This window comes from Streptomyces sp. NPDC096205 (assembly GCF_044763135.1).
Classification (GTDB): Bacteria; Actinomycetota; Actinomycetes; order Streptomycetales; family Streptomycetaceae; genus Streptomyces.
The window spans coordinates 898,245-1,124,296 of record NZ_JBIWFS010000001.1 but is presented as its reverse complement, the minus strand read 5'-3'; the positions used below and the strand labels follow the sequence as shown (position 1 = coordinate 1,124,296).

Annotated in this window: 193 protein-coding genes and 2 pseudogenes (2 of these 195 cut by a window edge); 100 read left to right on the top strand and 95 right to left on the bottom strand. The window is 72.2% G+C overall.

Annotated elements, in window-relative coordinates; translation table 11 throughout:
* Window positions 1-359, bottom strand: the 5' portion of a protein-coding gene (locus ACIQ6Y_RS05040; protein ID WP_404033044.1) for a carbonic anhydrase. The gene continues 223 nt to the left of window position 1, outside the view; the window shows 359 of its 582 coding nt (coding positions 1-359); its start codon is at window positions 357-359; the stop codon falls past the left edge of the window.
* A 201-nt stretch (window positions 360-560) separates the two neighbouring features.
* A complete protein-coding gene (gene zapE / locus ACIQ6Y_RS05035; RefSeq protein ID WP_404033041.1) occupies window positions 561-1,664 on the bottom strand; it encodes a cell division protein ZapE in 1,104 nt (367 codons plus the stop codon).
* A 37-nt stretch (window positions 1,665-1,701) separates the two neighbouring features.
* Here zapE and ACIQ6Y_RS05030 point away from each other — a divergent pair, with 37 nt between their 5' ends.
* From ACIQ6Y_RS05030 to ACIQ6Y_RS05000, 7 genes are all read left to right on the top strand, one after another.
* Window positions 1,702-2,499: a pyrimidine reductase family protein gene (locus ACIQ6Y_RS05030; protein ID WP_404033039.1), complete on the top strand. Its 798-nt coding sequence runs from the start codon at window positions 1,702-1,704 to the stop codon at window positions 2,497-2,499.
* Window positions 2,500-2,653: 154 nt separating this feature from the next.
* Complete coding sequence (locus tag ACIQ6Y_RS05025) at window positions 2,654-3,127, top strand: indole-3-glycerol phosphate synthase (RefSeq protein ID WP_404033036.1); 474 nt, start codon at window positions 2,654-2,656, stop codon at window positions 3,125-3,127.
* A 138-nt stretch (window positions 3,128-3,265) separates the two neighbouring features.
* Window positions 3,266-4,654, top strand: a complete 1,389-nt coding sequence (gene murC / locus ACIQ6Y_RS05020; protein ID WP_404033033.1) for a UDP-N-acetylmuramate--L-alanine ligase — start codon at window positions 3,266-3,268, stop codon at window positions 4,652-4,654.
* 22 nt (window positions 4,655-4,676) lie between these two features.
* Window positions 4,677-5,084: a peptide-methionine (R)-S-oxide reductase MsrB gene (gene msrB / locus ACIQ6Y_RS05015; protein ID WP_404033030.1), complete on the top strand. Its 408-nt coding sequence runs from the start codon at window positions 4,677-4,679 to the stop codon at window positions 5,082-5,084.
* A 275-nt stretch (window positions 5,085-5,359) separates the two neighbouring features.
* Window positions 5,360-6,517, top strand: coding sequence for an ABC transporter ATP-binding protein (locus tag ACIQ6Y_RS05010; protein ID WP_404033027.1), 1,158 nt, complete (start codon window positions 5,360-5,362; stop codon window positions 6,515-6,517).
* Window positions 6,514-7,182 carry an ABC transporter permease gene (locus tag ACIQ6Y_RS05005; protein ID WP_404033024.1) on the top strand — a complete coding sequence of 223 codons (669 nt, stop codon included), beginning with the start codon at window positions 6,514-6,516 and terminating at the stop codon, window positions 7,180-7,182. The genes ACIQ6Y_RS05010 and ACIQ6Y_RS05005 overlap by 4 nt, the downstream gene beginning before the upstream one ends.
* Entirely contained in the window at window positions 7,179-7,847 is a 669-nt protein-coding gene (locus ACIQ6Y_RS05000; RefSeq protein WP_404033020.1) for an ABC transporter permease, read from the top strand. Before ACIQ6Y_RS05005 ends, ACIQ6Y_RS05000 begins: the two co-directional genes overlap by 4 nt.
* A gap of 271 nt (window positions 7,848-8,118) precedes the next feature.
* Here the strand turns inward: ACIQ6Y_RS05000 and ACIQ6Y_RS04995 are convergent, their stop codons facing one another.
* From ACIQ6Y_RS04995 to ACIQ6Y_RS04980, 4 genes and pseudogenes are all read right to left on the bottom strand, one after another.
* Window positions 8,119-8,718 carry a GTP-binding protein gene (locus ACIQ6Y_RS04995; RefSeq protein ID WP_404033018.1) on the bottom strand — a complete coding sequence of 200 codons (600 nt, stop codon included), beginning with the start codon at window positions 8,716-8,718 and terminating at the stop codon, window positions 8,119-8,121.
* Window positions 8,705-9,140 (bottom strand): annotated as a pseudogene (locus ACIQ6Y_RS04990) (DUF742 domain-containing protein). Before ACIQ6Y_RS04990 ends, ACIQ6Y_RS04995 begins: the two are co-directional and overlap by 14 nt.
* Window positions 9,141-9,163: 23 nt before the next feature.
* A complete protein-coding gene (locus ACIQ6Y_RS04985; protein WP_404033015.1) occupies window positions 9,164-9,676 on the bottom strand; it encodes a roadblock/LC7 domain-containing protein in 513 nt (170 codons plus the stop codon).
* Entirely contained in the window at window positions 9,673-12,171 is a 2,499-nt protein-coding gene (locus ACIQ6Y_RS04980) for an ATP-binding protein (RefSeq protein ID WP_404033012.1), read from the bottom strand. Before ACIQ6Y_RS04980 ends, ACIQ6Y_RS04985 begins: the two co-directional genes overlap by 4 nt.
* A 251-nt stretch (window positions 12,172-12,422) precedes the next feature.
* Between ACIQ6Y_RS04980 and ACIQ6Y_RS04975 the strand changes: the two genes are divergently transcribed.
* Window positions 12,423-13,382 (top strand): ABC transporter substrate-binding protein, encoded by a 960-nt coding sequence (locus ACIQ6Y_RS04975; protein ID WP_404033009.1) that lies wholly within the window; start codon window positions 12,423-12,425, stop codon window positions 13,380-13,382.
* 113 nt (window positions 13,383-13,495) lie between these two features.
* Here ACIQ6Y_RS04975 and ACIQ6Y_RS04970 read toward each other — a convergent pair whose 3' ends face one another.
* Both ACIQ6Y_RS04970 and ACIQ6Y_RS04965 read right to left on the bottom strand, forming a co-directional pair.
* The gene (locus tag ACIQ6Y_RS04970) at window positions 13,496-13,930 is read right to left on the bottom strand and encodes a DUF6114 domain-containing protein (RefSeq protein ID WP_404033007.1); all 435 of its coding nucleotides are present in this window, start codon (window positions 13,928-13,930) and stop codon (window positions 13,496-13,498) included.
* The gene (locus ACIQ6Y_RS04965) at window positions 13,927-14,607 is read right to left on the bottom strand and encodes a DUF6230 family protein (RefSeq protein ID WP_404033004.1); all 681 of its coding nucleotides are present in this window, start codon (window positions 14,605-14,607) and stop codon (window positions 13,927-13,929) included. Before ACIQ6Y_RS04965 ends, ACIQ6Y_RS04970 begins: the two co-directional genes overlap by 4 nt.
* Before the next feature lie 395 nt (window positions 14,608-15,002).
* Here ACIQ6Y_RS04965 and ACIQ6Y_RS04960 point away from each other — a divergent pair, with 395 nt between their 5' ends.
* Window positions 15,003-15,650, top strand: a complete 648-nt coding sequence (locus ACIQ6Y_RS04960) for a Tat pathway signal sequence domain protein (RefSeq protein WP_404033002.1) — start codon at window positions 15,003-15,005, stop codon at window positions 15,648-15,650.
* Window positions 15,651-15,963: 313 nt separating this feature from the next.
* Window positions 15,964-17,766 (top strand): S8 family peptidase, encoded by a 1,803-nt coding sequence (locus ACIQ6Y_RS04955; protein WP_404032999.1) that lies wholly within the window; start codon window positions 15,964-15,966, stop codon window positions 17,764-17,766.
* A 105-nt stretch (window positions 17,767-17,871) separates the two neighbouring features.
* Here the strand turns inward: ACIQ6Y_RS04955 and ACIQ6Y_RS04950 are convergent, their stop codons facing one another.
* Both ACIQ6Y_RS04950 and ACIQ6Y_RS04945 read right to left on the bottom strand, forming a co-directional pair.
* Window positions 17,872-19,131 (bottom strand): cytochrome P450, encoded by a 1,260-nt coding sequence (locus tag ACIQ6Y_RS04950; protein WP_404032996.1) that lies wholly within the window; start codon window positions 19,129-19,131, stop codon window positions 17,872-17,874.
* Window positions 19,128-19,913 carry an alpha/beta fold hydrolase gene (locus ACIQ6Y_RS04945; protein WP_404032994.1) on the bottom strand — a complete coding sequence of 262 codons (786 nt, stop codon included), beginning with the start codon at window positions 19,911-19,913 and terminating at the stop codon, window positions 19,128-19,130. Before ACIQ6Y_RS04945 ends, ACIQ6Y_RS04950 begins: the two co-directional genes overlap by 4 nt.
* 167 nt (window positions 19,914-20,080) lie before the next feature.
* On the opposite strand from ACIQ6Y_RS04945, the gene cyc2 reads away from it, so the two are divergent.
* Entirely contained in the window at window positions 20,081-22,237 is a 2,157-nt protein-coding gene (gene cyc2 / locus ACIQ6Y_RS04940) for a germacradienol/geosmin synthase Cyc2 (protein WP_404032991.1), read from the top strand.
* A gap of 48 nt (window positions 22,238-22,285) precedes the next feature.
* On the opposite strand, the gene ACIQ6Y_RS04935 is transcribed toward cyc2, so the two are convergent.
* The gene (locus tag ACIQ6Y_RS04935; RefSeq protein ID WP_404032988.1) at window positions 22,286-23,188 is read right to left on the bottom strand and encodes an RNA polymerase sigma-70 factor; all 903 of its coding nucleotides are present in this window, start codon (window positions 23,186-23,188) and stop codon (window positions 22,286-22,288) included.
* Window positions 23,189-23,383: 195 nt separating this feature from the next.
* Between ACIQ6Y_RS04935 and ACIQ6Y_RS04930 the strand changes: the two genes are divergently transcribed.
* Window positions 23,384-23,962, top strand: coding sequence for a PDZ domain-containing protein (locus tag ACIQ6Y_RS04930; RefSeq protein ID WP_404032986.1), 579 nt, complete (start codon window positions 23,384-23,386; stop codon window positions 23,960-23,962).
* On the opposite strand, the gene ACIQ6Y_RS04925 is transcribed toward ACIQ6Y_RS04930, so the two are convergent.
* Entirely contained in the window at window positions 23,955-24,710 is a 756-nt protein-coding gene (locus ACIQ6Y_RS04925; protein WP_404032983.1) for a metallophosphoesterase, read from the bottom strand. The genes ACIQ6Y_RS04930 and ACIQ6Y_RS04925 overlap by 8 nt on opposite strands.
* Before the next feature lie 200 nt (window positions 24,711-24,910).
* On the opposite strand from ACIQ6Y_RS04925, the gene ACIQ6Y_RS04920 reads away from it, so the two are divergent.
* From ACIQ6Y_RS04920 to ACIQ6Y_RS04910, 3 genes are all read left to right on the top strand, one after another.
* Window positions 24,911-26,038 (top strand): aminopeptidase P family protein, encoded by a 1,128-nt coding sequence (locus ACIQ6Y_RS04920; RefSeq protein ID WP_404032980.1) that lies wholly within the window; start codon window positions 24,911-24,913, stop codon window positions 26,036-26,038.
* A 63-nt stretch (window positions 26,039-26,101) separates the two neighbouring features.
* Entirely contained in the window at window positions 26,102-27,019 is a 918-nt protein-coding gene (locus tag ACIQ6Y_RS04915) for an aminoglycoside phosphotransferase family protein (protein ID WP_404032978.1), read from the top strand.
* A gap of 220 nt (window positions 27,020-27,239) precedes the next feature.
* Window positions 27,240-27,404, top strand: coding sequence for a hypothetical protein (locus ACIQ6Y_RS04910; protein WP_404032976.1), 165 nt, complete (start codon window positions 27,240-27,242; stop codon window positions 27,402-27,404).
* A gap of 24 nt (window positions 27,405-27,428) precedes the next feature.
* Here the strand turns inward: ACIQ6Y_RS04910 and treZ are convergent, their stop codons facing one another.
* Window positions 27,429-29,177 (bottom strand): malto-oligosyltrehalose trehalohydrolase, encoded by a 1,749-nt coding sequence (treZ, locus tag ACIQ6Y_RS04905; RefSeq protein ID WP_404032973.1) that lies wholly within the window; start codon window positions 29,175-29,177, stop codon window positions 27,429-27,431.
* 171 nt (window positions 29,178-29,348) lie between these two features.
* Between treZ and ACIQ6Y_RS04900 the strand changes: the two genes are divergently transcribed.
* The 3 genes from ACIQ6Y_RS04900 (at window position 29,349) to ACIQ6Y_RS04890 (ending at window position 31,754) form a co-directional block, all read left to right on the top strand.
* Entirely contained in the window at window positions 29,349-29,900 is a 552-nt protein-coding gene (locus ACIQ6Y_RS04900) for an FHA domain-containing protein (protein ID WP_404032970.1), read from the top strand.
* Between the two features lie 118 nt (window positions 29,901-30,018).
* The gene (locus ACIQ6Y_RS04895; protein WP_404033705.1) at window positions 30,019-31,344 is read left to right on the top strand and encodes a M14 family zinc carboxypeptidase; all 1,326 of its coding nucleotides are present in this window, start codon (window positions 30,019-30,021) and stop codon (window positions 31,342-31,344) included.
* Window positions 31,341-31,754, top strand: a complete 414-nt coding sequence (locus ACIQ6Y_RS04890) for an SSI family serine proteinase inhibitor (RefSeq protein WP_404032967.1) — start codon at window positions 31,341-31,343, stop codon at window positions 31,752-31,754. Before ACIQ6Y_RS04895 ends, ACIQ6Y_RS04890 begins: the two co-directional genes overlap by 4 nt.
* Before the next feature lie 34 nt (window positions 31,755-31,788).
* Here the strand turns inward: ACIQ6Y_RS04890 and ACIQ6Y_RS04885 are convergent, their stop codons facing one another.
* The 3 genes from ACIQ6Y_RS04885 to glgX all read right to left on the bottom strand — a co-directional run bounded on the left by ACIQ6Y_RS04885 (window position 31,789) and on the right by glgX (window position 37,874).
* Window positions 31,789-33,039: a M14 family zinc carboxypeptidase gene (locus ACIQ6Y_RS04885; protein ID WP_404032964.1), complete on the bottom strand. Its 1,251-nt coding sequence runs from the start codon at window positions 33,037-33,039 to the stop codon at window positions 31,789-31,791.
* Window positions 33,040-33,158: 119 nt separating this feature from the next.
* Window positions 33,159-35,570, bottom strand: a complete 2,412-nt coding sequence (gene treY / locus ACIQ6Y_RS04880) for a malto-oligosyltrehalose synthase (protein WP_404032961.1) — start codon at window positions 35,568-35,570, stop codon at window positions 33,159-33,161.
* Between the two features lie 180 nt (window positions 35,571-35,750).
* Window positions 35,751-37,874: a glycogen debranching protein GlgX gene (gene glgX, locus ACIQ6Y_RS04875; RefSeq protein ID WP_404032958.1), complete on the bottom strand. Its 2,124-nt coding sequence runs from the start codon at window positions 37,872-37,874 to the stop codon at window positions 35,751-35,753.
* A 191-nt stretch (window positions 37,875-38,065) separates the two neighbouring features.
* Between glgX and ACIQ6Y_RS04870 the strand changes: the two genes are divergently transcribed.
* The 4 genes from ACIQ6Y_RS04870 to ACIQ6Y_RS04855 all read left to right on the top strand — a co-directional run bounded on the left by ACIQ6Y_RS04870 (window position 38,066) and on the right by ACIQ6Y_RS04855 (window position 42,556).
* Entirely contained in the window at window positions 38,066-38,914 is an 849-nt protein-coding gene (locus tag ACIQ6Y_RS04870) for a Tat pathway signal sequence domain protein (protein ID WP_404032956.1), read from the top strand.
* Window positions 38,915-39,012: 98 nt separating this feature from the next.
* The gene (locus ACIQ6Y_RS04865) at window positions 39,013-40,335 is read left to right on the top strand and encodes a copper amine oxidase (protein WP_404032953.1); all 1,323 of its coding nucleotides are present in this window, start codon (window positions 39,013-39,015) and stop codon (window positions 40,333-40,335) included.
* Between the two features lie 103 nt (window positions 40,336-40,438).
* Complete coding sequence (locus ACIQ6Y_RS04860) at window positions 40,439-41,686, top strand: SAV2148 family HEPN domain-containing protein (protein WP_404032950.1); 1,248 nt, start codon at window positions 40,439-40,441, stop codon at window positions 41,684-41,686.
* Window positions 41,687-41,824: 138 nt separating this feature from the next.
* The gene (locus ACIQ6Y_RS04855; RefSeq protein WP_404032947.1) at window positions 41,825-42,556 is read left to right on the top strand and encodes a 3'-5' exonuclease; all 732 of its coding nucleotides are present in this window, start codon (window positions 41,825-41,827) and stop codon (window positions 42,554-42,556) included.
* A 79-nt stretch (window positions 42,557-42,635) separates the two neighbouring features.
* Here ACIQ6Y_RS04855 and ACIQ6Y_RS04850 read toward each other — a convergent pair whose 3' ends face one another.
* Window positions 42,636-43,499, bottom strand: a complete 864-nt coding sequence (locus ACIQ6Y_RS04850; protein WP_404032944.1) for a phosphotransferase enzyme family protein — start codon at window positions 43,497-43,499, stop codon at window positions 42,636-42,638.
* A 163-nt stretch (window positions 43,500-43,662) separates the two neighbouring features.
* Between ACIQ6Y_RS04850 and ACIQ6Y_RS04845 the strand changes: the two genes are divergently transcribed.
* The 4 genes and pseudogenes from ACIQ6Y_RS04845 to mgt all read left to right on the top strand — a co-directional run bounded on the left by ACIQ6Y_RS04845 (window position 43,663) and on the right by mgt (window position 48,056).
* On the top strand, window positions 43,663-44,595 hold the full coding sequence (locus ACIQ6Y_RS04845) for a carbohydrate ABC transporter permease (RefSeq protein WP_404032941.1): 933 nt from the start codon (window positions 43,663-43,665) through the stop codon (window positions 44,593-44,595).
* Window positions 44,592-45,425 (top strand): carbohydrate ABC transporter permease, encoded by an 834-nt coding sequence (locus ACIQ6Y_RS04840; protein ID WP_404032938.1) that lies wholly within the window; start codon window positions 44,592-44,594, stop codon window positions 45,423-45,425. Before ACIQ6Y_RS04845 ends, ACIQ6Y_RS04840 begins: the two co-directional genes overlap by 4 nt.
* A complete protein-coding gene (locus tag ACIQ6Y_RS04835; protein WP_404032936.1) occupies window positions 45,425-46,702 on the top strand; it encodes an ABC transporter substrate-binding protein in 1,278 nt (425 codons plus the stop codon). The genes ACIQ6Y_RS04840 and ACIQ6Y_RS04835 overlap by 1 nt, the downstream gene beginning before the upstream one ends.
* A gap of 45 nt (window positions 46,703-46,747) precedes the next feature.
* Window positions 46,748-48,056: pseudogene (mgt, locus tag ACIQ6Y_RS04830) on the top strand (macrolide-inactivating glycosyltransferase).
* An 87-nt stretch (window positions 48,057-48,143) separates the two neighbouring features.
* Here the strand turns inward: mgt and ACIQ6Y_RS04825 are convergent.
* The gene (locus ACIQ6Y_RS04825; RefSeq protein ID WP_404032934.1) at window positions 48,144-49,124 is read right to left on the bottom strand and encodes a hypothetical protein; all 981 of its coding nucleotides are present in this window, start codon (window positions 49,122-49,124) and stop codon (window positions 48,144-48,146) included.
* A gap of 112 nt (window positions 49,125-49,236) precedes the next feature.
* Complete coding sequence (locus ACIQ6Y_RS04820) at window positions 49,237-51,480, bottom strand: MMPL family transporter (RefSeq protein ID WP_404032931.1); 2,244 nt, start codon at window positions 51,478-51,480, stop codon at window positions 49,237-49,239.
* A gap of 352 nt (window positions 51,481-51,832) precedes the next feature.
* Between ACIQ6Y_RS04820 and ACIQ6Y_RS04815 the strand changes: the two genes are divergently transcribed.
* Genes ACIQ6Y_RS04815 through ACIQ6Y_RS04805 form a run of 3 tightly spaced genes read left to right on the top strand, consistent with a single transcriptional unit; the run spans window position 51,833 to window position 54,086 of the window.
* Window positions 51,833-52,381: a DUF1697 domain-containing protein gene (locus tag ACIQ6Y_RS04815; protein WP_404032928.1), complete on the top strand. Its 549-nt coding sequence runs from the start codon at window positions 51,833-51,835 to the stop codon at window positions 52,379-52,381.
* Between the two features lie 12 nt (window positions 52,382-52,393).
* A complete protein-coding gene (locus tag ACIQ6Y_RS04810) occupies window positions 52,394-53,419 on the top strand; it encodes a ketopantoate reductase family protein (protein ID WP_404032925.1) in 1,026 nt (341 codons plus the stop codon).
* Between the two features lie 49 nt (window positions 53,420-53,468).
* Window positions 53,469-54,086, top strand: a complete 618-nt coding sequence (locus ACIQ6Y_RS04805) for a DsbA family protein (RefSeq protein WP_404032923.1) — start codon at window positions 53,469-53,471, stop codon at window positions 54,084-54,086.
* A 59-nt stretch (window positions 54,087-54,145) separates the two neighbouring features.
* On the opposite strand, the gene ACIQ6Y_RS04800 is transcribed toward ACIQ6Y_RS04805, so the two are convergent.
* A complete protein-coding gene (locus ACIQ6Y_RS04800) occupies window positions 54,146-55,414 on the bottom strand; it encodes an MFS transporter (protein WP_404032920.1) in 1,269 nt (422 codons plus the stop codon).
* Window positions 55,415-55,470: 56 nt separating this feature from the next.
* Here ACIQ6Y_RS04800 and ACIQ6Y_RS04795 point away from each other — a divergent pair, with 56 nt between their 5' ends.
* Window positions 55,471-56,451, top strand: a complete 981-nt coding sequence (locus ACIQ6Y_RS04795; protein WP_404032917.1) for an ArsR family transcriptional regulator — start codon at window positions 55,471-55,473, stop codon at window positions 56,449-56,451.
* Here ACIQ6Y_RS04795 and ACIQ6Y_RS04790 read toward each other — a convergent pair.
* From ACIQ6Y_RS04790 to ACIQ6Y_RS04720, 15 genes are all read right to left on the bottom strand, one after another.
* Window positions 56,448-57,242, bottom strand: coding sequence for a sirohydrochlorin chelatase (locus tag ACIQ6Y_RS04790; RefSeq protein ID WP_404032915.1), 795 nt, complete (start codon window positions 57,240-57,242; stop codon window positions 56,448-56,450). The two genes, ACIQ6Y_RS04795 and ACIQ6Y_RS04790, sit on opposite strands and share 4 nt — an antisense overlap.
* A 7-nt stretch (window positions 57,243-57,249) precedes the next feature.
* A complete protein-coding gene (locus ACIQ6Y_RS04785) occupies window positions 57,250-58,161 on the bottom strand; it encodes an ABC transporter permease (protein ID WP_404032912.1) in 912 nt (303 codons plus the stop codon).
* Window positions 58,148-58,933, bottom strand: a complete 786-nt coding sequence (locus ACIQ6Y_RS04780; RefSeq protein WP_404032909.1) for an ABC transporter ATP-binding protein — start codon at window positions 58,931-58,933, stop codon at window positions 58,148-58,150. Before ACIQ6Y_RS04780 ends, ACIQ6Y_RS04785 begins: the two co-directional genes overlap by 14 nt.
* A gap of 35 nt (window positions 58,934-58,968) precedes the next feature.
* Complete coding sequence (locus ACIQ6Y_RS04775; protein WP_404032906.1) at window positions 58,969-60,075, bottom strand: aliphatic sulfonate ABC transporter substrate-binding protein; 1,107 nt, start codon at window positions 60,073-60,075, stop codon at window positions 58,969-58,971.
* A gap of 221 nt (window positions 60,076-60,296) precedes the next feature.
* Window positions 60,297-61,625 (bottom strand): sulfate adenylyltransferase subunit 1, encoded by a 1,329-nt coding sequence (locus ACIQ6Y_RS04770; RefSeq protein ID WP_404032903.1) that lies wholly within the window; start codon window positions 61,623-61,625, stop codon window positions 60,297-60,299.
* Between the two features lie 2 nt (window positions 61,626-61,627).
* The gene (cysD, locus tag ACIQ6Y_RS04765; RefSeq protein ID WP_404032901.1) at window positions 61,628-62,566 is read right to left on the bottom strand and encodes a sulfate adenylyltransferase subunit CysD; all 939 of its coding nucleotides are present in this window, start codon (window positions 62,564-62,566) and stop codon (window positions 61,628-61,630) included.
* Window positions 62,563-63,099: an adenylyl-sulfate kinase gene (cysC, locus tag ACIQ6Y_RS04760; protein ID WP_404033703.1), complete on the bottom strand. Its 537-nt coding sequence runs from the start codon at window positions 63,097-63,099 to the stop codon at window positions 62,563-62,565. Before cysC ends, cysD begins: the two co-directional genes overlap by 4 nt.
* A 20-nt stretch (window positions 63,100-63,119) precedes the next feature.
* Window positions 63,120-63,830 carry a phosphoadenylyl-sulfate reductase gene (locus ACIQ6Y_RS04755; RefSeq protein WP_404032898.1) on the bottom strand — a complete coding sequence of 237 codons (711 nt, stop codon included), beginning with the start codon at window positions 63,828-63,830 and terminating at the stop codon, window positions 63,120-63,122.
* Window positions 63,827-64,009: a hypothetical protein gene (locus tag ACIQ6Y_RS04750; protein ID WP_404032896.1), complete on the bottom strand. Its 183-nt coding sequence runs from the start codon at window positions 64,007-64,009 to the stop codon at window positions 63,827-63,829. Before ACIQ6Y_RS04750 ends, ACIQ6Y_RS04755 begins: the two co-directional genes overlap by 4 nt.
* Window positions 64,006-65,703, bottom strand: coding sequence for a nitrite/sulfite reductase (locus ACIQ6Y_RS04745; protein ID WP_404032893.1), 1,698 nt, complete (start codon window positions 65,701-65,703; stop codon window positions 64,006-64,008). Before ACIQ6Y_RS04745 ends, ACIQ6Y_RS04750 begins: the two co-directional genes overlap by 4 nt.
* Before the next feature lie 126 nt (window positions 65,704-65,829).
* Window positions 65,830-65,913 (bottom strand): putative leader peptide, encoded by an 84-nt coding sequence (locus ACIQ6Y_RS04740; RefSeq protein ID WP_309486338.1) that lies wholly within the window; start codon window positions 65,911-65,913, stop codon window positions 65,830-65,832.
* A gap of 127 nt (window positions 65,914-66,040) precedes the next feature.
* Window positions 66,041-66,613, bottom strand: a complete 573-nt coding sequence (locus ACIQ6Y_RS04735; protein ID WP_404032891.1) for a GNAT family N-acetyltransferase — start codon at window positions 66,611-66,613, stop codon at window positions 66,041-66,043.
* An 82-nt stretch (window positions 66,614-66,695) separates the two neighbouring features.
* Window positions 66,696-67,952 (bottom strand): hypothetical protein, encoded by a 1,257-nt coding sequence (locus ACIQ6Y_RS04730; protein WP_404032888.1) that lies wholly within the window; start codon window positions 67,950-67,952, stop codon window positions 66,696-66,698.
* Between the two features lie 147 nt (window positions 67,953-68,099).
* Window positions 68,100-69,374, bottom strand: coding sequence for a GAF domain-containing protein (locus ACIQ6Y_RS04725; RefSeq protein WP_404033701.1), 1,275 nt, complete (start codon window positions 69,372-69,374; stop codon window positions 68,100-68,102).
* A 329-nt stretch (window positions 69,375-69,703) separates the two neighbouring features.
* Complete coding sequence (locus tag ACIQ6Y_RS04720) at window positions 69,704-71,353, bottom strand: acyl-CoA dehydrogenase family protein (RefSeq protein WP_404032886.1); 1,650 nt, start codon at window positions 71,351-71,353, stop codon at window positions 69,704-69,706.
* 112 nt (window positions 71,354-71,465) lie between these two features.
* Between ACIQ6Y_RS04720 and ACIQ6Y_RS04715 the strand changes: the two genes are divergently transcribed.
* Window positions 71,466-72,617 (top strand): YihY/virulence factor BrkB family protein, encoded by a 1,152-nt coding sequence (locus ACIQ6Y_RS04715; RefSeq protein ID WP_404032884.1) that lies wholly within the window; start codon window positions 71,466-71,468, stop codon window positions 72,615-72,617.
* 6 nt (window positions 72,618-72,623) lie between these two features.
* Here the strand turns inward: ACIQ6Y_RS04715 and ACIQ6Y_RS04710 are convergent, their stop codons facing one another.
* On the bottom strand, window positions 72,624-73,451 hold the full coding sequence (locus tag ACIQ6Y_RS04710) for an NAD(P)H-binding protein (protein WP_404032882.1): 828 nt from the start codon (window positions 73,449-73,451) through the stop codon (window positions 72,624-72,626).
* Between the two features lie 81 nt (window positions 73,452-73,532).
* Here ACIQ6Y_RS04710 and ACIQ6Y_RS04705 point away from each other — a divergent pair, with 81 nt between their 5' ends.
* Together ACIQ6Y_RS04705 and ACIQ6Y_RS04700 are read left to right on the top strand one after the other, a co-directional pair.
* A complete protein-coding gene (locus ACIQ6Y_RS04705) occupies window positions 73,533-74,474 on the top strand; it encodes an AraC family transcriptional regulator (protein ID WP_404032879.1) in 942 nt (313 codons plus the stop codon).
* 33 nt (window positions 74,475-74,507) lie between these two features.
* The gene (locus ACIQ6Y_RS04700) at window positions 74,508-75,188 is read left to right on the top strand and encodes a helix-turn-helix domain-containing protein (protein WP_404032877.1); all 681 of its coding nucleotides are present in this window, start codon (window positions 74,508-74,510) and stop codon (window positions 75,186-75,188) included.
* On the opposite strand, the gene ACIQ6Y_RS04695 is transcribed toward ACIQ6Y_RS04700, so the two are convergent.
* The 3 genes from ACIQ6Y_RS04695 to ACIQ6Y_RS04685 form a co-directional block, all read right to left on the bottom strand.
* Entirely contained in the window at window positions 75,177-75,578 is a 402-nt protein-coding gene (locus ACIQ6Y_RS04695; protein WP_404032874.1) for a VOC family protein, read from the bottom strand. The two genes, ACIQ6Y_RS04700 and ACIQ6Y_RS04695, sit on opposite strands and share 12 nt — an antisense overlap.
* Before the next feature lie 58 nt (window positions 75,579-75,636).
* Window positions 75,637-76,269 (bottom strand): VOC family protein, encoded by a 633-nt coding sequence (locus tag ACIQ6Y_RS04690; protein ID WP_404032871.1) that lies wholly within the window; start codon window positions 76,267-76,269, stop codon window positions 75,637-75,639.
* Between the two features lie 63 nt (window positions 76,270-76,332).
* Window positions 76,333-77,376 carry a LacI family DNA-binding transcriptional regulator gene (locus ACIQ6Y_RS04685; RefSeq protein WP_404032868.1) on the bottom strand — a complete coding sequence of 348 codons (1,044 nt, stop codon included), beginning with the start codon at window positions 77,374-77,376 and terminating at the stop codon, window positions 76,333-76,335.
* 336 nt (window positions 77,377-77,712) lie between these two features.
* On the opposite strand from ACIQ6Y_RS04685, the gene ACIQ6Y_RS04680 reads away from it, so the two are divergent.
* The 4 genes from ACIQ6Y_RS04680 (at window position 77,713) to ACIQ6Y_RS04665 (ending at window position 83,233) form a co-directional block, all read left to right on the top strand.
* Window positions 77,713-79,233, top strand: a complete 1,521-nt coding sequence (locus tag ACIQ6Y_RS04680) for a carboxylesterase/lipase family protein (protein WP_404032865.1) — start codon at window positions 77,713-77,715, stop codon at window positions 79,231-79,233.
* 575 nt (window positions 79,234-79,808) lie between these two features.
* Window positions 79,809-80,726: a homocysteine S-methyltransferase gene (gene mmuM, locus ACIQ6Y_RS04675; protein WP_404032863.1), complete on the top strand. Its 918-nt coding sequence runs from the start codon at window positions 79,809-79,811 to the stop codon at window positions 80,724-80,726.
* Between the two features lie 76 nt (window positions 80,727-80,802).
* Entirely contained in the window at window positions 80,803-81,837 is a 1,035-nt protein-coding gene (locus ACIQ6Y_RS04670; RefSeq protein WP_404032861.1) for a family 43 glycosylhydrolase, read from the top strand.
* Between the two features lies 1 nt (window position 81,838).
* Window positions 81,839-83,233, top strand: coding sequence for an RICIN domain-containing protein (locus ACIQ6Y_RS04665; RefSeq protein WP_404032859.1), 1,395 nt, complete (start codon window positions 81,839-81,841; stop codon window positions 83,231-83,233).
* Here the strand turns inward: ACIQ6Y_RS04665 and ACIQ6Y_RS04660 are convergent, their stop codons facing one another.
* Entirely contained in the window at window positions 83,234-84,913 is a 1,680-nt protein-coding gene (locus ACIQ6Y_RS04660) for a rhamnogalacturonan lyase B N-terminal domain-containing protein (protein WP_404032857.1), read from the bottom strand. It abuts the gene before it with no gap.
* A 191-nt stretch (window positions 84,914-85,104) separates the two neighbouring features.
* Here ACIQ6Y_RS04660 and ACIQ6Y_RS04655 point away from each other — a divergent pair, with 191 nt between their 5' ends.
* The 3 genes from ACIQ6Y_RS04655 (at window position 85,105) to ACIQ6Y_RS04645 (ending at window position 88,986) form a co-directional block, all read left to right on the top strand.
* Window positions 85,105-86,148 (top strand): rhamnogalacturonan acetylesterase, encoded by a 1,044-nt coding sequence (locus ACIQ6Y_RS04655; RefSeq protein ID WP_404032855.1) that lies wholly within the window; start codon window positions 85,105-85,107, stop codon window positions 86,146-86,148.
* Window positions 86,149-86,304: 156 nt separating this feature from the next.
* Window positions 86,305-88,005, top strand: coding sequence for a DUF2264 domain-containing protein (locus tag ACIQ6Y_RS04650; RefSeq protein ID WP_404032853.1), 1,701 nt, complete (start codon window positions 86,305-86,307; stop codon window positions 88,003-88,005).
* Window positions 88,006-88,224: 219 nt separating this feature from the next.
* Complete coding sequence (locus ACIQ6Y_RS04645; RefSeq protein WP_404032850.1) at window positions 88,225-88,986, top strand: isocitrate lyase/phosphoenolpyruvate mutase family protein; 762 nt, start codon at window positions 88,225-88,227, stop codon at window positions 88,984-88,986.
* A gap of 75 nt (window positions 88,987-89,061) precedes the next feature.
* Here the strand turns inward: ACIQ6Y_RS04645 and ACIQ6Y_RS04640 are convergent, their stop codons facing one another.
* On the bottom strand, window positions 89,062-89,973 hold the full coding sequence (locus tag ACIQ6Y_RS04640) for an RNA polymerase sigma-70 factor (protein WP_404032847.1): 912 nt from the start codon (window positions 89,971-89,973) through the stop codon (window positions 89,062-89,064).
* A gap of 195 nt (window positions 89,974-90,168) precedes the next feature.
* Between ACIQ6Y_RS04640 and ACIQ6Y_RS04635 the strand changes: the two genes are divergently transcribed.
* On the top strand, window positions 90,169-90,648 hold the full coding sequence (locus ACIQ6Y_RS04635) for a carboxymuconolactone decarboxylase family protein (RefSeq protein ID WP_404032844.1): 480 nt from the start codon (window positions 90,169-90,171) through the stop codon (window positions 90,646-90,648).
* Between the two features lie 54 nt (window positions 90,649-90,702).
* Window positions 90,703-91,602: a GNAT family N-acetyltransferase gene (locus ACIQ6Y_RS04630; RefSeq protein WP_404032841.1), complete on the top strand. Its 900-nt coding sequence runs from the start codon at window positions 90,703-90,705 to the stop codon at window positions 91,600-91,602.
* Between the two features lie 5 nt (window positions 91,603-91,607).
* On the opposite strand, the gene ACIQ6Y_RS04625 is transcribed toward ACIQ6Y_RS04630, so the two are convergent.
* Window positions 91,608-92,189: a TetR/AcrR family transcriptional regulator gene (locus ACIQ6Y_RS04625; protein ID WP_404032839.1), complete on the bottom strand. Its 582-nt coding sequence runs from the start codon at window positions 92,187-92,189 to the stop codon at window positions 91,608-91,610.
* 315 nt (window positions 92,190-92,504) lie between these two features.
* Window positions 92,505-97,382: a CHAT domain-containing protein gene (locus ACIQ6Y_RS04620; RefSeq protein ID WP_404032836.1), complete on the bottom strand. Its 4,878-nt coding sequence runs from the start codon at window positions 97,380-97,382 to the stop codon at window positions 92,505-92,507.
* 200 nt (window positions 97,383-97,582) lie between these two features.
* Between ACIQ6Y_RS04620 and ACIQ6Y_RS04615 the strand changes: the two genes are divergently transcribed.
* A complete protein-coding gene (locus ACIQ6Y_RS04615; protein WP_404032833.1) occupies window positions 97,583-99,295 on the top strand; it encodes a PHP domain-containing protein in 1,713 nt (570 codons plus the stop codon).
* Window positions 99,292-99,804 carry a hypothetical protein gene (locus tag ACIQ6Y_RS04610; protein ID WP_404032830.1) on the top strand — a complete coding sequence of 171 codons (513 nt, stop codon included), beginning with the start codon at window positions 99,292-99,294 and terminating at the stop codon, window positions 99,802-99,804. The genes ACIQ6Y_RS04615 and ACIQ6Y_RS04610 overlap by 4 nt, the downstream gene beginning before the upstream one ends.
* A 16-nt stretch (window positions 99,805-99,820) precedes the next feature.
* Here ACIQ6Y_RS04610 and ACIQ6Y_RS04605 read toward each other — a convergent pair whose 3' ends face one another.
* The 7 genes from ACIQ6Y_RS04605 to ACIQ6Y_RS04575 form a co-directional block, all read right to left on the bottom strand.
* Window positions 99,821-102,679: a glycoside hydrolase family 2 TIM barrel-domain containing protein gene (locus ACIQ6Y_RS04605; protein WP_404032827.1), complete on the bottom strand. Its 2,859-nt coding sequence runs from the start codon at window positions 102,677-102,679 to the stop codon at window positions 99,821-99,823.
* Window positions 102,680-102,691: 12 nt separating this feature from the next.
* Window positions 102,692-103,537 (bottom strand): carbohydrate ABC transporter permease, encoded by an 846-nt coding sequence (locus tag ACIQ6Y_RS04600; protein ID WP_404032825.1) that lies wholly within the window; start codon window positions 103,535-103,537, stop codon window positions 102,692-102,694.
* Complete coding sequence (locus ACIQ6Y_RS04595; RefSeq protein WP_404032823.1) at window positions 103,534-104,484, bottom strand: carbohydrate ABC transporter permease; 951 nt, start codon at window positions 104,482-104,484, stop codon at window positions 103,534-103,536. The genes ACIQ6Y_RS04600 and ACIQ6Y_RS04595 overlap by 4 nt, the downstream gene beginning before the upstream one ends.
* The gene (locus ACIQ6Y_RS04590; RefSeq protein ID WP_404032820.1) at window positions 104,481-105,746 is read right to left on the bottom strand and encodes an ABC transporter substrate-binding protein; all 1,266 of its coding nucleotides are present in this window, start codon (window positions 105,744-105,746) and stop codon (window positions 104,481-104,483) included. The genes ACIQ6Y_RS04595 and ACIQ6Y_RS04590 overlap by 4 nt, the downstream gene beginning before the upstream one ends.
* 175 nt (window positions 105,747-105,921) lie before the next feature.
* Window positions 105,922-107,751, bottom strand: a complete 1,830-nt coding sequence (locus ACIQ6Y_RS04585) for a glycoside hydrolase (protein ID WP_404032817.1) — start codon at window positions 107,749-107,751, stop codon at window positions 105,922-105,924.
* 15 nt (window positions 107,752-107,766) lie between these two features.
* On the bottom strand, window positions 107,767-109,014 hold the full coding sequence (locus ACIQ6Y_RS04580; RefSeq protein ID WP_404032814.1) for an ROK family transcriptional regulator: 1,248 nt from the start codon (window positions 109,012-109,014) through the stop codon (window positions 107,767-107,769).
* Between the two features lie 127 nt (window positions 109,015-109,141).
* Window positions 109,142-110,386 (bottom strand): FAD-binding protein, encoded by a 1,245-nt coding sequence (locus ACIQ6Y_RS04575; RefSeq protein WP_404032811.1) that lies wholly within the window; start codon window positions 110,384-110,386, stop codon window positions 109,142-109,144.
* Window positions 110,387-110,486: 100 nt separating this feature from the next.
* Between ACIQ6Y_RS04575 and ACIQ6Y_RS04570 the strand changes: the two genes are divergently transcribed.
* The 5 genes from ACIQ6Y_RS04570 (at window position 110,487) to ACIQ6Y_RS04550 (ending at window position 115,891) form a co-directional block, all read left to right on the top strand.
* Window positions 110,487-111,161, top strand: a complete 675-nt coding sequence (locus ACIQ6Y_RS04570) for a pyridoxamine 5'-phosphate oxidase family protein (protein ID WP_404032808.1) — start codon at window positions 110,487-110,489, stop codon at window positions 111,159-111,161.
* A 58-nt stretch (window positions 111,162-111,219) separates the two neighbouring features.
* Entirely contained in the window at window positions 111,220-112,545 is a 1,326-nt protein-coding gene (locus tag ACIQ6Y_RS04565) for a radical SAM protein (protein WP_404032805.1), read from the top strand.
* A gap of 210 nt (window positions 112,546-112,755) precedes the next feature.
* Complete coding sequence (gene rsgA, locus ACIQ6Y_RS04560; RefSeq protein WP_404032803.1) at window positions 112,756-113,853, top strand: ribosome small subunit-dependent GTPase A; 1,098 nt, start codon at window positions 112,756-112,758, stop codon at window positions 113,851-113,853.
* 149 nt (window positions 113,854-114,002) lie between these two features.
* Complete coding sequence (locus tag ACIQ6Y_RS04555) at window positions 114,003-115,412, top strand: DNA-3-methyladenine glycosylase 2 family protein (RefSeq protein ID WP_404032800.1); 1,410 nt, start codon at window positions 114,003-114,005, stop codon at window positions 115,410-115,412.
* On the top strand, window positions 115,409-115,891 hold the full coding sequence (locus ACIQ6Y_RS04550; protein ID WP_404032797.1) for a methylated-DNA--[protein]-cysteine S-methyltransferase: 483 nt from the start codon (window positions 115,409-115,411) through the stop codon (window positions 115,889-115,891). The genes ACIQ6Y_RS04555 and ACIQ6Y_RS04550 overlap by 4 nt, the downstream gene beginning before the upstream one ends.
* On the opposite strand, the gene ACIQ6Y_RS04545 is transcribed toward ACIQ6Y_RS04550, so the two are convergent.
* From ACIQ6Y_RS04545 to ACIQ6Y_RS04535, 3 genes are all read right to left on the bottom strand, one after another.
* Window positions 115,888-116,256 carry a PPOX class F420-dependent oxidoreductase gene (locus ACIQ6Y_RS04545; RefSeq protein WP_404032793.1) on the bottom strand — a complete coding sequence of 123 codons (369 nt, stop codon included), beginning with the start codon at window positions 116,254-116,256 and terminating at the stop codon, window positions 115,888-115,890. The two genes, ACIQ6Y_RS04550 and ACIQ6Y_RS04545, sit on opposite strands and share 4 nt — an antisense overlap.
* 82 nt (window positions 116,257-116,338) lie before the next feature.
* On the bottom strand, window positions 116,339-116,821 hold the full coding sequence (locus ACIQ6Y_RS04540) for a DUF456 domain-containing protein (protein ID WP_404032790.1): 483 nt from the start codon (window positions 116,819-116,821) through the stop codon (window positions 116,339-116,341).
* A 55-nt stretch (window positions 116,822-116,876) separates the two neighbouring features.
* The gene (locus ACIQ6Y_RS04535) at window positions 116,877-117,860 is read right to left on the bottom strand and encodes a helix-turn-helix domain-containing protein (protein WP_404032787.1); all 984 of its coding nucleotides are present in this window, start codon (window positions 117,858-117,860) and stop codon (window positions 116,877-116,879) included.
* Between the two features lie 1,514 nt (window positions 117,861-119,374).
* Between ACIQ6Y_RS04535 and ACIQ6Y_RS04530 the strand changes: the two genes are divergently transcribed.
* From ACIQ6Y_RS04530 to ACIQ6Y_RS04520, 3 genes are all read left to right on the top strand, one after another.
* Entirely contained in the window at window positions 119,375-120,343 is a 969-nt protein-coding gene (locus ACIQ6Y_RS04530) for a protein phosphatase 2C domain-containing protein (RefSeq protein WP_404032784.1), read from the top strand.
* A 77-nt stretch (window positions 120,344-120,420) separates the two neighbouring features.
* Complete coding sequence (locus ACIQ6Y_RS04525; protein WP_404032782.1) at window positions 120,421-122,163, top strand: pyruvate dehydrogenase; 1,743 nt, start codon at window positions 120,421-120,423, stop codon at window positions 122,161-122,163.
* A gap of 130 nt (window positions 122,164-122,293) precedes the next feature.
* A complete protein-coding gene (locus tag ACIQ6Y_RS04520; RefSeq protein WP_404032780.1) occupies window positions 122,294-122,725 on the top strand; it encodes an ATP-binding protein in 432 nt (143 codons plus the stop codon).
* 66 nt (window positions 122,726-122,791) lie between these two features.
* Here the strand turns inward: ACIQ6Y_RS04520 and ACIQ6Y_RS04515 are convergent, their stop codons facing one another.
* Entirely contained in the window at window positions 122,792-123,838 is a 1,047-nt protein-coding gene (locus ACIQ6Y_RS04515) for a DUF2637 domain-containing protein (RefSeq protein ID WP_404032778.1), read from the bottom strand.
* 253 nt (window positions 123,839-124,091) lie between these two features.
* Entirely contained in the window at window positions 124,092-124,925 is an 834-nt protein-coding gene (locus ACIQ6Y_RS04510; protein ID WP_404032775.1) for a (2Fe-2S)-binding protein, read from the bottom strand.
* A gap of 166 nt (window positions 124,926-125,091) precedes the next feature.
* Between ACIQ6Y_RS04510 and ACIQ6Y_RS04505 the strand changes: the two genes are divergently transcribed.
* Window positions 125,092-125,886 (top strand): GntR family transcriptional regulator, encoded by a 795-nt coding sequence (locus tag ACIQ6Y_RS04505; RefSeq protein ID WP_404032773.1) that lies wholly within the window; start codon window positions 125,092-125,094, stop codon window positions 125,884-125,886.
* 127 nt (window positions 125,887-126,013) lie between these two features.
* Here ACIQ6Y_RS04505 and ACIQ6Y_RS04500 read toward each other — a convergent pair whose 3' ends face one another.
* Together ACIQ6Y_RS04500 and ACIQ6Y_RS04495 are read right to left on the bottom strand one after the other, a co-directional pair.
* The gene (locus ACIQ6Y_RS04500) at window positions 126,014-126,790 is read right to left on the bottom strand and encodes a hypothetical protein (protein ID WP_404032770.1); all 777 of its coding nucleotides are present in this window, start codon (window positions 126,788-126,790) and stop codon (window positions 126,014-126,016) included.
* Between the two features lie 126 nt (window positions 126,791-126,916).
* Window positions 126,917-128,617 (bottom strand): PucR family transcriptional regulator, encoded by a 1,701-nt coding sequence (locus ACIQ6Y_RS04495; protein WP_404032767.1) that lies wholly within the window; start codon window positions 128,615-128,617, stop codon window positions 126,917-126,919.
* A 382-nt stretch (window positions 128,618-128,999) separates the two neighbouring features.
* Here ACIQ6Y_RS04495 and ACIQ6Y_RS04490 point away from each other — a divergent pair, with 382 nt between their 5' ends.
* The 5 genes from ACIQ6Y_RS04490 to ACIQ6Y_RS04470 all read left to right on the top strand — a co-directional run bounded on the left by ACIQ6Y_RS04490 (window position 129,000) and on the right by ACIQ6Y_RS04470 (window position 135,764).
* Window positions 129,000-129,893, top strand: coding sequence for an FAD binding domain-containing protein (locus ACIQ6Y_RS04490; RefSeq protein WP_404032764.1), 894 nt, complete (start codon window positions 129,000-129,002; stop codon window positions 129,891-129,893).
* Window positions 129,893-130,468 carry a (2Fe-2S)-binding protein gene (locus ACIQ6Y_RS04485; RefSeq protein ID WP_404032762.1) on the top strand — a complete coding sequence of 192 codons (576 nt, stop codon included), beginning with the start codon at window positions 129,893-129,895 and terminating at the stop codon, window positions 130,466-130,468. The genes ACIQ6Y_RS04490 and ACIQ6Y_RS04485 overlap by 1 nt, the downstream gene beginning before the upstream one ends.
* Before the next feature lie 2 nt (window positions 130,469-130,470).
* The gene (locus ACIQ6Y_RS04480) at window positions 130,471-132,858 is read left to right on the top strand and encodes a xanthine dehydrogenase family protein molybdopterin-binding subunit (protein WP_404032759.1); all 2,388 of its coding nucleotides are present in this window, start codon (window positions 130,471-130,473) and stop codon (window positions 132,856-132,858) included.
* Between the two features lie 211 nt (window positions 132,859-133,069).
* A complete protein-coding gene (locus ACIQ6Y_RS04475) occupies window positions 133,070-134,536 on the top strand; it encodes an NCS2 family permease (RefSeq protein WP_404032756.1) in 1,467 nt (488 codons plus the stop codon).
* A gap of 76 nt (window positions 134,537-134,612) precedes the next feature.
* Window positions 134,613-135,764: an XdhC family protein gene (locus tag ACIQ6Y_RS04470; RefSeq protein ID WP_404032753.1), complete on the top strand. Its 1,152-nt coding sequence runs from the start codon at window positions 134,613-134,615 to the stop codon at window positions 135,762-135,764.
* A 7-nt stretch (window positions 135,765-135,771) separates the two neighbouring features.
* Here the strand turns inward: ACIQ6Y_RS04470 and ACIQ6Y_RS04465 are convergent, their stop codons facing one another.
* Window positions 135,772-136,212 (bottom strand): SRPBCC family protein, encoded by a 441-nt coding sequence (locus tag ACIQ6Y_RS04465; RefSeq protein WP_404032750.1) that lies wholly within the window; start codon window positions 136,210-136,212, stop codon window positions 135,772-135,774.
* A 164-nt stretch (window positions 136,213-136,376) separates the two neighbouring features.
* Between ACIQ6Y_RS04465 and ACIQ6Y_RS04460 the strand changes: the two genes are divergently transcribed.
* The gene (locus ACIQ6Y_RS04460; RefSeq protein WP_404032748.1) at window positions 136,377-137,594 is read left to right on the top strand and encodes a cytochrome P450; all 1,218 of its coding nucleotides are present in this window, start codon (window positions 136,377-136,379) and stop codon (window positions 137,592-137,594) included.
* Window positions 137,595-137,598: 4 nt separating this feature from the next.
* On the opposite strand, the gene ACIQ6Y_RS04455 is transcribed toward ACIQ6Y_RS04460, so the two are convergent.
* Both ACIQ6Y_RS04455 and ACIQ6Y_RS04450 read right to left on the bottom strand, forming a co-directional pair.
* A complete protein-coding gene (locus tag ACIQ6Y_RS04455) occupies window positions 137,599-138,399 on the bottom strand; it encodes a polysaccharide deacetylase family protein (protein ID WP_404032745.1) in 801 nt (266 codons plus the stop codon).
* A gap of 58 nt (window positions 138,400-138,457) precedes the next feature.
* Window positions 138,458-139,270 (bottom strand): EamA family transporter, encoded by an 813-nt coding sequence (locus ACIQ6Y_RS04450; RefSeq protein WP_404033699.1) that lies wholly within the window; start codon window positions 139,268-139,270, stop codon window positions 138,458-138,460.
* A gap of 245 nt (window positions 139,271-139,515) precedes the next feature.
* On the opposite strand from ACIQ6Y_RS04450, the gene ACIQ6Y_RS04445 reads away from it, so the two are divergent.
* Both ACIQ6Y_RS04445 and ACIQ6Y_RS04440 read left to right on the top strand, forming a co-directional pair.
* Entirely contained in the window at window positions 139,516-140,367 is an 852-nt protein-coding gene (locus tag ACIQ6Y_RS04445; protein WP_404032743.1) for a LysR family transcriptional regulator, read from the top strand.
* A gap of 180 nt (window positions 140,368-140,547) precedes the next feature.
* Entirely contained in the window at window positions 140,548-141,318 is a 771-nt protein-coding gene (locus ACIQ6Y_RS04440) for an SDR family oxidoreductase (RefSeq protein ID WP_404032740.1), read from the top strand.
* 99 nt (window positions 141,319-141,417) lie between these two features.
* On the opposite strand, the gene ACIQ6Y_RS04435 is transcribed toward ACIQ6Y_RS04440, so the two are convergent.
* Complete coding sequence (locus ACIQ6Y_RS04435; protein WP_404032738.1) at window positions 141,418-142,560, bottom strand: magnesium and cobalt transport protein CorA; 1,143 nt, start codon at window positions 142,558-142,560, stop codon at window positions 141,418-141,420.
* 86 nt (window positions 142,561-142,646) lie between these two features.
* Between ACIQ6Y_RS04435 and ACIQ6Y_RS04430 the strand changes: the two genes are divergently transcribed.
* Window positions 142,647-143,750 carry a winged helix DNA-binding domain-containing protein gene (locus ACIQ6Y_RS04430; RefSeq protein ID WP_404032735.1) on the top strand — a complete coding sequence of 368 codons (1,104 nt, stop codon included), beginning with the start codon at window positions 142,647-142,649 and terminating at the stop codon, window positions 143,748-143,750.
* Between the two features lie 93 nt (window positions 143,751-143,843).
* Here ACIQ6Y_RS04430 and ACIQ6Y_RS04425 read toward each other — a convergent pair whose 3' ends face one another.
* The 3 genes from ACIQ6Y_RS04425 to ACIQ6Y_RS04415 all read right to left on the bottom strand — a co-directional run bounded on the left by ACIQ6Y_RS04425 (window position 143,844) and on the right by ACIQ6Y_RS04415 (window position 148,769).
* Window positions 143,844-144,635 carry a S1 family peptidase gene (locus ACIQ6Y_RS04425; protein WP_404032732.1) on the bottom strand — a complete coding sequence of 264 codons (792 nt, stop codon included), beginning with the start codon at window positions 144,633-144,635 and terminating at the stop codon, window positions 143,844-143,846.
* Window positions 144,636-144,823: 188 nt separating this feature from the next.
* Window positions 144,824-147,637 (bottom strand): AAA family ATPase, encoded by a 2,814-nt coding sequence (locus tag ACIQ6Y_RS04420; RefSeq protein WP_404032729.1) that lies wholly within the window; start codon window positions 147,635-147,637, stop codon window positions 144,824-144,826.
* A gap of 283 nt (window positions 147,638-147,920) precedes the next feature.
* Window positions 147,921-148,769 (bottom strand): LuxR C-terminal-related transcriptional regulator, encoded by an 849-nt coding sequence (locus ACIQ6Y_RS04415; RefSeq protein ID WP_404033697.1) that lies wholly within the window; start codon window positions 148,767-148,769, stop codon window positions 147,921-147,923.
* A 358-nt stretch (window positions 148,770-149,127) separates the two neighbouring features.
* On the opposite strand from ACIQ6Y_RS04415, the gene ACIQ6Y_RS04410 reads away from it, so the two are divergent.
* The 9 genes from ACIQ6Y_RS04410 (at window position 149,128) to ACIQ6Y_RS04370 (ending at window position 164,005) form a co-directional block, all read left to right on the top strand.
* Window positions 149,128-150,798: an AMP-binding protein gene (locus ACIQ6Y_RS04410; protein ID WP_404032727.1), complete on the top strand. Its 1,671-nt coding sequence runs from the start codon at window positions 149,128-149,130 to the stop codon at window positions 150,796-150,798.
* A gap of 95 nt (window positions 150,799-150,893) precedes the next feature.
* Window positions 150,894-152,504, top strand: a complete 1,611-nt coding sequence (locus tag ACIQ6Y_RS04405) for an AMP-binding protein (RefSeq protein WP_404033695.1) — start codon at window positions 150,894-150,896, stop codon at window positions 152,502-152,504.
* Between the two features lie 65 nt (window positions 152,505-152,569).
* Window positions 152,570-153,595, top strand: coding sequence for a LacI family DNA-binding transcriptional regulator (locus ACIQ6Y_RS04400; protein ID WP_404032725.1), 1,026 nt, complete (start codon window positions 152,570-152,572; stop codon window positions 153,593-153,595).
* Between the two features lie 84 nt (window positions 153,596-153,679).
* Window positions 153,680-154,141 carry an ester cyclase gene (locus ACIQ6Y_RS04395; protein WP_404032723.1) on the top strand — a complete coding sequence of 154 codons (462 nt, stop codon included), beginning with the start codon at window positions 153,680-153,682 and terminating at the stop codon, window positions 154,139-154,141.
* Between the two features lie 183 nt (window positions 154,142-154,324).
* Window positions 154,325-156,694, top strand: a complete 2,370-nt coding sequence (locus tag ACIQ6Y_RS04390; RefSeq protein WP_404032721.1) for a glycoside hydrolase family 9 protein — start codon at window positions 154,325-154,327, stop codon at window positions 156,692-156,694.
* 282 nt (window positions 156,695-156,976) lie between these two features.
* A complete protein-coding gene (locus ACIQ6Y_RS04385; protein WP_404032718.1) occupies window positions 156,977-158,116 on the top strand; it encodes a cellulose binding domain-containing protein in 1,140 nt (379 codons plus the stop codon).
* A gap of 251 nt (window positions 158,117-158,367) precedes the next feature.
* On the top strand, window positions 158,368-160,500 hold the full coding sequence (locus ACIQ6Y_RS04380) for a glycoside hydrolase family 3 N-terminal domain-containing protein (RefSeq protein ID WP_404032715.1): 2,133 nt from the start codon (window positions 158,368-158,370) through the stop codon (window positions 160,498-160,500).
* 100 nt (window positions 160,501-160,600) lie between these two features.
* The gene (locus tag ACIQ6Y_RS04375) at window positions 160,601-162,823 is read left to right on the top strand and encodes a glycoside hydrolase family 6 protein (RefSeq protein WP_404032712.1); all 2,223 of its coding nucleotides are present in this window, start codon (window positions 160,601-160,603) and stop codon (window positions 162,821-162,823) included.
* 63 nt (window positions 162,824-162,886) lie between these two features.
* Complete coding sequence (locus ACIQ6Y_RS04370; RefSeq protein ID WP_404032710.1) at window positions 162,887-164,005, top strand: lytic polysaccharide monooxygenase; 1,119 nt, start codon at window positions 162,887-162,889, stop codon at window positions 164,003-164,005.
* Window positions 164,006-164,057: 52 nt separating this feature from the next.
* Here ACIQ6Y_RS04370 and ACIQ6Y_RS04365 read toward each other — a convergent pair whose 3' ends face one another.
* A complete protein-coding gene (locus ACIQ6Y_RS04365; protein WP_404032707.1) occupies window positions 164,058-164,741 on the bottom strand; it encodes a hypothetical protein in 684 nt (227 codons plus the stop codon).
* A gap of 214 nt (window positions 164,742-164,955) precedes the next feature.
* Here ACIQ6Y_RS04365 and gcl point away from each other — a divergent pair, with 214 nt between their 5' ends.
* Window positions 164,956-166,740 (top strand): glyoxylate carboligase, encoded by a 1,785-nt coding sequence (gene gcl / locus ACIQ6Y_RS04360; RefSeq protein WP_404032705.1) that lies wholly within the window; start codon window positions 164,956-164,958, stop codon window positions 166,738-166,740.
* Window positions 166,741-167,353: 613 nt separating this feature from the next.
* Here gcl and ACIQ6Y_RS04355 read toward each other — a convergent pair.
* The 16 genes from ACIQ6Y_RS04355 to ACIQ6Y_RS04280 all read right to left on the bottom strand — a co-directional run bounded on the left by ACIQ6Y_RS04355 (window position 167,354) and on the right by ACIQ6Y_RS04280 (window position 183,745).
* Window positions 167,354-168,811 carry a catalase gene (locus tag ACIQ6Y_RS04355; RefSeq protein ID WP_404032702.1) on the bottom strand — a complete coding sequence of 486 codons (1,458 nt, stop codon included), beginning with the start codon at window positions 168,809-168,811 and terminating at the stop codon, window positions 167,354-167,356.
* Window positions 168,812-168,980: 169 nt separating this feature from the next.
* On the bottom strand, window positions 168,981-169,871 hold the full coding sequence (locus tag ACIQ6Y_RS04350) for a 2-hydroxy-3-oxopropionate reductase (RefSeq protein ID WP_404032699.1): 891 nt from the start codon (window positions 169,869-169,871) through the stop codon (window positions 168,981-168,983).
* 31 nt (window positions 169,872-169,902) lie between these two features.
* The gene (locus ACIQ6Y_RS04345) at window positions 169,903-170,742 is read right to left on the bottom strand and encodes a TIM barrel protein (RefSeq protein ID WP_404032696.1); all 840 of its coding nucleotides are present in this window, start codon (window positions 170,740-170,742) and stop codon (window positions 169,903-169,905) included.
* 154 nt (window positions 170,743-170,896) lie between these two features.
* Window positions 170,897-171,595: a hypothetical protein gene (locus ACIQ6Y_RS04340; RefSeq protein ID WP_404032694.1), complete on the bottom strand. Its 699-nt coding sequence runs from the start codon at window positions 171,593-171,595 to the stop codon at window positions 170,897-170,899.
* A gap of 54 nt (window positions 171,596-171,649) precedes the next feature.
* Window positions 171,650-172,156, bottom strand: a complete 507-nt coding sequence (locus ACIQ6Y_RS04335) for a hypothetical protein (RefSeq protein WP_404032691.1) — start codon at window positions 172,154-172,156, stop codon at window positions 171,650-171,652.
* Complete coding sequence (locus ACIQ6Y_RS04330; RefSeq protein ID WP_404032688.1) at window positions 172,129-173,325, bottom strand: MCE family protein; 1,197 nt, start codon at window positions 173,323-173,325, stop codon at window positions 172,129-172,131. The genes ACIQ6Y_RS04335 and ACIQ6Y_RS04330 overlap by 28 nt, the downstream gene beginning before the upstream one ends.
* The gene (locus ACIQ6Y_RS04325) at window positions 173,322-174,593 is read right to left on the bottom strand and encodes an MCE family protein (RefSeq protein WP_404032685.1); all 1,272 of its coding nucleotides are present in this window, start codon (window positions 174,591-174,593) and stop codon (window positions 173,322-173,324) included. Before ACIQ6Y_RS04325 ends, ACIQ6Y_RS04330 begins: the two co-directional genes overlap by 4 nt.
* The gene (locus ACIQ6Y_RS04320; RefSeq protein WP_404033693.1) at window positions 174,590-175,657 is read right to left on the bottom strand and encodes an MCE family protein; all 1,068 of its coding nucleotides are present in this window, start codon (window positions 175,655-175,657) and stop codon (window positions 174,590-174,592) included. Before ACIQ6Y_RS04320 ends, ACIQ6Y_RS04325 begins: the two co-directional genes overlap by 4 nt.
* A gap of 35 nt (window positions 175,658-175,692) precedes the next feature.
* Window positions 175,693-176,688 (bottom strand): MCE family protein, encoded by a 996-nt coding sequence (locus tag ACIQ6Y_RS04315; protein WP_404032682.1) that lies wholly within the window; start codon window positions 176,686-176,688, stop codon window positions 175,693-175,695.
* Complete coding sequence (locus ACIQ6Y_RS04310) at window positions 176,685-177,716, bottom strand: MCE family protein (protein ID WP_404032679.1); 1,032 nt, start codon at window positions 177,714-177,716, stop codon at window positions 176,685-176,687. Before ACIQ6Y_RS04310 ends, ACIQ6Y_RS04315 begins: the two co-directional genes overlap by 4 nt.
* Window positions 177,713-178,945 (bottom strand): MCE family protein, encoded by a 1,233-nt coding sequence (locus tag ACIQ6Y_RS04305; RefSeq protein ID WP_404032676.1) that lies wholly within the window; start codon window positions 178,943-178,945, stop codon window positions 177,713-177,715. Before ACIQ6Y_RS04305 ends, ACIQ6Y_RS04310 begins: the two co-directional genes overlap by 4 nt.
* Window positions 178,946-178,950: 5 nt before the next feature.
* Window positions 178,951-179,748 carry an MlaE family ABC transporter permease gene (locus ACIQ6Y_RS04300; protein ID WP_404032673.1) on the bottom strand — a complete coding sequence of 266 codons (798 nt, stop codon included), beginning with the start codon at window positions 179,746-179,748 and terminating at the stop codon, window positions 178,951-178,953.
* A 4-nt stretch (window positions 179,749-179,752) separates the two neighbouring features.
* On the bottom strand, window positions 179,753-180,523 hold the full coding sequence (locus ACIQ6Y_RS04295) for an MlaE family ABC transporter permease (protein WP_404032671.1): 771 nt from the start codon (window positions 180,521-180,523) through the stop codon (window positions 179,753-179,755).
* Complete coding sequence (locus ACIQ6Y_RS04290; protein WP_404032668.1) at window positions 180,520-181,443, bottom strand: ABC transporter ATP-binding protein; 924 nt, start codon at window positions 181,441-181,443, stop codon at window positions 180,520-180,522. Before ACIQ6Y_RS04290 ends, ACIQ6Y_RS04295 begins: the two co-directional genes overlap by 4 nt.
* A 93-nt stretch (window positions 181,444-181,536) precedes the next feature.
* Window positions 181,537-182,610 carry a sigma-70 family RNA polymerase sigma factor gene (locus tag ACIQ6Y_RS04285; protein WP_404032665.1) on the bottom strand — a complete coding sequence of 358 codons (1,074 nt, stop codon included), beginning with the start codon at window positions 182,608-182,610 and terminating at the stop codon, window positions 181,537-181,539.
* A 97-nt stretch (window positions 182,611-182,707) separates the two neighbouring features.
* Complete coding sequence (locus tag ACIQ6Y_RS04280; RefSeq protein WP_404032662.1) at window positions 182,708-183,745, bottom strand: lytic transglycosylase domain-containing protein; 1,038 nt, start codon at window positions 183,743-183,745, stop codon at window positions 182,708-182,710.
* Between the two features lie 165 nt (window positions 183,746-183,910).
* Between ACIQ6Y_RS04280 and ACIQ6Y_RS04275 the strand changes: the two genes are divergently transcribed.
* From ACIQ6Y_RS04275 to ACIQ6Y_RS04240, 8 genes are all read left to right on the top strand, one after another.
* A complete protein-coding gene (locus tag ACIQ6Y_RS04275; protein ID WP_404032658.1) occupies window positions 183,911-184,162 on the top strand; it encodes a hypothetical protein in 252 nt (83 codons plus the stop codon).
* The gene (locus tag ACIQ6Y_RS04270; protein ID WP_404032655.1) at window positions 184,159-184,521 is read left to right on the top strand and encodes a helix-turn-helix domain-containing protein; all 363 of its coding nucleotides are present in this window, start codon (window positions 184,159-184,161) and stop codon (window positions 184,519-184,521) included. Before ACIQ6Y_RS04275 ends, ACIQ6Y_RS04270 begins: the two co-directional genes overlap by 4 nt.
* Before the next feature lie 152 nt (window positions 184,522-184,673).
* Window positions 184,674-185,186, top strand: a complete 513-nt coding sequence (gene uraD, locus ACIQ6Y_RS04265; protein WP_404032652.1) for a 2-oxo-4-hydroxy-4-carboxy-5-ureidoimidazoline decarboxylase — start codon at window positions 184,674-184,676, stop codon at window positions 185,184-185,186.
* A 2-nt stretch (window positions 185,187-185,188) separates the two neighbouring features.
* Window positions 185,189-185,602 carry a hydroxyisourate hydrolase gene (gene uraH, locus ACIQ6Y_RS04260; protein WP_404032650.1) on the top strand — a complete coding sequence of 138 codons (414 nt, stop codon included), beginning with the start codon at window positions 185,189-185,191 and terminating at the stop codon, window positions 185,600-185,602.
* Between the two features lie 4 nt (window positions 185,603-185,606).
* Window positions 185,607-186,530, top strand: coding sequence for a factor-independent urate hydroxylase (gene pucL / locus ACIQ6Y_RS04255; RefSeq protein WP_404032647.1), 924 nt, complete (start codon window positions 185,607-185,609; stop codon window positions 186,528-186,530).
* A 70-nt stretch (window positions 186,531-186,600) separates the two neighbouring features.
* Window positions 186,601-188,013: a nucleobase:cation symporter-2 family protein gene (locus tag ACIQ6Y_RS04250; protein WP_404032644.1), complete on the top strand. Its 1,413-nt coding sequence runs from the start codon at window positions 186,601-186,603 to the stop codon at window positions 188,011-188,013.
* 69 nt (window positions 188,014-188,082) lie between these two features.
* Window positions 188,083-189,468 carry an 8-oxoguanine deaminase gene (locus ACIQ6Y_RS04245; protein ID WP_404032641.1) on the top strand — a complete coding sequence of 462 codons (1,386 nt, stop codon included), beginning with the start codon at window positions 188,083-188,085 and terminating at the stop codon, window positions 189,466-189,468.
* A 301-nt stretch (window positions 189,469-189,769) separates the two neighbouring features.
* Entirely contained in the window at window positions 189,770-191,137 is a 1,368-nt protein-coding gene (locus ACIQ6Y_RS04240) for a nucleobase:cation symporter-2 family protein (RefSeq protein ID WP_404032638.1), read from the top strand.
* Window positions 191,138-191,254: 117 nt separating this feature from the next.
* Here the strand turns inward: ACIQ6Y_RS04240 and ACIQ6Y_RS04235 are convergent, their stop codons facing one another.
* Window positions 191,255-191,881, bottom strand: a complete 627-nt coding sequence (locus ACIQ6Y_RS04235) for a winged helix-turn-helix transcriptional regulator (protein WP_404032636.1) — start codon at window positions 191,879-191,881, stop codon at window positions 191,255-191,257.
* Window positions 191,882-191,964: 83 nt separating this feature from the next.
* On the opposite strand from ACIQ6Y_RS04235, the gene ACIQ6Y_RS04230 reads away from it, so the two are divergent.
* From ACIQ6Y_RS04230 to ACIQ6Y_RS04220, 3 genes are read left to right on the top strand one after another with little or no spacing between them, the layout of a single operon-like run.
* Complete coding sequence (locus ACIQ6Y_RS04230; protein ID WP_404032633.1) at window positions 191,965-193,173, top strand: pyridoxal phosphate-dependent aminotransferase; 1,209 nt, start codon at window positions 191,965-191,967, stop codon at window positions 193,171-193,173.
* A gap of 24 nt (window positions 193,174-193,197) precedes the next feature.
* Entirely contained in the window at window positions 193,198-193,836 is a 639-nt protein-coding gene (locus ACIQ6Y_RS04225) for a hypothetical protein (protein ID WP_404032630.1), read from the top strand.
* A gap of 57 nt (window positions 193,837-193,893) precedes the next feature.
* A complete protein-coding gene (locus ACIQ6Y_RS04220; protein WP_404032627.1) occupies window positions 193,894-194,316 on the top strand; it encodes an acyl-CoA thioesterase in 423 nt (140 codons plus the stop codon).
* Window positions 194,317-194,359: 43 nt separating this feature from the next.
* Here the strand turns inward: ACIQ6Y_RS04220 and ACIQ6Y_RS04215 are convergent, their stop codons facing one another.
* Window positions 194,360-195,211, bottom strand: a complete 852-nt coding sequence (locus ACIQ6Y_RS04215; RefSeq protein ID WP_404032623.1) for an NAD(P)H-binding protein — start codon at window positions 195,209-195,211, stop codon at window positions 194,360-194,362.
* 95 nt (window positions 195,212-195,306) lie between these two features.
* Between ACIQ6Y_RS04215 and ACIQ6Y_RS04210 the strand changes: the two genes are divergently transcribed.
* A complete protein-coding gene (locus tag ACIQ6Y_RS04210; RefSeq protein WP_404032620.1) occupies window positions 195,307-196,080 on the top strand; it encodes a helix-turn-helix domain-containing protein in 774 nt (257 codons plus the stop codon).
* Here ACIQ6Y_RS04210 and ACIQ6Y_RS04205 read toward each other — a convergent pair.
* The 4 genes from ACIQ6Y_RS04205 to ACIQ6Y_RS04190 form a co-directional block, all read right to left on the bottom strand.
* Window positions 196,077-197,630 (bottom strand): serine/threonine-protein kinase, encoded by a 1,554-nt coding sequence (locus tag ACIQ6Y_RS04205; RefSeq protein WP_404032617.1) that lies wholly within the window; start codon window positions 197,628-197,630, stop codon window positions 196,077-196,079. The two genes, ACIQ6Y_RS04210 and ACIQ6Y_RS04205, sit on opposite strands and share 4 nt — an antisense overlap.
* Window positions 197,631-197,793: 163 nt before the next feature.
* Window positions 197,794-198,597, bottom strand: a complete 804-nt coding sequence (locus ACIQ6Y_RS04200) for a hypothetical protein (protein WP_404032614.1) — start codon at window positions 198,595-198,597, stop codon at window positions 197,794-197,796.
* On the bottom strand, window positions 198,597-199,853 hold the full coding sequence (locus tag ACIQ6Y_RS04195) for a VWA domain-containing protein (protein WP_404032611.1): 1,257 nt from the start codon (window positions 199,851-199,853) through the stop codon (window positions 198,597-198,599). The genes ACIQ6Y_RS04200 and ACIQ6Y_RS04195 overlap by 1 nt, the downstream gene beginning before the upstream one ends.
* A 32-nt stretch (window positions 199,854-199,885) precedes the next feature.
* Window positions 199,886-201,394, bottom strand: coding sequence for an IucA/IucC family protein (locus tag ACIQ6Y_RS04190; protein WP_404032608.1), 1,509 nt, complete (start codon window positions 201,392-201,394; stop codon window positions 199,886-199,888).
* 108 nt (window positions 201,395-201,502) lie between these two features.
* Between ACIQ6Y_RS04190 and ACIQ6Y_RS04185 the strand changes: the two genes are divergently transcribed.
* Window positions 201,503-203,035 carry an IucA/IucC family protein gene (locus ACIQ6Y_RS04185; protein ID WP_404032605.1) on the top strand — a complete coding sequence of 511 codons (1,533 nt, stop codon included), beginning with the start codon at window positions 201,503-201,505 and terminating at the stop codon, window positions 203,033-203,035.
* 54 nt (window positions 203,036-203,089) lie between these two features.
* On the opposite strand, the gene ACIQ6Y_RS04180 is transcribed toward ACIQ6Y_RS04185, so the two are convergent.
* Both ACIQ6Y_RS04180 and ACIQ6Y_RS04175 read right to left on the bottom strand, forming a co-directional pair.
* On the bottom strand, window positions 203,090-205,363 hold the full coding sequence (locus ACIQ6Y_RS04180) for a Dyp-type peroxidase (protein WP_404032602.1): 2,274 nt from the start codon (window positions 205,361-205,363) through the stop codon (window positions 203,090-203,092).
* A gap of 43 nt (window positions 205,364-205,406) precedes the next feature.
* On the bottom strand, window positions 205,407-207,290 hold the full coding sequence (locus ACIQ6Y_RS04175; protein ID WP_404032599.1) for a galactose oxidase-like domain-containing protein: 1,884 nt from the start codon (window positions 207,288-207,290) through the stop codon (window positions 205,407-205,409).
* A 232-nt stretch (window positions 207,291-207,522) separates the two neighbouring features.
* Here ACIQ6Y_RS04175 and ACIQ6Y_RS04170 point away from each other — a divergent pair, with 232 nt between their 5' ends.
* The 3 genes from ACIQ6Y_RS04170 (at window position 207,523) to ACIQ6Y_RS04160 (ending at window position 209,235) form a co-directional block, all read left to right on the top strand.
* The gene (locus ACIQ6Y_RS04170) at window positions 207,523-207,957 is read left to right on the top strand and encodes a hypothetical protein (protein WP_404032595.1); all 435 of its coding nucleotides are present in this window, start codon (window positions 207,523-207,525) and stop codon (window positions 207,955-207,957) included.
* A gap of 76 nt (window positions 207,958-208,033) precedes the next feature.
* On the top strand, window positions 208,034-208,945 hold the full coding sequence (locus ACIQ6Y_RS04165; protein WP_404032592.1) for a HipA family kinase: 912 nt from the start codon (window positions 208,034-208,036) through the stop codon (window positions 208,943-208,945).
* Window positions 208,942-209,235: a SelT/SelW/SelH family protein gene (locus tag ACIQ6Y_RS04160; RefSeq protein WP_404032589.1), complete on the top strand. Its 294-nt coding sequence runs from the start codon at window positions 208,942-208,944 to the stop codon at window positions 209,233-209,235. The genes ACIQ6Y_RS04165 and ACIQ6Y_RS04160 overlap by 4 nt, the downstream gene beginning before the upstream one ends.
* Here the strand turns inward: ACIQ6Y_RS04160 and aceB are convergent.
* Both aceB and ACIQ6Y_RS04150 read right to left on the bottom strand, forming a co-directional pair.
* On the bottom strand, window positions 209,225-210,847 hold the full coding sequence (aceB, locus tag ACIQ6Y_RS04155) for a malate synthase A (protein ID WP_404032587.1): 1,623 nt from the start codon (window positions 210,845-210,847) through the stop codon (window positions 209,225-209,227). The two genes, ACIQ6Y_RS04160 and aceB, sit on opposite strands and share 11 nt — an antisense overlap.
* A gap of 184 nt (window positions 210,848-211,031) precedes the next feature.
* Window positions 211,032-211,634, bottom strand: a complete 603-nt coding sequence (locus tag ACIQ6Y_RS04150; RefSeq protein ID WP_404032584.1) for an NTP transferase domain-containing protein — start codon at window positions 211,632-211,634, stop codon at window positions 211,032-211,034.
* A gap of 169 nt (window positions 211,635-211,803) precedes the next feature.
* Here ACIQ6Y_RS04150 and ACIQ6Y_RS04145 point away from each other — a divergent pair, with 169 nt between their 5' ends.
* Window positions 211,804-212,091, top strand: a complete 288-nt coding sequence (locus ACIQ6Y_RS04145; protein ID WP_404032581.1) for a DUF5955 family protein — start codon at window positions 211,804-211,806, stop codon at window positions 212,089-212,091.
* Between the two features lie 111 nt (window positions 212,092-212,202).
* On the opposite strand, the gene ACIQ6Y_RS04140 is transcribed toward ACIQ6Y_RS04145, so the two are convergent.
* Window positions 212,203-212,994: an IclR family transcriptional regulator gene (locus ACIQ6Y_RS04140; RefSeq protein ID WP_404032578.1), complete on the bottom strand. Its 792-nt coding sequence runs from the start codon at window positions 212,992-212,994 to the stop codon at window positions 212,203-212,205.
* Between the two features lie 277 nt (window positions 212,995-213,271).
* Here ACIQ6Y_RS04140 and allB point away from each other — a divergent pair, with 277 nt between their 5' ends.
* Window positions 213,272-214,609: an allantoinase AllB gene (allB, locus tag ACIQ6Y_RS04135; protein WP_404032574.1), complete on the top strand. Its 1,338-nt coding sequence runs from the start codon at window positions 213,272-213,274 to the stop codon at window positions 214,607-214,609.
* Window positions 214,610-214,647: 38 nt separating this feature from the next.
* The gene (alc, locus tag ACIQ6Y_RS04130) at window positions 214,648-215,763 is read left to right on the top strand and encodes an allantoicase (RefSeq protein WP_404032572.1); all 1,116 of its coding nucleotides are present in this window, start codon (window positions 214,648-214,650) and stop codon (window positions 215,761-215,763) included.
* A gap of 97 nt (window positions 215,764-215,860) precedes the next feature.
* Here the strand turns inward: alc and ACIQ6Y_RS04125 are convergent, their stop codons facing one another.
* Window positions 215,861-216,637, bottom strand: coding sequence for an SDR family oxidoreductase (locus tag ACIQ6Y_RS04125; RefSeq protein ID WP_404032569.1), 777 nt, complete (start codon window positions 216,635-216,637; stop codon window positions 215,861-215,863).
* A gap of 131 nt (window positions 216,638-216,768) precedes the next feature.
* Here ACIQ6Y_RS04125 and ACIQ6Y_RS04120 point away from each other — a divergent pair, with 131 nt between their 5' ends.
* The 4 genes from ACIQ6Y_RS04120 (at window position 216,769) to ACIQ6Y_RS04105 (ending at window position 219,872) form a co-directional block, all read left to right on the top strand.
* Window positions 216,769-217,590 (top strand): AIM24 family protein, encoded by an 822-nt coding sequence (locus ACIQ6Y_RS04120; protein WP_404032566.1) that lies wholly within the window; start codon window positions 216,769-216,771, stop codon window positions 217,588-217,590.
* Window positions 217,591-217,677: 87 nt separating this feature from the next.
* Window positions 217,678-218,307, top strand: coding sequence for a dihydrofolate reductase family protein (locus ACIQ6Y_RS04115; RefSeq protein WP_404033691.1), 630 nt, complete (start codon window positions 217,678-217,680; stop codon window positions 218,305-218,307).
* 178 nt (window positions 218,308-218,485) lie between these two features.
* Complete coding sequence (locus tag ACIQ6Y_RS04110) at window positions 218,486-219,391, top strand: DMT family transporter (RefSeq protein ID WP_404032564.1); 906 nt, start codon at window positions 218,486-218,488, stop codon at window positions 219,389-219,391.
* Window positions 219,392-219,476: 85 nt separating this feature from the next.
* Window positions 219,477-219,872 (top strand): ribonuclease domain-containing protein, encoded by a 396-nt coding sequence (locus tag ACIQ6Y_RS04105; RefSeq protein ID WP_404032561.1) that lies wholly within the window; start codon window positions 219,477-219,479, stop codon window positions 219,870-219,872.
* Between the two features lie 31 nt (window positions 219,873-219,903).
* On the opposite strand, the gene ACIQ6Y_RS04100 is transcribed toward ACIQ6Y_RS04105, so the two are convergent.
* On the bottom strand, window positions 219,904-220,104 hold the full coding sequence (locus tag ACIQ6Y_RS04100; RefSeq protein WP_404032559.1) for a hypothetical protein: 201 nt from the start codon (window positions 220,102-220,104) through the stop codon (window positions 219,904-219,906).
* Between the two features lie 179 nt (window positions 220,105-220,283).
* On the opposite strand from ACIQ6Y_RS04100, the gene ACIQ6Y_RS04095 reads away from it, so the two are divergent.
* From ACIQ6Y_RS04095 to ACIQ6Y_RS04080, 4 genes are all read left to right on the top strand, one after another.
* Entirely contained in the window at window positions 220,284-221,540 is a 1,257-nt protein-coding gene (locus ACIQ6Y_RS04095; protein WP_404032556.1) for a histidine kinase, read from the top strand.
* Window positions 221,541-221,690: 150 nt separating this feature from the next.
* On the top strand, window positions 221,691-222,389 hold the full coding sequence (locus ACIQ6Y_RS04090) for a response regulator (protein ID WP_404032553.1): 699 nt from the start codon (window positions 221,691-221,693) through the stop codon (window positions 222,387-222,389).
* A 58-nt stretch (window positions 222,390-222,447) separates the two neighbouring features.
* A complete protein-coding gene (locus tag ACIQ6Y_RS04085; RefSeq protein WP_404032550.1) occupies window positions 222,448-223,632 on the top strand; it encodes a cytochrome P450 in 1,185 nt (394 codons plus the stop codon).
* A gap of 70 nt (window positions 223,633-223,702) precedes the next feature.
* On the top strand, window positions 223,703-224,143 hold the full coding sequence (locus tag ACIQ6Y_RS04080) for a PaaI family thioesterase (protein WP_404032547.1): 441 nt from the start codon (window positions 223,703-223,705) through the stop codon (window positions 224,141-224,143).
* 127 nt (window positions 224,144-224,270) lie between these two features.
* Here ACIQ6Y_RS04080 and ACIQ6Y_RS04075 read toward each other — a convergent pair whose 3' ends face one another.
* A complete protein-coding gene (locus tag ACIQ6Y_RS04075; protein ID WP_404032544.1) occupies window positions 224,271-225,290 on the bottom strand; it encodes a Gfo/Idh/MocA family oxidoreductase in 1,020 nt (339 codons plus the stop codon).
* A gap of 128 nt (window positions 225,291-225,418) precedes the next feature.
* Between ACIQ6Y_RS04075 and ACIQ6Y_RS04070 the strand changes: the two genes are divergently transcribed.
* Window positions 225,419-226,052, top strand: the 5' portion of a protein-coding gene (locus ACIQ6Y_RS04070; protein ID WP_404032541.1) for a GntR family transcriptional regulator. The gene runs 104 nt beyond the window's last position; the window shows 634 of its 738 coding nt (coding positions 1-634); the start codon lies at window positions 225,419-225,421; its stop codon lies off the right edge, out of view.

The following is a 226,052-nucleotide window of genomic DNA, read 5'->3' as shown; positions in this document are numbered from 1 at the left end:
GCCAGCCAGTCCCGCACGGCCGGCACCGCGTCGAGGTCGTCGCCCCGGACCAGCGCCCCGACCGCGCCGCAGTGCGAGTGGCCGCAGACGACGACGTCCTGGACGCCGAGCACGTCCACGGCGTACTCGATGGTGGCCGCCTCGGCGGTGGGGCGGGCCGGGTCGTGGGGCGGGACGATGTTGCCCGCGGTGCGCAGCTCGAACAGCTCGCCGGGTCCCGATCCGGTGATCAGGGCCGGTACGACCCTGGAGTCGGAGCAGGTGATGAACAGAACGGTGGGCGACTGGCCCTCGGCGAGCCTGGCGAACTCCTCAGGGCGCTGTCCGAACGTACGGGCGTTGTCGATGAGGGGTTGCATGGGTTGGCCTCCTGGAGGCACGGCAAAGCAGTATGCCGCGTCCCAATGGTTGGTCAACAGATGGTCAAGAAACACGTTAGCCCGGCAAAGTCGCTTGCAGGGTGAACGCCGTGTTTCCGACCGGAAAGAGCCGCGAAAGGGCGGGTCAGTGGCCTGATCCCGCCCTTGTGCGCGCGTACTATCTGATGTTCGGTGATCTGTTCAGGACTCCACGAGACGCTTGGCGTCCCGAGCCAGCGCGGTCAGCCGGGAGATGGCCCGGAAGTACTTCTTCCGGTAGCCCCCCTTCAGCATCTCCTCGCTGAACAGCCGGTCGAACGGCAGCCCGGAGGCCAGCACCGGCACCTCACGGTCGTAGAGCCGGTCGGCCAGGACGACCAGCCGCAGCGCCGTCGACTGGTCCGGCACGGGCGTCACACCGGTGAGGCACACCGCCCGGAGGTCGTCGGTCAGCGCGCCGTAGCGGCTGGGATGCACGCGGGCGAGGTGCTCCAGCAGGTGCGGGAAGTCGTCGAGGGAAGCACCCGGGGTGGCGTAGGCGGCCTTCGTCACCCGGTCGTCGGAGTACGGCGCCGGGGCCTCGGGCAGGCCGCGGTGGCGGTAGTCCTCGCCGTCGATGCGCAGGGCGCGGAAGTGGGCCGACAGGCCCTGGATCTCGCGCAGGAAGTCGGCCGCGGCGAACCGGCCCTCGCCGAGCTTGCCGGGCAGGGTGTTGGAGGTGGCCGCGAGGGCGACGCCCGCGTCGACCAGCTTGCCGAGCAGGGTGGAGACCAGGACGGTGTCGCCCGGGTCGTCCAGCTCGAACTCGTCGATGCACAGCAGCCGGTGCCCGGAGAGGGTCTTCACCGTCTGCTGGAAGCCGAGCGCGCCGACCAGGTTGGTCAGCTCCACGAAGGTGCCGAACGCCTTCAGGGAGGGCTCCGCCGGAGTGGCATGCCACAGGGAGGCCAGCAGATGGGTCTTGCCGACGCCGTAGCCGCCGTCCAGGTAGACGCCGCGCGGCCCGGCCGGGGCCTTGGGGGTCTTCGCCCGGCCGAAGCCGAAGAGGCCGCGCCGGCCGGCGCCGGTGGCGTGCGCGCCGCCCAGTCCGGCCGCGAAGTCCTCCAGGACCCGGACCGCCTCGGTCTGGCTGGGCTGGTTCGGATCCGGGATGTACGTGCTGAAGCGCACCGAGTCGAACCGCGGCGGCGGCACCATCTCGGCGACCAGCCGGTCCGCGGGGACGTGCGGCTCGCGGGCGCACAGGGACAGCGGGGCCGGGTCGGCTATCGGGTGGAGGCCGGAGGCAGCGGGGGAGGACGACACGGTTCCCCAGCTTAAGCGGCGTGGAACACTGCGGAACATGCGACGCCTGTTCCCTGTGACCGATGAAACAGCAGCCCCGGCCTCCGAGACCCGGGAAAGGGGCGACCACGAGTGGAGTCTGTCCGAGCTCGCCGCCGCCTACGCCTATCCCCGGACCGGCCCCGAGGGCCCCGAGGTGTGGCTGCGCGCCAACATGGTCTCCACGCTCGACGGAGCCGCCCAGCACGACGGCCGCTCGCAGCCCATCTCCACCGCGACCGACATGCGGATCTTCGGCACGCTGCGGGCGCTGGCGGATGTGGTCGTGGTCGGTGCTGAAACGGTACGCCAGGAGGGCTACCGCCCGGCACGCGTGCGTGCGGAGTTCGCCGCCGCGCGCGAGGCCGCCGGTCAGGCCCCCGCGCCCGCGATCGCCGTGGTCACCGCCGGCCTGGACCTCGACTTCTCGCTGCCGCTGTTCACCTCACCGGCCGTACCCACCCTGATCCTCACCGGCGCGGCCGCCGCGCCCGACCGCAGGGCTGCCGCGGAGAAGGCCGGCGCGCAGGTGGTGATCGCCGGTGACGGGGTGGGCGTGGACCCCGTACGGGCCGTCCGGGAGCTGGCCGGGCTCGGGCACACGCGGCTGCTGACCGAGGGCGGGCCGCGGCTGCTGGGCCAGCTGATCGCCTCCGGCGTGCTCGACGAGCTGTGTCTGACCGTCTCGCCGATGCTCACCGCGGGCGATGCGCAGCGGATCGCGGGCGGCCCGTCCGTCACCGTTCCGCGCCATTTCGAACTCGTGTCCCTGCTGGAAGAGGCCGGGTTCCTGTTCAGTCGCTACCGTCGGTCGTGAAATCAGCGGAATGTGCCGTTCCGTTTAGCTTCCGCTGGGCAAACTTAGACCGGCAGTACCCGTGCGATCACGGGGCAGGATGGTTTCCGCAGGGCCTGGAACGGCCCACGCAGGACGGAGGGCCCATGGGGCCCTCGAACAAGAAGGGGCGCTGGTGTTCACAAGCGTTTTGATGATCGAGAAGGCCCTGACGTCCGCCGACGTGGAGTTCGTCACGACCTTGCACGGGGACGAGCAGGTCTCCTTCCACGTGCTCCTCCAGCCACGCGGCGAACAGGCGGACCGGCTGCTGCGCGCCATCGACGACATCGCCCTCGGCGAGCTGGACGAGGCGGTGCGGGAGGGTTCCACGCCGGAGGGCGACGTGGCGATGAACGTCGGGGAGAAGGCGCTGGAGGTCTCCTTGACGGCGTTGCGCACCGCGGGGTCCGAGGCGGAGGGGCGGCTGGTCGACGACCATCCGCTGGAGGCGCTGAAGGGGCTGGTCGCGGAGGTGGGGGCCGACGAGGTGATCGTGCTGACCGACCCCCACTATGTGGAGGAGTTCTTCCACCGGGACTGGGCTTCCCGGGCTCGGCACAAGGTGGGGGTGCCGGTGCTGAAGCTGTTCTCGCACAGCAAGGCGTAGCTGTCGCCCTCTCGCCGTCGGGGGTGCTGCCGGGTTGCGTGCGTCGGCCGTCCGTGGCTGGTCGCGCCGTTCCCCGCGCCCCTGGGGGCATTAGGGTGGGGCCCTACCTTCTCGTATCGCAATCTTGGGAGAACACGCATGGCACCCGGCCTTCCCACCGCCATGGAGCGACCTCACTTCATCGGTATCGGCGGGGCCGGGATGTCCGGGATCGCGAAGATCCTCGCCCAGCGCGGGGCGGCCGTCGCCGGCAGCGATGCCAAGGAATCGGCGACCGCCGAAGCGCTGCGGGCGCTGGGCGCCACCGTGCACATCGGGCACGCGGCGGAGCACCTGGCGGACGATGCGAGCTGTGTCGTGGTGTCGTCGGCGATCCGGGCGGACAACCCGGAGCTGGCGCGGGCGGCGGAGCTGGGCATCCCCGTGGTGCACCGGTCCGACGCGCTCGCTGCGCTGATGGAGGGCCTGCGGCCGATCGCGGTCGCGGGCACCCACGGCAAGACGACCACCACCTCGATGCTGGCGGTCTCGCTCGGCGCGCTCGGCCGGCAGCCGTCGTACGCGATCGGCGGCGACCTGGACGCGCCCGGCTCCAACGCGCTGCACGGCGAGGGCGAGATCTTCGTCGCCGAGGCGGATGAAAGCGACCGCAGCTTCCACAAGTACGCGCCCGAGGTGGCGATCGTGCTCAACGTGGAGCTCGACCACCACGCCAACTACGCGTCGATGGACGAGATCTACGAGTCGTTCCAGACCTTCGCGGGTCGGATCGTGCCCGGCGGCACGCTGGTGATCTCCGCCGACCACGAGGGCGCCCGGGAGCTGACCCGGCGCGTCGCCGGGACCGTGCGGACGGTGACGTACGGCGAGGCGGCGGACGCGGACGTGCGGGTGCTGTCCGTCGTGCCGCAGGGGCTCAAGAGCGAGGTCACCGTCCTGCTGGACGGCGAGCAGCTCACCTTCACGGTGTCGGTCCCGGGCCGGCACTATGCGCACAACGCGGTCGCCGCCCTCGCGGCGGGCGTGGCGCTGGGCGTCCCCGCCGCCGAGCTGGCGCCGGCGTTGGCCGCGTACACCGGGGTGAAGCGGCGCCTGCAGCTCAAGGGCGAGGCGAAGGGCGTGCAGGTGATCGACTCCTACGCCCACCACCCGACCGAGATGACCGCGGACCTGGAGGCGATGCGGGCGGCGGCCGGTGATGCGCGCATCCTGGTCGTCTTCCAGCCGCACCTGTTCTCCCGCACCCAGGAGCTGGGCAAGGAGATGGGTCAGGCGCTGGCCCTGGCGGACGCCTCCGTGGTCCTCGACATCTACCCGGCCCGTGAGGACCCGATCCCCGGGGTCACCAGCGAGCTGATCATCGAGGCGGCGCGGGCGGCCGGCGCGGACGTCACCGCCGTGCACGACAAGGGCGAGGTGCCCGAGGCCGTCGCGGGAATGGCGGGGCCCGGGGATCTCGTTCTCACCATGGGAGCGGGCGATGTCACCGACCTCGGCCCGCACATCCTGGACCGTCTGTCCCAGTGATCTGCGTGAGGAATGAGGGCTCATGTCGTACGACGTCGAGAAGCCGGACGAGCAGTGGCGCGCGGAGCTGACCCCGGCCGAGTACGCCGTGCTGCGGCAGGCCGCCACCGAGCCCGCGTTCACCGGTGAGTACACCGACACCAAGGCCAAGGGCGTCTACTCCTGTCGCGCCTGCGGCGCGGACCTGTTCACCTCGGAGACGAAGTTCGAGTCGCACTGCGGCTGGCCGAGCTTCTACGACCCGCGGGACTCGGACGCGGTGGAACTGATCGAGGACCGCTCGCACGGGATGGTCCGCACCGAGGTGCGCTGCGCCCGCTGCGGATCTCACCTCGGGCATGTGTTCGAGGGTGAGGGGTATCCGACGCCGACGGACCAGCGGTACTGCATCAACAGCATCGCGCTGCGTCTGGCGTCGGACGAGGGCTGACCTCCGAGGTTCTCGGCGCCTGCTGTGCGACTGACGTTGCTCGTCATGCAGCGGCGCCGGCCCTGGTTCCACTGCCGTTCCCGTGCATGGTCTTCATGCCCCTCGACCCTGACGCCCTCCACGGGGTGCAAGGTCTGCGCGACCAGCCACGACGAGCCCACAGCCCGAACACAACAGATCCCGGCGGAACGCATCCGCACTCCACACTCCCGCAACACCCGCCGTCTAGACTCACCGGGCGACAACCGCTGCCGAACCACCGGAGGGTCTCCGTCTTGATACGGATGGATTCAGTCACCAAGCGGTACCCGGACGGCACCGTGGCGGTCGACCGGCTCTCCCTCGACATACCCGACCGCGCGATCACGGTCCTGGTGGGCCCCTCCGGCTGCGGCAAGACGACGACCCTCCGCATGATCAACCGGATGGTCGAGCCCACCGCCGGCACGATCGAACTCGACGGCGTCGACATACGGCAGCAGCCGGTCAACACCCTGCGCCGGTCCATGGGTTACGTCATCCAGAACGCCGGCCTCTTCCAGCACCGCACAATCCTCGACAACATCGCCACCGTGCCCCGGCTGCTCGGCTGGGGCCGGGCCAAGTCCCGCGAGCGCGCCCGCGACCTCATGGACCGCGTCGGCCTGGACGCCGCGCTGGCCCGCCGCTACCCCTACCAGCTCTCCGGCGGCCAGCAGCAACGCGTCGGCGTGGCAAGGGCGTTGGCCGCCGACCCGCCGGTGCTGCTGATGGACGAGCCGTTCTCCGCCGTCGACCCCGTGGTGCGCAAGCAGCTCCAGGACGAACTCCTGCGTCTGCAGGACGAGTTGGGCAAGACGATCGTCTTCGTCACCCATGACATCGACGAGGCGGTCAAGCTCGGCACCATGGTCGCCGTGCTGCGCACCGGTGGCCGGCTCGCCCAGTTCGCCCCGCCCGCCGAGCTGCTCTCGAACCCCTCCGACGCCTTCGTGGAGGACTTCCTCGGCGCCGACCGCGGCATCCGCCGGCTGTCCTTCTTCGGCTCCGCGGGGCTCGGCCTGCTCACCACGCCGATCGTGGCCGTCGACTCCACCGCCGAGCAGCTCGCCGCGCGGGACGGCGCCGAGTTCCCCTACCTCCTCGTCACCGACCTCGACGGCAGACCGCTCGGCTGGGGCGAACGCGGCGACCTGGTCGCGGGGGAGATCGAGGCCGGGCAACTCCTGCCGTACGGCCGCCCGTTCATGCCCGGCGAGGACTCGCTGCGGGCCGCCCTCGACTGTGCCGTGCTGTCCCCGACCGGCTGGGCCGTCGCCGTGGACGCCGAGGGACGCGCCGTCGGCGTCGTCTCCCAGGCGACGATCGGCGAGGCCATCCGAGGCGCCCACGCGGCGGGCCGGGAGGGCGGGGCCGGGGCGTCCGGCCGCAGCGGCGCCAAGGTCGCCCGATGAACCGCTTCTTCGACATCCCCAGCGACCTCCAGCACAGCTGGCTCGGCCTGATCGGGCTGCATCTGCGCGAGGCGCTGCTGCCGGTTCTCGCCGGACTGCTGCTCGCCCTGCCGCTGGCCCAACTCTGCGTCAGACTGCGCTGGTTGTACCCGCCCGTGCTGGCGGTGACGACCGTGCTCTACGCGATCCCCTCGCTGGCCTTCTTCGTCGTCCTCATCGACTACACCGGGCAGAGCGAGCTGACGGTGATGATCCCGCTCACCGTCTACACGCTCGTCGTCCTCGTCCCGGCGATCGTCGACGGGGTGCGCTCGGTGCCGCCGGAGACCCTCGCCGCCGCGAAGGCGATGGGCTTCGGGCCCGTACGCCGGTACGCGCAGGTGCAGTTGCCCATCGCGGTGCCGGCGATCATCGCCGGGCTGCGGGTGGCGACCGTCTCCAGCATCTCCCTCGTCAGCGTCGGCATGCTGATCGGCAACCAGGGCGCCCTCGGCAACCTGCTGCACGACGCCAGCATCTACAACCGGCCCGAGCTGGCCTGGAACGCCGTGCTCACCATGGCCGCCCTCGCGGTCCTCGTCGACGCCGCCCTGGTCGTCGTACGCGTCCTGCTGACCCCCTGGATGCCCGGAGGCACCCCCTCACGGAAGACCGACAGCCGGTGAACATCCTCGACTTCGCCCGTGCCTTCTTCAGCGACGGCGCCCACTGGCACGGCTACGACGGCATCCCCACGCGCCTCGCCGAGCACATCCAGTACACCCTTCAGGCGCTGGCGCTGGCCGCCGCGATCGGGCTGCCGGTCGGCCTGGTCACCGGCCACTACGGGCGCGGCGGCAACGTCCTCGCCCTGATCGCCACCGCCGGACGCGCCCTGCCCACCTTCGGCCTGCTGGTGCTGCTGACCATGACGCTGGGCTTCGGGATGCTGCCGGTGATGGTCCCGCTGGTCGTGCTCGCCGTCCCGCCGATCCTGGTGACCACCTACGAGGCCGTGCGCTCGGTCGACCCCTCCCCGGTGGACGCGGCCCGCGGCATGGGCATGCGCGAGCGGGACATCATGCTGCGCGTCGAGCTGCCCGAGGCGCTCCCGCTGGTCCTCGGCGGGCTGCGCACGGCCGCCGTGCAGATCGTCTCGACGGCCACCATCGCCGCGTACGTCAGCTTCGGCGGGCTCGGCCGCTACATCATCGACGGCCTCTACCAGCGCGACTACGAGAAGGTCGTCGGCGGCGCCACCCTGGTCGCGGGGCTGGCCCTCGCGACCCTGGCCCTGTTCTGGGCGGCGGGCCGCCTCGCGGTGTCACCGGGGGTGCGCAGAAGCGCCTAGGGCCTGTCGTTTGGATCAGGTCGGCTGAAAGGGACTGCGCTTCTTGGCCGGGTCGAGCGGGGTCTGGTGGGTGCAGCTGCAAGGCGGAGGAGGGCGTCGACGCGATGGGGGTCCCCCCGCGCGAGCTCGATTCGAGCGTGGGGGAGTCGGCAACCGACGACAACGCCGCTGGGGGTCCCCCCACGCCCTTAAGGCAGTGGGGGAGTGCGTGCCAGGCCCCGCGACGCCGGCATGATCCAAACGACAGGCCCTAGCACGGAGGCGGCCGGGGTCAGGCCTCCTGCCGGGCCAGGGCCAGTTCCAGCACGGCGAGCAGGGCGTCGCGGACCGAGCCGCGGTCGCGGGCGTCGAAGACGACGACCGGGACGGCGTCGGAGACGTCCAGGGCCCAGCGGACCTCCTCCAGGGTGTGCTCGACGCGCCCGTCGAAGGCGTTGAGGGCGACCGCGAAGGGGATGCCGCGGTGCTCGAAGTAGTCGACGGCGGCGTAGCAGTCGTCCAGGCGCCGGGTGTCGACGACCACCAGCGCGCCGACCGCGCCCTCGACGATGTCGTCCCACATGAAGCCGAACCGCTCCTGGCCGGGCGTGCCGAACAGGTAGAGCTTCAGGGTCGGGTCGATGGTGAGGCAGCCGAAGTCCATCGCCACGGTGGTCGTGGTCTTGCGCGGGGTATGGGTCAGGTCGTCCACGCCGGCCGCGACCTCCGTGATCGGGGCCTCGGTGGTCAGCGGCTCGATCTCGGAGATCGCGCCGACGGCGGTGGTCTTGCCCACGCCGAAGCCGCCCGCGATCACCAGCTTCACCGGCAGCGGCGGGCGGGCCGCGGTCCGGCCGGCCGGCGGACCGGCGAACTGCTCAGTCGGAGTCACGCAGTGCCCCTCGGGGAGTCGGGGATGGCGCGCAGGCCCTCGATGACCCGGCGCAGGACGGACGCGTCGTGGGTGTCGGCCGTGTCGGGCACGTGCACCGTCAACTGCCCGGCCGCGCGCAGGTCTTCCGCGAGCACCCGGACGACGTTCAGATGCAGCCGCAGCCGGGCCGCGAGCTCCGCGATCGACAGCGGCTGCCGGCACGCGGCGACGATGTCGTGCCTCTCGAAGGAGAGCCCGTCGAGCGCGGCGAGCCCGTCCACCGTGGCCACCACCTGGGTCTCCACGGGCATCGGCCGGCCGGTCGCGGTGGGCGCCACCCGGCCCGCGGTGAGCAGGAACGGCCGTACGGCGGCGACGGGGCCCTCGGGCCCGGGCTCCGGCACGAGCCCCTCCGCACCGGTGCCGCGGTCCGCCGCCATGGGGATGTACGTCCTCCCGCCCGTCAGCCCGACTGCACCACGCCGACGCTGTTCTTCAGCTCCAGCACGAGCTGCGGGCTGAGCGCGGCGCCGGCGCGGTTGGCGAACAGGGTCATCTCGTAGGCGATGTTGCCGAGTTTGGCCTCCTTGTCGGCGACCACGCCCAGCACGGCGCCGGAGCCGATCGCGGAGACCAGGACATGGCCGCCCTCCAGGTCGATGATGACCTTGTTGAGCGCGCCGAGGCCGTAGTTGCCGGACGCCCCGGCCGCCAGGCTGGTCAGGCCCGAGACGATCGCCGCGAGCCGCTCGGAGTGGGCGCGCTCGCGCAGCTGGGCCACCGCGATGAGCAGCCCGTCGGAGGACACGGCGATGGCGTCCACCACGCCCGCGGTCTCCGTCGCGAAACGGTTCAGCAGCCAGGTGAAGTCCGCCGCGGCCGCCTGCAGGTCCTGGGGCTCGGCCGGCTTGGCCGGTGTGGCTGGTACGGCTGGTGCGGCGCCCTTGGTCGGGGTGCCACCTGTCGACGTGCTCACTGCTCCGCTCCTTCCGGGGGGTCGGTCTCTGGACGCGCGCTGCCCCGCTGCCCGGCGCTGTCACGGTGGGCGCGCTCCACCGCCGCCTCGAAGTCCTCCAGCTCACTGCGCACGGCGTCCGCGTCCACGGGGCCGGCGGTGTCGCGGCCGCCCCCCAGGTGACCGGCTTCCGCCGCCGTGGTCGTACGCAGTGACGCACCCCGTACCCGGCGCCGCAGGGCCTTGCCCGGGGCGGGGCCCGGTCCAGGGCTCGCCTCGCTGCGGGCCCTGGGGATCAGCGGGGCCTCGCGGCGCGGGACGCGGCGGGGCAGCGGGGGGTTGTCCTGCGCGGGCCCGTCCCCGGTGCCGGGAGGCTCGGGGAGAGCCACCGGGGCCGCCCGGTCCACCACAGCGGGGGACGGGCCGGACGACGGGCGGACCTTCGGTGCCGTACCGGCCACCGCACCCGCGGTGGCGCCCGTCACCGCACCCGCGGAGGCGCCCGTCACCGCACCCGCGGAGGCGTCCGCCGCCTTGCCGGGCCTCTCGGCCGCCGGGGATGCCCCCGCCGCCTCGTCCGGCCCCTCCGCCGCCAGCAGTGCCGCCGGTACGGTCACCTCCGCCGTGACCCCGCCGCCCCGGGTGCGGGACAGCGTCACCCCGATGCCCCAGCGGCGTGCCAGCGTGCCCACCACGAACAGGCCGAGCACCTTCGTGGGGACGAGGTCCAGCCGCTCACGTCGTACGAGACGGGCGTTCTCCTCGGCGAGCCGTTCGGTGCTCAGGCCCAGGCCGTGGTCGGCGACGGTGACGGTCGCCCCGTCCGCGCCGGCCGCGACCGTCACCTCGACCGGGGTGCCCGAGGGCGAGAACCGCACGGCGTTGTCGAGGAGTTCGGCCACCATCAGGGTCAGGTCGCCGGCCACGTCGGGGGAGACCGGCGCCTCGGTGCCGGCGTGCAGGGCGACGCGCCGATAGCCCTCGATCTGGCCGAGCGCGGCCCGTACGACGTCGCTGAGCCGGGTCGGACCGGCGTCCAGGACGGTCTCGCGCAGGCCGGCCAGCAGCATCAGGCTGTCGGCGTTGCGGCGCAGCCGGACCGCGATGTGGTCGATGCGGTAGAGGCGTTCGAGCAGCGCCGGGTCGGTCTCGCCGCGCTCGATGGCGTCGATGAGGGCGAGCTGCCGGGTGGTGAGGTTGCTGACCCGGCGGCCCACGTTGCCGAACATCTCGGCGACGTTGCGGCGGCTGAGCACCTGGCGTTCGAGCAGCGCGGCGGCGGTGGTCTGGACGTGGTTGAAGGCGTCGGCGAGGTCGCCGATCTCGTCGCGTGCGGTGACGGGCATCGCGCGCAGCTTCGGCGGGCTCTCGTCCTCGGCGTCCTCGTCGGCGACCCGGGCCAGTTCCCGCCCGGCGACCTCGGCGACCTCCCGCGCGGCCGCAGTGAGGGACCGCACGGGGCGTACGACCGAGCGGCGTACGACGACGGACAGGGCGAGCCAGGCGACGCAGCCGAACAGCGCGAGGCCCAGCAGCAGGCCCGCGCGCCACTGGGCGTCGGTGGCGGCGGCGTCCGCGCGGTCGGCGATCTGCCCGATCAGCGAGGTGGTGACGCCGAGCCGGATACCGGCCTCGGCCCGGTAGTCGGGGTAGTCGGCGAGGGCCCGCCGGAAGGCGGTACGCACCTCGTGCGGGGCGGCGGCCTGCACTCCGCTCGGATCGATGCGCAGCTCGGCGTAGCTCAGGGCGATGGCGGCCTGGGCGCTGTTGTGCTCGATGGCGCGCAGTTGCTCGGCCTGCTCCTCGGTGGCCAGCCGGGTGAACCGGTCGGCCTGGTGGGTGTACAGCTCGAAGGAGCCGACAGCGGCGAGGAGTTGGGTGAGCGCGTTGGAGTCGCGGGTGCTCGCGGCGAAGACGTTGGTCTCGAAGGAGCCGTGCGCGGCGCCCGCGCGCAGCAGGGCGTCCAGCAGGCTGCCGGTCGTGCCCGCGGCGAGCACGGAGCCGCGGCCGAGGCCGAGCCCGTCGATGAGGCCCCGGACGGCGCCCGCGTAGGCCGGGTCGATGTTGTCGGCGGGCAGATAGCCCTGCTCGACCGTGGCGCGCAGCCCGTCCAGGCCCTCGACCTCGCGCAGGGCCTGGGCCTCGGTGCGCGGCAGCCGGTCCCCGAACGCCCGGCGCACCTCGGCGATCTGCCGGTCCACGACCTCCTGCGCGTCGCGGTAGGCCGCGGTCGAGGGCAGGGCGACGCCCTCGGCGGCCTCATGGCGCACCGACAGCAGGATCGCCTGCTGGTGCTCGGCCTCCAGCCGGTCCACCAGCCGGGCGACCTGGGCGCTGTCGCGCACCGACCGCGCCGCCGCGCGGGCGCGCTGCGACTCCTGGAGCAGGTCGGTGACGAGGTAGGCCAGCAGCAGCGCGATCACCGCGAGCGGGACGCCCAGCAGGACGTCGAGCTTGCGGCGCAGCGGCCACCGATCGGCGAAGCCGCGCAGGCCGCTCCGCTCCTTGGGGGACACAGCGCCTCCTTCGGGGCGTGCCGGGACACCGGGGCCGACGCCAACTCCCGGGAGACTACCGCCTCTTGAGGCGCAGGACGGCAGAACTCAAACACAACCGGTCACTTCCCGATGCCAATTGGTGACCAGGCTGCTCTTGACTGACCGAGAACCCGCTGGATTGGATCGACTGGTGTGCGGAGCCCGCACCCCGCACACGCGCAGCGAACGCCCTGCACCGCCCACCGACTTCCGAGCCCGGAACGGACATTGTGACTTCCACCGAGAAGAGCAGCTGGACCCTCACGAGACACCCCGGCGTCGCCGTGGCGACGCTCGCCGTCATGGCGACGCTCGTCGCGGGATGTGGCTCGGACGACGGCACCTCAGACAACCCGCTCGACGGGGGCGGTGCCGACGGCGACTCGGTCGTCGTCGGTTCCAACAACTTCGCCGAGAGCATCCTGCTCGCCGACATCTACGGCGAGGCCCTGAAGGCCAAGGGCATCGAGGTCACCTACAAGCCCAACATCGGCAGCCGCGAGACGACGTACGGGCTGCTGAAGAACGGCACGATCACCGTGCTGCCCGAGTACAACGGCTCCCTGCTGGCCTATCTGGACCCCAAGGCCGGGCAGGAGTCCGCCCAGGCGGTGAACAGCGCCGTCAAGGCCGAGCTCGACAGCAAGCTGACCCTCCTGGAGTCCTCGCCCGCCGAGGACAAGGACTCCGTGTCGGTCAACGCCGAGACGGCGAAGGAGTACGGCCTCACCGAGAAGTCGACGCTCGCCGACCTCAAGGACATCGCGCCCGAGCTGGTGATCGGCGGCTCGCCCGAGTTCCAGACCCGCCACCAGGGACTGGTCGGCCTGGAGGCCGAGTACGGCGTGAAGTTCAAGTCCTTCAAGGCGCTGGACGCGGGCGGGCCGCTCACCCAGGCGGCGCTGAAGAAGAACACCGTGCAGGCCGCGGACATCTTCACCACCGACCCGACCATCACCAAGGAGAAGTTCGTCGTCCTCCAGGACCCGAAGAACCTCTTCGGGTTCGCCAACGTCACCCCGCTCGTCCACAAGAGCGGTCTGTCCGAGGAGGGCGTCGCCGCGCTGAATGCGGTGTCCGCCGCGCTCGACACCAAGACGCTGCTGGAGCTGGACTCGCAGGTGCAGCTGGAGAACAAGGACCCGCTGGACGTGGCGAAGGCCTGGCTGAAGTCGGCCGGTCTGGACTGACCTGTCGCCGGACGACTTAAGGCCGCGGGGAGTGGCGTACGCCCTGACGTACGCCCTTCCCCGCGGCCTGTGCCGCTCAGTGCGCGGCAGCCGCCCGTGCCTGCCTGTGCCGTTCAGTGCGCGGCAGCCGCCCGTGCCGCCCGTGCCTCCCTGCGACGGCGTCGCCGGCCGCGGCGGGGCTCCTGGTCGGGCAGCCAGCCGAAGGCCAGACAGCTGCCGGCGCACCCGAGGAGCAGGCCGATCAGGAAGCCGCCGAGGTTCGACGTGGCCCAGGTGCCCAGCGACAGCAGCAGGCCGGTGAGGGAGTAGAAGACGCGCTGGCCGGGGCTGAAGAGCAGCAGCAGGCCGCACAGCGTCATCAGCGACGGCAGCAGATACCCGGCCAGGCCCTGCATGCCGACGTGCAGGACGACCTTCAGCGACGCCTTCATGGTGAGCAGGATCTCCGCCCCGGCGAGGGTGAGCAGCAGCCCGCCCCAGAAGGGCCGGCGGCCCCGCCAGCGGCGGAACGCGGCCCGTCCTCCGACGCGTTCGGGGCGTGCGGTCACGGGCAGCCCGATTCGCTGAAGCCGAGCTTGAGCCCGGGCAGGCGGAACACCGCTGCCGTGGTCGCGTAGTTGGTCTGCCGCAGGTCGTCGATGTGCACGGTGTCGGCCTGCTGGCTGAACACCCCGATGGGTCCCTTGGTCCTGACCTTGTCCAGGGTGCTGGCGTCGTTGCCGATCTCGATGTTGCGGAAGGCGGCGTCGCCGGTCAGCTGGGTCGAGTCGGTGGTGAGGTTGCTCGCCGTCACCTTCTCCTTGCCCCAGCCGGCCTTGATCAGCAGGTTGGTGCCGCCGAGGTCGACGCTCTGGCACAGGTCCGTCAGCGTGGCATCGTCGATCACCGAGGTGACGACGAGCACCTGTCCGCCGGTGTCGCCCTCGTTGGGGCTGCCCTCCGCCATGTTGTCCAGCCCGCCGAACTGCGCGAAGCCCGTGCCGTCGAGGGAGCTCGCGGTGACGGTGAAGGGCATGCCGGAGATCGCGAACTGCACGCCGAGCGCGCCCTGCGCGGTGAGGATCGCCAGCGTGGCGACGCCGGCGACGGCCACGACGGCGGGTACCGCGGCCCGCCGCAGCCGGACCCGGCCGCGTCTTTCGGGGCTCTGCGCGGGCGTCGCGGCGGCATCGCCGTCCGGTGGTTCGGATGCGGGGTGCGGGGTGTGGTCCGAGGACGAGGCCATGACTGCTCCCGGTGCGGATGAGTGCGAAGTGGGTTCCAGTGGCGCGGTGTCCTGGCGCGGACGCCGGCCACGGCGGTGCCTCCGCTCGCGAACTCCCGGTGTCCGCAAGGGCTTTCACATGCGCCGCAGTGGCCGTATTCGGGAAGTTACCGGCGGTTACAGGCGGGGTCAACCGTCCGTGCGCAACTGCTGGACTTTTCGTCAGCAGGGCCCGCCGATTTTATTGTCCTGGGGTCAACTTCCGTTCGAACCATTGACGTTGACTGGTTGTCAGCTCTACAACCTCCCTTGCTTCTCCCCGGATCCGTGGCGCCGGATCCGGACCGTCCCGCGGCACGGCCGCGTACCCGGACCGGCACGGCCGCCACCCTCATCCGGAAACAGAGGCACCCCACATGCGTACTCGCACCCTTCTCTCGCTCGCGGCCGCGGCCGCGGCGTTAACCCTCCCCCTGGCCGCCCCCGCGGGCGCCGTCGCCGGACCCGTGCTCACCACGGGCTCGGCCGGTGGCACCCCGGTCGCCGTCGGCGCCGTCCTGAGCGCTCCGCTGGCCTCGGGCACCGCCGCCACGTTCTACTCAAGCGCCACCGGCACCAGCGGCGTGAGCTGCACGACCTCGCAGTTCTCGGCGACCGTCACCGGCAACCCGACCGCGCCGGGCACCGCCACCGAGTCGCTCACCGCGCACACCTTCGCCGGCTGCACCAGCAACGTCAGCGGAGTTCTCGGCGTCAACAGCATCACCGTGCAGAACCTGCCGTACGGCACCACCGTGACCTCCGCCGGAGTCGTCACGGTCAGCCCGCCGAGCGGCTCCACCATCCGCACCACCGTCTCGCTGCGCACCCTGCTCGGCAACGTCTCCTGCGTCTACCAGGGAGCCGGTCTCACGGGCGCGGCGAGCAACGCCGACAACAGCATCACCTTCTCCAACCAGCCCTTCAGCAAGGTCTCCGGCTCGTCCCTGTGCTTCTCCAACGCGTACTTCAGCGCCAAGTACGCGCCGGTGACCACCTCGGGTGCCGCGGTCTTCGTCAACTGACCCCGCACCGCACTGCGATCCTCCGGCGCGTTCTCGCGCCGGAGGATCTGGATGAAGAGGGGCAAAACCGGTCGGCCGGCTGACGGCAAGGGTGGGTTTCCGGCCGGATCGAGGGTTTCCCCTGTACCCCTACGCACACGCCTTTCCCTATCGTTCGAACACAGCCGACCCACAGGTAACCCCCACGTCGGGTCGGCGTCACGCGCCTGGCCGGCCATACGCGAACGCTTTTCGAACAGCCCCCCTCCGCTTCGAGGACGAAGCGCCAGACCGCCGCTCCGCGCTGCCCGGAACGGCTACGAAAGGCAAGCCCTTGCGTACCTCTGCCCCCACCCGGCGAAGACTGGTCTCCGCCGCCGCCGTCACCGCGGCCCTGTTCACCGCGGCCACCGCCACGGTCGCCGTCGCCCAGGACACCGCCTCCCCGACCCCCTCCGCCGACCTCGCGGCCCGCACCGAGGCCGCCCCCGGCACCCCGGCCGAGCGTCTCATCGTCGGCTACAAGTCCGGCGCCGCCGAGGCGAAGTCCAACACGGCCGCCGAGGCCGACGCCGCCGCCAAGGGCAAGGAGGCCGGCGAGAAGCTCGACTTCCAGCGCCGCCTCGGCACCGGCGCCGCCCTCGTCGACCTGGGCGAGGACCTCACCCGGGCGGACGTCGCGGACGTCATCGCCGAGTACCAGGCCGACCCCCAGGTCGCCTACGTCGTCCCGGACCGCCTGAACACACCCAAGGCCGACCCGAACGACACCGACTACGCCAAGCAGTGGGACCTGTTCGAGACCACCGCCGGCATGCGCGTCCCGGGCGCCTGGTCCACGAGCACCGGCTCCGGCGTGACCGTCGCCGTCATCGACACCGGCTACGTCACCCACTCCGACCTCGCGGGCAACATCGTCGGCGGCTACGACTTCATCTCCGACACCGCCGTCTCCGTCGACGGCGACGGCCGTGACTCCAACCCGGCCGACCCGGGCGACTGGTACGCCGCCGGGGACTGCGGCACGGGCGTCCCCGCCAGCAACTCCTCCTGGCACGGCACGCACGTGGCCGGCACCATCGCCGCCGTCACCAACAACAGCAAGGGCATGGCCGGCATCGCCTACGGCGCCAAGATCTCCCCGCTGCGGGTGCTCGGCAAGTGCGGCGGCTACGACTCCGACATCATCGACGCCATCACCTGGGCGTCCGGCGGCACCGTTTCCGGCGTGCCCGCCAACAGCAACGTCGCCAAGGTCATCAACATGAGCCTCGGCGGCGACGGCGCCTGCACCTCCGCCACCCAGTCCGCGATCAACGCGGCCGTGAACCGCGGCACCACGGTCGTCGTCGCCGCGGGCAACGAGAACGACAACGTGGCCAACCACTCGCCGGGCAACTGCAACAACGTCATCTCCGTCGCCGCGACCGGCCGCACCGGCTCGAAGGCGTCCTACTCCAACTACGGCTCCCTGGTGGACATCTCCGCCCCCGGCGGCGAGATGAGCACCGGCACCGCGAACGGCATCTACTCCACGCTGAACTCCGGCACCAAGACGCCGTCCACCGAGTCGTACGCCTACTACCAGGGCACCAGCATGGCCACCCCGCACATCGCGGGCCTGGTGGCGCTGATGAAGTCGGCGAACTCCGCGCTGACCCCGGCGCAGATCGAGTCGGCCATCAAGACCAACGCCCGTGCGCTGCCCGGCACCTGCTCCGGCGGCTGCGGTGCCGGTCTCGCCGACGCCACCAAGACCGTGACTGCGGTGGCCGGCGGCACCAGCACCGGCACCACCTTCTCCAGCACCTCCTCGGTGGCCATCCCGGACGGCGGCTCGGCGATCGAGTCCCCGATCACCGTCTCCGGCGTCAGCGGCAACGCGCCCTCCACCCTCAAGGTCGGGGTGAACATCACCCACACCTACCGCGGTGACCTGGTCATCGACCTGATCGCCCCGGACGGGTCGGCGTACCGCCTGAAGTCCTCCAGCTCCTCGGACTCCGCGGACAACGTCAACACCACCTACACGGTGAACGCCTCCACCGAGGTCGCCAACGGCACCTGGAAGCTGCGCGTCCAGGACGTCTACTCGGCCGACACGGGCACGCTCAACAGCTGGAACCTCACCTTCTGAGGTCACCCGGACAGACGGGCCGGCCGGTGCGGATGGGCGCCGGCCGGCCCGTCCTGGAGCCTCACCCGCCCAGGCCCGGGGCGGGTGAGGAATGATTCGGCGGCGTCAAGTCACGTGCAGGGGGAGTGACTTGACGCCGTTGATGAAGTTGGAGACCAGCCGCCTCGGCTCCCCGGCCGACCACGGCTCCGGCAGCGCCCGCAGCGCCTCCCGGTACAGCACCCGCAGCTGAAGCCGCGCGAAGTGCGCACCCAGACAGACATGCGGACCGTCCCCGAACGACACATGCGGATTCGGCGCCCTCGACAGATCCAGCCGATCGGGCTCGGCGAAGACCCGCTCGTCCCGGTTGGCCGAGGCATGGAAGACGACCACCTTCTCGCCCGCCCGGATCTGGCGCCCGGCCAGCTCGGTGTCCCGTACGGCGGTACGCCGGAAGGTGAGCACGGGCGGATGCCACCGCAGCAACTCCTCGACCGCGGTCGAGAGTTCGTGCTTGCCGGCGCGCAACTCCCGCTGCGCGTCCGGATGCTCCGCCAGCGCCAGCAGCCCGCCCGGCGCGGCACTGCGCACGGTGTCGTTCCCGGCGACGGTGAGCAGGAAGAAGAACATCTCCAGCTCGGCGTCGGCGAGTTCGGCGTCCTGCGCGAGCACCGTCAGCACGTCGTCGCCCGGCTGCCGCCGCTTGAACGCGGCCAGTTGCCGCGCGTACGCGAACATGTCCCGCAGCATCGCGGGCGACCGCGGATTCACCGGCCGGCCCCGCTCGTCGCGCACCGGCGCCCCCGCCTCGTCCGGGTCCTGGTAACCGATGACCCGCTGCGTCCAGTGCAGCAGCAGCCCCCGGTCGCTCTCCGGCACACCCAGCAGATCGGCGAGGTTCAGCAGCGCGTAGTCGTCGGTGACCGCGGCGACCACGTCGACCGTGCCGCCCTCCTCCCGCGCCCGCCGCACGGCCTGCGCCCACAGCGTCCGGGCCCGCTCCTCGACGACCGCGGTGAACCGCTCGATCCGCCCCGGTGTGAACGCCCGGCTCACCAGCCGCCGCAAACCGCCGTGCGCGGGCGGGTCCTGATTGAGCATCATGCGCCGGATGAACGGCAGATCGTCCGGGTCGGGATCGCGGATCTGCGTCGCCCCGGCGTACGACGAGAAGGACGCGGCGTCCTTCAGCACTCGCACCACGTCCGCGTGCCGGGTCACCGCCCAGAAGCCCGGCCCGGCCGGCCAGCCCAGCACCTCCGGCTCCTCCTGCCGGGCCACCGGGTGGTGGTCGCGCAGCACGCGGTAGTGGTCGTAGGGCACACCCACGGCGTAGCGGCGCGGGTCGAAGACGTCCGGGACCGCGGTCTCGGGGACCGTCACGCCGGGCCGTCCTCGTCGTCGGCCCGCAGGAAGTCCTCCACCACCCGGATCAGCTCCAGCGGCGTCTCGTCCATCGCGTAATGCCCCGCGGACACCAGCTCGTGCAGCTCCGCGCGCGGGTACCAGGTCATCCAGGTCTGCCGCATGACGTCCGCCGACAGGGCCGGGTCGAGCGCCCCGGTCACCGCGAGCGCGGGCACCTGCGCGCCCTCCACCTGGGCGTGGAAGTCGTCCAGTGCCCAGGAGTCGAGCCAGGCCCGGAACGCCTTGGTGTCGCTGACCTCCAGGGAGCGGGCGACCATCCGGTCCAGCCAGGCGCCGGGGCGGCGCCCACCGGTCGTGATGTCGATGATGGCGCGCCGGTTCTCCGGCCGGTGCGCGGCGTCCGCGAACAGCCCCCACTGCTCCGGCGGCAGCGCGAGCCCCGACGCCGGGACCGGCGAGACACCGACGATCCGCCGCAGCCGGTGCGGTGCCACGGTGAGCAGCCGCTGCGCGACCGCCCCGCCCATGGAGTGCCCGACCACCGAGAACCGCTCCCAGCCCAGCCGGTCGGCGAGTTCCACCAGATCCAGTGCCGCCTCGGCGGTGGTGTACGGGCCCTCGGTGTCCCTGGCCCGCCCGTAACCGCGCAGATCGACCGGCGCGTACTGGAAGGACGTACGGTCCAGATCCGGGACCACGGCCGCGTACGCGGACCGGTCGGCGAACCAGCCGTGCACGGCGAACACCTTGTGGGCGCCGTCGCCGTGCAGCTCATGAGGCAGCGTGAAGGAGGTCATGCGACCAAGGTGACCGGCGGGCCGCGGCTCGGCAAGGGTGCGTGCGGGGCGGGTTGCGAAGTACCGAAGTGCCGCGAAGTTCCCGGTTTCTACGGTGATTCACGCGATGGAGTGATCATGGGGAGCTGGACGGATGCGTTCCCCGGTCCACGGGTAGGGCCCCGGCCATGACGCAGCCGTTCGAACTCCCGCGCTTCTACATGCCGCATCCCGCGCGCCTGAATCCGCACCTCGACGAGGCCCGTGCCCACTCGACCGAGTGGGCCCGCGAGATGGGCATGCTGGAAGGGTCCGGGATCTGGGAGCAGGCCGACCTGGAGGCCCACGACTACGGCCTGCTCTGCGCCTACACCCACCCCGACTGCGACGGCCCGGCCCTGTCCCTGATCACCGACTGGTACGTGTGGGTGTTCTTCTTCGACGACCACTTCCTGGAGACCTTCAAGCGCAGCCAGGACCGGGCCGGCGGCAAGGCCTATCTGGACCGGCTGCCGCTGTTCATGCCGATGGACCCGGCCACGCCGATGCCGGAGCCGGTCAACGCGGTCGAGGCGGGGCTCGCCGACCTGTGGACCCGTACCGTCCCGGCGATGTCGCAGGGCTGGCGCCGCCGGTTCGCCGTCGCCACGGAACACCTGCTGAACGAGTCCCTGTGGGAGCTGTCCAACATCAACGAGGGCCGGATCGCCAACCCGGTCGAGTACATCGAGATGCGCCGCAAGGTGGGCGGCGCCCCCTGGTCGGCCGGGCTCGTGGAGTACGCGACCGCGGAGGTGCCCGACGCGGTGGCCGGGACCCGGCCGCTGCGGGTGCTGATGGAGACCTTCTCCGACGCCGTGCACCTGCGCAACGACCTGTTCTCCTACCAGCGGGAGGTCGAGGAGGAGGGCGAGAACAGCAACGGCGTGCTCGTCCTGGAGACCTTCTTCGACTGCACCACCCAGGAGGCCGCCGACACCGTCAACGACGTCCTCACCTCCCGCCTCCACCAGTTCGAGCACACCGCGTTCACCGAGGTGCCCGCGGTCGCCCTGGAGAAGGGGCTCGGCCCGGCCGAGGTGGCGGCCGTCGCGGCGTACACCAAGGGGCTCCAGGACTGGCAGTCCGGCGGCCACGAGTGGCACATGCGCTCCAGCCGGTACATGAACGAGAACGCCACCTCCGACTCGCCCTGGAACCGCTCCTTCGGCGGCGGCGCCGACCTGCGCACCCTGCTCGCCACGGCCGGCGCCGAGCGGCTGCGCGCCCGCACCCACCGGCCGTTCCAGAAGGTCGGCCCGTCGGTGATCCCCGACATCCGCATGCCGTTCGAACTGCGCCTCAACCCCGGCCTGGACAAGGCCCGCGGCAGCCTGGTCGCGTGGTCGCACCGCATGGGCATCCTCAACGAGGGCGTGTGGGACGAGGACAAGCTCGCCTCCTGCGACCTGGCTCTGTGCTCGGCCGGTCTCGACCCGGACGGCACCCAGGAGGCCCTGGACCTCAGCGCCCACTGGCTCGCCTGGGGCACCTACGGCGACGACTACTACCCGCTCGTCTTCGGCCACCGCCGTGACCTCGCCGCCGCCCGGCTCACCACCGAACGCCTGTCAGCGTGCATGCCCCTGGACGGCGAGGAGCCGATCCTCCCGGTGGGCGGCATGGAGTGCGGCCTGGCCGACCTGTGGGCGCGCACCACCGCCGGCATGGACCCGGAGGCCAAGCGCACCCTCAAGGCCTCGGTGAACGTGATGACGGAGGCCTGGCTGTGGGAGCTGGCCAACCAGATCCACCACCGCGTCCCCGACCCGGTCGACTACCTGGAGATGCGCCGCGCCACCTTCGGCTCCGACCTCACCCTCAGCCTGTGCCGGATGGGCCACGCCCCCTCCGTCCCGCCCGAGGTCTACCGCAGCGGCCCCGTGCGCTCGCTGGAGAACGCCGCGATCGACTTCGCCTGCCTGCTCAACGACGTCTTCTCGTACCAGAAGGAGATCGAGTACGAGGGCGAGATCCACAACGCGGTCCTGGTGGTGCAGAGCTTCTTCGGCTGCGACTACCCGACGGGGCTGCGGATCGTCGCGGACCTGATGAACCAGCGCATGGAGCAGTTCGAGCACGTGGCCGCTGTGGAACTGCCCGTCGTCTACGCGGACTTCGCCCTGTCCGCCGAGGACCGCAAGGCGATGGACGACTATGTGGAGGCACTGCGCAACTGGATGTCCGGCATCCTCAACTGGCACCGCCACGTGGACCGTTACAAGCCGGACTACCTGGCCCGCCGCACCCACGGCTTCCTCCCGGACCACGCGCCGGCCCCGGCCCTGACGCTGCTCGGCGGCTGACCTGCGCGCCCGGCCGGCTCACCGAACGGCCGGGCGCTCCCGCTGGGTTCAGCGCAGGGTGAGGCTGGTCTCGGCGGTGACGCGGGTGAGCTTCTGCGGGTTGCGGACGTAGTAGAGCCCGGTGATGACGGAGCCCTCGACATGGGCGGCCAGGACCCCGTCGAACTCCCCGCCCAGGTGCACGAGGAGCGCCGGGGTGCCGTTGGCCATGGTGGGGGACAGGGTGATCGCGCGGTCGGTGTTCTTTCCGAGCACGCCGAGCATGAAGCGGGTGACCTTGTCGGCGCCGAGGATGGGCCGCGGCGAGGCCTGCTTGATGCCGCCGCCGTCGTTCACGAGGACGACCTCCGGCGCGAGCACCTCCAGCAGGGCCTGCGTGTCCATGGTCTCGATCGCACGCTGGAAGGCCTCCAGGGCCGCGCGGGACGTGCTCGCCGGGACCACCTGGCGCGGGCGGCGGGCGTCGACATGGCGGCGGGCGCGGTGGGCGATCTGGCGGACGGCCGCCGGGGTCTTGCCGACGGCCTCGGCGATCTCGTCGTATCCGACGTCGAAGGCCTCGCGCAGCACGAACACGGCCCGCTCGGTGGGCGCCAGCGTCTCCAGGACGAGCATCATCGCCATCGACACGCTCTCCGCGAGCTCGACGTCCTCGGCCACGTCCGGCGCGGTCAGCAGCGGCTCCGGCAGCCAGGGTCCGACGTAGGCCTCCTTGCGGCGCTTCATGCCGCGCAGCCGGTTGAGGGCCTGCCGGGTGGTGATCCGCACCAGGTACGCGCGCACGTCCCGCACCTGGTCCAGGTCGACGTCGCTCCAGCGCAGCCAGGTCTCCTGGAGGACGTCCTCGGCGTCGGCGGCCGAGCCGAGCATCTCGTAGGCGACGGTGAAGAGCAGGTTCCGGTGGGCGACGAACGCCTCCGTCGCCGGGTCGGCGGTGGCGTGCTCGGTCATCTCTCGGCCCTTCTGCCGCTAAGTCCTTGCCCTCGGCGGCCGTTCACCCGGTGCGGACAGGCGGCGGCGCCCCACGATAGGCACATCGTCGCAGGCCACGCAGCGCGATTCCACAGATCCCCGAGCCGCAGTCTCACTCGTTCGTGGCTCGTCGCGCCGGGGTGCGCCGGGTAGAGCACCAGCCGGAGGCGAACCATGGAACAGACTGCGCTGCGTCCCAAGCCGATGCCCGGTCGGGAGCCCGGCGGCACCGCCGGCCGGGGTGAGGTCCCCGCCCGGCGGCCGCATGCCGCGCGGCGCCGTGGCCGACGGCTGACGACCCTGCTGTTCGGGCTGTTGGTGGGCCTGGTCCTGGTGCTGTCCGGGGTCGGTCTCGGCACCGTGGGGGCCACCGTGATCGGGATGAGCCGGCTCGCCGAACTCCAGAGCCGGCAACTGCCCGGCCCCTCCGCCCCCGCCCCGAGGCCCTCGCCCGCACCCACGCCCGCCCCGGTCACCCCGGCCCCCGCGCAGGCGACTGTGGGTGTGGAGGCGGTCGATGCCGAGAAGTCGGGCGCCCTCGTCGTAGGCGTCCATGTGCCGGGGCCCGGCTACTCGGCGGGCCTGGTGCGCGGGGACGTCCTGCTCACCTTCGGCGACGCCCGCGTCGACTCGGCCGCGGACCTGGCCCGCGCGGTCGACGAGGCCCGCCCGGGGAAGCCGCTCACCGTGACCGTGCGTCATGAGAGCGGTGCCTACCAGCAGTTGTCGGTCGTCCCGGGCATCGTCACGTGACCACCCGGAAGTGGCTGGTCAGCCGCCCGGCGTCGTCCAGGATGTGGAAGGCCAGCCCCACCGGCGCGTCCCGGTCGGCGACCTGCTCGTCCTCCCACGGCAGGTTCAGCGTCCAGGTCACGCCCGGCCCGACGAGCAGCGGCCGCCCGGCGAACTGGGTCGCGGCGGGCGTGTGCGCATGGCCCGTGATCAGCCCGGCGATCTGCGGCCGGCGCTCCAGCAGCGCGGCCAGCCGGCCGGGGTCGCCCAGCTGGTAGGCGTCGGGCAGCGGATGGTGCAGCGCGACCGGCGGGTGATGGAAGGCCAGCAGGGCGGGCAGCTCCGGCTCCAGGCCGTCGAGGGTCCGCTCGATCCAGTCGTACGTCTCCTCCTCCAGAGCCCCGTCGTCCTGGCCCGGGATGCTGGAGTCGCACATCAGCACGGCCCCGCCGGGGAACACCCGGACGCTGTTGACCGGCCCGTCGCAGGCCGGTTCGCCCAGCAGCGCCTTGCGGTACGGGGCCCGGCTGTCGTGGTTGCCCGGGCAGGTCAGCACCGGGAAGGGTGCGTCGCCGTCGCGCAGCCCCAGGACGCGGGCGGCCTCCTCGTACTCCGCCTCCTCGGCGTGGTCCGCGATGTCCCCGGTGACCAGCAGGGCGTCCACCCGGCCCGGCAGCCGCCACAGCCGGTCGCGCACCCGCTCGGCACGCTCGCTCGCGCGCGGGGTTCCGTCGAGATGCAGGTCGCTGATGTGGGCGAGTACGAGCACGGTGGTGTGGCCCCTGTCCTGTGGCTAATGGAGTGAGTTGATCAAACCATTACAGCTAATGGTTGAGCAAGGGTCAGGCATTAGAGCCCTGGCCGCGCTCGTGCGACAGGGCCCGGCAGCCTCGGCAACCGGCTCGCGTCGCCCCTCCCGGCCGGGCAGGATGCTCCCCGTAGCCCCTTCACCCGTCCAGGGAGGCCCGGATGACCGGCAGTACGCCCGCGCCCTTCACCGCCGACGACTACCGGGCCCGTATGCGGCGGGCCGCGCAGGCGGCCGCCGACGCGGGACTGGCCGCACTGCTCGTCGCCCCCGGACCGGACCTGGTGTGGCTCACCGGCTACGCGCCGACCGCGATCACCGAACGGCTCACCGCGCTCGTCCTCGCCCCCGGCCAGGACCCCGTCCTCGTCGTCCCCGCCCTGGAGGCCCCCGACGCCGCCAAGGCGCCCGGCGCGCCCGCGCTGACCCTGCGCGACTGGACCGACGGCAAGGACCCCTACGCCCTCACCGCCGAGCTGCTGCGCGCGGACGGCCGCCTCGGCGTCAGCGACAACGCCTGGGCGCTGCACCTGCTGGCCCTGCAAAGGGCGCTGCCCGGCCTCTCCTGCGCCGCCCTCACCGACGCGCTGCCCATGCTGCGGGCCGTCAAGGACGCGGCCGAGCTGGAGCTGATGGCCGCCGCGGGCACGGCCGCCGACGCCACCTTCGAGGACATCCGCACGCTGCCCTTCGCCGGCCGCAGGGAGTCCGACGTGGCCGCCGACCTGTCCCGGCTGCTGCTCGAGCACGGCCACGAACAGGTCGACTTCACCGTCGTCGGCTCCGGGCCCAACGGCGCCAACCCGCACCACGAGGTCGGCGACCGGGTCATCGAGCGGGGCGACATGGTCGTACTCGACTTCGGCGGCCTCAAGAACGGCTACGGCTCCGACACCACTCGCACCGTCCACGTCGGCGAGCCCACCGAGGAGGAGCGCCGCGTCCACGACATCGTGCGCGCCGCCCAGGAGGCCGGCTTCGCCGCCGTACGGCCGGGCGCGGCCTGCCAGGACGTCGACCGGGCCGCCCGCGCCGTCATCGCGGACGCGGGCTACGGCGAGTACTTCATCCACCGCACCGGCCACGGCATCGGCGTCACCACCCACGAACCGCCGTACATGATCGAGGGCGAGGAGCAGGAACTCGTGCCCGGCATGTGCTTCTCCGTCGAACCCGGCATCTATCTGCCCGGCCGCTTCGGCGTCCGGATCGAGGACATCGTCACCGTCACCCCGGACGGGGGCCGCCGGCTCAACGACACCACACGCGAGATGGTCATAGTGGACTGACCGGGCCCCGCACCGGACGCCCGATCCCGGCCGATCACAACTCCGAGCGACAGCGGCGCGACCATGACCCAGGCACCGACTCCCACCGCGGACACCGTCCGTGAACTGGTCCACACCCTCACCAAGGAGGGCGCGAAGGACGCCGACGTGCGTCCCGTGCCCGAGAGCGTCCGGCAGACCACCTGGTGGGTGGGCACCCGGCACGTCCTGCGCCTCGCCCCCGACCCGGACGCCTCCACCCGGCTGCGCCGCGAGGTGCGGCTGCGCGACCTGGTCCGGCCGCACATCCCCGTCGCCGTGCCGGTGAGCGTCGCACAGGGCGAGTGGGCGCCCGGCCTCGCCTGCACGCTCGACACCAAGGTGCCCGGCGGCTCGGGCGACCGGCAGGACGTCTCCGCCGTCGGCGAGGCCGACCTGGCCGGACTGCTCACCGGGCTGCGCGAGGTGCCCGCACGGCAGGCCGAGATGCTCGGCGTGCCGCGCACCTCCCCGCGCTCCCTGGAGTCCTTGCGCCGGGCCGCCGCGCTGGCCGCCGAACGGCTCGCGCGGGCCGACGAGTTCGACCCCGCGCGGCTGCACCAGCTCACCCCGCCCGCAGCCGTCCAGCTCGCCGCGCAGCCCGGCGCGGCCGTGCTGGTCCACCACGGGCTGACCGGCGACCACCTCGTCGTCAGCGCCGACGGCCGCGTGCGCGGCGCCCTCGGCTGGGCCGACGCCGTCCTGGGCGACCCCGCAGAGGACATCGCGGGCCTCGCCCTCGCCGTCGGCTCCCCGGCCGCCGTACGCGCCGCCACCCTCGCCGGCTACGGCGCCCGCCCCTGTCTGCGCGGCCTGTGGCTGGCCCGCTGCGACACGGTGATCCGCCTCGCCTCCGCCCTCGACGGCAACGACCCGACCCCCCTGCCCCTGCTGCGCACACATCTGCGCCACGCCTGGGAGGCGATCCTCCTGGAACGGGTCACGGGGGACGACAGCTACTAGGGCCTGTCGTTTGGATCAGGGCGGCTGAAAGGGACTGCGCTTCTTGGCCGGGTCGAGCGGGGTCTGGTGCGTGCAGCTGCAAGGCGGAGGAGGGCGTCGACGCGGAGCGTCGGCAACCGACGACAACGCCGCAGATGTGCGTGCCAGACCCCGCGACGCCGGCATGATCCAAACGACAGGCCCTAGCCTGCGGCGGGCAGGACAGGAGGAAGTGGTCGAGATGGGTGCAGCACGCACAGTCGCCGGGGTCGTCATCGGTGTCGGCCTCGTGAGCACGCTGGTCCTGCCGGGCCGCCGGACGGCCCGGACCGCCGACGCGTTCCTCCGTACGTTCCACAGCTCGCTGAACGAGGCCAGGGGCGACGACCGTCAGGGCCGCCGCTGAGGCCGCGCGGCGGCGCCCGCCGCGTCAGTCCTGCGCCAGCACCACGCACGACTCGGCCGGCAGATGCAGCACCCCGTCCTCGCCGGGCGCCTCGACCGGCTCCCACGCGGCGAGGACACGGACCGGACGGCTGCCGAGCTGGAGCGGGGCCGGTTCCTTGCCGTGGTTGACGGCCACACAGATGTCGCCGCGCCGGAAGGCGAGCCAGCGGGCCTCCTCGTCGAAGGCGACCTTGGTGTCGGCGAGATCCGGGTCGGTGAGGTCGGGCAGTTCACGGCGCAGCGCGAGAAGCTGCCGGTACCAGGCCAGCATGCGCGCGTGGGGCTCACGCTCCGGCTCGGACCAGTCCAGGCAGGAACGCTCCCGGGTCGCCGGGTCCTGCGGGTCGGGCACCTCGTCCTCGGGCCAGCCGTACGCCGCGAACTCCCGCCGCCTGCCCCGTCGTACGGCCTCGGCGAGCTGCGGGTCGGTGTGGTCGGTGAAGAACTGCCACGGCGTGCCCGCCGCCCACTCCTCGCCCATGAACAGCATCGGCGTGAACGGCGCCGTCAGCGCCAGCGTCGCCGCGCAGGCCAGCAGACCGGGGGAGTCCGCGAGCGCCGCGAGCCGGTCGCCCTGGGCGCGGTTGCCGATCTGGTCGTGGGTCTGGGTGTAGCCCAGCAGCCGGTGCGCGGCGACCCGGGAGCGGTCCAGCGGGCGGCCGTGGAGGCGGCCTCGGTACGTCGAGTACGTGCCGTCGTGGAAGAACCCGCCGGTCAGCGTCTTGGCCAGCGCGGCGAACGGGGCCCGCGCGAAGTCGCCGTAGTAGCCCTGCGACTCACCCGTGACCGCGGCGTGCAGCGCGTGATGGAAGTCGTCGCTCCACTGCGCGTGCAGGCCCAGTCCGTGCTCCTCGCGCGGGGTGATCGTCCGCGGGTCGTTGACCTCCGACTCGGCGATGAGGAACAGCGGCCGCCCCAGCTCCGCGGCCAGGCCGTCCACCTGCGCGGACAGCTCCTCAAGGAAGTGGTACGCGCGCGTGTCGACCAGCGTGTGCACCGCGTCCAGCCGCAGCCCGTCCAGCCGGTAGTCCCGCAGCCAGGCCAGCGCGCTGCCCAGCAGGAACGCCCGCACCTCGTCGGAGCCGGGCGCGTCCAGATTGACGGCCTGGCCCCACGGGGTGTGGTGCATGTCCGTGAAGTACGGCCCGAACACCGGCAGATAATTGCCGTCGGGGCCCAGGTGGTTGTGCACGACGTCCAGGACCACGCCGAGCCCCAGCTCGTGCGCCCGGTCCACGAACCGCTTCAGCGCCTCGGGCCCGCCGTACGGCTCGTGCACCGCCCACAGCGACACCCCCTCGTAGCCCCAGCCGTGCCGCCCCGGGAAGGGGCACAGCGGCATCAACTCCACGTGGGTGACGCCCAGTTCCGCCAGGTGCTCCAGCCGCCCCGCGGCCGCGTCCAGGGTGCCCTCGCGGGTGTAGGTGCCCACGTGCAGCTCGTACAGCACCGCCCCTTGCAGCGGACGCCCCTGCCAGGGCGTGCGCCAGGTGTAGCGGCCCTGGTCGACGACCGCGCTCAGGCCGTGCGGGCCGTCCGGCTGGCGCCGCGAGCGCGGGTCCGGGCGTACGGGGCCGTCGTCCACGGCGAAGCCGTAGCGCGAGCCGTCGTCCGCCTCCGCCTCGGCCGTCCACCACCCCTCGCGCCGCGGATCGCGCTCCATCGCGTGCGTGGCCCCGTCGCACTGGAGCGTCACTCGGCCGGCCTGCGGTGCCCACACCTCGAACTGCACGGACGGTTCCCCTTCGTCTGCTCAGTCATGTAGCTCCACCATGGTGCGTCAACCGAGATCGATCCGGGCTCGATTCGGGCCTTTCCCCGCAGGTGTCCTGAGGTACGCGCGCGTGCCCGCCGTTTCCCCCTCTCCTGGACACCCGGGGTTCACTGACCGACAATCACCTGCGTGACGTCGTCCTTCGAGTTCCCCACCTACCCCGCGCGGCTGTCCGACGCGGAGCGCGACAAGGCGCTTCAGGTGCTGCGCGACGGCGTCGCCATGGGACGGCTGTCGCACGACACGTTCATCCGGCGCATGGAGCTGGCGCTGGCCGCCCGCAGGTCCGACGAACTCGCCGCGCTCACCGCCGACCTGCCCCAGGAGAGCCGGGTCTCGCGCCTGGTGTTCGGCACCGTCGAGGCGGTGTCCGGGTTCACCGTACGGCTGCGCAGGGCCTGGCAGGCCGAGCGGCTGCCCAAGCTGCTGCTGCCGCACCCGGCCACCGGGCACGCCCTGCGCATCGGCCGGGACCCCGCCTGCGGGCTGCGGCTGAACCACGAGACGGTCTCGCGGGTGCACGCCGAGCTGACCCGGCAGGGCGGCATGTGGGTGCTGCGCGACCTCGGCTCCACCAACGGCACGACCGTGAACGGCCGCAGGGTGATCGGCTCGGCCGTGGTCCGCGAGGGCGACCAGGTGGGCTTCGGCAGCATGGCGTACCGGCTGTCCGTGAACTGATCGCGCTCTCAAGATCCTTCGCTGTCCGCGGTGTTGACGTGGGCGGTCGGCCGTGACTGACTGTGCGTACACCATGCACACCAGGTGAACCGTAGGTCCCACGCCGTGGAGGTGTGCCCTGCCGCCCCTCCAGCGCTATCCCACCGCCGGTGAACTGGCCGCCCACGCGGCCGGGTTCGTCGAACGCCGTCCGCGTGACGCCCGGCTGAGCAGGGCCGGCACCTCGCGCGCGGGCGAGCCGCTGTGGCTGCTGTCCGTCGGGCGCGGCGAGCGGCAGGTCCTCGTGGTGGCGGGGCCGCACGCCAACGAGCCGGTGGGCGGCGCCACCGCCCTGCGCCTGGTCGAGCGCGTCCTCGCCCGCCCGGAGCTCGCCGACGGCGTGACCTGGAACCTGCTGCTCTGCCTCGACCCCGACGGCCTGCGCCGCAACGAGGGCTGGCTGCACGGGCCGTACACCCTCGGCCACTACTTCCGCAGCTTCTTCCGCCCCGGCTTCCGGGAGCAGCCCGAGTGGCTGCCGGACGGGGCCGCGGGGGCCGCGCTGCCGGAGACGCGGGCGCTGCTGCGGCTCCAGGACGAGCTGAAACCTTTCCTCCAGGTGTCGCTGCACGGCGTCGACGTGGGCGGCGGCTTCGTCGAGCTCACCCACGAGCTGCCCGGCCTGGAGCGCCGCCTGGCCCGCACCGCCGCCCGCCTCGGCGTGCCGCGCGAACTCGGCTGCTACGACGCCCTGTACTGGCCGCGCCTGGGACCCGGCGTCTACCGCATCCCGCCGCCCAGCCGGGGCGACCTGGCCGCCGCGATCACCGAGGCCGCCGTCGAGTCGACCTGGTACCACCCGCACCGGCACGGCACCGTCACGGCCGTCGTCGAAGCCCCCATGTGGGGCGTGGCCGCCGTCGAGGACGACTCCGAGCCCGCCGACGCCGACCGCGTGCTGCGCGCCGTCAGCACCACGCTGCGCCACGACTCCCGGCTCCTGGAGGTGCTCCTGGCGCGGATCCGGCCGCACCTCGGCGCCGTGCCCGACGCCGCCCGGCTGCTCGCCCCGGTCGAGGACTATTTACTGGTCTGCCCCGGCCTCGCCGACGCCTGGGACCCCGACACCGCTCCCCGCGACGGCACACGCCCGCTGCCACCCCTGACCACCGCCCACCTGGCCGCCCTGCGCACCGCGGGCCTGCTGCGCCGCCTCGCGCGGACCGCCGGGCGCGGAGCGGCCGGAGTGCTGCCGGAGCTGGACCGGCTCATCGACCAGCGCTGCGCCGACTACCGCGACGGGTGCGGGACGCGCTGGATCCCGGTCGGGCTGCAGACCGAGTTCCAGACGCGGGTCGTCCTCGACGCGTTCGAACTGGCCACCGCACAGGGCACGCGCGCGTGGTCCCGTTCGGGTGACCAGGGGTGGGGCCCGCCGGAGGTCGTGCCGATGCATCGGGAATGACGTACACCTTCACCCACGCGGTACGAGGCGGTCTGCTGGCGGCCGCCCTCCTCACCGCCGGCGCGGCCCCGGCCCAGGCGTCGCACCAGGAGGCCTTCTCCGGCGACTGGCTCTACCTCACCGTCACCCACGGCGACAACCGCTCCGCCGACACCCGTGGCGCCGTGCTGTTCTGCGACCCGCCGCGGGGCCACATCCGCGCGGCCGAGGCCTGCGACCAGCTCGGCGCCGTCGACGGCGACATCGACCGCATCGCGCCCAGGGCCGCGATCTGCCCCATGGTCTACGCGCCCGTGACGGCCCACGCGCGCGGGCGGTGGCACGGCATGCCCGTGGACTACACGCGGACCTTCTCCAACGCATGCGAGATGGCGACCCTGACGGGAGAGGTGTTCGCCCTGAACGGCTGAACACCGTCGCCGCGGGCGGACGGGCGGTGCTTCCTCAGGCCGCCCGTTCGCGCGCGTGCAGGGCCGCCGCCACCACCGTGCGGGACTGGTGCTCGATCTGGTGCTCCAGCGGCACCCAGCGGGCGTGGAAGCGCTCGGCGAAGGAGTCGCTCCAGTCGACCACCAGCCGCTCCAGCAGTGGAGCCGCACGGTCGTCGGTCTCCCGCAGCACCCGCAGCAGCATGGCCGCCGCCCGTAGCGGCAGCCGCCGGGCGAAGGCGTCCACGCTGCCGACGTACGCCATGGAGTCGTCCGCGGGCTGGGTGTGCATCCAGTCCGCGGCCAGCCCCGGCACCAGCTCCAGCACCCACTTCGCGGCCCGCAGCAGCGGTCCGTCCACGCCCTCCAGACGGGGCAGTGCGTCGGCGAGCACCCGCTCCACCTCCAGCGTGTCCCCCAGCAGCCGCTCGGCGAGCCGGTGCAGCGCCGCGGCCGGCGCGGGATGCGGCGCCACGTCGTCCACCAGGTCGCTCGCCCACATCGGCACCTCCACGACCGCGGTCAGGCCGCCGTAGCGGTGCGCGTGGTACCAGGTGCTGTGCCGCGCGTCGTCCGGCATGCTCGGGTACGCCACCCCCGACTCGCGCGTCGGCAGCACATGCACGCCGGGGCCGGACGCGGGCCAGCCCGCGGCGTCCGAGGCGCCCGTCTCCACCGGAATGTGCAGCTCCGCCGCCGACTTGGCGAACGGCTCGGCCAGCCCCGGGATGTCCTTCGTCAACTGCACCCAGCTGCCGCCCAGATCGGTGCCGTGCAGCGTCACCTGGAGGTACGGCCGCAGCTCGTCGATGACGCCGGTCAGCGCGCGCGTCTCGGGCGGCAGCCGGTCCGGCGGCAGCACCGACGGCGACCACTCCGGCTGCTCGGGTCCGGCCGGCCGGTAGAAGCCGCGGTGGTAGTCGAGCAGACTGCGCGGCGCGGGCGTGATGTGCAGGCTCGCCCCGTCCGGGTCCGCGCACAGCAGGAAGTGCCAGGACACCCCGTCGCGCAACACCCGCTCGTGCAGCACCCGTTCAGCCAGCGCCAGCAGCGTCGGACCGCCGGCCGGCTCGTTGGCGTGGGCGCCCGCGACGACCAGCACGGTACGCCGTGCACGGCCCACGGACAGCAGATGCAGCGGGCGCCCCTCCCGCGAGACGCCCACCTCACGCAGGGCGCACAGACCGGGATGACCGGCCGCGAGCATCCGCGCGGAGGAGACCAGTTCGGGCACGGTGGGGTAGCGCAGCTCCGGCAGGAGACTCACCCCCGACTTGTTTCCGACCGGCCTGAACCCGCAGTACCCCACGGAGTTGAGCCTCTGTCAAGAACATTGGCCGGGCCGCCAGGGGGCGCCCGGAGGCACTCCCTGGCGGGCGGCCGGCGTCAGCGCGCGTCCCCGACCCGCTCCAGCAGCGCCACCGGCAGCCGCTCGAAGAGTTCCGCCACACGCGCGTGCCCGCTGAACTCCCGTCCCGGAGCGAGCGCGTCCGCCCAGCGGCCCGGCGGCAGCGGCAGCCGGGTGTCCCGCCAGCCGCCCTCTTCCGCCAGCCGCAGCGACAGCCGGGTCACCGCCGTGACCACATGCCCGGAGCGCACGAAGGCGGCGCAGTGCCCGGCCGCCGGGCCCTCGGCGGCCAGCGGCTCGTACGTCGCCGACTCCCCGAACGCCTCCGGCCGCTGCGACCTGAGCCGCAGCGCCGCCGCCGTCACCGCCGTCTTGTCGCCCGGGTCCTCGGGCGGCAGCGGCACCGGCCGCCGGTTGTCCGGGTCGACCAGCGCCCGGTACTCCGCCTCCGTGCCCTGGTACAGGTCCGGCACCCCCGGCATCGTCAGATGCACCAGCGCCGCGCCCAGGACGTTCGCCCGGATGTGCGGCTCCAGCGCCGCCCGGAAGGCCGCCACCCGCTCGCCCGGCACCCCGCACGGCCCCGCCGCGACGAACGCCGCCACCGCCTCCTCGTACGGCGGCTCCTGCTCGGTCCAGGTCGTGTACAGCCCGGCCTCGCGCACATGTTTCAGCAGCGCGCCCTGCACCCGCTCCGGGTCCGCCGGGCCCAGCCCGAACACCGTCTGCCAGGCCGCCCACGCCACCTGCGCGTCCGGCGTCGCCTCCTCCGCGCGCGACACCTCCGCCAGGACCTCCGCCCAGCGCCCCGGGCACTCGGTGAGCACCGCGAGCGCGGCCCGTACATCGGCGCTGCGCTTGGTGTCGTGGGTGGAGACGACCGTCCCCGACACGGGCCAGTCGCGCTGCACGCGCGCGCAGTACGCGTGGAAGTCCTCCGGCGCCACCGCGGGCACACCGGGGTCGCCGCCGACCTCCGTCGCCGACAGCAGCGGCACATACCGGTAGAACGCCGTGTCCTCCACGGACTTCGCCCGCAGCGCCGACGACAGCTGCGCGAACCGGGTGCGGAACTCCACCTGGTCGGGGCTCTCCGTGCCGTCTGTGCCGGCTGTGCCGTCTGTGCCGGCTGTGTCGTCTGTGTCGTCTCGGTATCGCCCCAGCAGCAGATCCCGTACGACGTCCACGGCCCCGGCCTCCTCGGGCACCACGAAGGCGCGCCGGGCCTCGGCGGCGGCCTCCTCGGTGACCACGGCGGCCGCGTCCTCGGGCCCGTACGCGCGGTACACCTCCATGCGGACCAGCAGCTCGCGCAGCGCCGTGGCAAGCGCCCACGGGGCCCTGTCGCGCAGGGCCGGGTCCGGGGACGCGGCGCACACCCGGACCGCCACGCGGGTGAGCCGGTCCAGCTCGGCCGCCAGCTCGTGCTCGACGACGCCGTACGCCGCCCGGCGCACGGTCGCGTCCCAGTCGCCGCCCCGGTCGGTCTGCGGTGCCGCGAAGCGCCGGTAGTGGCCGAGGAGCTCCGCGGCCCCCTGAGGGTCGGTGAACAGCCCGTCGACCCGGCGCAGCGCGTCGTAGCCCGTGGTGCCCGCCACCCGCCAGGAGGCGGGCAGCTGCTCATGGTCGGCGAGGATCTTCTCCACTATCGTCCAGCGGCCACCGGTGGCCTCGTCGAGCCGCGCGAGATAGCCGCCGGGGTCGGCGAGCCCGTCGACGTGGTCCACGCGAAGCCCGTCGACCACACCCTCGTGCAGCAGGGCGAGGATCTTGGCGTGCGTGGCCCCGAAGACCTCCGGGTCCTCCACCCGCACCCCGATCAGCTCGGAGATGCTGAAGAACCGCCGGTAGTTCAGCTCCGTACGGGCCAGCCGCCACCACGCGAGGCGGTACCACTGGGCGTCCAGCAACTGCGGCAGCGGCAGCTCCTCGGTGCCCTCGCGCAGCGGGAAGACATGGTCGTAGTAGCGCAGGACGTCGCCGTCGACCCGCAGCGCGTGCAGCTCGCCGCCGAGCGGGCCGCCCAGCACCGGCAGCAGCAGCCGGCCGCCCTGGGCGTCCCAGTCGATGTCGAACCAGCGCGCGTACGGCGACTTGGGACCCTCGCGCAGCACCTCCCACAGGGCGGGGTTGTGGGCCGGGGCCATCGCCATGTGGTTCGGCACGATGTCCATCACCAGGCCGAGCCCGTACTCCCGCGCGGTGCGGGCCAGGGCGCGCAGGCCCTCCTCGCCGCCGAGCTCCGCGCGCACACGCGTGTGGTCGACGATGTCGTAGCCGTGCGTCGAACCGGGGACGGCCTCCAGCACGGGCGACAGATGCAGATGCGAGACGCCGAGCGAGGCCACATACGGCACGGCCGCCGCTGCGGCCGCGAACGGGAACGCTGGCTGGAGCTGGAGCCGATACGTGGACGTCGGCACCGGCGGGACGGATCGCTCAGGTGTCATGTGGACCTACGTACCCGCCCGGCCGCCTTTCGTGTCATCGCCCGGGAGACATGATCACGCGCGGGTGGCCGGTTTCGAGCGCTGCCGGGGCGTGACGGGCTCCCACGGGGTCACTCCTGCCCCTCACCCGGACGGGTGGCGGGCGGGAGCGACCCCAGGGGCCGGACCACGCGCGTGCCCCTAGGCGGGCCGCTGCAGGACCGTCAGGCTGCGGTCCACCAGCCTCAGCCGCTCCCCGGCCGCGACCTTCGGGCCGCTGCCCGGGGGGACGCCCTCCGGGCGGGAGGTGTCCACGACGACCTGCCACTGCCGCCCGTGGTCGACCGGCACCACGAAGTCCAGTTCCTTCGGCGAGGCGTTGAACATCAGCAGGAAGGAGTCGTCGGTGATCCGCTCCCCGCGCGCGCCCGGCTCGGAGATGGCGTTGCCGTTGAGGAACACCGTCAGCGCCGACGCCTGCGTCGAGTCCCAGTCCCGCTGGGTCATCTCCCGGCCCTCAGGGGTGAACCACGCGATGTCCGACAGGTCGTCGTGCGTGCCCTCCACCGGCCGCCCGTGGAAGAAGCGCCGGCGCCGGAAGACGGGGTGCTCCTTGCGCAGCCGCGCCATCGCGCGCGTGAAGTCGAACAGCCCGCTGTCGGTCTTCTCGTCCCCGGGCTCCGGCCAGCGCACCCAGGCCAGCTCGCTGTCCTGGCAGTAGGCGTTGTTGTTGCCGCGCTGGGTGCGGGCGAACTCGTCGCCGTGACTGATCATCGGCACGCCCTGGGACAGCATCAGCGTGGCGACGAAGTTGCGCATCTGCCGGGCCCGCAGCCGCAGCACGTCCTCGTCGTCGGTGTCGCCCTCCGCGCCGCAGTTCCAGGACCGGTTGTGGCTCTCGCCGTCCCGGTTGCCCTCGCCGTTGGCGTCGTTGTGCTTGTGGTTGTACGACACCAGGTCGTTGAGGGTGAAGCCGTCGTGGCAGGTGACGAAGTTGATGGAGGCCAGCGGGCGGCGCCCGTCGTCCTGGTAGAGGTCGGAGGAGCCGGTCAGCCGGGAGGCGAACTCCGCGAGCGTGCGCGGCTCGCCCCGCCACATGTCCCGCACGGTGTCGCGGTACTTGCCGTTCCACTCGGTCCACAGCGGCGGGAAGTTGCCCACCTGGTAGCCGCCCTCGCCGACGTCCCACGGCTCGGCGATCAGCTTCACCTGGGACACCACCGGGTCCTGCTGCACCAGGTCGAAGAACGACGACAGTCGGTCCACCTCGTGGAACTGCCGTGCCAGCGTCGCCGCCAGGTCGAAGCGGAAGCCGTCCACATGCATCTCGGTGACCCAGTACCGCAGCGAGTCCATGATCAGCTGCAGGACGTGCGGGGACCGCATCAGCAGGGAGTTCCCGGTCCCCGTGGTGTCCATGTAGTAGCGCTTGTCCTGCATGAGCCGGTAGTACGACGGGTTGTCCAGGCCCTTGAACGACAGGGTCGGGCCGAGGTGGTTGCCCTCGGCCGTGTGGTTGTAGACCACGTCGAGGATGACCTCGATCCCGGCCTCGTGCAGCGCCCGCACCGCCGACTTGAACTCCAGCACCTGCTGCCCGCGGTCGCCCCAGGAGGCGTAGGCGTTATGCGGGGCGAAGAAGCCGATGGTGTTGTAGCCCCAGTAGTTGTTCAGGCCCATGTCGACCAGCCGGTGGTCGTTCACGAACTGGTGTACGGGCATCAGCTCCAGGGCGGTCACCCCGAGCTCGGTCAGATGCTCGATGACCGCCGGGTGCGCGAGGGCCGCGTAGGTGCCGCGCAGCTCCTCCGGCAGCCCCGGGTGCCGCATCGTCAGGCCCTTCACATGGGCCTCGTAGATCACCGTGTGGTGGTACTCGGTGCGCGGCCGCCGGTCGTCGCCCCAGTCGAAGTACGGATTCACCACCACGGACGACATGGTGTGCGGGGCGGAGTCCAGGTCGTTGCGCCGTTCGGGTGCGTCGAAGTGATAGCCGTACACCTCCTCGCCCCACTGGATCGAACCGCTGATCGCCTTCGCGTACGGGTCGAGCAGCAGCTTCGCCGAATTGCAGCGCAGCCCGCGCTCCGGGGCGTACGGGCCGTGCACCCGGAACCCGTACCGCTGTCCCGGCATCACACCGGGCACGTACGCGTGCCGGACGAACGCGTCGCTCTCCCGCAGCTCCACCGCCGTCTCCGAGCCGTCGTCGTGCAGCAGACACAGCTCTACTCGGTCCGCGGCCTCCGTGAACACCGCGAAGTTCGTGCCGGCGCCGTCGTACGTGGCACCGAGGGGATACGCCTCTCCAGGCCAGACCTGCATGGATACGACTCTTTCAGGTGTGCCGCCCCGCTGGGGGCGCCTTGGCCCCGAGTCTCCCCGAAAGTGATGGAACCACCTATGACTTACGGCCCTCTTACCGGTCGACCAGTGCATACGGCCGGATACGGCTGATGCCGAAAGTGTGGGGCAAACACGTACTCCCGGGGACGTACGGGGAGTAGGGGGATGATGTGCGCACGATAGTGCACCGCCATCTGGGCAAGGTGGTGGCCGGCGCCGCCATAGCCGTGGCCGGGACCGCCGTGATGATCGGCGTGACCCTGCCGGGCACGGCCGGGGCCGGGGAGAACGGGGGCGCGGGGAGCGCCGGGAGCGCCCGGAACGGTACGGCCGCGGCTGGACAGGCGGCTCAGGGCGATGAGTCCGGGCAGGCCTCCGCAGGGGCGCAGGCGGCCGCGCCCGGCGTCGTCGAGGAGGTGCCCGCCGAGGGCGAGAAGGGCACCGGCCGCGACCCGCTGACCGACGACGAGACCGAGCGTGTCGCGCGGCTCGCGATGACCCGGCAGCAGTTCAACGCGAGCCAGGACGTCGACGGCGACCGCGGTCCGCAGCGTCTCGCGGTGGACCTCGCCGAACCGGAGTCCGACACGGCGAACGGCCCGCGCCGCGCGGAGGTGTCGTTCTACGACTACAAGAACGACACCCTGGTGACGAAGACCGTCAACCTCGACACGGGGAAGGTCGAGAAGACGGCCACCGAGCACGGCGTCCAGCCGCCGCTGAGCCGCGCCGAGTACGCAGAGGCGGCCCGGCTGCTGATCGCCGACCCGCTCGGCGCCGACCTGAAGGCCGACTATCAGGACTCCACCGGCAAGGAGCTGACCTCGCCGGACCAGCTGCTGCTCAACGGAGCGGTGTACCGGGCGGCTCCGGGGGCGCAGCCCGCCCTGCTCGACAAGTGCGGCGAGCACCGGTGCGTGCGGCTGTTCCCGAAGGTCAAGAACGGCCCGTGGATCGACGCCCGGTCGTTCGTGATCGACCTGAGCGCCCGCAAGGTCGGCAGGCTCGACCTCGGCTGAGCAGCCGTCTGTGTCGAGCCCGGCCGTGCGGCCGTCGGTTCACTTTTCCAACTGACTTGAACTCCTGACTCGACTTCCGGCAAGGGAGCCACCTCTTCATGCGTGCCAACCGAATCCGTCCCGCCCGCCGGGCGGCCGTCGGCCTGTCCGTGGCTGCGCTGGCCGCCGGCGTGACGACCGCCGCCGGCCCCGCCTCGGCCCAGCCCGCCGCCCGGCCCCAGGCCGCCCCGGCGCCGGCCGCCGACTGCAGCGCCGCCTACCGCATCGAACAGAAGCTCACCAGCGGCACCACCTGGCGCATGTGCTGGCGCTACGACTCCAAGGCCGGCCTCGTCCTGGAGAAGATCTCCTACCAGCCCAAGGGCGAGACCAAGCCCATCCGCGTCCTCAACAGCGCCCGCCTCGGCCAGATCCACGTCCCCTACGACGACGGCAGCGTCGAGTACGACGACCTCACCGGCTTCGGCTTCGCCCAGGGCCTGGTCAACCTCGCGCCCGGCGAGTGCCCCGGCGGCACCATCAAGACCGTCAAGGTGCCCGACGCCTGGCAGGACCCCAACGTCAAGGGCCTGTGCACCACCACCCGCTCCCGCGGCCACGCCTACCGCATGCAGGGCGACACCGCGAACAAGGTCTTCCAGGCCCAGGGCAAGGACATGCTCGTCTACACCGTCAACCAGGTCGGCTGGTACGAGTACATGACGGAGTGGCGCTTCCAGGACGACGGCACCGTCACCATGAATGTCGGCGCCACCGGCAGCCTCTCCTACGAGGACTACGACGCCGGCGACGGCCGCGGCTGGCCCATCGGCAAGGGCGCCCAGGCCGCCAAGGCCACCAGTCACAGCCACAACGTCTTCTGGCGCCTCGACTTCGCCCTGGACGGCTCCACGAAGAACCGGGTCGAGCAGTACGACTCCGCCGTCTCCGCCCCCGTCTCCGGCAACCGCGCCCCGACGACCAAGACCACCCGCACCAAGGTCACCAAGGAACTCAGCGGCGACGCCAAGGCCTACCGCTGGTGGCGCATGGTCTCCGCGACCGGCAAGAACAAGGACCTGCACCCGCGGTCGTACGAGATCGTCCCCGGCACCAGCACCAAGTACCCGGGCCGCAGCTACACCAAGCACGACCTGTACGTCACCCAGTACAACGCGTGCGAGAAGTTCGCCAGCCACAACCCCGGCTGCCCCGCCACCCAGCCGAAGTCCGTCGACAAGTGGGTGAACGGCCAGGCCCTCACCCACCCCGTGGTCTGGATGAACGTCGGCTTCCACCACATCGCGCGCGACGAGGACCAGCAGCCGATGCCGGTCCACTGGCAGGGCTTCTCCATCGTCCCGCGGGACGTGACCGCTATGAATCCGCTCACTCCGAGCGAGCTTCAGTGGCAGAACGGCCACTGGCAGCCGCGCAGTTGAGAAACGACCCTCTCCATCGGGCTGCACCGCCGACCGCTCCCGGAGTAGGCTTCCTTGATCGTTGGGACGGGGAGAGCTCGGGGGAGCGGAAGGCGGTGCGCGCGTGGGCTCGGGAGGGCTGGAGCTGCCCCCTGGTGACGAGGGTCACGAGGAGGACTCCACTGAGGTCCCGCCCGGCACGGTGTCACTGGCCCGTCCCATGGAGACGGGTTCCATCGGGCCGGAGTTGGAGTGGGACGCCGAGGCCTGGCGCGAGGTGCGCACCCGCGCCCAGCGGGCCGGCCGCGCCTACATCTGGCTGAACCTGGTCGAACAGCGGCTGCGCACGGTCGTCGCCGCCGTGCTGCGACCCATCTACGAACCCGTCCACGGCGACGACTGGGTCGTCGCCGCGGCCGGCCCGGCCGGCCAGGAGTGGGTGCAGCGCGCCGTCGCCGTCCGTGAAGTCAGCCGCCGCAAGGGCTACTTGCTCGACCCGGCCGACGACAACGTGCTCAGCTTCCTCACGCTGCCGCAGCTGCGCGAGCTGATGGTGCAGCACTGGCCGTGCTTCGAGCCGTACGTCGACGACCGCCGCGACGTCGAACTCGCCCTGGACGAGCTGGAGGTGACGCGTAACGTCGTCTCCCGCAACCGGGCCCTGTCCGAGGCGGTCCTGGGTCAGGCCGAGCGTGCCTCCGCGCGCCTGCTGGAGGCGCTCGGCGCGGGCGGCGACGTGCCCTCCGCGCGCAGGCTGCCCGTCGACGCTGTGGAGGACCTCGTCGGCGACCGGTACGCGGACGTGGTCGCCGTGCACTCCGACCGGGTGCGGCTGCTGCGGCAGTTCCCCGCCGAGGACATCTTCGGCGGCGCCCGCCGGCTGGACGCCCTCGGCATAGGTCTCAACCTGCTGGTGCAGAACTTCTCCGGCCGCCGCCTGGTCCGGCTGGCCGAGGCCGGCTGCCGGATGCGGCTGCTGTTCCTCAACCCCGCCTCCAGCGCGGTCAAGCGGCGCGAGCGCGAGCTCGGCATGAAGCGGGGCGAGCTGAGCCGGGCCGTGGAGATGAACATCCTGCACATGCGCCGGGTGCGCGCCCGGCTGCGCGACCCCGGTGCCTTCCAGATCCAGGTCTACGACGAGACACCCCGCAGCACCGCCTACCTCGTGGACGGCGACGGCTCCGACGGCATCGCGGTCGTCCAGTCCTATCTGCGCCGGTCGCGGGGGATGGAGGCGCCGGTGCTGGTGCTGCGGGGCGGCAGCCGGGTGGTGAAGCCGGACCAAGACGCCTACGCCGACGAGGGCGGGCTGTTCTCCACCTACCGCGAGGAGTTCGAGACGGCCTGGGCGGATTCGCGGCCTGTGTCCTGAAGTGCCCGGTGAGTGCGGCCGGCTCTCGGTGGCTTGCGTGGCTTTTGTCTGCCCCGCGGAACGCGGTCCTCTGATTGTCAGTGGCGCATGCGAAGGTGGAGACCACTGGGGGAAGCACCACCAAGAAGGGGGGCCGCCATGGCCTGGCACCAGGAACTGCTGATCGGCTTCGACCTGGAGACGACCGGGACCGATCCGCGCGAGGCGCGCATCGTCACGGGCGCGGTGATAGAGGTCCGAGCCGGACAGGTGCTGGGGCGCCGCGAGTGGCTGGCCGACCCGGGCGTCCCGATCCCGGCGGACGCCGTCGCCGTGCACGGCATCAGCAACGAGCGCGCCGCCGCCGAGGGCAGGCCCGCCGACGAGGTGGCGGACGCCATCGCCGACGTCCTGACCGGCTACTGGAGGACGGGCGTGCCCGTCGTCGCCTACAACGCCGTCTTCGACCTCACCCTGCTCTCCGCGGAGCTCCACCGCCACGGACTGCCGTCCCTGCGCGAGCGGCTCGGCGGCCTCGACCCCGCGCCCGTCGTCGACCCGTACACCATCGACCGCTGGGCCGACCGCTACCGGCGGGGCAAGCGCAACCTCGAGGCGGTCTGCACCGAGTACGGCGTTCTGCTCGACTCCGCGCACGACGCCTCCGCGGACGCCCTCGCCGCGGCGAGACTCGCCTGTGCGATAGCCGACCGGCACGCGAAGGTCGCCGCCCTGGGGCCGGCCGAGCTGCATCGGCGGCAGATCGAGTGGTACGCGGAATGGGCGGCGGACTTCCAGAGCTTTTTGCGCCGCAAGGGGGAGAGCGGGGCTGTGGTTGAGGGGGTCTGGCCGTTGAGGGAGGTTGTGGGGGAGGCCGCGTCTGCCAAGTGATGTCGTCGGTCGGGTGCTGGTTCGTCGTGGTTGCTCGCGCAGTTCCCCGCGCCCCTTGGGGGCGTCCACTCACACCTTCTCAGAACGGATACCACCTCACCTTTTCGTCGCCCTCCCGCAGGGACGCCACCCTGCGCTCGAACTCGGCCAGCGCCTTGGGGTTGGTCGGCGCGTGCTGGGCCACCCAGGCGCAACTCGCCGTCTCCCGGGCGCCGCGGAGCACACCGCAGCCCTCCCACTCGCGCACGTCCCAGCCGTATGCCTCGGTGAAGGAGGCGTACGCCTCGGGCGGCAGGCCGTAGCGGTCGTGGGAGAGGGCCATGACGACCAGGTCGTGCTCGCGCAGGTCGGCCGAGAAGGTCTCCAGGTCGACCAAAACCGGACCGTCGGGGCCGATATGGACGTTGCGGGGCAGGGCATCGCCGTGGATGGGGCCCGGCGGCAGGTGAGGAGTGAGGGCGGAGGCGGCTGCCGCGAAGCCGTCGCGGCGTTCGCGCAGATACGCCGCGTCGGCGGGGTCGATCGCGTCTCCGGCGAGACGCAGCCAGCGCTCCACGCCGCCCAAGAGGTCACGGGCCGGGAGAGAGAAAGGAGGGGAGGGCAGGGCGTGGACGATCCGTAGGAGTTCGGCCAGATCCCGGGGCTCGGCGGGGCGTACGGGCTCGGGCATCCGCTGCCAGAGGGTCACCGGATGGCCCTCGACGAGCAGCGCCTCGTCGGAGGCCGCGCGGACGGCGGGCACCTTCTCCTCGGCGAGCCAGAGCGCCACGGCCAGCTCGTGGCGTGCCCGGTCCAGCAGTTCGGCGTCGCGGCCCACCTTGACCACCAGGTCACCGGCGGCGAACACGGCGTTCTCGCCGAGCGCGAGCAGCTGCGCGTCCGCGGCCGACCCGGGCAGAACCCCCGCCCCGGCCAGCACCTCCCGGGCTCGGGTCTCGTCCATGCGTGCGGCCTCCATGTCGCCCTCGGTGCGTGGTCGTCTCCGTCGGCCAGTCTCGCATTCGCAGGTGGGACCGGTGCGCGGGGCCTTGACGGCGCAGGGTGGCGTCACGACCATGACGGGGCCCAGTCCGAGATCGTGGCGAGTCGTCGGAGGAGCCGATCACGTGACCTTGGTGACCGCGACGAAGCGGCCCGCACGGGAGTTACGCCTGCCCGCACGGGGAGGGCCCCGGCCCGGCGGTGCCTGGTTCCTCGTTCTGCCCGCGCTGATCCCGATCCTGCTGCTGAGCGTCGGACCGCTGCTGTACGGCATCCTGCTGGCGTTCACCGACGCGCAGTCGGGGCGGACGCAGGCCACGCAGTGGATCGGGGCGCTCAACTTCCGGGATCTGCTGCACGACACGCTGTTCTGGGAGTCGTTCCGGATCGGCCTGGTGTGGGCGGTCGGGGTGACCGTGCCGCAGTTCCTGCTCGCGCTCGGGCTCGCGCTGCTGCTGAACCAGGACTTACGGCTGCGCTGGCTGGCGCGGGCGCTGGCGATCGTGCCGTGGGCCATGCCCGAGGTCGTGGTCGGCGTGATGTGGCGGCTGGTCTACAACCCGGACGCGGGCGTTCTCAACGACACCCTGCGCGGACTGGGCCTGGGCGACGGTCGGGACTGGCTCAGCGGCCTGGCGACCGCACTGCCGGCGGTGATCGTCGTCGGCGTGTGGGCAGGTATGCCGCAGACGACGGTCGCCCTGCTCGCCGGACTGCAGAACACCCCGAGGGAGCTGCACGAGGCGGCGGCCCTGGACGGCGCGGGCGCCTGGAGGCGCTTCCGGACGGTCACCTGGCCCGCGCTCAGACCGGTGGCGCTCGCCATCACCGCCCTCAACCTCATCTGGAACTTCAACTCTTTCGCCCTGGTCTATGTGCTCACCAGCGGCGGACCCGGCGGCCGTACCCGCCTGCCGATGCTGTTCGCGTACGAAGAGGCCTTCCGGTACGGCCAGTTCGGCTACGCGGCGGCGATGGGCTGTGTGATGGTCGCGGTGATCTCGATCCTGCTCGCCCTCTTCCTCGTGGGGCGGCTGCGGGGAGGTGACGAGGCATGAGGACGGGCAAGGCGGCCCGCGGCGGTCAGTATCTCGCCCTGCTCGCCTATCTGGCCTTCCTGGCACTGCCGTTCCTCTGGCTGGTCTCCACCGCGTTCAAACCGCCCCGGGAACTGGCCAGTCTGAATCCGACCTGGATCCCGAGGGACCCCACGCTCGCCAACTTCCGGCAGGCCTTCGACGAGCAGCCGCTGCTGCGCGCGGCGGGCAACTCGCTGCTGGCGGCCGGCGCGGCCGCGGTGATCGCCGTACTGGTCGCGACGCCGATGGCGTATGTGCTGGCCCGGCACCGCACCCGGCTGTCGCGGGCGGCGAGCGGGTGGGTGGTGGTCAGCCAGGCGTTCCCGTTCGTGCTGGTGATCATCCCCCTGTTCCTGGTGCTGAAGAACCTGCGGCTGATCGACTCGGTGGCGGGGCTGATCGCGGTGTACGTGGTGTGGGCGCTGCCGTTCGCGCTGTGGATGCTGGTCGGCTATGTGCGGGCGGTGCCGGTGGAGCTGGAGGAGGCGGCGGCCGTGGACGGGGCCGGGCGGCTGCGGACGCTGGTGTCGGTGACCGCGCCGCTGCTGGGACCGGGGATCGTGGCGACGGGGCTGTTCGCGTTCGTCACCGCGTGGAACGAGTTCTTCTTCGCGCTGGTCCTGCTGAAGACCCCCGAGAAGCAGACCCTGCCGGTGGTGCTCACGCACTTCATCGGCGCGGAGGGCGTCGCCGACCTCGGCCCGCTGGCCGCGGCGGCGTTCCTCGCGACTCTGCCCTCGCTGGTCGTCTTCGCGGTCGTCCAGCGCCGGATCACGGGCGGCCTGGTCGCCGGGGCGGTGAAGAGCTGATGCGCACCCGACTGGTCCTGGGCCTGGTGCTGGCCCTGCTGCTCACCGCCTGCGGCAGCGACGACCGCCTCGACGCGGGCGGCGTCACCCTGCGCTTTCAGTCCCTGGCCTGGCAGGAGGAGTCCGTCGCGGCCAACAAGGAGCTGGTCGCGGAGTGGAACGCGGCCCATCCGGACGTGCGCGTCGAGTATGTGCAGGGCAGCTGGGACAGTGTGCACGACCAGCTGCTGACCTCCTTCGAGGGCGGTGAGGCGCCCGACATCATCCACGACGCCTCCGACGACCTGGCCGACTTCGCCTACGGCGGCTATCTCGCCGACCTGACCGACCTGCTGCCGCGGCGGCTGAAGTCCGACATCCCCGAGCGCAGTTGGGAGACGACGACCTTCGGCGACGGCGTCTACGGCGTCCCCTTCCTCCAGGAACCGCGGGTGCTGATCGCCAACGCCCGTTGGCTCAAGGAGTCGGGCGTGCGGATACCCACGCCCGAACACCCCTGGACCTGGGCCGAGTTCCGCGCCGTCACCCGGCAGCTCAGCGGCGACGGGAAGTTCGGCGTGGCCTGGCCGCTGAAGGAGCCCGTGTCCGCCACCCTCAACCTCTCCCTGTCGGCGGGCGGCAGGCTGTTCCACCGGGGCCCCGACGGCAAGGTCACCATCCGCTTCGAGGCGGGCGACGAGATCGTGCCGAGCACCATCCACCACCAGGTCGGCACCGACCGCAGCGCCTCCGACACCACGCTCGGCAGCGGCGGTTCGGACACCCTGCCGGGCTTCTTCGGCGGCCGTTACGCGATGGTCCCGCTCGGCTTCTCCTACCGCCAGCAGATCGTGCAGCAGGCCCCCGAGGGCTTCGACTGGCAGGTGCTGCCCGCCCCCGCGGGCGCCGGCGGACTCGCGCAGGGCGTCAGCCCGCAGACGCTGTCCATCGCCGAGGACAGCCCGCACAAGAAGGAGGCCGCCGCGTTCCTCGACTTCCTGCTGCGGCCGGAGAACATGGTGCGCCTCGCCCTCGGCGACTGGATGCTGCCGACCGGCGAGCGAGCCCTCGCCGACCCGGCGCTGCGCACCACCCGCCACGACTGGGCGACCGGCACCGCGCTCGCCGCCCATCTGCGCCCGGCGCCTGCACAGTCCGTACGGGGTTATCCGGAGTGGAAGGACAAGGTGGCGACCCCGGCGTTCCAGGAGTACTACAGCGGCGCGATCGGGCTCGACGCCTTGCGGAAGCGACTGGAGGAGGACGGGAACCTGGTGCTGGCCCGCTATCAGCGCTGACAGCGCGCGAAAGCTGACGCGCGCCGAAGCTGACGCGCGCCGAAGCTGACAGCGCGGGAAAGCCGACAGTGGGCGAAAGCCGACAGCGGGCGAAAGCCGACAGCGCGCCGAAAAAGATTGCACGAGACGTCTCGTCTCGCCTACGCTCGGGATCATGACGACGCAGCCCGCACATATCGCCATGTTCTCCATCGCCGCCCACGGCCATGTGAACCCCAGCCTCGAGGTGATCCGCGAGCTCGTCGCCCGCGGTCACCGGGTCACGTACGCGATCCCGCCGATCTTCGCGGAGAAGGTCGCGGCGACCGGCGCCGAGGTCAAGCCGTGGAACTCCACCCTGCCCACCCCCGACGACGACCCGTCCGCGTGGGGGACCACGCTGCTGGACAACGTCGAGCCGTTCCTGAACGACGCCATCCAGGCGCTGCCCCAGCTCATCGAGGCCTACGACGGCGACGAACCCGACCTCGTGATCCACGACATCACCTCCTACCCGGCCCGGGTCCTCGCCCACCGCTGGGGCGTCCCCGCGATCTCTCTGTCCCCGAACCTCGTCGCCTGGAAGGGCTACGAGCGGGAGGTCGCCGAGCCGATGTGGGAGGAGCCGAAGAAGACCGAGCGGGGCCGCGCCTACTACGCCCGTTTCGAGAACTGGCTGAAGGACAACGGCATCGATCTGCACCCCGACCCGTTCATGGGCCGCCCCGACCGCTCCCTGGTGCTGATCCCGAAGGCGCTGCAGCCGCACGCCGACCGGGTCGACGAGACGGTGTACTCGTTCGTCGGCGCCTGCCAGGGCGACCGTTCGAACGACGGGGACTGGCAGCGGCCGGCCGGCGCCGAGAAGGTCGTCCTGGTCTCGCTCGGCTCGTCCTTCACCAAGCAGCCCGCCTTCTACCGCGAGTGCGTCAAGGCCTTCGCCGGCCTGTCCGGCTGGCATGTGGTGCTCCAGATCGGCAGGAGCGTCGACCCGTCGGAGCTGGGGGAGATCCCCGACAACGTGGAAGTGCACTCCTGGGTCCCGCAGTTGGCGATCCTGAAGCAGGCCGACCTGTTCGTCACCCACGCGGGGGCCGGCGGCAGCCAGGAGGGCCTGGCCACCGCCACGCCGATGATCGCCGTCCCCCAGGCGGTCGACCAGTTCGGCAACGCCGACATGCTCCAGGGCCTCGGCGTCGCCCGGCACCTGCCGACGGAGGAGGCCACCGCCGAAGCCCTGCGCACCACCGCCCTCGCCCTGATCGACGACCCGGAGGTGGCCCGCCGACTGGCGGAGATCCGGGCCGAGATGGCGGACGAGGGCGGCACCCGGCGGGCCGCCGACCTCATCGAGGCCGAGCTGCCCGGGCGCTGAACGGGCCTGCAGACAAGCAGGCGCTGAACGGGCCTGCAGACAGGCAGGTGCTGAACGGGCCTGCAGATAGGCAGGTGCTGAACGGGCCTACAGATAAGCGGGGTTGAGAATCCGCGCCTTGTAGACCACCGGGCCGCTGCCCACCTCCAGGGCGCGGGCTCCGGCCCGGTTGAAGTGGACCCACTTGGTGCCGAAGGCGCTGCCGCCGTCGTCGGCACCGGTCCACATCTCCTCGCCGGAGGCGTGCCGCACGAAGGACTTCACCTTGTGGCGGCCGTAGAGCTTGGTGACCTTCTTGCTGGCCTTGTCGTAGCTGTACACGCCGCCTGTGTCGGTGAACAGCAGGCGGCCGGCGCTGGTGTAGTCGGGCTGGAGGTCGTGTCCCCGGGTCACCTTGACCCTGCGCTCCGGGTCGGCGACCAGCTTGGCGGAACTCGCCGTGGTCACGATGCGGTACGCCTGGAGCACGCTGCCGCCGATGATCCACATGCGCTCCAGCTGCGGGTCCCACAGCAGGCCGTGCGCCTGGTGGAAGTCGAACTGCTGGGCCTTGACCAGGGAGCGACTGTACTGGTCGGTGGGCCGGTAGACGTAGATCTTCCCGCCCGTGGTGGCGCCCCCGTCGCCGCCCGGCGCGGGACCCCTGCTGCGGCCCGCGACCACCACGACACCGGTGCCGCGCGCCCGCTCCACGGAGTGCAGATAGGTGCCGAGCGAGGCCGACCACAGCAGCTTGTTGTCGCTGCGGCGGCGGATGCTCGCCACCCCGCTGTCCCGCGAGCCGGTCGCGATCAGCAGGATGCGGCCGTCCCCGGCGGTGTCGCGGATCCGGTGCTCCATCGGGTGCCCGCCGGAAGGCTTGAACGACCACTTCACATTGGCCCGGGTGAAGCGTTTGTTCCGGTCGAACTGGTAGATCGTGCCCGAGGTGACGTCCCCGAGCAGGACGTCGAACGGTGCGGGCGCCGCTTCGGCGGTTCCTGCGGTCAGCAGTCCTGCGGCCGGTGCCGCGACCGCTCCGGCGAGCGCGCCGCGCAGCAGTGTGCGGCGGTTCATGGTGACGTCCATGGGCCGTCCTCCCCCGAGTTGACGGACGTTCAGCTGTTCGGTCGGCGAGGAGGACGCGCCGAAGGGCCCGCCGGTTCCCGAAGGAACCGACGGGCCCTGGTTGGTGCGGGGTTCAGACCCGGACGGGCTCGCCCCCGCTCACCTCCTGCTTCTCGAAGGCCTCGGGAGCCTCGTCGTGCGTGAGGTCGGGCATCCGGTTCAGCCACTTGGGCAGGTACCAGTTGCGCTCACCGAGCAGCGCCATCACCGCGGGCAGCAGCACACCGCGGATGACCGTCGCGTCGATGAGGACCGCGGCCGCCAGGCCCACGCCCATCTGCTTCATCGACTGCATGGACAGCGTGCCGAAGATCGCGAACACGGCGACCATGATGACCGCTGCGCTGGTGACGACACCCGCGGTGGTCACCACACCGTGCTGGATCGCGTCCTTGGTCGAACGGCCGCGCATCCGGGCCTCGCGGATCCGGGAGACCACGAACACGTGGTAGTCCATCGACAGGCCGAACAGGATCACGAACAGGAACAGCGGCAGCCAGATGACGATCGCGCCGACGCCCTCCGTGCCCACCAGCGAAGCACCCCAGCCGTGCTGGAAGACGGCGACGAGGATGCCGTAGGCGGCCCCCACCGACAGCAGGTTGAGCACGATCGAGGTGATCGCGATCGTCAGCGAGCGGAAGGAGAGCAGCATCAGCAGGAAGGCGAACACCACCACGAAGACGAAGACCGGCACGACCGAGCCGACCAACTGGTCGCTGAAGTCGGCGGAACCGGCGACCTGACCGGTGATCGGCGCCTCCACGCCGTCGACCTTGCCCAGCGTCGCGGGCCGCACCTCGTCGCGCAGCTTGTCCAGGCTCTCGGTCGCCTTGTCCATGTCGGAGCCGCCCACCAGCGGTACGTAGACGAAGGCGATGTTCTGCCCGTCGTGCAGCTCGATCTCGACCGGGCCCTGGGAGGCACCCGAACTGATCGCCTGCTCACGGAAGTCGGCGAGCGCGGACTTCACCTCGGGAGCGTTGATGTCGTCGGCCCTGACCACGACCTCGGCCGGGTCGCTGCCGCCGGGGAAGGCATCGTTGAGGCGGTTGTACGTCTGGACGATGGGCAGCGAGTCGCCGAACTCCTGGTCCAGGGTGAGCTGCTGGGTCTTCATGCCGACCGCGGGCGCGGCGACGGCCAGCAGCGCGCCGGTGGCCACCAGCACCGAGAGGACCGGCTTGGCCAGGACGCCCTTGAGGACGGCGCCCCAGAAGCGGCTCTCGCTGCTGCCGCTGGTGCGACGGCGGCGCAGGAACGGCAGGCGGCCCTTCTCCACACGCTCGCCGAGCAGCGACAGCAGCGCGGGCAGCACGGTGACCGAGCCGACCATCGCGACCGCCACGGCCATCAGCGAGGCCAGACCCATCGCCTCGAACTCGGCGAGGCCGGTGAACAGCATGCCGGCCATCGCCACGCAGACGGTGACACCGGAGACCACGATGGCCCGGCCACTGGTGGCGGCGGCGATCCGCAGCGCGGTCTGCGCGTCCCGGCCCGCGGCCCGCTCCTCGCGCTCGCGGCGCAGATAGAACAGGCAGTAGTCGACACCGACCGCCATACCGACCAGCAGCATGACGGAGCTGGCGCTGTCACCCATCGGCACGACATGGCTGGCGATGCCCATCAGGCCCATCGTCGCCATGATCGCGGTCATCGCCAGCACCACCGGCAGCAGCGCGGCGACCAGGGCACCGAAGGCGATGAGCAGGATGCCGAGGGCCACCGGCACGGCGGAGTACTCGGCCTTCTTGAAGTCGTCGCCGAACGCGTCGTCGAACGTCTTCATCATGCTCGCGCCGCCGATCTCCTCGATCCGCAGCGACTCGTTGTCCCGCTGGACCTTCTCGACGGCGTTCATCACCGGCTCGACGCGCTCACCGGCGGTGTCGGACTCCCCGCGCATGTCGAACTGCACCAGCGCGCTGCGGCCGTCCCGGGAGATCGTCTCCGTGTCGTAGGGCGACTTCACGTCGGTGACCCGGCCGGTGGCCTCGACGGCCTTCATCACCGCGTCGACGGCGGCACGGAACTCGGCGTCGGTGGCCTTGACCGAGGGGTCCTTCGACTGGATCAGGACCGTCTCACCGGCCGGCTCGTCGATCCCGGCGTCCTCGACGATCTTCGCGGCGGTGTGCGTCTCGCCCTTGAGCTGGTCGCTGTCCTTGACCATGACCATGCCTGCCGCCGAGCCGAGCCCCATCGCCAGGACGACGAACAGGACCCATATCCCTACGGCTGCCCATCGATGGCGGGCGCTCCAGCCGCCGGCCCGCGCGGCCAGGCCACGCACCCTTCTGTGTCCGTTCGCCATGACGGGCTTGCCCCCTTGTGAGCGGTGGCAGCCCCCTGCCGCCACCTTTCGATTCGAAGGTATGGGCTGGATAAGGACTTCTCGTCGTGCTGCCCGGTGAAGTAGGGCACCGGTGGATCATCCGCTCGGATACCTGTTCCCTCCCCTTCGAGGAGGAGAGTGCCCCCTACATCTGTTCGACCTTCTCGGGGAAGGTGATCAGGGTGCAGACATCCGGTTTGTGATTACGAAACCTTGTTGAACAAGTCACAGAAGCGTGTAGGTGTTGATCCACGACCGGCCATCGGCCAGAGTTTCGCGAGGCCGCCGTGCCCGCCCCCACGGGGCACGGCGGCCGCCTTAGGGTGTGTCCATGGCGATGTATGCGGCACTGCTGCGCGGGATCAACGTGGGCGGCAGCAGAAAAGTCCCCATGGCGGAACTGCGCACACTCATGGAGGGCCTCGGGTACGACGGGGTGCGCACCTACCTCCAGAGCGGTCAGGCCGTCTTCGCCGCCGACCACGGCGACGAGGATTCGCTCGCCGCCGAACTGGCCGGCGCGATCGAGAAGCAGTTCGGGTTCGCCGTCGACGTGCTGGTGCGCGACCACGCCTATCTGACGGCCGTCGCCGACGCCTGTCCCTTCCCGGCCGCCGACCTGGAGCCCAAGCAGCTCCACGTCACCTACTTCTCCGCGCCCGTCACCGAGGACCGCTTCGCCGAACTCGACCGGGACGCCTACCTCCCCGAGGAGTTCCGCCTCGGCGACCGCTGCCTCTACCTCTACGCCCCCGACGGCCTCGGCCGCTCCAAGCTGGCCGGCGACCTCGCCCGCCCCCGCCTGAACAAGGGCGTGATCGGGACCAGCCGCAACTGGAACACCGTACTGAAACTCGTGGAGTTGACCGCCGAAGCGTGACAGGCTCGGGCCATGCGCTATGTGATCATCGGAGCGGGAGCGGTCGGCGGCACCATCGGCGGGCGGCTGGCCCAGGCCGGGCACGAGGTCGTCCTCGTCGCACGCGGCGCACACCACGAGGCCCTGCGCGAGCACGGCCTGCGGCTCATGACCCCGGACGGGGACCGCACCCACCGGCTGCCGGCCGTCGACGGCCCCGACGCGCTCGGCGAACTGCGGGCCGACGACGTGCTGGTGCTCGCCGTCAAGACACAGGACAGCGCCGCCGCGCTCGCCGCGTGGGCGCCGCGCCCGGTCGCGGGCGGCGGCACCGCCGCCGAGCGGCTGCCGCTGCTGTGCGCCCAGAACGGCGTCGAGAGCCAGCGCCTCGCCCTGCGCCTGTTCCGCCGCGTGTACGGCGTCTGCGTCTGGCTGCCCTGCACCTACGTCGAGCCCGGTGTCGTCTCCGCCGGGGGCACGCCCCTCACCGGCATCCTCCACCTGGGCCGCTTCCCGCACGGCACCGACGACACCGCGCGGCGGATCGCCGCCGACCTGGAGCGCTCGCACTTCGAGGTGCCCGTCGTGCCGGATGTGACGCGCTGGCAGTACGCCAAGCTCCTCGGCAACCTCGGCAACGCCCTGGAGGCCGTCACCGGGCCTGTCGCGAGCGACGAGGCCGTGGCGCTGTACGACAGGGTGCGCGCCGAGGCCGTGGCCGTGCTGGAGGCCGCGGGGATCGCCTGCGCGAGCGCCGAGGAACAGCGGGCCGTACGCGGGGACAAGGTCACCCTCGTCCCGCTGGAGGGCGCCCCGCGCGGCGGTGGCTCCTCCTGGCAGTCCCTCGCCCGCGGCACCGGCACCATCGAGGCCGACTACCTCAACGGCGAGATCGCGCTCCTGGGCCGCCTGCACGGTGTGCCGACCCCGCTCAACGAACTGCTCCAGCACCTGGCCGACACCTTCGCACGCGAGCGGCGGCAGCCGGGCTCCCTGCCGGTGGCCGAACTGGTCCGGCTCGCGGACAAGGCGGAGGCCGAAGTGGACCAGGGAAAGTGAGCCGAATTGGACCGTGATCCTGGACCAATGGGCCCCTAGGGTCGACACCATGAGTAACGGATCACCCACCCGTGTCGACTTCTGGTTCGACCCCGCCTGCCCCTTCGCCTGGATCACCTCCCGCTGGCTCCTGGAGGTCGAGCGCGAGCGCCCGCTCGACCTGCGGTTCCACGCCATGAGCCTCTACCTGCACAACACCGGCAACGAACTGCCCGACTGGTACCGCGAGTTGGTCGACAAGTCGATCGGCCCGGTGCGGGTCTCCGTCGCGGCGGCCGAGCGGCACGGCGAGAAGGTGCTGCGCGATCTGTACACCGCGTTCGGCACCCGCATCCACGAGCGCAAGATCAAGGACTTCGACGCCGTCGTCGCCGAAGGACTCGCCGAACTCGGCCTCGACGCCGACCTGGCGGCCGCCGCGCACGACCCGGCCTACGACGACGCCGTGCGCCGCAGCCATGAGGCGGGCGTGGAGCCGGAGACCGGCGGCTATGTCGGCACGCCCACCCTGCACGTCGACGGCACGGTGTGGTTCGGCCCCGTGCTGCGGGCCATCCCGCGCGGCGAGCGGGCCGCGCGGCTCTTCGACAGCTTCCGCGTGCTGGCGAACGAGCCCGACTTCTTCGAGCTGAAGCGCACCCGCACCGGCGGCCTCTCCTTCGACTGAGGGCTGAGTGCTGAGTGCTGAGCGGTGAGCTCTGAACGCGGATCGCTGACCTCTGAGCCCTACGCGGGCTCGCCCCGCCAGGTGTCCTTCGACGCCCAGCGCACCGCCGGGGCCACCGCCAGTCCCGCGACGGCGAACAGCACGCCCAGCACCGCCCAGCCTGCGGTGCCGTGCTGGATCGCCGTCACCGTGACCAGGGCCGGGCCGGCCATCATCCCGGCGGACATGCCGGCCCCGAACACGCCCTGGTAGACGCCGTGGGCGCGGGAGTCGGCCAGCTCGTAGCCCAGGGTCCAGCCGCCCGCCGCCATCAGCACCTCGGAGAACACCTGCACCACCGCGCCCACCGTCAGCGCCAGCACCGCCCACACCGGCGACAGCCCTGCCGACAGCGCGTACACCGCACAGGCCACCGCCAGCAGCAGGCCCGCCCAGCCCATCGCCCGTACGGCGGAGGGCACTTGGGAGGCCGTGCGGGCCACCCGCACCTGGAGCAGCGCCACCAGCACACAGTTGACGATCATCAGCAGGGCCGCCGTCCAGCGGGGCGCGTCCGTCCGCTCCACGATCCACAGCGGAAGCCCGACCTCGGACAGCGTGTACTGCATGACCAGCACGGCGTTGAGCACCGTCACCGTCAGGTACGGCAGGTCGCGCACCGCACGCCAGCGGTCGGCGACGGGCGCGTCCTCGGTCAACCGCTCCCGCTCCAGGGCGTGCGGGGCCAGCGGCAGCCCGCGCAGCAGCACGGCAGGCGCCGCGAACGACAGACAGTTCAACAGAATGACCGTCACATACGCGGCCCGCGTGTCGATTTGAAGGGCCACAGCGCCGAGCGCGCCACCCACACCCATGCCCACATTGGTGATCATCCGCAGATAGGCGCGTGCCTCCACCCGTGTCGCCGCCGGCAGTACGTCCGCGTACACCGCGCCCAGCACCGAGCGGCTCGCCATCTGCAACGCCGTCGCCACGATCACGGCCGCCAGGAACGCCGCGTACGAGTTCACCAGCGTGTACATGGCCGTGGCCACCCCGGTCCCGCCCCACAGCAGCGAGCCGACCTGCCGCGCACCCCACCGGTCGGCGGCCCGGCCCGCGGGGATACCCGCCGCCACCCCGAACAGCCCGGCGACGGTCAGGCCCACGCCGACCGCGGTGGCGTCCAGACCGACGATCCTGGTGAAGTACAGGACGCCCAGCGGGAAGTAGAGGCCGTTGCCGAGGGAGTTGAAGGCCGTCAGCACGGTGGCGCGGCGCAGGGCGGGGTTCGTGGGGAGCAGGCCGCCCGCGCGGGTGACCTGCTCCGATGTGGGTGTCGTGGTCATGCTGACAGCCAACCCGGCGGCACTCGCCCACCGGCATTGATTTAGCGTGGCACTCAATGATCGAGTTCCGCTTCGCCGTCGGCGACCTCGCCACCACCTCCTTCGCGTACTCCCCGCTCCAGGAGGCGGTGTTCTCGCTGCGCTGTCTGCGCGACCCGGCGCGCTATCCGCACCACCGGCCCTGGCTGCGGCGCATCCGCCCACGGCTGGACGGACTCGACCGGGAACTGCTGAGCGCGCTGGTCGCGCCGTGGCTGTGGGTGCCGGACTTTCTGTCGCCGCGGCCGGAGCGGGCCCGGCCGTCCTTCGCCGAGCAGCTGGAGCAGGTGCGGGCCACACCGGAGGCGATCGTCGTCGCCGACTTTCGCGCCACCTACCGTACCCAGGCGCTGCCGCCCGTAGTCGCCCGCGGCCTTGCCGAGCCGTCCCGTTTCCTCGTCCGGGTCACGGACGCGATCGAGGCGTACTGGCACGCCTGTCTGGTCGCCGACTGGTGGCCCCGGGTGCAGAGCATCCTGGAGGCCGATCTCGCCTACCGGGGGCGGGTGCTCGCCGAGCAGGGCGCGGGCGCGCTGTTCCCCGCGCTGGACCACCGGCTCAGCTGGACCGGCAGCCATCTGCGGCTGTCCACGCGGGACTTCAACGTCCCCGCGCCCTGGACCGATGTGGCCATCGACGGGCGGGGGATGGTGCTGCTGCCGACGATGTTCGCCCGGGGGGCCCAGCCGTTGATCGACCCGTCGCGGCCGCCGGTGCTCATGTATCCCGCTCGGGGGCGGGCGACTCTGTCGGAGGAGCCGCCCCCGGTCACGGGTGATGCGCTGGTTCGGCTGCTCGGTCGGCCTCGGGCCCGGCTGCTCATGCTGTTGAGTGAACCGGCGTCCACGACCGAGCTGGCGCATCGGCTGGGGGTTACGCCGTCGGCGGTGAGTCAGCACCTGACAGTGCTCTACGACGCGGGGTTGCTCAACCGGACCCGCAGCGGGCGGATCGTGCGGTATGCGCGGACGCGGCTGGGGGACGAGTTGTGCCGTTAGGCGGTGCGCCTGAGGAGGTGCCGCGCTGTGTCGTCTTGCGGCTGCTGCGCCGTCGTGGCCGTTCGCGCAGTTCCCCGAGCCCCCAAAGAAACTACCTCGTCGTAGCGCTCCATCAAGAGCTCAGCGACCTCTGGTGCTTCTCCGAGCACCTCTGCCAGAACGTCTGCCTCCTGTGCGCCCCTCGCGATGCGGTCCGGGAGGAAGCCCGGGGCCAGGACGTACGGGGCGACGGCCACCTTCTCGCAGCCGAGGGCGCGGAGTTCGCGGACTGCGTCCTCCGTGCGGGGGAGGGATGCGGAGGCGAACGCGGGTCGCACGGCGCACCAACCGGTGTGCCGCCACTCCCGCGCGATTGCTGCGATCACCGCGATCGCCTCCGGGTCGGTGGAGCCCGCCGAGGCCAGGACGACCCCGGTGCGGGACTTGTCGGCGGGGCTCAGGCCCGCCTCGTACAGCCGGCGTTCCAGGGCGGACAGCAGCAGCGGCGACGGGCCGAGCACGTCCGCCTGGTGGATGCGCAGTCCGCGGGGGGCGTCCCGCAGGACGGCCGGGATGTCGGCCTTCGCGTGGAAGGCGCGGGTCAGCAGCAGAGGGAGGGCGACCACGTCACGGACGCCCTCCGCCGCCAGGGACTCCAGCACGCCCTGCACCGAGGGGATGTTGAAGTCCAGGAAACCGGTCTCCACGCGCAGCCCCGGCCGCAGCGACCGTACGCGCTCCACTAGGGCGTGCACAGTCGCGGCGTGCCGCGGGTCGCGGCTGCCGTGGGCGATCACGAGGAGAACCGACATGGTGGACTCAGCCCTTCACCAGCAGGCCGCGGCTGCGCAGTACCGCCCGCTCCAGCGGACTGAAGATGAGCAGGTCGATCGCGATGCCGACGATGAGGATCAGCAGGATCGCCAGGAACACCATCGGCATGGAGCTGGCGTTGCGGCCGTTCTCCAGCAGCTGGCCGAGGCCCACCCCGAGGTCCGGCGAGGAGGCGATGATCTCCGCGGCCATCAGCGAGCGCCAGGAGAACGCCCAGCCCTGCTTCAGACCGGCCAGATAGCCCGGGAGGGCGGCGGGCATGACGACGTACCGGGCGCCCTTGAGGCCGGTCGCGCCCATGGTGCGGCCGGCCCGCAGGAACAGCGGCGGCACCTGGTCGATGCCGGACACCAGGCCGTTGGCGATGGACGGGACCGCCCCGAGCAGGATCACCGCGTACATCATCGAGTTGTTCAGGCCCAGCCACAGCACCGCGGGCGGCACCCACGCCACCGACGGCAGCGACTGCAGCCCGGACAGGATCGGGCCGATCGCGGCGCGCACGAACTTCACCCGGGCCACCAGCATGCCGAGCGGCGTGCCGATCGCGAGCGCCAGCAGGAAGCCCAGCAGACCGCGCGAGACACTGGTCCAGATGTAGTCGAGCAGGGTGCCCTGGAGCCAGGCGCTCTCGACCTCCGCCCACACCTCGCCGGGCGAGGGCAGCTTGGTCGGGTCGTCGACGATGCCCAGGGAGATCAGCGCCTGCCAGATCACCAGCACCAGCGCGACCGCCACCATCGGCGGCAGGATCTTGTCGAGGAAGGTGCGGCGGAAGGGCGTACGGCCCGACGCCTGGGACTCCAGGGCGTCAAGGCCGGCCTCCAGGCCGCCCAGCGCGGCGCCGGGCCGGGCGTCGTCCTTGACGGAGGCGTCCGTCGTCTCAGTGCTTGCCATGACGGCGGATCTCCCCACGCAGTACTTCGGTGATCTCCAGGGACAGTTCGGCCACCGGGGCGTCCTCGATGCGCCGCGGCTGCGGGATGTCCACCCGCCACTCGCGGGCGATCCGGCCCGGCCGCGAGGACAGCAGCACGACCCGCTCGGCCAGCCGTACCGCCTCGCGCACGTTGTGCGTCACGAACAGCACGGACAGGCCGGTCTCGGCCCAGATCCGGGTCAGTTCGTCGTGCAGCACGTCCCGGGTGATGGCGTCGAGCGCGGCGAACGGCTCGTCCATCAGCAGCAGCCGGCTGTCCTGGGCGAGTGCGCGGGCCAGCGCGACCCGCTGGCGCATACCGCCGGACAGTTCGTGCACCCGCTTGCCGTACGCCCCGGTGAGGCGCACGAGTTCGAGCAGCTCCTCGGCCCGCTCGCGCCGCTCGTTCTTGGGAACTCCCCTGAGCTTCAGGGCGAGTTCGATGTTCTTGCCCGCGGTCAGCCACGGGAACAGGGCGTGCTCCTGGAACATCAGAGCCGGACGCCCGTCGGTGCTGATCTGCCCGGCGGACGGGGCGTCGAGCCCCGCCACCAGGTTCAGCAGTGTGGACTTGCCGCAGCCCGAGGCCCCCAGGAGGGTGACGAACTCGCCCGGCGCGACATCGAGGCTGATGTCGTCGAGGACGAGCTGCTGCCCTGCGGGTCCGGCGAAGGACTTCGACACGTGCTCGATTCGCGCGGCGTGCTCGACCGACTCGGCGGTCTCGGCCTGTGCGATCGCTGTGGCCATGGTCGTCACCTCCTGGGAACTGTGGGTCTACGGGCTTACTTCGCGCCGAGTCCGGCGTCGTCGACGGCGCTCTCGCCCGCGGCCGCGAGCACCTTGTTCAGGAGCGTGAGGTCGTAGATGCCGTCCAGCTGCGGGTCCTCCAGCAGACCGGCCTTCACCGCGTGCCGCGCCTCGGCGTCGAGGGTCGCCGCCAGCGGGTCGTTGGTGAACTGGATGGACTTCCACGCCGGGTCCAGCACCTCGGGCTTGAGCTCCTTGCCGGAGTCGATGCCCAGCTGGGTGTTGGCCGCCTTCTTGGCCTCGTCGGGGTTGGCGTCGATCCACTTGTTGGTGTCGACCGACGCCTGCAGCACCGCCTCGACGGCCTTCGGGTGCTCCTTGAGGAACTTCTGCGACACGATGATGTTCGTGATCACGAACTTCTTGTCCGGCCACAGGTCCGCCTCGTCCAGCAGCACCTTCGCGCCCTCGGCGACCAGCTTGGACGCGGTCGGCTCCGGCACCCACGCGCCGTCGATGGAGCCCGACTTGTAGGCGTCCGGGGTGACCTTGTTGTCCGTGCGGACCACGGACACATCGCCCTTGCCGCTCTGCGGGTCGACCTTCCAGCCCTGCTCCGCGATCCAGTTGAGCAGCGCCACGTCCTGGGTGTTGCCCAGCTGCGGGGTCGCGATCCGCTTGCCCTCGACGTCCTTCACCGACTTGATCTTGTCCGGGTTCACCACGAGCTTCACACCGCCGGACGCGCTGCCGCCGATGATCCGCAGGTTGGTGCCCTTGGACTTGGTGTAGCCGTTGATCGCCGGGGACGGGCCGATCCAGCCGATGTCGATCGAGCCGGAGTTCAGCGCCTCGATCTCGGACGGGCCGGCGTTGAAGACCTGGTACTTGGCCTTCGTGGCGCCTAGCGCCTTCTGGAAGAAGCCCTTCTGCACGCCGACCAGCGCGGTGCCATGGGTCAGGTTGCCGAAGTAGCCGATCTTGACGGAGTCGAGGCCGTCGATCTTCTCGGCGCCGGCGGCGACCTTCTGCTGGGCGGGGGTCTCCTTGGCCTCGGAGCCGTAGCCGCAGGCGGCGAGGGAGAGCAGGGGGAGCGCGGCGACCACCGCGAAGGTACGACGGAGAGCGGAATTGGCAGGCACGGGAGGTGTTCCTCTCGTTGGCCCGGCGGTCACGGTTTCTTCAGGCCGTGGCCGGGAGATCGGCAGGTCTTCGTCTGGCGTGGGGGGTGCGGGCGCGCATGCGGTGCGCGTACGTCAGCGCACACATCGCGCAACCCCGCCCTGCCCGCTGCCGACGGCGCCGCTGCCGATGCGGCCGCCCTCCTTGGCGAACGTCGAGTAGTAGTCGGTGGAGTTCATGCTCAGAAGTCCCACCCGTCGTCCTCGGCGCGGTCCTTGACCGGCTCCGGAGCGGCGAACGACTCGCCGACCATGCCCGCGGTGAGCGTGGTGCCGTCGGCCGGGTCGATCAGGATGAACGAACCGGTGCGGCGCGAGTCGGCGTAGGAGTCGACGGGCAGCGGCTCCGCGGTGCGGATCTTCACGCGGCCGATGTCGTTGGCGACGAGCTGTCCGGGGTGCGGGTGCAGGGACAGGTCGTCGAGGGTGAGCCGGGACGGGATGTCCTTGACGATCGCCTTGACCGTGCGGGTGCCGTGCTTGATCAGCACCCGGTGCCCGACGGTCAGCGGCTGGTCGGCGACATGGCAGACGGTCGCCTCCACGTCCTGGGTGGTCGGGGGCGCGTCCTTGCTGGGCACGATCAGGTCGCCGCGCGAGATGTCGATGTCGTCCTCCAGCAGGACGGTCACCGACTGCGTGGTCCAGGCGACGTCGACCGGCTTGCCCAGCAGGTCGATGGCGGAGATCTTCGTGGCCCGGCCGGACGGCAGCACGGTCACGCTCTCGCCGACGCGGAAGGAGCCGGCGGCGATCTGGCCCGCGTAGCCGCGGTAGTCGGGATGCTCGGCGGTCTGCGGCCGGATCACGTACTGCACGGGCAGCCGGGCGTGGCAGTGGCTCAGGTCGTGGGTGACCGGGACCGTCTCCAGGTGCTCCAGCACCGTCGGGCCGCCGTACCAGTCCATGTGGGCGGAGGGCTCCACCACGTTGTCGCCCTCGAGGGCCGAGATCGGGATCGCGGTGACCTCGGGGACGCCCAGCTCGGTGGCGTACGCCGTGAACTCCTCGGCGATCGCCGCGAAGACGGCCTCCTGGTAGCCCACCAGGTCCATCTTGTTGACGGCGAGCACGACGTGCGGCACCCGCAGCAGCGCGGCCAGGGCGGCGTGCCGACGGGTCTGCTCGACGACGCCGTTGCGGGCGTCGATCAGGATCACCGTCAGCTCGGCCGTGGAGGCGCCGGTGACCATGTTCCGCGTGTACTGCACATGCCCGGGGGTGTCGGCCAGGATGAACCGGCGCCGCGGGGTGGCGAAGTAGCGGTAGGCCACGTCGATGGTGATGCCCTGCTCCCGCTCGGCCCGCAGGCCGTCGGTGAGCAGCGCCAGGTCGGGGGCCTCCTGGCCGCGGCTCGCGGAGACGCGCTCCACGGCCTCCAGCTGGTCGGCGAGGACCGACTTGGAGTCGTGCAGCAGCCGGCCCACCAGGGTGGACTTGCCGTCGTCGACGGAGCCCGCGGTGGCGAAACGCAGAAGGGTCGTCTCGGAGAGTTCCGTGGTCGTGCTCATGCTTAGAAGTACCCCTCGCGCTTGCGGTCTTCCATCGCGGCCTCGGAGAGCTTGTCGTCGGCGCGGGTCGCGCCGCGCTCGGTGAGCCGGGAGGCGGCGATCTCGGTGATCACCTTCTCGATCGTGTCGGCGTCGGAGTCGACGGCGCCCGTGCAGGACATGTCGCCGACGGTCCGGTAGCGGACGAGCCGCTGCTCGACGGTCTCGCCGTCCTTCGGGCCGCCCCACTCGCCGGCCGTCAGCCACATGCCGCCGCGCAGGAACACGTCCCGGTGGTGGGCGAAGTAGATCTCCGGCAGCTCGATGCCCTCGCGGGCGATGTACTGCCACACGTCCAGCTCGGTCCAGTTGGACAGCGGGAAGACGCGGACGTGCTCGCCTGCGGCGTGCCGGCCGTTGTACAGGTTCCACAGCTCGGGCCGCTGGCGGCGCGGGTCCCACTGCGAGAACTCGTCCCGCAGCGAGAACACCCGCTCCTTGGCCCGCGCCTTCTCCTCGTCACGCCGGCCGCCGCCGAAGACCGCGTCGAACTTCTCCGACTGGATCTTCTCCGTCAGCGGCAGCGTCTGCAGCGGGTTGCGCGTGCCGTCCGGGCGCTCCTTGAGGACGCCGCGGTCGATGTAGTCCTGCACCGAAGCCACGTGGAGGCGCAGGTTGTGCTTCTCCACCGTGCGGTCGCGGTACTCGATGACCTCGGGGAAGTTGTGCCCGGTGTCCACGTGCAGCAGCGAGAACGGCACCGGCGCCGGCGTGAACGCCTTCAGCGCCAGGTGCAGCATGACGATCGAGTCCTTGCCGCCGGAGAAAAGGATCACCGGCTTCTCGAACTCGCCCGCCACCTCGCGGAAGATGTGGACGGCCTCGGACTCCAGCGCGTCCAGGTGGGAGAGCGCGTACGGGGTGTCGGTGTCCTCGTGGACGGAGGAGGCGACGGTCGTCATGCCAGGCCCCTTTCGGTGAGCAGCGCGTGGACCGACGCCGCGGACTCCTGCACGGTCTGGTTCTGGGACTCGATCCGCAGATCGGGCGACTCGGGCTCCTCGTAGGGGTCGTCGACCCCCGTGAGGCCGGTCAGCTCGCCCGCGGCCTGCTTGGCGTACAGACCCTTCACATCGCGGACCGAGCACACCTCCACCGGGGTCGCCACGTGCACCTCGACGTACGCCGTGGAGTTCGCCTCGTGCCGCTTGCGCACGGCGTCACGGCTGTCGGCGTACGGCGCGATGACCGGGACGAGCACCAGCACGCCGTTACGGGCGAGCAGTTCGGCGACGAAACCGATGCGCTGCACATTGGTGTGCCGGTCCTCGCGGCTGAAGCCGAGGCCCGCCGAGATGAACTCGCGGATCTCGTCGCCGTCGAGCACCTCGACGCGGTGGCCCTCCTCGCGCAGCCGGCCGGCCAGCTCGTACGCGATGGTGGTCTTGCCGGCGCTCGGCAGACCCGTGAGCCAGACGGTGGCTCCGGTCGTCACGTGGTTCTCCTCGGTGATGGTCATGCGTGCAGCCCGCACTCGGTCTTGCCGCGGCCCGCCCAGCGGCCGGCGCGCGCGTCCTCGCCCTCCAGCACCCGGCGGGTGCAGGGGGCGCAGCCGATGGAGGTGTAGCCGTCCATCAGCAGCGGGTTGGTCAGGACGCCGTGCTCGGTGACATAGGCGTCCACGTCGTCCTGGGTCCAGCGGGCGATCGGCGAGATCTTGACCTTCTGGCGCTTCTCGTCCCAGCCGACGACCGGGGTGTTCGCCCGGGTCGGGGACTCGTCGCGGCGCAGCCCGGTCGCCCACGCCTGGTAGTCCGTCAGGCCCTGCTCCAGCGGCTGCACCTTGCGCAGCTTGCAGCACAGGTCGGGGTCGCGCTCGTACAGCCGGGGGCCGTACTCGGCGTCCTGCTCGGCGACCGTCTGGCGCGGGGTGAGGGTGATGACGTTGACGTCCATCACGGCCTCGACCGCGTCACGGGTGCCGATGGTCTCCTCGAAGTGGTAGCCGGTGTCCAGGAACACGACGTCCACGCCGGGCATGGCCCGCGAGGCGAGGTGGGCGACCACCGCGTCCTCCATCGAGGACGTCACGCAGAACCGCTTGCCGAAGGTGTCCACCGCCCACTGGAGGATCTCCAGCGCGGAGGCGTCCTCCAGGTCGCGGCCGGCCTGCTCGGCGAGCGCCTTCAGTTCGTCGGCCGTACGCACTTCCTGAGCCGTCGTCATATCCGGTCCCCTCCAGATGAGTTGGGCTGAAGTCCCTGGGCCAGGAGCCCGAGGAACTTCAACTGGAATGCGCGGTTGCATGCCGCGCATTCCCAGGCGCCGTGGCTGCCTTCGGCGTTCGGCCGAAGATCCTCGTCACCGCAGTAGGGGCAGTAGAAGGGGGCGGCGCGCTCGCTCACGACAGGGCCTCCTCGGAGGCACGCCCGACCCAGGTGGCGAACCGCTCGCCGTCCTCGCGCTCGGCCTGGAACCGCTTGAGCACCCGCTCGATGTAGTCCGGCAGTTCCTCGGAGGTGACCTTCAGACCACGGACCTTGCGGCCGAAACCGGCCTCCAGGCCCAGGGCGCCGCCCAGGTGCACCTGGTAGCCCTCGACCTGCTCGCCCTCGTCGTTCAGGACCAGCTGGCCCTTGAGACCGATGTCCGCGACCTGGATACGGGCGCAGGCGTTCGGGCAGCCGTTGAGGTTGATGGTGATCGGCTCGTCGAAGTCCGGGATGCGGCGCTCCAGCTCGTCGATCAGCGAGGCGCCGCGCGCCTTGGTCTCGACGATGGCGAGCTTGCAGTACTCGATGCCGGTGCAGGCCATGGTGCCGCGCCGGAAGGAAGAGGGCCGGGCGGTCAGGTCGAGCGCCTCCAGGGCCTCGACCAGCGGCTCGACCTGGGCCTCCTCGACGTCCAGGACGATCATCTTCTGCTCGACGGTGGTCCGGACCCGGCCCGAGCCGTGGGCCTCGGCCACGTCGGCGATCTTCGTGAGCGTGGCACCGTCGACGCGGCCGACGCGCGGGGCGAAACCGACGTAGAAACGGCCGTCCTTCTGCCGGTGCACGCCGATGTGGTCGCGCCAGCGCTCCGTGGGCTCGGCGGGCGCGGGACCGTCGACCAGCGCGCGCTCGAGGTACTCGTTCTCCAGCACCTCGCGGAACTTCTGCGGGCCCCAGTCCGCGACGAGGAACTTCAGGCGGGCGCGGTTGCGCAGGCGCCGGTAGCCGTAGTCACGGAAGATGCCGATCACACCGGCCCAGACGTCCGGGACCTCCTCCAGCGGCACCCAGGCGCCGAGCCGCACGCCGATCTTCGGGTTGGTGGACAGGCCGCCGCCGACCCACAGGTCGAAGCCGGGGCCGTGCTCGGGGTGCTCGACGCCGACGAACGCGACGTCGTTGATCTCGTGGACCACGTCGAGCAGCGGGGAGCCGGAGATCGCCGTCTTGAACTTGCGGGGCAGGTTGGAGAACTCCTTGCTGCCGATGTACCGGTCGTGGATCTCGTCGATCGCCCAGGTGCCGTCGACGATCTCGTCCTCGGCGATACCGGCGACCGGCGAGCCGATGACGACACGCGGGCAGTCGCCGCAGGCCTCGGTCGTGGACAGCCCGACCGCCTCCAGGCGGTTCCAGATCTCCGGGACGTCCTCGATGCGGATCCAGTGCAGCTGGATGTTCTGCCGGTCGGTGATGTCCGCGCTGCCGCGCGCGAACTCCTGCGAGATCTCGCCGATCACCCGCAGCTGCTGGGTGGTGAGCCGGCCGCCGTCCACCCGGACGCGCAGCATGAAGAACTTGTCGTCCAGCTCCTCCGGCTCCAGGATCGCGGTCTTGCCGCCGTCGATCCCGGGCTTGCGCTGCGTGTACAGGCCCCACCAGCGCATCCGGCCGCGCAGGTCGTTGGGGTCGATCGAGTCGAAGCCGCGCTTGGAGTAGATCGTCTCAATGCGTGTCCGCACATTGAGACCGTCGTCGTCCTTCTTGAACTGCTCGTTGCCGTTGAGCGGGGTGAAGTGTCCCGCGGCCCACTGACCCTCGCCACGGTGACGGCTCACCTTGCGGCGGGGAGTCGCGGCGGCAGGGTTCTGCGGGTTGGCGGCCATGGTTGTTACGTCCTTCGGGACCGGGGAATGCGGCTCTGACCTGCGCTTACGAGCGCATGCGGGCATACCTGCGCATCGTCGCGCAAGGGAGACTGGGGGGAACTGGATGCGGCGGTGCCGGCGGTGTCAGCTCGCCGGACAGATGGCGCTGGACATGCGGCCGAGGTCGACGTGCCGCCGACTCACCAAGGCAATTCCAGTTCCAGACATGACGGAAGCGTGTCACGGCGATCTGGACAGAGTCCAGCTTCGTCCGACATGTGGACACCCTTGTCCCGGAATGTGGGACAAGGGTGTCGTCGGTCACAACATCGGCGCAGGGGCTTGTCGGCGCAGGTCAGGCAGGGTATGCGCCGGGCCAGGGACCCGGGGCCGGGCGGACCTGCTCCTCCTCGACCTTGGTGTCGAACAGCTTGAAGCCCCGCCGCTGGTAGTTGTCCATCGCGAACTCGCCGTCCTTGCTGCACGTGTGCAGCCACACCCGCTTGGTCGGCGTCCGGTCCGGCCAGCGGTCGGCGAGGTCCCAGGCGCGGGCGGTGCCGTACGACAGCAGATGGCCACCGAGGCGCCGGCCGCGGAAGGCCGGGATCAGCCCGAAGTACTCGATCTCCACGACCCCGTCGTCCTGCGGGCTCAGCTCCACGTACCCGGCGGGCGTGCCCTGCTCGTAGGCCACCCAGGTCTCCACCCCGGGGCGCTCCAGGTGCTCCTGCCACTGTGCGTACGTCCAGCCGAGCCGGTCGGTCCACAGGATGTCCCCGCCGACGGACGCGTACAGGAAGCGGCTGAACTCGGGGGAGGGCACCTCGGCGCGCACGATCCGCACGTCGCCCTCCGGCGCGGCGGCCGGGAGGAGGTCGGTGGGCGCGGTCTGCTCCAGGGACCAGGTGGTCACGGCGATGTTGGTCATGCCCGCCAGGGAATCATCTGGTCCGGATATCTGTCGATCGCGTCCGGAGTGCGGTCGTCGGCCGACGCCGCTGGGCGTGCCCTCAGCCCAGCGCCCCGTCGATCGCGCCCAGCTCCACCGCGAACAGCATGCGCCCCGACTGGGTCCAGACCTCGCCGGTCGCGGGGGAGTAGGACAGGGAGGGTGTCGAGCGGCTCCAGCAGCGGGAGGAGTCGTCGGTGCCGCAGCGGACGACCTGGGCGCCGTCGGTGTCCTGGCGCCACAGCGCGCCCGGCCCGTCGCCGTCGCCGCCGCTGAGGTACCAGTGCGAGCCGTACGACAGGACGCCCCGCACCCCGGGCGCCTTCGTGCGGAACGCCTCCGTGGGGGTCGCCCGCCCCGCGGCGTCCGTGGCGAGCAGCCCGGGTCGCAGGGGGTCCGTACTGAAGGAGTAGCGCCACAGCCGCGTGCCGCCCTCGCCCCGGCCGGACGTCCGCTCGGTGGCGACCAGGCTGTCGGGCGCGGTGCCGCGGTCCAGCGCCAGGGTGCCGAGGCGGGGGCCGTCGGTGGTGAGACGGTAGGCGCCGACCGCGGGCAGGACGTACCGCGGCCCGTGCGCACGGGCGCTCGCGCCGACGCGCAGCACCCGCCGGACGTCGTAGACGTAGAGGCCGTCGTCGGCGGTGACCAGCAGCTTGTCCTGGTACCAGACCATCCCGGACAGGTCCGAGTCGAGCGACCGGTAGCCGTGCCCGCCGTCGGCCGGGACGACGAGCAGGGCCGAGGTGACGCCGGGCCGGCCGCGGGCACCGGCGTCGACGAAGGCGACCCGGGCGAGCCGGTGCGCTCCCGCATCCGCCGTACGACCGGAGGCCGCACCACCAGAGACCTCACCGCCGGACCAGCCGGACACGATCACCCGGTGGGCACCCCAGCGGCCGTCGTCGTCCGCGTCGGCCGACGTCGTCACGGCGCCCGCCCGCCAGCCCCGGGTGCCGGCCGCGCCCCAGCAGTGGGCGCGGGTCGCGGCCGGGGCGACGGGGAGTGCGGCGCGGTCGGCGGGGGAGCAGGCGGCGGCCGGGCGCAGGGTGTCGTCGGGGTCGGCGAGGAGGGCGCCGAGGGTGACGGGACCGCCCAGGGACGCCGTGAGCCGGTCCAGGGCGCGGGCCGGGACGGCGTCCTCGGTCAGCACCGGGCCCGCGACGGTGAGGGGCTGCAGGGGACCCGGGTCCTCGTCGACCGTGGCCTGGGAGGCACTGATCATGGTCGCGGCGGCGGTCAGCGCGAGCGCGGTTCCGGTCAGGAACGCGCGCAGCGCCCTGCCCCGCCTGCGCCTGCGGTGTCTGCCGCGCTGCTTCATGACTTCCCTCTTCCGGCTCGCCCGGGCCGGGTCAACTGCGCCTGCTGATCCGTACGTTGATCAAGGAGCTGTTGGGGCGGCCCGTAGGGATGCTACGGCAGCCGGGTGCGCCGAGGGACGCGGTCCGGGTAAATCGGGGCCGAGCGGTCAGCTCACCGCCTTGTGGCGGGCCTGCCGGATCGCCGGGGCGCTGGAGTGGGGCAGCAGTTCGCTCGGGTCGTCCGGCACCAGGACCCGGACGTCCACCTCGTCGCAGAAGCGATACGGGCGGTGTTCCAGGAAGCCCTCCAGATACCGCCGCACCCGGGACATCTCCGCCCGCACCGTGACCGTGCGCCCCGCGTCGCCGAACAGGTCCTCGGCCAGCCCCGCGGCACTGCGCCCGGCCGGACGGCGGGCCAGCAGATACAGCAACTCCGCGTGCCGCGGGCTCAGTTCGCGGCACCACTCGCCCGCCCCTGCGGACACCGTCACCGTCCAGCGGCGCGGCTGCGTCACATCGAGCACGATCCGGGTCTGCGTGCGAGGCTGCGGCCGGTCCGCCGCGGCCCGCACCAGCCAGCCCCCGGCCAGCGGCTCCAGTGAGCACAGCCCCAGCCCCGGCAGCCACCGCTGCCCCGCCGACAGCGTCTTGGGCAGCGCGGTCCGGCTCGTGTACGGCATCCCGGTGACGGCCGCGGTCCAGCCGTCCCGGTCCATCACCAGCGCCCGCCCGCCGATCCGGGCCAGCACCGGCGCCGCCACCGCCCGCAGCCGCTCCAGCGAGGTCAGATGCGCCTCCCGCAGCCGCGCCTCGGCGAGCTTGGCCACCGCGTCCACCCAGGCGAGCGTGGCCGGATGCATCGTCTCCAGCGGCCCGCTGACGTCCACCACGCCGATCAGCCGGCCGTCGCGCGGGTCCGTGATGGGCGCACCCGCGCACGTCCAGGACGCGTGGCTGCGGACGAAGTGCTCGGAGGCGAACACCTGGACGGGGTGCCCCACCACCGCGGGCGTGCCCACGCCGTTGGTGCCGACCACGTCCTCCCGCCAGTCCGCGCCGAGTTCGAAGCCCAGGCCGTCCGCCTTGCGCAGCACGGACGTACTGCCCTCCCGCCACAGCACCCGGCCGTCCGCGTCGGCCACGACCATGATGTGCCGGGCGGTGTCCGCGACCGACAGCAGGCCCTCGCGCAGCACCGGCAGCACATGGCGCAGCGGGGACTCCTCCCGCCGTCTGTGCACCTCCTCCGGCGACAGCAGCCCGGACCGGAAGTCGTGGTCGGGATCGACCCCGCTGCGCAGCATGCGCCCCCACGAGTCCTCGATGACCGGCCGGGGCGCGAGGGGCGCCCGCTGCCCGGAGAGCGTCGCCTCGCGCACCTCGCTGAGCATCCGTGCCGCGCGCGCCGTGTCCACGGCGGCCAGTTGCGTCACGTTCATCGGCGGGTTCGCCACGGGATCCTCCCGGGAAGAGCTTGCGGTGACCGGACGCCGAGGCTGTCGGCAGGGCATGACCTCGGACATGTCAAGGCCTACGGCCGCCGGTTTCCGGTCGTGTACTGATGGTTCGTCCATACTGCCGCCCACCGGGGACGGAGGGGCACAGTCCGGTCACCGCCCCGCAAAGTTGCAACCCTCTGCAACCCTGGCGAACAGCAGTGGGTTGGTTGAAAATTGAGCAACGCCGCCCGTGCGGCGTCCGTGGCCTTGTCACGGGCCAGGTGTGCGGGGGTGGTGCCGTGTCGGCGCAGCACCACCCCCGCCGCAGGTCAGACCACCGGCCGGGCCCGTTCCACGACGGACGCCAGATCCAGCGTGTGCGGCAGCGTGCCGAAGGCCGCGCCGGCGTCCCCGCCCAGCCGGGCCGCACAGAACGCGTCGGCGACCGCCGGTGGCGCGAACCGCACCAGCAGCGACCCCTGGAGCACCAGCGCCAGCCGCTCCGCCAGCCGGCGCGCCCGCGCCTCGATGCCCTCCAGATCGGCCAGTTCGGTCAGCAGCCCCTTGATCGCCGCGTCCAGCCGGTGGTCGGCCCCGCGCGCCCGCCCGACCTCCTGGAGGTAGGCGTTCAGCGCCTGCGGCTCGCGCTGCAACGCCCGCAGCACGTCCAGCGCCTGGACGTTGCCCGCGCCCTCCCAGATCGAGTTCAGCGGCGACTCGCGCACCAGCCGGGGCAGCCCCGACTCCTCGACGTAGCCGTTGCCGCCCAGGCACTCGGCGGCCTCCACCGCAACCGGCGTACACCGTTTGGTCACCCAGTACTTGGCGGCCGGCACCGCCAGGCGCAGGAACGCGCGCTCCTGCTCGCCGCCGTCGTCGTACGCCGCCGCGAGCCGCAGCGCGAGCGTCGTCGCCGCCTCCGACTCCAGTGCGAGGTCGGCCAGAACGTTGCGCATCAGCGGCTTGTCGACGAGCTTCCCGCCGAACGCCTCGCGGTACGACGTGTGGTGCACGGCCTGCGCGACCGCCTGCCGCATCAGGCCCGCCGACCCCAGCACACAGTCCAGCCGGGTCGCCGCCACCATGTCGATGATGGTGCGCACCCCGCGCCCCTCCTCGCCGACCCGGCGCGCCCAGGTGCCGTCGAACTCGACCTCGGCGGAGGCGTTGGACCGGTTGCCCAGCTTGTCCTTCAGCCGCTGGATCAGGAACGTGTTCCGGGTGCCGTCCGCCAGCACCCGCGGCACCAGGAAGCAGGTCAGCCCCCCTTGTCCCTGTGAGGGGGATGCTTGGGCCAGCACCAGGAACCCGTCCGACATCGGCGCCGAGCAGAACCACTTGTGCCCGGTCAGCTCGTACGTCCCGTCCTCCGCCAGCGGCCGCGCGGCCGTCGTGTTGGCGCGTACGTCGCTGCCGCCCTGCTTCTCCGTCATGGCCATCCCGAACAGGGCGCCCGCCTTCTGCCCGGCCGGCCGCGCCTCACGGTCGTAGACGGTGGACGTCAGCCGCGGCTCCCACTCGGCGGCGAGGGCGGGGTCGGTGCGCAGGGCGGGCACGGCCGCGTGGGTCATCGACAGCGGGCAGCCGTTGCCCGCCTCGACCTGCGTCCACACCAGGAACGCCGCCGCGCGCCGCACATGCCCGCCCGGCCGGGCCCAGGCCGCCGTCAGCCCCGCCGACACGCCCTTGCCGAGCAGCCGGTGCCAGGCCGGATGGAACTCGACCTCGTCGACGCGGTTGCCGTACCGGTCGTGGGTGCGCAGCCGGGGCGGAAACTCGTTGGCCAGGACCCCCCACTCCTGCACCTGCGCCGAGCCCGAGGTGCGGCCGAGCCCGGACAACTCGTCCAGCGCCCCCTCCAGCAGCTCCGGCGCCAGATGCCGTTCGACGGCCGCGACGAGCGCGCGGTCGGCGCCGAAGACGTCGTAGCCGGTGAGCGGCGGGGGCTGGTTGGTCACGGTGTGGGTGCTGCGCGCCATGCCCGGAACCTACCCCGGGGTAGGGGATCGCTCACCACCGGGACACGGTCCCGCACAGGCCCGCCGTCCCACCAGGGTGAGTGCACTGCTTCTCGGCGGATACCTTTGGGTCGTGCAGCCAGCAAGTGAAACCCCTCCGAGGCAGCCCTCCGGGCGTCTCCACCGCGCGCGAGCCCTCTACCGGAACGTCTCCAAGCGCAGGACCGCCTGGCTGCTGCTCAAGGACACCGTCAACTCGTGCATCGAGTACCGCATCCTCGGCCTCGCGGCGGAGGCCGCGTTCTTCACCCTGCTGTCGGTGCCTCCGCTGCTGCTGAGCATGATCGGCCTGCTCGGCTACGTCGACGGCTGGACCGGCACCGACACCATCACCAGCCTGGAGAACAACCTCCTGGAGGCCTCCCGCACGGTCCTGTCCGACAAGGGCGTGAACCAGATCGCGCGGCCGATCCTGGACGACGTCATGAACGGCGGCAGGCCCGACATCATCTCCATCGGCTTCCTGTTCTCCCTGTGGTCGGGCTCGCGCGCGGTGAACGTCTTCATCGACACCATCACCGTCATGTACGGCCTCGACGGCGTCCGCGGCATCGTCAAGACCCGGCTGCTGGCCTTCCTGCTGTTCATCGTGGCCCTGCTGATCGGCTCGGTCGCGCTGCCGCTGATGGTGGCCGGACCGGACGCGGTCCTGCGGATCCTGCCCTGGTCGACGACGGTCGTGCAGGTCCTGTACTGGCCCGTGGTCATGGTCCTGTCGATCGCCTTCCTCACGACCCTGTACCACGTGTCGGTGCCCGTGCGCTCCCCATGGATCGAGGACGTGCCCGGCGCGCTGGTCGCGCTCGGCATGTGGGTGCTCGGCAGTTTCCTGCTGCGGATCTACCTCACCAACACCGTCGAGGGCGCGACGATCTACGGCTCCCTGGCCGCCGCCGTCGCCGTCCTGCTGTGGATCGGTGTGTCCGCCTTCGCCGTGCTGGTCGGCGCCGCCGTCAACGCCGCCATCGACCGCGTCTGGCCCGCCGCCGCGACCGCCGCCGCCCGTGAGGCGAACGAGCGGATGCGGCAGGCCCAGGTCGCCGAGTACGTGGCCCGCGCCGCCGCCCACCTGGACACCGACCCCGACGACCCGGACATGCCCTCGGAGTTCCCCGAGCGCTGGTCCCGCTTCCTGCCCCCGGAGGACGTCACGTCCCGGCTGCGCACCCACGTCAAGCCCGCGGGCAAGACGAACGGGTCCGCCGAGACACCGCCGGAGAAGTGACGGGTCTCAGCCCTTCCACGCTCCCGCGGCCTCCCGCACGAAGCCGGAGAAGTCGCGCGGCGCGCGGCCGAGGACCCGCTCGACCCCGTCCGAGAGGCGGGCGTTGCGGCCGTCCAGCAGTGTGGCGAACAGGCCGACGAGGAAGGCGGCCTCCGCGGGCGGCAGCCCGAACCCGGTGAGGTTCGCCCGGTACTCCTCCGGCGACACCGCCCGGTACGCCAGCTCCCGCCCGGCCGCCCGCCCCGCCTCGGCGACCGCCTCCCCGAAGGTCAGCAGCCGCGGCCCGGACACCTCGATCGTCTTCCCGCCGTACCGCCCGCCGGAGGTCAGCGCGGTCACCACCACGTCCGCGATGTCCCGCACGTCGACGAACGGCTCACCCACCTCGCCCGCCGGGAACACCAGCCCCCCGCTCTCCCGCAGCTCCGCCGCCAGCGGGCCCTCGCTGAAGTTCTGCATGAACCACGCCGCCCGTACGATCGTCCAGTCCGCGCCCGACTCCCGCAGCGCCGCCTCCGTCGGCAGCGCCTGCTCCTCACCGCGCGCCGACAGCAGCACAAGCCGCCGTACGCCGAGCGCGACCGCCTCCCGGGCCAGCGCGCCGACCTCCTCGGTGGCCTGCGGCGAGCCCACGTCGGTGGGGTGCGCGAGGTAGGCGGCGTCGGCGCCGCGCAGGGTGCCCTGCCAGGTCGCCGGGTCGCTCCAGTCGAAACCGTGCGCCCGTGAGGCCGGCCGTACCGTCAGCCCCGCGGCCCGCGCCGCCTCGGCCACCCGGCTGCCGGTACGCCCGGAGGCTCCTGTCACCACGACGGTCATGTCCTTGTTCTCTGTCATGCCCTTAAGTCAACTGCCGTGCCGGACCTGGGCCCATCGCCGAGCCGCTCATCCCCATAAGCGGGCGTCTAGGCTGCCCCCATGGACCCTCTCGCCGGCCTGCTGGACGGGCCCCGCGCCCGTGGCGCCTTCATGATCCGGGCCTGTTTCGACCCGCCGTGGTGCGTGCGCGTGGAGGACCGGGCGCCGCTCACCGTGATGCTGATGGTGCGCGGGGAGGCCTGGATCGTGCCCGACGCGGGGGAGCGGGTGCGGCTGCGCGCCGGGGACCTCGCCATCGCCCGCGGCCCCGACCCCTACACCTGCGCCGACGACCCCGGCACCGCCCCGCAGGCCGTGGTCCTGCCCGGCGGCGAGTGCAGCTACCCCGACGGACGGCCCCTCAACGGCTCCATGGACCTCGGCGTCCGCACCTGGGGCTCCGCCGTGGACGGCCAGGCCCTGATGCTGATCGGCACCTATCTGTGGCCCGGCGAGGTCGGCGGCCGGCTCCTCGACGCGCTGCCGCCGCTGCTGAGCCTCACGTCCGACACCTGGGACTGCGCCCTGACGCCGCTGCTCATGACGGAGATCGTCCGCGACGAACCCGGGCAGGAGGTCGTCCTGGACCGGCTCCTGGACCTGCTGGTGATCGCCGCGCTGCGGGCCTGGTTCTCCCGGCCCGGCGGGGAGTCGCCCGCGTGGTACCGGGCGCTGGCGGACCCGGTCGTGGGGCGGGCGCTGCGGCTGATCCAGGACGATCCGGCGTACGCCTGGACGGTCGCCGGGCTCGCGGCCAAGGCCGGGGTGTCCCGGGCCGCCCTCGCCCGGCGGTTCGTGGAACTGGTGGGAGAGCCGCCGATGAGCTACCTCACGGGATGGCGGCTGGCGATGGCCGCGGACGCGCTGCGGGAGGGCGACCGTACGTTGGAGGCCATTGCGAGGGAGGTCGGCTATGGGAGCGCGTTCGCGCTGTCCAGCGCGTTCAAGCGGGTGTACGGGGTGAGTCCGCAGGAGTTCCGGGTGCGGGCCGTGGGGGGCTGATCGCCCTCCCCCGGGGCATCTAGGCTGGTGTACGTGTACGAGGAAAGGCCGTCCCTCCTCGCGGGTGCCGTCGTCTGGCGCAACACTCCCTCCGCGCCCGGCGACGGCCGTGTCCTTCCCGACGGCTGCATGGATCTGCTCTGGCACGACGGCCGGCTGCTCGTCGCCGGGCCCGACACGCATGCCTACGTCACCGGCGGCGCGGGCGGTGCCTGGGCCGGGGTGCGCTTCCGGCCGGGGGACGGGCCCGTCCTCCTCGGGGTGCCCGCGCACGAACTGCGCGACCGGCGGGTCGACCTCGCCGATCTCTGGCCGGCCCGCGAGGTCGGGAGACTCACCGCGCGCGTGAACGCCGCGGCCGATCCGGCGGACGGCCTCGAAGAGGTGGCGCTGGGCAGGGCGGCCGAGGCGCGGGCGCCCGATCCGCTGCTTCGCCGGCTGGTCGAGGAGCTGGACGCCGGGCGCCCGGTCGGCGGAGTCGCGGACGAAGTCGGCCTCGGGGCACGGCAGTTGCACCGCAGGTCGCTGGCTGCCTTCGGCTACGGGCCCAAGACGCTCGCCCGCATCCTGCGGCTCCAGCGCGCCCTGCGGCTGGTCCGCTCCGGCGTGACCCTCGCCGACACCGCCGCCCGCGCCGGATACGCCGACCAGGCGCATCTCACCCGCGAGGTACGGCAGTTGACGGGGACGACGCCGGGTCGGCTACTGGGCTGAGGGCGTCGGGGCGAACAGGTCGACGCCGTTGCCGTCGGGGTCGTGCACGACGGCGTAGCGCTGGCCCCAGAAGGCGTCCCACGGCTTGAGTTCGCCGTGATGTCCGGCGGCGACCAGGTCCTCGTAGACGGCGTCCACCTCGGCCGGGCTGTCGCACAGCAGGGCGAGGGCGGCGCGGCCGCTGCCGGTGGGTGCCTGCCAGCCGGGGTGGAAGGACCGTACGGTCTCCTCGGTGTCGAGCAGCAGGCGCGTACCGCCCGGCAGCCGCGCCTCCGTGTGCGGCTGCCGCTCGGCGTCCTCGGGGAAGGCGAAGCCGAGGCGGCGGTAGAAGGCGACGGAGGCGGCCATGTCGGTGACGACCAGGCCGATGGCATCGAAACGTGGAGTCATGCGGCCACCGTAGGCAGGCGCCCGCGGGGCAGTCTTGAAGGAATCGGACACGCCGTGCTCAGTCGAAGGTCACCGGGCCGCGGGGCGAGTCCACCGTGAAGGAGAGCCCCACCGGGCCCTGGCTGAGCGGGAGTTCGACGTCCAGGGCGGCCAGCACGGGGCGCAGCGCCTCGGGGTCGGGCGCGGTCGCGGACAGGGCGAGCAGGGGGGTGACGGGCAGGCCGGCCTCCGTGGGGTGAGGGGAGGAGCCCCAGTCGATGAGGAACGGCACCAGGCCGCAGGGGTGGCCGTCGGCGCCGTCGGTGAGGCGCCAGCTCAGCAGGGTGCCGTCGGGGGTCCGGCGGCTCATCGGGCGGACGGGCCCGGGGTCGTGGCCGCGGGCGCGCGCGGCGGCGACGGTGGAGTCCAGGTCGGCGGTGCGCAGCGCCCAGGTCAGGGTGCGCGGCGCGGGCAGCGCGTCGACGCCGAACGGGCGCGGGCCCTGCGGCGGGGGCTGCTCGGGGTCCGGCCCGATGATCTCCAGATAGCCCGAACCGCCCAGCGAGACCAGGTGGTTGCGGGTGCCGAGGCCGACATGGACGCCGCCGGGCGCCGGCCGTACCCCGGTGCGCCGGGCGAAGTCGGCGACGGTCGCGGCCAGATCGGGCGTCGCGAGCACGAGGTGGTCGAGATGTGCGGGAATCGTGTCCATCGCGTCGAGGCTACGCAGTCCCGGCCCGGAAGGGGAACGTATGTACGGCAATGGGCTCGGTCCTCAGGCGGGCGGCGGGGCCGTACTGGTCCGTTCCACCAGGGTCGTGGACAGCTCCGTGCGGGTGCTCTCCGGGCGGTCGCCGTCCATCATGCGCACCAGCAGGCGCAGGGCGGTCGCCGCCATCTCGGCGACCGGCTGGCGGACCGTCGTCAGGGGCGGGGCGATCCAGCGGGACTCGGGCAGATCGTCGAAACCGACCACGCTGACGTCGTGCGGGATGCGCAGTCCGCGCTCGGCCAGCGCGTCGTAGACGCCGAGGGCCATCCGGTCCGAGCAGACGAACAGGGCCGTCGGCGGCTCGGGCAGCTCCAGCAGTTCATGCGTACGGCGGCGGGCGAGGGCCGCGTCGAAGCCCGCGTGGCGGACGTACTCCGGGCGGTGCGCGAGACCCGCCGAGGTCAGCGCCGAGCGGTAGCCGGCCACCCGGGCCGCGCTGCACGGGGTCCCGCGGTGCCCGGCGACGACGGCGATGCGCTCATGCCCGAGGGCGAGCAGGTGCTCGGTGGCGCTGACGCCGCCCTGCCAGTTCGCCGCGCCCACCGAGACGGTGCCCGGCGGTGGTTCGAGGACCGGGTCGATCATGACGTACGGGATGCGGTGCTGCTCCAGCCAGGCGTGCTGGGAGTCGGTGAGCTCGGCGAGGTTGAACAGCACCCCGGCCGAGCCGCGGACGGTCAGCTTGTCCAGCCAGCCGCGCTCCGGGCGGCCCCCGCCGCCCCGGGTGAGCGCGGCCGACACCACCAGGTCCAGGCCCGCGTCGCGCGCCGCCCGCTCGGCCCCCCGCAGCACCGCCCCCGACCAGGAGGTGTCCAGCGCGTGCACCACGAGGTCGACGAGCGCGGGCGCCCGGGAGGCGTCGAAGCGGGGCCTGCGGACATAGCCGAGCCGGTCCAGCGCCTCGGTGACCCGGCGACGGGTCTCGGGCGCCACGTCCTCGCGGCCGTTGACCACCTTGGACGCGGTCGGCACCGACACCCCGGCCTCGCGGGCCACGACCGCCAGCGTCGGTCCGGCTGTCGTGCCCGCGCCTGCCGTACGGACCATCGGAAACCACCTCTCCGGCCCGCCCGAGGGCCGACGAAAGCTGGACAGAAAGCGCTTCCTACCCTAGGTGGGCGGAGAGGAGACGTGAAGGGGGGCCGATCATCGGAGTGCCGCGGGGGCCTCGCTCGAGGCGGAGCACGTAACTGTACGGCGGTGTCGACGGCTACGACCTCGGCCGGTGGCGGGTACGACCAGCTCGGGTTCGGCACCCTGATGTACGCCAAGTAGCCCAAGGAACACCCCCGTTCGCCGCAACCCCGCCGGAATGCATACGGGCGGTGTGATGCTCTGATGTGAACGGAGCGGTCACGGGCCGGGTGAAGGGCTGGTGGGCTGATGTCGGAGGACCGGTCGGAGCCGGTGGTCGTGACGCCTCACGGGGCCGTGCGCGGCCGGTACGAGCAGGGTGTCGCCGTGTTCCGCGGCATTCCCTATGCCGCGCCCCCCTTCGGGCCCCGGCGGTTCCGGCCGCCGGAGCCGCCCGAGCCGTGGGACGGGGTGCGGGACGCGGGTGCGTTCGGGCCGACGCCGCCGAAGCCGCCGTACTCCGATGCCTTCGCGCAGTACCTGTCCGATCCGGTCGTGCCCGGTGACGACTGTCTGAACCTGAACGTGTGGACGCCCGAGCCCGGGGGCGGGGCGCGGCTGCCTGTTCTGGTGTGGTTTCACGGCGGGGCGCTGACCCGGGGGTCCTCCGCCGTGCCCGTGTACGACGGGCGGGCCTTCGCGCGGGACGGGGTGGTCGTCGTCTCCGTGAACTACCGGCTGGGCGTGGAGGGTTACGGGCTGTTCCCCGACGCGCCGCCCAATGCCGGGCTGCGGGACCAGCTCGCCGCGTTGCTGTGGGTGCATGAGGCTGTGGCCGCGTTCGGGGGTGACCCTGGGCGCGTCACCCTCGCCGGGCAGTCGGCCGGGGCCATCAGCGTCGGCGCGCTCATCGCCGCCCCGCAGGCGCAGGGGCTGTTCCGGCGGGCCGTGCTGCAGAGCGGGCCGCCGGAGGCGAGTGAGCGGGACAAGGTGCGGCGGATGGTCCGCCGGATGGCGGCCCGGCTGAAGGTGCCGGCCACGGCGGAGGCCTTTGCGGGTGTGGACCAGGGGCAGCTGCTGCGGACGCAGGCGGAGGTCGGGCGGCTGAGCAGCCCTGTGCTGGGTGGGCCTGCGTTCGGGATCGTGGTGGATGGCGATCTTGTGCCGCGTGATCCGTTGGAGGCGCTGGTCGACGGGTCCGTCGCGGTGGGGTGTGAGCTGCTGTTGGGGTGGACCCGGGAGGAGTACCGGCTGTGGCTCGTGCCCGGTGGGCTGCTGGAGCGGGTGGACCGGCTGGGGGCGGTCGCGCTGGCGGGGGCGCGGGCGCGGTGCCGGTGCGGGCCGGAGGTGACGCGGGGGTATCGGGCGCTGCATCCGTCCGCGGGGGTCGCGGAGATCGTCGGGCAGATGGTGACCGACCATCTGCTGCGAGTGCCGTTGCATCGGCTGGCGGACGCGCGGGTGGGGTCGGCGTACGTGTACGAGTTCGCCTGGCCCTCGCGGCTGCCCGGGCTCGGGTCCTGCCATGCGCTCGAGCTGGGGTTCGTGTTCGACACCGGGGAGGCGCCTGAGTCGGCGAAGCTGGCGGGGGAGGGGGCGCCTCGGGGGGTGGCGGATGCGATGCATGGGGCCTGGGTGCGGTTTGTCTCCGACGGTGAGGCGGGGTGGGAGGCTTGGGGGGTCGGGCATCCGGTGCGGGTCTTCGGTGAGGAGTCGGGGGGTTCGGTGCTGCCTCCGTACACGGCCTTCGGGCCGCGCGATCGTGAGCTGGCGCTTTGGGCGGGGTCGGGGTCGGTCGCTGTGGCTGCTGCCGTCGTGCATCCGGATTGAGGCTTCGTCGTCGGGATGCCTGCGGCGGCCTGCGCGGCTTCGGTGGGGATGGCGGTAGCGCATCCGGTGTGTGGGTGGGACGGGGCCGGGCCGGGGGGTTGTCCGTCCTCGGTCCGGCGATCTGGTCGGCTACGGGGGTGGAACGGGTTTCCGCCGGCCGCTGCGGGCGGACAACCCCCCGTCCCGTCCCCTCCCCGCCGTCCGCGACTGGCCGACTCCGACCGTGCGTATGCCGTCCCGCCGTACGCGTCCGCGGCCGCAACACCCTCCGTCCCGTCGCCTTCCCGCCGTATGCGGCTGGCGCCTCGCCCTCCGGCCCGTCCCCCTCACGCCGTGCGCGGCTGGCGCGTTGCCCTCCGGCCCGTCCCCCCTACGCCGTGCGCGGCTGGCGCGTTGCCCTCCGTCCCGTCCCCCTTACGCCGTGCGCGGCTGGCGCGTTGCCCTCCGGTCGTGGTTGCTTGCGGTTGTACGGGGCTGCCGGTCGTGCCCTTAGGGGCGCGGGGAACTGCGCGACCAGCCCACGGCGGCCCGCGGTCGCGTACGGCGGGAAGGGGAGGGGCGGTTAGCGTGAGGGTATGACCAGTTCTGTCTTGCTTGCCGATGCTCTTGCTGCGGGGACCGTTGTTCTGGACGGGGGGATGTCCAATCAGCTGGAGGCGGCTGGGCATGATCTCAGTGACTCGCTGTGGTCGGCTCGGTTGTTGGCGGATCGGCCGGAGGCGATTGGTGAGGCGCATCTCGCCTACTTCGAGGCGGGAGCCAGCGTGGCGATCACGGCCAGTTATCAGGCGAGTTTCGAGGGGTTCGCGGGGCGGGGGATCGGGCGGGAGCGGGCTGTCGAGCTGTTCGGGGTGAGTGTGCGGGTGGCCCGGGAGGCGGCTCGGCGGGCTGGGGTGGGGCGGCCTTTGTGGGTGGCCGCGTCGGTGGGACCGTATGGGGCGATGCTGGCCGACGGGTCCGAGTACCGGGGCCGGTACGGGGTGAGTGTGGGGGAGCTGGAGCGGTTCCACCGGCCTCGGGTGGAGGCGCTGGTCGCGGCGGAGCCCGATGTGCTGGCTCTGGAGACGGTGCCCGATGTGGAGGAGGCGAAGGCGCTGCTGCGGGCGGTGCGCGGGGCCGGGGTGCCGGCCTGGCTGTCGTACACCGTCGAGGGGGACCGTACGCGGGCCGGGCAGCCGTTGGAGGAGGCCTTCGCGGTGGCTGCCGAGGCTCCGGAGGTCATCGCGGTGGGGGTCAACTGCTGTGCGCCCGAGGACGTGGCGGGGGCGGCCGCTGTCGCGCGGCGGGTCACGGGCAAGCCGGTGGTCGTCTATCCCAACAGCGGGGAGACCTGGGACGCGCGGGCGCGGGCCTGGGACGGGCGGGCCACCTTCGACGGGGAGCAGGTGCTCGACTGGCAGGGGCTGGGGGCGCGGCTGATCGGGGGGTGCTGCCGGGTGGGGCCGGAGGGTGTGAAGGCGATCGCGGACGTCGTGCGAGGCGCGAGCCGTTGACCTCGCGGGGGTGCGCCTCTACGTTGTGCGCGTTCGGAATGGCAGATGGTGTTCGAGATATCGAAAGGCAGTCTGCATGAGCCGCCTTCCGCACCGCCGACTCGTCCTGAAGGGCGCCGCCTTGGGGGCGGGCGCCCTCGCCGCCGCACCGCCGAAAGCAGCCCGCTACGTGAACCCGCTCGTCCCGCACCGCGCCGACCCGCACATCCACCGCCACACGGACGGCTTCTACTACTTCACCGCCACCGTCCCCGAGTACGACCGCATCGTCCTGCGCCGCTCGCGCACGCTGAGGGGGCTGACGAACGCTGCCGAGAGCGTGGTGTGGCGGGCCCATCCGGTCGGGGACATGGGCGCGCACATCTGGGCGCCCGAGCTGCACCGTATCGACGGCAAGTGGTACCTGTACTTCGCCGCCGCTCCCGCCGAGGACGTGTGGCGGATCCGGATATGGGTGCTGGAGAACTCCCATCCCGATCCGCTGCAAGGGAGTTGGGTCGAGCGGGGGCAGGTCAGGACCGCGTGGGAGACCTTCTCCCTCGACGCCACCACCTTCACGCACCGGGGCACCCGCTATCTGGCGTGGGCCCAGCACGAGCCCGGCATGGACAACAACACCGCTGTGTGGCTCTCGCGGATGGCGAACCCCTGGACTTTGGAGGGGCCGCAAGTCCGGCTGACCACGCCCGAGTTGGACTGGGAGTGTGTCGGCTTCAAGGTGAACGAGGGGCCGTATGTGCTCCAGCGCAACGGCCGGGTCTTCATGACCTACTCCGCCAGCGCCACGGATCATCACTACTGCGTCGGGCTGCTGACTGCTGATGACGACAGTGATCTGATGGATCCTGGGAGTTGGGTCAAGTCGCCTGTTCCTGTGTTCGCCAGTGATGAGCACACCGGGCAGTACGGGCCAGGGCACAACTGTTTCACCGTCGCCGAGGACGGGCGGACCGATGTGCTCGTGTATCACGCCCGTCAGTACAAGGAGATCGTCGGTGATCCGCTGGACGATCCCCACCGGCACACCCGGATTCAGCCGGTGAGGTGGAAGGCCGACGGCAGCCCCGACTTCGGCGTCCCTGTCGCGGACAGCGTGCGGGAGGGGGTGTGAGATGAGGCGTGTCTGGGTTCTTCTGGTCGCCCTCTTCCTCGCGTTCGCCGGTGTCGGGGCCGCGCATGCCGCGCCGCAGGTCGTCGTCAACGGGACGCAGTTCAGGGATGTCTCCGGCTCGCCCGTCCACGCCCATGGTGGCGGGATGCTCAAAGTGGGCTCCTACTACTACTGGTTCGGCGAGCACCGCAACGCCGACAACACCTTCCGTTACGTCGACGCCTACCGGTCGGCCGACCTGAAGAACTGGGAGTTCCGCAACCATGTGCTGAGCGAGGCCAGTGATCCCGAGCTGGCCGACGCCAACATCGAGCGGCCCAAGGTCATGTACAACGCGGCCACGGGCAAGTTCGTGATGTGGATGCACAAGGAGAACGGGACGGACTACGGCGAGGCGCGGGCCGCTGTCGCCGTGTCCGACACCGTCGACGGGAACTACGCCTGGCGGGGCAGTTTCCGGCCGCTGGGGCAGCACATGTCCCGGGACATCACCGTGTTCGTCGACGGTGACGGTGCGGGGTACATGGTCTCCGCCGCCCGGGAGAACTACGACCTGCACATCTACCGGCTGAGCGCCGACTACACCGCCGTCGAGAGCCTTGTCGCCAACCCCTGGCCGGGCGGTCACCGTGAGGCGCCCGCGCTGTTCAAGCGGGGCGGCGTCTACTTCATGCTGACCTCCGGTGCGACCGGGTGGAGCCCCAACCAGCAGCAGTACGCCACCGCCCGGAGCATCGGCGGGCCGTGGTCCGCGATGAGCAACGTCGGGGACTCCACCGCCTTCGGGTCGCAGACGGCGTATGTGCTGCCGGTGCAGGGGACGTCGGGGACGGCGTATCTGTACCTGGGGGACCGGTGGGGCAACTCCTTCGGCGGGACCGTGAACGACTCGCGGTATGTGTGGCTGCCGCTGACCTTCCCGACCGCCACCTCGATGTCGATGACCTGGTCGCCGGAGATCACCGTCGACACCGCCGCCGGTACGGTGACCGGCACCTCGGCCACGTACGAGACGCTGGTGGCCCGGCACTCCGGCAAGTGCGCCGATGTGCCGAACCAGTCGCTGTGGCAGGGCGTCGCGCTCACGCAGTACACCTGCAACGGCGGCGGCAACCAGAGGTTCTGGTTCAAGCCGGTCGGTGGTTACCAGCAGCTGGTCGTGCGCAGCAGTGGTCTGTGCCTGACCGACAGCGCCGGCGGTGTCACCCAGGAGGACTGCTCCTCGGCGGCTTCCCAGCAGTGGAGCGTGACCTCCTCCGGCGGCTACACGCGCCTTGTCGCGCGCGCCTCCGGTGAGTGCCTGGACGTCAGTGGCGCGTCCACCGCCGACTCCGCCGCCCTCATCACGTACGCCTGCAACGGGCAGAGCAACCAGCAGTGGACGCGGGGCACTTGATCAGGCCAGCAGGTCGATCGCGTCGATCGAGGTGCCCGCGCTGAGGTAGGAGGTCGTCCCCGAGCCGCTCACCACATTGATCTTCAGCGTGTTGTAGGCGTTCGGGTCCGTCAGCCAGGCGGACGCCGGGACGCTGTAGGTGAAGGTGTGGTTGTTGCCCCGGTAGGAGCCGTTGGTCAGGGACCGTGTGCTCGGCTGGGTCGGCGGTGAGGGGATGGCCGACGTCCAGATGTCGTTGACGACGACCTGCGGGCGGCCGTTGGCGTAGGCCGTCGTCACGCCGATGCGCAGGGTGTGCGCGGCGGCGGCCTGGGCGGCCGTGAGGCGGAAGTAGATCGTGATGCCGCTGTTGACGTCCTTCCACAGGTAGCAGGGGAAGCCGGAGGTCTCGGTGCCGCTGCCGATCACCACGTTGCCCGTCCAGGGGGCCGCCCGGACGTCGGAGGGGTGTGCGTACGTCATCAGGTCGGCGTTCTTGAAGCCGGCAGGCGTGCCGGTCCAGTCGTTGATACGCCAGATCGCGGTCGCGTGGGACGGGTCGTTGGAGGAGGGGATCGCGATCGTGTTGAGGGTGGTCGTCGCGCCCGCGGTGACCGTCACCGTCGTGGTGTACACGGCGAGTTCGTCCTTGTGCACGGTGAGGGTGTACGTCCCCGGCAGGACACCCGGGATGGAGTAGTAGCCGTCCGAGGCGCGCGCCGAACCCCAGTACTGCGCTGTCGAGTTGGCGAGGCCGACCGTGTACGGGTGGGCCGTGTCGCGGCCGGTGATGCCGACCCCGGCCACCCGGCCCCGGCCGCTCGCGCCGACGTACCCGGCGAGGCCGAGGGAGTCCGCCCACGGGGTGGTGAGGGTGCCCGGGAAGAGGGCGGAGGAGGGGGCGCCGCCGTCGGTGAGGGCGATGACGTACGGGCCCTGGAGGCCGAAGCGCTCGGCCTCGGTCTGGTTCTGGCCGTAGTAGAGGATCTCGTACAGGCCGCCGCCGTCCGCGCTCTGGTGGCGCAGGAGTGAGCGGTAGAAGGGGCCGCCGGAGGCTTTCTCGTGATTGCTGCGTACCATCCACAGTCCGACGCTTCCGGTCGTCCAGCCGATGTAGTCGTAGTCCTTCACGCGCAGGCGTGAGTAGTGTTTCGAGCGGGTCTGGCCGTCGGACTTGGCGAACACGTCCGATGCTTCGATGGTGGTCGGCGCGTAGGTGTAGGAGTCGGGCTCGTCGTTGAGGAACAGGCCCTTCTTCACGCGCAGGATGAAGCGGGTGGCCGTGACCGAGGTGTCGGCCTTGTTGGTCCACAGGTAGATGTTGTTCTCGCCGCTGCGGGCCGCGTAGTAGTGCCTGAGCGTCCCGTAGGTGACCGAGATCAGGATCGTCGAGCCGGACTGGGTGAGCGTCACGGTGGAGGTGCCGAGGCCGGACTCGATGTGCGAGTTCTTGCCGCCGTAGCCCTGGTACTCGACGCCTCGGTAGACCAGCGAGGTGAGGTCGCCGTTGGTCTTGCTGACCTTGAAGACGAGGTTCGCGCCGGTGTCGACGACGTAGTTCGAGCCGTCGTCGCTCCAGCCGAAGGCCGCGGCGCGCGCGGTGCCGGACAGCGGCCCGGCCAGGGCGGCGGTGCCCGCGGCGGCCGCGGTGCCGAGGACGAAGGCGCGGCGTCCGACCGGTCGGTGCGCGGTCTCGGACATGGGAGTGCCTCCTTCGGGAGGTGTGGGGTGTGCGGGTGCTAGGCAGGGTGACAGTTGAATCGTTTTTTCGTAAGGGCTTTCACCGAGTGAACGTTGAGTTACTTACAAGATTCGCCGAGGGGCTAGAAAGCGCTTGTCGAGACGGGTACGGTCCCAGCGCCGGACACATCGCACCGACCGAGGAGCCGTTGATGAGACGTTTCACCACCGCCGCGCTGGTGGCCGCGACGCTGGGGGCCGCCACCCTGACGGCCGGACCCGCCGCCCACGCCCGCGAGGACGCCCCGGGACCGGACAACTGCGCCGCCGGCGCCTGCCACTTCGACCTGCCGCCCGGCACGTACGACGTGAAGGTCCTCCTCGGCGGCGACGCCGACTCCAGCACCGCCGTGTCCGGCGAGACCCGGCGCGCCCTGCTCCCCGAGACGGCCGTCCCGGCCGGTGAGCGCGTCGCCCGCAGCTTCACCGTGGACGTCCGCACCCCCGAGGGCGAGCCCACCGGCACCGCCGGAACTCCCGGACTGGACCTGGTCGTCGGCGGCTCCGCGCCCGCCCTCGCCGACATCCGCGTCACGCCCGCCCGGCACGCCCGGCAGATCCTGCTGATCGGCGACTCCACCGTCTGCGACCAGCCCGGCGACCCCTACACCGGCTGGGGCCAGCGGCTCCCGCAGTACCTGCGCAAGGGCCTGTCCGTCGCCAACCACGCCGACAGCGGCGAGAGCACCGTCACCTTCCTGTCCAACCCCCTGCTGTGGGAGACGGTCGAGGCCCGCATCCAGCCGCGCGACCTGGTGCTGATCCAGCTCGCCCACAACGACAAGACCACCGACGAGGCCACCTACCGGGCCAACCTGGAGGCCCTCGTGGCGGGTGTACGCGCCAAGGGCGGCGAGCCGGTCCTCGTCACTCCGATCGTGCGCCGCTGGTTCAACGCCGACGGCACCCTGAACAACAACACCGCCCTCCTCGTCAACGGCCTCGGCGTCGACCACCCGGGCGTCATCCGCTCCGTCGCCGCCGCCCACGACGTGCCTCTGATCGACCTCACCGCCCACTCCAAGGCGCTCGTCGAACAACTGGGCCCGGAGGCCTCCAAGGGGCTGTACCTGTACAACGAGAAGCGCGACAACACCCACACCTCCGTACGGGGCGCCACCGCCTACGCGGGCTTTGTGCGGGACGAACTCGTCGCCCGGCATCTGGTGCCCGAGGGCCTGGTGCGGGTGGGATGAACCCCTGGGGCGCCCCGACCGGAACCGGGGCGCCCCAGGTCCACCGGCAGGGGGCCGCGGGATGATCGCGGAAGGGCTTGTGAAAGCGCTTGCTCCGGTGAGGCGGGTGTGGTGACGTGCGGGTGGCCCAAGCCCCGAGCACTGAAAGGACGGCCCATGCAGCTGCCCGAGCGCGATCACACCCTCAGCCCGCACACGGGGTGGACTCGTGCCCACTGGGAGGCGGCCGCCGACGCGCTGCTCGCCGCCGTGGAGCCTTACGCCACCGAGGACTTCGCCCTCTACGACCTGCCCGGCGGCCAGGTGAGCGCCTCCGGCCGGCTCTCCGACGGACTGGAGGGGTACGCCCGTACGCTGCTGCTGGCGGCCTTCCGCCGTGACGAGACCGCGCTGGAGCGGTACGCCGACGGCCTCGCCGCGGGGGTCGCCGGGGTGTGGCCGCGCGTCACGGACCGCAGCCAGCCGCTCGTCGAGGCCGCGTCCGTCGCGCTGGCCCTGCGGCTGACCCGCCCGCTGCTGTGGGACCGGCTGTCCGACGAGGTGCGCGAACGGGCGGCCGACTGGCTCGCGGACGCCCTCACCGCCGAACCCTGGCCCTGCAACTGGGAGTTGTTCCCCGTCACCGTCGCAGGCTTCCTCGCCGACATCGGGCACGAGCCGGAGGCCGCCCGCAAGGCCATCGACCACGGCCTGCACCGCATCGAGCAGTGGTACGTCGGCGACGGCTGGTACACCGACGGCGACGGCCGCAAGTACGACTACTACAACGGCTGGGCCATGCACCTCTACCCGGTGCTGCACGCCTGGCTCGCCGACGACACCCGGCTCCTCGACCTCTACGGCGGCCGTCTCAAGGCCCATCTCGCCGACTACGCACGCCTGTTCGGCGGCGACGGCGCCCCCCTGCACCAGGGCCGCTCCCTCACCTACCGCTTCGCGACGGCCGCGCCCCTGTGGCTGGGCGCCCTGACCGGGCACACCCCGCTCACCCCGGGCGAGACCCGGCGGCTGGCCTCCGGCGCGCTGACCTACTTCCTGCGGCACGGCGCGGTCGACGAGCGGGGCCTGCTCACCCTGGGCTGGCACGGCCCCGACACCTCCGTCGCGCAGCGCTACTCCGGCCCCGCCTCCCCGTACTGGGCGAGCAAGGGCTTCCTCGGCCTGCTGCTGCCCGCCGACCACCCGGTGTGGACAGCGCCCGAGGAGCCGGGTCCGGCCGAGCGCGAGGACGCGGTCACACCGCTGGCCGCGCCCAACTGGCTGCTGCAGTCGACCCGTTCGGACGGCGTGGTCCGGCTGCACAACCATGGCAGCGAGGACGTCCGCTACGACCCGTACTACACCCGGCTCGGCTACTCGACGGTGACCCGGCCCTCGTCGTCGTACGACAACAGCGTGTTCGTCGGCGGCGATCCGAGCCGCAGCGCCATCGTGCCGCTGGGCGTGGGCGAGGGCTGGGTCGCCTCCCGGCACCGGGCCGGCGGTGGAGCGGAGGTCGTCAGCCTCGTGGCGGCCGAGGGGGCGGTCGAGGTGCGGGCGTATCTGGTGAGCGGGGCGGCGCCGGGGACGCCGGTGCGGGTCACCGGGTGGGCGGCCGGGGAGGGGATGCGCAGTGAACTCCTCCCGGTTCACGGGCTGTCGGGCGACAGCGGAGTGACGGAGGACGGCCCGACCCTGTTCGTGGCCCTTGCCCGCCTCACCGGGGAGTCCGGGCCGCCGCCGCTCACCGGCCTCGTGTCGGTGGATGTGGGCGACGGCTTCGACCTCACCCTTCACCGGACCGGCCGGACGCCCCTGCGGTTCCGGTTCACGGCTGCAGGTGGGGGATCCTCGTCGTGGTCGGTGACGCCCTGGTGAGGGCTGTCCATTGGCGGGCGTTGCGGTCGCCGGAGTCGGTGGTCGGTGTCATGCCCTGGTGTCGCCGCGGGGGTGGGCCGAGGTTGCCGGGCTTCGCCGTGGGGTGACCTCGCGTTGCGGGGTGCCGGCCCGTGGGCGCTTCTCGCGCAGTTCCCCGCGCCCCTTCAGGGACTCGATCGTTCGGTCTCTGCCGAAGTGTCGCGGGGCTACCGTCCCTCTATGAGCGAGACCGCATCCCCTGCCTTTGCCTCCCTGCACCGGGCCGGTGATCCGCTGCTGCTGGCCAATGCCTGGGACCACGCCTCCGCCTCGGCCCTCGCCGCCCAGGGGTTCGCCGCGATCGGCACGACGAGTCTCGGCGTGGCCGCTGCCGCGGGACTGCCCGACGGTTCCTCGGCGACCCGGGACGAGACCCTGCGCCTCGCCCTGGCCCTGGGGTCGGAGCCGTTCCTGCTGTCGGTGGACGCGGAGGGGGGATTCAGCGAGGACCCGGAGGAAGTGGCGGGGCTGGCGGTGGAGTTGGCCGCTGTCGGGGCCGTCGGGGTCAATCTGGAGGACGGCCTGGGGCCGGTGGCCCTGCACGCCGAGAAGATCGCCGCAGTGAAGGCCGCCGCCCCGGGGCTGTTCGTCAACGCCCGCACCGATACGTACTGGATGGGGGACGGGGAAGGCACCAGGGAGCGGCTGGCCGCCTACCAAGAGGCCGGTGCGGACGGCGTGTTCGTCCCCGGGCTCTCGGAACCGGCCGAGATCACGGCCGTGCTCCGCGACCTCGACGTCCCGCTGAACGTCCTGTACACCCCCGGCGGACCCTCCGTCCCCCGCCTCGCCGACCTCGGCGTCCACCGCGTCAGCCTCGGCTCCCTCCTCTATCGGCGCGCGCTGGGCGCCGCGGTGGAGGCGGCCCTCGCGGTCAGGGAGGGGCGGGAGCCGGACGGAGGGCTGCCGTCGTACGGGGAGGTGCAGCGGCTCGCGACGTAGGGGGCTGCCGGTTCAGCCGCTACTCACGTAGCGGGGCGGCCGGTTCAACCGCTCCTCACGTAGCGGGGCGGCCGTTCAGCGGCACAGCACCATCTCGGTGTCCATGCGCGACAGCTTCTCCGGGTTGCGGACCGCGTACAGGCCGGTGATGAGGCCGTCGTCGACGCGGGCCGCGAGGACGGTGTCGACCCGGCCGTCGAGCCGGAGCACCAGGGCCGGGCAGCCGTTGACGCGGACCGGCCGCAAGGAGGCGACGCCGAAACGGCTCAACCCGGCGGCCAGCTCGGCCACTTGCCCGGCACCCACGATGGGCTCCAGGGCGGCCTGCGCGAGCCCGCCGCCGTCGCCCAGGAAGACGACGTCGGGCGCGAGGACGTCGAGCAGGCCCTGGAGATCGCCCGTCTCGGCCGCCGCGCGGAACGCCTCCAGCGCGGCGCCGGTCTCGGCGGCGGAGACCTCCGTACGGGGCCGGCGCGCGGCGACATGGGTCCTGGCCCGGTGGGTGATCTGACGGACCGCGGCCCGGCTCTTGCCGAGGGCGTCGGCGATCTCCTCGTAGTCGAGGCCGAAGACCTCGCGCAGCACGAACACCGCCCGCTCGGTGGGGGCGAGCGTCTCCAGGACCAGCAGCATCGCCATCGAGACGCTGTCGGCCAGCTCCACGTCCTCGGCCACGTCGGGCGCGGTGAGCAGCGGCTCGGGCAGCCAGGGGCCGACGTAGGACTCCTTGCGCCGGCCGAGTGTGCGCAGCCGGACCAGGGCCTGGCGGGTCGCCATCCGCACCAGGTAGGCACGCCGGTCGCGCACCGTGTCGAGATCGACGTCCGCCCAGCGCAGCCAGGTGTCCTGGAGGGCGTCCTCGGCGTCGGCGGCCGAGCCGAGCATCTCGTAGGCGACGGTGAAGAGCAGGTTGCGGTGGGTCACGAACGCCTCGGTGGCGGCGTCCACGCGGCCTGCCGGGGGTACGTCCGTCTCGCGCTGGTGCACAGCCGGCTCCTGTCTGTCGGTTCTCGACGCTGCCACACGCACGAGATGCCGCGCGCGCCGGTTCTGTGACAGCGGCGGCGGGTGGCGTACGTCACAACGCGGGGGTGTCACAGGGGGCGGAGCGGCGGCATCTCTTGCTCGTCAGGACGCCGCGGGCCAACGACGCGGCGCGTGTCCATGAGTGAGGACGAAGTGATGGAACCCCGTTTCAACCTGTTCGACAGCCCGACCGCGGCGAAGGTCGTCAAGCGCTTCTTCAACGCCGGGCTGGCCCTGGAGCAGTCGACGCTGCCGAAGGCGCTGCGGGAACTGGTCGAGCTGCGGGTCGGCCAGCTCAACGGCTGCGGTTTCTGCGTCGACATCCACACCAAGGAGGCCGCGGCCGCGGGCGAGTCCGCGGTCCGGCTCCACCTGGTCTCCGCCTGGCGCCACAGCACCGTGTTCACCGAGGCCGAGCGGGCCGCGCTGGCACTCGCCGACGAGGGTACCCTGCTCGGCGACCGCGGGGTGTCCGACGAGACCTGGGCCGAGGTGCGGGGGCACTACGACGACGACCAGGTCGGCGCGCTGGTCTGCCTGATCTCGCTGATCAACGCGGCGACCCGGATGAACGTGATCGTGCGCAATCCGGGCGGTTCCTACAAACCCGGCATGTTCGCCGCCCTGGCGGACTGACCGGCGGGGAAAAGGTGTTGAGGGGCTGAGAGCGGTGTGCGCAGAGTTACGCCCGTGACTACTTCGCACACCGAACCGGCCATACGGCTCACCGCTCTCGTCGATCCCGTGCAGAGCAGTAGCCGCCGGCTCGTGTGGCTGGCCTCGGGGCCGGACGGCACCCCGCTCGGCACCGCCTCCCTGCGCCTGTCCGACAAGGAGGGGCAGCGGCACCTGGCCGAGGCCGACGTCCGGGTCCACCCGGCCGAACGGCGGCGCGGTGTGGGGTCGGTGCTGCTCGACACCGCCGTGGAGGCCGCGCGGAAGGACGGCCGGCGCAGTGTCGTCGCCCAGGCGGACGGCGACAGCCCCGGCGCCGCCTTCCTCACCGCGCGCGGCTTCGCCACGGCGATGACCATGATCTACGCCCGTCTGCCGCTGGCCGAGGCGGACGTGCCCGCGCTCACCGCGCTGCTGGAGGCGGCGCCCGCCGGATACGCGCTCACCGCGTGGGAGGGCACGGTCCCCGACGAACTCGCCGACCGGTTCGTCGCCTCGCGCCGGGCGATGGACGACACGCCCATGGGGGCCGTCGACTACGGCAGAGTCGTCTGGGACCTGGACCGGGTGCGCGCGGCGGCCGCCGCCGTCGCCGAGCGCGGGGACGTCCTGCACACGGTCGCGGCCGTCGACACCTCCGACGGCTCCCTGGTGGGCTTCACCGAACTCGTCGTCCCCGGCAGCGGGTCGGGCGACGGCGTGCACTACGGCACCGGCGTCCTGCCCGAGCACCGCGGCCACGGCCTCGGCACCTGGATGAAGGCCGCCTCGATCCTCCACGCCCGCGAGCGCCACCCCGCACTCGGCGGACTGCTCACCGACGTGGCCGACAACAACCCGCACATGCGCGCGGTCAACGACCGGCTCGGCTACCTGCCCACGCACACGGCGTACTGGTTCCAGCTCGCCCTCTGAGCCCGTCAGGGCCCCGCGCCCTCGCGGGGCCAGTTCTCCAGGGCGATGTGCAGCGCGTCGACCGCCCGCTCCCAGGACCGCCGCACATCGCGCGGTGCACCGAAGGCGCCGGCCGCCTCCAGCGCGCAGTACCCGTGGAAGGTGCTGCGCAGCAGGCGTACGGCGTCGGTGAGGTCGGGCTCGGCCAGGCCGTAGCCGCGCAGCATGCCGTACGTGATGTCGGCGGTGCGGCGCAGGGCGGGGGAGTCGGCGACGAGGGCCTGGTCGACCCGGATCTGAGTGGCGGCGTACCGGCCGGGGTGCTGCAGCGCGTACTCCCGGTACGCGTCGGCGAAGGCGACCAGCGCGTCCTTGCCCGCGCGTCCCGCCACCGCCTCCGCGATCCGGTCGATCAGCTCGCCGCCCGCGTGCAGCGCGAGCCGTGTGCGCAGGTCCTGCAGACTGCGGACATGCGCGTACAGGCTCGCGTCCTTGACCCCGAAACGACGCGCCAGCCCGGACAGCGTGACCTTCTCGAAGCCCTCCTCGTCCGCGAGTTCGGCTGCGGCGGCCACGAGCCGCTCCGCGGTGACGCCGACGCGCGCCATGCAGCCTCCTGGGGAGAAACGGGGGGTGTTCCGGCGCAAGCCTAGGGCCTGTCGTTTGGATCAGGCGGGCTGTGAGGCGCTTCCGCCTCCTGGCCGGGTCGAGCGGGGTCTGGTGCGTGCAGCTGCAAGGCGGAGGAGGGAGTCGACGCGATGGGGGTCCCCCCGCTCGAGCGAAGCCGAGAGTGGGGGAGTCGGCGAGTGACGACAACGCGGCTGGGGGTCCCCCCACGCCCTTAAGGCAGTGGGGGAGTGCGTGCCAGACCCCGCGACGCCGGCATGATCCAAACGACAGGCCCTAAGGGGCGGGGCCTGACCTCAGGCGCCCGTGTGGGTGTGGGCCGCCCACAGGGTCGGGGTGAGGGGGTAGCGGGCGCGCAGACGGCGGGTGGCGTGGTGGAGGGACTCCGCGGAGCGGGTGGGGTCGGGGGCGGTCGTGCCGCCGGCGGTGAGGCGGGTGTAGAAGTCGGCGGCGAGCTGGTGGGCGGCGCGGTCGGAGACGGGCCACAGCGTGCCCACGACATGCGGATAGCCGGCGAGCTGGAACGCGCCGGTGATGTGCAGGGCCTCGTCGGCGAGCCGGGGTGTGGTGAGGGTCGTGTTGCAGGCGGACAGGAAGGCGAGCCCGCCGCCCAGGCGCAGGGCGCCGATGTCCGCGACGGTGAGCGGGTCCGTCTCGTGGTCGTGCAGGACGAGCCGGCCGCGCCAGGGGTCCATGCGGTGCGGCTCGCTGTGGCAGGCGAAGTGGGCCACCGGGTGACCGGGCAGCGCGGCCAGCACCGACGCGCGGGTGGGCCGCTCAGGCACCGTGGCGCCGGGGATCAGCGCGGTGAGCAGCTCCGCCTCGGTGACCGCGCCCGGCAGCCCGGCGACACCGGCGGCATCGCCGACCGCGACGACGACCGCCCCGCCTGTCGTCCGCACCTTCCCCGGGCCCTCCCCAGCCGCCCCGTCGCGATGGGCGCGGGCCCGGGACAGGCCGCGGACCGTGGCCGTGTAGGAGGAGACGACTCGGTCCAGCACCGTGCGCGGGGCGTCGACGGCCGTGGTGATGTCCTCGTGGTGGCCGGCCGCGTGCAGGGGGAGGTAGGCCATCAGACCGACAGGACACCACCACAGCCTCGGCCAGGGGGCGCCGGGTGTCGGCGGCCGGGTGTGGCCGAGGGCGGTGAGGACCGGCTCGGTGACGGTGTCCCAGAGCCAGGCCAGCACGCCGAGGATGTCCTGCTGGGCGGCCTGGCGGCCGTCGGGGCCGACCGTGGGGTCGGTCGCGCGGTCCAGGGCGGTGCCCAGGGTGCGGATACGGGGCAGCAGGTCGGGTTCGGTCAGGCTCAGCGGGACGACCCGGACCGGGTGGGCGGGGTCGCCGTCGAGGACGAGCGCGTCGCCGCGGGTCGGGGCGGCGCAGACGTACACCACCGGACCCTCGCAGGCCTCGGCGGTGAGCCGGTCCGCGCCAGGTGGGGCGAGGAAGTCGGCGAAACCGTCGAGGGTGCGGATGCGGGCCAGCACGGCGTCCCACTCGGCCTGGGCGTCCCGGCGGGCGGCGGCGCGCACGTCGTGCGGCGCCGGAGGGTCGGCGGACGCCTCGGGTGCGGGCCGGTTCAGGGTCTCGCGCCGGGACCGCACTTCCTCGAACAGCTCGGCCACTTCGGGTACGGCGGTGCGCAGCCGCTCCAGATCGGCGCCCCCGGCGGCGACCGACTCGGCGGTCAGCACCCCCCGCGACTGCTCCAGCAGTTCCACGGCCCGCCCCGGCAGTCCGGCGTCCAGCGCGGCCGCCGCCGCGGCGGTCGCCGGCGAACCGGCCTCCCCGATCTGATGCCCCCGGTCCCCGAGATCCAGCCCGTCGATCCCGATCCGCGGCAACAGCGCGACAGCGGCCTCCGCGGCGGCGAGCGCCTCGCTCGGCGCCCTCCCCTGCGGGTCCGCCCCGGTCGCCAGGACCGCGATCCTCCGGTACGACGCCACCCGTACGGCGATCGAGGCCGACGCGTCCGACGCCGCTTCGCGGGACACGGCGAGGATCTCCGGGACCAGGGCGGGGTCGTGGGTGTGCTCGTGGAGGAGGTGCAGGGTCACCGCGTGGTCGTTGAGCAGACCGGAGCGCAGGGGCAGGCCGGGCGGGGCGAGGGCGAGGGCCTCCCGGGTGACGGCGGTCGCCTCCGTCAGCGGGTCCGGGTCCCGGCGCAGCAGCGTGCGGGCGCGCAGGGCGTAGGCGAGGTCGGCCAGCATACGGACCCGGTTGGGGTGGTCGAGGGGCGTCGCGGCGAGGCCCGCGCGGGCAGTGCCGATCGCCTCGTCGACCACCTCGGGGCCGCCGTCGCCGAGCAGCGCGTGGACGAGCAACGCCGTGGTCAGACCGTGCAGTTGCTGCACCCGCAGCGGGTGGTCCGGGGCGAACCCCGACACGGCGTCGCGGCAGGACGTGATGGCCTCGGCGATGTCCTCGCGGCGCCCGGTCCGGCGGAACGACAGGTCCAGGGCCGACCCGAGGTTGCCCAGGAACATCTGCCGCAGCGTGCCCCGGGGTGCCGCGCCGACGGCGGCCCGGCAGGCGGCGACCGCCTCCGACAGCGGCGCGGAGTCACCGGTGTACCAGGTGATGTGCTGGAGGATGCGGCCCAGCCCGTTGAGGTTCATCGCCCGGTGCGGATGGCCCGGCGGGGTGGCCTCGACGGCGGCCCGCGCGGTCTCGGCGGAGGTGCGCAGCAGCGCGATGTCCCCGAGGTGTTCGAAGAGGACGGCCTGGCAGTTGCCGAGGTTGTTCAGGACGGTGGCCCGGCGCAGATTCCCGTCGGGCAGCGCGGCCAGCGCCTCTCGGCACACGGCGATGGCCTCCCGCAGCGGCTCCGGCCGCCCGAGCCGGTTGCCGACGCCGTACAGCGCGAGCGCGAGGTTGTTGAGCCAGCCGGGCCGGTCGGGGTCCCCCACGGGCGTGAGGTCGACGGCCGCGCGGGCGTGGGCGACGGCCTCGTCGGCGTGCTCGACCCGGTCGGACCGCTCGTACTTGCGGATGAGGGCGCTGGCGAGGTTGGTCAGCACGGTGGGCCGGTACGGGTCGTCCTCCGACAGCGGGGCCAGCGCCTGCCGGCTCACCTCGATCGCCTCGTCGAGCAACTCGTCGTCCCCGACGGCCTCGTGCAGGACCCGCAGCCCGAACCCCAGGTTGTTCAGCGCCCTCGCGCGGTCCGGACGACCCGCGGGCGTCCCCTCCACGGCTTCACGCCCCCGCTGTACGGCCTCCCTCAGATGATCGAGGTCGGAGGTGTACAGGTACAGCGTGTGCAGGGCGGCGCTCAGCCCACTCAGCCGCGCCGCGCGGACGTCCGTGTCACCCGCGGCGGACTCGGTTGCGTCGGCACCGGCCGCGGCGGCACCAGCCGCGTTGGAATCGGCCGCATCGGCACCGGCCTCGTCGGAATCGACCGCGGCGGCGCCGGACACGTCCCCGAGGCCTTCGGAGGCGGCCCCGGCGGTATCCGCACCGACCCTCACCGCGTCCCGCCCAGTCTCCGCACCCCTCACCCCGACCGCCTCCACCGCGGCCCGCGCCAGCGCCACCGCCTCCCACGCCGCCTCCGGCCGGTGGCTGTGCTCGGCCAGGGTGCGCAGGAACTCCGCGAGTTTCGTCTGGCGGCGCCCGCGATCCGGGGCGACGGGCGCGTTCGTCGCGGCCCGGGCCCTGTCGATCGCCTCCTCCAGGGCGGCCGGGTCCCCGGAGCGGTGGAAGAGCAGGTACAGACAGATGGCGAGTTTGTCCTGGCGTTCGGCGCGTGCGGGATCACCCTCGGGCGTGGCGGCGACGGCCCGGCGCCCGAGGGCCACGGCCTCGTCCAGCAGCCCCGGCTCCCGCAGCCGTTCGTACTGCGCGCGCAACGCGAAGGACAGAATGTGCAGTTGGGCGGCCCTGGCCGGCCCCTCCGGTACGGCGGCGAGGACGGACCGCGTCAGCGCGATCGCCTCCTCGGCCGACGACGCGTCATCGCGCCGCTCGGCCAGGGCGTGCAGGCCGAGGGCGAGGTTGTTGCGGTACGTCGCCACGTTCGGGTGTCCCGGCGGGGTCGCGTCGACGGCTGCGCGGGTGAGGGCGACGGACTCCTCCAGCACCGGCACCTGATGGTCGCGCCAGTACACATGGAGCAGGGCCAGCCCCAAGTTGCTGCGGAACATCGCGTGTTCGGGATGGTCGGTGAACCGCACGGCCTCCCGGGTGACGGCGACCGCCTCGTCCAGCTCCCCGTCGCGGGCGCCCTGTTCGTGCAGCATCCGCAGCACATGCCCGAGGTTGCTCAGGCTCATCGCCCGGTCCAGCGGCTCCTCGAAGGGCCCCGCGACGGCCATGCGGAACAGCATCAGGGCCCGGTGCAGCAGAGGTAGTTGGCGTCCGCGCTCGTAGGCGAGGGTGACCGCGAGCCCGAGTTCGAGGGCCACGTCACCGACGACGCCGTCCTCGGGGCCGCCCGCCAGCATCAGCCCCACCAGTTCGGGCACCGCATCCGGGGCGGCGGCGTGGACCGGGGCCAGCAGCCGGACCGCCTCCACCGCCTCGTCCTGCCCTCCGTCGGCGGACGTCTCGTAGCGCAGCCAGCGGTACCAGCCGAGGACATGGCCCGCCTCCGGGTCGGCCACCGGATCGGTGACGGCGGTCAGCGCGGCGGCCACCCGCTCGGCATCGGGCGCGAACAACTCGGCCGGGTCCTGCCGCTCCACCGCCCGGTCGATCCGCCCGCGCAGATCGGAGAGCAACCCGTCCCGGTCGACGTCGCCCGGTGAGTCGGAGGGCAGCCCGCCCCGGTCGTCCCGGCGCGTCGACTCGGAGGGCAGCCCGCCCCGGTCGTCCCGGCCCCTCGAGTCGGAGAGCAACCCCTCGTGGTCAACCTCGCCCCTCGAGTCGGAAAGGAGCCCGCCCCGGTCGTCCCGGCCCGTCGAGTCGGAGAGCGGCACGTGCCGGTCGTCGCGGCCCGTCGAGCCGGAGAGCACCCCGTCCCGGTCAACGTCGCCCCTCGAATCGGAGGGCGGCCCATCCCGGTCGTCCCGGCCCGTCGAGCCGGAGAGCGACCCGCCCCCGTCCGCCCAGTCCGCTATGTCGGAGAGCGCCCCGTCCCCGTCCGCCCGGTCCGCCATGTCGGAGAGCGCCCCGCCCTCATCCGCCCGGCCCGCTAAGTCGGAGAGCAGCTCGTCCCGATCGCTCATCCCGTCTCCTCGTCCGCCGTCCGCCCCGGAGCCCAGTCGTCCCAACCAGCCTTGCACACAAGGGAGTCGAGAGCCCTGTGAACCGCACGGCGACCCGTCGTGCGCCCGGCACCCGCCTCTCATGCCCTGGTCGTTCAACGTTCACCTTCCGCCGGGATTCTCCCCACGACGGCAGAGCGGCATCCAGAAGGCAGGCACCGATGGGTCACGGACATCACCACGGCCACACGCACCACCACCACGACCACAGCCACCCCCACGAGCACCCGCACGAGGGGCCCGCCCTGCCCGCCGCCTTCGACACCTCGGTGCCCGACGAGGCGCTCACCCCCGAGCAGCACTCCCGCCGTTCCCTGCTGCGCCGCGCGGGCCTGCTCGGCGCGGGCCTCGCCACCGCGAGTGTCCTCACCCCGCAGCCGGCCGCGGCGGACGCCGCCCCGGTCGCCCGCAGGCGGGACGGCTTCCTGTGGCTGGCCGGCGACCACCACATCCACACCCAGTACAGCAGCGACGGCAAGTACCGTGTCGTCGATCAGGTCCGCCAGGGCGCCCGGCACGGCATGGACTGGCTGGTCATCACCGACCACGGCAGCGCCACCCACGCGAAGATCGGCGTGGAGAAGGTCAACCCGGACATCCGCGAGGCCCGCGAGGCCTACGAGGACACCCTCGTCTTCCAGGGCCTGGAGTGGAACATCCCGGCCGCCGAGCACGGCACGGTCTTCGTGCACCCCGGACGCAACGAGGTCGAGGTCCTCAAGCAGTTCGAGACCGACTACGACGGCAGCGTCAAGGGCGCCTCCGAATCCACGCCCGCCAACGAGGCCCTGGCCGTCGCCGGTCTCAACTTCCTTGCGGAGCAGGTGCAGCGCCGCAAGGTCAAGGACGCCCTGATGCTCGCCAACCATCCCGCGCGGCGCGGCGTGGACTCCCCGCACGAGATCCGCGGCTGGCGCGACGCCACGGCCCCCGGCCGGCAGATCGCGGTCGGCTTCGAGGGCGCCCCCGGTCACCAGGCCGCAGGACTGCCCGCCCCGCTCGGCATGGGCCGCGCCCGCGGCATCTACGACAACAACCCCAGCGCCAACTCCTTCCCCGGCTACCCGCTGGAGAGCTACCGCACCTGGGGCGGCTTCGACTGGATGACCGCCACCGTCGGCGGCCTGTGGGACAGCCTCCTCGCCGAGGGCAAGCCCTGGTGGATCACCGCCAACTCCGACTCCCACCAGGTCTACGCCGACACCGCCGTACGCGGCCCCGGCGGCGACTTCAACGCCGACGGCCGCTACCAGGACCCGGTCTACGGCGGCAGGATCGACGTCACCCAGGGCGACTACTGGCCCGGCCAGTACAGCCGTACCCATGTGGGAGCCGACGGCTTCTCCTACGCCGCCGTCATGGACGGCATCCGCGCCGGCCGCATCTGGGTCGATCACGGGCAGCTCATCAGCGGCCTCGACGCCCGTCTCGCCGGCGGCGGCCGCTGGGCCACCCTGGGCGGTGCCCTTCAGGTGAAGAAGGGCACCGGCGTCACCCTGAGCGTGGACATCGCCCTGGCCGGCGGCCCCAACTGGGCCGGTTTCCTGCCCAAGCTGGCCCGTGTCGACGTCATCCAGGGCGACGTGACGGGCGAGGTGCGGGACAAGGACACCTTCACCGCGCCGACGGCCAGGGTCGTGAAGTCGTACGAGGTGAACAAGGCGACCGGCACCGTCCGCCTCACCTACGACCTCGGCCGGGTCGACCGGCCCGTCTACGTCCGGCTGCGCGGCACCGACGGCAACCGCGGCGCGGTCGGCGCGCTGGGCGCGGCCGTCGACCCGGCGGGGCCGGCCCTGGACGTCGTAGGAGACGCCGACCCGTGGCGGGACCTGTGGTTCTACTCCAACCCGGTGTGGGTCCTGCCCGCATGACCGGCCGCGCCCTCACCGTGGACGCGGGCCTGACGGACCTGCGCGCGGCCGACCGCCTGCTGCACACGCTGGCGGCCGAACTCGCCCTCCCCGAGGGCACGTTCGGCTGCACGCATCTGCTGCACGACGGCCGGCCGCGCGTGGCGGTCTCCCTCACCCTCCCCACCGAGGAGACGCTGAGCGACACCCGCACCCGCCTGACCGCCCGGTCGTACGACGTGACGGACGGGCTCCCGGGCGTCGTCGGCCGCGCCGTCCTCTACCCGGGCGCCGGCGCGCTGACGGGCACGCTCACGGTCGCCGAGCTGCTCTCCCGCAGCGCGATCGACCAGGTGACGGTCCTCGGTACACCAGGCGAGCCGGACCCGCGGACGCGTGTGGTGACGCGTGACCATGTCCGCCCGCAGTGGCTGGACGGCGCTCTGGTCCTCGCCGTCCAGCCCGCCGCGGGCGGGGTCCTCGTGCCGTTCGAGGTCCCGCACCCGACACCGTGCTGCGCCGACCACTGAACAGCCGTGACGAGCCTCAGTCCGCGGTGAACACGAACGAGAACTCCGTGGGAGAGGCGGCAAGGCGATACCGCGGCAGCGGGCCCGGACCGCAGGACTGCGAGCCGATGCCGTGCTGCCCGTGGTCGAGGTTCACCCACACCGTGTCGCCCGGCACCAGGTCCGTGCGGTGCGCGGCCGCGTCCAGCTGCTCGGTCGTCCACCGCCGGGCGGTGAACCAGAACTCCGGGTCGCCCTCGATCCGCAGGCCGCCCAGTTCGGCCCAACGGACGTCCGCCCGGGCCCCGTTCTCCTGCGGGCGGACGTACGGCGTCTGGAGGTCGTCCACCGTCGCCTCCCAACGGCCCGGGCGAGAGGCCGCCTCGGTGTCCGGGTAGGCCTCGCCCGGACCGCCCCCGAACCAGCGCACCCGGTCCGCCGAGGACAGCCCGAAGCGGATGCCCAGCCGGGGGAGCGGCACCGTCCAGTCGCCCTCGGGCGTCACGGACACGGTCAGCTTCAGCCGGGTGCCGTCGGACGTCCAGCGGTACACCGTCGCGAGGCCCACCTCGCGCGCGGCCGGCGCCACCCGGGTGCGGACGGTCAGAGCGTCCTCGCCCGCCTCGACCGCGTCCAGCCGGTGCCGCATGCGGTGCAGGCCGAGCGTGCGCCACAGCGTGCCGTAGCGCAGGTCGGGCTGCCAGGGGGCGCCCTCGTCGTTGTCGGTCGGGGCCCGCCACACGTCCAGGCGGAGGTCCGCCACCCGGACGCCGCCGATGGCGGACAGCGCGCCGGTGCGGGCGTCGAAGGCGGCGGGGCCGAGCGTGATCAGCCGCTCGCCGCGGACCGGCAGCTCCGTGGCGGCCACCGTGGGCCGGGGCCGCGGGTTCACCGCCGCCTGCCCCCAGGCCACCTCATGACCCCGGCCCGCCCACGCCGTGTCCTCGGCCAGCAGGGCCCGCACCGTCCACCGGGTCTCGCCGTCACCCCGTACGTCCGCGGGCGCCGGGGGCAGCTTGACCTCGGCCGACTCACCGGGCGCCAGAGCGGGCACCTCCAGCGGGCCGTGGGCCACGGTCTCGCCGTCCACCTGGTACGACCACTCGAAGGCCAGCGTCGACAGATCGGCGAAGTCCTGGAGGTTGGTGACCCGTACGGCCGTGCCGTCGCCCTCGATGCGGACCGGCTCGATCACCTTCTTGAACTCCAGCAGCCCGGGGGAGGGTTGCCGGTCCGGGAAGAGCAGCCCGTCGCAGACGAAGTTGCCGTCGTGCAGCTCCTCGCCGAAGTCGCCGCCATAGGCGTAGCCCAGCTCGGGGTGCTCGATGCCGTGGTCGATCCACTCCCAGACGAAGGCGCCCTGGAGCCGGTCGTAACGCTCGAACAGCCGCTGGTAGTCGGCCAGTCCCCCGGGGCCGTTGCCCATCGCGTGCGCGTACTCGCACAGGATGAAGGGCAGTCGGCGGCGTCTGCCCGTGCCGCCGTCCAGGCCGCGCCCGATGCGCTCGATCTCGGCGTGGTCGGCGTACATCCGCGAATACATGTCCGTGTCCCGGCAGTCGAGGTCGCCCTCGTAGTGCACCAGCCGGGAGCTGTCGCGGGCGTGGATCCACTCGGCCATCGCCGTGAGCCCCCGGCCCGTGCCCGCCTCGTTGCCGAGCGACCAGATCACCACCGACGGGTGGTTCTTGTCCCGCTCGACCATCCGCGCGGCCCGGTCCAGCAGGGCCGGGGTCCAGCGGTCGTCGTCGACGGGGTTGTCCCGCCAGCCCTGCTCGGTGAAGCCGTGGGTCTCCAGGTCGCACTCGTCGATCACCCACAGGCCGAGCTCGTCGCACAGGTCGAGGAAGGCCGGGTGAGGCGGGTAGTGCGAGGTGCGCACCGCGTTGACGTTGTGCCGCTTCATCAGCAGCACGTCCTCGCGCATGGTCGCGAGGTCCAGCGCGCGGCCGGTGCGCGGATGCCACTCGTGCCGGTTGACACCCTTGAACAGCACAGGCCTGCCGTTGACCTTGATCAGCCCGTCCTCCAGGACGACCGTGCGGAAGCCGATCCGCAGCGGCACCCGTTCGCCCGCGCAGACCAGCACCCCGTCGTACAGCCGGGGCGTCTCCGCCGTCCACGGCTCGACGGGGACGGTCACCGGCTCGCCGGTCGCCACGTCCACGCCCAACTCGGCGACAGTCACCCGGCCTTCGGCCTCCGACTCGACGCGCAGGGTGCCCTCGCCGGTGACATGGTCGTACGAGGCGTGCACGAAGAAGTCCCGCGCGCACCCCGCCGGGCGGTGCAGCAGCGTCACGTCACGGAAGATGCCCGGCAGCCACCACTGGTCCTGGTCCTCCAGGTACGAGCCGGCCGACCACTGGTGGACGCGCACGGCGAGCACATTGCCGCTCGGCTTCAGCAGATGCCCCACCGCGAACTCGTGCGGCAGCCGCGAGCCCTTGAACTCGCCGAGGTCCATGCCGTTCAGCCACACCCGCGCGGCCGACTCCACACCGTCGAAGCGCAGGGTCGCGCCGCCGTCCGCGGGCCATCCCTCGGGCAGGTCGAAGTGGCGGAGGTGGTCGCCGGTGGGGTTCTCGGTCGGCACCCGCGGCGGGTCGACCGGGAAGGGGTAGAGGTGGTTGGTGTAGATCGGCGCGCCATGGCCCTGCAGTACCCAGTGCCCGGGCACGGTCAACGAGGCCCAGTCGGAGGCGTCGTAGCCCGGCGCGGCGAAGGAATCGTCCTCGGCGTCAGCAGTCGCCGACAGGCGGAAGCGCCAACTGCCGCTGAGCGAAAAGGACTTCGCATCGGAAGACGCGTACCAAGCGCGGGGCGGCAGGGCGCCGCTGCCGGGAGAGACGTCCTCGATGTAGCCGGCCGAGGGAGAGGTCGTACGGAAAGACATGGGACTCCTGGTTCAGCCCTTGATGCCGGTCTGCGCGACGCCCTGCACCAGCCAGCGCTGGAGGAACAGGAACACGAAGACCAGGGGCAGGACGGAGATGGCGGTGGCCATGAAGATCAGATGGAAGTTGACGGTCTGGTTGGTCATGTACGACGAGAGCGCGACCTGCACCGTCCACGCCTGCTCGTCCTGGCCGATGACCAGCGGCCACAGGAAGGCGTTCCAGCCGCTGATGAAGGTGATGGTCGCGATCGCGGCGAAGAAGTTCAGCGAGTTGGGCACCACGATCCGCCAGTACGCGCCCCAGTAGCCGAGCCCGTCGACCCGCGCCGCCTCCTCCAGCTCCCGGGGGAAGCCGAGGAAGTACTGCCTGAACAGGAAGCAGGTGAAGCCGCTGAACAGCCCCGGGATCACCAGCCCGCGCAAGGAGGAGACCCAGCCCAGGGACGACACCAGCACGAAGCTCGGCACGAACGTGACGGCCGTCGGCACCATCAGGGTCACCAGCACGCCGTAGAAGATCTTGTTCGCGTGCCGGTACGGGATGCGCGCCAGGCCGTAGCCCGCGAGCGAGCACACCAGCAGGGTGCCGACGGTGTGCAGCACCCCGACGACGGCCGAGTTCCACAGCGACTGCGCGAAGGGCACCGTCGGGTCGTCGAACAGCTCGGTGAGATTGCCCCATTGGATGTCCGTGGGGAAGAACTTCCAGTTCTCGCCGGTGATCTCGGTGTCCGTGGACAGGGCGTTGCGGACGATCAGATAGAAGGGGACGAGGAAGAGGAGCGCGGCCATGCCGGTGGCGATGTAGAGGCCGGTGGAGCCGAGGACGCTGCCGCGCCGGACCTTGGTGGTCATCTGGACTCCTCCCCCCTTCCGAATCCCATGACCTTGCCCTGGAGCAGGGTGACGACACAGATCAGCAGGGTCAGGACCATCGCGCCCGCGCTGCCGGCGCCGTAGTCCTGGTTCTCGCCGAGCGCCGTGTAGTACAGCTCGACCAGCGGCGGACGGCCCCAGGTCGTCTTGGTGAGCAGGTTGAAGAACTCGTCGAAGGCCTGGTACGCCGCCACGAGCAGCAGCAGGACCACGGCCGTCGACGTCGCCCGCAACTGCGGCAGGGTGACGTGCCGGAAGGTCTGCCAGCCCGGCTTCGCCCCGTCGATGGCGGCGGCCTCGTACAGTTCCGGCGGGATGTTCTGCAGGGCGGCCAGGAACAGGATCATGTAGAAGCCGGCCTGCAGCCACAGCCGTACGGTGACGATGACCAGCCAGTACCAGGGCGGGTCCGGGTTGGCGAGCCAGGCGATGTTGTCGGCGCCGAACCAGCCGAGCACGGTGTTGGCCAGGCCGAACCGCACCCCGCTGAACACGGACATCTTCCAGATCAGCGAGGCGGCCACGAAGCTGACGGCGGTCGGCAGGAAGAACACCGACCGGAAGAACGCCTGCATGAACCGCAGCCGGTGCACCATCAGCGCCAGTCCCAGGGACAGCGCCCAGGTGATCGGCACGATGATCGCGGCGAACACCGTGAAGGTGACGAGGGAGTCGACGAACTTGTCGTTCGTCAGCATGTACCGGTAGTTGTCGAACCCGACGAACGTGCTCGGCGTGACCGTGTAGCGCGCCTCGAAGAAGGAGAGGTAGGCGCTCCAGCCGATCGGGATGTAGACGAAGACCGCGAGCCCGATCAGGAACGGGCCGGTGAACAGCCAGAAGCTGAGCGTACGGCCCCGGACCCCGCGTCCGCGTGTCCGGGTGACGGCCCCGGCCTCGCGCGGCCGTGTCACGGTGGCGGTCATCCGAACAGCTTCTTCAGCTCGCGGTTCACGATCTTGTCGGCCTTGTCGAGCGCGGCCTCCGGGTCACCGCCCTTGCGCACCGAGTCGGCGATCACGCCCTCCAGGGCGACGATCATCGCCTGCGTCCAGGCCGGGTTGTCGAAGTGCCCGAACTCGTTGAACAGCTTGACGCCTTCGGCGGCCAGGCCCGACTTCAGCTTGCCTGCCGACGCGGCGAGCGAGGTGCGCGGCGGGATGTGGAAGCCGTAGGACAGCGCCCAGTCCTCCTGGTGCTCCTGCTGGTCGATCCACAGCCACTTGACGTATTCCTTCGCCTCGTCGACATGCTTCGACTTGGCGTTGACGAACATCGACCAGCCGCCGTTGACGACCGCGGGCTTCGCGCCGCTCGCCGCGCTGGGGAAGGGGATGATGCCGACGTCGTCGCCGAGCGCCTTCTGGATCACCGGCATGGCCCACATCCCGCACCACTGCATGGCGACCAGGCCCTGCGTGATCGCCGACGGGTCCCACCAGTCGGCGGGCGCGTCCAGCAGCAGATGCCCGTCCGCGAACATGCCGCGCAGCTTCTTCAGACCGGCCGCGACCTCGGGCGTGTGGTAGGCGATCCGGTTCTTGTCGTCGAGGGTGTCCGCGCCCGTGGACCAGATCAGCGGGTTCATCACCGGCACGATGGTGTTGCCGAGGAAGACGCCCTTGACCTTGTCGGTGGTGAGCTTGGCGGCCGCCTCGACCAGCTCGTCGAGGGTGGTGGGCGGCTCGACACCCGCCTTCTGAAGCATCGACCTGCGGTAGTAGAAGAACTGCGGGTCGTCGATCATCCGGACGCCCCATATCTTGCCGTCGATGGTGTGCGAGGCGATGTCGGCCTGGTTGAAGTCGTCCTTGACGGGGTTCACCAGGTCGCTGAGATCCGCCACCTGGCCGCTGCGGACGAGCTGGATCTGCGGGTGGAACTCGAAGACGTCCGGGGCGTTGTCGGTCAGCAGGGCCGAGAACAGCTTGCTCTCGAAGTTCGAGCCGGTGATCCACTGCGTGGTCACGTTCGCCTTGCCGTAGTCCTTCGCGTACCGCTTGACGGCCTGCTCGGTGCCCGCCTCGCCGTACGCGTGGAAGTACTGCACCAGGTTCGTGCCGGAACCCGCCCCGCCGCCACGGCCGTTGTTGCCGCCGCACGCGGCGAGACCGCCGGCGGCGGCCAGGCCCATCGCGGCCCGCAGCACGGATCGGCGGTCCCAGGAGTTGTTGCTGAATGCCGACATGGTGACGTCCTTGTCTCGGCTCGAAGAGGGTGGTTGCGGTGCGGGGACGTTAACCTTCGGCTAAGGCTTCGGCAAGGGGTTGGACGAAGTCTGTGCGAAGCGTTGCGCGGCGTTCGGTATGACGGACGTGACGAAGGGCGGGCCGCCGCAACGACGGCCCGCCGCAGGTGAGTTGTCAGCCCCTGGACCAGGTCTGGTTGGTGCCGCCGGTGCAGCTGTAGAGGATCACCCTGCTGCCGTCCGCGGTCGCCTGCCCGCTGACGTCCAGGCACTTCCCGGACGCCTCGCTCACGATCTGCCCGTTGCCGTTCAGCAGCCACCGCTGCCCGGCGTCACCGGTGAAACCGGCGCTCGTGGTGAGACCCGAACTCCCGGCCGTGAGAAACCCGTCGGGCCCCTTCAGCGCACCCTGGGCGTCGTACGACCACTGCTGCTCGGCCCCGCCGGTGCAGGTGCGGATCGCGGCCCCCGAGGCGTCCGCCGTCAGGCACTTGCCGGAGTGCCGGCCCTGCCAGGCGCCCGTCACCGCGGTGGACTCACCGCCCTTGCCGTCGAGGACGTACGTCGTGATGGAGCGGGCCGCGAGCGTCGCGGAGAGGGTGCCGTCGGAGACGGACGGCTCGGCCACCTTCGCCCAGTTCTCGGTCGCCGAGGTGCGCACCGCCTTCAGGGTGCGGCTGGGCCCGGCGTTGTTGAAGTGCAGGTTCAGCGCCGTGTCGGTGGTGTTGTGGTTGTTGACCACCACGATCCACCGGCCCTTGTGGGTGTAGGCGCTGACCTCGACGCCCGCGGGCGCCCCGGTGACGTCGTGCAGCACCGCGCCCGGTTTCACGAACTTGCTGTACTGGCCGAGCGCGTAGTACCGCTTGGTGAAGTACAGCGTCTGGTTGCCGTTCGTCGCGTAGTCGGGGTCGTAGTAGAGCAGGCCGTCGTTCCAGCCGGAGTCGTTGCGCGCGTACGGGTCCGTGCCGACCATCTCCGACAGGGCCACCCACCACTGGAACGCCGAGTCATGGGCGGTGGCGAAGTCCTTGTGGATGATCCGGGAGAGGTTGAGGCCGCCGTCGATGGTCGGGTCGTACTCCTGCGCCCAGCCGGTGCCGCCCTTGCCGAAGCAGCAGATCTCCGTCGACCAGGACTGCTTCCCCACCGACTTCGACGTCTCGTAGATCTTCGCCCGCTGGTCGTCACCGGGGTTGTTGTACGTGTGATGCGCGAGCTTGGAGACGTACTGCGCGGTGCCCGGCTGCGAGATCCACTGCGGCACCTCGGTGTTGAAGCTCACCGTGGAGCTGGACTCGTCGGCGATGATGCCGGTCCGCTGCTGCCTGGCGCGCTGCTCGGCGCCCAACGCCCGGACGATGTCGTCGCGTTGGGCGACGGGCACCAGCATGCCCTCCTGGCCGCAGGAGTCGAAGCTGTTGGTGGGCTCGTTGAAGGGGCTGATGTAGTCGAACCGGGCGCCCTGCGCGGCGAAGTGGTCGGTGACGTCGGCGATGTAGCGGGCGAAGTCCTGGGTGTTCTCGTCCTTCAGATAGCCGCCGCAGCTCTTGCCGTTGGTCTTCCACTCGGCAGGCGCGCTGTTCACGAAGGCGATCAGGTCCTCGACGCCGTACTCGGCCGCGTACTTCAGGAACGTACGGCCGCCCCGGTCCCTGCTCCAGTCGTACGTCCCGTCGGCGTCGCGGAAGTCCTCCGGGGCGCGGGACGGGGTGGTGACGGACGTACCGCCGCCGCCGATGTTGTAGCGGTAACTGCTCAGGTCCAGGCCGTTCGGCGAGAACAGCAGCCGCGCCACGCGGGCCTGCACGGCCGGGTCGAAGTTCTTCAGGTCGTTGACCCACCAGGCGCCGGACGCGCCGATGTTGTCGATGGTCTGGGCGGCGTGGGGGGAGACCTCGGCCGCGGCCGGTGCGGCGGCACTCGCGGGCGGGGAGCCGAGCAGCGCCCCCGTGAGTGCGGCTGCGGCTGTCACCAGGGCGAATCTCTCGGTGCGCGTCAACATGCATCCCTTCCGTCGTCATGAAGGTGGTGCGGTACGGCTCCTTGCGGGGGTGGTGCGCTTGGTGCTGTTCCTCTGCCCGACCGACTGCAGCGCGCCTTCGAGCGCGAACGTGGCCGCGCCCAGGCACACCGGGTCGGTGGGGATCGGGGAGAGGACGATCTCGGTGGCGGCCAGCGGCCGCTTCAGCGCGTGCCGGGCGACGGCCTCGCGCACCTCGGCGAGCAGCGGTTCACCGAGGCCGGCCGCGACCCAGCTGGAGAGCACGACCACCTCGGGGTTGAGGACGTTGACCAGGTCGGCGATCGCGGCGCCGAGGTAGCGGGCGGTGTCGCGGACCACCTTCACCGCCACCGGGTCGCCCGAGGCGACCCCGCGGGCCAGCGCGTCGATCGTCGCGGTCTGGTCCCCGGGGTGCAGCAGGGCCGAACCCGGGCTCAACTCCCGCAGGTTCAGCATGATCCCGGGCGCGCCGACATAGGTCTCCACACAGCCGTGGTTGCCGCAGTGGCACAGCCGCCCGTCCAGCACGAGCGTGGTGTGACCCCACTCGCCCGCGCTGTTGCTCACCCCGCGGTGCACCCCGCCGCCGAGCACCAGCCCGGCCCCGACGCCGGTGCCGAGGTTGACCACCACGGCGTCCGCGTGGCCGCGCGCCGCGCCGAACCACAGCTCGGCCACCGCGCAGGCGCGCAAGGGGTTGTCCAGGTGGAGCGGGTAGGCGATGTGCTCGCCGAGCAGGTCGAGCAGCGGCACGTCGTGCCAGTCCCAGTTCGGGGCGTACTCCGACACGCCGGTGTCCCGGTTGACCTGCCCCGGCACGCTCACCCCGACGCCCAGCACCCGGGCGCCCTCGACCCCGGCCTGGGCGACCACCGAGCCCACGGCGGCCGCCACATGGCCGACCACCTGCTCGGGTCGGCTCTCGCCGGGCCGCATGTCCTCATCGGCCCGCGCCAGCACGTTCAGCGCGAGGTCGAACAGCTCGACATGGACGTACGTCTCCGCGATGTCGACCCCGATCAGCGCGCCGCCGGAGGCGTTGACCGCGACCAGCCCGCGCGGCCGGCCGCCCGCCGAGTCCTCGAAGCCGACCTCGGTGATCATGCCGAGGTCGAGCAGCTCGCCGACCAGCGTGGCGACCGTGGCGAGACTGAGCCCCGTGGCGGCCGCCAGCTCCTGCCGGGAGGTGGGGGACGCGGCGATGATCTGGCGCAGCACCTCGTAGCGGTTCGCGGTGCGGATGTCACGTGAGGTGCGCTTCACCGGCCTGTCCCCCTCCCTGTTCGAAGCCGCCGGGTCACAGCGCTCCGGCGCCGCGCCAGGCTATGGGCTGCGCGGGCTTTCTACAAGGGGTTAGGAAAGGGGGTTTACGAAGTCGGCCGCCGCGAGGTCAGCCTTCGAGGACCCCGCGCACGAACGCGTTGGTGAACTTCCCCGCCGGGTCCAACTCCCGTACCAGCGCCGCGAAGTCGTCCAGCCGCGGGTACAGGGCGCGCACGCCGGCCGCCGGCATCGCGAACACCTTCCCCCAGTGCGGCCGCGCCGCGAACGGCTCCAGCGCCTCCTCCACCACCCGCACCACCGGCAGCACAGCCGCCGTGTCCGCGATCCAGGTGAAGTGCACGGCGACCGAGTCCCGCCCGTACGCCGGGCTCAGCCACTGCTCGTCGGCGGCGACCGTGCGCACCTCGCAGATCTGCAGCACGGGCGCGATGGTGTCCCGCACCCGGTCGAGCGCGTCCAGCGCCTTCGGCGCGTCGGACCGCGCCATCAGGTACTCGCTCTGCAGCTCCTGCCCGCTGCTGGGCGTGAACTCGGCCCGGAAGTGCGGCAGCCGCTCGTGCCAGGGCCCCGGCACGCCGAACTGCTCGGTGCAGTTCACCGCGGGCATCCCGGGCACCGGGTGCAGCTTCTCGGTCGCGGGCGCGGCCCAGGGGAAGGAGCCGAGCGGCTGGTCGGTGCGCCGCTTGAGCCACACCTGCCGAAAGCCCGGCGCACGCCAGTCGGTGAACAGGCTCACGCTGTACGCCGCACCGGCCACCTGCTCGAAGTCCAGCCCGGCAAGGGGCAGTTCGGTGAACACATGCTGCTCGACCTCGAAGGCGAGCTCGAGGTCGAGGGTGAGTGCGGTGACGACCCCGAGTGCGCCGAGGGCGGTGACCGCGCCGCCGAAGCGTGCGTCGCCCCGGCCGATCAGGAGGACGGAGCCGTCGGCGGTGACCAGCTCCACCTCGCGCACGGCCGCCGCGAGCGGCCCGTTGCCCACGCCCGACCCGTGGGTGCCGGTCGCCACGGACCCGGCGACCGAGATGTGCGGCAGCGAGGCCATGTTCGCCAGCGCGAGCCCGTGCGCGTGCACGGCCTCGGCGAGCCGGGCGTACCGCACCCCGCCGCCGACCCGTACGGTCCGCGCCGCGGTGTCCACGTCGAGCTCGGCGGGCAGCCCGTCCAGCGAGAGCAGCACCCCGTGCGCCCCCGGCTCGGCGATCTCGTTGAAGGAGTGCCCGCTGCCCAGCACCCGCACCGCCGCGCTCTGAGCGACCAGCGCCCTGAGCGCGTCGTGCGCGTGCGGGCGGTGCAGTTCCCCGGCGGCATAGGTGATGTTGCCCGCCCAGTTGGTCACCGTTTCGGCCATCGACGATCCCCTCCACTGATTTCGTCGAACAAGCTGCTCTGAGCCACTGTTTTCGCAGCGGCATGGCGCTCAGGCGGGCGAATTCGATAGCTTCCGGCGTATGACCTCACAGCCGCCCGCCGCCACCCTCCCGCAGACCGAGCTGACCCGGCACCGCCGCCTGCGCGAGCAGGGCAGCCTGTCCCGGAACGATCTCCACGCGATCCTAGACGCCGCCTTCGTCTGCCATCTGGGCGTGGTGATCGAGGGACGGCCCCTGGTCGTGCCGACCGTCTACGGCCGCGACGACCTGAACCTCTACCTCCACGGCTCCGTGGCCAGCCGCAGCCTCGCGGGCGAGGTCTCCGTCTGCGTGACCGTCACACACGTCGACGGGCTCGTCCTTGCCCAGTCCGTGTTCGAGCACGGCGTGAACTACCGCAGCGCCGTGATCCACGGCGAGGCCCGCACGGTCACCGACCCCGAGGAGAAGCTGGAGGGACTGCGCCTGCTCACCGAGCATGCCGCCCCGGGCCAGTGGTCGTACGCCCGCCTCCCCAGCCGCAAGGAACTCGCCGCCACCACCCTCCTCGCCGTGTCCCTGGAGGAGGCCTCGGTCAAGATCCGCACCGGGGCGCCCGACGACGGCACCGGACCCGACGCCGCCCTCGGCCTGTGGGCCGGCACCCTGCCGCTCACCACCGTCTGGGGCGCTCCCGTCACCGACCCCGTGCTCCCGCGGGACACCCCCGTCCCGGGGCACATCGCGCGCCGGGAGGGGACCCGGCAGGGGTGACGCTCAGGCGGGGGCATACCGTGAGGAGTCGTACGTCCGAATCGGGAGGAGACACGGGATGGGCAGCCGCACCGCGCTCGTCGAGGATCTGATGGAGCGCTTCCCGCACGTGCCGCGGGAGGCCGTCTTCAAGGAGGACCTGCTCCGCGGAGGTGTGGCCTTCGACGCGTCCGCCCTCAGCGACAACGAGGGCGGCGAGGTGAAGCCGAAGTCCTACTTCATCTTCTCCTTCGACCACGGCACCCTCCCCGAGCTGGGCGAGGCCGCCCTGCGCCGCCCGCCCGAGGAGATCATCCTCACCGGCGGCCCCTACGACCTGCGCCGCACGGTCGTCTCCGTCCGGGTGAACCCCGCTTCGCCCTACCGCGTCGCCGCCGACGAGGAGGGCCTGCTCGGCCTCTACCTCGACGGCAAGCGCATCGCCGACGTCGGTGTGCCGCCGATGCCGGAGTACTACCGGCACAAGCTCTCCAACGGCAAGTCCGTCATGGAGGTCGCCCCCACCATCCAGTGGGGCTACCTGATCTACCTGACGGTCTTCCGGGTCTGCCAGTACTTCGGCGCCAAGGAGGAGTGCCAGTACTGCGACATCAACCACAACTGGCGCCAGCACAAGGCGGCCGGCCGGCCCTACACCGGCGTCAAGGACGTGGAGGAGGTCCTGGAGGCGCTGGAGATCATCAACCGGTACGACACCGCCAAGGCGTCCACCGCGTACACCCTGACCGGCGGCGCCATCACCAAGACCGTTGCCGGCCGCGACGAGGCCGACTTCTACGGCCAGTACGCCAAGGCCATCGAGGAGCGCTTCCCCGGCCGCTGGATCGGCAAGGTCGTCGCCCAGGCGCTGCCGCGCGACGACGTGCAGCGGTTCAAGGACTACGGCGTGCAGATCTACCACCCCAACTACGAGGTGTGGGACGAGTACCTGTTCAAGATGTACTGCCCCGGCAAGGAGCGCTACGTCGGCCGCGACGAGTGGCACAAGCGCATCCTGGACTCGGCGGAGATCTTCGGCGCCCGCAACGTCATCCCCAACTTCGTGGCCGGCGTGGAGATGGCCGAGCCCTTCGGCTTCAAGACGGTCGACGAGGCCATCGCCTCCACCACCGAGGGCCTGCGCTTCTTCATGTCCCACGGCATCACGCCCCGCTTCACCACCTGGTGCCCCGAGCCCACCACCCCGCTCGGCAAGGCCAACCCGCAGGGCGCGCCGCTGGAGTACCACATCCGCCTCCTGGAGGCCTACCGCGCCACCATGGACGACTTCGGCCTCAGCTCCCCGCCCGGCTACGGCCGGCCCGGACCCGGCCGCGCGGTGTTCTCCGTCAGCTCCTTCATGGACAGCCTCCCGGCGGAGGAGGAGACGGCGACCGTCGGGTAGCGGAAAACCCGTTGACGGGCCCACGGGGGGCCCGGATACGGTGTGAGCGTTGTTGTTCAGGCGAGTTGTGAGTTCTCGGAGGAGGTGTCGACCGATGGCTGTCACTGCGATGGGCGCTGCCCGCACTCAGATCATCACGTCCACCTCCATGGCCACCGGCTGACTCTCGAACCTCCTTCGCCGGGGCCAGACCTTGTGAAGGGTTCCCCGTTGAACTCCAGCACCTCTGCTGACGTTTTCTCCGCTCTCGCTCCCTACGGCTGGGACGAGGCATGGGCGGACGCATTCGCCCGCCACGACACCGAAGGCCTGCTCCCCGGCCGCGTGATCCGCGTCGACCGGGGGCAGTGCGACGTCGTCACCGCCGACGGGGTCGTACGCGCCGACACCGCGTTCGTCACCCCGCACGACCCGCTGCGGGTCGTGTGCACCGGCGACTGGGTCGCCCTCGAACCCGGCGGCAATCCCCGCTATGTACGCGCGTATCTGCCGCGCCGCACCGCCTTCGTGCGGTCCACCTCCTCCAAGCGGTCCGAGGGGCAGATCCTCGCGTCCAACGTCGACCACGCCGTCGTCGCCGTGTCCCTCGCCGTCGAACTCGACCTCGGCCGCGTCGAACGGTTCCTCGCCCTGGCCTGGGAATCGGGCGCCCAGCCGATCGTCGTCCTGACCAAGGCGGACCTCGTGCCCGACCCGGTCACCCTGGCGCACCTCGTCCAGGACGTGGAGACCAGCGCGCCCGGCGTGAGCGTGCTGACCGTCAGCGCCCTCGACGGAACCGGCCTCGACGTCCTCGCCGCGGTCGTCGGCGACGGTACGTCCGTACTGCTCGGCCAGTCCGGGGCGGGCAAGTCGTCCCTCGCCAACGCGCTGCTCGGACAGGACGTCATGGACGTCCGGGCCGCCCGGGACGTCGACGGCAAGGGCCGCCACACCACCACGACCCGCAACCTGCTGCTGCTCCCCGGCGGGGGCGCGCTCATCGACACACCGGGGCTGCGGGGCGTGGGCCTGTGGGACGCCGAGACCGGGGTGGGGCAGACCTTCTCGGAGATCGAGGAGTTCGCCTCCCGGTGCCGCTTCCACGACTGCGCGCACGAGGCCGAGCCCGGCTGCGCGGTGCGCTCCGCTGTGGAGAGCGGTGAGCTGCCCGTGCGGCGGCTGGAGAGCTATCGGAAGCTGCTGCGGGAGAACCAGCGGATCGTGGCCAAGACCGATGCGCGGCTTCGGGCCGAGATCCGGAAGGAGTGGAAGCGGAGGGGGGCCGAGGGGCGGGCGGCGATGGAGATGAAGCGGGGGCGCCGTTAGGGGTTGTCGTCGTCTTCGGGGTGCGGGTTGTGTGTGGCTGGTCGCGCAGTTCCCCGCGCCCCTGGGGGCACGCCCCTCAGGGCGTCAAAATCTCCATGTCCGATTTCCGCTAGCAGCGGTCTCCGTCCTCTCGGACACTTGATTGTGTGATGGACGACGACAGCAGGTACGAGGCCGTTCGTAGCCGGGACGCCCGGTTCGACGGGGAGTTCTTCTTCGCCGTCTCGACGACCGGGATCTACTGCCGGCCCAGCTGCCCGGCGGTGACGCCGCGGCGGCGGAACGTGCGGTTCTTCGCGACGGCCGCCGCCGCCCAGGGCTCGGGGTTCCGGGCCTGCCGGCGGTGCCGGCCGGACGCGGTGCCGGGGTCGGCCGACTGGAACGCGCGGGCGGATGTCGTCGGGCGGGCCATGCGGCTGATCGGCGACGGCGTCGTCGACCGGGAGGGTGTCGCAGGACTTGCCGCGCGGCTCGGCTACAGCGCGCGGCAGGTGCAGCGGCAGCTCACCGCCGAGCTGGGCGCCGGGCCGGTCGCGCTGGCCCGGGCCCAGCGGGCGCACACCGCGCGGGTGCTGCTGCAGACGACCGGGCTGCCGGTGACCGAGATCGCCTTCGCGTCCGGGTTCGCGAGCGTGCGGCAGTTCAACGACACCGTCAAGGACGTGTACGCGCTCACCCCGAGCGCCCTGCGCGCCGCGGCGCCCCGGGGCGGGCACCGGCCCCGGCGGGGCGGCACCCCGACCGCCGGAATCCCGCTGCGGCTCGCCCACCGAGGGCCCTACCACGCCGCCGGTGTCTTCGATCTGCTCGCGCGGGAGGCCGTGCCCGGGGTGGAGGAGATGAGCGGTCCGGCCGGGGCGCGCGTCTACCGGCGTACGCTGCGGCTGCCGTACGGCACCGGGATCGTGGCCGTCGAGGAGCGGCCCGGCGGGGCCTCGGCGGGACCGTCAGCCGCTCATCCCGGCGGCTGGCTGGACGCCCGGCTGCACCTCACCGACCCGCGCGATCTGACGACCGCCGTACAGCGGCTGCGCCGGCTGTTCGACCTGGACGCCGATCCGTACGCCGTCGACGAGCGGCTCGGCGCCGATCCGCGGCTCGCCCCGCTGGTCGCCGCACGGCCGGGGCTGCGCTCGCCCGGAGCGGCCGACCCGGAGGAGTTCGCCGTGCGGGCGCTGGCCGGGCGGGCGGAGGCCGCACGGCTCGTCCAGGCGTACGGCAAGACGCTCGACGCGCCCTGCGGCAGCCTCACCCACCTCTTCCCCGAGCCGGCCGTCCTCGCCGAGGCCGAGCCGCACGGCCGGGCGGGCGCACTGGCCGTCGCCCTCGCCGACGGGGCCGTACGCCTGGACGCCGGCGCGGACCGGGACGACGCAGAGGCGGCCCTGCTGGCGCTCCCCGAGGCGGACCCCGCGACCGTCGCCGCCATCCGCACCCGCGCCCTCGGCGACCCCGACGTCGCGCCCCCCGGCGTGGACGTCCCCGACACCTGGCGCCCCTGGCGCTCGTACGCCGTACGTCATCTGCGGACGGCCGAAGACCTGGAGACCGACGCATGACCACGCACTGGACCCGCCTCGACAGCCCGCTGGGCCCCGTCCTGCTGACCGCCGACCCCGACGGCACCCTGACCTCGCTGTCCCTGCCCGAGCAGAAGGGCGGCCGGAGCGTGCGGGACGGCTGGCGGCACGACCCGGAGCTGTTCCGGGAGGCCGAGGAGCAGCTCGCCGCGTACTTCGCGGGCGACCTGAAGGAGTTCCGGCTGCCGCTGCGCGGCGAGGGCACCGCGTTCCGCGAGCGGGTGTGGGAGGCCCTGGACTCCGTTCCCTACGGGGCGACCGTCAGCTACGGCGAGATCGCCGCCCGCATCGGCGCCTCCCGGGCCGCCGTCCGGGCCGTCGGCACCGCCGTCGGCGCCAACCCGCTGCTCGTGCTGCGCCCCTGCCACCGGGTGATCGGCGCGGACGGCTCCCTCACGGGCTACGCGGCCGGCCTGGACCGCAAGCGGCACCTGCTCGCGCTGGAGGGGATTCTCTAGTCCTCCAGGCCCCAGCTGTGGATGCGGCGCGGGTGGATGCGGATCAGCTCCTCGCTGAAGTGGGCGCCCAGGTCGTGAGGCCCGGTGAGGAGTTCCGCGTCGCCGCGGATGTCGACGCCGCGCACCCGCCAGGGCCGTACGCTCACCACGTCGTCGACGACCAGGGCCACCTTCGGGTTCTGCCGGAGGTTGCGCCACTTCTTGGTGCGGCCCAGGGCGTAGCCGCCGACCAGGATCGTGCCGTCGTCCTGGGGGAAGAAGCCCACCGGGTTCGCCTGCGGCTGGCCGTTCGGGTCGACGGTCGCCAGCCGTCCCAGCCGCTGCGACGTCAGATACAGGCGCTCGGCCTCCGTGAATGCGGTCATGCGAGCAGCCAAGCACGCGCGCACCGGCGGCACATCGGGTTCTCGTCCTAGGGCCTGAGGCCTACGCCGGTTACCCCGCCGCTCACCCCCACAGCACCGCCCCGAGCCACGCGCCCGCGATCAGCTGGCAGGTGAACAGCTCCGCCAGCACGCTGGAGCCGCCCTGGCGCATGGCCGTGCGCAGCGCCGCCCGCGCCGCGCCGTGCCGGCCGAGGCGCAGCCGCTCGCACAGGTAGATGCCGGCCATGAAACCGGGGATCGCCCCCAGTACGGGGATCAGGAAGAACCCGAGGAACGCCCCGGCTCCCGCGTACACGCCCATGCGGGGTGTCGCGCCGCTCTCGCGCAGCCGGCGGGGCGGCAGCGACCAGCGCACCACCTGGGACAGGAACAGCGCGAGGGTGGCGCCGACCAGGACCGCCCATGCCACCGGCTGGGGGTCCTTCAGCGCCCACCACAGCACCGCGGCCCACACCAGCCACGACCCCGGGACACCGGGCACCAGCACCCCGCCAAGGCCCAGCAGGATCACCGTGCCGACCAGCAGGAGCTCCCACACGCCCATCTGCCCAGCGTGCCGGAGGACCGCGGGAGCCGCAGGTCGGAGGGCGCCCGAGGGGTCAGCGTTCGCGGGCGACCCAGCCGCGCTCGTAGGCGTGCCAGCCCAGTTGCAGGCGGGTCGTCACCCCCGTCAGCTCCATCAGGCGCTTCACCCGGCGCTGTACGGTCCGCAGGCCCAGGTCGAGCTGCTTGGCGACGCTCGCGTCGGTCAGGCCCGCCAGCAGCAGCGAGAGGATCTCCAGGTCGGCGGCGTCCGGCCCGTCGGGGCCCTGCTCGGTGACTCCGGACGCGCCGAGCCGCAGCGGCAGCGCCTCCCGCCACACCGACTCGAACAGGCCCGACAGCAGCTCCAGAAGGCCGCTGGCGTGCACCACCAGCGCGGCCGGCTCGGCGGTGTGCGAGGTCAGCGGCACCAGCGCCAGCGAACGGTCGACGACGACCAGCTTCGTCGGCACCTTGTCCACCACCCGCACCTGCTCGTCCCGGCCCAGCGCGGCGCTCAGCTCCGTCATGCCCTCCGGCCGGTCCAGCACCGCACGCTCCAGCACCACCCGGTAGCGCACCCCGCGCTCGGCGGCCCGCTCCTCGGCCTCGTTCTCCATCCCGGTGACCGCCACCGGGTTGCCGGTGACCAGGGCGCACACCTCCTCCGCGGCGCCCAGCTGGAGCTGGAGGAAGCGCTGGGTGACGGCCGCCGCGCCGATCACCACCTCGACCAGGTCGTGCACGGCGGGCTCGGCCGCGGCCGCCCGGTACTCCTCGGCGAGCAGCGCCGCCGCCAGCTCCGCCTGCTCCAGCTCGTGCCGCCGCTGGGTGAGCAGGGCGCCCAGCGCCACGCCCGGCGGGGCGGCGACCCAGCGGCCGGGGCGGGCCGGGGTCTGCGCGGCCAGACCGTGCCGCTCCAGACCACGCAGCACGCGCTCGGTGTCCTGCTCGCCGAGGGTCAGCCGCCGGGCCAGGTCCGGGATGTCGGCCGCGCCCACCGCCACCAGCGCCCGGTAAGCCGACTCGTGTGTCTCGTCCAGCCCTATCGCCGCCAGCATCAAGGCGTCGTCCCTCCCCGGAATCGCCGACTCCACGCGGGCCGGCCGTGGCGGGAAACAGCCACGGCGCAAACCCGCCGCGCCCATCATCCCCGTACACCCGATCACTCTGCCAAGGTGGGTCCACGGCCGCGGTGGCCGGTGCCTCGACGTCCGCTTTCCCGGACGAGGCCGGCCCGCGCGACGACGCGCCGGCGGTCGTTCCCCAGGCGGTGGCCCGGGTCCGAGACGCGTTCTGCGCAGGGGATCCCGGATCCGGGTCACTCCCATGTCGCCGGGCGGTTCTCCCGTGGGGGGTGGAACCGCCCGGTGGCCACCCTCGTACGCCCGTTCGTCCCGTCCCCGACAGGGTGTCAGCAGCCCTCGCGCGCACGGGATTTTCCGGATGCCCCGTTTTCAACCGGCCCGTGCGGTGGACAATGAGGGTCATGAGCCAGCAGGGGGGAAGGCCCACCGGTCCCGGTCCCGAGGACGACTGGTGGGGGCAGCTGTACGACGACTCCACCCACGACACCGGCCCCACACCCACCCCGGACTCCCTCGACGACCGCTACGCCTCCGCCTCGGGGCTGACGGTCCCGAAGGACGGGGCGACCGGTCCGAGCACGCCGTCCGGGACCCTGCCGGGGGCTCGCCGCCCGGCCGACGCTCCGGGGGAGCAGGTCCCGTCGCCGTCACCGTCGCCGCCGGTGGCTCCGCAGGACCGACGGCGGGACGCGTCACCCGAGGACACCCGCCCGGGGCGGTTGCCGGGGGTGCCGGGTGGGGGGTCTGCCACGGTGCACGGTGCGGTGCCGGGTGCGGCGGGCGAGGGGCCTCCTGTCGTGCGGGACGTGTCCGGCGAGGGTTCGGCTGCGGTGCAGGACGCGCCAGGCGGGGGGCCTGCTTCAGCGCGGGACGCGTCGGCTCAGGGGCCTGCCGTCGTGCAAGACGCGTCGGCGGAGAGGCCCCCTGCCGCGCGGGACGCGTCGGCCCAGGGGCCTGCTGTCGTGCAGGAAGCGACGGCTCATGGGCCTGCTGCCGTGCCGGACGCGTCGGCCGACGGCCCCGCCGTCGCGCAGGACGCGGCGGCCGACGGGCCCCCGGCCGCACAGGGCCCGCCCGGAAGCGGCCGAGCCGGCTCACCCAGGCCCCTTCCGGCGCCCCGCGCCGATGCCGGGGCCGGTTCCGCCGAGGGGGACGACCCGGTCGGCGAGCCCCCCGGCGTCGCCGATCCCCGTCGCGATGGTGAACCCCGTCGCGATGCCGATCCCCGTCGCGATGCTGAACCCCGTCCCGTCGCGGACCCCCGTCCCGTCGCCGACCCCCGTCCCATCGCTGACCCCCGCCCCGCCCAGACCCCATCCACCCGCCCCCGTCCCTTCCGTCCGCGTGCCCCCTGGGAGCCCCCGGCCGCCGGGCCGGAAGGGCCGACGACCTTTGCGGCTGAGCCCGGCGCCCCTGGGGGCAGTACCGCCGCGACCACGGGTGAGGTGTCCGTGCTCGGGGTGCAGGACAGGCCGAGGGTCGCTCATGTGGGGTCGGGGCCGCCCACGTACGAGCCGGAGCCCACGGCGCTGCCGCCGGCCGACCCCGAGGACCTCGCGGAGCTGGTCGCGGACACCGTGCTGGAGGGCGCGCGGTGCGGGAGCGGGACGCTCAGGGCGGTGTCGGTCAGGGGGGACTCGGCGCGGTATCGGGGGGAGCCGCGGCGGGACTCGTTGCTCGTCGCGCGGTTCGGCACCGGTGAGCAGGCGTTGGTGCTGGTCGCGATGGCGACCGGGGCGCGGGCGACGGCGGGGGCGCACCGGGCGGCGGCCGAGGTGTGTCAGTGGATCGGACGGGCCGTCGGCCGCAGCCACGCCCGGCTCGCGGAGGACATTCGCGCGGCCCGGCGCGGTGACCTGAAGTCCGGGCTGCACCGCCTCACCGACCGCAGCCTCGGCAGGCTGCGCGCCAGCGCGGTCGAGCAGGGCGTCTCCCCGGAGGAGTACGCGGCCACCCTGCGCTGTCTGCTGCTCCCGGCCGACCCCGACTGTCGTACGCGCGTGTTCTTCGGAGTCGGCGCGGGCGGACTGTTCCGGCTGCGGGACGGCGTGTGGCAGGACATCGAGCCCACGGCAGGGGACGTCACCGGCGAACCCGTCGTCGGGTTCGGCTCACCGTCCGGCCCGCCCAGCCCTCCCGCCGAGACGCCCGAAGGCGACCGGCTCACCATGGACCTCGGCATCCCCACACCCCCGAGCCCTTACGAACCGGCCCCGCAGCCGCCCCGCGAACCCTTCCGCTTCCGTGCCTCGGTAGCCCGGCCGGGTGACACCCTCCTGCTGTGCTCGGGCGGCCTCGCCGAACCCCTGCGCGGCGAACCGGAACTGTCCGCGCACCTCACCGAGCGGTGGTCCGGCCAGGAACCGCCCGGCCTCGCCGCGTTCCTCGCCGACACCCAGGTGCGGGTCAAGGGCTACGCCGACGACCGTACGGCGGCCGCCGTGTGGGAGGCGTAGCGGCGCCGGGTGTGGATTGATGGAAGGCGCGAAGCCCAGCGAATCCTTCCGTCGGACCGAAGGGGCACACCACAGCCATGGCCAAGCAGAATGTCGCCGAGCAGTTCGTGGACATCCTCGCCCGCGCCGGGGTCAGACGCCTCTACGGCGTCGTGGGCGACAGCCTGAACCCCGTCGTCGACGCGGTCCGCCGCAACGCCGCCATCGACTGGGTGCACGTACGCCACGAGGAGACCGCCGCCTTCGCGGCCGGCGCCGAGGCGCAGATCACCGGCAGGCTCACCGCCTGCGCGGGCTCTTGCGGGCCGGGCAACCTGCACCTCATCAACGGCCTGTACGACGCCCACCGCTCCATGGCCCCGGTGCTCGCCCTCGCCTCGCAGATCCCCTCCGGCGAGATCGGCCTCGGCTACTTCCAGGAGACCCACCCCGACCAGCTGTTCCGCGAGTGCAGCCACTACAGCGAGCTGATCTCCAACCCGCGCCAGATGCCGCGCCTGCTCCAGACGGCCATTCAGCACGCGATCGGCCGCGGCGGTGTCAGCGTCGTCTCCCTCCCCGGCGACATCGCCGACCAGCCCGCCCCCGACAAGGCCGCCGAGACCGCCCTGGTCACCGCCCGGCCCACCGTGCGCCCCGGGGACACCGAGATCGACCGGCTGGTCGACCTGATCGACCGCGCCGAGAAGGTCACCCTGTTCTGCGGCAGCGGCACCGCGGGCGCCCACGCCGAGGTGATGGAGTTCGCGCAGAAGATCAAGTCTCCGGTCGGACATGCCCTGCGCGGCAAGGAGTTCATCCAGTACGACAACCCGTTCGATGTCGGCATGAGTGGCCTGCTCGGCTACGGCGCCGCCTACGAGGCCACCCACGAGTGCGACCTGCTGCTCCTGCTGGGCACCGACTTCCCGTACAACGCCTTCCTGCCCGACGACGTGACCATCGCCCAGGTCGACGTACGCCCCGAACGCCTCGGCCGCCGCTCCAAGCTGGACCTCGCCGTGTGGGGGGACGTGAAGGAGACCCTGCGCTGTGTCACCCCGCGGGTGAAGGAGAAGCAGAACCGGCGCTTCCTGGACCGGATGCTGAAGAAGCACGCCGACGCTCTGGAGGGCGTCGTCAAGGCCTACACCCGCAAGGTGGAGAAGCATGTGCCGATCCACCCCGAGTACGTGGCCTCCGTGCTCGACGAACTCGCCGACGACGACGCGGTGTTCACCGTCGACACCGGCATGTGCAACGTCTGGGCGGCGCGGTACGTCTCGCCCAACGGGCGGCGCCGGATCATCGGCTCCTTCTCCCACGGCTCGATGGCGAACGCGCTGCCGATGGCGATCGGCGCCCAGTTCACCGACCGTCACCGGCAGGTCGTGTCGATGTCCGGGGACGGCGGATTCTCCATGCTGATGGGCGACTTCCTCACCCTCGTGAGTTACGACCTGCCGGTGAAGGTGGTGCTGTTCAACAACTCCTCCCTCGGCATGGTCGAGTTGGAGATGCTGGTGGCGGGCCTGCCGTCGTACGGCACGACGAACAAGAACCCCGACTTCGCGGCGGTCGCCCGCGCCTGCGGCGCCTACGGCGTGCGGGTGGAGAAGCCCAAGCAGCTCGCGGGCGCGCTGAAGGACGCCTTCAAGCACAAGGGGCCGGCGCTCGTGGACGTGGTGACCGACCCCAACGCCCTGTCCATCCCCCCGAAGATCAGCGCCGAGATGGTCACCGGCTTCGCCCTGTCGGCGTCGAAGATCGTGCTGGACGGCGGTGTGGGCCGGATGCTCCAGATGGCCCGCTCCAACCTCCGTAACGTTCCCCGCCCATGACGACCTCCGAAACCATGGCCGAACATAGAGGGGTGGCGCATTCTGTATGACTGTCCCGGTGCCTACGGGGCATGGATCCCGTGAACGTGTTCGAGCAGGGGGAACCGGCATCGGCGCGCAGGCGGGGGTCATGAGAAGGCAGGTACGAGGGGGTGCACCCGTGACCGCGGGGGCGCCTTCGGCACAGCTCAGCCGCAGACTGGGACGCGCGGATCTTCGGGCGGTGCCCGAGGCGCGCAGAGAGCTGCGGGAACTGTTACGGCACTGGGGGAGGCAGGGACGATCGGACGTCGCCGAACTGCTGACCACCGAGCTCGTCACCAACGCGCTCGTGCACACCGACCGCGAAGCGGTCCTGACCGCCACCGTCTCGCCGCGCGGACTGCGCGTGGAGGTACGGGACTTCACGGGCCGAAGGCCCCGGCCGCGGGTACCGTCCGCCGACGACGGTACGCACGGCCGGGGCCTGCTTCTCGTCCAGGCCCTCGCCGACGCGTGGGGCGTCAGAGCGCACGGGGTGGGCAAGGCCGTGTGGTTCGAACTGGCCGCGGACCCCGCTTGAGCGACGGAACACGACAGGGGCACGGCTCCGACGAACCGTGCCCCTGTCCAGGTGCGGGCCCTGGGATCAGCCGTACTGCTTCTCCAGGTCCTTCAGCTTGCGCTCCAGGTCGTCCAGGCGCGGCAGCGCCATGGTGTCGTCCTCGGCGGTGAGGTCGACGGTGACCGGGTCACCGCTGCGGCGGACGGGCTGAAGGGAGGGCCGCGAGCGTACCGGCAGTTGCTCCGGCGTCGATATGGCAGGCTCCGCGGAGACACGTTCGGAGCCCTGCTCCCCGGCCGGCAGCTCCGCCTGCCGGCTCATGCCCCGGCCGGGGAACGGACCGCGGTGGCCCCGGCTGATGGCCTTCAGCTGTGCCCGCTCGACCCGCTGCTGCTCGCGGCGGCGGAGCCGGCTCTCCTCCTTCTGCCGCATGTCGTCGCGTACCTCCTCGACCGCCTCGTCGAGGCTGCGCACGTTCTCCAGCAGCATCAGCGACCAGGCCCTGTACGTCTCGCGCGGGGCCCGCAGCCAGCGGACGATGCGGATCTGCGGCAGCGGCCTGGGCACCAGGCCCTGCTCGCGCAGGGCGGCCCGGCGGGTCTGCTTCAGGGCGCGGTCGAAGAGCACGGCCGCCGACAGGGACATGCCCGCGAAGAAGTGCGGCGCGCCCGCGTGGTTGACACCGCGCGGCGCGTGCACCCAGTTGAACCAGGCCGCGGCGAAGGCGAACGTCCACACGAGTATCCGCGATCCCAGCGCGGCGTCTCCGTGGCTGGCCTCACGCACGGCGAGCACGGAGCAGAACATGGCCGCCCCGTCCAGGCCGAACGGGACCAGGTACTGCCAGCCGTCCGAAAGGCCGAGGTTCTGTTCGCCGAAGCCGACCAGGCCGTGGAAGGACAGCGCGGCGGCCACCGCGGCACAGCAGAACAGCAGCACATAGGAGACCGTGCCGTATATGGCCTCCTTGCGCCTGCGGCGCTCCTCGCTGCGCTCCCACGAGTCCTCCGCGCCAGAGTCCTTCCCCGAGGAGCGCTTGCCGCGCGCGAGCACCGCCACCGCCGCCAGCATGCCCAGGAGCAGTACGGCGCCCGGAAGCAGCCAGTTCAGCGATATGTCGGTCAGTCTCATCTAGGGGTCCCTTGCATTGGGATAGGGCGTAACGCCCGCCATAGTGGCCCAAACCCGCCGGTCCTCAGGGGGTTTCGGGGCAAGAGGCCGCCAACGAAGTGCAAGGGGATGCCCAGGACGACGATCTGCTCGAACTGCCGCGCGAGGTCCGGTAGTTGAGTTCGAGCAAGACTACTCGTACGGGTGGTTCCGCGGGAACTTCCCGCGGCTGGTGGGGAAATCGTGAAGTGCCTGTGATCAAGCGACCGGTGTGTCAGGCCGCGGCGGGCGCCGTGAGCCGGGCGATCCGGTCGGCGTCGCAGGTGCGCGGGCAGGTGGCGCAGGTGTCGTCGGGGCGCAGGGTGTAGAAGAGGCAGCAGCTGATCCGGTCCCGGGTGCGCAGGGGCGCGCCGTCGGGTCCGGGGAGCTCGCGGAAGGCCGCCGAGCCGGCGTACGGCGCGGTCGCGCCCGGCAGCAGCAGCTCCAGCTCGCGCCGGGCCCGCTCCTCCTCGCCCAGCACCTGGGCGACGTACCAGAGGCCCTCGACCACTTCGTCGGTGACCATGCCCCACAGCGCCCGGCCGCGCCGCCGCATGCGCGGGCCGAAGGCCGCGAGGAGCGGCTCCAGGTGCTCGGCCACCGCCGCGCGCACCTCGGCGCGCAGCGCCTCCTCGCCGTCCACCACGCGCGCGCCGGGCAGCGCGGCGGCCGGATCGCTGGGCAGGCAGGCGAAGGAGGCCGTGCGGACGGTCATGCGGCCGGCCGTGCGGTCGTACGAGACGTCCGTCACGCGGTGGCGGGGCACCCGGCGGTGCAGGAACCACGGCACGGTGAACAGCAGACAGGCCGGCCAGGCGTAGCGGTGCAGTGCGAAGCTCGCCACGACGTCCGGGCGGCCGCGCCGGCCGTAGTCCCGCAGGATCTGGGCGTCGTCCCAGGCCAGGAAGGCCTCCAGGGCTGCTCCGTCGGCCGCGAGCGAGGCGGCGGTGACCCAGCCGTCGCCGTGCGGGAGGGGGTGATCGGGGGTGACCTCGGTGATCGTCAGGCCGGGGTACGCCGCGGTGAGGCGGGCGTGGGCGTCCGCGAGGGGGGAGGCGGGGACGGGCATGCGGGACCACCGATTCGCGACGGGTACGGGCGGTAGCTAGGCAAGGCTTACCTTACCCAGCTGTCATGGGAGTTTGAACTGCCGGGCTGTGCGCCTAAGGTGCTTGACGGCTGAGTGACAACCCGCCGTAATGACCGCAAGTGCCGACAAGCCCGGAGGAGGACCCGTGAAGCAGGGCGCGCAGGGCTCCCCCGTCGCAACGGGCATACCGGAGCAGGACGCCGGCGTGGCCGCCCGCGTGCCGGAGCAGCAGCGCGGCACGGACACGCCCCGCGAGCACGGCGCCGCCGGCCCCGCAGCCCGTGGTGAGCACCCCTGCCCCGAGGCTCCCGTCCCGCACCCCCGGCCCGTGGTGCAGCGCTCCTCCGTGCGCGGGCAGATCCTCGACGCCCTGCGCACCGCGCTCGTCACCGGCGAGCTGACCCCCGGCACCGTGTACTCCGCCCCCGTACTCGGCGAGCGCTTCGGCGTCTCCGCCACGCCCGTGCGCGAGGCGATGCAGCAGCTCGCCCAGGAAGGCGCCGTCGAGGTCGTCCCCAATCGCGGCTTCCGGGTGGTCCTGCGCGACGCTCGCGAGCTGGCCGAACTGGCCGAGGTGCGCTCCCTGCTGGAGGTGCCGGTCCTGCTGCGGCTCGCCACGACCGTCGCCCCGGAGCGGTGGGCCGAGCTGCGCCCCCTCGCCGAGACCACCGTCCGCGCCGCCTCCGCCGGCTGCCGCGCCGCCTACGCCGAGGCCGACCGCGCCTTCCACCGGGCTGTGCTGTCCCTCTCCGGCAACGAGCAGCTCGTCCGCATCGCCGACGACCTCCACCGCCGCGCCCAGTGGCCCCGGGCGACCGGCCGCCACATCCGTACGGAACTCATGGCGGACGCGGCCCAGCACGCGGCCCTGCTGGACGCGCTGGCCCTTCGGGATGTGGAGCGGGTGCGGGTGCTGGTGCGCGAGCACTTCCGGGGGTAGCGGGGCGCCGTCCAGCCTGGGCGCTTTCGCCGTCGGCGTGTGCGGGTTGTCGGGCGCTGGTCGCGCCCGCGCGGCGGAGCCGCATGTCGATACAGCCCCGCGCCCCGTCTGGGCGCGCAAACGCCCCCTACGCCGTCGCCGCCGGAGGTACCGCCAACTGCCGTGCCAGCCACGTCGGTACGCCCCCCAGCAGCCGGAACAGCCGACGCGCCTCCTCGCGCAGCCGGGAGGCCTCCGGCTCGGTCTCCGCGTCGGCGAGGGACGCCAGCGCCGGGGCCGTGCCGACCAGGTAGCCCAACTCCTCGCGCAGCCGCAGCGATTCGGTGAAGCCGTGCCGCGCCTCCGCCAACTCGCCGTCGCGCAGAGCAAGTCCGGCGAGGTGGCGCCAGGTGAAGGACAGCAGCAGCGCGTCCGCGTGCTCGGTGGCGCCCGCGTGGGCCCGGCGGAACGCGGCACGCGCCGCCTGCGGTGAGCCGCTGAGGTTCTGCGCGATCAGCCCCCGCCGGAAGTCCAGCAGGGCCCGGTCCGCGGTGTCCGGCGGGATCAGCGCGGCCGCCCGGCCGAGCGCGGCGCGCGCCTCGTCGGCCCGGTCGCGCACCCCGAGCAGCGTGGCGGCGTAGGCCAAGTACCCGCGTTCACAAGCGGCCGCGCCCCGCTCCTCGTCGCTGTCCGCGAGGGCCTCGGCGACCCGCAGGGCGTCCTCGGCGTCCTCCCAGCCCTGTTCGGTGTACAGACACCGCTCCACCAGCAGCGCGGCCCGCTGCAGCGCGTTCGCCGCGGAGGCCGGCCTCAGCAGGGCCGCCGCGTCGGCCCAGCAGGCCCGCGAGCGCAGCCGCCATACCGCGGTCTGGAGTGGATCGTCACCGGCGGTCGTTCCGTTACCAGACATGGCGGTATACGCCACATTGCCCTCCCCGAGCGCGCCGTCGAGCTATGAGTGGTGGCCGCATCTCAGCACGAATCGCGGGGCCCGGCCAAGAGGGTGGGTGAAGGATTTCACAAAGTCGGGGGAGTCGCGCCCCCTTCCGGTTCAGCTCATCCGCAGTGCCAGGAAGAAGTCCAGCTTGTCCTCGAGCCTGGACAGGTCACGGCTCGTCAACTGCTCGATCCGGCCGACGCGGTAGCGCAGCGTGTTGACGTGCAGGTGGAGCCGGGAGGCACAGCGGGTCCAGGAGCCGTCGCACTCCAGGAACGCCTCCAGCGTGGGGATCAGCTCGGCGCGGTGCCGCTGGTCGTAGTCGCGCAGCGGGTCCAGCAGCCGTGCGGTGAAGGCCCGGCGGACGTCGTCGGGGACGAACGGCAGCAGCAGCACGTGCGAGGCCAGCTCCTGGTGGCCGGCCGCGCACACCAGGCCCGGCCGGGCCGCCGCCACACGCCGCGCGTGCCGCGCCTCCTCCAGCGCGCCGCGCAGCCCCTCCGCCGAGTGCACGGCCGCGCTCACGCCCAGCGTGACCCGCCCGTCACCGTCCAGACCGGCCGCCAGCGGCTCCCGTACGGCCGTGAGCAGGGTGTCGGCGACGATCCCGGAGTCGGAGCCGTCGTGCTCGCCGCCGACCGCCGGCAGCGGCACCAGCGCGATCGCCTCGTCACCGGTGTGCGCGACGGCGATCCGGTCGGACGGCTCCGGGCCGGTGCTCTGCGGGTCGACCAGGATCTCCTCCAGCAGCGACTGGGCGACGGGGCCGCCCTCCAGCGCGCTGTCCGCCCACTCCACCCGGGCGACGACCACCTGCCAGTGCGGGGCCGCGCCGAGCCCGGGCAGCAGCACCGGCGCCGCGACCCTGAGCCGGGCCGCGACCTCGGCGGGGGCCGCGCCCGTCTGCACCAGCTCCAGGACCTCCTGGGCGAGCCGGCGGCGGACCGTGCGGGAGGCGTCCCTGCGGTCGCGCTCGACCGCGATCAGCTGCGTCACCCCGTGCACCAGGTCCAGCCGCTCCTCCGGCCAGTCCCCGGCATCGGCCTCGACGGCCAGCAGCCAGTCCGACAGCACGCTCTCGCGCACGTCCCGCGTGCCCTGCGGCGCCCGCGCGGCCCCGGCCGCCGGACCGCGGTGCCCCCAGCTGCGGATCGGGAACAGGCTGTACGTCGTGGAGCCGACCAGCACCCGGTGCGGACCGCGCCGCCCGGTGCGTACGGCCGCCAGATGCTCGCCCGCCAGCTTGGCGCACACCTCCGCCGGCAGGGCCGGGCCCGCGACCTTCGGGCCCGCGATCAGCCGGCCCGCCGGGGACAGCACCCAGGCGCGCAGGTCGAGGTCCGAGCCGAGCAGGTCCAGGACCACGTCCGGGCCGCCGCCCGCCGGGCCCGAGGTCATCATCCGCCGGTGCCGGTCCACGACCGCCGCCAGGTCCCCGGCGCGCTCGCCGCTGACCTGGCGCACGACATGCTCGGTGATCGTCGCGAACGCCACCGACTCGTGCACCGCGAACAGCGGCAGCCGGTGCCGCACGCAGGCCGCGACCAGGTCGTCCGGCACGTCCCCCAGCTCGGCCTCACCGGCCGCCAGCGCGGCCACCCCGGCCTGCGACAGGATCCGTACGAACGGCTCGGAGTCGGCGGCGTCCCGGCGCCAGGCCAGGCCCGTCAGGACCAGCTCGCCCCCCGACAGATAGCGGCTGGGGTCCCGCAGGTCGGTCGTCATCACCCCGCGCACGGTGCGGTCCAGCTCGTCCTCGCCGCCGAGCAGCCTGAGGCCCAGCGCGTCGGTGTCCAGCAGTGCGCGCAGCCGCATTCTCGTCGCCGCCGTTCTTTGTCTCGAAAACTACGATGAATCTTGATGGGCCGGACCGGAGTGGCCCGGCCGGCGGGCGGACATTCCGCCCCTGGCCGTCGCCGGACCGTCGGTCCGGGCCGTGTCCCAGGTCACGCGGGCTGTGTCTCACGTTTCCACAGGAGAACCGGGAGGTTACTGATGACCCCCGTTCATACGAATCTACAAGATGACCACCCTGGCCAGCCAACTCCTTCATGGTTTCGGTGACTGACCCCACCGGAGTACCGCGCTGTGTACTGGCTCCACTTCGCGTTAACAGGAGATGAACGAGCCGGGACCGCCACACACGGATTGGCTCAATCCGCACCACCGAGCACCGCAACGAAGAAGAGAGCCGGTCATGGACTTCCTTCGCCCCGCCAGCTGGGAGGAGGCGCTCGCCGCAAAGGCAGCGCATCCGACCGCTGTGCCGATCGCTGGTGGCACCGACGTGATGGTCGAGATCAACTTCGACCACCGCCGGCCCGAGTATCTCCTCGACCTGGGCCGCATCGGCGACCTCTCCGAGTGGGAGGTCGGCGAGGAGAGCGTCCGCCTGGGGGCCTCCGTCCCTTACACCGGCATCATGGAGAACCTGCGTGCCGAGCTGCCGGGCCTCGCGCTCGCCTCGCACACGGTGGCCTCCCCGCAGATCCGCAACCGCGGCGGTGTCGGCGGCAACCTCGGTACGGCCTCCCCGGCCGGTGACGCCCACCCCGCCCTGCTGGCGGCCGGCGCCGAGGTCGAGGCGGAGTCCGCCGCCCGCGGCACCCGGCTCATCCCGATCGACGCGTTCTACACCGGCGTCAAGCGCAACGCACTGCAGCCGGACGAGCTGATCCGCGCCGTCCACATCAAGAAGGCCGACGGCCCCCAGCAGTTCTCCAAGGTCGGCACCCGCAACGCCATGGTCATCGCCGTGTGCGCCTTCGGTCTCGCCCTGCACCCCTCCACCCGCACCGTGCGCACCGGCATCGGCTCCGCCGCCCCGACCCCCGTCCGGGCGAAGGCCGCCGAGGAGTTCCTGAACGCGGCGCTCGAAGAGGGCGGCTTCTGGGACAACGGAAAGATCATCACCCCCTCGGTCGCCAAGCAGTTCGCCGATCTGTGCTCCGGCGCCTGCAACCCGATCGACGACGTCCGGGGCACCGCGAGCTACCGCCGCCACGCCGTCGCAGTCATGGCCCGCCGGACGCTCACCTGGACCTGGGAGTCGTACCGCGGCGCCCGCCGCACCTCGGAGGGAGCTGCGTGATGCGCGTCAACTTCACTGTCAACGGCCGTCAGCAGGAAGCCGACGACGTCTGGGAGGGCGAGTCCCTGCTGTACGTCCTGCGCGAGCGCCTCGGCCTGCCTGGCTCGAAGAACGCCTGTGAGCAGGGCGAGTGCGGCTCCTGCACGGTCCGCCTCGACGGCGTGCCGGTCTGCTCCTGCCTGGTGGCGGCCGGCCAGGTCGAGGGCCGCGAGGTCGTCACCGTCGAGGGCCTGGCGGACTACGCCAAGCAGCGCTCCTGCGGTACGGGAGCCTGCGGCACCTCCCTCGACGAGGCCAAGCAGTGGGAGGCCCAGCCCGCCTCCGACTCCCAGACCGGCGAGGGCGAGGAGCTCTCCCCGATCCAGCAGGCGTTCATCGACGCCGGCGCCGTCCAGTGCGGCTTCTGCACCCCCGGCCTGCTCGTCGCCGCCGACGAGATGCTGGAGCGCAACCCCAACCCGACCGACGCGGACATCCGCGAGGCCCTGTCGGGCAACCTGTGCCGCTGCACGGGCTACGAGAAGATCATGGACGCGGTCCGCCTCGCGGCCGCCCGGCAGGGAGAGGCGGTCTGACCATGGCTTCCCCCAGCGGAACCCCCACCAAGATCACCCAGGGGTCGCGGACCAAGGGCGGAATCGGCGAGTCCACGCTCCGCCCCGACGGCACCCTCAAGGTCACCGGCGAGTTCGCGTACTCGTCCGACATGTGGCACGAGGACATGCTCTGGGGCCAGATCCTGCGCTCCACCGTCGCCCACGCCGAGATCGTGTCCATCGACACGAGCGAGGCCCTCGCGACGCCCGGCGTCCACGCCGTCATGACGTACGACGACCTGCCCACCGACGTGAAGAACTACGGCCTGGAGATCCAGGACACCCCGGTCCTCGCGCACGGCAAGGTACGCCACCACGGCGAGCCGGTCGCGATCGTCGCCGCCGACCACCCGGAGACGGCCCGCCGCGCCGCCGCGAAGATCCACGTCGAGTACCGCGAGCTGCCCGTCATCACCGACGAGGCCTCCGCGACCGCGCCCGACGCGATCCTGATCCACGAGAACCGCGACGACCACCACTCCGGGCACGTCCCGCACCCGAACATCGTGCACCGCCAGCCGATCGTCCGCGGAGACGTGGCGGCGGCCCGCGAGCGCGCCGATGTGATCGTCGAGGGCGAGTACACCTTCGGCATGCAGGACCAGGCCTTCCTCGGCCCCGAGTCCGGCCTCGCCGTGCCCGAGGAGGACGGCGGCGTCCACCTCTACATCGCCACCCAGTGGCTGCACTCCGACCTGCGCCAGATCGCGCCCGTCCTCGGCCTGCCCGAGAAGAAGGTGCGGATGACGCTGTCCGGCGTCGGCGGCGCGTTCGGCGGCCGCGAGGACCTGTCGATGCAGATCCACGCCTGCCTGCTCGCGCTGCGCACCGGCAAGCCGGTGAAGATCGTCTACAACCGCTTCGAGTCCTTCTTCGGGCATGTGCACCGCCACCCGGCGAAGCTCCACTACGAGCACGGCGCCACCAAGGACGGCAAGCTCACCCACATGAAGTGCCGGATCGTCCTGGACGGCGGCGCCTACGCCTCCGCCTCCCCGGCCGTCGTCGGCAACGCCTCCTCCCTGTCGGTCGGCCCGTACGTCGTCGACGACGTCGACATCGAGGCCATCGCCCTCTACACCAACAACCCGCCCTGCGGCGCGATGCGCGGTTTCGGCGCGGTCCAGGCGTGCTTCGCCTACGAGGCCCAGATGGACAAGCTCGCGAAGAAGCTGGGCATGGACCCGGTGGAGTTCCGGCAGCTCAACGCCATGGAACAGGGCACGCTCATGCCGACCGGGCAGCCGGTCGACTCCCCGGCCCCGGTCGCCGAACTGCTGCGCCGCGTCAAGGCGATGCCGCTGCCGCCCGAGCGCCAGTGGGAGTCCAGCGAGGGCGCGGACGTACGGCAGCTGCCGGGCGGTCTGTCCAACACCACGCACGGCGAAGGCGTCGTACGCGGTGTCGGCTACGCGGTCGGCATCAAGAACGTCGGCTTCTCCGAGGGCTTCGACGACTACTCCACCGCCAAGGTGCGCATGGAGGTCGTGGGCGGCGAGCCCGTGGCCACCGTGCACACCGCGATGGCGGAGGTCGGCCAGGGCGGCGTCACCGTCCACGCCCAGATCGCCCGCACGGAGCTGGGCGTCGCCCAGGTGACCATCCACCCCGCCGACACCCAGGTCGGCTCGGCCGGTTCGACGTCCGCGTCCCGTCAGACGTACGTCACCGGCGGTGCCGTGAAGAACTCCTGCGAGCTGGTCCGTGAGAAGGTCCTGGAGATCGGCCGCCGCAAGTTCGGCTCCTACCACCCCGCGTGGGCGACGGCCGAACTCCTCCTGGAGGGCGGCAAGGTCGTCACCGACGGCGGCGAGGTCCTCGCCGACCTGGTCGACGTCCTCGACGGCGAGGCCGTGGAGGTCGAGGCGGAGTGGCGGCACCGGCCGACCGAGGCCTTCGACCTGCGCACCGGCCAGGGCAACGGCCACGTCCAGTATTCCTTCGCCGCGCACCGCGCGGTCGTCGAGGTGGACACCGAGCTCGGCCTGGTCAAGGTCATCGAGCTGGCCTGCTCCCAGGACGTCGGCAAGGCCCTCAACCCGCTGTCCGTCATCGGCCAGATCCAGGGCGGCACCACCCAGGGCCTGGGGGTGGCGGTGATGGAGGAGATCATCGTCGACCCGAAGACGGCGAAGGTCAGGAACCCCTCCTTCACGGACTACCTGATCCCCACCATCCTCGACACGCCGACCATCCCGGTCGATGTGCTCGAACTCGCCGACGACCACGCCCCGTACGGGTTGCGCGGCGTCGGCGAGGCACCCACCCTGTCCTCGACGCCGGCCGTCCTTGCGGCGATCCGCGACGCGACAGGGCTGGAGCTCAACCGCACGCCGGTACGTCCGGAGCATCTGACCGGCACCGCGTGATCAGGCCCTCCGGGCGGCGCACGGAACGTCACAGCCTCCCGCGCCGCCCGGAGTACTCCGGAGCCGCACCGCTCGCGGCACCCCGGAAAACAGACTGGAATCGTTCGCCTCGGGCCGTCCCCCGGGTCGTGCGGCCGAAGCACCTTCCCAAATCCCGCTGCCGCAAGGGCGGTTGTCCGGGTGCCCCTTTGAACCTTGGGAGTAGGCCCACATGACCCAGCAGTCACTGGAGCCGAAGACCGTCGCGGAGGACGCGGGTGCTGGTACCCGCCTTCCTGCCGGACGCTCTTGGCTCGACCGGTACTTCCACATATCCAAGCGGCAGTCCACCATCGCGCGTGAAGTGCGCGGCGGCGTCACCACCTTCATGGCGATGGCGTACATCCTGCTGCTCAACCCCCTGATCCTGTCCGGCGAGGACGCCTCGGGGGACATCCTCAGCCAGAAGGCGCTGATCACCGCGACCGCGTTCGCGGCGGCCCTCACCACGCTGCTGATGGGTTTCGTCGGCAAGGTGCCCCTGGCCCTCGCCGCGGGCCTCTCCGTCTCCGGAGTCCTCGCCTCGCAGGTCGCGCCCGCGATGACCTGGCCGCAGGCCATGGGCATGTGCGTGATGTACGGCGTGGTCATCATGCTGCTGGTCGTCACCGGCCTGCGCGAGATGATCATGAACGCGATCCCGCTCGCCCTCAAGCACGCGATCACCATGGGCATCGGCCTGTTCGTCGCCCTGATCGGCCTGGTGAAGGCCGGCTTCGTGCACGAGAACCCGGCGCCCGCCGGCGGCCCGGTGGTGCTCGGCCCGGCCGGTGAACTCGCCGGCTGGCCGGTGCTGTTGTTCGCGGCCACCCTGCTCGCCATCTTCATGCTCCAGGCGAGAGGCGTCCCCGGCGCCATCCTCATCGGCATCGTCGGCGGCACCCTGATCGCCGTGATCCTCAACGCCGCGGGCGTCGTCGACCCCAAGCAGTGGGCGTCCGGGGCACCCGAACTGCACGGCAGCGCGGTCTCGATGCCCGACTTCTCGATCTTCGGCGACGTCGAGTTCGGCGGCTGGGGCGAGGTCGGCGCGATGACCGTCGGCATGATCGTCTTCACCCTGGTGCTGGCCGGCTTCTTCGACGCGATGGCCACCATCATCGGCGTCGGCACCGAGGCCAAGCTCGCCGACGAGCAGGGCCGGATGCCGGGCCTGTCCAAGGCGCTGTTCATCGACGGCGCGGGCGGCGCGATCGGCGGCGTCTCCGGCGCCTCCGGCCAGACCGTCTTCGTCGAGTCGGCCACCGGTGTCGGCGAGGGCGCCCGCACGGGCCTCGCGTCGGTCGTCACCGGCCTGTTCTTCGCGGCCTGTCTGTTCTTCACCCCGCTCACCGCGATCGTGCCCGGCGAGGTCGCGGCCGCGGCTCTGGTGGTCATCGGCGCGATGATGATGATGAACGCCCGGCACGTGGACTGGTCCGACCGGGCCACCGCGATCCCGGTGTTCCTGACGGTCGTGCTGATGCCCTTCACCTACACCATCACCACGGGTGTGGCCGCCGGTGTCATCGCCTACGTCGCCATCAAGATCGCCCAGGGCAAGGCCCGCGAGATCGGCGCCTTCATGTGGGGGCTGACCGTGATCTTCCTGGTGTACTTCGCCCTGAACCCGATCGAGGGCTGGCTGGGCGTCCACTAGCAGCAGGGCGGTCCGAGCGCCCCACTCGCCCGGACGGCTCCCGCCCCTTCGCACCACCGCTGTCAAGGAGACCGACATGCTGGACATCGCCGAGGACCTGAACCGGTGGGTCGAGCAGGGCCGTGACTTCGCCGTCGCCACCGTGGTGGCGGTCGGCGGCAGCGCCCCCCGTCAGCCCGGCGCCGCCCTCGCGGTGGACGCCGACGGTACGGTGATCGGCTCGGTGTCCGGCGGTTGTGTGGAGGGCGCGGTGTACGAGCTGTGCCGACAGGCCCTCCAGGACGGCGAGTCCGTCCTGGAGCGCTTCGGCTACAGCGACGACGACGCCTTCGCCGTGGGCCTGACCTGCGGCGGCGTCATCGACATCCTGGTCACCCCGGTCCGGACGAGGGACGCCGTCCGGCCGGTGGTGGCGACCGCGCTCACCGCCGCCGCCCAAGGGGAGGCGGCGGCGGTGGCGCGGATCGTGTCCGGGCCCGCGGACCTCACGGGCCGGGCCCTGCTGGTCCGTCCCGACGGCTCCTGGGACGGCGGCTTCGGCAGTCATCCCGAGCTGGACCGCACGGTCGCGGCCGAGGCGGGCGCCTTCCTCGACGCCGGCCGCACCGGCACCCTGGAGATCGGAGAGCAGGGCTCTCGCTGCGGAGCACCGCTCACGCTGCTGATCGAGTCCAGTGTCCCCGCCCCCCGCATGATCGTCTTCGGCGCGATCGACTTCGCCGCCGCGCTGGTCCGCGTCGGCAAGTTCCTCGGCTACCACGTCACGGTGTGCGACGCCCGGCCCGTCTTCGCCACTCGCGCCCGCTTCCCCGACGCCGACGAGATCGTCGTCGAGTGGCCCCACCGGTACCTGGAGAGCACACAGGTCGACGGCCGGACCGCCTTGTGCGTCCTCACCCACGACGCCAAGTTCGACGTGCCCCTGCTGAAGCTCGCGCTGCGGCTGCCGGCGGCGTACGTCGGCGCCATGGGCTCGCGCCGCACCCACCTCGACCGCAACGAACGCCTGCGCGAGGTCGGCGTCACCGAGCTCGAACTGGCCCGCCTGCGCTCCCCGATCGGCCTCGACCTGGGCGCCCGTACGCCCGAGGAGACCGCCCTGTCCATCGGCGCGGAGATCGTCGCGGCCCGGCGCGGCGGCAGCGGGGTCTCGCTGACCGGGGCGCACACGCCGATCCACCACGACGGGTCCTCGGCGCCGACGGGGACCATCGGCTCGGTGGCCTGACGCCCGGTCAGGACCTTCTGAGCAGCGCGTTCATCGCGCGGCCGAACACCGCCCGCGCCGCCGCCCCCACAAGCGGGTCGAAGGCGCCCGGCAGGAACCGCACGCCCAGCTCCTCCCGCCACAGCACGCGCGTACGCCCGCCGGGCTCCGGCAGCACCTCCAGCTCGGCCCAGCCCAGCACCACCCGGCCGCGCTTCTCCAGCCGGCACCGCCCCGGCGAGCCGTCCGCAGGAGGCCGCCACACGGTGACCTCCATCCGGTCGTCGAAGGCGAGCGGTCCGAGGCCGGAGCGGGCCACGACGACCGTGCCCTCCCGGGTGGGCGGACCCGGCTCCACGGTGACGCGGGTCAGCGGCACCACGTCGCCGTGCCGGGACCACTCGGTGATCCGCCGCCACGCCTCGTCGAGGGGGAGCGGGACCGTACGCCGGAGGAGGAAGGTGACCACGCGGCGATCCTAGGACCCCCGGACCGGCGACGGTCGGCCCTCCGCGCCGCGTCCCGGTGGAGGGCTTTGTTCCGTTTCGCGGTCGTACGGTGACTCTTCCGCAACGGTGAGTCGTACGGCACTGTGATCCCGAATCGACCCCCCGCACCGGCCGGAGGACGCTCATGGACCGCGAACTGCTCGACAGACTCGGCGAGATGCACCGCGACCCGTACCCGCACTACGAGCGTGCCCGGCAGACCGACGGACTCGTCCGGGTCGACGAGCTGGACGCCTGGCTGGTGGCCCGGGACGCCGATGTGCGCGAGGTGCTGGGCCGGCCAGAGGCGTTCTCCTCCGCCAACGCGCTCAAGCCCGACGTGCTGCCCTCGCCCGCCGCGCTCGCCGTCCTCGCCGGCGGCTTCCCCGACCGGCCCCATGTCGTCGTCTCCGACGGTGACCTGCACCGGCGGCTGCGCGAGCCGCTCGTGCGCGGACTGTCCCCGGCGCGGGTCGCCGCCGTCGCGCCGTACATCGCCGAGCGCGCCGCCGCGCTCGTCGGCGAGTTCGCCGGGCAGGGGTCCGTGGAGCTGATGTCGGCGTACGCCCGCCGGCTGCCCGGCGAGGTCATCGGCCGGGTCGTCGGCCTGGACCCCGCCGACGTGCCGGCCGTCGTGGAGGGCGGGCAGCGGTTCCTGGAGCTGGTCTTCCTCCCGCTGCCCGAGGAGGAGCAGGTCGCCGCCGCCGAGGCCGTGGTCCGGATGCAGCACCTCCTCGACGGCTACGCCCGCGACCGCCGGGCCCGGCCGCGCGAGGACCTGTGCACCGACATCGTCGTCGACGTGGCCGGCGAGGGCACGGCCGAACTCACCCTCGACCAGCGCCACGAGACCGTCTCGCACCTGGTGAACCTGCTGCTCGCCGGGCACCTGACCACGACCGGCCTGATCGGCACCACGGTGCTGCACCTGCTGCGCCACCCCGCCCAGTGGGAGCTGCTGTGCAAGGAGCCGGACCGCGTCCCGGCGGCCGTGGAGGAGGCGGCTCGCTACGACACCGCGCTGCAGGGCTTCCGCCGGGTCACCACCTGCCCGGTGAACCTGTCCGGCACCGAACTCCCGGCCGGGGCCGATGTGTTCGTCTCCTTCGGCGCCGCCAACCGGGACGCCGCGGCCCATGCGCGCCCCGACGAGTTCGACATCACCCGCGCCCCGGGCCGGCATCTCTCCTTCGGCGTCGGCGCCCACGCCTGTGTCGGCAAGGGGCTCGCGCGCGAACAGGTCCAGGCGACGCTGCGCGAGCTGACCTCCCGGCTGCCGAGCCTGCGCCTGGCCGGGGACCGTCCGGTCACCATGCTGCCGATGGTGCTGCGCTCGCCGCAGGAGCTGCACCTGACGTGGTGAACCGCTAGCGGTACACCTTCCCCGGCTCCGCCTTGCCGGGGGCCAGGAGTTGGGGGACCGTCACGAAGACGTAGCCGCGCTCCTTGAGCGCCTTGATGATGCCGGGCACGGCCGGCACGGTCCCGTCGTAGAGGTCGTGCAGCAGGATGATGCCGTCCCGGGAGGCCTGGTCCAGGACGCGCTGCCGGATGAGCGCCGGGTCGTTCGTCTTGTAGTCCTTGGCCGTCACGCTCCACAGCACCTCCGCCATGCCCAGCTCGCGGCAGATCTCGTGGACGGTGTCGTCGGTGCGGCCCTGCGGCGGGCGCATCAGGGTGGGAGTGCGCCCGGTCAGGCGCCGTATCTCCTCGTTGGGGCGCTTGAGTTCCTCGCGTATCTCGTCGGGCCGCAGATCGGTGAGGATCTTGTGGCCCCAGGTGTGGCTGGCTATCTCGTGCCCCTCGTCGGCCATCCGCCGCACCAGCTCGGGATAGGTGTCGATGTGCCGCTTGCCCAGCAGGAAGAAGGTCGCCGGGACCCGCTCCCGCTCGAGGATGTCCAGCAGTCGCGGGGAGTTCTCGCTGGGCCCGGCGTCGAAGGTCAGCGCGATGCACTTGGCCTTGCGGCAGTCCACGGTCCCGAACCGCGCGGGCGCGCCGGCGGCGGCCTCCGCGCGTACGGAACTCGGCGCGGTGGTCTCCAGGCGGGTGCACCCTGTCAGCGCGAGCGTCACACAGGCGGCCACCGCACCGAGGGCGGCGGCACGGAACCCGGCCCCCGTTTTCGTCGTCTTCCGGGTCGGAAGCTCCTTGGTCAGAGAAGGCATGCGGGGACTATACACGGCGAGTATATACGCGGTGCATAGCGCTTCTGCCTGGGCTTTCTCACTTCTTCCGGATCGCCACGCCGGCTGCGCTGGCCGCGTTGGCCCCCACCACCGCCCCGATGCCCGCCCACTCGGCCACCCCGAGCCGCTGTTCGAGGACGACCAGCCCGACCAGCGCGGCCAGCACCGGATTGACGCTCATGAACAGCCCGAAGGCCTGGGCCGGCACCCGCCGCAGCGTGACCAGATCCGCGAGATACGGCACCGCCGACGACAGCACCCCCGCCGCCACGGCGTACCCGAGCGCCCCCACCGTCGGCGGACGCACGACCGCGACGGCCACCCCGACCGGCAGAAAAAGCCCCGCCGACACCACGGCCGCGGCCGCCGCACCCCGGGCACCCGGTATGCGCTCCCCGATCGTGCGGTTCAGCAGGATGTACGACGCCCAGCACGCGGCCGCCAGCAGGCCCAGGCCCATGCCGAGGAAGTCCGCCGACGGCCGGGGCCGCATCAGCGTGACCACCCCCGCCGCGGCGACGAGCGCACAGCAGGCGTCCAGGCGGCGGCGCGCCCCGGCCAGTGCCAGGGCGAGCGGCCCGACGAACTCCAGCGTCACCGCGAGCCCCAGACCGACCCGGTCCACCGCGGTGTACAGCGACAGGTTCATCGTCCCGAAGACCAGCGCGAGCAGCAGCACCGGCCGCCACTGCCGGCCGGTCAGCGACCGCAGCCCCGGCCGCGCGACGGCCGACAGCACGGCTGCGGCGACGTACTGACGCACCGCCACCACGCCGACGGGCCCGATGACCGGGAACGCGAGCGCGCCGAGCGCCGCACCGGTCTGGTTGGACAGGCCGCTGCCGAGCATGGTGGCGACACCGAGGAGGCGCACGCGGGGCGCGAGGGCGGCGGACGGGGCTGCCGGGGCTGCCGGGTCCGCCAGGCCTGCCAGGTCTGCCGGGTCTGCCGGGCGGGCCGGATCTGGGGCGGCGGATGCGGATGCCGCTGCGGCCGGGGCCGCGGGACGTTCGGGGGCCGTTGACATGCTCAGAGGGTGCGGTCCGCCCGGGGATGCACAAAATGCAAGGACCGGCCGATCTATACGCTGGCGTCATGGATGTGGAGCTGCGTCATCTGCGCTGCCTCGTCGCGATCGCCGACGAAGGCACCTTCACCGACGCCGCCCACGCCCTCGGCGTCTCGCAGGCGGCCGTCTCCCGCACCCTCGCCGCGCTGGAGGACACCCTCGGCGCCCGGCTGCTGCGGCGCACCTCCCGCTCGGTGACGCCCACCGGCACGGGGCTGCGCGTCCTGGCCCACGCCCGGCGGGTGCTGGCCGAGGTGGACGACCTGGTCCGTGAGGCGACCGAGGGCTCGCAGCGGCTGCGGGTCGGGTACGCCTGGGCCGCGCTCGGCCGGCACACCCTCGCCTTCCAGCGCCGCTGGGGCGCCGCGCACCCGGCGACGGAACTCCAGCTGGTCCGGGTCAACTCCGCCACCGCCGGGCTCGCCGAGGGCAGCAGCGACCTCGCGGTGGTGCGCCGCCCGGTGGACGACCGCCGCTTCGACAGCGCGATCGTCGGCCTGGAGCGCCGGCTGTGCGCCCTGGCCGCCGACGACCCGCTGGCCCGGCGCCGCTCGGTCCGGCTCGCCGACCTCAGCGGCCGCACCCTCCTCGTCGACCGCCGTACGGGCACGACCACGCCCGAGCTGTGGCCGCCGGAGTCCCGCCCGGAGACCGAGGACATCCATGACGTGGACGACTGGCTCACCGTCATCGCCGGCGGCCGCCGCGTCGGCATGACCGCCGAGTCCACCGCGCACCAGTACCGGCGCCCGGGCGTGGTCTACCGCCCGGTCCGCGACGCCGCCCCGGTAGCCGTCCGTCTCGCCTGGTGGCGCGACGACCCGCATCCCGCGACCCGGGCGGCCATCGAACTCCTCACCGAGCTGTACCGGGGCTGATCGCGGGCGACGGACAGTGCCGGCCGATGCGTTTCCTCTTGTTTTCCGGTTGTTTGCCCGGCCCCTTGATCGCCGTCCAGGGCGACTTCACAAAGTAGTCGGACCGTCCTTGTCGCCACCTTCCGGGCGTGTCCTAATCGGCATTTCCGGCGCCGAGAACCCCGAGAGGAACGGCAAGCGATGACCACTGAGCGGACGAAACCACTGGCCGGCAAGAGCGCGATCGTGACCGGTGGGTCCCGGGGGATCGGCCGGGCCATCGTGCGGCGGCTGGCCGCCGACGGCGCGGCGGTGATGTTCAGCTACGGCCGCGACGAGGCGGCCGCGCGGGAGACCGTCGCCGAAGTCACCGCCGAGGGCGGGACGGTGTGGGCCGAGCGCATCGAACTGACCGACCTGGACCAGATCGAGCGGCTGTTCCTCGCCGCGGACAAGCATTTCGACGCCCGGCTCGACATCCTTGTCAACAACGCCGGCACGTTCCTCCGCACGCCGATCGGGGAGACCGCCGAGGCGGACTTCGACCGGCAGATGGCCGTGAACGCCAAGGCGCCGTTCTTCGCCATCCAGCACGCCGCGAGCCGGATGACGGACGGCGGTCGGATCGTCAACGTCTCCACGGTCACCACCCGCTGGCCGCGCCTGCAGGAGGCCGTGTACGCCGCCAGCAAGGCCGCCCTCGAACAGTTCACCTGGATCGCCACGCGCGAGCTGGGCGGCCAGGGCATCACCGTCAACGTCGTCTCGCCCGGCCCCACCGACAGCGGCGAGAAGGGCATGCTGCGCTCGGCCACCACGGACGAGATCCGCGCGGAGGTCGCCCGGCAGACCCCCTTGGGTGCCCTCGGCAGCACCGCCGACATCGCCGGCATGGTCGCCTTCCTGGTCGGCCCCGACGGCGGCTGGGTCACCGGCCAGAACATCCGCGTGGACGGCGGCCTCGTCTGGTGATCCCGGGCAGGCCCTGAGGCTGCTGTACGCCGCTCAGCTCGGGCCGCTCCAGGATCTCCGCGATCTCGGCGAGCGGCCCATGTCACAGGCCTGAGGTCTCTACAGCCAGTCGCGCCGCTTGAAGATCACGTACAGGCTCACGCACACCATCGCCATCAGCAGGACCGCGAACGGGTAGCCCGCGATCCAGTGCAGCTCCGGCATGTGGTCGAAGTTCATGCCGTAGATCGTGCCGACCAGGGTCGGGGCGAAGAGGATGGCGGCCCAGGCGGAGATCTTCTTGAGTTCCTCGTTCTGCTCGAAGCCGGCCTCCGCCAACGCCCGCATCTCCGCGTTCTGTTGCTGGGTGACCAGGGTCGCGTTGACCGTGAGGATCTCGGTCAGGGCCTGGCGGAAGCCGTCGACGCGTTCGCTGGTGTGGGTGACGTGGTCGGCGACGTCACGGAGATAGCGCTGGAGTTCGTCGTCCGTGCCGTACTTGGAGAAGCCGGCCATCAGGCCGTGCAGCATGCCGACCAGGGGGCGGGTGGCGCGCTGGAACTCGACCATCTCGCGGGAGAGTTCGTAGATGCGGCGGGAGACTTCGGGGTCGCCGCGGAAGACCTCCGTCTCGATCTCGTCGATGTCGTTCTGGACTCCGGCGACGACCGGCGCATAGCCGTCGACGACTGCGTCGAGGATGGCGTACAGCACCGCCTCGGGGCCCAGTCGCAGCAGCTCCGGTGACGCTTCCATACGGCTGCGGACCGCCGACAGGTCCGGGGCCGCGCCGTGCCGGACCGTGATCACGAAGTCGGGGCCCACGAAGACGTGCAGCTCGGCGAAGTCGATCTCCTCGGGGGCGTCGAGATAGCGAGTGGCGCGCAGGACGACGAAGAGCGTCTCGCCGTAGCGCTCCAGTTTCGGCCGCTGATGGGCCTCCAGCGCGTCCTCCACCGCCAGCGGGTGCAGGTCGAACTCCGCGGCGATGGAGAGCAGTTCGGGCTCCGTCGGACGGGCCAGGCCGATCCAGGCCATGCCCTCGGGCTGCTCGCGCAGCTCGCGGAAGGCCTCGGCCAGCGTGCCGGGGGAGGAGACCCGGACCCCGTCGCGGTACAGCGCCGCCTCCACCACGCTGCCGATCTCGGCGGGCTCCGCCGCGGCCTCCGGCTCCGGCACGGGCCCCTTCGCCGCGAGCGGTGTACGGCCCCGGACGTACCTGCCCGGGCCCTTGGCGGCGGGACGTGGGCGTCGCTCTGCCATCGGTGCCTCTCCGGTCGGGCTGCGGATCACCGCGAGAATACCGTCGAGGACAGAAGTCGTCCGCAAGCCCCGATAGCGTTCCCCGCATGACGAAGACGACGTCCCCGGCCCCCCTGCTCGGCACCCGCGCGCTGAACCGCGCGACCCTGGACCGGCAGTTGCTGCTGCGCCGTGCGCCGCTGCAGGCCGCGGCGGCGGTGGAGCATCTGATCGGGTTGCAGGCGCAGAACGTCAGGCCGCCGTACTACGCGCTCGCCGCCCGCCTCGACGGCTTCGTGCCCGAGCGGCTCTCGGAGCTGATGGCCGAGCGCGCCGTCGTCCGCATGGTGACCATGCGCTCGACGATCCACACGCACACCGCCGCCGACGCGCTCGCCCTGCGTCCGCTCGTGCAGCCCGCCCGGGACCGGGAGATCGGCGTGTTCCGCAAGGGGCTCACCGGCGTCGACCTGGACCGGCTCGCCGCGCTCGCCCGTGAGTTCGTCGAGGCCGAGCCGCGGACCATGAAACAGCTGCGCGAGCACCTGCTCGCCGAGTGGCCGGACGCCGACCCGCAGGCCCTCGGGGTCGCAGCCCGCTGCAAACTCCCGCTCGTCCAGGTCACCCCGCGCGGACTGTGGGGCCGCAGCGGCCAGGTCTCGCTCACCACCGCCGAGCACTGGCTCGGCCGCCCCGCCGGACCGGCCGCCGCCATCGACGACGTCGTCCTGCGCTACCTCGCCGCTTTCGGGCCCGCCTCCGTCAAGGACATGCAGACCTGGGCGGGACTGACCCGGCTGCGGCCCGTCTTCGAACGGCTCCGGCCGCAACTCCTCACCTTCCGGGACGACAACGGCGTCGAACTCTTCGACCTCCCCGACGCCCCGCGCCCCGACCCGGACACCCCCGCCCCGCCGCGCTTCCTGCCCGAGTTCGACAACCTGCTGCTCTCCCACGCCGACCGCACCCGGGTGGTGCCGCCCGAGCACTGGGGCAGCACCTGGCAGGGCAACACGGTCCACTGCACGCTCCTCGTCGACGGCTTCCTCGCGGGCGTGTGGAAGCTCCTCGACGACACCCTCGTGATCCAGCCCTTCGGCACCCTCACCAGGGCCCGGCGCGCCGAGGTCGAGCAGGAGGGGCGGCGCATGCTCGACACGCTGCACAAGGGGACGTCGTACGACATCAGGTACGGGACCGTCATCCGGTGACCGGACATGGATAGAGGGCGTTGCGGGCCGCTCGTGGAGGCCCGCAACGCCCCCTGGTTACTCACCTGAGGGATACTCAGGAGTCTTCTGGGTTCACGAGTTGACCTGTGCGGTCACGAGGCTGGAGAAGGTCGTCAGCCGGGTGTAGACACCCGGGTAGCCGGCCCTCGCGCAGCCCTCGCCCCAGGAAGTGATCCCTGCCAGGACGCCCCCGATGAGCAGGGGACCGCCGCTGTCGCCCTGGCAGGTGTCCACGCCGCCGGAGGTGTATCCGGCGCAGACCATCTCGCTCGCGACGTAGTCGGAGCCGTAGGAGCTGCCGCAACTGCTGTCGGACACGACCGGGACGGTCGCGGTCCGCAGCTGGTTGGAGGAGCTGCCGCTCTCCGAGGTCGTGCCCCAGCCGAGCACCCGGGCGGTGGTGCCGGCCGCGTACACGCCCGTCTGCGAGGAGGTGACGTACTTGGCGGTGGTGTACGGCATCGACGTCGACAGCGTCAGGACGGCCACGTCCTCGCCGTTGGTGGCGTCGGTGTAGCTCGGGTGGACCCAGATCCTGCTGACCCGGGCGACCGTGCCGTTGGTGCCGTTGAGGTAGGTGCGGCCGCCCACCACGCGGACCGAACCGGTGGTCTCGCCCACCATGCAGTGCGCGGCGGTGACGACCTTGGTGGGGGAGACCAGCGTGCCGCCGCAGAACTGGTTCTGGTAGGCGTCGGTGATCTGCATGACGAACGGATAGGCGGAGGTGGTGGTCGTGGTGCCGCCCACGATCGGGTTGGGGGCGGCGGAGGCGGTGGGGGCGCAGGTGAGGGCGGTGGCGGCGGCAGCGGTGCCGACCGCGAGGGCTACGACGGATCGTCTTGCACGGGTGAACCCGAACATGAGTCTCCTCAAGGATTGCCGGTGGGGGGTCGCGCGGGGTGGGGGGTGATGCACGGCGGCCTCGGGACCGGCCTCCGTGTGCCCGGCGAGCGGCACGCCTTTACGCTAGAGGCGGGCCCTGCCCCCTCCCAATGAGGGAACCCCCTAGGGGAGTTGGGGCAGGGAAAACCCTCGGTCGTGCGCGGGGCTCACTTGGCGTGGCGGCCCGCGGCCAGTCGGACGATGTCCACCCGGGAGCGGATACCGAGCTTGCGGTAGACCCGGGTCAGGGTCGCCTCGACCGTCTTGACGCTGATGAACAGCCGGCCGGCTATCTCCCGGTTGGTCGCGCCCTCCATGACGAGCGCCGCGACCTGACGCTCCATCGAGGCGAGCCCCTCCAGCGCGTCGACCTCGGCGGGCGCGGGCGCGGGTGCGGCCGGCTCCGCCGGGGTCGCCGTCGCGGCCGCCTCCACCTGCTTCAGCCAGGGCAGCGCCCGGCACCTGCGGAACAGCCGCTCCGCCTCGTCGTACGACGTCGGACCGGGCCGCCCGGTGCGCAGCCGGGCCAGCGCGAAGGCCGCCCGCGCCTCCTCCAGGCCGTAGCCCAGCTTGGCGAGCCGGTCCTGGACGGACGTCAGCTGTGCGACGGCCGCCTCACGTTCGCCGCGCGCGGCCCGCACCAGCGCCTCCGCCCGGTCCAGCACGGCGAGCACGCTCTCCCGGCCGAGCCGCAGCGCCTGCTCGCGGGTGACGTCGATCACCTCCTGGGCCTCGGCCGTCTCGCCGACGAGCACCAGCGCCTCGGCCAGATTGCCCTGCCAGCGGCCGCGGGCCGGGTCGGTCACGCCCAGGCTCTCCTCCAGCTGCCGCACCCGGCGCAGCGAACCGACCGCTCCGGCCGCGTCCTGGGCCACGAACTGGGCATGTCCCAGCGAGCCCAGGGCCAGCGACAGATACACCGGGTCGCCGTCCTCCTCGGCGTGCGTCACCGCCTCCCGGGCGAGCTCCAGCGCCTGCTCCACGTCCCCGCCCGACGCTTCGGCGAGGGAGGTGAACATCGTGGAGGCGCTCTCGCCGATCCCGCAGTCCCGGGCCAGCCGCAGGCTCTCGCGGGCCAGGTCCAGGGCGCGGCCGCAGTGCCCGGAGCGCAGCTCGGTCTCCGCGAGCGAGCGCATGAAGTGCACCTCGCTCTCCACGTTGCCGCGCCGGCGTGCCTCGCGCAGCAGCGCGGTGACGGTGGCCCGGGCCTCGGAGAGCTGGTCGCTCATGATCAGCCAGCGGAAGCGGGCCGCCCCCGCCCCGTTGTGATGACACGCCACCTGCGGGTCCTGCGGCTCACGCAGGGCGCGCTTGATGGTCTGCGGGGCGTTCGGGTGGCCCATCAGGGTCTCGGCGGTCGCCTGGAAGGACAGGGCGAGCAGTTCGGTGCGCCGGTCGCCGCCCCGGGCGGCCAGCTCGGCGGCGCGTTCGGCCTCCTGCCGGGCCTCGGCGAAGTCACCGAGGACCATCAGTCCGCGCCAGGCCAGCTGGTAGTGGACCTGCGCCAGCAGCCGCGGGTCGTCGCCCGCGTCCGCGAGGGCCTGCGGGAAGACGGCGTCGACGTCGCCGAGCGCCTGACCCGCGGCCTCGATCACCACCATCCAGGCCCGCACCCGGTCGCTGGAGGCGGTCGCCCGGGTCAGCACGTCCCGGGCGATGTCCCGGGCCAGGTCGACCTCGCCGGCGGTCAGCGCGTCCTCGGCGGCCTGGAGCCGGCGAGTGTCGGGGCTCGGCACCATGCCGGCCGGGGTGTGCCGGGCGGCGAGCAGCCCGAGCGAGGCCGCCACCGACGGCGCCCCGCGGTCCCGGGCCAGCGCGGCGGCCTCCCCGAGCCGCGCCGCGACCTCCGGGTCGGTGCCGGTCGTGGCCAGCGCCAGATGCCGGGCCCGCTCGATCGGGTCGAAGGCGGCGGTCGACAGCGCGGCGTGCGCGGCGCGCCGCGACTGCGCGGGCGCCTCCGCGTACAGGGCGGCCGAGATCAGCGGATGCGCGAACCGTACGGCGGGACCCTCCGGCTCGGTGGCCAGCAGCCCGAGCGCCGCCGCCTGGGCGGTCTCCGCCTCGGCGTTCTGCCGGCCGGCCGCGTGCAGCAGGGCCAGCGTGGGACGGGCACCCGCACTGGCCACCAGCAGGGTGTCGCGCGCGTCCTCCGACAGCATCTCCAGACGGCTCAGCACGAGCGCCCGCAGCGAGGTCGGCACCGGCAGCGGCTCGCCCGGACGGGGCGGCGTGGCGCTCTCGGCGAGGGCGCGGCCCAGCTCCAGGGCGAACAGCGGGTTGCCGCCGCTGGTGCGGTGGATGTCCCGGACGGTGGAGCGGGGCAGCTCGTAGCCGCCCTGGTCGAGCAGCGCCGACACCTGGGCACGGGTGAGCGGGCCGAGCCGCAGCGCCAGCGTCTCCGGCGGGGTGGCCCGCAGCTGACGGTCGTACTCCGGCCCCTCGGTGCGTACGGCGCACAGGATCTGCACCGGGAAGTCGCCGAGGCGGCGGGCGGCGAAGCCCAGCAGCTCGGCGCTCGCGGAGTCCAGCCACTGCAGGTCGTCGGCCACGACCAGGACAGGGCCCTCGGCGGCCAGCGCCCGCAGCACCGACAGCACGGCCAGCCGCAGGGCGAGGCCGTCGCGCTGGAGGCTGGACTCGCCGCGGCCGGTCAGCGCCGACTCCAGGGCGGTGCGCTGGGCGGCGGGCAGCTTGTCGGACACCTCGTGCAGCACCAGGCCGAGCAGGTCGGCGAGGGCCAGGAAGGGCAGATGCGATTCGGACTCGGTGGCCGAGCAGCGCAACACGGTCCGTGCGGTGCGGCCGTATTCCGCGGCCAATGCCCGCAGCACGGTCGACTTTCCTATTCCGGCGGGCCCCTGCAGCAGCACGCTGCCGCCCCGGGCGAGCTGCTCGCGCGCCGCGCCGAACAGCTCCTCCCTGCCGATGACCAGGTCGGGGCGGCATCGGGCAGGCTCCTGGAAGTCCCGTCGCACGGTCACCGCTCCCTCCGTGTGTCGTGGCCGTGCCAAATTCTAGGCAACGACTCATTGAAATCCGGAGTGACGAGGTGGTGAGGGAAATAACAACTTGGGAGCATACGGAAATTCGGGGCGCCGGTATATGAATGGATGGCCATCATGTCGGCTCTGCCGCCGGCCACGGCAGCAGCACCCGCGTCCGGCGTTCCGGCTACCCAAGTACCCCCGCCCGGCGGGCCGGCTACGGCAGCACCCGCGTCCGGCGGGCCGGCTACGGCGGCTGCACCCGCGTCCGGCGCGCCGGCTACGGCAGTACCCCCGCCCGGCGTGCCGCCGCCACGGCCTCGCCGCGTGTGCGGGCGCCCAGCTTGCGCATCGCCGAGCGCAGATAGCTCTTGACCGTCTCGGGGCGCAGGCCCAGCCGGTCGGCCGCCGTCGCGTTGGTGGCACCCGCGGCGACCCAGGTCAGCACATCGACCTCCCGCGGCGCGAGGTCCACCGCGCGCGGAGCCGCCGGACCGTCGGGGCCGTCCGGCGCCAGCAGCCCGCACGCCCGCAGCAGCTCCTCCCGCAGCTCCGGGTCCGTGATCCGCGGGGCCAGCGCCCGCAGCGCCGCGTGCGCCTCCCGCATCCGCTCGCGGGTGGCCGTGGCCTCCACGCGGGTGCCGGTGGCAGCAGCGGGGGCCGAGGCGAGCAGGTTCCTCGCCTCCTCCGCCGCCACCAGCGACTGCTCCACGTCCCGCGCCGCCTCCACCGCCGCGTGCAGGGTGCGGTCGCCCAGCGGCTGGGCCGTGCGCAGGGCGCCGTAGAGGACCCCGCGCACCCGGCGCCGTACGACGACGGGCACCGCGAGCACCGAGCGCAGGCCCTCCGTGGCGACCGGCACGTCGTACTCGTGGCTGATCTGCCGCGAGGAGGAGTAGTCCGTCACCGCGCACGGCCGCGACAGCGCGACCGCCTTCCCGCCCAGGCCGTTGCCCGAGGTCACCGCCAGCGAACGCAGCGCAGGCGTCGCCGTGCCGCTCAGCTCGCTGATCCGCAGCTGCGGCCGGCCCGGCTCCACCAGCCCGCCGAACGCCACGGGCAGCCCCGTCACCCGCCGCAGCCGCACCAGCGCGGCGCACAGATCCGTCCCCGCCACCTCGCTCGTCATCGCGTCCGCCGCCACCACTCGCTCGTGCCTGCCATGCCCCACACACCCGCTCGCCTTTCCCGCCGCAGGTCCGGCCGCCCCGCCACGTGCCGGACCCGCTCGCCCATGCCGCTCCGCCTGCCGGCCGCTCCCGCCGCGCCGGCCGTGTCCGCCCACTTCCTCTCGCCCGTCCGGCCGCATCCCGAAGGGCCGCTGCCGCCGCCCCGCGTCCCGATCGCGGGGCAGGCCGGCCGCAACCCAGGGCCTGTCTGACGGGCCCCAGCGGCGCACACCCCCGTTCGGGGGTAGTGAGACCTGCATCACGGATTACACGATGACCGGGAGCCGCCCGGCAATGGTCCGGCACAGAGGAGGACAGATGACGACGGCCACCGAGGACTTCCGCGGGGCACGCGATTTCCTGCTGGAGCACCGTGAGGACTACGTCACCGCATACGAGGGCTTCGCGTGGCCGCGCCCCGAGGAGTTCAACTGGGCCCTGGACTGGTTCGACCGGATCGCGGACGGCAACGACCGCACGGCCCTGCACATCGTCGAGGAGGACGGCACCGAGACCCTGCTGTCCTTCGCGGAGCTCTCCGACCGCTCCGACCGCGTCGCGAACTGGCTGCGCGGCCTCGGAGTGCGGGGCGGCGACCGCATCCTGGTCATGCTCGGCAACCAGGCCGAGCTGTGGGAGACCGCCCTCGCCGCGATGAAGCTGCGTGCCGTCGTGATCCCCGCCACCCCGCTGCTCGGCCCCGCCGACCTGCGCGACCGCGTCGAGCGCGGGCAGGTCCGGCACGTGATCGCGCGGGCCGAGGACACGGAGAAGTTCACCGAGGTCCCCGGCGGCTACACCCGCATCGCGACCGGCGGCACCGGAGGGGAGTGGCACGCCTACGAGGAGGCCTACGCCGCCCCCGCCGGCTTCACCCCCGACGGCCCCACCCGCGCCGACGACACCCTGATGCTGTACTTCACCTCGGGTACGACCGCCCGCCCCAAGCTGGTCGAGCACACCCACACCTCGTACCCGGTCGGCCACCTCGCCACCATGTACTGGATCGGCCTGAAGCCCGGCGACGTGCATCTGAACATCTCCTCGCCCGGCTGGGCCAAGCACGCCTGGTCCAACCTCTTCGCGCCCTGGAACGCCGAGGCGACCGTTTTCCTCTTCAACTACACGCGCTTCGACGCGGCCCGGCTGATGGCCGAGATGGACCGTGCGGGCGTCACCACCTTCTGCGCGCCCCCGACGGTGTGGCGGATGCTCATCCAGGCCGACCTCGGCCAGCTCGCCACCCCGCCCCGCGAGGCCGTCGCCGCGGGCGAGCCGCTCAACCCCGAGGTCATCGAGCAGGTCCGGCGCGCCTGGGGCGTCACCATCCGGGACGGCTTCGGCCAGACCGAGACTGCCGTCCAGGTCTCCAACAGCCCCGGCCAGCCCCTGAAGACCGGCTCGATGGGCCGCCCCAGCCCCGGCTTCCGCGTCGAACTGCTCGACCCCGTCACCGGCGCGCCCGGCGCCGCCGAGGGCGAGATCGCGCTCGACCTGTCCGCCCGCCCGGTCGGCCTGATGACCGGCTACCACGGCGACCCGGAGCGCACTGCCGAGGCCATGGCGGACGGCTACTACCGCACCGGGGACGTCGCCTCCCGCGACGAGGACGGCTACCTCACCTACATCGGCCGCAGCGACGACGTCTTCAAGGCCTCCGACTACAAGATCTCCCCCTTCGAGCTGGAGAGCGCCCTCCTGGAGCACCCGGCCGTCGCCGAGGCCGCGGTCGTGCCCGCCCCGGACGAGCTGCGCCTGGCGGTGCCGAAGGCGTACGTCGTCCTGGCGGAGGGCTGGGAGCCGGGCGCCGACACCGCGAAGGTGCTGTTCGAGCACTCCCGTGACGTCCTCGCCCCCTACAAGCGCATCCGCCGCCTGGAGTTCGCGCCCCTGCCCAAGACCGTCTCCGGCAAGATCCGCCGCGTCGAGCTGCGCGAGGCCACCGCGGCCGGGTCGGACGCCGAGTACCGCGAGGAGGACTTCCGGTGAACCCGTCGACCCCGGCGACCCCGTCGACCCCGGCGACCCCGTCGACCCCGGCGACCCCGTCGAACCCGGCAACCTCGGCGACCTCGGCAAACCCGGTGACCCCGTCGACTTCAGCGACCCCGGTGATCTCGTACGCACACGGCGTCGGCGACACCCCGCTGCTCGGCGACACCATCGGCGCCAACCTCGACCGGGCGGTCGCCGCCTGGCCCGACCGGGAGGCACTCGTCGACGTGCCCTCGGGCCGCCGCTGGACCTACGCCCGATTCGCCGCCGACGTCGACGAGCTGGCGTGCGCCCTCCTCGCGAGCGGTGTCACCAAGGGCGACCGGGTGGGGATCTGGGCCGTCAACTGCCCCGAGTGGGTCCTCGTCCAGTACGCCACCGCCCGCATCGGCGCGATCATGGTGAACATCAACCCGGCCTACCGCACCCACGAGGTCGAGTACGTCCTGAAGCAGGCGGGCATCTCGCTGCTCTTCGCGTCCCTCAGCCACAAGACGAGCGACTATCGCGCGATGGTTGGCCAAGTGCGCTCCAACTGCCCGCAGTTGCGGGAGACGGTCTTCATCGGCGACCCGAGCTGGGACGAACTGCTCACGCGCGCCACCCCGGCGCCGTTCCCGGAGCTGTCCTGCGACGACCCCATCAACATCCAGTACACGTCCGGCACGACCGGCTTCCCCAAGGGCGCCACCCTCTCCCACCACAACATCCTCAACAACGGCTACTTCGTGGGCGAGTCGATCGCCTACACCGAGCAGGACCGGGTCTGCGTGCCGGTGCCCTTCTACCACTGTTTCGGCATGGTGATGGGCAATCTGGCCGCCACCTCCCACGGCGCCTGCATTGTCATCCCCGCCCCCTCCTTCGAGCCGGCCGCCACCCTGCGCGCGGTCGAGCAGGAGCGCTGCACGTCCCTGTACGGCGTCCCGACCATGTTCATCGCGGAGCTGAACCTCCCCGACTTCGCCTCGTACGACCTGTCTTCCCTGCGCACCGGGATCATGGCGGGCTCGCCCTGCCCGGTGGAGGTGATGAAGCGCGTGGTCGCCGAGATGAACATGGCCGAGGTGTCCATCTGCTACGGCATGACCGAGACCTCGCCCGTCTCCACCCAGACCCGGCGCGACGACGACCTGGAACACCGCACGGGCACGGTCGGCCGCGTCCTGCCGCACATCGAGGTGAAGGTCGTCGACCCGGCGACGGGCGTGACCCAACCCCGGGGTACGGCAGGGGAGTTGTGCACCCGCGGCTACAGCGTGATGCTCGGCTACTGGGAGCAGCCCGACAAGACCGCCGAGGCCGTGGACGCCGGCCGCTGGATGCACACCGGCGACCTCGCGGTGATGCGCGAGGACGGCTACCTCGAGATCGTCGGCCGCATCAAGGACATGATCATCCGCGGCGGCGAGAACATCTACCCGCGCGAGATCGAGGAGTTCCTCTACGCCCATCCCAAGATCGCCGACGTCCAGGTCGTGGGCGTACCCCACGAGCGCTACGGCGAGGAGGTCCTGGCCTGCGTCATCCCCCGGGACCCGGCGGACCCCCTCACGCTGGACGAACTACGCACCTTCTGCGAAGGCCGGCTGGCCCACTACAAGATCCCCAGCCGCCTCCAGATCCTCGACACCTTCCCGATGACGGTGTCCGGAAAGGTACGCAAGGTCGAACTACGGGAGCGCTACGGCGTCCGATAAACGCCCGGGGCGTTCGATCACGCGGGGCCAAGGCCCGTAAGATCGGACGCCCTTGGGGGGTGAACATGGTCAGACAACGGCCCGGTACGACACCCACGCTGGAGGAAGTGGCCGCCCTCGCCGGTGTCGGGCGAGGCACGGTGTCCCGTGTCGTCAACAACGAGGCGGGCGTCAAGGACTCGACGCGGCGCGCAGTGCAGCAGGCCATCGCCGAGCTCGGCTATGTGCCCAACCTGGCGGCGCGTTCGCTGGCCGGGCGGCGGGCGGACGCCGTGGCGCTGGTGATCACGGAGCGGGACTGGCGGCAGTTCGGCGAGCCGTTCTTCTCCGAGACCGTACGCTCCGTCGGCGACGCCCTGACCGACACCTCCGTGCAACTGCTGCTCACGCTGGTCCGCACGGACGCCGAGCGGCAGCAGTTCGTCGAGTACGCACGCGGCGGCCGGGTCGACGGCGTCCTGCTGATGTCCGTCCGCGCGGAGGACCGCCTCCCGGACCATCTCGCCGACGCCGGCATTCCCACCGTGCTGATGGGCCGCCGCTCCGGCGACGAGCAGATCACCTACGTCGACGCCGACAACGTGGGCGGCGCCCGAGAGGCCGTCGGCCATCTGCTGCGCGGCGGCCGGCGGTCGATCGCGGCCATCGCCGGACCGCTCGACATGTACGTCGCCCAGTGCCGGCTGCGCGGCTACCGGCAGGCCCTCGCCGACGCCGGGATGCCCGACGAGGACTCCTGGGTCGTCGAGGGCGACTTCACCGAGGCGAGCGGCCGCCGGGCGATGACCGAAGTCCTGGAGCGCCACCCGCAGGTGGACGCCGTCTTCGCCGCCTCGGACACCATGGCCGCCGGAGCGCTGGCCGTCCTGCACGCCTCGGGCCGCCGCGTCCCCGACGACGTCGCCGTCATCGGCTTCGACGACTTCCTGCTCGCCGAGCACACCGAGCCCCGCCTGACCACCGTCCGCCAGCCCCTGGAGGAGATCGGCCGGACGATGGTGCGCCTGCTGCTCGAGGAGATGGAGCAGCCGGAGGTCGCCTGGCGGCACGTCATCCTGCGGACCCGGCTGGTGCTGCGCGACTCGGCCTGAGCCCACGCCCCGATGTCACAGAACGGCGGGCCGTGACGTCTCAAGGGTGTGGCCGTTCGGAAGGCCGATCCCGAGGAGGAACCCATGCCGGCGAACCAGGTGGAGACCAACAAGGCGACGTTCGCGCGCTTCCACGACGCCGTGAACGGCGGCGACCTGGAGGTCATCGCCAGGACCGTCGACGAAGTCGTCGCCCCGGACGTCGCGTTCCACGCGCCCGTGCCGGTGGGCATGACCGGCGCGCAGGCGCTCAAGCAGGTGTGGGCCGTGCTGCTGCGGGCGTTCCCGGATGTGCGGGTGACCATCGAGGACGTGATCGCCGAGGACGACAAACTGGTCTTCCGCAACACGGTCACCGGCACACACCTGGGCGAGTACCGGGGCGCCCCGCCGACCGGCAGGAAGGTCGAGTACAGCGAGATCTTCGTCGTCCGCTTCACCGAGGACGCCCGCATCGCCGAGATCTGGGGCGTCGTCGACGTCCTCACCCAACTCCGCCAGCTGGGCATGGTCCCGGACCCGTCCCCGTCTCCGGCCTCAGCCTGAACTCCGGGCCCCCTGGGACGCGTGTCCCCAGGGGGCCCTCCCTTTCTCTTGACACCGTGGGCCGCTGCTGGCTTCATGGCCGCGTATGGGAGCGCTCCCACGTTTCAATCCGGGAGCGCTCCCGCACGGCATGAACCGATCCCTCCTCCCCGCACAACACACCTGTACGGAAAGGACGATCCGTTGCGCCCGCACCTTCTCAACCTCCTCAGACGACGGCCCCGGTCGGGGCCCGCCGTCCTCGCGGCGACCCTCACCGCGGGGCTGCTGCTGCCGCTCGCCTCGGCGGGACAGTCCGCCGCGGCGCCCGCCTTCGCCTACGGCGAAGCCCTGCAGAAATCCCTCTTCTTCTACGAGGCCCAGCAGTCCGGGAAGCTCCCGGAATGGAACCGGGCCGGCTGGCGCGGCGACTCCGCGCTGAACGACGGCAAGGACGCCGGCCTCGACCTCACCGGCGGCTGGTACGACGCCGGTGACCACGTCAAGTTCGGCCTGCCGATGGCGTATTCGGCGTCCGTGCTGGCCTGGGGCGGCCTGGAGGAACGCGCCGCGTACACCAGCGCCGGACAGTGGACGCACCTGAAGAACAACCTCAGGTTCGTCAACGACTACTTCGTCAAGGCCCATCCCGCCCCCAACGTGCTGTACGGGCAGGTCGGCAACGGCGGCAAGGACCACGCCTGGTGGGGCCCCGCCGAGGTGATGCCGATGGAGCGCCCCGCCTACAAGATCGACGCCTCCTGCCCCGGCTCGGACCTGGCCGGCCAGACCGCCGCGGCGATGGCCGCCTCCTCCATGGTGTTCGCCGACAGCGACGCCGCCTACGCCGACAAGCTCCTCACCCACGCCAAGCAGCTGTACTCCTTCGCCGACACCTACCGCGGCAAGTACAGCGACTGCATCAGCGACGCCCAGGGCTACTACAACTCCTGGAGCGGCTACCGCGACGAGCTGGTGTGGGGCGCGATCTGGCTGTACAAGGCCACCGGCGACCCGGCCTACCTCACCAAGGCGGAGAGCTACTACGACAACCTCTCCACCGAGCCCCAGTCCACCACCCGCTCCTACCGCTGGACCCTGTCCTGGGACGACACCTCCTACGGCTCCTACGTCCTGCTCGCCCAGCTCACCGGGAAGCAGAAGTACATCGACGACGCCAACCGCTGGCTCGACTGGTGGACCGTCGGCGTGAACGGCGCCCGGGTCCGCTACTCGCCCGGCGGCCAGGCCGTCCTCGACAGCTGGGGCTCCCTGCGCTACGCCGCCAACACCGCCTTCGCCGCGCTCGTGTACGCGGACTGGCTGACCGGCGACCCCACCCGCAAGGCCCGCTACCACGACTTCGCCGTCCGCCAGATCGACTACGCGCTCGGCGACAACCCCCGCAGGTCCAGCTATGTCGTCGGCTTCGGCAGCAACCCGCCGACCAAGCCTCACCACCGCACGGCCCACGGCTCCTGGACCGACCAGATCACCAGCCCCGCCGACAGCCGGCACACCCTCTACGGCGCCCTCGTCGGCGGCCCGAGCGCGGCCGACGACGCCTACACCGACGACCGCCAGAACTACGTCAACAACGAGGTCGCCACCGACTACAACGCGGCCTTCACCGGCGCCCTCGCCCGCCTGTACGCCGAGTACGGCGGAGCACCCCAGGCCGACTTCCCGCGCGCGGAGACACCCGACGGACCCGAGATGTCCGTGCAGGCCTCGGTGAACGCCTCCGGCACCAACTTCACCGAGATCAAGGCCTACGTGATCAACAAGTCGGCCTGGCCCGCCCGTACGCTCACCGACAGCTCCCTGCGCTACTACTTCACGCTCGAACCCGGCGTCCAGCCCCAGCAGATCAGCGTCAGTACCAATTACAACCAGTGCGGCCCGGTCTCCGGCCCGACGCGTCACGCGGGGGACGTCTACTACGTCACCGTCGACTGCTCGGCCACCGACATCGCCCCGGCCGGACAGTCCGCGTACCGCAAGGAGGTGCAGTTCCGGATCAGTTCGGCCGGCGCCTGGAACCCGGGCGACGACTGGTCGTACCAGCGCATCGCCACCACCCCGGGCAGCACCCCGGTGGACGCCCCGAACATCGTCCTGCTGGAGGGTGCGGATCGGCAGTGGGGCGCCCTGCCCGACGGCAGCACCCCGACCCCGGACCCGACGCCGACACCCACGCCCACGCCCACGCCCACACCCACGCCTACCCCCACGCCGACTCCCACCCCCACCCCTGCCGACGGCTGCGCGGTCACCTACACCGTCGGGTCCTCATGGAACGGCGGGTTCACCGCCGAGGTCCGGGTCCGCAACACCGGGACGTCGGCCGTGAACGGGTGGCGGCTCGCCTTCTCCTTCAAGGGCGCCGAGAAGGTCACCAACGCCTGGAACGCCACCGTCACCCAGTCCGGAGCCGAGGTCACGGCCTCCGACGCGGGCTACAACGCGGCCCTCCCGGCGGGCGCCACGGCGACCTTCGGCCTCCAGGCGAGCGGCACCCCGGCCGGGACCCCGGCGGGCTTCACTCTGAACGGCCGCGCCTGCACCGGCTGAACCGCGGAACGCCCCCATTCGGGAGCGCTCCCAACATCCCTGTATGCGGGACCAGTTGAGGAGCCCTCCCGATCACCCCGACTGACCTGCGACTTCGAAATCCGTTCGACGCAATCACGCGCGCAGGGTTGTCAGGGGCATGGGGCGACTCCTACAGTCGCCACCGAAACCGGTGGGATGGGAGCGCTCCCATCAGTGGGGAGATGGGAGCGCTCCCGCATTGCTCCGCACACCCGCCCTCCGCAGCACGGCCCTGTCGAACCCCGCCAGAGAGGCCCCCGCATGCGATCGTCACCGCACCGCCTCCGCACCGTGCGCGCCCTGTTCGGCGCGCTGCTCACCGCCCTCGCCACCGTCGCCGCGCTGGTCACCGCCGGCGCCCCGGCCCAGGCCGACACGCTGATCTGCGAGCAGTACGGATCGACCGTGATCCAGGGCCGCTACGTAGTCCAGAACAACCGCTGGGGCACCAGCGCCCCCCAGTGCGTCACCGCCACCGACACCGGCTTCCGGGTCACCCAGGCCGACGGCTCGGTGCCGACCAACGGGGCCCCCAAGTCCTACCCGTCGCTCTTCAACGGCTGCCACTACACGAACTGTTCGCCCGGGACCAACCTCCCCGCCCAGCTGAGCACCATCTCCAGCGCGCCCAGCAGCATCTCCTACGGCTACGTCTCGGGCGCCGTCTACGACGCTGCGTACGACATCTGGCTGGACCCGACGCCCCGTACCGACGGCGTCAACCGGACCGAGATCATGATCTGGTTCAACCGGGTCGGCTCGATCCAGCCGGTCGGCTCGCGGGTCGCCACCGCCACCGTCGGCGGCCGCACCTGGGAGGTGTGGACCGGCAACAACGGCTCCAACGACGTGATCTCCTTCGTCGCCCCGTCGGCGCTCGCGAGCTGGAGCTTCGACGTCATGGACTTCGTCGACGCGACCGTCGCCCGTGGAATGGCCCAGAACAACTGGTATCTGACGAGTGTTCAGGCCGGGTTCGAGCCGTGGCAGAACGGTGCCGGGCTCGCGGTGAACTCCTTCTCCTCGACCGTGAACACCGGCGGCACCGACCCCGGTGGCCCGGGCGACCCCGGCGACCCGGCGGGCGCCTGCCAGGTGGCGTACGACACCAATGTCTGGCAGGGCGGCTTCACCGCCAACCTGACGGTGAAGAACACCGGTTCGGCGCCGGTCGACGGCTGGCGCCTCGGCTTCACCCTGCCGTCCGGGCAGCGGATCACCAGCTCCTGGAACGCGACCCTGACCGGTTCGTCGGGCGCTGTCACCGCGGCCCCCGTCGCCTACAACGCGCGCATCCCGGCCGGCGGCACCCAGAGCTTCGGCTTCCAGGGCACCTACAGCGGCACCTTCGCCGAGCCGAGCGCCTTCACGCTGAACGGCACCGCCTGCTCGGTCGTCTGACCGGCGGCACACCGACCCGCTCCGGGCTCCGCCCTGCGCCGACCAGGGCGGACCCCGGAGCGTTCCAGCCCCGCACCTTCGGCCCGCACGTGCCCCGCCCCTCCGGCCCGCACCCGGAAAGGCCCGCCATGAGCTCGCGCCCCGCTCTCCTTCTCCCTTCCCCCTCTTCCCCTTCCTCCTGCTCCTCCCGGCCTTCGCGTTCCGTACGCCGTCCCGCGCTCCTCGCCGCCCTGTGCGCCGGGGCCCTCGCCGTGACGGGGCTGACCGCGGCCGCGCCGCCCGCGCCCGCCGCGGTTTCCGCCGCCGTACTGCCGTACCAGGACCCGGCGTTGCCGGTGCCGCAGCGGGTCGAGGACCTGCTGGGCCGGATGACGCTCGACGACAAGCTCGGCCAGATGACCCAGGTCGAGAAGGACGCGCTGGTCCCGCAGTCCGACCTCGCCGCCTACCGCATCGGCTCGGTGCTCTCCGGCGGCGACTCCACCGTCAGCCCCAACAACGCCCAGACCTGGGCCGACACCTACGACGCGCTCCAGCGCACCGCCCTGGCCACCCCGCTCGGCATCCCGATGATCTACGGCATCGACGCGGTGCACGGACACAACGCGGTGCGCGGCGCCACCCTCTTCCCGCACAACATCGGCCTCGGCGCCACACGCGACCCCGCCCTGGTGCAGCGCGTGGGGCGGGCGGTCGCCGAGGAGGTGGCGGGCACCGGCATCGACTGGTCGTTCGCGCCCTGTCTGTGCGTGGCCCGCAACGACCGCTGGGGCCGCACCTACGAGTCGTTCGGCGAGACCCCCGAACTGCCCAGCGCCATGACCTCGTTCATCACCGGCATGCAGGGCGACACCCTGGGCGCCGACCCGGCCTCCGTGCTCACCACCGCCAAGCACTACCTCGGCGACGGCGGCACCACCGGCGGCGTCGACCAGGGCAACACCGAGATCTCCGAGGCCGAGCTGCGCGCGGTCCACCTGCCGCCCTTCAAGGAGGCGATACGGCGAGGCGTGGGCTCGGTGATGCTGTCGTACAGCAGTTGGAACGGAGTGCGCTCGCACGCCAACAGGTACCTGGTCACCGACATGCTCAAGGGTGAGCTGGGCTTCACCGGGTTCGTCGTGTCCGACTGGGCCGCCGTCGACCAGCTCGACGGGCAGACCGGCTTCACCGGCGCCGAGATCGCGACGGCCGTCAACGCGGGCGTCGACATGGTGATGGTTCCGCACGACTACAAGAAGTTCCTCACGCTGCTGCGCGGCGAGGTCTCCGCGGGCCGGGTCCCGCTCGCCCGGATCGACGACGCCAACCGGCGCATCCTCACCAAGAAGTTCCAACTCGGCCTGTTCGAGCGGCCCTTGACCGACCGCTCGTACACCGCCACGGTCGGATCGGCCGCCCACCGCACCCTCGCCCGGCAGGCGGTGCGGGCCTCGCAGGTGCTGCTGAAGAACGACGGCGGCATCCTGCCGCTGCCGAAGAACGGCAAGCTGTTCGTCGCGGGCAAGTCCGCCGACGACATCGGCAACCAGAGCGGCGGCTGGACCGTCGGCTGGCAGGGCCGCAGCGGCGCCGTCACCGAGGGCACCACCGTCCTGCAGGGCATCCGCGCCGCCGTCGCCGACCCCTCCCGGGTCACGTACGACCGCTACGGCAACGGCATCGACGGCAGCTACGGCGCGGCCGTGGCCGTCGTCGGGGAGACCCCGTACGCCGAGATGCGCGGCGACCGCCCCGGCAGCATGGGGTTGGACCAGGAGGACCTGCAGACCCTGGCCCGGCTGAAGGCGAGCGGCGTGCCCGTCGTGGTGGTGCTGGTCTCCGGCCGGCCGCTGGACATCGCCGCCCAACTGCCCGACTGGAAGGCCCTGCTGGCAGCCTGGCTGCCGGGCACCGAGGGCGCCGGAGTGGCCGACGTGCTGTTCGGCGACTTCTCCCCGTTCGGCAGGCTGCCCATGACCTGGATGCGCGACGCCTCCCAGCAGCCGGTCAACGACGGCGACGGCAAGACACCGCTCTTCCGGTACGGGTACGGCCTGACCTATGACAGCGACCCGGTCCCGGACCCCGATCCCGATCCCTCGCCCGCGAAGGCCTGCACGGCCACGTACAAGCTGGTCAACTCCTGGCCGGGCGGCCACCAGGCCGAGGTCACCGTCAAGAACACCGGGACCGGCCCGATCACCGGCTGGAGCGTGGACTGGGACCTGGGCGGCACGTCCGTCACCAGCCTATGGAACGGCACCCACACCGTCACCGACGGCCATGTCACCGTCCGCAACACCGCCTCCAACGGCTCCCTGGCCGCCTCCGCCGCCACCTCGTTCGGCTACACCGCGAGCGGTACCGCGGGCACCCCCGCCCCGCGCTGCACCCCGGCCTGAAAGACCCCCACGCACGACCCACGCTCGTCCCCCGGTTGTCGTCGCGGGTGCCCCCACCACCGGCACCCGCATCCCGCACCCCCGTATCCGAGGAGAGCACATGTCCGACCGGACCAGACGCGCGGGCGCCCGCCCGCCCCGGCCGCACGGCAGGCGGTCGGCGGCGCTGGCCACCGCGCTGACCACCCTGTTGCTGGGGGCGGCGGCGCAGCTGACCGCGCCGCGGGCGTCCGCCGCCGAGGCCCATGTCGACAACCCGTTCGCCGGAGCCACCGCGTACGTCAACCCCGACTACGCCGAGCGCGTCCAGACCTCCGTCGCCCAGACCTCCGACGCCACGCTCCGGGCGCGGATGGAGACGGTCAAGAGCTATCCGACGGCCGTCTGGCTCGACCGGATCGCCGCCATCCACGGCGGGACGGTCAACGACGGACGCAAGAGCCTCGCCGACCACCTCGATCTGGCGCTGGCGCAGAAGAAGCCCGGGCAGCCGATCACCGCCACGTTCGTGGTGTACGACCTGCCGGGCCGCGATTGCGCCGCGCTCGCCTCCAACGGCGAACTCCCGCTCAGCGAAGCGGGGTTGCAGCGCTACAAGACCGAGTACATCGACGCGATCGCGGCCGTTCTGAAGGACCCCAAGTACCAGGACATCCGCATCACGACCGTCATCGAGCCGGACAGCCTGCCCAACCTGGTGACCAACACCTCCGACCCGGAGTGCGCCCAGGCCAAGAGCAGCGGCATCTACGTCCAGGCCATCCGGTACGCCCTGGACCAGCTGCACGCCGTCCCGAACGTCTACACCTACCTGGACTTCGCCCATTCGGGCTGGCTCGGCTGGGACAACAACCTCTCCCAGACGGTGCAGTTGTACACGGACGTCGCCAAGGGCACCCGCGCAGGGCTGAGCAGCGTCGACGGACTGGTCACCAACGTCGCCAACTACACGCCGCTGGAGGAGCCGTTCCTGCCCGACCCGAACAGGACGGTCGGCGGCACCATGCTCAAGTCGGCGAAGTTCTACGAGTGGAACCCCAACTTCGACGAGTCGGACTTCACCAAGAACGTGCACCGGGCGCTGGTCACGGCGGGCTGGCCCGCCTCGACGGGCATGGTGGTCGACACCTCCCGCAATGGCTGGGGCGGCTCCGCCCGGCCGGCCGCCGAGAGCACCAGCACCGCCCTGGACACCTATGTCACCGAGTCCAAGACGGACCGCCGTACCCACCGCGGTCTGTGGTGCAACGTCAGCGGCGCCGGCATCGGACAGCCCCCGCAGTCCGCGCCCTCCGGCTATCCCGACTCGCACCTCGACGCGTTTTTGTGGGTGAAGCCGCCGGGGGAGTCGGACGGGGCGAGTGAGGAGATCCCGAACGACGAGGGCAAGCGCCTGGACCGCATGTGCGACCCGACGTACTCGGCGCCCAACGCGGGAGGCAACAAGACCGGCGCGCTGGCGGGCGCCCCGCTGGCCGGACACTGGTTCCACGACCAGTTCGCGATGCTGGTGCGCAACGCCTACCCGCCCGTGCCCGTCGACGGCGGCGGCCCGGGCGACCCCGGTGACACCACCGCCCCGACCACGCCGACCGGCCTGACCGCCACCGCGAGGACCGCGAGCAGCATCTCCCTGTCCTGGACGGCCGCCACCGACAACGTGGGCGTGACCGGCTACGACGTCTACCGCGACGGCACCCGCGTCACGGCCGCGCCCGTCACCGGGACCACCTACACCGACACCGGGCTGAGCGCCGCCACCGCGTACGCCTACACCGTGCGCGCCCGTGACGCCGCCGGGAACCTCTCCCCGGCCTCGACCGCGCTGAGCGTGACCACCGAGGCGGGCGGCGGCACCCCCGACCCGGTCGGCGGTCTGAAGGTGACCTACAGGAACAACGACACCTCCGCCACGGACAACTCCATCCGGCCGACGCTGCGGATCGTCAACACCGGCAGCGCCGCGCTGGACCTCGGCCAGGTCACGGCCCGCTACTACTTCACCCGGGACGGCGGCTCGGCCTCCGTCAGCGCCTGGTGCGACTGGGCGGCCGCCGGCTGCGGCAACGTCAGGCTGCGGGTGGTCCCGCTGAGCACACCGGTCGCGGGCGCCGACGCCTATCTGGAGGTCGGCTTCACGGGCGGCACCCTCGCCGCCGGCCGGGACACCGGCGACCTCCAGCTGCGGATGAGCAAGTCCGACTGGTCCGCGTTCGACGAGACCGGCGACTACAGCCGTACGACGGCCACCGCGTACGCCGACGCCCCGCGCATCCCCGCCTACCGCGGCGCCGAGCTCGCCTGGGGCGCGCCGCCCGCCTGAGACGGAACCCGAAGGAGAAGGACCCCGAAGGAGAAGGACCCCGACCCCACAGGAGAGAGACTCATGGCTCGACCCAAGCGACGATCACTGTCCTTACTGGCGGTGCTGGCCACCCTGCTCAGCGGGCTGGGCCTGGCCCTGATCGGCCAGGGCAGCGCCGAGGCCCACGGTGTGGCGATGATGCCCGGATCGCGGACGTACCTCTGCTATCTGGACGCCAAGACCAGCAACGGCGCCCTCGACCCGACCAACCCGGCGTGCAAGGCGGCCCTCGCCGAGAGCGGCGCGACCTCGCTGTACAACTGGTTCGCCGTGCTCGACTCCAACGCGGGCGGCCGCGGTGCCGGGTACGTACCGGACGGCAAGCTGTGCAGCGCGGGCGACCGCTCGCCCTACAACTTCACCGGCTACAACGCGGCCCGCGCCGACTGGCCCCGTACGCATCTGACGTCCGGGGCGACGATGCGGGTGCGGTACAGCAACTGGGCCGCGCACCCGGGCGACTTCCGGGTGTATGTGTCCAGGCCCGGCTACTCGCCCACGCAGCCGCTGGGCTGGGGCGACCTGGAGCTGATCCAGACGGTCACCAACCCGCCCCAGTCGGGGTCGCCGGGCACGGACTCCGGCCACTACTACTGGGACCTGCGGCTGCCCTCGGGCCGCTCGGGTGACGCCGTGCTGTTCATCCAGTGGGTGCGCTCGGACAGCCAGGAGAACTTCTTCTCCTGCTCCGACATCGCCTTCGACGGCGGCAACGGCGAGGTGACCGGCATCCGCGGCTCGGGCGGCACGCCGACCCCCACGCCCACGCCCACGCCGACCCCGACTCCGACGCCCACCCCGACCCCGACGCCGACTCCCACGGACCCGCACACCGGGTGCATGGCCGTCTACTCGGTGACGAACGCCTGGAACGGCGGCTTCCAGGGTTCGGTCGAGGTCATGAACCACGGCACGGCACCGCGCGACGGCTGGGCGGTGCGCTGGCAGCCGGGCACCGGCACCCGGATCAGCAGCGTCTGGAACGGTTCGCTCAGCACCGGCACCGACGGCACGGTCACGGTCAGGAACGTCGACTACAACCGCACCATCGCGCCGGACGGCAGTGTCACCTTCGGGTTCACCGCCACCTCGACCGGCAACAACGTCCCGGTCGGCTCGATCGGCTGCGTCACCCCGTAACACCGCTCGTCGACCGGCGCCGGCTCCCGCTCCTTCGCGGGGGCCGGCGCCCTCATGTGCGGGGGAGGGCCGAGAGCGCGTCGGCGTGGTCGTTGACCGGCTGCGGGGTGCCGGTCAGGTCGAGGACGAAAAGAGGCACGCCCAGAGTCTCGGCGCCCACCCGGGCCTCGTCGGCGTAACCGGCGAGGGAGAAGTAGACACACTCCGCGGACTCCGTCTTCGCGGTGAGCCACAGACACTCGACGTCCCGCAGCGAGGCCGGGCGCACGGTCGGGTCGACCTGGGCGAGGATGCCGCGCGCGGCGAGGCCGATGCCGGACGGTGGGCGCTGGTCGGCGCGGCGTATGTCCCTGTAGCCGAGCCAGCGCAGATACAGGGCGGCCGCGGTGACCGCGTCGCGCGCGGTGCGGATGGTGACCGGCTGGAAGGCGGGGCGGGCCGGGGGAGGTGTGAGGGCCTGGGCCGTCTTCACGGGATCCGCCGCCACGGGGACCCGCAGGACCGTCCCGCACGGACAGCCCAGCTCGGGTCGCGGCCACGGTGTGCCGCGCCCGCAGGCTCCGCAGCGCAGGGTGAGCCACTCCTCGTCCCAGGCGCGATGGGTGACGGGGACGGCCTGCGCGTACCGGTCGACCGGCGGGACGACCGGGGCTCCGCAGGCGCACGGGTAGGACGGCGCCGCGTAGAGATGCTCGCGACGGCAGGCGGGACAGCGCACCGGGACGCCCTCGGACATGGCCCCATGCTCCTCCTGCCCGCCCCCTGTTGTCCGCGCTTTGTCCGTCCCTTGTCCGTCCCTTGACGGGCTTCACCACTCCAAATACATTGCTTCCAGATAGTAGAAACTCATTTCCGCAATACGGAAACTTGCGGGATGTGAACAACGCGGAAAGGTCTCACCGCGGGGCGCGACGGTCGAGCCCATCCGACAGCCGAAGCAGGAGTACTCCATGGCTCGTATGACCGCTGCCCGCGCGGCAGTCGAGATTCTCAAGCGCGAGGGCGTCACCAACGCGTTCGGTGTCCCGGGCGCGGCGATCAACCCGTTCTACGCGGCGCTGAAAGCCTCCGGGGGCGTCAACCACACCCTCGCCCGGCACGTCGAGGGCGCCTCGCACATGGCCGAGGGCTTCACCCGTACCCACCCGGGCAACATCGGGGTGTGCATCGGTACGTCGGGCCCGGCCGGCACCGACATGATCACCGGTCTGTACTCCGCCATCGGTGACTCGATCCCGATCCTGTGCATCACCGGCCAGGCGCCGACCGCGGTGATCCACAAGGAGGACTTCCAGGCCGTCGACATCGCCTCCATCGCCAAGCCGGTGACCAAGATGGCTGTCACCGTCCTGGAGGCCGCTCAGGTCCCCGGCGTGTTCCAGCAGGCCTTCCACCTGATGCGCTCCGGCCGTCCCGGCCCGGTCCTCATCGACCTGCCGATCGACGTCCAGCTCACCGAGATCGAGTTCGACATCGACACGTACGAGCCGCTGCCGGTCTACAAGCCGGCCGCGACCCGCGCGCAGATCGAGAAGGCGATCGGGATGCTGAACGCGTCCGAGCGCCCCCTGATCGTCGCGGGCGGCGGTGTCATCAGCGCCGACGCCAGCGAACTCCTCGTCGAGTTCGCCGAGCTGACGGGCACTCCGGTCGTCCCGACCCTGATGGGCTGGGGCGCCATCGCCGACGACCACGAGCTGAACGCCGGCATGGTCGGCCTGCAGACCTCGCACCGCTACGGCAACGCGACCTTCCTGGAGTCCGACTTCGTCCTCGGCATCGGCAACCGCTGGGCCAACCGCCACACCGGCAAGCTGGACGTCTACACGGCCGGGCGGAAGTTCGTCCACGTCGACGTCGAGCCCACCCAGATCGGCAAGATCTTCGCCCCGGACTACGGCATCGCCTCCGACGCGAAGGCTGCGCTGGAGCTGTTCGTGGAGGTCGCCCGCGAGCTGAAGGCGGCCGGCAAGCTGCCCGACCGCGGCGACTGGGCCGCGTCGGCCCAGGAGAAGAAGGCCACCCTCCTGCGCCGTACGCACTTCGACAACATCCCGATCAAGCCGCAGCGTGTCTACGAGGAGATGAACAAGGCCTTCGGCCCCGAGACGCGCTACGTCACCACGATCGGCCTCTCCCAGATCGCCGGCGCGCAGATGCTGCACGTCTACCGGCCGCGTCACTGGATCAACTGCGGCCAGGCCGGCCCCCTCGGCTGGACCATCCCCGCGGCCCTGGGCGTGGCGAAGGCCGACCCGGAGGCGCAGGTCGTCGCCCTGTCCGGCGACTACGACTTCCAGTTCATGATCGAAGAACTGGCCGTCGGCGCGCAGCACAAGATCCCGTACGTGCATGTCCTGGTCAACAACTCCTACCTCGGCCTGATCCGTCAGGCGCAGCGGGCGTTCGACATCGACTTCCAGGTCAAGCTGGAGTTCGAGAACATCAACTCGCCCGAGCTGGGCGTCTACGGCGTCGACCACGTCAAGGTCGCCGAGGGCCTCGGCTGCAAGGCGATCCGCGTGACCGATCCGGCCGAGCTGGGCGCCGCCTTCGAGCAGGCCAAGAAGCTCGCCGCCGAGTTCCAGGTCCCGGTCGTCGTCGAGGCCATCCTGGAGCGCGTCACCAACATCTCCATGTCCGGCACGAACGACATCAGCAACGTGGTCGAGTTCGAGGACCTGGCCACGGAGCCGGGTCACGCCCCGACGGCCGTCAAGACCCTCAAGGTCTGAGTCCACAGCCACCCACAGAGGGGCCCGCACCGTACGGTGCGGGCCCCTTCGCCATGCCCCCATCTGCCCTCTCCTGCCGCCCTCCGGGTGCCGGCCGAACGTGGTTGCTCGCGCAGTTCCCCGCGCCCCTGGGAGCTGCCCCTTCCTGCCGTCGTCCGGCTGCGGGTTGTGTGTGGTTGCTCGCGCAGTTCCCCGCGCCCCTTAGGGCGTCGCCGCCAGGGGCGCGGGGAACTGCGCGACCAGCCCACCGCGGCCCGCACCCGGACGACGGCAGCAAGCGGCACCTCCTCGGCCGCGCAAACCGAAGAGCGCCGGATGCGGGACCGTCCGCATCCGGCGCTCTTCAGCCCGGTGAGGTATTCAATTGGTGACCGTCCGACGGCACGAGGCTGGGCGCGACAGAACATTCGCGCCGCCGGACGGAGTCCATTGGCTGGGACCGCGACGGTCGCGACGGTTCCGGGAGCCTCTTCCCTCAGGTCGAGAAGAGGGCCCCGCACCTTCACCACCGCACTGGCTCGCACACCGCCGCGGTCCTCGGCCTGCCCGCGCACCGCCGATCGGCCACCCCTCATCCGGGCCGATCGGCGGGCGCGGGCCGCCTCGGTGGAGGTCAGTCCTCGCGCAGGGCGCGGACCGCCTCCTCCACGCGCTTGCCGTACTCGGGGTCGGCGGCGTGGAAGTGAGCCAGGTTCTTCTCGATCACGTCGTCGCGGGAGACCTGCGAGAGGCCACCGGCGATGTTCGCGACCAGGCGGGACTTCTCCTCCGCGGACATGAGCCGGTACAGCTCGCCCGCCTGGAAGAAGTCGTCGTCCTTGGTGTGCAGCGGCGCCACGTGGTTGCCGGTGTGGCCGTCGACCGCCAGCGGGGCGGACAGCGGGCGGCCGGTCTCGACGGGGCCGTCGTAGGAGTTCGGCTCGTAGTTCTTGGCGCCGCGGCCCTGCGGGTTGAGCGCCATGAATCCGTCACGGCCGTAGTTGTTGGCCTCGGTCGCCTTGGGGGCGTTCACCGGGAGCAGGGTGTGGTTGACACCCAGGCGGTAGCGCTGCGCGTCGGCGTAGGCGAACAGACGGCCCTGGAGCATCTTGTCCGGGGACGGACCGATGCCGGGCACGAAGTTGTTCGGGGAGAACGCGGCCTGCTCGACCTCGGCGAACACGTTGTCCGGGTTGCGGTCGAGGACCAGCCGGCCCACGCGCTGCAGCGGGTAGTCCTTGTGCGGCCACACCTTGGTGAGGTCGAAGGGGTTGAAGCGGTAGTCGGCCGCCTCGGCCGCCGGCATGAGCTGCACGTACAGCGTCCAGGACGGGTTCACACCGCGCTCGATGGCCTGCAGCAGGTCCGTCTGGTGGGAGTTGGCGTCCTTGCCCGCGAGCTCCGCGGCCTGCTCGCTGCTCAGGCAGCGGATGCCCTGGTTCGTCTTGAAGTGGTACTTGACGAAGAAGGCCTCGCCCTGCTCGTTCGTCCACTGGTAGGTGTGCGAGCCGTAGCCGTTCATGTGGCGGTACGACGCCGGGATGCCGCGGTCGCCCATCAGCCAGGTCACCTGGTGCGTGGCCTCGGGGGCGTGCGCCCAGAAGTCCCAGACGTTGTCCGGCTCCTGCTTGCCCGTGAACGGGTCGCGCTTCTGCGAGTGGATGAAGTCGGGGAACTTGATCGGGTCCTTGATGAAGAACACCGGGGTGTTGTTGCCGACGAGGTCGTAGTTGCCCTCGCGGGTGTAGAACTTCACGGCGAAGCCGCGCGGGTCGCGCACCGCGTCCGCGCCGCCGAGCGAGTCGGCAACGGTGGAGAAGCGCAGGAAGACCTCGGTGCGGCGGCCGATCTCGCTCAGGAAGTCGGCGTGGGTGAAGCCGGTGACGTCGTCGGTCACCTCGAAGTAGCCGTACGCGCCGGAACCGCGGGCGTGCACCACGCGCTCCGGGATGCGCTCACGGTTGAACCGGGCGAGCTTCTCCAGGAGCTGCTGGTCCTGGATCAGGAGCGGGCCGCCGACGCCGGCGGAGGCGGAATTCTGGTTGTCGGCGACCGGGGCGCCGGACTCGGTCGTGAGCACGCGCTTCGACATCGTGGACCTTCCGTGCGGGTGTCAGCGGAAACCTGTTTCCGCTTTGTGGAGCCTAGAAGTGAGGGATCTGAGCGTCAACAGTTTGTTGAAACGTAATTCCGGGCCGCGGCGCCGCCTGGGCGCGACAGGACAGGTGTCGGCGGCGCCGCGGCCCGGAAGTCTCAAAGGGTCAGGCCTGGGCGCCGGAGAGGCGCTCCACGGCCCGCAGCAGGGCCGAGTGGTCCAGGCCGCCGTCGCCCTGGGCGCGCAGCGACGCGACCAGCTGGGCCACGACCGCGCCGACCGGCAGGGCCGCGCCGACGTTGCGGGCGGCGTCGGTGACGATGCCCATGTCCTTGTGGTGCAGGTCGATGCGGAAGCCCGGCTTGAAGTCGCGGTTGAGGAAGTTGTCCTTCTTCCGCGTCAGCACGGTCGAGCCCGCCAGGCCGCCGTTGAGGACGTCCAGGGCGGCCGAGAGGTCCACGCCGGACTTCTCCAGGAAGACCACGGCCTCGGCGCACGCCTGGATGTTCACGGCGACGATCAGCTGGTTGGCGGCCTTCACGGTCTGGCCCGAGCCGTGCGGACCGCACAGCACGATGGTCTTGCCGAGGGCCTCGAGAAGCGGCTTGGCCTCGTCGAAGTCGGCCTGCGTGCCGCCGACCATGATGGACAGCACGGCCTCGATGGCACCGGCCTCGCCGCCGGAGACCGGGGCGTCCAGGACGCGGATGCCCTTGTCGCGGGCGGCGGCGGCCAGGTCGACCGAGGTCTGCGGGGTGATCGAGGACATGTCGATCAGCAGCGCGCCGGACTTCGCGTTCTCCAGGATGCCCTCGGGGCCGTAGGCGATGGCCTCGACCTGCGGGGAGGCGGGGACCATCGTGACGATCACGTCGGCGTCCTTGACCGCCTCGGCGATCGAGCCGGCGGCGGTGCCGCCCGCGGCGGCCAGGCGGTCCAGCTTGTCCTGCTCCAGCGTGAAGCCGGTGACCTGGTAACCCGCCTTGATCAGGTTCTCGGACATGGGGGAGCCCATGATGCCGAGGCCGATCCACGCGATCTTGGGGAGGTTGCTCATGATGGGGGCCTTTCGGGAAAAACGGGGGTGGTCAGCGGGCCGCGCGGGCCTCGGTCGGCAGCCAGTCGAAGGCCTCGGCGCTCGGGCGGTCGCCCGGCTTGTACTCGAGGCCGACCCAGCCGTCGTAACCGGCCTTCTTCAGCTGGTCGAGCAGCTCCTCCAGCGGGAGGGAGCCGGTGCCCGGGGCGCCGCGGCCGGGGTTGTCGGCGATCTGGACGTGGCCGGTCTTGGCGGCGTACTGCTCGATCACCTGCGGCAGGTCCTCGCCGTTCATGGACAGGTGGTACAGGTCCATGAGGAACTTGGCGTTGCCGAGTCCGGTCGCCTCGTTGACCTTGTCGACGACCTCGATCGCGGCCGGGGCGCTGACCAGCGGGTACAGCGGCGACTCGGGCTTGTTCAGCGTCTCGATCAGCAGGATCGCGCCGACCCGGTCGGCCGCGCGGGCCGCGCGGACCAGGTTCTCCAGGGCCAGTGCGTCCTGCTCGGCCGCCTCCACGCCCTCGACGCGGTTGCCGTACAGGGCGTTGAGCGCCTTGCAGCCCAGGGACCGGGCGAAGGCGGCCGCGACGTCGATGTTGGCGCGGAACCGCTCCGACTCCTCGCCGGGCACCGACAGGGCGCCACGGTCCGGGCCGGGGAGCTGGCCGGCGTAGAAGTTCAGGCCCGTGAGCTGGACGCCCGCGTCCTCGATCGCCTTCTTCAGGGCGTCGAGCTCGGACTGCTCCGGGGTGGGGGAGTCGATCCAGGGCCACCACAGCTCGACCGCGGTGAAGCCGGCCGCGGCGGCGGCCGCGGGGCGCTCCAGGAGCGGGAGTTCCGTGAAGAGGATCGACAGGTTGACGTTGAAGCGCTGGTCTGCGAATCCCATCGGGGGCCGCGCTCCCTTCCGTGCTAGAAATTTCGTATTGCGGAAGTACGTTTCTGCTTAACGGAAGATTGCCTGTGGTCGGGGACGACTGTCAAGAGGCGAAAACGCAAAGAGCCCCCGCGCGAGGCCGCGCGGGGGCTCAGGGGCGTGCAGGTCAGAGCGCGTCCACGGCGCTCACCTTCCAGCCGTCGGAGGTGCGGTCCAGGGTCATCCGGACCCGGTTCAGGTCGACGCGGGAGCCGGTGACCTGGGTGCTCTCGGTGACCTGGTCGACGAAGAGCAGCACGACGGCCCGCTCCGGCGACGCCGACACCACCGACGCGGCCGGCGGGCCGCCCCCGGCCGGCCTCACGACCGTCGCCCGCACCACGCCGCGGTACTTCCTCGCCGTCGGCCCCACGACCGTCTTCGTGGTCCGGCCGTACTCCTCGCGGAACTTCCCCGTCAGCAGCGCACGGGCGCGCGCGAAGTCGCGGTCCAGGTGGCGATGGTCGTAGGAAAGTACGACAGGCGCCACCTTCCGTGCCGCCGCGAGCGCCTCGGCGCGGGCCCGCTCGGTCGCCCGCGCCTCGCGGTCCTGCCAGGCGAGGACGCCCACCGCGACCAGCGCGGCCATCAGCAGCACCCCGAGGAACGCGGTACGGAGCCTGCCGCGCCGGGGGCCGGGCAGGGCGGGTTCGTCGCCCTTCGGGCGCGGCTCGGGCGGGTCGTCCCAGCCGTCCGGCTTCTCGATGAGCACGGTCCGGCCGGACGCGCTCCTGGGGGGCGGCACCTCCCGTGTCTCCGCGCGTTCCGCGCGCTTGGCCGCCGCGCGGGCCGCCGCCGTGAGCGTGCGCCGGGTCGCTTGTGCCACGGTCGTTCTCCTTACTGATGATCAGCCGAAACCGATGGTCGGCCGAACGGACGGTCAGCCGACGAACTCCACGGCGGAGGTCAGCCAGCGGCCGTCCTCCAGCACCAGGTCCAGCTGCAGGCGGTAGGTACGGCCCTCGCCCTTGGGCACGGCGACATTGGTGACCTTGCTGTCGGCGACCACCAGGACCCGCGCGGAGTCCTCGTCGGATCGGACGACACCCGCCTCCAGGACCTGCCCCTCGGACACCGACCTGTTCTGCGCGACGAGCTTCGTCAGCTCCTCGGTCTGCCCGGCGAACTGCTCCTTGAAGTCGCCCGTGGCGCCCTTGAGCACCTGCGCGCTGTCCCGGTCGTAGTGCCGGTAGTCCAGCGAGGTGAAGTTGAGCGCCGACTGCCGGGCGGCCGCGAGGATGTCCTGGCGGCGCTGCTCGGCCTCCCGGTGCTCGTACACCCGAAAGCCCAGCCAGAGTGCCGACACGGTCGTGAGGACGGTCGCCACGATCAGCGTGAGGGGGTGGTGCAGCAGTCTCTTCACGCCATCGGTCCGACGAGCAGCCATTGCCAGGACTCCTTTCCGAACACGGCCTGCTGGCCGCCCGCCGAGCCGATCTCGACGGGCCCTTGGGCGCCGGGCGCGTTCTGCGCGCCCCGCACCGAGCTGGTACTGCCGCGCGGCAGCGTGCAGCGCGCCCCGGTGTTCGCGGGGCGGGTAGTGGTGTCGGCCGGGTCGCGCCACCGGGTGCCGTAGCCCTGGGTGCAGGCCGGCGGGTCGTCGGCGTTCACGACCAGGCCGAAGTGGGTGGTGCCGTCGCCGGGCAGGACCGTGTAGCTGCCCGAGACCACCACCGGGAAGGTGACCAGCGCCTGTTCGACCCCGGGCAGCCGGGCGAGCGTGACCTGGCCGCCGCTGATCAGATTCGCCAGCAGCACCGACAGATGCGGGTCCAGGGACTTCAGCAGCGAGTTCACCTCGTACGCCGCCGGGCGCGCGGTCCCGATCAGCTTGCGCAGATCCCCGTCGCTGTTCTTCACCTGCGCGGTGAGCAGCTTCAGGTCGCGGGCGAAGGACCGGATCGCCGAGCCCTGGTCGGACTGGGTCTTCAAAACCGTGCGCGAGTCCTCGATCAGGCGAATCGTCTCCGGCAGCGACTCGGAGGCGGCTTCGACGAGCTCGTTCCCGGAGTCGACCAGCCGGCTCAAGGAGGGGCCGGTCCCGGCGAACGCGTCGCCCAACTCCGCGACGGTGACCCGCAGATCACCCTTGTCGACCGAGTTCACCAGCCGGTCCAGGCTCACCACCAGCTCGGTCGTCGGCAGCGGCACCCGGGTGCGGCCGCGCGGGATCGTGCTGCCGTCCAGCAGATACGGCCCCGTCGAGCGGCGCGGCTGGAGGTCGACGTACTGCTCGCCCACCGCCGACCGGTTCGCCACCACCGCCAGCGCGTCCGCCGGGATGCGCGGCGCCCCGTCGTCGATCTCCAGCGCCAGCGACACCCCGTCGTCCCCGCTCAGCCGCAGCTCGCCCACCCGGCCCACGGGCACCCCGCGATAGGTGACCTCGGCGCCGGTGAAGATGCCGCCGGAGTCGGCGAAGTCGGCGTGCACGGTGTAGCCGCGGCCGAGCAGCCCGTCCACCAGGCCGGTGTACTCGGCGCCGACGTACGACACGCCCACCGCGGTGACCGTGGCGAACGCCAGCAGCTGGGCCTTGACCGTACGAGTGATCACGGCAGGATTCCCTTCAGGAGCAGCTCGGCGAGGGCGTAGTCGATGCCGTCGCCGTCCGGCCGGGTGCCGTGGGTGCGGTGGGCGACGCCGAGGCCGGTGCACACGGGCGGGCACAACGGGGCCTGGTCGTCCGGCAGTCCGGGTGTGCTCGGCACCGGGTCCGGCACGCCGGGTACCTCCGGCACCTCCGGAAGCCCGGGCACCTCGGGCAGGCCCGGCACCTCCGGCAGCCCTGGCGTCTTCGGCAGCTCGGGCGTGTCCTCGGGGGGCTCCTCGTCGAGGTTGCCGTAGATGCCCGCCAGATCCAGGTCGGCGGTGATCTCCAGGTTGACGTAGTCGCCCCTGACGGCGTCCACGGCGTTGCGCGGGAACGGGTACGTGGTCAGCAGCTCCAGCGCGTTGGGCAGGTTCGCGCCCGCCTGGTTCAGCCGTTGCAGGATCGGCCGCAGCGCCCTGAGGTTCGCGACGGTGTCGTCGTGCGAGGCGTCGACGACCTCGGTGCCCTTCCTTCCGAGCTGCGCCAGCGCGGTGAGCATCGTGGTGAGGTCCTTGCGCTGGTCGGCCAGCACCTTCAGCGCGGGCGGCAGCGTGTCGACCGCGCGGGCGATCGTCTTCTTCTCCTTGCGCAGCCGTCCCGCGAGCCGGTCGATGCCCTTCAGGGCCCGCACGATGTCCTCGCGCTGGTCGTCGAGGCCGCCGAGGAAGGTGTTCAGCTCCTTCAGCAGCGACCTGACCCGGTTCTCCCGGCCCTCCAGCGCCTTGTTCAGCTCCACGGTGATCGTCTTGAGCTGGGCCACGCCGCCGCCGTTGAGGAGCGCGGACAGGGCGGACAGCACCTCCTCGATCTCAGGGTTGCGGCCGCTGCGGGCGAGCGGGATGCGGTCGCCGTCGCCGAGCCGCCCGGCCGGCGGCGTGCCGGCCGGGGCGGACAGCGCCACGTACTTCTCGCCGAGCATGCTGGTCTGCCGCAGCTCGGCGACCGCGTTGCCGGGCAGCTTCACCGAGTCGGCGATCCTCAGCCGCACCCGGGCCCGCCAGCCCGCCAGCTCGACCTTCTCGACCGCGCCGACGGTGACGTCGTTCACCTTCACCGCGGACTGCGGCACCAGATCCAGGACGTCCCGGAACTCGACGGTGATCCGGTACGCGTCCCCGCCCGCGGCCGCGCCGCCGGGCAGCGGGACGTCGTACCAGCCGTGGAACTCGCAGCCGGTCAGCAGCAGCGAGCCGGCCGCCGCCCAGGCGAGCCCGTGGCGCACTCTTCTCATGTGCGGGCCTCCAGGATTCCGCCGAGGGTGCGGTCGACCGAGCCGGACGCCTTCGGCACCTCGGGCAGCGAGTCGAACAGCTCCCGAAGCTCGGCGCAGTCGGCGGTCTTCCCCTCGGTCGTGCGCAGGATCGAGCACAGCAGCGCGGCCGGGTCCTGCGGCTGCTGGGGGTTGTTGCGGGTGTCGAGGGTGCCGGAGGACGGGTTGTAGGCGTTCTGGAGGTTCGACAGTCCGGTCGGGGCGACCTCCAGGAGCTCCTCCAGGGCCTTGCGCTGGGTGACCAGCACCTCGGTCACCTTGCCGAGCCCCTTCACGTTCGAGGTCAGCGATTTCTTGTTCTTGTTCACGAAGCCGGTCACGTCGCCCAGCGCGGTCGCCAGATGCTTCAGGGCCTCCGCCAGATCCTTGCGCTCGCCCGCGAGTTGCTTCGCCACCTCGGCGAGCGTGGTGTCGAAGGAGCGCACGCTCTTGTCGTCGGCCGCCAGGGCCGCGGTGAACACCTGGAGGTTGCGGACCGTGCCGAACAGGTCGCCCCGGCCGTCGGACAGCGTGGTCACCGCCGACGACAGGTCCTCGACGGTCTGATGGATGTTCTCGCCCTGCCCGTCGAGGTTCTCCGCGCTCACGCCGAGGAGCCGGGCCAGGGAGCCGTCCTTGTCGGCGCCGTTCGGGCCGAGCGCCTCGGAGGTGGTGTGCAGACTGTCGAAGACCCGGTCCAGCTCCACCGGCACGGCCGTGCGCGACTCGGGGATCACCGCGCCGTCCCGCAGTACCGGCCCCTTGCGGTACACCGGCAGCAGCTGCACATAACGGTCGCTGACCACCGAGGAGTTGATGATCGCCGCCTGCGCGCCGGCGGGGACCTTGCGGCCGGCGTCGTACTCCAGCACGACCCGCACCCGCGCCCCCTCGGGCTCGATCTCCTTCACCTCACCGATCCGTACGCCGAGGACGCGGACGTCGGAGCCGGGGTAGATGCCGACCGTGCGCGGGAAGTACGCCGTGACACGCACCGGCTCCTCACGCGGCCACAGCGTCACGGCCAGCACCGCGAGGACCACCACGGGGACGGCCCAACGGGCCTGCCTCCAGAGCTGTTTCACCGCTCGCCTCCCGTCCTCGGCACCACCGGGGCGGCCACCATGTTCTGGATGTAGCTGTCGAACCAGCGGCCGTTGCCGAGGGTGTTGGTGAAGACCCGGATGTACGGCGCGAGCAGCTTCACGCTCCGGTCCAGGCTCGACTGATTGCGTTCGAGCATTCCCACCACCTGGTTCAGGCCCTTGAGCGCGGGCCCGATCTCCTTCTCGTCGTCCTCGACGAGCCCGGACAGCTGCACGCCGAGCGCGGCCGAGGTGACCAGCAGCTTGTGAATGGCCTTGCGCCGCTTGCTGATCTCGGCGAACAGGTCACTGCCGTCCTTGACCAGACCGCTGAAGTCCTCCGACCGCTCGGCGAGCACACCGGTCACGCCGTTCGCGTGATCCAGCAGCCCGCGCAGCTCCTCGTCCCGCTGGGCGACCGTCCGGGAGATCTTCGACAGGCCCTTGATGGAGGCGCGCACCTCGGTGGGGGAGTCCTCGAAGGTGGCCGAGATCGTGTCCAGGGCCTTCGCCAGGCGCGCGGTGTCGACCTCCTCCGTGGTGGTGGTCAGATCGCTGAACGCCTGCACCACGTCGTACGCCGGCACGGTCCTGCGCAACGGGATCTCGCTGCCCGGCGCGAGCTGCCCCGGGCCCTTCGGGTGCAGGGCCAGGTACTTCGCGCCGAGGATCGTCTTCACCCGGATCGACGCGCCGGTGGCGGTGCCGAAGTCAGGGTCGCCCTTGACCTTGAAGGTGACCTTGACGTGGTCGCCGTCCAGTTCGACCTCCTCCACCTTGCCGACCTTCACCCCGGCGATCCGCACCTCGTCGCCCGGCTTGAGCCCGCCGGCCTCCGCGAAGGCCGCGCTGTACGTCTCGCCGCCGCCGATCAGCGGCAGGTCGTCGGCGTTGAACGCGGTGACGGTCAGCAGGGTGAGGGTGGTGAGGCCGGCCGCCCCGATCACCACGGGGTTGCGCTCACGGAAGGGCTTGAGCCGTGCGAACCTCATTCCGCACACCTCGCCCGCGCCACATGCAGCTCCGGCCGGATCACCCGCTCGGTCCTCGGCAGCACGATCCGGCCGTCGAAGTCGCACAGATAGAAGTTGAACCACGAGCCGTAGGACGCCGTCCCGGTCAGCTCGTTCAGCTTGTTCGGCAGCCGCTTCAGCACGCCCTCCACGGTCTTCTCGTTGGCGTTGAGCGTCCCCGTCAGCTCGGTCAGCTCCGCGATGTCGTCCTTCAGCGGCGGCCGGGCGTCCGCCAGCAGCCCCGAGGTGGCCTCGGTGAGGTCGCCGATGCTCACCAGCGACTCACCGATCGGCTTGCGGTCGGCCGACAGCCCGGAGATCAGCCGGCGCAGCTCCTTGAGCAGGCCGGAGAACCGTCCGCCGCGCTTGTCGAGCGTCTCCAGCACCGAGTTGAGGTTGTCGATCACTGACCCGATCAGCTTGTCCCGCCCGGCGAGCGTCGTGGTGAGCGAGGCCGTGTGCGCGAGCAGGCTGCGCACGGTGCCGCCCTCGCCCTGGAGCGTCCTGACGATCTCTGTGGCCAGCTGGTTGACGTCCTCGGGGCTCAGCGCGGCGAACAGCGGCTTGAAGCCGTTGAGCAGCGCGTTCAGGTCCAGCGCGGGCTGGGTCCGGGACAGCGGGATCGTGGCGCCGGGCGACAGCCGGGTGCCGTCGCCCACGCCCTCGGTCAGCGCGATGTACCGCTGTCCGACCAGGTTGCGGTACCGGATCACCGCCCGGGTGCTGGTCAGCAGCGGCCGCCGCTCGCTCACCGTGAAGGTGACCTCGGCCAGCGTCCGGTCCTTGACCCGGACGCCCTCGACCTCCCCGACCCGCACCCCGGCGACCCGTACGTCGTCGCCCTCCGCCACGCCGGTCACATCGCTGAACACCGCGTGATACGTGTGCTTCGGCGTCAGGCTGAAACCGCCGATGGTGGCGGCCAGCAGCGCGGTCGCCGCCAGGGTCACCACCGCGAAGAGAGCGAACTTGACCAGCGGCGCGGCCGTGCTCTGCGAGGACCTCATACGACACTCACCGCCGTCCCACGGGCCAGGGGCCCGAACAGCAGGGTCGCCACGGCCGGTACCTCGTCCGCCGGCACACCGAGGACGGGTGCCACGAGCGAGGAGACCGCCCGCTGTTCCGACCGGGTGGCGGACACGCCTGGGGGAAGCGCACTGCTGGAGATCCCTGCCTTCGTACCGTCGTTGAGATGGGGATGCGGTCCCGGCACCCGCGGATGCGGCAGGCCCCGGCAGTCCGGCCCGGACCGCTCGCCGTAGACCGGCTCCTCGCCCGGCACATAGCCGGGCCGCTGCCGTACGACTTCCAGGGTGATCCGCATCCGCCCGCCCCGGAACGCCTCCTGGGACGCGGCGTCCTGCCGCACCAGGCCCTCCAGCAGGCACGGGTACTCGGGCGAGTAGCGGGCGAACAGCTGAAGGGTGGGCCGCGAGACCCGGCCGAGGGTGATCAGCCGGTCCCCGTGGGTGTCGAGGAAGTCCTCAGCGGTACGGGCCACCCCGGTCGTCGAGGTCAGGGCCGCAGCCAGCTGGTCCTGCTTCTCCACGACCGTCGTGCTGGTCGTGACCGTGTTGCGCAGGATCGCCAGCAGATCGGGTGCCGCGTCCCCGTACAGCTCGGCCACGTCCGCGAACCGCGTGATGTCCTCGCGCAGCGACGGCAGATGAGGGTTCAGCCGCCGCAGATAGCCCTCCACGCGCGTGAGGTTGTCGCCGATCCGGTCGCCGCGTCCCTCCAGCGCGGTCGCGAACGCCGAGAGTGTGGCGTTGAGTTCGCCCGGGCGCACTGTCCGCAGCAGCGGCAGCAGGTCGTTCATCAGCCGCTGCAGCTCCATGCCGACCCGGGTGCGGTCCTGGCCGATCACATCGCCCGCGCGGATCGGCCGGGCCGCCGAACCGGGCGGCACCACCAGGTCGACGTACTTCTCGCCGAACAGCGTCTTCGGCAGCAGCCGCGCCCGCACGTCCGCCGGGATGTACGCCACGTGCTCCGGCCGCAGCGCCAGGTCGAGCACGGCCTTGCCACCGTCCGCCCGCACCTCGCGCACCTCGCCGACCAGCAGCCCGCGCAGCTTGACGTCCGCGCGCCGCTCCAGCTGGTTGCCGAGCGAGTCGGCCTCCAGGGTGACCCGTACGACGGAGGTGAACGCCTGCTGGTAGACGGCCACGGCGAGGGACAGCAACAGCGCCAGCACGGCGAGGAACGCGACCCCGTACAACCTGAGCTTCATCGCCTTCACCCCGCGATCCGTACGGTCGTGTCGGCGCCCCAGATCGCCAGGGACAGGAAGAAGTCGACGACGTTCACGGCGACGATCGACGTGCGCACCGCCCGGCCCACCGCGACCCCGACGCCCGCCGGGCCGCCGCTCGCGTAGTAGCCGTAGTAGCAGTGCACCAGGATGATCAGCACCGCGAAGACGATCACCTTGCCGAACGACCAGAACACGTCGACCGGCGGCAGATACTGCTGGAAGTAGTGGTCGTAGGTGCCCGCCGACTGCCCGTAGTAGCCGGTCGTGATGGTCCGCGCGGCGAAGTACGAGGACAGCAGCCCCACCACGTACAGCGGGATCACCGCGACGAACCCGGCGATCATCCGGGTCGTCACCAGGAACGGCAGCGAGGGCACGCCCATCACCTCGAGGGCGTCCGTCTCCTCGCTGATCCGCATCGCGCCGAGCTGCGCGGTGAACCCGGCCCCGACCGTCGCCGACAGCGCGAGCCCGGCCACCAGCGGGGCGATCTCCCGGGTGTTGAAGTACGCCGACAGGAACGCCACGAAGTTGGACGTGCCGAGCTGGTTGAGGGCCGCGTAGCCCTGGAGCCCCACCTCGGTGCCGGTGAAGAACGACAGGAACGCGATCACCCCGACCGTGCCGCCCACCACCGCGAGCGCGCCCCGGCCGAAGCTCACCTCGGCGAGCAGCCGCAGCACCTCCTTCTTGTAGCGGCGCAGGGTACGGCCGGTCCACGCCAGCGACCGCCCGTAGAAGACCAGTTGGGAGCCCAGCTCCTCCAGCCGTTGCAGCATCTGCTCACCCCCTCTGCGGAACGACCTGGAAGTACACGGCCGTCAACACGAAGTTCGTCACGAACAGCAACATGAAAGTGATCACCACGGACTGGTTCACGGCGTCCCCCACACCCTTGGGGCCGCCCTTCGCCGTCAGTCCCTTGTACGAGGCGACGATCGCCGCGATCGCCCCGAACACCAGCGCCTTCACCTCGGCCGCCCACAGGTCGGGCAACTGGGCGAGCGTGGTGAAGGAGGCCAGATAGGCGCCGGGGGTGCCGTCTTGAAGGACGACGTTGAAGAAGTAGCCGCCGGCCACGCCGACGACCGACACCAGGCCGTTGAGCAGCACGGCGACCACCATCGACGCCAGCACCCGGGGCACCACCAGCCGGTGCACGGGATCGATGCCGAGCACCTGCATCGCGTCGATCTCCTCGCGGATCTTCCGCGCCCCGAGGTCCGCGCAGATGGCCGTGCCGCCCGCGCCCGCGATCAGCAGCGCGGTCACGATCGGCGAGGCCTCCCGCAGCACGGCCAGCACGGAGGCGGCCCCCGCGAAGGACTGCGCGCCGAGCTGCCGGGTGAGGCTGCCGATCTGGAGCGCGATCACCGCGCCGAAGGGGATGGAGACCAGGGCGGTGGGGAGGATGGTGACCGAGGCGATGAACCACGCCTGCTGGATGAACTCCCTTGTCTGGAACGGCCGTCGGGGCAGGGTCCGCAGGATGTCCAGCGCCATCGCGAAGAGGTCGCCGCAGTGGCGCAGGGCGGCGGTGGGGGAGAGGCTCATGCGTCCTCCTCGGCCTTCAGCTCCGCCTCACGCCGGGCGATCGCCTCCCAGCGGGGCGGGCGGGTGATGCCGGGGCCGGGCAGCAGCCGTGGGGTCATCGCGGGCGGCGCGCCCGTGTCGTCGATCTGCTTCAGCTCCTGCTCGACCTGCGCGGCGTCCTTCTCCTCCGCCATGCCGATCGGCCCCTGCATCCGGCCGTTCAGGAACTGCCGTACGACCGGCTCGTCGCTCCTCAGCAGCTTCTCGCGCGGGCCGAACATCACCAGCTCGCGGCGGAACAGCAGGCCGATGTTGTCCGGCACCTGACGGGCCGAGGCGATGTCGTGGGTGACGATCAGGAAGGTCGCGTCGATCTGCGCGTTGAGGTCGACGATGAGCTGGTTGAGATACGCCACCCGCACCGGGTCCAGGCCCGAGTCCGGCTCGTCGAACAGGATGATCTCCGGGTCGAGCACCAGCGCCCGGGCCAGACCGGCCCGTTTGCGCATGCCACCGGAGATCTCCCCGGGCAGCTTCCGCTCGGCGCCGATCAGACCGACCATGTCCATCTTCTCGAGCACGATCCGGCGGATCTCCGCCTCCGGTTTACGGGTGTGCTCGCGCAACGGGAAGGCGATGTTGTCGTACAGGTTCATCGACCCGAACAGCGCGCCGTCCTGGAACAGCACGCCGAACAGCTTCCGCACCTCGTACAGGTCGTGCTCGCGCAGCTCGGTGATGTCCTTGCCGGCCACCTTGATCGAGCCCCGGTCCGGCTTCAGCAGCCCGACGAGCGTCTTCAGGAACACCGACTTGCCCGTGCCGGACGGCCCGAGCAGCACGGAGACCTCACCGGCGGGCAGCGTCAGCGAGACGTCCTGCCAGATGACCTGGTGTCCGAAGGACTTGGTCAGCCCTTCCACACAGATCTCGACACCCATCCGGTCCCACCCTTCCGCAGCGGCCCTTTCGACTGCTCTACGGGGAGGGGCGGGGCGTCCGTCGCGGCGGACGCGAACTTTTTTCCGAGGGCTCTACGGGAGCCGGCCGGACAGGCTCTCGGGGACGGCCGGGGCGTCTGTGATCTGCGTGCCTTCTGCGGCGGTCGGTACGTCCACGAGGTCCGGCACGTCCGGCACCTCGGTGGGGCCGGGCGCGACGCCCTCCGCCGACAGACCGGGCACCTCGGGCAGTCCCGGGACGCCCGGCACCTGGGGCACCACCTCGTGCACCTCGTCCGTCGGAAGCCCCGCCGTCGGCGACAGCACGGCGAGCGAGGGCACGCTCAGCGGAAGCAGCGGCTGCTCCTCGGCATGCGCCATCGTGCGCGCAGCCGAGGACGGGCGCGCGTCCGGCGCCTGCCGTACGGCAGGGGTGCCTGCCGCGCTCTCGCCGTACGACCGCTCCCGCGGAGCCGCCTCGGGGGCGGGGGAGACGGACGCCTCGGACGGCGCCGTGCCCTGCCGGTCCCAGGGGCCGGTGTGGGGCAGCAGGGCGAACCCGGCCACCACCAGGGTCGCCGCCGCCGACGTGGCGACCACGCCCGGGCGGGGCCGGCCGCGCCCGAGGAGGAACAGGGCGAGCCCCAGCGTGCCGGCGAGCGAGTTGCGCAGCGTCCGGCGGGCCCGGGCCAGCAGGGACTCGACGGTCCGGTAGCTGAGCCCCATCCGGACGGCGACCTGGCTGACGTCCAGGTCCTCGGACTTCAGCCGCAGCGCCTCGGCCTGCCGGGCAGGCAGCTCCCCGCTGCGCCGGGCCAGCCACGTCGCCTCGGCCCGGTCGCACACGGCCTCCTCGACCGGCACCGGGCCGGGCGCGAGGAGGGTCGGGCTGCGGTGGACCTCGGCCTCCCGGCTGACCTGGCGGTATCGGTCGACGCACAGCCGCATGGTCACCGTGGTCAGCCAGGCGGGGAGCCGGTCGTCGTCCAGGTCGGGGCGTTCGGCGGCGCGCAGCATGGCCTCGTGCACGGCGTCCTCGGCATCCTCCTGGGACATCGACCGGCGGCGGGCCACCTTCAGCAACTGCTCCCGGTGTCTCCACATGGTCTGCCAGCGGTCGTGTGCGGCCTGAATCTCCGCCTTCGTCGGCAGGTCCGTCGTCGCCATGAGGGCCCCTTCGCGCTCACCCACCGGTCGGGTGCGGTGCCGGCCGGCGGGTGGCGACATTACCGCCGAGTATCCGCGGTTGTGGAGGGGGCGGCGGTTATCGAGTCGGCAACGGTCCCTCCTGGCCTCCGGGCAGCTCAGGGGCGCTGGGCAGGACGCTGTCCGTGGGGAGACCGAGGGACACGGAGGGGGCCGGTGAGGTCAGAGTGGGGCGGGGTGCGGGCGTGCTCGGCTCGGGCTCCGTGGACGGCGCCGGGCTGGGCACCGTACGAGGAGTGGCCGGGGGCGACGACGTCGCGGGGGAGGACGGCGTAGGGGAGGCGGACGTGCGGGACTGCGGCGCGCGGGATCCGGACGTACGGGAAGCGCCCGCCGGGCCCGCGTCCGGGACGACCCGGTGGCCGCCGAGGAAGTAGCCGTACCAGGCCAGGACCGTGCGCAGATAGGCGCGCGAGCGGTTGTAGCCGAGGATCGCCTGCTCCAGGCCGGCCGGGTCGGACAGGTCGCGGGCGCCCACGCAGAGGTAGCGGCCGGCGGCGAGGGCGGCGTCGTAGACGTTGTGCGGGTCGGCGCGGCCGTCGGCGTTGCCGTCCGCGCCCCAGGACGCCCAGGTCGAGGGGATGAACTGCATCGGCCCGACGGCACGGTCGTACACCGCGTCCCCGTCGTACGCCCCGTCGTCGGTGTCCTCGATCAGGGCGAAGCCCCGGCCGTCGAGGCGCGGCCCGCGGATGGGGGTCGCGGTCGTGCCGTCCGGCCGCACCCGGCCGCCGCCCGCCTGGCCGGACTCGACCTGGCCGATCGCGGCCAGCAGCTGCCAGCGCAGCCGGCAGCCGGGGTCGGTGCGGGCCAGCTCGGCCTCGGCGCGGCGGTAGGCCGCGAACACGCTCGCGGGCAGCGCGGCGACGGGCCGCGGTGACCGCTCGGCCACGTGCAGCGGGGGCAGGTCCCTGCGGTACGGGGCGTCGCCGGACACGCTCGGCCCCTCGTCGGCCGGTGCCTGCCGCGGCGGCGCGACCGCCCTGGCCGGGACCGCCCCCGGCGGCTGCGAGGCGGTGAGCGCGGCCATCGCCACGACCGCCGCCGCCGTACCCCTGGCTCCTCTGACCGCTCTGCCGACCCTGTGCCCTGTCACTGTGCGACCCCTCCCTGCGGACTGTCTGTCATCTGCTCTACGGCGCGCGGGCCCGGTTCCGTCGCGGAACTCCCGGGACGCCTTCCGCCGCCCGGACCGACCGGTCAGTCGCCCGGTGGCCGCAACCGCTGCCGGAACCCGCGTGCGGGGCGTTAGGTTGGGCGCGTGCGATTGAGAGTGGAGTTCACGACCGAGCCGTTCGACCTCGACGAGGCGCCCGCGCACGCGCTCGCCGCGCGTGAGGTGATCGAGGCCGCGGAGCTGGACGAGGTGGACGTCGGTCCCTTCGGCAACACGGCGGAGGGGGGTGCCGACGCGGTGCTGAGCGCTGTGGACGCGCTGCTGCGCAAGGCGCTCCAGGCCGGGGCCACCCGGGTCTCGCTGCAGGTCAACGTGGTCGCGGAGGGCGCCGAGTGAGCGGGGACGAGCCGTTCATCACGGCGGTCAAGCCGCTGGTCGACGCCATGGGCGGGGAGCTGCTGCCGCCGGACGAGGCCGGCCCCGACGATGTCGTGCTCGCCTGGGAGGGCGCCGACGTCGTCGCCGTACGGCTGCCGCAGCTCGCGGACTCCCTGGATCACATCCTGGCCGCGATGGAGCGCAAGCGGGGCAAGCCGTTGGCCGACCTGGACCGCAAGGCCAAACAGGAGGTCGTCCGGGTGCTGGAGGCGCGGGGCGCCTTCGCGGTGCGGCACGGCGTGGAGACGGTGGCGGGGGCGCTGGGCGTCAGCCGGTTCACCGTCTACAACTACCTGAACCGCGAGAAGGAGTCGTAAGAAGGCACGAGGGGCGTCGGAGAGGGCCTTTCGAAGGGGACACGGGTCCGTAACCCCGAATTTTCAACAAAGTGTTGACGTAACGTTTCGGAGGGCGTTAGCTATCCGCAGCCCGTTCAGCACGAAGGCCGTTTCCGGCCACGGAGGCTCCCGTGACTTCCACTTCCACGCCGCCGGGCCTGGCCCGGTTCAACGCGCTCGAGGAGCACGCGGCCTCCGCCGCGCTCCACGAGGCGTGCGCCTCCACGGCATGGGGCCGGCGGCTGCTCGCCGCCCGCCCGTACGCCACCCCTGAGGACCTCTACCGCGCCAGCGACGCCGCCATGGCCGAGCTGACCGCCGAGGACCTCGCCGAGGCCATGGCCGGCCACCCGCCGATCGGCCGCCCCAAGCCGGGCGACCCCACCTCGGCGCGCGAGCAGCGCGGTATGGCCGGCGCCTCCGAGGACCTCAAGGCGGAGATGCTCGAACTGAACCTGGCCTACCAGGAGAAGTTCGGCCATGTCTTCCTCATCTGCGCCACCGGCAGGACCGGCGAGCAGATGCGGGACGCGGTCAAGGAGCGGATCGGCAACTCGCCGGAGCAGGAGCGCGAGACCGTGCGCACCGAGCTGGGCAAGATCAACCGCATCCGACTGGCCCGACTCGTCGAAGAGGACGCCTGAGAATGAGCACCAGCACCACCGCCTCCGTGTCCACGCACATCCTGGACACATCCGTCGGACGTCCCGCCGAGGGCGTCGCCGTCCAGCTGTCGGCCCGTAGCGGCCGCGATGCGGACTGGAAGACCCTCGGCGGCTCCGCGACCGATGCGGACGGCCGGTGCAAGGACCTTCCGGACCTGCCGGAGGGGACGACCCACGTACGGCTCGACTTCGCGGTCGAGGCGTACTTCGAAAGAACTGCAGAATCTGCGAACAAGCAAGCCGATGCGCAGCAGGACGCCCCCGCGAATCGGGACAGCGGTACCGGTGTGTTCTTCCCGGAGGTGGCGATCACGTTCGCCGTCGTGCCGGGCGAGCACTACCACGTGCCGCTGCTGCTCAACCCGTTCGGCTACTCCGTTTACCGAGGGAGCTAGCTAGATGCCCACCATTCTGGGACAGAACCAGTACGGCAAGGCCGAGAACCGAGTCGTCAAGATCACGCGGGACGGCGCCACCCATCACATCAAGGACCTCAATGTGTCCGTGGCGCTGAGCGGCGACATGGACGACGTCCACTACTCCGGCTCGAACGCCAACTGCCTGCCGACCGACACCACCAAGAACACGGTGTACGCGTTCGCCAAGGAGTACGGCATCGAGTCCGCCGAGCAGTTCGGCATCCACCTCGCCCGCCACTTCGTCACCTCGCAGGAGCCGATCCACCAGGCGCGCATCCGCATCGAGGAGTACGCCTGGGAGCGGATCGAGACCTCCGACGCCAACAGCAAGTTCATCGGCGCCGACGAGGTCAAGCACTCCTTCGTCCGCAAGGGCCAGGAGACCCGCGTCACCCAGATCACCTACGACGGTGAGAAGTGGGAGGTCGTCTCCGGCCTCAAGGACCTGATCGTGATGAACTCGACCAACTCCGAGTTCTGGGGCTACGTCAAGGACAAGTACACGACCCTCCAGGAGGCGTACGACCGCATCCTGGCCACCCAGGTCTCCGGCCGCTGGCGGTTCAACTGGACCGACGACGAGCAGAAGATGCCCAACTGGGAGAAGTCCTACGAGCAGGTGAAGAAGCACATGCTGCACGCCTTCGCCGAGACCTACTCGCTCTCCCTCCAGCAGACCCTGTACCAGATGGGTTCGCGCATCATCAACAACCGCAGCGAGATCGACGAGGTCCGCTTCTCGCTGCCGAACAAGCACCACTTCCTGGTGGACCTGGAGCCGTTCGGGCTCAAGAACGACAACGAGGTCTACTTCGCCGCCGACCGTCCCTACGGCCTGATCGAGGCCACCATCCTGCGGGACGGCTGCGAGGCCCAGATCCCGGTCGACATGACCAACCTCTGACGCGGGACGCGCGCCCCCGGTCCTTCTCGCCGAAGCGGACCCGGGGGCGCGCCACACCGGAGGGAACACCATGGCACAGCCTGCAACGGGGCCGGCCGAAGCCCCCTGTTCCACCCCGCCGGTGCACGACCAGGACGCCGTCACGTCCGTGCACCCGGTGGACGAGAAGCTCCACCCCTCGCGGCTCGTCCCCGCCGCGCTCCAGCACATCGCCGCGATGTACGCGGGCGTGGTCACTCCTCCGCTCATCATCGGCCAGGCATGCGGCCTCGACCTCGCGGCCCGCACCCGGCTGATCGCCGCGTCCCTGCTGATCGCGGGTGTCGCGACCATCCTGCAGACCCTCGGCGTCAAGGGCTTCATCGGCAACCGGCTGCCGTTCGTCAACGCCGCCTCCTCGGCCGGCATCGCCCCCATCCTGGCGATCGCCGAGACCAACGACCCGGGCCGTCAACTCCCCGCGATCTACGGCGCGGTGATGGTCGCCGGTGTCTTCTGCCTGGCGATCGGCCCGTTCTTCGGACGACTGCTGCGCTTCTTCCCGCCCCTGGTCACCGGCGTGGTCATCACCCTCATCGGGGTGACCCTGATGCCGGTCCCGGTCGGCTGGGCCCAGGGCGGCGACGAGACCGCCGCCGACTTCGGCGCCATGCACCACCTGGCGCTCGCCGGGTTCACCCTCGCCGTCATCCTGCTCATCCAGCGCTTCGGCAGGGGCTTCGTCAAGCAGGTCGCCCTGCTGTTCGGGCTGCTCCTCGGCACGCTCGCCGCGATCCCGTTCGGGATGGCCGACTTCAGCGGGCTGAAGTCCGCGCCCGTCGCCGCGCTGCCCGCGCCGTTCGCCTTCGGCGCGCCGGAGTTCCAGCCCGCGGCGATCCTGTCGCTGTGCATCGTGATGCTGGTGCTGATGACCGAGTCGTCGGCGGGCATGCTCGCCCTCGGTGAGATCTGCGACCGCCGCACCGACGCGCGCACCATCACCCGCGGCCTGCGCACCGACGGCATCGCCACCCTGCTCGGCCCCGTCTTCGGCGGCTTCCCCACCTCGGCCTTCGCCCAGAACGTCGGTGTCGTGTCGCTGACCCGGGTGCGCAGCCGCTATGTCGTCGCCGTCGCGGGCGCCACCCTGATCGTCCTCGGCGCCTTCCCGGTGCTCGGCGCGGTCGTCTCCCTGGTGCCCATGCCGGTTCTCGGCGGCGCGGGCATCGTCCTGTTCGGCTCGATCGCCGTCAGCGGCATCCGCACCCTGTCGGAAGCCGGCCTGGACGACAGCTCCAACATCATCCTGGTGGCCGTCGCGCTCGGCGCGGGCATCATCCCGCTCGCGGCACCCACCTTCTACGCCGACTTCCCCGCCTGGGCGCAGACCGTGCTCGGTTCAGGTATCAGCGCCGGCGCGCTCGTCGCCGTCTCGCTGAATCTGTTCTTCCATCACCTCGGCACCCGGAGCGGCCGAACCGCCCCGGCACTCAAATCCTCCTAGGGTCCTGCCGTGCCCTCCCCGTGGCCACACCCCGGCCCACGGGCCGCCACTGAAAGACAAGGAAGCTCCATGGCATCATCGGCAGCCGAGCGCATCGTCATCGAGAACTGCGCGATCGCCACGGTCGACGCGGGCGACACCGAGTACGCCTCCGGACACCTGGTCCTGGCCGGCAACCGCATCGAGTCGGTCGGCGCGGGCAACGCCCCCGCGGACCTGGAGAACGTGGTGCGCCGGATCGACGCGAGCGGCCATCTGGCCACGCCCGGTCTGGTCAACACCCACCACCACTTCTACCAGTGGATCACCCGGGGCCTGGCCACCGACCACAACCTGTTCGACTGGCTGGTCGCGCTGTACCCGGTGTGGGCGCGCATCGACGAGCAGATGTGCTACTCGGCCGCCCAGGGCTCCCTCGCGATGATGGCCCGCGGCGGTGTCACCACCGCCATGGACCACCACTACGTCTTCCCGCACGGCTCCGGCGACCTGTCCGGCGCGATCGTCCGCGCCGCCGCCGAGATGGGCGTACGGTTCACCCTCGCCCGCGGCTCGATGGACCGCAGCGAGAAGGACGGCGGCCTGCCCCCGGACTTCGCCGTGGAGAGCCTCGACGGTGCGCTCGCCGCCACCGAGGAGACCGTCAGGCAGCACCACGACGCCTCCTTCGACGCCATGACCCAGGTGGCCGTCGCCCCCTGCTCCCCCTTCTCCGTCTCCACCGAACTCATGCGCCAGGGTGCCGACCTGGCCCGCCGCCTCGGGGTGCGGATGCACACCCACGGCTCGGAGACCGTGGAGGAGGAGAAGTTCTGCCACGAGCTGTTCGGCATGGGCCCCACCGACTACTTCGAGTCCACCGGCTGGCTCGGCGAGGACGTGTGGATGGCGCACTGCGTCCACATGAACGACTCCGACATCGCCGCCTTCGCCCGGACGAAGACCGGCGTCGCCCACTGCCCGTCGTCCAACGCCCGCCTCGCGGCCGGCATCGCCCGCGTCCCCGACATGCTCAGGTCGGGCGTCCCGGTCGGCCTCGGTGTGGACGGCACCGCCTCCAACGAGTCCGGCGAACTCCACACCGAGCTGCGCAACGCCCTGCTGATCAACCGCCTCGGCGCCCACCGCGAGGCCGCGCTGAACGCCCGCCAGGCCCTGCGCCTGGGCACCTACGGCGGTGCGCAGGTCCTCGGCCGTGCCGAGCAGATCGGCTCGCTGGAGGTGGGCAAGCTCGCCGACGTCGTGCTGTGGAAGATGGACACCCTCGCCCACGCCTCCATCGCCGACCCGGTGACCGCGCTCGTCTTCGGCGCCGCGGCCCCGGTCACCGCCTCCTTCGTCAACGGCCGGCAGATCGTCGACAGCAACCGCCTGCTCACCGTCGACGAGGACGCCATCGCCCGCTCCACCCGAGAGGAGGCCCAGCGCCTGGCGCGCATCGCCGCCCAGCGCTGACCCTCCCCCCCCCAGAACTCCGGCCGAGAGGGACGGCTCCCGGCCGGGACCGTGGATCCGAGCGGGATCCACGGAAGCCGTCTCCGGGGCGTGTGCCCGACGCACACGCCCTGGAGCCGGTCACGCCCGACGCTTACCGCCATAAGCCGTAGGCCATGAGCCGTAGGCCATGATCCGTAGGCCGTTGGCACCCCACCGCTCACCGCCGTCGCCACCCCCGTCACGGTCCCGCACGACCACCCGCACCACCTCCCTGAAATCCACGTCGCCCCTGACGTGTTAGCCGTTTGGAGGAGCAGCCGTGGCCGCCCATCCCGTAGACGAAAAACTCCCCGCCCTGAAAATGGCGACCAGCGGTCTTCAGCACGTGGCCGCCATGTACGCGGGGGTCGTCGCCCCACCGCTCATCGTCGGCGCGGCCATAGGCCTGACCGCAACCGAACTGACCTTCCTCACCGGCGCCTGTCTGTTCACAGCGGGCCTCGCCACCTTCCTGCAGACCCTCGGCATCTGGAAGATCGGCGCCCGGCTGCCGTTCGTCAACGGGGTCACCTTCGCCGGTGTCGCCCCGATGACCGCGATCGTCGCCTCCACCGAGGACAAGTCCGACGCCCTGCCGATCATCTTCGGCGCGGTGATCGTCGCCGGTCTGCTCGGCTTCTTCGCGGCGCCCTTCTTCAGCAAGGCGATCCGCTTCTTCCCGCCGGTCGTCACCGGCAGCGTCATCACCCTGATCGGCGTGTCCCTGCTGCCGGTCGCCTTCGGCTGGGCCCAGGGTCCCAACCCGGCCGCGGAGGACTACGGTTCGACGACCTATCTCACCCTCGCCGGCATCACCCTGCTGATCGTCCTGCTGCTGCGCCGCTTCACCCGCGGCTTCGTCAAGCAGATCGCCGTCCTGCTCGGCCTGGTCGCCGGCACGCTCATCGCGATCCCGTTCGGCGTCACCGACTTCAGCCCCGTCGGCGACGCGGACATCGTCGGGTTCCCGACCCCGTTCCACTTCGGCGCACCCCAGTTCCAGTTCGCCGCGATCCTCTCGCTGTGCGTGGTGATGGTCGTGTCGATGACCGAGTCGACCGCCGACATGCTGGCCCTCGGTGAGATCGTCGAACGCCCCGCCGACGAGAAGACCATCGCGGCCGGACTGCGCGCCGACACCCTCGGCTCGGCGATCAGCCCGCTGTTCAACGGCTTCATGTGCAGCGCGTTCGCGCAGAACATCGGCCTCGTCGCCATGACGAAGATCCGCAGCCGGTACGTCGTCGCCACCGGCGGTGCCTTCCTGGTGCTGATGGGCCTGTGTCCGATGGCCGCCTCGCTGATCGCGGTCGTGCCCCGCCCGGTCCTCGGCGGCGCCGGCATCGTCCTGTTCGGCTCCGTCGCCGCGAGCGGTATCCAGACGCTGGTGCGGGCCGGCCTCGACCGGGACAACAACGTCCTGATCGTCGCCGTCTCCCTCGCCGTCGGCATCATCCCGATCACCGCGCCGGAGTTCTACCACTCCTTCCCCGAGACCGCGAAGATCGTCCTCGACTCCGGCATCTCGACCGGCTGCGTCACCGCCGTCGTCCTCAACATGCTCTTCAACCACCTCGGCAAGAGCGGCGACGCCCACGACGTGACCCATCCGATGGAGGCGGGGGAGGAGATCGCCGCTGCGCACTGAAACGGACGGTGAGTTAACACCCCTGCCGGGGGCCGCGCGACCATGGCGTGGCCCCCGGCCGACGTCTTACAGCAGGGGCTTCTGGCGCGTCGAGCCGTATGTCCGGCCCGAAGACGATCACCCCTCCCGCAGGGACTTGGCGAGCGCCCCGTCCCCCGCGACCTCGACACGCCCGGCACGCACCGCCTCGGCGAGGCTCAACTCCCCGCGCGCCACAGCCGTACAGGTCTCCCCGTCCATCGACAGCCGCGCGTCCGGCTCCCGAGGCGCGGGCCCGTCACCGTAGACCGGCCCCTCCTGGGCGCCGACGTGGAGGTGGAAGTCGCCCTCGTCCAGGCGTACTTCGACGAGTCCCTCGCCCTCCAGCGCGTTCAGCAGCGGCAGTGCGAACCAGTGGGCGCGCAGGGCGTCCGTGGGCCTGCGCTCTCCCAGCTCGCCGCGCCCCCACTCGCCGAGCGCGAGCAGGACGGGCAGCAACTCGCGGCCCCGCGGGGTGAGTTCGTAGACGTAGGCCGCTCCGGGCGGCGGCAGGCGGCGCCTCGTCGTCAGCCCGTCGCGCTCCATGTCCTTCAGCCGGGAGGCGAGGACGTCCGTGCTGACCCCCGGCAGGTCGGCGTGCAGGTCCGTGTAGCGGCGGGGCCCGGCGAGGAGTTCGCGCACGATCAGCAGGGTCCAGCGGTCGCCGACGGCGTCCAGCGCGCGGGCGGCGGAGCAGTACTGGTCGTAGCTTCGACGAGGTGGCATGCGACGCAGTCTAGACAAGTTGTTGGACTTTCCAAGCTGCTACTTGGTAAAACCAAGTGACACTGGTTATCTGGAGGGGCGCCATGGAGTTCCGGCAGTCGAACAAGCTCAGCGAGGTCTGCTACGAGATCCGCGGCCCGGTGATCGAGCACGCCAACGCGCTGGAGGAGGCGGGCCACAGCGTGCTGCGCCTGAACACCGGCAACCCGGCCGTGTTCGGCTTCGAGGCCCCGGAGGAGATCCTCCAGGACATGATCCGGATGCTCCCCCAGGCGCACGGCTACACCGACTCGCGCGGCATCCTCTCCGCCCGCCGCGCCGTCGCCCAGCGCTACCAGACGCTCGGTCTGCAGGTCGACGTCGACGACGTCTTCCTCGGCAACGGCGTCTCCGAGCTGGTCTCCATGGCCGTACAGGCGCTGATCGAGGACGGCGACGAGATCCTCATCCCCGCCCCCGACTTCCCCCTCTGGACGGCCGTCACCACCCTCGCGGGCGGCAAGGCGGTCCACTACCTGTGCGACGAACAGGCCGAGTGGTACCCGGACCTCGCCGACATGGAGTCGAAGATCACCGACCGGACGAAGGCGGTCGTGATCATCAACCCCAACAACCCCACCGGGGCCGTCTACCCCAAGGAGATCGTCGAGGGCATCCTCGACCTCGCCCGCAGGCACGGCCTGATGGTCTTCGCCGACGAGATCTACGACCAGATCCTCTACGACGACGCCGTGCACCACTCGGCCGCCGCCCTCGCCCCCGACCTGGTGGTCCTCACCTTCTGCGGCCTGTCCAAGACCTACCGGGTGGCCGGCTTCCGCTCCGGCTGGCTCGTGGTCACCGGACCCAAGCAGCATGCGCGCGACTACCTGGAGGGCCTGACCATGCTGGCCTCCATGCGCCTGTGCGCCAACGCGCCCGCCCAGTACGCCATCCAGGCCGCGCTCGGCGGCCGCCAGTCGATCCATGAACTCACCGCTCCCGGCGGGCGGTTGCGCGAGCAGCGCGACGTCGCCTGGGAGAAGCTCAACGAGATCCCCGGCGTGTCCTGCGTCAAGCCCAAGGGCGCCCTGTACGCCTTCCCGCGCATCGACCCCAAGGTGCACCCGATCCACGACGACGAGAAGTTCGTCCTCGACCTCCTGCTGAGGGAGAAGATCCAGGTCGTCCAGGGAACCGGCTTCAACTGGCCGACCCCCGACCACTTCCGTATCCTCACCCTCCCGTACGCGGAGGACCTGGAGGCCGCGATCGGCCGGATCGGGCGCTTCCTGAGCGGGTACCGGCAGTAGCGGCCCGAGAGGAGCGTGTGCCCCGTGAGCCGACCCCTCACCGCAGCGCAGCGGCGTGTCGTCGAGGCGGCCGACCCCGTCACCGGGCGGCTGAAGGGCACGCCGGCCCAGCTCGCGGCACTGGTGAAGCGGGGGCTGGCCTTCCGGCACCCGAGGCCGCCGCACGACCACTTCCTCACCCCGGCCGGGCACCGGCTGCGGGAGGAGCCCGCGACGGCGGACCGGGAGGAGCCCGTGACGGCGGAGCCGCCCGCCGACCAGGGCGTCTTCGCCGCACGCGTCGGCGGCGAGGAGGAGCCCCCCGCCACCGGGCCCGCCCGGACGCGCGAGGTGCACAGCGCCTGGCAGGGGCTCCTCGAACTGCGCCGGATGACCAACCAGGACGGCGCCGTGGACCGGCCCTGCGGCTGGGAGCGTACGCATCTGGTGCGGGCCGCCGCGCTCGCTCTGGAGGCGGCCGGACACCCCCCGGCCGGGCCGGAGGGCGCCGGGTACCGGGTGCGGGCGACCCCGCAGCCGGACGCCGTAGCGGTGCACGAGACGGACCCGGAGGCGCTGCGGGCCTGCGCGGCCACGCTGGAGCGGGCGGGCTGGCAGACCGGGGAGCACACCGAGCCGCGTACGCGGGCCCGCTACCTGCTGGCGTCTCCGCGGCGCGTGTGACGGCCGTGACAGGATCGAACGGCAGAGCACACAGCGCCGAACACCAGAGGGGTAGCAGTGAGCGAGCCGTTCTCCGTCCCGGTGACCGTCCGTGGCTACGAGACCGATGTCCAGGGACACCTCAACCAGGCCGTCTATCTGAACTACGCCGAGCACGCCCGCTGGGCGCTGCTCCAGGCCGCCGGCATCCGCCAGGCCGACCTCGCGGCCCGGGGCATCGGCCCGGTCGCCCTGGAGACGACCATCCGCTACAAGCGCGAGCTGCTCGCCGGCGACGAGGTCGAGGTGAGCTGCGAGTTCGCCTGGAGCGAGGGCAGGACCTTCACGATCCGGCAGAGCATCCGCAAGTCCGACGGCACCCTCGCCGCCGAGGTCGTGGCCGTCGGCGGACTGCTGGACCTCACGACACGCCGCCTCCTCGACGACCCGCGCGAGCGGTTCAAGCAACTGGCGGCCGACCCGGCGCTGTTCGGCCTGTAGGGCCTGCCGTTCGGAGCGGCCCGCCGTCGCGGGCTCCGGGCGCTCACGCCGCCCCGAACGCCCCCCGCCGGTCCTCGGCCCACTCCCGGTAGCTGCGCGCCGGACGGCCGAGGACCGCGTGCACGTCGTCGGTGACGACCTCGTTGCGGCCCTGCCGGACGTACGCGTTGCCCGCCAGGATCGCCTCGACGGCCTCCTCGCCGAGCCCCCAGGCCCCCAGGAAACCGCGGGACTCCTCCGTGGACAGCTCGCGCGTGGCGACCGGCCGGCCGAGGACCTCGCCGAGCACGGCGGCCTGCTCGGGCACGCCGATCGCCGCCGGACCCGTCAGGGTGTACGTCCGTCCCGCATGGCCCGGCTCGACGAGCACGCGCGCGGCGACCTCCGACACGTCACGCGGGTCCACGACGCCCTGCCGGGCCTCCCCGGTCATGTTGGGCACGGGCTCGCCCGCGCCGATCGGATGCGCCCAGCTCAGCGTGTTGGAGGCGAAGACCGACGGGCGCAGCACGGTCCATTCCGCGCCGCTCTCCGCCAGGGCCCGCTCGCCGGGCAGGTGCCAGGTCGCGGAGGGGCCCAGATCGGGGTCGCCGGTGGCGATCGCGGACAGCTTCACCAGCCGGCCCACACCGGCCGCGCGGGCCGCCGCCACCAGCTCCGGGTCGTGCAGCGCGCCGGGGCCCGGCACGCCCACGAGGAACGCCGCCGTCACCCCGCTCATCGCCGCCCGCACCGACTCCTGGTCGAGGTAGTCGCCGCGGACCACCTCCACGCCCGCGGGGACGTCGGCCTTCGCCGGGTCGCGGGTGAGGGCGCGCACCTTCTCGCCCCGCGCGGCGAGCTGTCGTACGAGTTCACTTCCGATGGTGCCCGTGGCACCGGTCACGAGGATCATGCGACAAAGGTGCCGGGCCGGTCCGCCGCCGCTCTAGGAAATTCCGGCACGGCATCCGTGCCCCGCGCGGCGCCCCGGGCGCATACGGTGGGGCCATGACCACCGCCGTCGCCGACCGACCGCTGCCGCTGACGCTGCCCGCCGAACTGCGCCCGTGGATCGCCGACATGACGATCACGGCGGCCGACGACATGCCCGGCGAGCCGTACACCTTCGTCCCCGACCCGGCGGCGAAGCTCGTCGTGCGTACCGGCCCCGACGGCCGCCGCGACGCCCTGGTCGTCGGCCCCCGCACCCGCGCCTCCTACCACGCGACCGACCGCCCCGCCTCCTGCGTACGCCTCAGCCTCGCGCCCGGAACGGCCCGTCCGCTGCTGGGAGTTCCGGCCGTGGACCTGGTCGGCCGGGTGGTGTCGCTGGACGCGCTGCCCGGGCCGACGGCGCGCCGGCTCGCGGACGTGCTGCCCGACACGGCACCCGAGGACCTCTCGCGGCGGCTGGCCGAGCTGCTGCCCGACGAGCAGCCCCGCAGCGCCGAGCTGCTGCGCGCCGGGGTCGCCGCGCTGTCCGTCGGCGAACAGGTGCAGGAGACCGCACGCCGACTCGCCGTGAGCGAACGGCAGTTGCGCAACCTGTTCACCGACGGCGTCGGACTGTCCCCCAAGCACTACGCCCGCATCAACCGCGTACGTCATGTCCTCGCCCGCGCGGCGACCGGCACCTGGGCCGACCTGGCCGCCGACACCGGCTACTACGACCAGTCCCACATGACGGCCGACTTCCGCACCCTGATGGGCGTGCCGCCGCGGGCCTTCTTCACCGGCCGCCGCCCGGCCGCGGGGCCCTGCCAGGCCGTCGCCCGCGGTTAGGCGGCCTTCGGCCACACGGTCATCTCCACCTGCATGAAGGCGGATTCGGGCAGTGCGGTCGACTTGGTCCGGATCACCAGCAGGGCGATCTCGCCGGAGGGGTGCCTGACGCAGATCTGGCTGCCGTTGGCCGCCGCGGCGAGCGGCCAGTGGCGGTAGTCGGAGTCGGTGCCGGAGAGCATGAAGCGGCACACTTCCGGGGAAGCCGCGTTCTCGCCGAAGACCTGCACGAACACACTGGAGTCGCTGTCCAGTGAACAGCCGACCTCCGCGCAGTCGAAGCGGATGTCCCCCTCGCGGTCCTGGCGTTGCACCGGTTCGGCGAAGCTCAGCGATTTCTTCGAGTCCAGCCACAGGGAGGTGTAGGCGACGGCTCCCGAAGGCCCGGAGGTGACCGGGGAGGGCTTGGACGACGTCTGTGGGGGCGGGGTCCGGTCCCCGTCGCCGCCGGTCGCGGGGGCCCGTACGGACTCCTGCGGACCGGCTGTCGGTGACGCGCCCGCGACCCAGTCGCGGAACCCGTCTCCCGCGTCGGACGCCACCCAGGCCAGGCCCGTCGTCAACAGCGCCGCCGCCGTCACGGCCGCGGCCGTGATCAGCGCCGTACGCCGACGGCGGAGCCGCGCCGGCCGGGGCAGCCGCAGGGTGGGGTCGGGTGTCGGAGGCGTGGCGGGCGTGTGCCGCTGTCCCAGGACCTCGCGCCAGACGGCCGGTCCTGCGTCCGGGCCGAGCTGCTGCCGGCACCACCGGAGGACCTCCGGCAGGGTGGCCCGCTCCCGCGGGTCGGCCGCCAGGCATCGGGCGATCAGCGGGCGCAGCGGCTCGGGCAGCCGGGACAGGTCGGGTTCCTCGTGCACGATGCGGTACAGCACGCCCGGCGCGGAACCGGAGCCGTACAGCGGTTCGCCGAGCGCCGCGAAGGCGGCCGTCTGCCCCAGCGCGAAGACATCGGTCGCCGGAGTGACCTCACCGGCGGTCGCCTGCTCGGGAGCCATGAAATGCGGCGTGCCGACGGCCGCGCCGGTCGCGGTGTACGAGGTGAGGTCGGCGGCCAGGGAGATACCGAAGTCGATCACCCGCGGGCCGTCGTCGGCCAGCAGCACGTTCGATGGCTTGAGGTCGCGATGCACGATCCCCTCGGCGTGGATCGCCTGGAGCGCCTCGGCCACTCCTGCCATCAGCCACAGCACCGCGGGCACGGACAGCGGCCCGCCCCGGGCGACCGCCTCCGTGAGGGAGGGACCGGGCACGTACAGGGTGGCCAGCCAAGGCGGTACGCCGTCGCAGTCGGCGTCGATCAGCTCGGCGGTGTAGGCGCCCCGGACCCGGCGGGCCGCCTCCACCTCGCGGCGGAACCGCCGCCGGAAGTCCGGATCGTGCGCCAGCTCCGGCCGGACCACCTTGATCGCCACGAGACGCCCGCCCGGTGTGTACGACAGGTACACCCGCCCCATGCCGCCGGCACCGAGCCGGGCGGTGAGGCGATAGCCGCCCACCTCGGCCGGATCGTCCGCCTCGAGCGGCCGGAACACCTCGCTCGCGCCGTCCATCGCCCCGCTCTCCCCTCGTCCCCCGAAGTCCCTGGTCAACCGTGGATCGACCGGAGCAGAAGCCTAAGCGGCACACGGACACGGGCTGACCCGGCCCCCCTGGGCCGTACGAGGAGGAGGCCCACCGCGTACGACCGTACGCGGTGGGCCTCAGGCCAGGGCGTCAGACGCCCGGCGGCACGTGCGAGGGGCGGCCCGAGCCCCTGGTCAGCCGGTAGCCGCCGATCCCCGCGAGCGCGGCCAGCACACCGCCCAGGGCCGTCCAGACCCAGCGGTCGGACCACCAGCCGGAGGACCAGCCGTCGTCGGGGTCGATGGCGGACAGCACCGCGGAGTCCTCGTCCTCCTGCGCGGACGTCATCGCGACACCCGGCACCAGCGGCTCACCCAGCGAGCCGTCCACCGCCGCCGCGCCGCCGATGTCCTTGGACTCGACCCGGACTTCGGCGTTCACCGGCAGACCCCGGTCGGCCGTGCCCAGGCCGACGGCGGTCAGGCGGATGTAGTAGGTGCCCGGCAGCGGGTCGTTCGCCCACGGCTCGGACCAGGCCCGCACCGTGCGCAGGACACACGCCAGCTCCACGGACGAGGCGTCCGCGGCGGCCGTGCGGGTCTGCATGCCGTACTGGCAGGACTGGCGGCGGCGCAGGCCGTCGTAGACGTCGATCTGCCAGGTCTCGGCGGCATGCGTGTCGGGCAGCTTCACGGTGGCCCGTACGGTCGGCCGCTGTCCGGCGTCCGCCGGGAAGGACCAGTACAGGTAGTCACCCGTGGAGCCGCTCGCCGTGGCCGTCTGCCCCTGGTCGATCTCGGTTGCCGTACGGAACGAGGTGCCCGCCTCGGTGGGGGCGCCGGAGTCCTCGGACGGGCTCGCCGACGGCGTCGAGTCCGCGGCGGCGGGCGCGGCTGTCAGCAGTGGCATCAGCGGCAGCAGCAGCGCCGCGCCCAGCATCCTTGCGATACGCATCAGTTGGTCCTCCAGACCGCGACCCGCCAGCGCGACAGCCAGCCCCACAGCAGACCGGCCACGAACCCGGTCAGGATCAGCGCGCCCAGCAGCCACCAGCCGCGCCCGAGGCCGAAGGAGGCCACGTCGTCGGAGTCACCGGGGCCGTCGACGACGTCCACGGTCAGCTCCAGCGGCAGACCGGGCGTGGTCTCGACGCCCGACGCGGCCGCGTAGGAGTGCGTCACCTGGAGGCACACACCCTCGGTCGGCGCCTCGTCGTCGTCCGCCTTCGGATACCTCAGGCCCGTCGAGATCACATCCGTACGGCCGTCGCCCGCGGCCTCACCGCGGACGATCTCCCGGCCGTGCACGGTCACGGCCCGCAGCAGCAGCCCGTACGACGGGGCGACCGCCCGGTCCGCGGCCACGCTCACGGAGGCGCGCAGCTCCCGGCCCGGCTCGACGTCCACCCGGTACCAGCGCTGCTGCCCGAACCCGACGCGGTCGGTGTACAGCCCGGACTTCAGCACGGGCGCCTTCGCGCACGCCTCGGCGCCCTCGGTGGCCACCGGCGTCACCACCGGGTCGGCCGCCCGGTCCACCAACTGGTTGACCTTGTCGGCGAGTTCCTCGGTGTGCTCCACCGACGTGTACGAGCCGCCGGTCGCCTCGGCGATGCAGCTGAGCTGCTGCCGCATCTTGGCGTTGGGCACCAGGCCGAGGGTGTCGATGGTCAGCCCGATACCGCGGGCGGCGATCTCGCGGGCCACCTCGCACGGGTCGAGCGGGGCGCAGGTGTCCTCGCCGTCGCTGATCAGCACGATGCGCTTGGAGCCGGTGCCGCCGTCGAGGTCGTCGGCCGCCTTCAGCAGCGCCGGGCCGATCGGGGTCCAGCCGGTGGGCGTCAGGGTCGCCACCGCGGTCTTGGCCTCGGTGCGGTCCAGCGGGCCGACCGGGTAGAGCTGGGCGGTGTCCTTGCAGCCTCGCTTCTGGTCGTCGCCGGGGTAGTCGGCGCCGAGCGTGCGGATGCCCAGCAGCACCTCCTCCGGGGTGGCGTCGAGCACCTCGTTGAACGCCTGCTTCGCCGCGGCCATCCGCGACTGGCCGTCGATGTCCCGGGCCCGCATCGAGCCGCTCACGTCCAGGACCAGGTTCACCTTCGGCGCGGTGGCCGTGGTCTCGTCGGCGACGGCCCCGGCCGGGACGGCGATCCCGGCGGCCAGGGCGGCGAACAGGACGCACACGCCTGACGCCAGCCGTTTTCTTGTGATCATCGGCGGATCTTATTGAGCGGGGGCGCCGGTCTTCAAAGCGGGGTGTGCGCCAACGGATTGGGCAGCACCGTCCACTGGTCGCCCGGCGTCCCCGGCGACAGCCGCATCAGCGTCAGCGCCTTCGTGGGCAGCGGCTCGTCCGTCAGCGCGGCGAGGTCCGGGCCGCGCGGCAGATCCGGTACGGCCGCCGCCAGCGCCGCCCCCAGCGCCCGCCCGGAACCCGCCGTCCCCGCCAGCGCACCCGCCACCAGCGAGCCGAACAGCTTGCGGCGCAGCGCCGTCACATCGTCGGTCAGGATCCGCTCCGGCATGCCCGCGGGCAGCGGGACGCCGTGGGCGGCCAGCCGCGCCGGGCTCACCCTGATGTCGGCCAGGTCCCGGTAGACCAGCCGCAGCGGAAGGCCGTCCGCCGACAGCACGACCAGCAGGTTCTGCCCGTGCGCCTCCAGCGCGACGCCCAGCTCCAGCAGCCGCAGCCCGACCCCGAGCGCCAGCCGCGCGAAGCCGGCCAGCCACGCCGGGTCGCGGGGCAGCTCCGTCGTGGGCAGGGCCGCCACCGGCACCACGTGCTCGCCGGGCCCCGCGTACGCCCGCGGCGACTCGCGCAGCATCGCCGCGAGGTCGGGGGAGTCGGCCGTCGCCGCGCCCAGGGTGCGGGTGACATGCAGCAGGCCCTCGGTGCGCGCCGCGAGAGCCTCGCCGAAGGACGACAGCACCGCCGAGGCGGCGATCGAGCCGACCGAGATGTCCCGCACCGAGGACGTCAGCCGGGCGCTCAGCGACGTCTTGACGTGCAGCCCGCCGGGCAGCAGCTCCAGCGTGCGCAACGACATCAACGGCCGCGCGAGGGGCCCCGGCTCACCCGGCTGCTTCAGCACGTGCGTCGCCTGCCAGGGATGCACCGGGAGCAGTAGCCGCTCCCCGTCGCGCAGTTCGGCGGGCCAGTCACCGGACACCAGACAGTCCCCGGCCGGCACCGGCATCAGCCCCAGCCGCACCTCGGGCGCGTGCTCCGGCGCGTAGGCGAGCTGGTCGGCCACCGAGAAGCCGGGCCGGGAACGACAGTTGGGGTGATACGGATGCCCGTCCACGACCCGCCGCTCCCACGCCCAGTCGCTCACCGGCCACGCCGCCTGAACAGGGGGCTGGTTCGCCCGCGACAACGCCAACGACACCGCACTGTGGTCCAGTTCGACGGCCAGCGAGCTGCCGTGCGGCACGCCGAGCGCCGTCATCAGCCGCGCCGGATCGTCGTACGACACGCCGTCCAGCGTGACGACGGTGACGTACGCGTCCGTCGCGTACGGGTCCGGCGCCGGACCGCTGAGCACGCGGCCGTCGCGCACCCGCAGAGTGCCCGGCCCGCGGCGCTCCAGCCACGGCAGCGGTTCATGGGTGAGCGCGCGCCACAGCCGGGTGAGCACCGCCGCACGGGCACCGGGCAGTTCGGCGGTGAACCGGGGCAGCAGACCGGGGCGTACGGCGGCCAGCTCGGCGGCCGTCGCGGTCTCGGCGGCCCCGGCGGTGGGGGGTCGGTGCACGGTTCGGGCTCCTCGGGTACCTGGAGAGGTGAGCGTACGACGGTCCGCGGCGGGGCGTGACGGCAGCGATACTGATCGTCCCCGCCCGAACAGCACCGTAGGGAACGAGTGGAACGCGTGGACCTCCTGCCCCAGCCCGCCGGCGACGACGCCGCACACAGCGACGACGTCAGCGCGCGAGCCGACGCCTGCGCGGCCGCGCCGCTGCTGAACTGCCTGCTGCGGGAGGTGGCCCGGCCGCTGCCGCGGGAGGACGCCGACGGGTGGTCCGTGTACCGGCTGCCCGGCGTGGACCGCCTGCTGCGGGTGCGCGGCACCCGGCGGCCCGCCGACCCCGAGGTGCGCACCCGCGGCGGCTGGCAGCGGCTCGACCACTCCGGGCTGGTGAAGCTCGTCGCCGAGGAGCTGACCCGGCACACCGGCCGCTCCAACCACGAACTGCCGGCCGAGATGGCCGACAGCCGCGACGCGGTCGCCGCGCTGCTCGCCGCACGTGCGCGGGCCACCCCGCCGGACGACCTCTACCTGCGCTCCGAGCAGTCCCTGGTCACCGGCCACCCGCACCACCCGGCCCCCAAGGCGCGCGGCGGCGCCCCCGCGGCGGCCTGGCTGCCGTACGCCCCGGAGGCCTACGCCCGTTTCCCCGTGGTGCTGCTCGGGCTGCGCGAGGACGAGGTCATGGAGGAGGGCGACACCACGGCGCTGGACGCGCTGGGAGAGGCCCCGCCCGGCTACCGGCTGCTGCCCGCGCACCCCTGGCAGCTCGACCTCACCGCCCGCGAGCTGGCGCCCGCCTTCGCCGACGGCCGGCTGATCCGGCTCGGCACGACCGGCTTCCCGCTGTGGCCGACGGCCGCGATCCGCACGCTGTACACCCCCGAGCACGACCTGTTCCTGAAGTTCAGCCTGGACGTGCGCATCACCAACGACATCCGCCGGCTGTGGAGGCACGACCTGCTGAAACTGCGCCGCACGGACGAGGCGGCCGCCCGCGCCTTCGCCCGGTCCCCGCACGGCGCCGCCTGGCTCGGCGACCGCGGCTACCGCACCGCCCGCTTCGCCTTCGAGGAGCTGGCCGTCCTGGTCCGCGACGGCTTCACCGGCCGGCTCCTGCCCGGCGCGACCCCGCTGCTCGCGGCCGGCCTGGTGGAGGGCTTCGAGGGCAGCCCGCCGGGCCGCGCCGTGGACCCGGCCGCCTGGTGGGAGGCCTATCTGCGGGCGGTCGTGCCCCCGGCGCTGTCGGCGTTCGCCGACCACGGCGTCGTCCTGGAGGCACACCTGCAGAACACCCTCGTCGCGGTCGACAGCGAGGGTCTTCCCGTGCAGGCCCTGTTCCGCGACGCCGAGGGCGTCAAGCTGCTGTCCGACGTGGAGCGGGCGGCCGGCTGGGAGCGGCTGGTGTACTGCCTGGTCGTCAACCACCTCATGGAACTGGCCGACCTCCTCGCCGAGCGCCACCCCGGCCTCGACCCCTGGCCCGCCGTACGCCACGAGCTGTCCCGCCACGACCTGCCCGAGGCCCGCGCCCTGCTCACGGCCCCCACCCTGCCCGGCAAGACGAACCTCCTCCTGCGGTGGACCGGCGCGGACGGGGCCGACGCCCGCTACCGGCCTCTGCCCAACCCGTTGACCGGTGGGTGAGCGGGCACGACAAGGCCCCCGGCGTGGGTTCCGGGGGCCTTGTGACGGGGCGGGTCAGCCCGTGAGCGGGCGGTCCTGCTGGACCACGGCGTCGGCGTGCGCCGAGCCGTCGGCGACACTGATCACCCGGTATTGGCCCTTGTGGAAGACCCAGTACCAGTTCTGGGCACTGCCCGGCTGCCGGCCCGGGACGGGCTGGACAGCGTCGACGTGCTCCACCCCGGCCAGGGACGTCCACACGCCGAGACCGCTGTCGTCGGTCTCGCGGCGGTCCCGGTAACCCCCGGCCTGCAGGGAGATGATCCGGTACCGCTGGCCCGTGGGCGTGGTGTGGAACAGCCAGTAGTAGTACCGGCCGTCACCGCCGGGCTGTTTGTCGGGGATCGGCAGCACCGCGTCGACGTGCGTGACCGGGTCGGGTGCGGCGGCGAACGAGCTCCACTGGCTCAGTGGCCTCGCCCGGTTGCCGTCCGTCCTGATCCGCGGGGGCTCCTGCCGGTCCACAAGAACATGGCGGTAACACTGACTGCCGTCCTCGCCGGTGAAGAACAGCCAGTGGCCGGACTCCCCGTTGACCTCCTGCCGGTCCGGGACCGGCCAGGTGGCGTCGACGCGCTTGATGTCGTGCAGGTCGTCCCAGAAGGACAGCGGCTGCCCGCCCGAACGGTCGAGCGCGAGGGTGGCGTCCCCGCCGCCGACGGAGGAGGTGAGCGGGACGACCTTGCCGCCCTGGAAGGCGAGGTACCGGCCCGGGTGCTCGGGGTGGGGGAGTACCGCGTCGACGGGCCGCGCCTGGGGATCCGGCACGGGCGTCACCGACCCCTCGCCCTCCAGGCGACCCTGCGCGAGACCCCGCAGGGTGCTGAGGGAGGGGCTGAAGGCGTACACCGCGCCCTCGGTCCGCACGAAGGGCCGGAAGCCGAGCGTGGTGGTCTGCCGCTCGCCCGCCGCGTTGCGGCTCTCGAAGCTGACCTGGCCGTCGTTCACGTCGGTCAGCTGCCCGCTCACCATCGGGTCCGGGCCGGGCCGGTGCGGGCGGCCGTGCGGGAAGTCGGGGTCGTTGACCCAGTCGGCCTGGACGAACTCGAACTGCCGTACCAGGTCGGCCTGGTAGCAGACGAAGACGAGCCCCCGGGGGTCGTCCGCGCCGCCCCCTTCGCCCTGGGTGGGGTTGAAGGGCCGGCCGTAGGGGATGCCGCGGCGGATCATGCGCCGCTCGTCCATGAACTTCTCGTCGACGAGCTCGCCCCCGTCGACCAGACCGTCGCGCGGGTTGGTCTTGCGCAGGTGGGAGAAGAGCGGGGTGACCAGACCGTCGGGGTCGTCCTTGAACGTGATGTCGTTGTCCGGCGCGGGCTCCGGCTTCCCGGTCGGCTTCATCGGGCAGTTGGCGATGGACGCGCCGGACGGCCAGCGGCCCACCAGACGGGCGGCGAGCCACTCCTGGGAGGTCTTCTCGTCGACCGCCTTGGCCGCCTTGAGCCGCTTGAGCTCGGCGGCGACCTGCGCCCACCAGCCGGGCACGTCCTGGTGGAGGCGGCGGAAGACCTGGAAGGAGCCGTTGCGCATCCAGGGCGGGACGCCGGCGGGCCGTACGCCGTCGCCATGGGCGTCGACGACGAACTTGTCGGCGGAGATCAGCCGGGTCCCGGGGCTGCCCAGCACATAGCCGGGGCGGGCCGGGTCCTCCTCCTCGAAGCCCCGCACGCCCGGCTCGCTGACGCCGTCCTTGAAGCCGAAGTGCTCCTTGCCGGCGGCGTCGCCGGGCAGCGTGGCCCCGTCCTGCTGGAAGACCACGACCGCCCCGGCGCGGGAGGCGGCCTCACGCTGCCGGGCCTGCTCGTTCCTGAGGTCCTCCTCCGTGTCGGAGGCGATCGTCAGGACGGCGTGGACGACGCGGGAATGGTCGTAGCCGAAGAGCCAGTTCTTCGGGTCGCTGTCGTCGGTGTCGCCCAGGGCCAGCGCCCGGTCGGACGCGCCCTGGACGAACGCCTCGACCGTGCTCCCGCCGGGGACGGAGTCGAAGACCTTCTCCTTGCCGGTGAAGAACTGGATTCCGGGATGGGTGAGCGCGAGACCCAGCCAGGTGGCCTTGAGGTGCTTGGGGTCGTCGCCCATCGAGTTGCGCCGGGCCTCGCTGAACCGGCGGTTGAAGTCGGCGACCTGCTGGGTGGTGGCGATCTGCGGGACGATGTCCTCCAGCCAGGAGCGGGCGGCGGTGACGTCGCCGAACTGGAGGAGGAGCAAGGACATGTTGTCCTTCTTGAAACCGGCCAGGATGTCGCCCTGGATCTCGGTGCTGTCGCGCAGCGTGAGCTGAGCGGGCATGTGTCTCCCTGAGGGTGTCGGGACGGACTGGGGAGAGGTGGGGTCAGGCGCCGGGGCGCAGCTGCACCCACTGGGCCGTGCTGGGCACGCCCTGCTCGTCGAGCAGGAAGAGCAGGTAGTAGCCGGGGGGCGCTTCATTGGCCGAGGCCGGAGTGCGCAGCACGAGCTTGTTGCCGGCCCGGCTGGTGATGGGCAGTTCGAGCCGCCGCTGGCTGGTGTCCACCGAGTGGGTGGAGGTGATGGGGGCCATCAGGACGGCCCGGCTGACCCGCTCCGGGGTGCTGGTGCTGACGCGCAGGTTCGCGGCGTAGCCCTGCGGGCCCGTCGGCACGCCGGACAGCGTCGGCCGGTCGCCCTGGTGCAGGTACGCCGGCTCGTAGATCTCGATGGTGCCGTTCATGTCGGACTTGATGTCCGGGTCGTTGGCGATCTGCTGGAGCTCGTCGCCGGTGATCATGATGCGGCCGTCGGGCAGCAGCACTGCGTTGGAGTGGTAGGCGCGCGGCAGCCGCTGGACCGGGCCCAGGTGCCACTGCCCGCTGTCGTCGCGCAGCTCGATCTGCCGGTACTTCTCGTCGGCGTTGGGGTTGTACGGCCCGTTGCCGTAGTCGCGGATGTCGTAGCCGCCGTTGACGGTGAACAGCTTGCCGTCGGGAAGGATGAGCGTGTCGTCCTGGGTGCGGCCGAAGGCGCGCGGGGTGTCCTTGGTCCAGCGCCCGCCGGAGAACTTGTAGGTGTTGGGGTCGTTGCGGTTGCCGCCGAGGATCAGCACGGAGTCCGGGCCGTCGGTGCCGTTGGGCAGGGCGACGGCGGAGCCGTAGTTGCGCATGCCGCCGTCGGGGCGGTTGGGCAGCTTGCGGCTGGTCTCCGCCTGCGGGTCGAAGACGTACTGCTCGTCGTAGTTGCGCCCGAAGCCGTAGATCAGGCCGTCGCGCAGCGAGAACAGGTGCGGGTAGTCGACCGTGAACTCGGCCTTGACGGGCCACTTGTCGAGCGCCTGGCCGCGGGGCTTGGTCTCCGGGTCGAGGGAGACGGGCGTGCCCTTGGCCGGGAAGCGTTCGATCGACTTGGACAGGACGCCCCAGCCGATGTCGCCGTGGCCGGAGGTGATGAACTGCCGGCCGTCGGCGCCGGTGACCACGCTGGGGTACCAGCGGCCCTCGCCCATGTCCTGCTGCTGGAGCCAGGTCTCCTTCCACGGGTCGAAGACCAGGGCCAGGTGCGCGCCGGTGCCGTTGTTGCCGCCGAGGTTGCCGCCGAAGATGCCCACCATGCCGTTGGGCAGGTAGGAGTGCCCGGCGCAGAAGACCGGCGCGGGACGGGGCTCGTTCGTGCCGTCGTCCATGTCGACGACGGGCGGCGGCACGGCCTTGAAGGCGGAGGCCTTGGTGCCCTCCTCCGGGTCCCAGACGTAGGCGCGCCCGGCGTTCCGCCCGCCGGTGACCATGGTGGGTGCGGTTTCCTTGTTCGGGCTGTCCTCGACGGGCTCGAAGGAGAACAGCAGGACCTTGCCGGTGGGCAGCAGGGCGACGTGGTCACCGAAGTCGGGGCTGGGGAAGTACTCGGTGAACTTGCCCCAACTGGCGGGGTCGAACGCCGCGTTGATCTCTTTCTGCGTCGCGGTGTGCCGGTTGAAGCTGCGGGTCCGCATGGGCTGCGGATAGCCGTGGTCCATGGCCTGCATGCCGATGCGGTCGCGGGCCAGCTGTTCGGCGGCCTTCTGGCCGAGGGCCTCGACCTCGGCGGGTCGGACCTCCGCGCGGACCTGTTCGTCGGTGATGCGGAGCCCGCCCGGCCGGACGGGCGACTCGTAGGCCGGGGACGGCTTCGAGCGGGCGGACGGGACGGAGGCGCCGGCGGGCGCGGTGGCGGACAGTGCGATCGCGGCACAGCCGACCGCGAGTGCCCATCTCCCTCTGCGGGACATCAGGCTCCTTAAGAGCGCATGGCAGCCACCCGGACAGCGCCGGGTGACCACTCAGGGTGACTGAATGGGGCGAGTAGATCACACACCGTAGCTATTTCGGAGCTGGTGTCCGAGCGGAACGATTCGGCATGGCCCGTTGGGGTTTCACCCTGCGTGTCCGGCGGGACCTCGATCGCCGCGCTGCTAGCAATGGCCCCACTTCCCTGTCCCCGCTCCAAGGAGGACCCCTGCCATGCGCACGACTCCGGCCGTACTCGCGGCCGCCGCGGCCACGGTGACCCTGCTCGGCACCTGCGTCACCCCGGCCACCGCCCTGGCCGTGGCGGACCCGCCCCAGCCGCCGATCCACATCACCGGCAAGGTGATCCGCGGCGGCGCCGACGGCCGCCCCCACCAGCTGGTCTGCCCCGCGCCCTTCAACGCCTACAGCGGTGGCTTCACCATCAGGGCCGGCAAGGACGGCCGCCTCATCCAGGAACCCGCCGACCTCCTCGAGAGCCGCCCCAACGACAACGCGAACGGCTGGATCGTCGCCGTACGCAAGGGCCAGTACGTGGAGCCGCAGCACCCGCGCCCCTACTCCGACCGCACGCCCACGCGGATCGAACCCGCCGATCTGGTCATCCACGTCGTGTGCACCCAGGACATGCCGACGCACGGCATGTGACCGCCCGCGCGCCGCGGGGCCGCCGGTGCCGCCTCCCGCACCGGCGGCCCCGCGGCGCTGAACTACCCTGGCCGGTGTGCTGCGCGATGTGACTGCTGTTCGATACGTGACCCCCCTGCGGTCGGGCGGCTCCGTGCCCGCAGTAGTGGAGGCCGACGACCTGGGCACATACGTCGTGAAGTTCACCGGCTCCGCGCAGGGCCGCAAGGCGCTGGTCGCCGAGGTGATCGTCGGGGAGCTGGCCCGGGCCCTCGGGCTGCGGTTCCCCGAGCTGGTGCTGGTGCACTTCGACCCGGCCGTCGCCGCGCACGAGCCGCATCAGGAGGTGCGCGAGCTGCACGGGGCCAGCGCGGGGGTCAACCTCGGCATGGACCATCTGCCGGGCGCGCGCGACTTCACGCCCGAGATCGCGAAGGTCTTCCCCGTGGACCCGCTGGAGGCGGGCCGGATCGTCTGGCTGGACGCGCTGACCGTCAACGTCGACCGTACGGTCCACAGCTCCAACCTGATGGTCTGGCCGACGCTGGGCACCGTACCGCCGAGGCTGTGGCTCATCGACCACGGGGCCGCCCTCGTCTTCCACCACCGCTGGGACGGCGTGGACCCCGCCAAGGTGTACGACTTCCGCCATCACGCCCTCGGCCACTACGGCCCCGACGTGCGCGCCGCCGACGCCGAACTCGCGCCGAAGGTGACCGAGGAGCTGCTGCGGGGGATCGTCGCCGAGGTGCCGGACGCCTGGCTCGCGGACGGCGAGTTCGCCACGCCCGACGCGGCGCGCGAGGCGTATGTGGCCTACCTCCACGCGCGCGTGCGGGCGTCGCGGCAGTGGCTGCCCACCGACTTCCCCAGCCGGGAGGAGCTCGCCGCCGAGGACGCGCAGCGGGCCGCGAAGAATCAGCGAGGACGCCCCGCGTGGCTCAAGCAGGTCCCCGACCTGCACGGCAAGCCCGCGGCCGAACAGGATTGGTCGGTGCACCTCGGATGAGTGGCCGTGTCGAGATCGAGTACTGCACCCAGTGCCGCTGGCTGCCGCGCGCGGCCTGGCTGGCGCAGGAGCTGCTGACCACCTTCGAGGCCGAGCTGGACGAGCTGGCGCTCAAGCCCGGCACGGGCGGGGTGTTCGTCGTGCGGGTGGGCGACGAGGTGGTCTGGGACCGCCGCGAGCACGGCTTCCCCGAGCCGACGGCGGTGAAGCGGGCCGTACGCGACCGAGTGGCCCCGGGAAAGACCCTGGGCCACTCGGAGAGGCTCCCGAAGGGGGACGTCAGCCCTTGAGCTGCTCGTACGCGGGCAGCGTCAGGAAGTCCGCGTAGTCGTCGTCGAGGGAGACCTCCAGGAGCAGGTCGTGCGCCTGCTGCCAGTGGCCGGCCGCGAAGGCCTCCTCGCCGATCTCCGCGCGGATGTTCGCCAGCTCCTCGGCGGCGACCTTGCGGGCCAGCTCGGGCGTGGCCTGCTCGCCGTTCTCGAACTCGACGCCCGCGTTGATCCACTGCCAGATCTGCGAGCGGGAGATCTCGGCGGTGGCCGCGTCCTCCATCAGGTTGAAGATCGCGACCGCGCCGAGGCCGCGCAGCCAGGCCTCGATGTAACGGATGCCCACCTGCACGGCGTTGACCAGGCCGTTGTACGTCGGCTTGGCGTCGAGCGAGTCGATCGCGATGAGGTCCTCCGCCTCGACCCGGACGTCCTCGCGCAGCCGGTCCTTCTGGTTCGGCTTGTCGCCGAGCACCTTGTCGAAGGACTCCATGGCGATCGGGACCAGGTCGGGGTGGGCGACCCAGGAGCCGTCGAAGCCGTCGCCGGCCTCCCGGTCCTTGTCGGCGCGGACCTTCTCGAAGGCGACCTTGTTGACCTCGGCGTCGCGGCGGGAGGGGATGAACGCCGCCATGCCGCCGATGGCGTGCGCGCCGCGCTTGTGGCAGGTGCGCACGAGGAGTTCGGTGTACGCGCGCATGAACGGGGCCGTCATCGTCACCGCGTTGCGGTCGGGCAGCACGAACTTGGCGCCGCCGTCACGGAAGTTCTTCACGATGGAGAACAGGTAGTCCCAGCGGCCCGCGTTCAACCCCGCGGCGTGGTCGCGCAGTTCGTAGAGGATCTCCTCCATCTCGTACGCCGCCGTGATCGTCTCGATCAGCACGGTGGCGCGGACGGTGCCCTGCGGGATGCCGACGTAGTCCTGCGCGAAGACGAACACGTCGTTCCAGAGGCGGGCCTCCAGGTGCGACTCGGTCTTCGGCAGATAGAAGTACGGGCCCTTGCCGAGGTCCAGCAGGCGCCGGGCGTTGTGGAAGAAGTACAGGCCGAAGTCGACGAAGGCGCCGGGGACCGGGCGTCCGTCGACCTGGAGGTGGCGCTCGTTCAGGTGCCAGCCGCGGGGCCGCATGACGACCGTGGCCAGCTCCTCGGGAGCCTTCAGGGAGTACGACTTGCCGGACTTCGCGTCGGTGAAGTCGATGTTCCGCGTGTAGGCGTCGATCAGGTTGAGCTGACCGGTGACGACGTTCTCCCAGGTGGGCGCGGAGGCGTCCTCGAAGTCCGCGAGCCAGACCTTGGCGCCCGAGTTGAGCGCGTTGATGGTCATCTTGCGGTCGGTGGGGCCGGTGATCTCGACCCGGCGGTCGTTCAGGGCGGCGGGGGCCGGGGCCACCTTCCAGGAGTCGTCCGCGCGGATCGCGGCGGTCTCCGGGAGGAAGTCGAGCGTGGAGGTGCGGGCGATCTCGGCGCGGCGCTCCGCTCGGCGGGCGAGGAGCTCGTCACGCCGCGGCGTGAACCGTCGGTGCAGCTCGGCCACGAAGGCGAGCGCCGCATCGGTGAGGACCTCCTCCTGCCGGGGCAGGGGCTCGGCATCGACGATGGCCAGCGGAGACGGCGCTGGTGCGGACATGAGCGGTCACTTCCTTCAGCGGTGGCACCGGGTGCCTGGAGGGACGAATAGGAGAATTCGCACCCGCTGTGCGGTCGAGTGCTTCTGAGCAGTGGATAGTAGTTTCCTCATCGTGGAACTTCAATGGTTTGTTGATGTCGAGATTCTCTGAGTCGAGGCAAGGTGGCGCAGGGTGCCACCCCGTTCACTCAAGGTGGCCCAGGTCCGCCTCGGTGTCGATGTCATAGGCCTCGGCCACGTCGGAGCACTCCACCAGCGTGACCTCCCGCGCGTGTTCCCGCAGGTAGGCGCGGGCCCCCTGGTCGCCGGAGGCGCTCTGCGCGATGCCGGCCCAGTGCGCGGCCCCGAACAGCACGGGATGCCCGCGCACGCCGCCGTAGGAGGCCGCGACGAGCGAGTCCTCGTCGCGGTGGGCGGCCCGCACCCGGGCCATCGCGGCGGCGCCGATCCCCGGCTGGTCGACGAGCGTGACGAGGGCGGCCCGCGCCCCGGTGGCGCCGAGCGACTCCAGCCCGGCCCGCAGGGACGAACCCATGCCCTGCTCCCACCCCGGGTTCTCCACCAGCACGCACCCGGAGAGCTCCGCGCGCTCGCGTACGACGTCGGCGCTCGCTCCCAGCACCACGTGCACGCGCGTGCAGCCGGCCGCGCGCAGCGCCGCGACGGCGTGCTCCACCAGAGGCCGCCCGCGATGCACCAGCAGGGCCTTGGGGCGCCCGCCGAGCCGGCGTCCGCCACCGGCGGCGAGCACGAGTCCGGCGACGGGGTCCTCGATCGGTTCGCTCATACGTCCTGCATACCTGACGCCACGTCAATCCCGGGGCGCCCGGCAGGGCGGAAATTCGCGTCCATCGCTGGCGGACCGCGCACAGGGTGGCGTTTACTGACCCGCGAACCGGCGGGAGCCGGGGCGGGCGAGGGGGAGGACTGTGTTGCGGAGCTTAGGGCAGAGACCGGTGACCGGTAGCGGCGAGGACCCCAGGGTGACGGGCCTGCGGACAGCGGTGTCCCGCCTGCGCCGCGAACTGGCCGCCCACCCGGCCGACTTCCCCGACCGCGCCATCGCCGAGGACGAACTGGCCGCTCTGGCCGCGATGACGACGTACGGCATCCCCGAGATCCCCCGCATGCGCGGCTCCCTGCTGCTGATCGCGGGCGCGATCGGCTCGGTGAGCGCGTTGGCGAGGGGCCTGGCGGAGGTCAGGGACGCGGTGGAACTGTTCGGGGGGCCTTCGGGGGGCTGACCCAGGGGCGCGGAGCTGTATCGATATGCGGCTCCGCCGCGTGGGCGCGAGCAGCCACGAATCACCGGTAGCCGCGATCGCGCAGCAGTACCCCCTGCAGAGGGCGAAAAATCAGGCCCCGGAACTCACAAGCGCCTGGGACAGCTCGGCGGCGACCTGCTGCAGCACCGGCACGATCCGCTCGGTGACCTCCTCGGTCACCCGCCCCGCGGGCCCGGAGATGGAGATGGCCGCCGCGGTGGGAGAGTCCGGCACGGACACCGCGAGGCACCGCACCCCGATCTCCTGCTCGTTGTCGTCCACGGCGTACCCCATCCGCCGCACATCCTCCAGCGCGGCGAGGAACCCCTCGGGCGTGGTGATGGTCTTCTCCGTCGCGGCAGGCATCCCGGTACGGGCCAGCAGCGCCCGCACCTCCTCCGCCGGCGTGTACGCCAGCAGCGCCTTGCCCACGCCGGTGGAGTGCGGCAGCACCCGGCGCCCGACCTCGGTGAACATCCGCATGGAGTGCTTGGACGGCACCTGCGCCACGTACACGATCTCGTCGCCGTCCAGCAGGGCCATGTTCGCCGTCTCGCCGGTCTCCTCGACCAGCCGGGCGAGGTAGGGCCGGGCCCATGTGCCGAGCAGCCGGGACGCCGACTCCCCGAGGCGGATGAGCCGCGGCCCGAGCGCGTACCGGCGGTTCGACTGCTGACGGACGTATCCGCAGGCCACGAGGGTGCGCATGAGGCGGTGAATGGTCGGCAGCGGCAGCCCGCTGCTGGCCGAGAGCTCGCTCAGCCCGACCTCACCGCCGGCGTCCGCCATCCGCTCCAGGAGGTCGAAGGCGCGCTCGAGGGACTGGACCCCGCCGGTGGCGGATTTGGCGGAGTCGGTGGTGCTGGCGCTGGACGTCGGCACGGCGCGTTCCTTTCGGGGCTGGCGGGAGGGCAGAAGCCTACCCGGCAGTCGGTTGACTCCCCGCTTGTGCGTAGCTACGTTCTGCGTGACGGAATTGTATTTCCGCTTTGTGGAAACGTCCAGAAGGCGCGCTTGCGGGTGCACTGTGGAGAAGTGTGCTCTTGACGACGCTCTGGCGGGAGTGAAGACTCCCTCAACAGCAGCTTCAACAGAACGTTGAATTCCGTTACGCCGATGTGAACGCGTACGGGATCCGACGCGGCAGAGAGGGGTCCGGGTGTCCGACGCTGAACTGGTGCTGCGCTCGACGCGCGTCATCACGCCCGAGGGGACGCGCGCGGCGTCCGTCGCGGTGGCCGACGGCCAGATCACCGCCGTACTGCCGTACGACGCGCCCGTACCGGCCGGTGCCCGGCTGGAGGACCTCGGCGACCACGTCCTGCTGCCCGGCCTGGTCGACACGCACGTGCACGTCAACGACCCCGGGCGCACCGAGTGGGAGGGCTTCTGGACCGCCACGCGCGCGGCGGCGGCCGGCGGCATCACCACCCTGATCGACATGCCGCTCAACTCCCTGCCCCCGACCACGACCGTGGAGAACCTGCGGGTGAAGCAGGACGTGGCCCGGGAGAAGGCGCACATCGACGTCGGCTTCTGGGGCGGCGCCCTGCCCGACAACGTCAAGGACCTGCGCCCGCTGCACGAGTCCGGCGTCTTCGGCTTCAAGGCGTTCCTGTCGCCGTCCGGCGTGGAGGAGTTCCCGCACCTGGACCAGGACCAGCTCGCCCAGTCCCTCGCGGAGATCGCCTCCTTCGACGGACTGCTGATCGTGCACGCCGAGGACCCGCACCACCTGGCGGCGGCCCCGCAGCACGGCGGCCCCAAGTACGCCGACTTCCTCGCCAGCCGGCCGCGCGACGCCGAGGACACCGCCATCGCCCAGCTGATCGCCCAGGCGAAGCGGCTGAACGCGCGCGTGCACGTCCTGCACCTGTCCTCCTCCGACGCGCTGCCGCTGATCGCCGAGGCCAGGGCCGAGGGCGTCCGCATCACGGTCGAGACCTGCCCGCACTACCTCACCCTGACCGCCGAGGAAGTCCCCGACGGCGCGAGCGAGTTCAAGTGCTGCCCGCCCATCCGCGAGGCCGCCAACCGGGACCTGCTGTGGCAGGCCCTCGCCGACGGCACCATCGACTGCGTGGTCACCGACCACTCGCCCTCCACGGTCGACCTGAAGACCGAGGACTTCGCCACCGCCTGGGGCGGCATCTCCGGCCTCCAGCTCAGCCTGGCCGCCGTATGGACCGAGGCCCGCGAGCGCGGGTACGGCCTGGAGGATGTGGTCCGCTGGATGTCCGCGCGCACCTCCGAACTGGCGGGTCTGACGCAGAAGGGCGCCATCGAGGCCGGCCGGGACGCCGACTTCGCCGTCCTCGCCCCGGACGAGACCTTCACCGTCGACCCGGCCGCCCTCCAGCACCGCAACCGCGTCACCGCGTACGCCGGGAAGACGCTGTACGGCGTCGTGAAGTCCACCTGGCTGCGGGGCGAGCGCATCGTCGCCGACGGCGAGTTCACCGAGCCGAAGGGCCGCCTCCTCACCCGCGCCCACTGAACCCACCCATCGAGCTTCGAAAGGCAGACCTGATCACTGTGACGGCGATACCCAGCTTCACCGGCGACGCGAACCCCTACGGAGGCGGCGACCCGTACGCGGACTACCGCACCGCCGACTTCCCCTTCACCCAGTACGCGAACCTCGCCGACCGGCAGCTCGGGGCCGGGGTCATCGCCGCCAACGACGAGTTCTTCGCCCAGCGGGAGAACCTGCTGGTGCCGGAGCGCGCCGAGTTCGACCCGGAGCACTTCGGCCACAAGGGCAAGATCATGGACGGCTGGGAGACCCGGCGCCGCCGCGGTGTCTCCGCCGAGCACCCGTGGCCGACCGCCGAGGACCACGACTGGGCGCTGGTCCGGCTCGGCGCGCCCGGCGTGATCCGCGGCATCGTCGTCGACACCGCCCACTTCCGCGGCAACTACCCGCAGGCGGTGTCGGTCGAGGGCACGTCGGTAGCGGGTTCCCCCTCGCCGGAGGAGCTGCTGGGCGACGACGTCAAGTGGACGACGCTCGTTCCGCGCACCGCGGTCGGCGGCCACGCGGCCAACGGCTTCGCCGTCTCCGCGGAGCAGCGCTTCACCCACCTGCGGGTCAACCAGCACCCCGACGGCGGCATCGCCCGCCTGCGCGTGTACGGCGAGGTCGTGCCCGACCCCGCCTGGCTGTCGGTGCTGGGCACCTTCGACGTGGTCGCGCTGGAGAACGGCGGCCAGGTCGAGGACGCCTCCAACCTCTTCTACTCGCCGGCCACCAACACCATCCAGCCGGGCCGCTCCCGCAAGATGGACGACGGCTGGGAGACCCGGCGCCGCCGCGACCAGGGCAACGACTGGATCCGCTACCGCCTGGTCGCCCAGTCGCAGATCCGGGCCGTCGAGATCGACACGGCCTACCTGAAGGGCAACAGCGCCGGCTGGGCGTCCGTCTCCGTCAAGGACGGCGAGGACGGAGAGTGGACCGAGGTCGTCCCGCGCACCCGCCTCCAGCCCGACACCAACCACCGCTTCGTCCTGCCGGCCCCTGCCGTCGGCACGCACGCGCGCGTGGACATCTTCCCGGACGGCGGCATCTCCCGCCTGCGCCTGTTCGGCTCCCTGACGGACTCCGGCACGAACGCCCTGGCGGCCCGCCACCAGGAGCTTGGCGGCTGAGTCCGCGGCTGACTGCGGGGCGCACCGGCCTGGACAGCACTGGTGCGCCCCGCCTCTTTTCAGGGCCTCCGTTCTCCGTGCATCCGCGCCGGGTGGCTCACGCGGCGTGGCCGCCGTCGACGGAGAACTCGGCGCCCGTGACGTACGCGGCGTCGGGCCCGGCCAGGTAGGTCACCATCGCCGCCACCTCGTCGGCGGTACCGAAGCGGCCGAGCGCGGTCATGGCGGCCTGCCCGGCCGCGTAGGGGCCGTCGGCCGGGTTCATGTCCGTGTCGGTGGGACCGGGGTGCACCACGTTCGCGGTGATCCGGCGCGGACCGAGCTCGCGCGCGAGCGCCTTGGTGAGACCGGTCAGGGCCGCCTTGCCGGTCGTGTACAGCGTTCCGCCGGGCCCCGGCACCCGCTGGGTCATGCAGGTGCCGATGGTGATGATCCGCCCGCCGTCCGGCATCCGCGCGGCGGCCGCCTGACAGGCCAGGAACACCCCGCGCACATTCACCGCGAGGACCCGGTCCACATCGGCGAGGCCGAGGTCGGCCAGCGGCCCGAGGACGCCCAGGCCCGCGTTGTTCACCAGCACGTCGAACCGGCCCAGGGCGTCGGCCGCCGCGTGCACGGCCCCGGCCGCCTCCGCCGCGTCCCCGGCGTCCGCGCGCAGCGCCACCGCCCGGCGCCCCAGCGCCTCGATCGCCCGTACGACGTCGTCCGCCGCGTCCTTGCCGTTCACATAGGTCAGCGCCACATCGGCCCCGGCCCGGGCCAGCCGCAGCGCGGTCGCCGCACCGATGCCCCGGCTGCCGCCGGTGACCAGGGCCACCTTGCCGTTCAGAGGGGCGTCGGTGCTGGTCAGGGGTGCTTCGTTCGTCGTTGTCATACGTCCATCTCAGCGGCCCGAGGCCAGGAAGGCTGGCGGCGATCGGACATCGACTCCAGGGGGCACGTCGCCCGACCTCAGAGAGTCCGAGGGGCGCGGAACTCGCGCATCCGGCGGCGCGTTCTCCCCACGTGACTCTTCAGCAAGAAATCGTCGGCAACGCCATGCAGATGGCGGTCGTGAACCTCGCCCCGGGCCAGACCGTGTACTGCGAGGCGGGCAAGTTCCTGTTCAAGACGTCGAACGTGACGATGGAGACCCGCCTGACGGGCCCGTCGAACGAGACGGGGCAGCAGAGCGGCGGCTCGGGCACCTCCGGAGGCATGGGCGGCCTGCTGCGCCAGGCGATGGGCACCGCCATGCAGGTCGGCCAGCGCGTCCTGGCGGGCGAGTCCCTGGCGTTCCAGTACTTCACCTCGCAGAGCGGCGAGGGCACGGTCGCCTTCGCGGGCGTGCTCCCGGGCGAGATGCGGGCCCTGGAGCTGGACGGCACGCGCGCGTGGTTCGCCGAGAAGGACGCCTTCGTCGCCGCCGAGTCGACCGTCGACTTCGGCATCGCCTTCCAGGGCGGCCGCACCGGCATGAAGGGCGGCGAGGGCTTCATCCTGGAGAAGTTCACCGGCCGCGGCACCGTGATCATCGCCGGCGCGGGCAACTTCATCGACCTCAACCCCGCCGACTTCGGCGGCCGGATCGAGGTCGACACCGGCTGCGTCGTCGCCTTCGAGGAGGGCATCCAGTACGGCGTCCAGCGCGTGGGCGGCCTCAACCGCCAGGGCGTGATGAACGCCGTGCTGGGCGGCGAGGGCCTGTCCCTGGCCACGCTCGAGGGCAACGGCCGGGTGATCCTGCAGTCCCTCACCATCGAGGGCCTGGCCAACGCCCTGAAGAAGGCCCAGGGCGGGGACAAGCAGGGCCCGACGGGAGGCCTCTTCTCGACGAACGCGGGGTGAGGGGCGCGAGCGGCCGATGAGTTGCGGGCGCCGGCGGGGTCTGCCCTGATGAACAGCAGACCCCGCACCCGGAAGAAGGCGCTCGCCATGGGCACGCTCGTCTCTCAGATCTTCGTCACCCTCGACGGCGTCTACCAGGCGCCCGGCGGCCCCGAGGAGGACACCCGCGACGGCTTCGAACAGGGCGGCTGGACCGTCCCCTACGGCGACGACGACTTCGGCGGCTTCGTCACCGAGGTCTTCAGCCGCCCGGCCGCGTTCCTCCTCGGCCGCCACACCTACGACATCTTCGCCTCCTACTGGCCGAAGATGACCGACCCGGCCGACCCGATCGCGGGCCCGCTCAACAGCCTGCCGAAGTACGTCGTGTCCTCGACGCTCGCCGACGACCCCGGCTGGGCCGGCACCACCGTGCTGCGCGGCGACCTCGCCAAGGAGGTCACCTCCCTGAAGGAGCGCACGGACGGCGAGATCCAGATCCACGGCAGCGGCGCCCTCGTCGCCTCCCTCCTCGACCTCGGCCTCGTCGACACCCTCCACCTCCTCACCTTCCCGGTCGTCCTCGGCGCCGGCCGCCGCCTCTTCCAGCAGGGCGCCGTCCCGACGGCCTTCCGTCACACAGCGGGCCGCATCACCTCGACGGGCGTCACCATCCAGACCTATGACCGCGCGGGGACCCCGACGTACGGCTCGTACGCGCTGCCCGAGGAGGCCTGAGGCCGCGTCCGTCCACCGGAAAGGCCTGGCCGAAAGATCACCTGCCCCGGTACGGTGACCCTCCCCGTGCGAGCCGCCGCCGTCTCCACGCATGCCCACTCGCTGGAGTCGGGAAGGACGACCGCCCGCCGGTACGGGAAGGGCGTCCGCCCGCTGGAGACCGGGAGCCGCAGCCGCCGTGTCGACGATCGCCGTACCCCGCCCCCTGGCGCCCCGCCGCGCCTGGCTCACCGATCTGCCGCTGCTGCTGGTCGCGGCCGTCTGGGGCGGGAGTTACCTCGCCGCCAAGGACATCACCACCGCGCGCACGGTCCTGGCCGTGCTGGTGTTGAGGTTCGCCCTCGTCCTGCCGGCGCTGGTGCTCGCCTCCTGGCGGGGCCTGCGCGCACTCGGGCCCGCGCAGTGGCGCGGCGCCGGACTGCTCGGCCTGATCCTGAGCGGCATCTTCCTGCTGGAGACGTACGGCGTCGTGCACACGTCGGCGACCAACGCGGGCCTGATCATCAGCCTCACCATGATCTTCACCCCGCTCGCCGAGGCCGCCGTCACCCGCACCCGACCCGCGCGGGCCTTCCTCGGCGCGGCGGCCCTCTCCGTCGTCGGCGTCGTCCTGCTGACCCAGGGCGGCGGCTTCACCCGCCCCGCGGCCGGGGACCTGCTGATGCTGCTCGCCGCCCTCGCGCGGACCGTGCACGTGCTGGTCATGGCGCGGCTGAAGCACGTACAGGAAGCGGGCGCACTGCCGCTGACGACGGTCCAACTCGGCACCGCGGTCGTGGTGTTCGCACTGCTGTCGACCGGGTCGGACACCACCCCGTGGGCCACCGCGGCCGACTTCGGGGCGCGGGAGTGGGCCGGGCTGCTGTTCCTGTCGGCCCTGTGCACGCTGTTCGCCTTCTTCGTGCAGATGTGGGCCGTGCGCCGCACCTCCCCGTCCCGGGTCAGCCTGCTGCTCGGCACCGAGCCGCTGTGGGCGGCCGCGGCCGGTATCGCCCTCGGCGGCGAACGGCTCGGCGCGCTCGGTCTGCTGGGCGGGGCGCTGGTGCTGGTGGGGACGGCGTGGGGGCGCCGGTCGTCAGGTTAACTCCCCGAAAACTCAGGGGACGAGCCGGGAAATTCTCCCTACTTGTCATTGACATGCCACGCTCTACGCGCGTCATCATGACGTCATGAGATTCCCCCCACGCATCACCCGCCTCGGCGCCGCCGCGGCTCTTGTGTCCGCCGTCCTCCTGGGCGGCACCGTCTCCGCCAGCACCGCCACCGCCGCCCCCACAGCGGTCGGCAGCATCTGCTACGGCGACCTGCCCTCCCAGGCGTACGACACCCTGCGCCTGATCGAGCAGGGCGGACCCTTCCCGTACTCCCAGGACGGCTCCGTCTTCTCCAACCGCGAGGGAGTCCTGCCCTCGCACACGACCGGCTACTACCACGAGTACACGGTGAAGACCCCCAACGTCTCCACCCGTGGCGCCCGCCGGATCGTCACCGGGCAGGACTACCAGGAGGACTACTACACCGCGGACCACTACGCGGCGTTCGACCTGATCGACTACGACTGCTGACCACGCGTGGACGCCGGAGCCCGGGTGGCGTTCACCCGGGCTTCCGGCTCTCCGCTGCGGCGAACAGCGCGAACGCCAGCACGACCAGGGCGACACTCGCGTAGATCTCGTAGCCGTCGAGGAACCCGAGCCGCCGCACCAGGCCCACGTCCCAGTGGACCCACTCGTGCAGCAGACCGAGGACGCCCTGCACCAGGGCGAGCAAGCCGAGCACTTCCAGCACCTGTTTCATGCACCCGACTCTCGCCCCGCGGACCCCCCACGCACATCGGCCGCGGGGCGAGACCCCACCGACGGAAGTCGCCGGTCACGGACGGTCGGGGCGCCGAAGGACGACGATCGTGCGACTTAAGTCGACGCCCGCCCGCGCGGGGCGGTGACAGGGGCCGCACCTGCGTAGATTTGGCGACCGTGAAGGGTGACGGTACGCAGACCACGGGGCCGACGGGGCCGGCGTTCGAGGGGCGCCGGTGGCTGTTCCCGTCCGCCGTCATCCATGAGCTGGACCCCGACGCCGTACGGCCGGGACGCCGGCCCCGCCGCACCGCGCGCGACTGGCTCGTCGACTTCAGCTGCTTCCTGCTGGCCGTCGGCATCGGCCTGCTGGCCGCCGACGGTCTGCCCGACGAGCATCTGCCGCGGGGCCTCGCCCTCCTCGACCAGTGGCTCGGCGCCCTGGCCTGCGCCGCGGTGTGGCTGCGCAGGCGGTGGCCGGTCGGGCTGGCCGTCGCCCTGCTCCCCGTCGGACTGCTGTCGGCCACCTCCGGCGGCGCCTGCCTGATCGCCGTCTTCGCCCTCGCGGTGCACCGGCCCTTCCGCTACGTCGCCTGGATCGGCGGCGCCAGTCTCGCGTTGCAGCCGCTCTACTACTGGCTGCGGCCCGAGCCCGGCCTGCCGTACCTGGTGGCCGTGGCGTTCAGCCTGGTGATCACGGTCGCGGTCATCAGCTGCGGTCTGCTCGTCCGTTCCAAGCGGCAGCTCATGCTGAGCCTGCGGGACCGGGCCCGCCGGGCCGAGACCGAGGCGCGGCTGCGGGCCGAACAGGCGCAGCGCCTTGCGCGGGAGGCCATCGCCCGGGAGATGCACGACGTGCTCGCGCACCGGCTGACCCTGCTCAGCGTGCACGCCGGGGCCCTGGAGTTCCGCCCGGACGCGCCCCGCGACGAGGTCGCCCGCGCGGCCGGCGTCATCCGGGAGAGCGCGCACGACGCCCTGCAGGACCTGCGCGAGATCATCGGCGTACTGCGGGCGGGCGAGCCCGACGAGAACGGGCGACCGCAGCCGACGCTGGCCGCGCTGGACACGCTCGTCGCCGAGTCCCGGGAGGCGGGCATGAAGGTCACGCTCGCCCAGCAGGTCACGGACCCGGCCGCCGTGCCCGCCTCCGTCGGCCGCACCGCCTACCGGATCGCCCAGGAGTGCCTCACCAACGCCCGCAAGCACGCCCCGGGCACCGAGGTCACCGTCACCGTCACGGGCACCCCGGGCGACGGCCTGACCGTCGTCGTCCGCAACCCCGCCCCCGACGGCGAGGTCCCGCCCGTCCCCGGCTCCGGCCAGGGGCTCATCGGCCTCACGGAACGCGCCACGCTGGCGGGCGGCCGCCTGGAGCACGGGCCCACGGCGCGTGGCGGCTTCGAGGTACGGGCGTGGCTGCCGTGGGGGTGAGCCGCGTGCCCTTGTCGTGGTGCGATGGGGCGTCCCCAAGGCCGCGGGCTACCGCGCGAGCAGCCCCACACGCCCCGCGCTCGGCAACGGATCCCGCTCAGCCGTGCCGACCCCGCACGCGCCGCCACGCGGCCGTGATTTCGTAGCCCCATGACCGCTATCAAGGTGCTCCTCGTCGACGACGACCCCCTGGTGCGCACCGGGCTGTCCTTCATGATGGGCGGCTCCCCGGACATCGAGATCGTGGGCGAGGCCGCCGACGGCACCGAGGTCGAGGCGCTGGTGGAGCGCACCCGCCCGGACGTCGTCCTGATGGACATCCGGATGCCGGCCATGGACGGCCTGACCGCGACCGAGCGGCTGCGCGGCCGCGAAGGCGCCCCGCAGGTGGTCGTCCTGACGACCTTCCACGCCGACGAACAGGTGCTGCGCGCCCTGCGTGCGGGTGCCGCCGGGTTCGTCCTGAAGGACACCCCGCCCGCCGAGATCGTCGCCGCGGTCCGCAAGGTCGCGGCCGGCGACCCCGTCCTGTCGCCCACCGTCACCCGGCAGTTGATGGCCCACGCGGCCGGTCACACGGCCGGCTCCGCCGCCGACACCCGGCGCGCACGCGCGCGTGACCGCATCGCCCAGCTCAACGACCGCGAGCGCGAGGTCGCCGTCGCCGTCGGCCACGGCCGGTCCAACGCCGAGATCGCCGCGAGCCTGTTCATGAGCGTCGCCACCGTCAAGACGCACGTCTCCCGCATCCTCGCCAAGCTCGACCTCAACAACCGTGTGCAGATCGCCCTCCTCGCCCACGACGCGGGCTTGACCGAAACCGAAGAAGATCGGCGGAGCGGGCACTAGCGCGGACTCCCGTGCGTTGTGCGGGGTGAGGACACAGAGGTCACAAGGGGGAGGGTCCATGACCGAGGTGATCGACCTGGGGCAGTACGGGGACGCGTTCCGCACCGACCCGCACCCGGTCTACGCCGAGCTGCGCGCCCGCGGACCGGTGCACCGGGTGCGGCCACCGGGCGCGGGACCCGAGCACGAGACCTGGCTGGTCGTCGGCTACGAGGAGGCGCGCGCGGCGCTCGCCGACCCCCGGCTGGCCAAGGACCCCGCCAAGCTCGGCATGACGTTCCTCGACGAGGAGCACATCGGCAAGTATCTGCTGAGCGTCGACCCGCCCGACCACACCCGGCTGCGCTCCCTGGTCACCCGCGCCTTCACAACGCGCCGCGTGGAGCAACTGCGCCCGCGCGTGCAGCAGATCACCGACGAGCTGCTCGACGCGATGCTGCCGCACGGCCGCGCCGACCTCGTCGAGTCCTTCGCCTTCCCGCTGCCCATCACCGTCATCTGCGAACTGCTCGGCGTCCCCGAGATGGACCGCGCCGCCTTCCGCAAGATATCGACCGAGGTGGTGGCCCCCAGCAGTTCCGGCAGCGAGTACGACGCGGTGGTGCGCCTCGCCGAGTACCTCACCGAGCTCATCGCGGACAAGCAGAACAGCGGCCCGAGCGACGACCTGCTCAGCGACCTGATCCGCACCACCGCCGAGGACGGCGACCGGCTCTCCGTGGGCGAACTGCGCGGCATGGCCTATCTGCTGCTCATCGCCGGCCACGAGACGACCGTCAACCTCATCGCCAACGGCGTGCACGCCCTGCTCACCCATCCCGGCCAACTGGCGGCCCTGCGCGCCGACATGGGCCTGCTCGACGGCGCGATCGAGGAGATGCTGCGCTGGGAGGGCCCGGTGGAGGCGGCCACGTTCCGGTTCGCGGCCGAGCCGATGGAGATCGCCGGGGTGCCGATAGCGCAGGGCGAGTCGGTGCTGGTCGGCCTCACCGCCGCCGACCGCGACCCGGAGCGCTACGCGGACCCGGACCGCTTCGACATACGCCGCGACCCGCGCGGCCATGTCGCCTTCGGCCACGGCATCCACTTCTGCCTCGGCGCCCCGCTGGCCCGACTGGAGGGCCGTACGGCGATACGGTCCCTGCTGGAGCGCACCCCGGGCCTCGCCCTGGACGGCCCGTCCGGCGACTGGCTGCCGGGCATGCTGATGCGCGGCATGCGCAGCCTGCCGGTGCGCTGGTGAGTGCGCCGACGAGTGCGCTCGTGAGTGCGCTGGTGATCACCCTCCCCATGACCCCAAGGAGTCCCACAGCATGACCGCACCCTCCCTCCCCGCGGAGCTGGACCTGGACACGGCCCGACAGGCCCTGGCCGCCCAGCCGTTCAGCAGACTCCTCGGCACCCGGATCAGCGCCTTCGGCGACGGAGAGGCGGTCCTGGAGCTGGACATCCGCGAGGAACTCCACCAGCAGAACGGCTTCGTGCACGGCGGGGTCCTGTCCTACGCCGCGGACAACGCGATCACCTTCGCCGCGGGCAGCGCACTCGGCCCGGCCGTCCTGACCTCCGGCTTCTCCATCCAGTACGTCCGCCCGGCGCTCGGACACACCCTGCGGGCGGCCGCGCAGGTCGTGCACGCCGGCCGCCGCCAGGCCGTCGTCCGCTGCGACCTGCTGACCCTCGCGGAGGACGGCAAGGAAACACTGTGCGCGGTGGCGCAGGGCACGGTGCTGTCGGCCGGGACGTCGTCGTGAGCGGGGGCCGAACCAGGGGCGTGTGAGGCACGGCCAGGGGCATGTGAGGCACGGCCGGGGCGTGTGAGGCACGGCTGCGGGCTTGTGAGGGCAAGGCCGGCGCGCCGGACGAGGCCGGACCGGTGACTCAGGCCCCCAGGTCCCGCCCGCCCGGGATCTCGCCCAGCCTGACCGGTCTTCGCTCGCGCCGCGACAGCTCGCAGGCCTCGGCGATCCGCAGGGCCTGCAGGGCCTCGCGGCCGTCGCAGGGGTTGGCCCGCTCGCCGCGCACCACCTCGATGAACGCGGCGAGCTCGGCCTCGTAGGCGGGCCCGAAGCGCTCCAGGAAGCCGGTCCAGGGCTTGGACGCGGCGGGCGGCCCGGTCGGCTCGGTGGAGGCGATCGGCGTACGGTCGTCCAGGCCGACGGTGATCTGGTCCCGCTCACCGGCGAGTTCCATACGGACGTCGTAGCCGGCGCCGTTCAGCCGGGTCGCCGTCGCGGTGGCCAGGGTGCCGTCGTCCAGGGTGAGCACCACCGCGGCCGTGTCGACGTCACCGGCCTCGCGGAACATCCCGGGCCCGGCGTCGGACCCAGCCGCGAACACATCGACGACCTCATGGCCGGTCACCCAGCGCACGGCGTCGAAGTCGTGGATGAGGGTGTCCCGGTACAGCCCGCCCGACAGCGGCAGATAGGCGGCGGGCGGAGGCGCCTGGTCGGAGGTGATGGCCCGCACGGTGTGCAGCCGCCCCAGGCGCCCGGCCCGTACGGCCTCGCGGGCACCGGTGTAGCCGGTGTCGAAGCGACGCTGGAACCCCATCTGCAGGGCGGTCCCGGCCGTCTCCACCTCGGAGATCGCCTGCAGGGTGCCCGGCAGATCCAGTGCGATGGGCTTCTCGCAGAATACTGGCAGGCCCGAACGGGCGGCCCGCCCGATCAGCTCGGCGTGCGCGGAGGTCGCCGCCGTGATCACCACCGCGTCCACGCCCCACTTGAAGATCTCGTCCACACCGGGTGCCGCCGTCTCGCCCAGCCGGTGCGCCAGCTCCTGCGCCCGCCCGGGATCCACGTCCGTGAGGATCAGGGACCCGACGTCACGATGACGGCTCAGCGTGTTGGCATGGAAGGTGCCGATGCGGCCCGTACCGATGACCCCGATGCGCATGGAATCAAGGTGAGGGCGGACCGGCCATCTGTCAATCCGTATGTCCGGACAACCGGACTACACAACTTCCCGTCAACCCGTCACGGAGCTACGCTCGGGCCGTGCCGAAACCAGAAGTTGACCCGACCGTGCGACTCGAGCTCAGTGTGGACCGGAGCTCGCCGGTGCCGTTGTACTTCCAGCTGTCCCAGCAGCTGGAGGCCGCCATCGAGCACGGAACGCTCACCCCAGGCAGCCTCCTGGGCAACGAGATCGACCTCGCCGCCCGGCTCGGACTGTCCCGCCCCACGGTCCGCCAGGCCATCCAGTCCCTGGTCGACAAGGGCCTGCTGGTGCGCCGCCGCGGGGTCGGCACCCAGGTCGTGCACAGTCAGGTCAAGCGCCCGCTGGAACTCAGCAGCCTCTACGACGACCTGGAGGCGGCAGGCCAGCGCCCCGCGACAAAGGTCCTGGTCAACTCCCTCGTCCCGGCCTCGCCGGAGATCGCGGCGGCCCTCGGCGTCCCGGAGGGCAGCGACGTACACCGCGTGGAACGCCTGCGTCTGGCCCACGGCGAGCCGATGGCGTACCTCTGCAACCACCTGCCCACCGGCCTGCTGGACCTGGACACCGACCATCTGGAGTCCACCGGCCTCTACCGCCTGATGCGCGCCGCCGGCATCACCCTGCACAGCGCCCGCCAGTCCATCGGCGCCCGCGCCGCCACCGCCCCCGAGGCGGAGCGCCTCTTGGAGCCCGAGGGCGCCCCCCTCCTCACCATGC

What these genes read in the sequence shown, in the direction of transcription:
- ACIQ6Y_RS04455 (WP_404032745.1), bottom strand. Translation starts at nt 138,399, where the DNA reads ATGCCTTCTCTGACCAAGGAGCTTCCGACCCGGAAGACGACGAAAACG.
- ACIQ6Y_RS04770 (WP_404032903.1), bottom strand. Translation starts at nt 61,625, where the DNA reads ATGAGCACGACCACGGAACTCTCCGAGACGACCCTTCTGCGTTTCGCC.
- ACIQ6Y_RS04745 (WP_404032893.1), bottom strand. Translation starts at nt 65,703, where the DNA reads ATGGCCGCCAACCCGCAGAACCCTGCCGCCGCGACTCCCCGCCGCAAG.
- ACIQ6Y_RS04210 (WP_404032620.1), top strand. Translation starts at nt 195,307, where the DNA reads ATGACCACCGCCGTCGCCGACCGACCGCTGCCGCTGACGCTGCCCGCC.
- ACIQ6Y_RS04335 (WP_404032691.1), bottom strand. Translation starts at nt 172,156, where the DNA reads ATGGCTGCTCGTCGGACCGATGGCGTGAAGAGACTGCTGCACCACCCC.
- ACIQ6Y_RS04820 (WP_404032931.1), bottom strand. Translation starts at nt 51,480, where the DNA reads ATGGCGAACGGACACAGAAGGGTGCGTGGCCTGGCCGCGCGGGCCGGC.
- ACIQ6Y_RS05030 (WP_404033039.1), top strand. Translation starts at nt 1,702, where the DNA reads ATGCGACGCCTGTTCCCTGTGACCGATGAAACAGCAGCCCCGGCCTCC.
- ACIQ6Y_RS04825 (WP_404032934.1), bottom strand. Translation starts at nt 49,124, where the DNA reads ATGGACGTCACCATGAACCGCCGCACACTGCTGCGCGGCGCGCTCGCC.
- ACIQ6Y_RS04635 (WP_404032844.1), top strand. Translation starts at nt 90,169, where the DNA reads ATGGAACCCCGTTTCAACCTGTTCGACAGCCCGACCGCGGCGAAGGTC.
- ACIQ6Y_RS04205 (WP_404032617.1), bottom strand. Translation starts at nt 197,630, where the DNA reads ATGGACGGCGCGAGCGAGGTGTTCCGGCCGCTCGAGGCGGACGATCCG.
- ACIQ6Y_RS04620 (WP_404032836.1), bottom strand. Translation starts at nt 97,382, where the DNA reads ATGAGCGATCGGGACGAGCTGCTCTCCGACTTAGCGGGCCGGGCGGAT.
- ACIQ6Y_RS04915 (WP_404032978.1), top strand. Translation starts at nt 26,102, where the DNA reads ATGACCCAGGCACCGACTCCCACCGCGGACACCGTCCGTGAACTGGTC.
- ACIQ6Y_RS04690 (WP_404032871.1), bottom strand. Translation starts at nt 76,269, where the DNA reads ATGGACACGATTCCCGCACATCTCGACCACCTCGTGCTCGCGACGCCC.
- ACIQ6Y_RS04285 (WP_404032665.1), bottom strand. Translation starts at nt 182,610, where the DNA reads ATGGCGACGACGGACCTGCCGACGAAGGCGGAGATTCAGGCCGCACAC.
- ACIQ6Y_RS04445 (WP_404032743.1), top strand. Translation starts at nt 139,516, where the DNA reads ATGGATGTGGAGCTGCGTCATCTGCGCTGCCTCGTCGCGATCGCCGAC.
- ACIQ6Y_RS04625 (WP_404032839.1), bottom strand. Translation starts at nt 92,189, where the DNA reads ATGGCGCGCGTCGGCGTCACCGCGGAGCGGCTCGTGGCCGCCGCAGCC.
- pucL (WP_404032647.1), top strand. Translation starts at nt 185,607, where the DNA reads ATGCCCACCATTCTGGGACAGAACCAGTACGGCAAGGCCGAGAACCGA.
- ACIQ6Y_RS04550 (WP_404032797.1), top strand. Translation starts at nt 115,409, where the DNA reads ATGACCACGCACTGGACCCGCCTCGACAGCCCGCTGGGCCCCGTCCTG.
- ACIQ6Y_RS04425 (WP_404032732.1), bottom strand. Translation starts at nt 144,635, where the DNA reads ATGTTCGGGTTCACCCGTGCAAGACGATCCGTCGTAGCCCTCGCGGTC.
- ACIQ6Y_RS04200 (WP_404032614.1), bottom strand. Translation starts at nt 198,597, where the DNA reads ATGCGTATCGCAAGGATGCTGGGCGCGGCGCTGCTGCTGCCGCTGATG.
- ACIQ6Y_RS04545 (WP_404032793.1), bottom strand. Translation starts at nt 116,256, where the DNA reads ATGACCGCATTCACGGAGGCCGAGCGCCTGTATCTGACGTCGCAGCGG.
- ACIQ6Y_RS04125 (WP_404032569.1), bottom strand. Translation starts at nt 216,637, where the DNA reads ATGACAACGACGAACGAAGCACCCCTGACCAGCACCGACGCCCCTCTG.
- ACIQ6Y_RS04660 (WP_404032857.1), bottom strand. Translation starts at nt 84,913, where the DNA reads ATGTCCGAGACCGCGCACCGACCGGTCGGACGCCGCGCCTTCGTCCTC.
- ACIQ6Y_RS04685 (WP_404032868.1), bottom strand. Translation starts at nt 77,376, where the DNA reads ATGGTCCGTACGGCAGGCGCGGGCACGACAGCCGGACCGACGCTGGCG.
- ACIQ6Y_RS04180 (WP_404032602.1), bottom strand. Translation starts at nt 205,363, where the DNA reads ATGCCCGCTCAGCTCACGCTGCGCGACAGCACCGAGATCCAGGGCGAC.
- ACIQ6Y_RS04710 (WP_404032882.1), bottom strand. Translation starts at nt 73,451, where the DNA reads ATGACAGAGAACAAGGACATGACCGTCGTGGTGACAGGAGCCTCCGGG.
- ACIQ6Y_RS04740 (WP_309486338.1), bottom strand. Translation starts at nt 65,913, where the DNA reads ATGTCTGGAACTGGAATTGCCTTGGTGAGTCGGCGGCACGTCGACCTC.
- ACIQ6Y_RS04725 (WP_404033701.1), bottom strand. Translation starts at nt 69,374, where the DNA reads ATGAACGTGACGCAACTGGCCGCCGTGGACACGGCGCGCGCGGCACGG.
- ACIQ6Y_RS04815 (WP_404032928.1), top strand. Translation starts at nt 51,833, where the DNA reads ATGGCGATGTATGCGGCACTGCTGCGCGGGATCAACGTGGGCGGCAGC.
- cysD (WP_404032901.1), bottom strand. Translation starts at nt 62,566, where the DNA reads ATGACGACCGTCGCCTCCTCCGTCCACGAGGACACCGACACCCCGTAC.
- aceB (WP_404032587.1), bottom strand. Translation starts at nt 210,847, where the DNA reads ATGTCCGCACCAGCGCCGTCTCCGCTGGCCATCGTCGATGCCGAGCCC.
- ACIQ6Y_RS04230 (WP_404032633.1), top strand. Translation starts at nt 191,965, where the DNA reads ATGGAGTTCCGGCAGTCGAACAAGCTCAGCGAGGTCTGCTACGAGATC.
- ACIQ6Y_RS04325 (WP_404032685.1), bottom strand. Translation starts at nt 174,593, where the DNA reads ATGAGAAGAGTGCGCCACGGGCTCGCCTGGGCGGCGGCCGGCTCGCTG.
- ACIQ6Y_RS04945 (WP_404032994.1), bottom strand. Translation starts at nt 19,913, where the DNA reads ATGACCTCCTTCACGCTGCCTCATGAGCTGCACGGCGACGGCGCCCAC.
- ACIQ6Y_RS04235 (WP_404032636.1), bottom strand. Translation starts at nt 191,881, where the DNA reads ATGCCACCTCGTCGAAGCTACGACCAGTACTGCTCCGCCGCCCGCGCG.
- ACIQ6Y_RS04835 (WP_404032936.1), top strand. Translation starts at nt 45,425, where the DNA reads ATGCGCACCCGACTGGTCCTGGGCCTGGTGCTGGCCCTGCTGCTCACC.
- ACIQ6Y_RS04705 (WP_404032879.1), top strand. Translation starts at nt 73,533, where the DNA reads ATGGACCCTCTCGCCGGCCTGCTGGACGGGCCCCGCGCCCGTGGCGCC.
- ACIQ6Y_RS04400 (WP_404032725.1), top strand. Translation starts at nt 152,570, where the DNA reads ATGGTCAGACAACGGCCCGGTACGACACCCACGCTGGAGGAAGTGGCC.
- ACIQ6Y_RS04310 (WP_404032679.1), bottom strand. Translation starts at nt 177,716, where the DNA reads ATGAGGTCCTCGCAGAGCACGGCCGCGCCGCTGGTCAAGTTCGCTCTC.
- ACIQ6Y_RS04175 (WP_404032599.1), bottom strand. Translation starts at nt 207,290, where the DNA reads ATGTCCCGCAGAGGGAGATGGGCACTCGCGGTCGGCTGTGCCGCGATC.
- ACIQ6Y_RS04385 (WP_404032718.1), top strand. Translation starts at nt 156,977, where the DNA reads ATGCGATCGTCACCGCACCGCCTCCGCACCGTGCGCGCCCTGTTCGGC.
- ACIQ6Y_RS04585 (WP_404032817.1), bottom strand. Translation starts at nt 107,751, where the DNA reads ATGTTGACGCGCACCGAGAGATTCGCCCTGGTGACAGCCGCAGCCGCA.
- ACIQ6Y_RS04250 (WP_404032644.1), top strand. Translation starts at nt 186,601, where the DNA reads ATGGCACAGCCTGCAACGGGGCCGGCCGAAGCCCCCTGTTCCACCCCG.
- ACIQ6Y_RS04555 (WP_404032800.1), top strand. Translation starts at nt 114,003, where the DNA reads ATGGACGACGACAGCAGGTACGAGGCCGTTCGTAGCCGGGACGCCCGG.
- ACIQ6Y_RS04615 (WP_404032833.1), top strand. Translation starts at nt 97,583, where the DNA reads ATGGGTCACGGACATCACCACGGCCACACGCACCACCACCACGACCAC.
- ACIQ6Y_RS04910 (WP_404032976.1), top strand. Translation starts at nt 27,240, where the DNA reads ATGGGTGCAGCACGCACAGTCGCCGGGGTCGTCATCGGTGTCGGCCTC.
- ACIQ6Y_RS04115 (WP_404033691.1), top strand. Translation starts at nt 217,678, where the DNA reads ATGGGCACGCTCGTCTCTCAGATCTTCGTCACCCTCGACGGCGTCTAC.
- ACIQ6Y_RS04645 (WP_404032850.1), top strand. Translation starts at nt 88,225, where the DNA reads ATGAGCGAGACCGCATCCCCTGCCTTTGCCTCCCTGCACCGGGCCGGT.
- ACIQ6Y_RS04440 (WP_404032740.1), top strand. Translation starts at nt 140,548, where the DNA reads ATGACCACTGAGCGGACGAAACCACTGGCCGGCAAGAGCGCGATCGTG.
- ACIQ6Y_RS04475 (WP_404032756.1), top strand. Translation starts at nt 133,070, where the DNA reads ATGACCCAGCAGTCACTGGAGCCGAAGACCGTCGCGGAGGACGCGGGT.
- ACIQ6Y_RS04930 (WP_404032986.1), top strand. Translation starts at nt 23,384, where the DNA reads ATGGAACAGACTGCGCTGCGTCCCAAGCCGATGCCCGGTCGGGAGCCC.
- ACIQ6Y_RS04605 (WP_404032827.1), bottom strand. Translation starts at nt 102,679, where the DNA reads ATGTCTTTCCGTACGACCTCTCCCTCGGCCGGCTACATCGAGGACGTC.
- ACIQ6Y_RS04735 (WP_404032891.1), bottom strand. Translation starts at nt 66,613, where the DNA reads ATGACCAACATCGCCGTGACCACCTGGTCCCTGGAGCAGACCGCGCCC.
- ACIQ6Y_RS04780 (WP_404032909.1), bottom strand. Translation starts at nt 58,933, where the DNA reads ATGGCCACAGCGATCGCACAGGCCGAGACCGCCGAGTCGGTCGAGCAC.
- ACIQ6Y_RS04195 (WP_404032611.1), bottom strand. Translation starts at nt 199,853, where the DNA reads ATGATCACAAGAAAACGGCTGGCGTCAGGCGTGTGCGTCCTGTTCGCC.
- ACIQ6Y_RS04520 (WP_404032780.1), top strand. Translation starts at nt 122,294, where the DNA reads ATGAGAAGGCAGGTACGAGGGGGTGCACCCGTGACCGCGGGGGCGCCT.
- ACIQ6Y_RS04315 (WP_404032682.1), bottom strand. Translation starts at nt 176,688, where the DNA reads ATGAGGTTCGCACGGCTCAAGCCCTTCCGTGAGCGCAACCCCGTGGTG.
- ACIQ6Y_RS04395 (WP_404032723.1), top strand. Translation starts at nt 153,680, where the DNA reads ATGCCGGCGAACCAGGTGGAGACCAACAAGGCGACGTTCGCGCGCTTC.
- ACIQ6Y_RS04965 (WP_404033004.1), bottom strand. Translation starts at nt 14,607, where the DNA reads ATGGCCTCGTCCTCGGACCACACCCCGCACCCCGCATCCGAACCACCG.
- ACIQ6Y_RS04855 (WP_404032947.1), top strand. Translation starts at nt 41,825, where the DNA reads ATGGCCTGGCACCAGGAACTGCTGATCGGCTTCGACCTGGAGACGACC.
- ACIQ6Y_RS04805 (WP_404032923.1), top strand. Translation starts at nt 53,469, where the DNA reads ATGAGTAACGGATCACCCACCCGTGTCGACTTCTGGTTCGACCCCGCC.
- ACIQ6Y_RS04290 (WP_404032668.1), bottom strand. Translation starts at nt 181,443, where the DNA reads ATGGGTGTCGAGATCTGTGTGGAAGGGCTGACCAAGTCCTTCGGACAC.
- mmuM (WP_404032863.1), top strand. Translation starts at nt 79,809, where the DNA reads ATGACCAGTTCTGTCTTGCTTGCCGATGCTCTTGCTGCGGGGACCGTT.
- ACIQ6Y_RS04435 (WP_404032738.1), bottom strand. Translation starts at nt 142,560, where the DNA reads ATGGCAGAGCGACGCCCACGTCCCGCCGCCAAGGGCCCGGGCAGGTAC.
- ACIQ6Y_RS04305 (WP_404032676.1), bottom strand. Translation starts at nt 178,945, where the DNA reads ATGAAGCTCAGGTTGTACGGGGTCGCGTTCCTCGCCGTGCTGGCGCTG.
- ACIQ6Y_RS04890 (WP_404032967.1), top strand. Translation starts at nt 31,341, where the DNA reads ATGACGTACACCTTCACCCACGCGGTACGAGGCGGTCTGCTGGCGGCC.
- ACIQ6Y_RS04695 (WP_404032874.1), bottom strand. Translation starts at nt 75,578, where the DNA reads ATGACTCCACGTTTCGATGCCATCGGCCTGGTCGTCACCGACATGGCC.
- ACIQ6Y_RS04085 (WP_404032550.1), top strand. Translation starts at nt 222,448, where the DNA reads ATGACCGAGGTGATCGACCTGGGGCAGTACGGGGACGCGTTCCGCACC.
- ACIQ6Y_RS04460 (WP_404032748.1), top strand. Translation starts at nt 136,377, where the DNA reads ATGGACCGCGAACTGCTCGACAGACTCGGCGAGATGCACCGCGACCCG.
- ACIQ6Y_RS04590 (WP_404032820.1), bottom strand. Translation starts at nt 105,746, where the DNA reads ATGTCGGCATTCAGCAACAACTCCTGGGACCGCCGATCCGTGCTGCGG.
- ACIQ6Y_RS04345 (WP_404032696.1), bottom strand. Translation starts at nt 170,742, where the DNA reads ATGGGATTCGCAGACCAGCGCTTCAACGTCAACCTGTCGATCCTCTTC.
- ACIQ6Y_RS04795 (WP_404032917.1), top strand. Translation starts at nt 55,471, where the DNA reads ATGATCGAGTTCCGCTTCGCCGTCGGCGACCTCGCCACCACCTCCTTC.
- glgX (WP_404032958.1), bottom strand. Translation starts at nt 37,874, where the DNA reads ATGCAGGTCTGGCCTGGAGAGGCGTATCCCCTCGGTGCCACGTACGAC.
- msrB (WP_404033030.1), top strand. Translation starts at nt 4,677, where the DNA reads ATGTCGTACGACGTCGAGAAGCCGGACGAGCAGTGGCGCGCGGAGCTG.
- ACIQ6Y_RS04495 (WP_404032767.1), bottom strand. Translation starts at nt 128,617, where the DNA reads ATGCGGCTGCGCGCACTGCTGGACACCGACGCGCTGGGCCTCAGGCTG.
- ACIQ6Y_RS04865 (WP_404032953.1), top strand. Translation starts at nt 39,013, where the DNA reads ATGCGTGCCAACCGAATCCGTCCCGCCCGCCGGGCGGCCGTCGGCCTG.
- ACIQ6Y_RS04450 (WP_404033699.1), bottom strand. Translation starts at nt 139,270, where the DNA reads ATGCTCGGCAGCGGCCTGTCCAACCAGACCGGTGCGGCGCTCGGCGCG.
- ACIQ6Y_RS04785 (WP_404032912.1), bottom strand. Translation starts at nt 58,161, where the DNA reads ATGGCAAGCACTGAGACGACGGACGCCTCCGTCAAGGACGACGCCCGG.
- ACIQ6Y_RS04840 (WP_404032938.1), top strand. Translation starts at nt 44,592, where the DNA reads ATGAGGACGGGCAAGGCGGCCCGCGGCGGTCAGTATCTCGCCCTGCTC.
- ACIQ6Y_RS04215 (WP_404032623.1), bottom strand. Translation starts at nt 195,211, where the DNA reads ATGATCCTCGTGACCGGTGCCACGGGCACCATCGGAAGTGAACTCGTA.
- ACIQ6Y_RS04850 (WP_404032944.1), bottom strand. Translation starts at nt 43,499, where the DNA reads ATGGACGAGACCCGAGCCCGGGAGGTGCTGGCCGGGGCGGGGGTTCTG.
- ACIQ6Y_RS05005 (WP_404033024.1), top strand. Translation starts at nt 6,514, where the DNA reads ATGAACCGCTTCTTCGACATCCCCAGCGACCTCCAGCACAGCTGGCTC.
- ACIQ6Y_RS04430 (WP_404032735.1), top strand. Translation starts at nt 142,647, where the DNA reads ATGACGAAGACGACGTCCCCGGCCCCCCTGCTCGGCACCCGCGCGCTG.
- ACIQ6Y_RS04370 (WP_404032710.1), top strand. Translation starts at nt 162,887, where the DNA reads ATGGCTCGACCCAAGCGACGATCACTGTCCTTACTGGCGGTGCTGGCC.
- ACIQ6Y_RS04570 (WP_404032808.1), top strand. Translation starts at nt 110,487, where the DNA reads ATGACCTCACAGCCGCCCGCCGCCACCCTCCCGCAGACCGAGCTGACC.
- ACIQ6Y_RS04920 (WP_404032980.1), top strand. Translation starts at nt 24,911, where the DNA reads ATGACCGGCAGTACGCCCGCGCCCTTCACCGCCGACGACTACCGGGCC.
- ACIQ6Y_RS04350 (WP_404032699.1), bottom strand. Translation starts at nt 169,871, where the DNA reads ATGAGCAACCTCCCCAAGATCGCGTGGATCGGCCTCGGCATCATGGGC.
- ACIQ6Y_RS04960 (WP_404033002.1), top strand. Translation starts at nt 15,003, where the DNA reads ATGCGTACTCGCACCCTTCTCTCGCTCGCGGCCGCGGCCGCGGCGTTA.
- ACIQ6Y_RS04375 (WP_404032712.1), top strand. Translation starts at nt 160,601, where the DNA reads ATGTCCGACCGGACCAGACGCGCGGGCGCCCGCCCGCCCCGGCCGCAC.
- treY (WP_404032961.1), bottom strand. Translation starts at nt 35,570, where the DNA reads ATGACACCTGAGCGATCCGTCCCGCCGGTGCCGACGTCCACGTATCGG.
- ACIQ6Y_RS04935 (WP_404032988.1), bottom strand. Translation starts at nt 23,188, where the DNA reads ATGACCGAGCACGCCACCGCCGACCCGGCGACGGAGGCGTTCGTCGCC.
- ACIQ6Y_RS04720 (WP_404032886.1), bottom strand. Translation starts at nt 71,353, where the DNA reads ATGGCGCGCAGCACCCACACCGTGACCAACCAGCCCCCGCCGCTCACC.
- ACIQ6Y_RS04480 (WP_404032759.1), top strand. Translation starts at nt 130,471, where the DNA reads ATGGCTTCCCCCAGCGGAACCCCCACCAAGATCACCCAGGGGTCGCGG.
- ACIQ6Y_RS04790 (WP_404032915.1), bottom strand. Translation starts at nt 57,242, where the DNA reads ATGTCGGTTCTCCTCGTGATCGCCCACGGCAGCCGCGACCCGCGGCAC.
- ACIQ6Y_RS04080 (WP_404032547.1), top strand. Translation starts at nt 223,703, where the DNA reads ATGACCGCACCCTCCCTCCCCGCGGAGCTGGACCTGGACACGGCCCGA.
- ACIQ6Y_RS04800 (WP_404032920.1), bottom strand. Translation starts at nt 55,414, where the DNA reads ATGACCACGACACCCACATCGGAGCAGGTCACCCGCGCGGGCGGCCTG.
- murC (WP_404033033.1), top strand. Translation starts at nt 3,266, where the DNA reads ATGGCACCCGGCCTTCCCACCGCCATGGAGCGACCTCACTTCATCGGT.
- ACIQ6Y_RS04730 (WP_404032888.1), bottom strand. Translation starts at nt 67,952, where the DNA reads ATGAAGCAGCGCGGCAGACACCGCAGGCGCAGGCGGGGCAGGGCGCTG.
- gcl (WP_404032705.1), top strand. Translation starts at nt 164,956, where the DNA reads ATGGCTCGTATGACCGCTGCCCGCGCGGCAGTCGAGATTCTCAAGCGC.
- ACIQ6Y_RS04355 (WP_404032702.1), bottom strand. Translation starts at nt 168,811, where the DNA reads ATGTCGAAGCGCGTGCTCACGACCGAGTCCGGCGCCCCGGTCGCCGAC.
- cyc2 (WP_404032991.1), top strand. Translation starts at nt 20,081, where the DNA reads ATGACGCAGCCGTTCGAACTCCCGCGCTTCTACATGCCGCATCCCGCG.
- ACIQ6Y_RS04150 (WP_404032584.1), bottom strand. Translation starts at nt 211,634, where the DNA reads ATGAGCGAACCGATCGAGGACCCCGTCGCCGGACTCGTGCTCGCCGCC.
- ACIQ6Y_RS04565 (WP_404032805.1), top strand. Translation starts at nt 111,220, where the DNA reads ATGGGCAGCCGCACCGCGCTCGTCGAGGATCTGATGGAGCGCTTCCCG.
- ACIQ6Y_RS04105 (WP_404032561.1), top strand. Translation starts at nt 219,477, where the DNA reads ATGAGATTCCCCCCACGCATCACCCGCCTCGGCGCCGCCGCGGCTCTT.
- ACIQ6Y_RS04160 (WP_404032589.1), top strand. Translation starts at nt 208,942, where the DNA reads ATGAGTGGCCGTGTCGAGATCGAGTACTGCACCCAGTGCCGCTGGCTG.
- ACIQ6Y_RS04670 (WP_404032861.1), top strand. Translation starts at nt 80,803, where the DNA reads ATGAGCCGCCTTCCGCACCGCCGACTCGTCCTGAAGGGCGCCGCCTTG.
- ACIQ6Y_RS04170 (WP_404032595.1), top strand. Translation starts at nt 207,523, where the DNA reads ATGCGCACGACTCCGGCCGTACTCGCGGCCGCCGCGGCCACGGTGACC.
- ACIQ6Y_RS04075 (WP_404032544.1), bottom strand. Translation starts at nt 225,290, where the DNA reads ATGCGCATCGGGGTCATCGGTACGGGCCGCATCGGCACCTTCCATGCC.
- ACIQ6Y_RS04665 (WP_404032859.1), top strand. Translation starts at nt 81,839, where the DNA reads ATGAGGCGTGTCTGGGTTCTTCTGGTCGCCCTCTTCCTCGCGTTCGCC.
- ACIQ6Y_RS04610 (WP_404032830.1), top strand. Translation starts at nt 99,292, where the DNA reads ATGACCGGCCGCGCCCTCACCGTGGACGCGGGCCTGACGGACCTGCGC.
- ACIQ6Y_RS04525 (WP_404032782.1), top strand. Translation starts at nt 120,421, where the DNA reads ATGGCCAAGCAGAATGTCGCCGAGCAGTTCGTGGACATCCTCGCCCGC.
- ACIQ6Y_RS04680 (WP_404032865.1), top strand. Translation starts at nt 77,713, where the DNA reads ATGTCGGAGGACCGGTCGGAGCCGGTGGTCGTGACGCCTCACGGGGCC.
- ACIQ6Y_RS04470 (WP_404032753.1), top strand. Translation starts at nt 134,613, where the DNA reads ATGCTGGACATCGCCGAGGACCTGAACCGGTGGGTCGAGCAGGGCCGT.
- ACIQ6Y_RS04595 (WP_404032823.1), bottom strand. Translation starts at nt 104,484, where the DNA reads ATGACCGCCACCGTGACACGGCCGCGCGAGGCCGGGGCCGTCACCCGG.
- ACIQ6Y_RS04655 (WP_404032855.1), top strand. Translation starts at nt 85,105, where the DNA reads ATGAGACGTTTCACCACCGCCGCGCTGGTGGCCGCGACGCTGGGGGCC.
- ACIQ6Y_RS04575 (WP_404032811.1), bottom strand. Translation starts at nt 110,386, where the DNA reads ATGGCCGAAACGGTGACCAACTGGGCGGGCAACATCACCTATGCCGCC.
- ACIQ6Y_RS04100 (WP_404032559.1), bottom strand. Translation starts at nt 220,104, where the DNA reads ATGAAACAGGTGCTGGAAGTGCTCGGCTTGCTCGCCCTGGTGCAGGGC.
- ACIQ6Y_RS04810 (WP_404032925.1), top strand. Translation starts at nt 52,394, where the DNA reads ATGCGCTATGTGATCATCGGAGCGGGAGCGGTCGGCGGCACCATCGGC.
- ACIQ6Y_RS04540 (WP_404032790.1), bottom strand. Translation starts at nt 116,821, where the DNA reads ATGGGCGTGTGGGAGCTCCTGCTGGTCGGCACGGTGATCCTGCTGGGC.
- ACIQ6Y_RS04515 (WP_404032778.1), bottom strand. Translation starts at nt 123,838, where the DNA reads ATGAGACTGACCGACATATCGCTGAACTGGCTGCTTCCGGGCGCCGTA.
- ACIQ6Y_RS04410 (WP_404032727.1), top strand. Translation starts at nt 149,128, where the DNA reads ATGACGACGGCCACCGAGGACTTCCGCGGGGCACGCGATTTCCTGCTG.
- ACIQ6Y_RS04600 (WP_404032825.1), bottom strand. Translation starts at nt 103,537, where the DNA reads ATGACCACCAAGGTCCGGCGCGGCAGCGTCCTCGGCTCCACCGGCCTC.
- ACIQ6Y_RS04245 (WP_404032641.1), top strand. Translation starts at nt 188,083, where the DNA reads ATGGCATCATCGGCAGCCGAGCGCATCGTCATCGAGAACTGCGCGATC.
- ACIQ6Y_RS04090 (WP_404032553.1), top strand. Translation starts at nt 221,691, where the DNA reads ATGACCGCTATCAAGGTGCTCCTCGTCGACGACGACCCCCTGGTGCGC.
- ACIQ6Y_RS04485 (WP_404032762.1), top strand. Translation starts at nt 129,893, where the DNA reads ATGCGCGTCAACTTCACTGTCAACGGCCGTCAGCAGGAAGCCGACGAC.
- ACIQ6Y_RS04510 (WP_404032775.1), bottom strand. Translation starts at nt 124,925, where the DNA reads ATGCCCGTCCCCGCCTCCCCCCTCGCGGACGCCCACGCCCGCCTCACC.
- ACIQ6Y_RS04490 (WP_404032764.1), top strand. Translation starts at nt 129,000, where the DNA reads ATGGACTTCCTTCGCCCCGCCAGCTGGGAGGAGGCGCTCGCCGCAAAG.
- ACIQ6Y_RS04650 (WP_404032853.1), top strand. Translation starts at nt 86,305, where the DNA reads ATGCAGCTGCCCGAGCGCGATCACACCCTCAGCCCGCACACGGGGTGG.
- ACIQ6Y_RS04295 (WP_404032671.1), bottom strand. Translation starts at nt 180,523, where the DNA reads ATGAGCCTCTCCCCCACCGCCGCCCTGCGCCACTGCGGCGACCTCTTC.
- ACIQ6Y_RS04300 (WP_404032673.1), bottom strand. Translation starts at nt 179,748, where the DNA reads ATGCTGCAACGGCTGGAGGAGCTGGGCTCCCAACTGGTCTTCTACGGG.
- ACIQ6Y_RS04365 (WP_404032707.1), bottom strand. Translation starts at nt 164,741, where the DNA reads ATGTCCGAGGGCGTCCCGGTGCGCTGTCCCGCCTGCCGTCGCGAGCAT.
- ACIQ6Y_RS04755 (WP_404032898.1), bottom strand. Translation starts at nt 63,830, where the DNA reads ATGACGACGGCTCAGGAAGTGCGTACGGCCGACGAACTGAAGGCGCTC.
- ACIQ6Y_RS04535 (WP_404032787.1), bottom strand. Translation starts at nt 117,860, where the DNA reads ATGCTGGCGGCGATAGGGCTGGACGAGACACACGAGTCGGCTTACCGG.
- ACIQ6Y_RS04415 (WP_404033697.1), bottom strand. Translation starts at nt 148,769, where the DNA reads ATGACGAGCGAGGTGGCGGGGACGGATCTGTGCGCCGCGCTGGTGCGG.
- uraH (WP_404032650.1), top strand. Translation starts at nt 185,189, where the DNA reads ATGAGCACCAGCACCACCGCCTCCGTGTCCACGCACATCCTGGACACA.